General features: G+C 70.5%; 201 protein-coding genes and 15 pseudogenes (2 of these 216 running past the window's edge). 108 read left to right on the top strand and 108 right to left on the bottom strand.

Annotation, left to right across the window (positions count from 1 at the left end):
- The 7 genes from CGL27_RS08375 to CGL27_RS08345 form a co-directional block, all read right to left on the bottom strand.
- Positions 1-189, bottom strand: partial view of a hypothetical protein gene (locus CGL27_RS08375; RefSeq protein ID WP_078644998.1) — the 5' portion only. Its footprint begins 105 nt before the window's first position; 189 of the gene's 294 nt are visible here — the first part of the coding sequence; it begins with the start codon at positions 187-189; its stop codon lies off the left edge, out of view.
- 194 nt (positions 190-383) lie between these two features.
- The gene (locus CGL27_RS08370) at positions 384-1496 is read right to left on the bottom strand and encodes a glycerate kinase (RefSeq protein ID WP_119985667.1); all 1113 of its coding nucleotides are present in this window, start codon (positions 1494-1496) and stop codon (positions 384-386) included.
- Between the two features lie 58 nt (positions 1497-1554).
- Entirely contained in the window at positions 1555-2754 is a 1200-nt protein-coding gene (gene alc, locus CGL27_RS08365; protein WP_119985665.1) for an allantoicase, read from the bottom strand.
- 23 nt (positions 2755-2777) lie between these two features.
- The gene (gcl, locus tag CGL27_RS08360; RefSeq protein ID WP_119985663.1) at positions 2778-4556 is read right to left on the bottom strand and encodes a glyoxylate carboligase; all 1779 of its coding nucleotides are present in this window, start codon (positions 4554-4556) and stop codon (positions 2778-2780) included.
- A gap of 37 nt (positions 4557-4593) precedes the next feature.
- Complete coding sequence (locus tag CGL27_RS08355) at positions 4594-5490, bottom strand: 2-hydroxy-3-oxopropionate reductase (protein WP_119985661.1); 897 nt, start codon at positions 5488-5490, stop codon at positions 4594-4596.
- A gap of 86 nt (positions 5491-5576) precedes the next feature.
- Entirely contained in the window at positions 5577-6407 is an 831-nt protein-coding gene (locus CGL27_RS08350; protein ID WP_119985659.1) for a TIM barrel protein, read from the bottom strand.
- On the bottom strand, positions 6407-6796 hold the full coding sequence (locus tag CGL27_RS08345; protein ID WP_078645008.1) for a gamma-glutamylcyclotransferase: 390 nt from the start codon (positions 6794-6796) through the stop codon (positions 6407-6409). Before CGL27_RS08345 ends, CGL27_RS08350 begins: the two co-directional genes overlap by 1 nt.
- Positions 6797-7403: 607 nt before the next feature.
- Between CGL27_RS08345 and CGL27_RS08340 the strand changes: the two genes are divergently transcribed.
- Complete coding sequence (locus tag CGL27_RS08340) at positions 7404-7604, top strand: DUF3311 domain-containing protein (protein ID WP_078647780.1); 201 nt, start codon at positions 7404-7406, stop codon at positions 7602-7604.
- Positions 7601-9103, top strand: a complete 1503-nt coding sequence (locus CGL27_RS08335; RefSeq protein WP_119985657.1) for a sodium:solute symporter — start codon at positions 7601-7603, stop codon at positions 9101-9103. The genes CGL27_RS08340 and CGL27_RS08335 overlap by 4 nt, the downstream gene beginning before the upstream one ends.
- Positions 9104-9187: 84 nt before the next feature.
- Here the strand turns inward: CGL27_RS08335 and CGL27_RS08330 are convergent, their stop codons facing one another.
- A complete protein-coding gene (locus CGL27_RS08330; protein ID WP_119985655.1) occupies positions 9188-10327 on the bottom strand; it encodes a PQQ-dependent sugar dehydrogenase in 1140 nt (379 codons plus the stop codon).
- Between the two features lie 194 nt (positions 10328-10521).
- Between CGL27_RS08330 and CGL27_RS08325 the strand changes: the two genes are divergently transcribed.
- Positions 10522-11064 carry a class I SAM-dependent methyltransferase gene (locus CGL27_RS08325; RefSeq protein ID WP_119985653.1) on the top strand — a complete coding sequence of 181 codons (543 nt, stop codon included), beginning with the start codon at positions 10522-10524 and terminating at the stop codon, positions 11062-11064.
- Here CGL27_RS08325 and CGL27_RS51625 read toward each other — a convergent pair.
- Positions 11019-13067, bottom strand: coding sequence for an NAD(P)-binding protein (locus CGL27_RS51625; RefSeq protein ID WP_240450397.1), 2049 nt, complete (start codon positions 13065-13067; stop codon positions 11019-11021). The genes CGL27_RS08325 and CGL27_RS51625 overlap by 46 nt on opposite strands.
- Before the next feature lie 315 nt (positions 13068-13382).
- On the opposite strand from CGL27_RS51625, the gene icmF reads away from it, so the two are divergent.
- From icmF to CGL27_RS08300, 4 genes are all read left to right on the top strand, one after another.
- On the top strand, positions 13383-16613 hold the full coding sequence (icmF, locus tag CGL27_RS08315; protein WP_119985651.1) for a fused isobutyryl-CoA mutase/GTPase IcmF: 3231 nt from the start codon (positions 13383-13385) through the stop codon (positions 16611-16613).
- A gap of 42 nt (positions 16614-16655) precedes the next feature.
- The gene (locus tag CGL27_RS08310) at positions 16656-17516 is read left to right on the top strand and encodes a 3-hydroxybutyryl-CoA dehydrogenase (RefSeq protein ID WP_119985649.1); all 861 of its coding nucleotides are present in this window, start codon (positions 16656-16658) and stop codon (positions 17514-17516) included.
- 125 nt (positions 17517-17641) lie between these two features.
- Entirely contained in the window at positions 17642-18226 is a 585-nt protein-coding gene (locus tag CGL27_RS08305; protein WP_119985647.1) for an SUKH-4 family immunity protein, read from the top strand.
- 176 nt (positions 18227-18402) lie between these two features.
- Positions 18403-19518: a Xaa-Pro peptidase family protein gene (locus CGL27_RS08300; RefSeq protein WP_119985645.1), complete on the top strand. Its 1116-nt coding sequence runs from the start codon at positions 18403-18405 to the stop codon at positions 19516-19518.
- A 179-nt stretch (positions 19519-19697) separates the two neighbouring features.
- Here CGL27_RS08300 and CGL27_RS08295 read toward each other — a convergent pair whose 3' ends face one another.
- A complete protein-coding gene (locus tag CGL27_RS08295) occupies positions 19698-20537 on the bottom strand; it encodes an enoyl-CoA hydratase/isomerase family protein (protein ID WP_119985643.1) in 840 nt (279 codons plus the stop codon).
- Positions 20538-20555: 18 nt separating this feature from the next.
- On the opposite strand from CGL27_RS08295, the gene CGL27_RS08290 reads away from it, so the two are divergent.
- The 3 genes from CGL27_RS08290 (at position 20556) to CGL27_RS08280 (ending at position 21931) form a co-directional block, all read left to right on the top strand.
- On the top strand, positions 20556-20876 hold the full coding sequence (locus CGL27_RS08290; protein ID WP_240450396.1) for a helix-turn-helix domain-containing protein: 321 nt from the start codon (positions 20556-20558) through the stop codon (positions 20874-20876).
- Positions 20877-20981: 105 nt separating this feature from the next.
- Positions 20982-21566 (top strand): GNAT family protein, encoded by a 585-nt coding sequence (locus tag CGL27_RS08285; protein ID WP_119985641.1) that lies wholly within the window; start codon positions 20982-20984, stop codon positions 21564-21566.
- Positions 21567-21661: 95 nt separating this feature from the next.
- The gene (locus CGL27_RS08280) at positions 21662-21931 is read left to right on the top strand and encodes an aldo/keto reductase (protein WP_119985639.1); all 270 of its coding nucleotides are present in this window, start codon (positions 21662-21664) and stop codon (positions 21929-21931) included.
- Between the two features lie 93 nt (positions 21932-22024).
- Here CGL27_RS08280 and CGL27_RS08275 read toward each other — a convergent pair whose 3' ends face one another.
- Genes CGL27_RS08275 through CGL27_RS08260 form a run of 4 tightly spaced genes read right to left on the bottom strand, consistent with a single transcriptional unit; the run spans position 22025 to position 28350 of the window.
- Positions 22025-25270, bottom strand: a complete 3246-nt coding sequence (locus CGL27_RS08275) for an alpha-mannosidase (RefSeq protein WP_119985637.1) — start codon at positions 25268-25270, stop codon at positions 22025-22027.
- Between the two features lie 28 nt (positions 25271-25298).
- Positions 25299-26111: a carbohydrate ABC transporter permease gene (locus tag CGL27_RS08270; RefSeq protein ID WP_119985635.1), complete on the bottom strand. Its 813-nt coding sequence runs from the start codon at positions 26109-26111 to the stop codon at positions 25299-25301.
- Positions 26108-27064 (bottom strand): sugar ABC transporter permease, encoded by a 957-nt coding sequence (locus CGL27_RS08265; RefSeq protein ID WP_119985633.1) that lies wholly within the window; start codon positions 27062-27064, stop codon positions 26108-26110. The genes CGL27_RS08270 and CGL27_RS08265 overlap by 4 nt, the downstream gene beginning before the upstream one ends.
- Positions 27052-28350 carry an extracellular solute-binding protein gene (locus tag CGL27_RS08260; protein ID WP_119985631.1) on the bottom strand — a complete coding sequence of 433 codons (1299 nt, stop codon included), beginning with the start codon at positions 28348-28350 and terminating at the stop codon, positions 27052-27054. Before CGL27_RS08260 ends, CGL27_RS08265 begins: the two co-directional genes overlap by 13 nt.
- Before the next feature lie 109 nt (positions 28351-28459).
- On the opposite strand from CGL27_RS08260, the gene CGL27_RS08255 reads away from it, so the two are divergent.
- The 3 genes from CGL27_RS08255 (at position 28460) to CGL27_RS08245 (ending at position 32265) form a co-directional block, all read left to right on the top strand.
- Entirely contained in the window at positions 28460-30259 is a 1800-nt protein-coding gene (locus tag CGL27_RS08255; RefSeq protein WP_119985629.1) for a class I mannose-6-phosphate isomerase, read from the top strand.
- Positions 30256-31278, top strand: coding sequence for a LacI family DNA-binding transcriptional regulator (locus tag CGL27_RS08250; protein ID WP_119985628.1), 1023 nt, complete (start codon positions 30256-30258; stop codon positions 31276-31278). Before CGL27_RS08255 ends, CGL27_RS08250 begins: the two co-directional genes overlap by 4 nt.
- A gap of 72 nt (positions 31279-31350) precedes the next feature.
- Positions 31351-32265, top strand: coding sequence for an ROK family protein (locus tag CGL27_RS08245; RefSeq protein ID WP_205587642.1), 915 nt, complete (start codon positions 31351-31353; stop codon positions 32263-32265).
- A 142-nt stretch (positions 32266-32407) separates the two neighbouring features.
- Here CGL27_RS08245 and CGL27_RS08240 read toward each other — a convergent pair whose 3' ends face one another.
- A complete protein-coding gene (locus tag CGL27_RS08240) occupies positions 32408-33553 on the bottom strand; it encodes a serine hydrolase domain-containing protein (RefSeq protein WP_205587641.1) in 1146 nt (381 codons plus the stop codon).
- A gap of 333 nt (positions 33554-33886) precedes the next feature.
- On the opposite strand from CGL27_RS08240, the gene CGL27_RS08235 reads away from it, so the two are divergent.
- The gene (locus CGL27_RS08235; RefSeq protein ID WP_240450395.1) at positions 33887-34231 is read left to right on the top strand and encodes an LLM class flavin-dependent oxidoreductase; all 345 of its coding nucleotides are present in this window, start codon (positions 33887-33889) and stop codon (positions 34229-34231) included.
- Positions 34232-34266: 35 nt separating this feature from the next.
- On the opposite strand, the gene CGL27_RS08230 is transcribed toward CGL27_RS08235, so the two are convergent.
- From CGL27_RS08230 to CGL27_RS08195, 8 genes are all read right to left on the bottom strand, one after another.
- Positions 34267-35160 carry an NAD-dependent protein deacetylase gene (locus CGL27_RS08230; protein WP_119985626.1) on the bottom strand — a complete coding sequence of 298 codons (894 nt, stop codon included), beginning with the start codon at positions 35158-35160 and terminating at the stop codon, positions 34267-34269.
- A gap of 121 nt (positions 35161-35281) precedes the next feature.
- A complete protein-coding gene (locus CGL27_RS08225) occupies positions 35282-36010 on the bottom strand; it encodes a hypothetical protein (protein ID WP_240450394.1) in 729 nt (242 codons plus the stop codon).
- A gap of 358 nt (positions 36011-36368) precedes the next feature.
- Entirely contained in the window at positions 36369-38591 is a 2223-nt protein-coding gene (locus tag CGL27_RS08220; protein ID WP_119985623.1) for a M20/M25/M40 family metallo-hydrolase, read from the bottom strand.
- Entirely contained in the window at positions 38588-39460 is an 873-nt protein-coding gene (locus CGL27_RS08215; RefSeq protein ID WP_119985622.1) for an SDR family oxidoreductase, read from the bottom strand. The genes CGL27_RS08220 and CGL27_RS08215 overlap by 4 nt, the downstream gene beginning before the upstream one ends.
- Positions 39460-40788: an MFS transporter gene (locus CGL27_RS08210; protein ID WP_119985620.1), complete on the bottom strand. Its 1329-nt coding sequence runs from the start codon at positions 40786-40788 to the stop codon at positions 39460-39462. The genes CGL27_RS08215 and CGL27_RS08210 overlap by 1 nt, the downstream gene beginning before the upstream one ends.
- Positions 40785-41741, bottom strand: a complete 957-nt coding sequence (locus CGL27_RS08205) for a polysaccharide deacetylase (RefSeq protein ID WP_119985618.1) — start codon at positions 41739-41741, stop codon at positions 40785-40787. The genes CGL27_RS08210 and CGL27_RS08205 overlap by 4 nt, the downstream gene beginning before the upstream one ends.
- A gap of 101 nt (positions 41742-41842) precedes the next feature.
- A complete protein-coding gene (locus CGL27_RS08200) occupies positions 41843-42850 on the bottom strand; it encodes an Lrp/AsnC family transcriptional regulator (protein WP_119985617.1) in 1008 nt (335 codons plus the stop codon).
- A gap of 242 nt (positions 42851-43092) precedes the next feature.
- Entirely contained in the window at positions 43093-44007 is a 915-nt protein-coding gene (locus CGL27_RS08195; RefSeq protein WP_078645045.1) for a LysR family transcriptional regulator, read from the bottom strand.
- A 222-nt stretch (positions 44008-44229) separates the two neighbouring features.
- On the opposite strand from CGL27_RS08195, the gene CGL27_RS08190 reads away from it, so the two are divergent.
- The 8 genes and pseudogenes from CGL27_RS08190 to CGL27_RS50840 all read left to right on the top strand — a co-directional run bounded on the left by CGL27_RS08190 (position 44230) and on the right by CGL27_RS50840 (position 52202).
- Positions 44230-44862, top strand: a complete 633-nt coding sequence (locus tag CGL27_RS08190) for a hypothetical protein (RefSeq protein WP_240450393.1) — start codon at positions 44230-44232, stop codon at positions 44860-44862.
- Positions 44859-45267 (top strand): annotated as a pseudogene (locus CGL27_RS08185) (alpha/beta fold hydrolase); the annotation flags it as partial. The gene CGL27_RS08190 and the pseudogene CGL27_RS08185, both read left to right, overlap by 4 nt.
- Positions 45267-45509 (top strand): annotated as a pseudogene (locus CGL27_RS08180) (helix-turn-helix domain-containing protein); the annotation flags it as partial. The pseudogenes CGL27_RS08185 and CGL27_RS08180, both read left to right, overlap by 1 nt.
- 121 nt (positions 45510-45630) lie before the next feature.
- Entirely contained in the window at positions 45631-46101 is a 471-nt protein-coding gene (locus CGL27_RS08175; RefSeq protein ID WP_078647783.1) for a pyridoxamine 5'-phosphate oxidase family protein, read from the top strand.
- 345 nt (positions 46102-46446) lie between these two features.
- Positions 46447-49848 (top strand): CARDB domain-containing protein, encoded by a 3402-nt coding sequence (locus tag CGL27_RS08170; protein ID WP_119985615.1) that lies wholly within the window; start codon positions 46447-46449, stop codon positions 49846-49848.
- Positions 49849-49950: 102 nt separating this feature from the next.
- Complete coding sequence (locus tag CGL27_RS08165; protein WP_078647784.1) at positions 49951-50727, top strand: hypothetical protein; 777 nt, start codon at positions 49951-49953, stop codon at positions 50725-50727.
- A pseudogene (locus CGL27_RS08160) lies at positions 50721-51725 on the top strand (MerR family transcriptional regulator); the annotation flags it as partial. The gene CGL27_RS08165 and the pseudogene CGL27_RS08160, both read left to right, overlap by 7 nt.
- Positions 51726-51767: 42 nt before the next feature.
- Positions 51768-52202 (top strand): cupin domain-containing protein, encoded by a 435-nt coding sequence (locus tag CGL27_RS50840; RefSeq protein WP_346345781.1) that lies wholly within the window; start codon positions 51768-51770, stop codon positions 52200-52202.
- A gap of 104 nt (positions 52203-52306) precedes the next feature.
- On the opposite strand, the gene CGL27_RS08155 is transcribed toward CGL27_RS50840, so the two are convergent.
- On the bottom strand, positions 52307-53758 hold the full coding sequence (locus CGL27_RS08155; protein ID WP_078645050.1) for an amidase: 1452 nt from the start codon (positions 53756-53758) through the stop codon (positions 52307-52309).
- 277 nt (positions 53759-54035) lie between these two features.
- On the opposite strand from CGL27_RS08155, the gene CGL27_RS51620 reads away from it, so the two are divergent.
- Both CGL27_RS51620 and CGL27_RS08145 read left to right on the top strand, forming a co-directional pair.
- Positions 54036-54254 (top strand): Clp protease N-terminal domain-containing protein, encoded by a 219-nt coding sequence (locus CGL27_RS51620; RefSeq protein WP_240450392.1) that lies wholly within the window; start codon positions 54036-54038, stop codon positions 54252-54254.
- Positions 54178-54873 carry a Clp protease N-terminal domain-containing protein gene (locus tag CGL27_RS08145; protein ID WP_240450391.1) on the top strand — a complete coding sequence of 232 codons (696 nt, stop codon included), beginning with the start codon at positions 54178-54180 and terminating at the stop codon, positions 54871-54873. Before CGL27_RS51620 ends, CGL27_RS08145 begins: the two co-directional genes overlap by 77 nt.
- Positions 54874-54947: 74 nt before the next feature.
- Here CGL27_RS08145 and CGL27_RS51615 read toward each other — a convergent pair.
- From CGL27_RS51615 to wrbA, 3 genes and pseudogenes are all read right to left on the bottom strand, one after another.
- Positions 54948-55043: pseudogene (locus CGL27_RS51615) on the bottom strand (LysR family transcriptional regulator); the annotation flags it as partial.
- A gap of 29 nt (positions 55044-55072) precedes the next feature.
- Positions 55073-55366 (bottom strand): muconolactone Delta-isomerase family protein, encoded by a 294-nt coding sequence (locus CGL27_RS08135; protein WP_119994291.1) that lies wholly within the window; start codon positions 55364-55366, stop codon positions 55073-55075.
- A gap of 148 nt (positions 55367-55514) precedes the next feature.
- A complete protein-coding gene (gene wrbA, locus CGL27_RS08130; protein WP_078645059.1) occupies positions 55515-56126 on the bottom strand; it encodes an NAD(P)H:quinone oxidoreductase in 612 nt (203 codons plus the stop codon).
- A gap of 197 nt (positions 56127-56323) precedes the next feature.
- Between wrbA and CGL27_RS08125 the strand changes: the two genes are divergently transcribed.
- Complete coding sequence (locus CGL27_RS08125) at positions 56324-56944, top strand: TetR/AcrR family transcriptional regulator (protein ID WP_078645061.1); 621 nt, start codon at positions 56324-56326, stop codon at positions 56942-56944.
- Here the strand turns inward: CGL27_RS08125 and CGL27_RS08120 are convergent.
- Entirely contained in the window at positions 56934-58328 is a 1395-nt protein-coding gene (locus CGL27_RS08120) for a cytosine permease (RefSeq protein WP_119985611.1), read from the bottom strand. The two genes, CGL27_RS08125 and CGL27_RS08120, sit on opposite strands and share 11 nt — an antisense overlap.
- Positions 58328-59584 (bottom strand): serine hydrolase domain-containing protein, encoded by a 1257-nt coding sequence (locus CGL27_RS08115; RefSeq protein ID WP_119985609.1) that lies wholly within the window; start codon positions 59582-59584, stop codon positions 58328-58330. Before CGL27_RS08115 ends, CGL27_RS08120 begins: the two co-directional genes overlap by 1 nt.
- Before the next feature lie 122 nt (positions 59585-59706).
- On the opposite strand from CGL27_RS08115, the gene CGL27_RS08110 reads away from it, so the two are divergent.
- Positions 59707-60636, top strand: a complete 930-nt coding sequence (locus CGL27_RS08110; protein WP_162952911.1) for a LysR family transcriptional regulator — start codon at positions 59707-59709, stop codon at positions 60634-60636.
- Positions 60637-60662: 26 nt separating this feature from the next.
- Here CGL27_RS08110 and CGL27_RS08105 read toward each other — a convergent pair whose 3' ends face one another.
- Positions 60663-60845, bottom strand: a complete 183-nt coding sequence (locus CGL27_RS08105) for a hypothetical protein (RefSeq protein WP_119985605.1) — start codon at positions 60843-60845, stop codon at positions 60663-60665.
- Between the two features lie 190 nt (positions 60846-61035).
- Here CGL27_RS08105 and CGL27_RS08100 point away from each other — a divergent pair, with 190 nt between their 5' ends.
- Entirely contained in the window at positions 61036-62298 is a 1263-nt protein-coding gene (locus CGL27_RS08100; protein ID WP_119985603.1) for a hypothetical protein, read from the top strand.
- A 24-nt stretch (positions 62299-62322) separates the two neighbouring features.
- Here the strand turns inward: CGL27_RS08100 and CGL27_RS08095 are convergent, their stop codons facing one another.
- Complete coding sequence (locus tag CGL27_RS08095; protein WP_078645072.1) at positions 62323-62898, bottom strand: TetR/AcrR family transcriptional regulator; 576 nt, start codon at positions 62896-62898, stop codon at positions 62323-62325.
- A gap of 104 nt (positions 62899-63002) precedes the next feature.
- Between CGL27_RS08095 and CGL27_RS08090 the strand changes: the two genes are divergently transcribed.
- Positions 63003-63458, top strand: a complete 456-nt coding sequence (locus tag CGL27_RS08090) for a DUF1772 domain-containing protein (RefSeq protein WP_119985602.1) — start codon at positions 63003-63005, stop codon at positions 63456-63458.
- A gap of 13 nt (positions 63459-63471) precedes the next feature.
- Here the strand turns inward: CGL27_RS08090 and CGL27_RS08085 are convergent, their stop codons facing one another.
- Positions 63472-64233 (bottom strand): SDR family oxidoreductase, encoded by a 762-nt coding sequence (locus CGL27_RS08085; protein ID WP_119985600.1) that lies wholly within the window; start codon positions 64231-64233, stop codon positions 63472-63474.
- A 122-nt stretch (positions 64234-64355) separates the two neighbouring features.
- On the opposite strand from CGL27_RS08085, the gene CGL27_RS08080 reads away from it, so the two are divergent.
- Positions 64356-65030, top strand: a complete 675-nt coding sequence (locus CGL27_RS08080) for a GntR family transcriptional regulator (RefSeq protein WP_119985598.1) — start codon at positions 64356-64358, stop codon at positions 65028-65030.
- Positions 65031-65087: 57 nt separating this feature from the next.
- On the opposite strand, the gene CGL27_RS08075 is transcribed toward CGL27_RS08080, so the two are convergent.
- Both CGL27_RS08075 and CGL27_RS08070 read right to left on the bottom strand, forming a co-directional pair.
- Positions 65088-65399, bottom strand: a complete 312-nt coding sequence (locus CGL27_RS08075; protein WP_078645077.1) for a hypothetical protein — start codon at positions 65397-65399, stop codon at positions 65088-65090.
- Positions 65400-65502: 103 nt separating this feature from the next.
- The gene (locus tag CGL27_RS08070) at positions 65503-66294 is read right to left on the bottom strand and encodes a helix-turn-helix transcriptional regulator (protein WP_119985596.1); all 792 of its coding nucleotides are present in this window, start codon (positions 66292-66294) and stop codon (positions 65503-65505) included.
- 102 nt (positions 66295-66396) lie between these two features.
- Here CGL27_RS08070 and CGL27_RS08065 point away from each other — a divergent pair, with 102 nt between their 5' ends.
- Positions 66397-67209: a sulfite exporter TauE/SafE family protein gene (locus CGL27_RS08065; RefSeq protein ID WP_119985595.1), complete on the top strand. Its 813-nt coding sequence runs from the start codon at positions 66397-66399 to the stop codon at positions 67207-67209.
- A 55-nt stretch (positions 67210-67264) separates the two neighbouring features.
- Here the strand turns inward: CGL27_RS08065 and CGL27_RS08060 are convergent, their stop codons facing one another.
- Positions 67265-67843 carry a TetR/AcrR family transcriptional regulator gene (locus tag CGL27_RS08060; protein WP_119994290.1) on the bottom strand — a complete coding sequence of 193 codons (579 nt, stop codon included), beginning with the start codon at positions 67841-67843 and terminating at the stop codon, positions 67265-67267.
- Between the two features lie 80 nt (positions 67844-67923).
- On the opposite strand from CGL27_RS08060, the gene CGL27_RS08055 reads away from it, so the two are divergent.
- Positions 67924-68697, top strand: a complete 774-nt coding sequence (locus CGL27_RS08055; protein ID WP_119985587.1) for an oxidoreductase — start codon at positions 67924-67926, stop codon at positions 68695-68697.
- A gap of 53 nt (positions 68698-68750) precedes the next feature.
- Here the strand turns inward: CGL27_RS08055 and CGL27_RS08050 are convergent, their stop codons facing one another.
- Positions 68751-69671: a LysR family transcriptional regulator gene (locus tag CGL27_RS08050; RefSeq protein WP_119985586.1), complete on the bottom strand. Its 921-nt coding sequence runs from the start codon at positions 69669-69671 to the stop codon at positions 68751-68753.
- Between the two features lie 218 nt (positions 69672-69889).
- Here CGL27_RS08050 and CGL27_RS08045 point away from each other — a divergent pair, with 218 nt between their 5' ends.
- From CGL27_RS08045 to CGL27_RS08035, 3 genes are all read left to right on the top strand, one after another.
- A complete protein-coding gene (locus CGL27_RS08045) occupies positions 69890-71257 on the top strand; it encodes a helix-turn-helix domain-containing protein (RefSeq protein ID WP_119985584.1) in 1368 nt (455 codons plus the stop codon).
- A gap of 219 nt (positions 71258-71476) precedes the next feature.
- Entirely contained in the window at positions 71477-71968 is a 492-nt protein-coding gene (locus CGL27_RS08040; RefSeq protein WP_078645088.1) for a flavin reductase family protein, read from the top strand.
- Between the two features lie 65 nt (positions 71969-72033).
- The gene (locus tag CGL27_RS08035; RefSeq protein WP_119985582.1) at positions 72034-73248 is read left to right on the top strand and encodes an acyl-CoA dehydrogenase family protein; all 1215 of its coding nucleotides are present in this window, start codon (positions 72034-72036) and stop codon (positions 73246-73248) included.
- 79 nt (positions 73249-73327) lie between these two features.
- Here the strand turns inward: CGL27_RS08035 and CGL27_RS08030 are convergent, their stop codons facing one another.
- From CGL27_RS08030 to CGL27_RS08010, 5 genes are all read right to left on the bottom strand, one after another.
- Positions 73328-74566, bottom strand: a complete 1239-nt coding sequence (locus CGL27_RS08030) for a DUF3500 domain-containing protein (RefSeq protein ID WP_119985580.1) — start codon at positions 74564-74566, stop codon at positions 73328-73330.
- Positions 74567-74574: 8 nt separating this feature from the next.
- Positions 74575-75033, bottom strand: a complete 459-nt coding sequence (locus tag CGL27_RS08025) for a nuclear transport factor 2 family protein (protein WP_119985578.1) — start codon at positions 75031-75033, stop codon at positions 74575-74577.
- On the bottom strand, positions 75030-75782 hold the full coding sequence (locus CGL27_RS08020; protein ID WP_162952910.1) for an aldolase/citrate lyase family protein: 753 nt from the start codon (positions 75780-75782) through the stop codon (positions 75030-75032). The genes CGL27_RS08025 and CGL27_RS08020 overlap by 4 nt, the downstream gene beginning before the upstream one ends.
- Entirely contained in the window at positions 75779-76627 is an 849-nt protein-coding gene (locus CGL27_RS49880) for a hypothetical protein (protein WP_162952909.1), read from the bottom strand. The genes CGL27_RS08020 and CGL27_RS49880 overlap by 4 nt, the downstream gene beginning before the upstream one ends.
- A gap of 153 nt (positions 76628-76780) precedes the next feature.
- Positions 76781-77254: a MarR family transcriptional regulator gene (locus tag CGL27_RS08010; protein WP_119985573.1), complete on the bottom strand. Its 474-nt coding sequence runs from the start codon at positions 77252-77254 to the stop codon at positions 76781-76783.
- 154 nt (positions 77255-77408) lie between these two features.
- Here CGL27_RS08010 and CGL27_RS08005 point away from each other — a divergent pair, with 154 nt between their 5' ends.
- Together CGL27_RS08005 and CGL27_RS08000 are read left to right on the top strand one after the other, a co-directional pair.
- Positions 77409-78287 (top strand): class III extradiol ring-cleavage dioxygenase, encoded by an 879-nt coding sequence (locus tag CGL27_RS08005; protein ID WP_205587639.1) that lies wholly within the window; start codon positions 77409-77411, stop codon positions 78285-78287.
- Between the two features lie 92 nt (positions 78288-78379).
- Positions 78380-79312, top strand: coding sequence for an NADP-dependent oxidoreductase (locus tag CGL27_RS08000; protein WP_119985569.1), 933 nt, complete (start codon positions 78380-78382; stop codon positions 79310-79312).
- Between the two features lie 118 nt (positions 79313-79430).
- Here CGL27_RS08000 and CGL27_RS07995 read toward each other — a convergent pair whose 3' ends face one another.
- The 3 genes from CGL27_RS07995 to CGL27_RS07985 form a co-directional block, all read right to left on the bottom strand.
- A complete protein-coding gene (locus CGL27_RS07995) occupies positions 79431-81578 on the bottom strand; it encodes a hypothetical protein (protein ID WP_119985567.1) in 2148 nt (715 codons plus the stop codon).
- Between the two features lie 168 nt (positions 81579-81746).
- Positions 81747-82499 (bottom strand): dienelactone hydrolase family protein, encoded by a 753-nt coding sequence (locus tag CGL27_RS07990; protein ID WP_119985565.1) that lies wholly within the window; start codon positions 82497-82499, stop codon positions 81747-81749.
- Positions 82500-82747: 248 nt separating this feature from the next.
- Positions 82748-83362: a dihydrofolate reductase family protein gene (locus tag CGL27_RS07985; protein WP_119985563.1), complete on the bottom strand. Its 615-nt coding sequence runs from the start codon at positions 83360-83362 to the stop codon at positions 82748-82750.
- 176 nt (positions 83363-83538) lie between these two features.
- On the opposite strand from CGL27_RS07985, the gene CGL27_RS07980 reads away from it, so the two are divergent.
- The 3 genes from CGL27_RS07980 to CGL27_RS07970 all read left to right on the top strand — a co-directional run bounded on the left by CGL27_RS07980 (position 83539) and on the right by CGL27_RS07970 (position 86502).
- Positions 83539-84660, top strand: coding sequence for an ABC transporter substrate-binding protein (locus CGL27_RS07980; RefSeq protein WP_119985561.1), 1122 nt, complete (start codon positions 83539-83541; stop codon positions 84658-84660).
- A 354-nt stretch (positions 84661-85014) separates the two neighbouring features.
- Positions 85015-86130, top strand: a complete 1116-nt coding sequence (locus CGL27_RS07975) for an AI-2E family transporter (protein WP_119985559.1) — start codon at positions 85015-85017, stop codon at positions 86128-86130.
- A 132-nt stretch (positions 86131-86262) separates the two neighbouring features.
- Positions 86263-86502 carry a DUF6411 family protein gene (locus CGL27_RS07970; protein WP_119985557.1) on the top strand — a complete coding sequence of 80 codons (240 nt, stop codon included), beginning with the start codon at positions 86263-86265 and terminating at the stop codon, positions 86500-86502.
- A gap of 41 nt (positions 86503-86543) precedes the next feature.
- On the opposite strand, the gene CGL27_RS07965 is transcribed toward CGL27_RS07970, so the two are convergent.
- Both CGL27_RS07965 and CGL27_RS07960 read right to left on the bottom strand, forming a co-directional pair.
- Entirely contained in the window at positions 86544-88184 is a 1641-nt protein-coding gene (locus tag CGL27_RS07965) for a thiamine pyrophosphate-binding protein (RefSeq protein WP_119985555.1), read from the bottom strand.
- Positions 88181-88966, bottom strand: coding sequence for a cyclase family protein (locus CGL27_RS07960; protein ID WP_119985553.1), 786 nt, complete (start codon positions 88964-88966; stop codon positions 88181-88183). Before CGL27_RS07960 ends, CGL27_RS07965 begins: the two co-directional genes overlap by 4 nt.
- Positions 88967-89223: 257 nt before the next feature.
- Here CGL27_RS07960 and CGL27_RS51610 point away from each other — a divergent pair, with 257 nt between their 5' ends.
- The 5 genes and pseudogenes from CGL27_RS51610 to CGL27_RS07935 all read left to right on the top strand — a co-directional run bounded on the left by CGL27_RS51610 (position 89224) and on the right by CGL27_RS07935 (position 94367).
- Complete coding sequence (locus tag CGL27_RS51610; protein ID WP_240451078.1) at positions 89224-89799, top strand: hypothetical protein; 576 nt, start codon at positions 89224-89226, stop codon at positions 89797-89799.
- A complete protein-coding gene (locus CGL27_RS49875) occupies positions 89792-90247 on the top strand; it encodes a hypothetical protein (protein WP_162952908.1) in 456 nt (151 codons plus the stop codon). The genes CGL27_RS51610 and CGL27_RS49875 overlap by 8 nt, the downstream gene beginning before the upstream one ends.
- A gap of 423 nt (positions 90248-90670) precedes the next feature.
- Positions 90671-91192, top strand: a pseudogene (locus CGL27_RS07945) (hypothetical protein); the annotation flags it as partial.
- On the top strand, positions 91189-93453 hold the full coding sequence (locus CGL27_RS07940) for a hypothetical protein (protein WP_240450390.1): 2265 nt from the start codon (positions 91189-91191) through the stop codon (positions 93451-93453). The pseudogene CGL27_RS07945 and the gene CGL27_RS07940, both read left to right, overlap by 4 nt.
- Complete coding sequence (locus tag CGL27_RS07935; protein WP_119985549.1) at positions 93450-94367, top strand: hypothetical protein; 918 nt, start codon at positions 93450-93452, stop codon at positions 94365-94367. Before CGL27_RS07940 ends, CGL27_RS07935 begins: the two co-directional genes overlap by 4 nt.
- 276 nt (positions 94368-94643) lie before the next feature.
- On the opposite strand, the pseudogene CGL27_RS07930 reads toward CGL27_RS07935, so the two are convergent.
- The 10 genes and pseudogenes from CGL27_RS07930 to CGL27_RS07885 all read right to left on the bottom strand — a co-directional run.
- Positions 94644-95489, bottom strand: a pseudogene (locus CGL27_RS07930) (ThuA domain-containing protein); the annotation flags it as partial.
- A gap of 269 nt (positions 95490-95758) precedes the next feature.
- Positions 95759-96754 carry an aldo/keto reductase gene (locus CGL27_RS07925; protein WP_119985545.1) on the bottom strand — a complete coding sequence of 332 codons (996 nt, stop codon included), beginning with the start codon at positions 96752-96754 and terminating at the stop codon, positions 95759-95761.
- A 109-nt stretch (positions 96755-96863) separates the two neighbouring features.
- Positions 96864-98210, bottom strand: coding sequence for an NADP-specific glutamate dehydrogenase (gene gdhA, locus CGL27_RS07920; RefSeq protein WP_078645120.1), 1347 nt, complete (start codon positions 98208-98210; stop codon positions 96864-96866).
- 71 nt (positions 98211-98281) lie between these two features.
- The gene (locus CGL27_RS07915) at positions 98282-98857 is read right to left on the bottom strand and encodes a TetR/AcrR family transcriptional regulator (protein ID WP_078645122.1); all 576 of its coding nucleotides are present in this window, start codon (positions 98855-98857) and stop codon (positions 98282-98284) included.
- A gap of 32 nt (positions 98858-98889) precedes the next feature.
- Positions 98890-100059 (bottom strand): aminotransferase class I/II-fold pyridoxal phosphate-dependent enzyme, encoded by a 1170-nt coding sequence (locus tag CGL27_RS07910; RefSeq protein ID WP_119994288.1) that lies wholly within the window; start codon positions 100057-100059, stop codon positions 98890-98892.
- A 23-nt stretch (positions 100060-100082) separates the two neighbouring features.
- Positions 100083-100880, bottom strand: coding sequence for an SDR family oxidoreductase (locus tag CGL27_RS07905; protein WP_119985543.1), 798 nt, complete (start codon positions 100878-100880; stop codon positions 100083-100085).
- Between the two features lie 35 nt (positions 100881-100915).
- Positions 100916-101938: a biotin-dependent carboxyltransferase family protein gene (locus CGL27_RS07900; RefSeq protein ID WP_119985541.1), complete on the bottom strand. Its 1023-nt coding sequence runs from the start codon at positions 101936-101938 to the stop codon at positions 100916-100918.
- Positions 101935-102678: a carboxyltransferase domain-containing protein gene (locus tag CGL27_RS07895; protein WP_078645127.1), complete on the bottom strand. Its 744-nt coding sequence runs from the start codon at positions 102676-102678 to the stop codon at positions 101935-101937. Before CGL27_RS07895 ends, CGL27_RS07900 begins: the two co-directional genes overlap by 4 nt.
- A 19-nt stretch (positions 102679-102697) precedes the next feature.
- Complete coding sequence (locus CGL27_RS07890) at positions 102698-103504, bottom strand: 5-oxoprolinase subunit PxpA (protein ID WP_078645129.1); 807 nt, start codon at positions 103502-103504, stop codon at positions 102698-102700.
- A gap of 28 nt (positions 103505-103532) precedes the next feature.
- Positions 103533-104909: an MFS transporter gene (locus CGL27_RS07885; RefSeq protein WP_119985539.1), complete on the bottom strand. Its 1377-nt coding sequence runs from the start codon at positions 104907-104909 to the stop codon at positions 103533-103535.
- Between the two features lie 557 nt (positions 104910-105466).
- Between CGL27_RS07885 and CGL27_RS07880 the strand changes: the two genes are divergently transcribed.
- Positions 105467-106111: an RraA family protein gene (locus CGL27_RS07880; RefSeq protein ID WP_119985537.1), complete on the top strand. Its 645-nt coding sequence runs from the start codon at positions 105467-105469 to the stop codon at positions 106109-106111.
- Between the two features lie 14 nt (positions 106112-106125).
- Positions 106126-107211 (top strand): D-2-hydroxyacid dehydrogenase, encoded by a 1086-nt coding sequence (locus CGL27_RS07875; protein ID WP_119985535.1) that lies wholly within the window; start codon positions 106126-106128, stop codon positions 107209-107211.
- A 38-nt stretch (positions 107212-107249) separates the two neighbouring features.
- On the opposite strand, the gene CGL27_RS07870 is transcribed toward CGL27_RS07875, so the two are convergent.
- Positions 107250-107678 carry a pyridoxamine 5'-phosphate oxidase family protein gene (locus CGL27_RS07870; protein ID WP_119985533.1) on the bottom strand — a complete coding sequence of 143 codons (429 nt, stop codon included), beginning with the start codon at positions 107676-107678 and terminating at the stop codon, positions 107250-107252.
- A gap of 132 nt (positions 107679-107810) precedes the next feature.
- Positions 107811-108647, bottom strand: a complete 837-nt coding sequence (locus CGL27_RS07865) for an NAD(P)H-binding protein (RefSeq protein WP_119985532.1) — start codon at positions 108645-108647, stop codon at positions 107811-107813.
- A gap of 82 nt (positions 108648-108729) precedes the next feature.
- Between CGL27_RS07865 and CGL27_RS07860 the strand changes: the two genes are divergently transcribed.
- Entirely contained in the window at positions 108730-109677 is a 948-nt protein-coding gene (locus CGL27_RS07860) for an AraC family transcriptional regulator (protein WP_119985530.1), read from the top strand.
- A 185-nt stretch (positions 109678-109862) separates the two neighbouring features.
- On the opposite strand, the gene CGL27_RS07855 is transcribed toward CGL27_RS07860, so the two are convergent.
- The gene (locus CGL27_RS07855; RefSeq protein ID WP_119994287.1) at positions 109863-110792 is read right to left on the bottom strand and encodes an NADP-dependent oxidoreductase; all 930 of its coding nucleotides are present in this window, start codon (positions 110790-110792) and stop codon (positions 109863-109865) included.
- 283 nt (positions 110793-111075) lie between these two features.
- On the opposite strand from CGL27_RS07855, the gene CGL27_RS07850 reads away from it, so the two are divergent.
- From CGL27_RS07850 to CGL27_RS07835, 3 genes are all read left to right on the top strand, one after another.
- On the top strand, positions 111076-112083 hold the full coding sequence (locus tag CGL27_RS07850) for a helix-turn-helix domain-containing protein (protein ID WP_107439435.1): 1008 nt from the start codon (positions 111076-111078) through the stop codon (positions 112081-112083).
- Between the two features lie 226 nt (positions 112084-112309).
- Positions 112310-113332, top strand: a complete 1023-nt coding sequence (locus CGL27_RS07840; RefSeq protein WP_240450389.1) for a threonine/serine dehydratase — start codon at positions 112310-112312, stop codon at positions 113330-113332.
- Positions 113333-113469: 137 nt separating this feature from the next.
- On the top strand, positions 113470-114090 hold the full coding sequence (locus CGL27_RS07835) for an L-threonylcarbamoyladenylate synthase (protein WP_078645147.1): 621 nt from the start codon (positions 113470-113472) through the stop codon (positions 114088-114090).
- 30 nt (positions 114091-114120) lie between these two features.
- Here CGL27_RS07835 and CGL27_RS07830 read toward each other — a convergent pair whose 3' ends face one another.
- Positions 114121-115575 carry a glycoside hydrolase family 28 protein gene (locus tag CGL27_RS07830; protein ID WP_119985526.1) on the bottom strand — a complete coding sequence of 485 codons (1455 nt, stop codon included), beginning with the start codon at positions 115573-115575 and terminating at the stop codon, positions 114121-114123.
- 11 nt (positions 115576-115586) lie between these two features.
- Positions 115587-118562 (bottom strand): CBM35 domain-containing protein, encoded by a 2976-nt coding sequence (locus CGL27_RS07825; protein ID WP_119985525.1) that lies wholly within the window; start codon positions 118560-118562, stop codon positions 115587-115589.
- 220 nt (positions 118563-118782) lie between these two features.
- Between CGL27_RS07825 and CGL27_RS07820 the strand changes: the two genes are divergently transcribed.
- The 6 genes from CGL27_RS07820 to CGL27_RS07795 all read left to right on the top strand — a co-directional run bounded on the left by CGL27_RS07820 (position 118783) and on the right by CGL27_RS07795 (position 124721).
- A complete protein-coding gene (locus CGL27_RS07820; RefSeq protein ID WP_119985523.1) occupies positions 118783-119787 on the top strand; it encodes a LacI family DNA-binding transcriptional regulator in 1005 nt (334 codons plus the stop codon).
- Positions 119788-119923: 136 nt separating this feature from the next.
- Complete coding sequence (locus tag CGL27_RS07815; protein ID WP_119985521.1) at positions 119924-121387, top strand: hypothetical protein; 1464 nt, start codon at positions 119924-119926, stop codon at positions 121385-121387.
- A gap of 171 nt (positions 121388-121558) precedes the next feature.
- Positions 121559-121960: a PPOX class F420-dependent oxidoreductase gene (locus CGL27_RS07810; protein ID WP_078645155.1), complete on the top strand. Its 402-nt coding sequence runs from the start codon at positions 121559-121561 to the stop codon at positions 121958-121960.
- 172 nt (positions 121961-122132) lie between these two features.
- On the top strand, positions 122133-122414 hold the full coding sequence (locus tag CGL27_RS07805) for a polyprenyl synthetase (RefSeq protein ID WP_119985519.1): 282 nt from the start codon (positions 122133-122135) through the stop codon (positions 122412-122414).
- Positions 122407-123474 carry a polyprenyl synthetase family protein gene (locus CGL27_RS07800; protein ID WP_119985517.1) on the top strand — a complete coding sequence of 356 codons (1068 nt, stop codon included), beginning with the start codon at positions 122407-122409 and terminating at the stop codon, positions 123472-123474. The genes CGL27_RS07805 and CGL27_RS07800 overlap by 8 nt, the downstream gene beginning before the upstream one ends.
- An 83-nt stretch (positions 123475-123557) precedes the next feature.
- Entirely contained in the window at positions 123558-124721 is a 1164-nt protein-coding gene (locus CGL27_RS07795; protein ID WP_119985515.1) for an oxygenase MpaB family protein, read from the top strand.
- A gap of 52 nt (positions 124722-124773) precedes the next feature.
- On the opposite strand, the gene CGL27_RS07790 is transcribed toward CGL27_RS07795, so the two are convergent.
- Entirely contained in the window at positions 124774-126294 is a 1521-nt protein-coding gene (locus tag CGL27_RS07790; RefSeq protein WP_119985513.1) for an FAD-dependent monooxygenase, read from the bottom strand.
- Positions 126295-126770: 476 nt separating this feature from the next.
- Between CGL27_RS07790 and CGL27_RS51605 the strand changes: the two genes are divergently transcribed.
- Positions 126771-126986 carry a hypothetical protein gene (locus CGL27_RS51605; RefSeq protein ID WP_240450388.1) on the top strand — a complete coding sequence of 72 codons (216 nt, stop codon included), beginning with the start codon at positions 126771-126773 and terminating at the stop codon, positions 126984-126986.
- Here the strand turns inward: CGL27_RS51605 and CGL27_RS49870 are convergent.
- The gene (locus tag CGL27_RS49870) at positions 126974-127138 is read right to left on the bottom strand and encodes a hypothetical protein (protein ID WP_162952906.1); all 165 of its coding nucleotides are present in this window, start codon (positions 127136-127138) and stop codon (positions 126974-126976) included. The genes CGL27_RS51605 and CGL27_RS49870 overlap by 13 nt on opposite strands.
- 241 nt (positions 127139-127379) lie before the next feature.
- Here CGL27_RS49870 and rph point away from each other — a divergent pair, with 241 nt between their 5' ends.
- Both rph and CGL27_RS07775 read left to right on the top strand, forming a co-directional pair.
- The gene (gene rph, locus CGL27_RS07780; RefSeq protein ID WP_119985511.1) at positions 127380-130004 is read left to right on the top strand and encodes a rifamycin-inactivating phosphotransferase; all 2625 of its coding nucleotides are present in this window, start codon (positions 127380-127382) and stop codon (positions 130002-130004) included.
- A 227-nt stretch (positions 130005-130231) separates the two neighbouring features.
- Positions 130232-131329, top strand: a complete 1098-nt coding sequence (locus tag CGL27_RS07775) for a serine hydrolase domain-containing protein (protein ID WP_240450387.1) — start codon at positions 130232-130234, stop codon at positions 131327-131329.
- A gap of 30 nt (positions 131330-131359) precedes the next feature.
- Here the strand turns inward: CGL27_RS07775 and CGL27_RS07770 are convergent, their stop codons facing one another.
- The 5 genes and pseudogenes from CGL27_RS07770 to CGL27_RS51600 all read right to left on the bottom strand — a co-directional run.
- Positions 131360-132331 (bottom strand): phosphotransferase, encoded by a 972-nt coding sequence (locus CGL27_RS07770; RefSeq protein ID WP_119985509.1) that lies wholly within the window; start codon positions 132329-132331, stop codon positions 131360-131362.
- Positions 132332-132398: 67 nt separating this feature from the next.
- A complete protein-coding gene (locus CGL27_RS07765) occupies positions 132399-133634 on the bottom strand; it encodes a serine hydrolase domain-containing protein (RefSeq protein WP_119985508.1) in 1236 nt (411 codons plus the stop codon).
- A 297-nt stretch (positions 133635-133931) separates the two neighbouring features.
- Entirely contained in the window at positions 133932-134597 is a 666-nt protein-coding gene (locus tag CGL27_RS07760) for a response regulator transcription factor (protein WP_119985506.1), read from the bottom strand.
- Positions 134590-135780, bottom strand: a complete 1191-nt coding sequence (locus CGL27_RS07755; protein WP_119994285.1) for a histidine kinase — start codon at positions 135778-135780, stop codon at positions 134590-134592. The genes CGL27_RS07760 and CGL27_RS07755 overlap by 8 nt, the downstream gene beginning before the upstream one ends.
- Before the next feature lie 324 nt (positions 135781-136104).
- Positions 136105-136425: pseudogene (locus tag CGL27_RS51600) on the bottom strand (EamA family transporter); the annotation flags it as partial.
- On the opposite strand from CGL27_RS51600, the pseudogene CGL27_RS07745 reads away from it, so the two are divergent.
- Positions 136421-137185: pseudogene (locus CGL27_RS07745) on the top strand (FAD-dependent oxidoreductase); the annotation flags it as partial. The pseudogenes CGL27_RS51600 and CGL27_RS07745 overlap by 5 nt on opposite strands.
- A gap of 9 nt (positions 137186-137194) precedes the next feature.
- Here CGL27_RS07745 and CGL27_RS07740 read toward each other — a convergent pair.
- On the bottom strand, positions 137195-137398 hold the full coding sequence (locus CGL27_RS07740) for a hypothetical protein (RefSeq protein ID WP_203348575.1): 204 nt from the start codon (positions 137396-137398) through the stop codon (positions 137195-137197).
- Positions 137399-137416: 18 nt separating this feature from the next.
- On the bottom strand, positions 137417-138382 hold the full coding sequence (locus tag CGL27_RS07735) for an AraC family transcriptional regulator (protein ID WP_240450386.1): 966 nt from the start codon (positions 138380-138382) through the stop codon (positions 137417-137419).
- Positions 138383-138461: 79 nt separating this feature from the next.
- On the opposite strand from CGL27_RS07735, the gene CGL27_RS49865 reads away from it, so the two are divergent.
- Both CGL27_RS49865 and CGL27_RS07730 read left to right on the top strand, forming a co-directional pair.
- On the top strand, positions 138462-138617 hold the full coding sequence (locus CGL27_RS49865; RefSeq protein ID WP_162952904.1) for a DUF6616 family protein: 156 nt from the start codon (positions 138462-138464) through the stop codon (positions 138615-138617).
- Positions 138614-139276: an HD domain-containing protein gene (locus tag CGL27_RS07730; protein WP_162952903.1), complete on the top strand. Its 663-nt coding sequence runs from the start codon at positions 138614-138616 to the stop codon at positions 139274-139276. The genes CGL27_RS49865 and CGL27_RS07730 overlap by 4 nt, the downstream gene beginning before the upstream one ends.
- Positions 139277-139314: 38 nt before the next feature.
- On the opposite strand, the gene CGL27_RS07725 is transcribed toward CGL27_RS07730, so the two are convergent.
- Both CGL27_RS07725 and CGL27_RS07720 read right to left on the bottom strand, forming a co-directional pair.
- Complete coding sequence (locus CGL27_RS07725) at positions 139315-140001, bottom strand: DUF899 family protein (RefSeq protein WP_119994283.1); 687 nt, start codon at positions 139999-140001, stop codon at positions 139315-139317.
- 179 nt (positions 140002-140180) lie between these two features.
- Positions 140181-140879: a DUF4232 domain-containing protein gene (locus CGL27_RS07720; protein WP_119985503.1), complete on the bottom strand. Its 699-nt coding sequence runs from the start codon at positions 140877-140879 to the stop codon at positions 140181-140183.
- A gap of 197 nt (positions 140880-141076) precedes the next feature.
- On the opposite strand from CGL27_RS07720, the gene CGL27_RS07715 reads away from it, so the two are divergent.
- Complete coding sequence (locus tag CGL27_RS07715; RefSeq protein ID WP_119985501.1) at positions 141077-142543, top strand: helix-turn-helix transcriptional regulator; 1467 nt, start codon at positions 141077-141079, stop codon at positions 142541-142543.
- A gap of 285 nt (positions 142544-142828) precedes the next feature.
- Here the strand turns inward: CGL27_RS07715 and CGL27_RS49860 are convergent, their stop codons facing one another.
- Positions 142829-142978, bottom strand: coding sequence for a hypothetical protein (locus CGL27_RS49860; RefSeq protein ID WP_162952796.1), 150 nt, complete (start codon positions 142976-142978; stop codon positions 142829-142831).
- A gap of 47 nt (positions 142979-143025) precedes the next feature.
- Here CGL27_RS49860 and CGL27_RS07705 point away from each other — a divergent pair, with 47 nt between their 5' ends.
- Entirely contained in the window at positions 143026-144027 is a 1002-nt protein-coding gene (locus tag CGL27_RS07705) for an alpha/beta hydrolase (protein WP_119985499.1), read from the top strand.
- A 281-nt stretch (positions 144028-144308) separates the two neighbouring features.
- Here the strand turns inward: CGL27_RS07705 and CGL27_RS07695 are convergent, their stop codons facing one another.
- Entirely contained in the window at positions 144309-145919 is a 1611-nt protein-coding gene (locus CGL27_RS07695; protein WP_119985497.1) for an MFS transporter, read from the bottom strand.
- Positions 145920-146066: 147 nt separating this feature from the next.
- Here CGL27_RS07695 and CGL27_RS51595 point away from each other — a divergent pair.
- Both CGL27_RS51595 and CGL27_RS07685 read left to right on the top strand, forming a co-directional pair.
- Positions 146067-146297 (top strand): annotated as a pseudogene (locus CGL27_RS51595) (helix-turn-helix domain-containing protein); the annotation flags it as partial.
- 516 nt (positions 146298-146813) lie between these two features.
- A complete protein-coding gene (locus tag CGL27_RS07685; RefSeq protein WP_162953278.1) occupies positions 146814-147485 on the top strand; it encodes a TetR/AcrR family transcriptional regulator in 672 nt (223 codons plus the stop codon).
- Here the strand turns inward: CGL27_RS07685 and CGL27_RS07680 are convergent.
- The 3 genes from CGL27_RS07680 to CGL27_RS07670 form a co-directional block, all read right to left on the bottom strand.
- Entirely contained in the window at positions 147433-148104 is a 672-nt protein-coding gene (locus CGL27_RS07680) for an aquaporin (RefSeq protein ID WP_240450954.1), read from the bottom strand. The two genes, CGL27_RS07685 and CGL27_RS07680, sit on opposite strands and share 53 nt — an antisense overlap.
- A 175-nt stretch (positions 148105-148279) precedes the next feature.
- The gene (locus CGL27_RS07675; protein WP_119985494.1) at positions 148280-148921 is read right to left on the bottom strand and encodes a CE1759 family FMN reductase; all 642 of its coding nucleotides are present in this window, start codon (positions 148919-148921) and stop codon (positions 148280-148282) included.
- Positions 148918-150039 (bottom strand): LLM class flavin-dependent oxidoreductase, encoded by a 1122-nt coding sequence (locus tag CGL27_RS07670; protein ID WP_119994281.1) that lies wholly within the window; start codon positions 150037-150039, stop codon positions 148918-148920. The genes CGL27_RS07675 and CGL27_RS07670 overlap by 4 nt, the downstream gene beginning before the upstream one ends.
- 246 nt (positions 150040-150285) lie before the next feature.
- Here CGL27_RS07670 and CGL27_RS07665 point away from each other — a divergent pair, with 246 nt between their 5' ends.
- Positions 150286-150912: an RraA family protein gene (locus tag CGL27_RS07665; RefSeq protein ID WP_119985492.1), complete on the top strand. Its 627-nt coding sequence runs from the start codon at positions 150286-150288 to the stop codon at positions 150910-150912.
- 64 nt (positions 150913-150976) lie between these two features.
- Here the strand turns inward: CGL27_RS07665 and CGL27_RS07660 are convergent, their stop codons facing one another.
- Positions 150977-151720, bottom strand: a complete 744-nt coding sequence (locus CGL27_RS07660; RefSeq protein WP_119985490.1) for a flavodoxin family protein — start codon at positions 151718-151720, stop codon at positions 150977-150979.
- Positions 151721-152033: 313 nt separating this feature from the next.
- On the opposite strand from CGL27_RS07660, the gene CGL27_RS07655 reads away from it, so the two are divergent.
- The 3 genes from CGL27_RS07655 to CGL27_RS07645 all read left to right on the top strand — a co-directional run bounded on the left by CGL27_RS07655 (position 152034) and on the right by CGL27_RS07645 (position 153391).
- Positions 152034-152684, top strand: coding sequence for a disulfide bond formation protein DsbA (locus tag CGL27_RS07655; protein ID WP_119985489.1), 651 nt, complete (start codon positions 152034-152036; stop codon positions 152682-152684).
- Positions 152685-152844: 160 nt separating this feature from the next.
- A complete protein-coding gene (locus CGL27_RS07650; RefSeq protein WP_162952902.1) occupies positions 152845-153045 on the top strand; it encodes a hypothetical protein in 201 nt (66 codons plus the stop codon).
- Positions 153026-153391: a dihydrofolate reductase family protein gene (locus CGL27_RS07645; protein WP_119985485.1), complete on the top strand. Its 366-nt coding sequence runs from the start codon at positions 153026-153028 to the stop codon at positions 153389-153391. The genes CGL27_RS07650 and CGL27_RS07645 overlap by 20 nt, the downstream gene beginning before the upstream one ends.
- Here CGL27_RS07645 and CGL27_RS51590 read toward each other — a convergent pair.
- Positions 153366-154070: a hypothetical protein gene (locus CGL27_RS51590; RefSeq protein ID WP_240450385.1), complete on the bottom strand. Its 705-nt coding sequence runs from the start codon at positions 154068-154070 to the stop codon at positions 153366-153368. The genes CGL27_RS07645 and CGL27_RS51590 overlap by 26 nt on opposite strands.
- Before the next feature lie 208 nt (positions 154071-154278).
- Between CGL27_RS51590 and CGL27_RS07635 the strand changes: the two are divergent.
- The 5 genes and pseudogenes from CGL27_RS07635 to CGL27_RS07615 all read left to right on the top strand — a co-directional run bounded on the left by CGL27_RS07635 (position 154279) and on the right by CGL27_RS07615 (position 159287).
- Positions 154279-155491 (top strand): annotated as a pseudogene (locus CGL27_RS07635) (helix-turn-helix transcriptional regulator).
- A gap of 124 nt (positions 155492-155615) precedes the next feature.
- Positions 155616-156038: an ATP-binding protein gene (locus tag CGL27_RS07630; RefSeq protein ID WP_119985483.1), complete on the top strand. Its 423-nt coding sequence runs from the start codon at positions 155616-155618 to the stop codon at positions 156036-156038.
- 417 nt (positions 156039-156455) lie between these two features.
- Positions 156456-157745, top strand: a complete 1290-nt coding sequence (locus CGL27_RS07625) for a serine/threonine-protein kinase (protein ID WP_119985481.1) — start codon at positions 156456-156458, stop codon at positions 157743-157745.
- Positions 157738-158163, top strand: coding sequence for a hypothetical protein (locus CGL27_RS07620; RefSeq protein ID WP_119985479.1), 426 nt, complete (start codon positions 157738-157740; stop codon positions 158161-158163). Before CGL27_RS07625 ends, CGL27_RS07620 begins: the two co-directional genes overlap by 8 nt.
- On the top strand, positions 158160-159287 hold the full coding sequence (locus tag CGL27_RS07615; RefSeq protein WP_119985477.1) for a caspase family protein: 1128 nt from the start codon (positions 158160-158162) through the stop codon (positions 159285-159287). The genes CGL27_RS07620 and CGL27_RS07615 overlap by 4 nt, the downstream gene beginning before the upstream one ends.
- A gap of 229 nt (positions 159288-159516) precedes the next feature.
- On the opposite strand, the gene CGL27_RS07610 is transcribed toward CGL27_RS07615, so the two are convergent.
- From CGL27_RS07610 to CGL27_RS07600, 3 genes are all read right to left on the bottom strand, one after another.
- Complete coding sequence (locus CGL27_RS07610; RefSeq protein WP_119985475.1) at positions 159517-160251, bottom strand: alpha/beta hydrolase; 735 nt, start codon at positions 160249-160251, stop codon at positions 159517-159519.
- Between the two features lie 299 nt (positions 160252-160550).
- Positions 160551-161834 carry an MFS transporter gene (locus CGL27_RS07605; RefSeq protein ID WP_119985473.1) on the bottom strand — a complete coding sequence of 428 codons (1284 nt, stop codon included), beginning with the start codon at positions 161832-161834 and terminating at the stop codon, positions 160551-160553.
- 107 nt (positions 161835-161941) lie between these two features.
- Positions 161942-162730 carry a DeoR/GlpR family DNA-binding transcription regulator gene (locus tag CGL27_RS07600; RefSeq protein ID WP_078645208.1) on the bottom strand — a complete coding sequence of 263 codons (789 nt, stop codon included), beginning with the start codon at positions 162728-162730 and terminating at the stop codon, positions 161942-161944.
- 174 nt (positions 162731-162904) lie between these two features.
- Here CGL27_RS07600 and CGL27_RS07595 point away from each other — a divergent pair, with 174 nt between their 5' ends.
- Genes CGL27_RS07595 through CGL27_RS07575 form a run of 5 tightly spaced genes read left to right on the top strand, consistent with a single transcriptional unit; the run spans position 162905 to position 168310 of the window.
- On the top strand, positions 162905-163573 hold the full coding sequence (locus CGL27_RS07595; RefSeq protein WP_078645209.1) for an HAD family phosphatase: 669 nt from the start codon (positions 162905-162907) through the stop codon (positions 163571-163573).
- Between the two features lie 6 nt (positions 163574-163579).
- The gene (locus tag CGL27_RS07590) at positions 163580-164650 is read left to right on the top strand and encodes a 2-hydroxyacid dehydrogenase (protein WP_078645211.1); all 1071 of its coding nucleotides are present in this window, start codon (positions 163580-163582) and stop codon (positions 164648-164650) included.
- Positions 164647-166107 carry an FGGY-family carbohydrate kinase gene (locus tag CGL27_RS07585; RefSeq protein WP_119985471.1) on the top strand — a complete coding sequence of 487 codons (1461 nt, stop codon included), beginning with the start codon at positions 164647-164649 and terminating at the stop codon, positions 166105-166107. Before CGL27_RS07590 ends, CGL27_RS07585 begins: the two co-directional genes overlap by 4 nt.
- A complete protein-coding gene (locus CGL27_RS07580; RefSeq protein ID WP_119985469.1) occupies positions 166104-167849 on the top strand; it encodes a dihydroxyacetone kinase family protein in 1746 nt (581 codons plus the stop codon). Before CGL27_RS07585 ends, CGL27_RS07580 begins: the two co-directional genes overlap by 4 nt.
- Positions 167846-168310 carry a ribose-5-phosphate isomerase gene (locus CGL27_RS07575; protein ID WP_014059101.1) on the top strand — a complete coding sequence of 155 codons (465 nt, stop codon included), beginning with the start codon at positions 167846-167848 and terminating at the stop codon, positions 168308-168310. The genes CGL27_RS07580 and CGL27_RS07575 overlap by 4 nt, the downstream gene beginning before the upstream one ends.
- An 88-nt stretch (positions 168311-168398) precedes the next feature.
- Here the strand turns inward: CGL27_RS07575 and CGL27_RS07570 are convergent, their stop codons facing one another.
- Together CGL27_RS07570 and CGL27_RS07565 are read right to left on the bottom strand one after the other, a co-directional pair.
- Entirely contained in the window at positions 168399-169370 is a 972-nt protein-coding gene (locus CGL27_RS07570; RefSeq protein WP_078645216.1) for a glycoside hydrolase family 16 protein, read from the bottom strand.
- Positions 169371-169743: 373 nt separating this feature from the next.
- Positions 169744-170262: a cupin domain-containing protein gene (locus CGL27_RS07565; RefSeq protein ID WP_119985467.1), complete on the bottom strand. Its 519-nt coding sequence runs from the start codon at positions 170260-170262 to the stop codon at positions 169744-169746.
- A gap of 80 nt (positions 170263-170342) precedes the next feature.
- On the opposite strand from CGL27_RS07565, the gene CGL27_RS07560 reads away from it, so the two are divergent.
- Together CGL27_RS07560 and CGL27_RS07555 are read left to right on the top strand one after the other, a co-directional pair.
- Positions 170343-171146, top strand: a complete 804-nt coding sequence (locus tag CGL27_RS07560) for a hypothetical protein (protein WP_119985465.1) — start codon at positions 170343-170345, stop codon at positions 171144-171146.
- 57 nt (positions 171147-171203) lie between these two features.
- Positions 171204-171755 carry a hypothetical protein gene (locus CGL27_RS07555; protein WP_119994280.1) on the top strand — a complete coding sequence of 184 codons (552 nt, stop codon included), beginning with the start codon at positions 171204-171206 and terminating at the stop codon, positions 171753-171755.
- 24 nt (positions 171756-171779) lie between these two features.
- Here CGL27_RS07555 and CGL27_RS07550 read toward each other — a convergent pair whose 3' ends face one another.
- The 3 genes from CGL27_RS07550 to CGL27_RS07540 form a co-directional block, all read right to left on the bottom strand.
- A complete protein-coding gene (locus tag CGL27_RS07550; protein WP_119985463.1) occupies positions 171780-172433 on the bottom strand; it encodes a class I SAM-dependent methyltransferase in 654 nt (217 codons plus the stop codon).
- A 113-nt stretch (positions 172434-172546) separates the two neighbouring features.
- Positions 172547-173716, bottom strand: coding sequence for an aminotransferase (locus CGL27_RS07545; protein WP_119985461.1), 1170 nt, complete (start codon positions 173714-173716; stop codon positions 172547-172549).
- 158 nt (positions 173717-173874) lie between these two features.
- Entirely contained in the window at positions 173875-174219 is a 345-nt protein-coding gene (locus CGL27_RS07540; protein ID WP_078645227.1) for a peptidase inhibitor family I36 protein, read from the bottom strand.
- 137 nt (positions 174220-174356) lie between these two features.
- Here CGL27_RS07540 and CGL27_RS50835 point away from each other — a divergent pair.
- The 3 genes and pseudogenes from CGL27_RS50835 to CGL27_RS07530 all read left to right on the top strand — a co-directional run.
- Positions 174357-174704 (top strand): annotated as a pseudogene (locus CGL27_RS50835) (FCD domain-containing protein); the annotation flags it as partial.
- A pseudogene (locus CGL27_RS50830) lies at positions 174702-175244 on the top strand (hypothetical protein); the annotation flags it as partial. The pseudogenes CGL27_RS50835 and CGL27_RS50830, both read left to right, overlap by 3 nt.
- A 73-nt stretch (positions 175245-175317) precedes the next feature.
- Positions 175318-176502, top strand: a complete 1185-nt coding sequence (locus CGL27_RS07530) for an IS701 family transposase (RefSeq protein WP_119983735.1) — start codon at positions 175318-175320, stop codon at positions 176500-176502.
- A 352-nt stretch (positions 176503-176854) separates the two neighbouring features.
- Here the strand turns inward: CGL27_RS07530 and CGL27_RS07525 are convergent, their stop codons facing one another.
- A complete protein-coding gene (locus CGL27_RS07525; RefSeq protein ID WP_119985459.1) occupies positions 176855-179626 on the bottom strand; it encodes an FHA domain-containing protein in 2772 nt (923 codons plus the stop codon).
- A 436-nt stretch (positions 179627-180062) separates the two neighbouring features.
- Positions 180063-181250, bottom strand: a complete 1188-nt coding sequence (locus CGL27_RS07520) for a serine hydrolase domain-containing protein (RefSeq protein WP_162952901.1) — start codon at positions 181248-181250, stop codon at positions 180063-180065.
- Between the two features lie 313 nt (positions 181251-181563).
- On the opposite strand from CGL27_RS07520, the gene CGL27_RS07515 reads away from it, so the two are divergent.
- From CGL27_RS07515 to CGL27_RS07485, 7 genes are all read left to right on the top strand, one after another.
- Positions 181564-182841: a glycoside hydrolase family 16 protein gene (locus CGL27_RS07515; protein ID WP_119985458.1), complete on the top strand. Its 1278-nt coding sequence runs from the start codon at positions 181564-181566 to the stop codon at positions 182839-182841.
- Positions 182838-184226: a chitinase gene (locus tag CGL27_RS07510; protein ID WP_119994278.1), complete on the top strand. Its 1389-nt coding sequence runs from the start codon at positions 182838-182840 to the stop codon at positions 184224-184226. The genes CGL27_RS07515 and CGL27_RS07510 overlap by 4 nt, the downstream gene beginning before the upstream one ends.
- Before the next feature lie 163 nt (positions 184227-184389).
- A complete protein-coding gene (locus CGL27_RS07505) occupies positions 184390-185481 on the top strand; it encodes a substrate-binding domain-containing protein (RefSeq protein ID WP_205587635.1) in 1092 nt (363 codons plus the stop codon).
- Between the two features lie 79 nt (positions 185482-185560).
- Complete coding sequence (locus CGL27_RS07500) at positions 185561-186649, top strand: mandelate racemase/muconate lactonizing enzyme family protein (RefSeq protein WP_119985456.1); 1089 nt, start codon at positions 185561-185563, stop codon at positions 186647-186649.
- Complete coding sequence (locus CGL27_RS07495; RefSeq protein WP_078645239.1) at positions 186646-187725, top strand: ABC transporter permease; 1080 nt, start codon at positions 186646-186648, stop codon at positions 187723-187725. The genes CGL27_RS07500 and CGL27_RS07495 overlap by 4 nt, the downstream gene beginning before the upstream one ends.
- A complete protein-coding gene (locus tag CGL27_RS07490; RefSeq protein ID WP_119985454.1) occupies positions 187722-188798 on the top strand; it encodes an ABC transporter permease in 1077 nt (358 codons plus the stop codon). The genes CGL27_RS07495 and CGL27_RS07490 overlap by 4 nt, the downstream gene beginning before the upstream one ends.
- Complete coding sequence (locus CGL27_RS07485) at positions 188795-190339, top strand: sugar ABC transporter ATP-binding protein (protein WP_119985452.1); 1545 nt, start codon at positions 188795-188797, stop codon at positions 190337-190339. The genes CGL27_RS07490 and CGL27_RS07485 overlap by 4 nt, the downstream gene beginning before the upstream one ends.
- Before the next feature lie 98 nt (positions 190340-190437).
- Here the strand turns inward: CGL27_RS07485 and CGL27_RS07480 are convergent, their stop codons facing one another.
- Entirely contained in the window at positions 190438-191148 is a 711-nt protein-coding gene (locus tag CGL27_RS07480) for a GntR family transcriptional regulator (protein ID WP_119985450.1), read from the bottom strand.
- Between the two features lie 354 nt (positions 191149-191502).
- Between CGL27_RS07480 and CGL27_RS07475 the strand changes: the two genes are divergently transcribed.
- Positions 191503-192903: a WD40 repeat domain-containing protein gene (locus tag CGL27_RS07475; RefSeq protein ID WP_162952900.1), complete on the top strand. Its 1401-nt coding sequence runs from the start codon at positions 191503-191505 to the stop codon at positions 192901-192903.
- A 132-nt stretch (positions 192904-193035) separates the two neighbouring features.
- Here CGL27_RS07475 and CGL27_RS07470 read toward each other — a convergent pair whose 3' ends face one another.
- Both CGL27_RS07470 and CGL27_RS07465 read right to left on the bottom strand, forming a co-directional pair.
- A complete protein-coding gene (locus CGL27_RS07470; RefSeq protein ID WP_119985446.1) occupies positions 193036-194913 on the bottom strand; it encodes a propionyl-CoA synthetase in 1878 nt (625 codons plus the stop codon).
- 151 nt (positions 194914-195064) lie between these two features.
- Entirely contained in the window at positions 195065-195988 is a 924-nt protein-coding gene (locus tag CGL27_RS07465; RefSeq protein ID WP_119985444.1) for an SDR family oxidoreductase, read from the bottom strand.
- A gap of 85 nt (positions 195989-196073) precedes the next feature.
- Here CGL27_RS07465 and CGL27_RS07460 point away from each other — a divergent pair, with 85 nt between their 5' ends.
- Positions 196074-196640 carry a TetR/AcrR family transcriptional regulator gene (locus CGL27_RS07460; RefSeq protein ID WP_119985442.1) on the top strand — a complete coding sequence of 189 codons (567 nt, stop codon included), beginning with the start codon at positions 196074-196076 and terminating at the stop codon, positions 196638-196640.
- A 65-nt stretch (positions 196641-196705) separates the two neighbouring features.
- Here the strand turns inward: CGL27_RS07460 and CGL27_RS07455 are convergent, their stop codons facing one another.
- The 4 genes and pseudogenes from CGL27_RS07455 to CGL27_RS07440 form a co-directional block, all read right to left on the bottom strand.
- Positions 196706-197557 carry a glycoside hydrolase family 88 protein gene (locus CGL27_RS07455; protein ID WP_240450384.1) on the bottom strand — a complete coding sequence of 284 codons (852 nt, stop codon included), beginning with the start codon at positions 197555-197557 and terminating at the stop codon, positions 196706-196708.
- 507 nt (positions 197558-198064) lie between these two features.
- A complete protein-coding gene (locus CGL27_RS07450; RefSeq protein WP_119985440.1) occupies positions 198065-199831 on the bottom strand; it encodes a coagulation factor 5/8 type domain-containing protein in 1767 nt (588 codons plus the stop codon).
- A gap of 15 nt (positions 199832-199846) precedes the next feature.
- Positions 199847-200722 (bottom strand): annotated as a pseudogene (locus CGL27_RS07445) (chitinase); the annotation flags it as partial.
- A gap of 382 nt (positions 200723-201104) precedes the next feature.
- The gene (locus tag CGL27_RS07440) at positions 201105-201863 is read right to left on the bottom strand and encodes a TetR/AcrR family transcriptional regulator (RefSeq protein WP_119985436.1); all 759 of its coding nucleotides are present in this window, start codon (positions 201861-201863) and stop codon (positions 201105-201107) included.
- 242 nt (positions 201864-202105) lie between these two features.
- Here CGL27_RS07440 and CGL27_RS07435 point away from each other — a divergent pair, with 242 nt between their 5' ends.
- Positions 202106-204343 (top strand): MMPL family transporter, encoded by a 2238-nt coding sequence (locus CGL27_RS07435; RefSeq protein WP_119985434.1) that lies wholly within the window; start codon positions 202106-202108, stop codon positions 204341-204343.
- Between the two features lie 156 nt (positions 204344-204499).
- Here CGL27_RS07435 and CGL27_RS07430 read toward each other — a convergent pair whose 3' ends face one another.
- Positions 204500-205168, bottom strand: coding sequence for a GntR family transcriptional regulator (locus tag CGL27_RS07430; RefSeq protein WP_078645258.1), 669 nt, complete (start codon positions 205166-205168; stop codon positions 204500-204502).
- Between the two features lie 106 nt (positions 205169-205274).
- Between CGL27_RS07430 and glyA the strand changes: the two genes are divergently transcribed.
- The 5 genes from glyA to CGL27_RS07405 are packed head-to-tail and all read left to right on the top strand — an operon-like array spanning position 205275 to position 211808.
- Positions 205275-206615, top strand: coding sequence for a serine hydroxymethyltransferase (gene glyA, locus CGL27_RS07425; protein ID WP_119985432.1), 1341 nt, complete (start codon positions 205275-205277; stop codon positions 206613-206615).
- Positions 206612-207832, top strand: coding sequence for a sarcosine oxidase subunit beta family protein (locus tag CGL27_RS07420; RefSeq protein ID WP_119985430.1), 1221 nt, complete (start codon positions 206612-206614; stop codon positions 207830-207832). Before glyA ends, CGL27_RS07420 begins: the two co-directional genes overlap by 4 nt.
- 10 nt (positions 207833-207842) lie before the next feature.
- A complete protein-coding gene (locus CGL27_RS07415; protein WP_119985428.1) occupies positions 207843-208169 on the top strand; it encodes a sarcosine oxidase subunit delta in 327 nt (108 codons plus the stop codon).
- A complete protein-coding gene (locus CGL27_RS07410; RefSeq protein WP_119985426.1) occupies positions 208166-211150 on the top strand; it encodes a sarcosine oxidase subunit alpha family protein in 2985 nt (994 codons plus the stop codon). The genes CGL27_RS07415 and CGL27_RS07410 overlap by 4 nt, the downstream gene beginning before the upstream one ends.
- A complete protein-coding gene (locus tag CGL27_RS07405) occupies positions 211143-211808 on the top strand; it encodes a sarcosine oxidase subunit gamma family protein (RefSeq protein ID WP_119985425.1) in 666 nt (221 codons plus the stop codon). The genes CGL27_RS07410 and CGL27_RS07405 overlap by 8 nt, the downstream gene beginning before the upstream one ends.
- Positions 211809-211853: 45 nt before the next feature.
- On the opposite strand, the gene CGL27_RS07400 is transcribed toward CGL27_RS07405, so the two are convergent.
- Positions 211854-212759 carry an MBL fold metallo-hydrolase gene (locus CGL27_RS07400; protein WP_119985423.1) on the bottom strand — a complete coding sequence of 302 codons (906 nt, stop codon included), beginning with the start codon at positions 212757-212759 and terminating at the stop codon, positions 211854-211856.
- Between the two features lie 262 nt (positions 212760-213021).
- On the opposite strand from CGL27_RS07400, the gene CGL27_RS07395 reads away from it, so the two are divergent.
- The 3 genes from CGL27_RS07395 (at position 213022) to CGL27_RS07385 (ending at position 215244) form a co-directional block, all read left to right on the top strand.
- Positions 213022-213231 carry a hypothetical protein gene (locus CGL27_RS07395; RefSeq protein WP_014059066.1) on the top strand — a complete coding sequence of 70 codons (210 nt, stop codon included), beginning with the start codon at positions 213022-213024 and terminating at the stop codon, positions 213229-213231.
- Positions 213218-214609 carry an amidase gene (locus CGL27_RS07390; RefSeq protein WP_119985421.1) on the top strand — a complete coding sequence of 464 codons (1392 nt, stop codon included), beginning with the start codon at positions 213218-213220 and terminating at the stop codon, positions 214607-214609. The genes CGL27_RS07395 and CGL27_RS07390 overlap by 14 nt, the downstream gene beginning before the upstream one ends.
- Positions 214610-214680: 71 nt before the next feature.
- Positions 214681-215244 (top strand): TetR/AcrR family transcriptional regulator, encoded by a 564-nt coding sequence (locus tag CGL27_RS07385; RefSeq protein WP_078645269.1) that lies wholly within the window; start codon positions 214681-214683, stop codon positions 215242-215244.
- A gap of 73 nt (positions 215245-215317) precedes the next feature.
- Here CGL27_RS07385 and CGL27_RS07380 read toward each other — a convergent pair whose 3' ends face one another.
- Complete coding sequence (locus CGL27_RS07380; protein ID WP_119985419.1) at positions 215318-216193, bottom strand: SDR family NAD(P)-dependent oxidoreductase; 876 nt, start codon at positions 216191-216193, stop codon at positions 215318-215320.
- Positions 216194-216262: 69 nt separating this feature from the next.
- Between CGL27_RS07380 and CGL27_RS07375 the strand changes: the two genes are divergently transcribed.
- On the top strand, positions 216263-216946 hold the full coding sequence (locus CGL27_RS07375) for a TetR family transcriptional regulator (RefSeq protein WP_119985418.1): 684 nt from the start codon (positions 216263-216265) through the stop codon (positions 216944-216946).
- 26 nt (positions 216947-216972) lie between these two features.
- Here CGL27_RS07375 and CGL27_RS07370 read toward each other — a convergent pair whose 3' ends face one another.
- The 4 genes and pseudogenes from CGL27_RS07370 to CGL27_RS07355 all read right to left on the bottom strand — a co-directional run bounded on the left by CGL27_RS07370 (position 216973) and on the right by CGL27_RS07355 (position 220982).
- Positions 216973-217662 carry a hypothetical protein gene (locus CGL27_RS07370; RefSeq protein ID WP_119985416.1) on the bottom strand — a complete coding sequence of 230 codons (690 nt, stop codon included), beginning with the start codon at positions 217660-217662 and terminating at the stop codon, positions 216973-216975.
- A gap of 106 nt (positions 217663-217768) precedes the next feature.
- A pseudogene (locus tag CGL27_RS07365) lies at positions 217769-218785 on the bottom strand (chitinase); the annotation flags it as partial.
- 441 nt (positions 218786-219226) lie between these two features.
- A complete protein-coding gene (locus CGL27_RS49855; protein WP_162952899.1) occupies positions 219227-219772 on the bottom strand; it encodes a WD40 repeat domain-containing protein in 546 nt (181 codons plus the stop codon).
- A 553-nt stretch (positions 219773-220325) separates the two neighbouring features.
- Positions 220326-220982 (bottom strand): hypothetical protein, encoded by a 657-nt coding sequence (locus tag CGL27_RS07355; RefSeq protein WP_162952898.1) that lies wholly within the window; start codon positions 220980-220982, stop codon positions 220326-220328.
- 153 nt (positions 220983-221135) lie between these two features.
- Here CGL27_RS07355 and CGL27_RS07350 point away from each other — a divergent pair, with 153 nt between their 5' ends.
- Together CGL27_RS07350 and CGL27_RS07345 are read left to right on the top strand one after the other, a co-directional pair.
- Positions 221136-222059 carry an alpha/beta hydrolase gene (locus CGL27_RS07350; RefSeq protein WP_119985410.1) on the top strand — a complete coding sequence of 308 codons (924 nt, stop codon included), beginning with the start codon at positions 221136-221138 and terminating at the stop codon, positions 222057-222059.
- Between the two features lie 115 nt (positions 222060-222174).
- On the top strand, positions 222175-222573 hold the full coding sequence (locus CGL27_RS07345; protein WP_078645281.1) for a RidA family protein: 399 nt from the start codon (positions 222175-222177) through the stop codon (positions 222571-222573).
- A 19-nt stretch (positions 222574-222592) separates the two neighbouring features.
- Here the strand turns inward: CGL27_RS07345 and CGL27_RS51585 are convergent, their stop codons facing one another.
- From CGL27_RS51585 to CGL27_RS07330, 3 genes and pseudogenes are all read right to left on the bottom strand, one after another.
- Positions 222593-222778: a hypothetical protein gene (locus CGL27_RS51585; RefSeq protein ID WP_240451077.1), complete on the bottom strand. Its 186-nt coding sequence runs from the start codon at positions 222776-222778 to the stop codon at positions 222593-222595.
- An 85-nt stretch (positions 222779-222863) separates the two neighbouring features.
- Positions 222864-223157, bottom strand: a pseudogene (locus CGL27_RS51580) (NAD(P)H-binding protein); the annotation flags it as partial.
- Between the two features lie 224 nt (positions 223158-223381).
- Positions 223382-224194, bottom strand: a complete 813-nt coding sequence (locus tag CGL27_RS07330) for an SDR family oxidoreductase (protein WP_119985408.1) — start codon at positions 224192-224194, stop codon at positions 223382-223384.
- A 126-nt stretch (positions 224195-224320) separates the two neighbouring features.
- Between CGL27_RS07330 and CGL27_RS07325 the strand changes: the two genes are divergently transcribed.
- On the top strand, positions 224321-224977 hold the full coding sequence (locus tag CGL27_RS07325) for a TetR/AcrR family transcriptional regulator C-terminal domain-containing protein (RefSeq protein WP_078645286.1): 657 nt from the start codon (positions 224321-224323) through the stop codon (positions 224975-224977).
- Positions 224978-225132: 155 nt separating this feature from the next.
- Complete coding sequence (locus tag CGL27_RS07320) at positions 225133-226047, top strand: VOC family protein (RefSeq protein WP_119985407.1); 915 nt, start codon at positions 225133-225135, stop codon at positions 226045-226047.
- Between the two features lie 50 nt (positions 226048-226097).
- Here the strand turns inward: CGL27_RS07320 and CGL27_RS07315 are convergent, their stop codons facing one another.
- Together CGL27_RS07315 and CGL27_RS07310 are read right to left on the bottom strand one after the other, a co-directional pair.
- The gene (locus CGL27_RS07315) at positions 226098-226562 is read right to left on the bottom strand and encodes a zinc ribbon domain-containing protein (protein WP_119985405.1); all 465 of its coding nucleotides are present in this window, start codon (positions 226560-226562) and stop codon (positions 226098-226100) included.
- Between the two features lie 13 nt (positions 226563-226575).
- A protein-coding gene (locus CGL27_RS07310; protein ID WP_078645291.1) for a hydroxyacid-oxoacid transhydrogenase crosses the window boundary here: on the bottom strand, positions 226576-227836 show its 3' portion. The gene runs 29 nt beyond the window's last position; only the last 1261 of its 1290 coding nucleotides appear in the window; its start codon lies off the right edge, out of view; its stop codon occupies positions 226576-226578.

Raw genomic sequence — 227836 nt, 5'->3', positions numbered from 1 at the left:
GTGCTGGTGGTCGTGGCCTTCGTGGACGGTGTGGCCACTGGGCTCGCACTCGTCGACGTGGTCGTCGTGTGTCCGGTGCAGGTGGCCGTCGTGGACGTAGTCGGTGTGATCGTCGTGCGGGACCGCGACGTGGCCGCAGCCGCTTCCATGCTGGTGGGAGTGGCCGGTATGGGGAGCGTGCGTGGTCATGGGGGCACCTTCTTTCTCCCCCCTGGCACATTCTGTACTCGGTCCACGGCCCGTGCCACGCTCCGCGATCAGGACCTGGACCCGTGTCGCCCGGGGCCAGGGAACGCCCACACAACCTCCGGTGCGCTCGACCGTGTACTCCTCGTCGGTGGCCCGGCCCGGCACGGACAAGCCACGATGTGGCCGCGCCGGTTTCAGACGGGCGGGAAGTCTCTCGCTATGCGCGCCGCCACCCGCTCCAGCAGGGGCCCCGCGTGTGCGAGGCAGCGGGGGATGTCGGGCTCCAGTTCGGTCAGGGCGTAGGCGCGGTGGATGCCGACGGCGTGCAAGGAGGCCGGGTCCAGGGACAACCGGCCGCAGACGGCGATGACGGGCAGGCCGCGTGCGCGGGCCCGGGAGGCGACGCCGGCCGGTGCCTTGCCGTGCAGGGTCTGGGTGTCCAGGGAGCCCTCACCGGTGATCACCAGGTCCGCTTGTGCCAGGGCCTCGTCGAAACCGAGCAGGTCCAGCATCACCTCCACGCCAGGGCGAAACCGCGCCCGCAGTGCGGTGAGGGCGCCGAAGCCGAGGCCGCCGGCCGCCCCGGCCCCGGGTTCTGCGGCCGTGCCGAGTGCTCCGCACGTTCGCGCGTAGTGGCGCAGGGCGTCCTCGAGGATGTCCACCTCCTGTGGGGAGGCGCCCTTTTGGGGCCCGTAGACCGCGGCCGCGCCCTTGGGCCCGAGCAGCGGGTTGTCGACATCGCTCGCCAGCACCAGGTCCACCTCCGCGAGCCGGGCATCAAGCCCGGACAGGTCGGCCTTCGCGAGCCGGGCCAGCGCCGCCCCGCCGGGGCCGGTCAAGGCGCCGGACGCCTCCAGGAACCGCGCGCCGAGCGCGGACAGCATCCCCGCGCCGCCGTCCGTCGTCGCACTGCCGCCGACGCCCAGGGCGATCGAACGGGCCCCGGCGTCCAGCGCGGCGCGCAGCACTTCGCCGGTGCCGTACGACGTGGCGGTGAGCGGCGCGAAGACGCCCGCCGGGAGGTGCCGCAGCCCGGACGCCTCGGCCATCTCGACGACCGCGGCGCCGTTCCGCAGGGCGTAGGCGGCGGTCACCGGCTTGCCCACGGGTCCGGTCACGCATATCTCGCGTCGGTCGAACCCGGCCACGGCCGCCGCGTCCACCGTCCCGTCACCGCCGTCGGCGACCGGTACGGACGCGACCGACGCCCGGGGAGCCGCCCGCCGGAGCCCCGCGGTGAGCCGTTCGGCCACCTGAGCCGCGGTCAGCGACCCTTTGAACTTGTCCGCCGCGATCAGTACCCGCACCCGTTTTCCTCTCCTTCCGGGCCGGGCGCCGATCCGCCCGGCCTCGTCCGCCGCGCGGTCAGGGTGCTGTCGCCACCAGGTCGCGTACGCGGTCGGCCACGAACGGCTCGCACTCCTCCAGCGCTTTGGCCAGTCCGTCCGGATCGGTCAGCGGGCGCCTGTCGACGATGTCCCGCGCCCGTTCCGGTGCCGCACCGCACTCGGTGATCAGGACCTGAACCGCGTGAGCAGCGGGCAGCAGGTCGAACCAGCGCAGCCCGAGCGTGGCGAGGCCGGCGGGGGTGGGCTCGCCGAACAGCCGGAGCCGCGCCAGGCCACCGTCGGGGTAGATGTCGAGCTTGACGTGGCTGACCGGGCGGGAGGCGTCGATACGGAAGCGGTGCCGGGTGTCCCGCTGCAGCCGGGTGCGCGGCAGCAGATCGAACCAGGCCCCGGGATCGTCCGGGTCCGCCACCGCGGCGTCGATGCCGCGCAGCCGTGCCGAACCCGGGGAGTTTCCGATGAAGTACGAGGTGTCGAGGGCCGCTTGGGCGAGGTGTCCGCGCACGGCGAGTTCGACGATCATCCAGTCGTTGCCGCCACCGCGGCGCCGGCGGGTTTCCCATCCGTCGCCCATCACCCGGGGCAGCCCCGGGGACAGCACGTTGTTGGGCGGGGAGTAGAAACGGTCGCTGGCGTCGATGACGCGGCCGCCGTTCTCCACCGCGCCCAGGTCCCAGGCGGAGCCGGTGACGAACCGCGGGTCCGGGACCACTTCGCCGTGGACACGCAGCCGGGCCACCCCGCCGTCGGGGTGGATGTTGAGGCGGACGTGTGTGAAACGCCGGTCGGCCTCGACCTCGAAGAGGTGTTGGGTGTCTCCGCTCAGGGGGCTCGGCGCAACGATCGGAACCCATGCGGCTTCTTCGAGTTCGGCCGGTGTGGGATAGCCCTCGGCGGCACACGCCTCCAGCGAACACGACTCCGGGTAGTTGCCGGTGAAGTGCGCCGTGTCGACGACGACACCGCGGATCACGCCCGGCGCGCCGAGCCGTACGACGGCCCAGTCGTGGTCGCCCGCCTCGTATTCGGGGCGGCGGCGCCGGGTTTCCCAGCCGTCCATGAGCTGTCCCTTGTGCCCGAAGGTGTGGGGCTGGAACACGGGTGGCGTGGGGCGCAGCAGGTTTTCCTTCTCGGCGAAGAACTCGTCGTTGGCCGCGACGACACCGCCGCCGAGGGCGCGTGCGGTGAGGTCGGGAAGCCGGGTGAAGTCGCTCATGTTCTCTCTCCTGTTCCCGAAGGTCAGCCGAGGGCCACGCGGAGTGCCGTCGGGGCGTGGTCGGGGCCGGTGGCCACTTCCTCGAACTCCGTGACGTTGTCGAGTTCGGTTCCCATGGACACGTTGGTGACGCGTTCGAGGATGACCTCGACGACCACCGGCACCCGGTGCTCGGCCATGAGCTTCTTGGCCTCTTCGAGGGCGGGCGCGATGCGGTCGGGCTCGAAGACCCGGACGGCCTTGCAGCCCAGCCCTTCGGCGACCTTGACGTGGTCGACGCCGTAGCCGCCCACCTCGGGGGCGTTGACATTGTCGAAGGAAAGCTGGACGCAGTAGTCCATGTCGAAGCCGCGCTGCGCTTGGCGGATCAGACCGAGGTAGGCGTTGTTGACGACGACGTGGAGGTAGGGGATCTGGAACTGGGCGCCGACGGCGAGTTCCTCGATCATGAACTGGAAGTCGTAGTCGCCGGAGAGGGCGACGACGGTGGCGTCCGGATCGGCGGTCGCGACACCCAGGGCGGCGGGCACGGTCCAGCCCAGCGGCCCGGCCTGGCCGGCGTTGATCCAGTGCCGGGGGCGGTAGACATGGAGCATCTGCGCGGCCTGGATCTGGGAGAGGCCGATCGTGGAGACGTAGCGCGTGTCGCGCCCGAACGCCTTGTTCATCTCCTCGTAGACCCGCTGCGGCTTGACCGGCACCTGGTCGAAGTGGGTCCTGCGGAGCAGGGTGGCCTTGCGCTGCCGGCAGCTTCCGGCCCAGTCGCCGCGGTCCCTGAGTGCTCCTGCGGCCTTCAGCTCCCTCGCCGCCTCGACGAAGAGCTCCAGCGCGGGCCCGGCGTCGGAGACGATGCCGTAGTCGGGCGGGAAGACCCGGCCGATCTGGGTGGGTTCGATGTCGACGTGGACGAAGGTACGGCCCCGGGTGTACGTGTCGAGGCCGCCGGTGTGGCGGTTCGCCCAGCGGTTGCCGATCCCGAGGACGAAGTCGGACTCCAGCATGGTGGCATTGCCGTAGCGGTGGGAGGTCTGCAGACCGACCATGCCCGCCATGAGCGGGTGGTCGTCGGGGATGGCGCCCCAGCCCATCAGCGTGGGCACCACCGGCACCCCGGTGAGCTGGGCGAACTCCACCAGCAACGCGCTCGCGTCGGCGTTGATGACACCGCCGCCGGCGACGATCAGCGGGCGTTCGGCGGCCTGGAGCAGTTCGAGGGCCTTGTCGATCTGGGCCCGGGTGGCGGCCGGCCGGTGGACCGGAAGCGGCTGGTACGTCTCCAGGTCGAACTCGATCTCCGCCATCTGGACATCGATCGGCAGATCGATCAGCACCGGACCGGGCCGCCCGGAACGCATGAGGTGGAACGCCTGCTGGAGCGCGCCGGGCACCTGTGCGGGCTCCAGCACGGTCATCGCCATCTTGGTCAGCGGCGCCGCGATGGAGGCGATGTCGACGGCCTGGAAGTCCTCCTTGTGCAGCTTGGCCACCGGTGCCTGCCCGGTGATGCACAGGATCGGGATCGAGTCCGCCGCGGCCGAGTACAGACCGGTGATCATGTCGGTGCCCGCGGGGCCGCTGGTGCCCACGCAGACCCCGATGTTCCCGGCCTTCGCACGGGTGTAGCCCTCGGCCATGTGCGAGGCCCCCTCCACATGCCGGGCGAGGACATGAGTGAGGCCGCCATTGGTGCGCATCGCGGAGTAGAAGGGGTTGATCGCCGCACCGGGCAGGCCGAAGACATGGGTGGTTCCCTCACGCTTGAGGATCTCCACCGCCGCCTGGGCCGCGGTCATTCGAGCCATGAGGATGCTCCTGTCGATTGGTACATCGGGGGTGGGTTCAGTGCGTGGCGCGGCCGGCCAGTCGCTCGACGCCGCGCAGCAGGGCGGAGTGGTCGAGCCCGCCGTCGCCGTGGGCGCGGGCCGAGGCGACCAGTTGGGCGACGACGGCGCCGACCGGCAGGGGCGCCCCCACGGCCCGTGCCGCGTCGATGACGATGCCCATGTCCTTGTGATGCAGGTCGATACGGAAGCCGGGCTTGAAATCGCGGTCGAGCACCGCCTGCCGCTTGCGGGCCAGCACGGTGGAGCCGGCCAGGCCCCCGCCCAGGACCTCCAGTGCCGCCTTCAGGTCCACGTCGGCGTTCTCCAGGAAGACCACGGCCTCGGCCAGGGCCTGGAGGTGGATGGCGACCATGAGCTGGTTGGCGGCCTTGACCGTCTGCCCGGCCCCGTGCGGGCCGACATGCACGTTGGTGGTGCCCAGTGCCTCGAACACCGGCCCGGCAGCGGCGAAGTCGTCCGGGTCGCCGCCGACCATGATGGACAGCACCCCCTCGATGGCGCCCGCCTCACCGCCGGACACCGGGGCGTCGAGCGTACGCAGGCCCTTGTCCCGCGCGGCGGCGTCCACCTCCAGCGAGGTCTGCGGGGTGATGCTGCTCATGTCGATCAGCAAGGTGCCCGGCCCGGCGTGTTCCAGGACGCCGCCCTCGCCGAGGACGACCTCCTTCACCTGTGGGTCGGCCGGGACCATGGTGATCACGACCTCGGCTTCGCGCACCGCCTCGGCGATGCTGTCGGCGCCCCGGCCACCGGCCGCGGTCAAGGTGTCCACGGCCGCGCGGCCGCGGCTGTAGCCGGTGACGGTGTGTCCGGCCTTCACCAGGTTGGCGGCCATCGGGCCGCCCATGATGCCCAGGCCGATGAAGGCGATCTTCCGGGAAGTGGCGCTCATCGTAGGTTCCTTCGTGTCGTTCGGTGTCGTTCGGTGTCGTTCGCGTCGTCCGGGTCGTCGTGGTGGTCCGCAACAGCGGGTCCCGGTCAGGCGTGGTGGTCGCTGCCGCGCCGCTCGAATGGGAGCCACGCGAAGCTGTCCGCGCTCGGGCCCTCGGGCTTGTACTCCAGGCCCACCCAGCCGGCGTAGCCCGCGTCCTGGAGGCGCAGCAGCAGGCCGTCGAGGTCCAGCCGTCCCGTGCCGGGCGCGCCCCGCCCGGGTGCGTCGGCGATCTGGACATGGCCGATGCGATCGGCGTGGGTGGCGATCACTCCGGCCACGTCGTCGCCGTTGACGGTCAGGTGGTAGAGGTCGGCCAGGAGACGGAGGTTGCGGCTGCCGGACTCGGCCGCCACCCGGTCGATGACGGCGAGTGCGTCCGCCGCGGTGAGCAGCGGGTACGCCGGGGCGCCGCTGACCGGCTCCAGCAGGATCGTGCCGCCGACGCGCTCGGCGGCCTTGGCCGCCAGCGCCAGGTTCTCCACCGCCAGGTCGTCCTGGTCCGCCGGAGCGGCGCCGTCGACCCGGTTGCCGTACAGCGCGTTGAACGAGCGGCATCCCAGTTGTTCGCCGATCGCCACGGTGACGTCGATGTTGTCGCGGAACTCCGCCGCCCGGCCCGGCCAGGACACCAGACCGCGGTCGCCGCCGGGCATGTCCCCGGCGAAGAAGTTCAGGCCGGTCAGGCGGACGCCGGCGGAACGCACCGCCCGCACGAAGGCATCGACCTCCGCGTCCGTCGGCACGGCCGTCGCGTAGGGCCACCAGAACTCGATCGCGTCGAACCTCGCGGACTTCGCGGCGGCCGGACGCTCGAGCAGCGGCAGCTCGGTGAAGAGGATCGACAGGTTGACGGTGTGGGGAAGTCGGTTCTTCATCAGTTCTCCCGGCCGAGGCTCTTCAGGTACGGACGCCAGCCACCGAAGTCGCTGATCTCCTTGTGAACGCCCCTCTCCAGCTCGCCGCGGCGAAGGAGCATCGAGAAGGACGAGGAACCGTCCTGGAGCCGGATGATCCCGAACTCCAGCTCCGGCGGTTCGGTGGGCAACAGGTGGTCGCGCAGCACCTCGTCGGGGACGTCGTAGACCTCGCCTTCCACCGCGGTGCCGACACCGGGGTCGGGCAGCAGCCCGGGGCAGACGTCCTGGATCGAGAACAAGCGGTAGCCGGGGGCGGTGCGGGTCCGGGCCACGAGGGGGGCTCCGCGCAGGTGGTGATGGAAGGGACCGCCCTCCATCGCCTGGCCGTTCAGGAACATGCGTGCCATGGGATCTCCTTTCTCGAGGGGTCACGGTGTTGCGTTTGGCCTTTGAGCGCCGGGCCTCCTCGGGGCCGTCGGCCGTCGGCCATGACCTGGGTGGTGAGCGTGCCTGGTGGGGAGATGCGCTGACCTCGCAGAGTCGGGAGGGGCCCGGCAGAGCGCCGGGGAACTTCTGCGATGTGGATAGTATTTTCTGCAATGCGGAATAACAACCCCCCGCCCGCCACTCGCCCCGGGCGCCGTCGCCGCACGTCCCGCACTTCGGTGGCAGACTCATCGGCACGGTGGCGACGTCCGGACGGACCAGTGGCGCGGGGGGCGTGGAAAGCCTTGACAGGCCCTCGTGGCGGACCTATACATCTGCCAATCGAAAAATAAATTCCGCATGGCGAAAAGCGCTTCGGTCTCGTCTCACCTGCCGCCGTGGCCCTGGCCGGCAGCTCTGGTCGGCGGCCCTGGTCAGCAGTAGGCGATCCGCCGAGGCGCCGCCTCTCCTACGCCATGCGCGGCGTCCCAGCGGCCCCGTCCCCACCGCACCGCGTGGGACGTGCCACCCACCCCAGACGGCGTCGCCCCACCCGTGGAGCACGGCCCGTCCCAGGAGGTTCTCGACGTGAAACCCATCCATCTGCTCGGCGTGATCCCGTTCCTCGGGATCCTCGGGGGAATCTTCATCGCGAACCGGGTGACGCCCTACGTCCTCGGTATGCCGTTCAACCTCTTCTGGCTGGTCATGTGGGTCGTGCTGATCTCGGCGACCATGGCCGTCATCTACCGCCTGGACCCGGCGAACCGGGAGGAGCAGAGCTCATGATCGCTCTCGCCGTCATCTTCGCCTTCCTGCTCGCGGCCCTGGGCCTGGGACTGCGCGCCCGCCGTGGCAGGTCCATGGATCTCGAACAGTGGTCAGTGGGCGGCCGCGGCTTCGGGACGGTCTTCGTCTTCCTGCTGCTGGCCGGCGAGATCTACACGACCTTCACCTTCCTGGGCGCCTCGGGATGGGCCTACGGCAAGGGCGCGCCCGCGTACTACATCCTCTGTTACGCCTCACTGGCCTACGTTCTGTCGTACTGGCTGCTCCCGGCCGTGTGGCGCTACGCCAAGCAGCACCGGCTGATCTCGCAGTCCGACTTCTTCGTCGCCAAATTCGACAGCCCGCTGCTCGGCGCGCTGGTGGCCCTCGTCGGAGTCGTCGCGATGGTGCCCTACCTCGTCCTGCAGCTCAAAGGGATGGGGATCATCGTGTCCGTCGCCTCCGACGGCCGTATCTCCTCCCACTGGGCCATCGTGATCGGCACAGTGGCGCTGACCCTCTATGTGACGATCTCGGGCATCCACGGCTCGGCCTGGACATCGGTGCTCAAAGACGTCGCCATCCTCGCGGTCGTCCTCATCCTGGGCATCTACCTGCCGGTGCACTACTTCGGCGGCGTCGGGGAGATGTTCCACGCGGTGGACAAGGCCCACCCCCAGCTCCTCACCCTGCCCTCCAGCGGCATGAGCGCCTCGTGGTTCGCCTCCACCGTGCTGCTCTCGGCGGTCGGCTTCTACATGTGGCCGCACACCTTCAGCGCCGCCTACAGCGCCCAGAACGAACGCGTCTTCCGCCGCAACGCCATCTTCATGCCGCTCTACCAGCTCATCCTGCTCTTCGTCTTCTTCGCCGGCTTCACCGCCATCCTGGTCGTGCCCGGCCTCAAAGGCGCCGACGCGGACCTGTCCCTGCTGCGCATCACCACCGCCACTTTTCCCTCCTGGTTCGTCGGCATCGTCGGTGGCGCCGGGCTGCTCACCGCGCTGGTCCCCGGATCCCTGCTGCTCATGACCTCCGCGACCTGCCTGTCGAAGAACGTCTACCGCCTCGCCCGGCCCCACACCAGCGAGCAGCACATCGGCCGCCTCGCACAGCTGCTCGTCCCCGCCCTCGCCCTGATCTCCCTCTACTTCACCTTCAACGGCGGCAGCTCGATCGTCTCGCTGCTGCTCATGGGCTACGCACTGGTCACCCAGCTCTTCCCCGCACTGCTGGCGAGCCTCGCGCCACGGCAGTTCGTCACCAAACAGGGAGCAGCCGCGGGCATCGTCGTCGGAGTCACCACGGTCTCCGTCGTCACCCTCTCCGAGGTCACGGTGGGCAGCCTCCTGCCGGGGCTCCCGCAGGCGGTGAAGGACCTCAATGTCGGCATCATCGCCCTCGTCCTCAATATCGTGGTCATGGTGGCCGTCTCCGCCGTCACCCGCACCGAGAGCCCCGCCCCCGCCCCCGCCGCCGCCCTGCGCCCCGAACCCGAAGCCACGGCCGGCACCGGCTGACCCGCCCCCCCCGGGGCCGGAGCCTCACACGGGGCCTCCGGCCCAGGGCCGCACTCGCTACTCGGCGGCGTCTTCCCGTAGTTGTTACACCGGGTCGATGCGGGAGACGCTGCCACCTATGGCGAGCACGTACAGCTCGCCACTGCCGCCCTGCACGAACGAGATGACCTCGCCGCCGTTGACTCCGAGGTCGTTCACGCCGGTCACCTTGCCGTTCTCCATCTGCAGAGAGCGGACGGTGCCGTCGCAGTAGTCGCTGAACACGTACTGACCCTTGAGGTCCGGGATCGCGTCGCCTCGGTAGACGTAGCCGCCGGTCACCGAGCAGCCCAGATTGGTGCGGTCGTACTCGTGGATCGGCGGCACGTGGTTCGCGGGTTCCGTGCCGCCACGGAAGGGATGGGTGCCCTCCATCTGGGACCAGCCGTAGTTCTCGCCGCCCTTGCTGTTCGCCGGGGCCCAGTCGATCTCCTCCCAGTCGTTCTGGCCGACGTCACCGATCAGCAGGTCGCCCGTGCCCGCGTCGAAGGAGAACCGCCACGGGTTGCGCAGCCCGTACGCCCAGATCTCGTCCTTCGCGTTCGGGTCGTCCACGAACGGGTTGTCCGGCGGGATCGCGTACGGCTCGCCGCCGCTCGGGTCGATCCGCAGGAGCTTGCCGAGCAGCGTGTCGAGGTTCTGCCCGTTGCCGTGCGGATCACCGCCCGCGCCCCCGTCGCCCAACGCGATGTAGAGATAGCCGTCGGGGCCGAACTTGATGTCGCCGCCGTTGTGGTTCGAGTACGGCTGCGTCTGGGTGAGGACGGTGCGCCGGGTGTCCGGCTGGATCTTGCCGTCCCGCATGGCGAACTCGTCCACGGTGCTGGTGCCTTCGAGGTTTGTGAACGAGATGTAGAAGTGCGCGAATTCCTTGTCGAACGCAATGCCCAGCAGGCCGCGTTCACCGTCGGTGGTGGTCTCGTCGGAGATGTCGAGGACGGGTGCGCCCAGTCCCTGATCATCCAAAACCCTTACGCTGCCTGGGCGTTCGGCAATCCAGACCGTGCCTCCGGGACCGGCGGCGCCGGCGGTCGGATTCTGGGCCGTGGCCAGGTTCTTGAGCGCGACCTTCGCCGCTGCCTGCCGTGGGGCGGCGGGCTCGTCGGCGGACGCCGTGGTCAAGGCGAGGGAAGCGACGAGGCAGATGGTGCCGATGATCGCCGAACTTCTGGTGCGAACTTTCACCGTGATCCTCCTGGAGGCGGTGAATCGGGAGGTCACCCGGCTGCTTGGGCAGGTTCAGGGGGTGTCGCCCGCGCCGGCACGCAACCTGGGTGGGGGGATGGTGTGCTACTGGCCATGAATGAGAATACTGGGACCGGCGTGCTTGGTATAGACCAGGACTCCATCCGGCTACCTCCGTGTGACACGCTGGCGGCATGACGTGGAACGGCGACGAGTACCAGTCCCGGTTCGACCGCATCGCCGCCGAAGGAGGGGACATTCACGGTGAAGCCGCGCTGGTCCGCTCCTTCCGGCCGGCCACGGTCCTCGACGCGGGTTGCGGCACCGGCCGGGTGGCCATAGAGCTGGCCCGTCACGGGATCGACGTGGCGGGCGTGGACACCGACGAGTCGATGCTCGCCACCGCCCGGCGGCTGGCCCCGGAGATCCGCTGGCATCAGCAGGATCTGGTCGGCCTCGACCTGGGGTTGTCCTTCGATGTCGTGGTGCTGGCGGGCAATGTCCCCCTGTTCACCCCACCGGGAACGGAACCGGCCCTGGTGGCCGGGGCGGCGGCCCATGTGCGTCCGGCCGGCCGTCTCGTCGCGGGTTTCGCCCTGGACCGCGGTTACCCGCTGGACGCCTACGACGCGCACTGCCGCGCGGCGGGACTCACCCTCGAAGCCAGGTACGCGACGTGGTCCCGCGCCCCTTACACCGACGGGAAGTACGCCGTTTCCGTACATGGCAAGCCCTGAATGCCCACCACCGGGCCGACGTTCAGGGCTGTGCGGGCCGGAGCGCCTTCCTGGGGCGTGGGCGTCATACCGTGTCGTAGAGCAGAGGCGATTCGCACGGCGGCTTCCCGTCCCTCGGCGATCGCGTGCGCGACACGTCGCGGAACCACGGCGTCGCCGACTGTCAGTACCAGGGGGTTGGTGCGGTCCGGGGCGGCGCGTGGGCGGCGTTCCCCCACGACGACGACCTGGTCCGCGGGCACGGTGGTCATCCCTCCGGAGGTGTGGTGAGCGACGGCGACGCCCTCGGGGCCGATGCCGGTTGCCGTGCACAGCGGCATGATGTCCAGTTCGCAGGTGCCCGACAACCGCTGCAGCAGCTGGACGCGGCTCTCGGGCGGAATGGCTCCGGCGAAGGCCGTTCCCGGGGTGACGAAGGTGATGCGGGGAACTCCCGCGGCCACGGCCAGTTCTACGACATCGCATCCCGGCCACCAGCCGAAGCCATCGTCGGCCACCAGCACATGGGCGGCACCGGCCAAGGACGGAACTCCCCGCGCCAGCGCGGCCGACGACACCACGGCCCCGGCCTCGATCAGCGGTGACGTCTCCACCGCGCCCGTGGCCAGCACCACGGCGTCGAATGCGTCGAGTTCACCGCCCGGCTCCGCGGTCCGCCGCAGACGTACGTCGACCCCCTCGGCGGACAGCATCCGTTCGTAGAAGCCGAGCAGCGCGGCCCAACCGGCGCGGTGGGGCGCCAGAGCCGCCGTGGACAGCTGCCCGCCCAGCCGGTCGGCGGCCTCGAAGAGGACGACGTCCGCCACCCCGGCGCGGGCGAGACTCAGCGCGCACTCCAGGCCCGCGGGCCCCGCCCCCACGACGGCCACGCGCCGTCCGGTGACGCGTGGCGGGTCCCAGGCGCGCACCAGCGGTGCGGCGGGCCGACGCGGTTCGCCGGGCGGTGCGAGGTCCGGGTTGACCGCGCACAGCAGTACCGGGTCGAACGTCCGGCAGTCCTCGTTGCAGGCCACGCAGGGCCGGACCTCCGTCGCACGTCCCGTGAGCACCTTGCGCGGCAGGTCCGGGTCGGCGATGAGGGCGCGCGCCATCCCCACCAGGTCGGCTCCGGCCGTCAGGGCGTCATCTATCGCGGCCGCGGTGCGGAAGGCGTGGGACGCCACAAGCGGCCGGGTGATGAGCGACCGCAGCCGCGCCAGGTTGTCCAGCACCGGCGGGCGCTCGGTGGCCATGTCACGGACGTACGTGGTGCGTACGCCGACGGTGACGTTGACGTAGTCGACCAACGGATCGACGGCGGGCAGCAGGTGGGCCAGTTCGTCCGGCCTCAGCGCCACGTCCTCCGACGCGTCGACGCTGAAACGGATGCCCAGCAGTGTGGTGGTGGACAGCCCGCGAATCGCGGCGATCACCCGTTCCAGCACCTCGAACCCGTCACGGCGCGGGTTGGTGCGCGGCGAGAGGAACTGCTCCAGCAGGTAGCCGTGGGCGGCGTGGAGTTCGATCCCGTCGAACCCGGCCTCCAGAGCGTGGGCGGACGATACGCGGAACGCCTCCACCACCTCGTCGATCTCGCTGCCGAGCAGAGCGCGCGGCGCGGTCGGCTCACGGGGAGACCGTACGGCCGAGGGCGCGGCCGGTGCGTAGTACGACTGCGCGCCGAGCGTCTCCCGGCCGAGATGGACAAGCTGGCAGACGGCGACCGCGCCTTCGGCGTGCATGGCGTTGACCCGCGCTCGCAGCGGCTCGACCGCCTCCGGACGATGGAGCTGAAGGATGTTTCCCTGCCGGGGCGCGGACTGGGGCGCCACCGTCGTACCGCCGCAGATCAGCAGCGCCGCGCCACCGGCCGCCAGACGGCCCCAGTACTCGGCGTCGCCGCCGAGCGGTAGCCCGTCCCGTACGAAACCGCTGGCGTGGGCGGTGGCGACCAGCCGGTTCCGCAGGGTCAGCGAACCGACGGTCAGCGGTGCGGCGGCTGCCGGAGGGTGTGATGCGATCACGGCGCCTCACTTCTGAGGAAGAGCGCATGGTTGAACCTAATCAAGTTCAAAGTTAAATGCCACCGCGGAGTGCCGTCAATCACAAGTCACGAGATCACAGACTGATTGACGATGCGACGCACCGCATCTAATCTTCAAACTGAAGTCAATTCACTATCTACTGATGCGACCGGCTCGCCCTCGCGATGCCATGGTGGCGCGGAATCACTCGCACTGCTTCTGTGCTTCTCTTCACACCCTCCCCGCTTCCGGTGATTTACTAGGACGTCCTACTATCTCTTCAGTCAGCGCCCTGACCTGTCTGGGAAGGCCCTCATGAGCGATCTGCACCGTCCTGCGCACCCCGTCCGCCTGGTCACCGCTTCGGCGCTGTTCGACGGGCACGACGCGTCGATCAACATCATGCGACGGATCTTCCAGTCCCAGGGCGCGGAGGTGATCCACCTCGGTCACAACCGGTCGGTGCGGGAGGTCGTGGACGCGGCGCTGGAGGAGGACGCACACGGTGTCGCGGTCTCGTCCTACCAGGGCGGTCACGTGGAGTACTTCGAGTACCTGGTGGAGTCGCTGCGCGCACAGGGAGCGGAGCATGTCCGTGTGGTGGGCGGTGGTGGCGGCGTCATCGTGCCCGAGGAGATCGACCGGCTGCGCGGTAGCGGAGTGACCATCTTCTCCCCGGAGGACGGGCAGCGGATGGGCCTCGCCGGGATGGTCAACTCGGTGATCAAGGACTGCGACTTCGACCTCTGGGACGGCAGGCCGGCCGACACCGCCGCCGTACTCGCCGGCGACCGGTTCGCGATCGCCCGCGCCATCACCGGAGCCGAACTCGGCAAGCTGTCCCCGGACTTCCTGGAACAGCTCCGTGCCGCCGCGGCGGCACGGGTCACGCCGGTGCTCGGCATCACCGGAACCGGCGGCTCGGGTAAGTCCTCGCTCACCGACGAGTTGGTGCGCCGGTTCCGCGTCGACCAGCAGGACAAGCTACGGATCGCGGTGATCGCGGTCGACCCGACCCGCCGTCGTGGTGGCGGTGCGCTGCTCGGTGACCGGATCCGGATGAACTCCCTGGACGGGAACCGGGTGTTTTTCCGGAGTCTGGCCACGCGCAACAGCCGTGAGCTGCCGGAGCACCTGGCGGACGTGATCGACGTGGTGAAGGCCGCCGGGTTCGACCTGGTGATCGTGGAGACGCCGGGCATCGGCCAGGGCGACGCGGCGATCGTGCCGTTCGTCGACACCTCGATGTACGTGATGACGCCCGAGTTCGGCGCCGCCTCGCAGCTCGAGAAGATCGACATGCTCGACTTCGCCGACGTGGTGGCGATCAACAAGTTCGAGCGGCGCGGCGCCAAGGACGCGCTGCGCGACGTGGGCCGTCAACTGGTCCGCAATCGCGAGGCGTTCGGCATGCGGCCCGAGGACATGCCGGTGTACGGCTCCTCGGCGGCCACGTTCAACGACGACGGCGTCACCGCGCTGTACCAGCACCTGAAGGGCACCCTGGCCGAGAAGGGGCTGCCGCTGTCCGAGGGCAGGCTGGCGCCCGTCGACGTGCGCCACTCCTCCGGCATCCGGCAGGTGGTTCCCGCCGAGAGGGTGCGCTACCTCGCCGAGATCAGCGAGCTGGTCCGCGGGTACCACGCCGAGACCGACCGGCTGGCCGAGTCGGCCCGGCGGGTGCAGCGCCTGGAGGCGGTCGAGGGCGAACTCGTCCAGGTCGGCTCCGACGCCGGGAATGTGCGGTCGCTGCTCGAGGACGCCCGCCGGGAACTCCCGCACGACATCACGGAACACATCGGGAACTGGCCCGCCGTCGTGGCCTCCTACTCCGGCGACGAGCAGATCGTGAAGATACGGGACCGGGAGATCCGCACCACGCTCACCCGCGAGTCCCTGTCCGGCAACAAGATCCCCCGGGTCGCCCTGCCCCGCTTCACCGACCACGGGGAACTGGTGCGGTTCTGGCGCCGGGAGAACCTGCCCGGCCACTTCCCGTTCACCGCCGGGGTGTTCCCCTTCAAGCGCGACGGCGAGGACCCGGCGCGGATGTTCGCGGGCGAGGGCGACCCGTTCCGCACCAACCGGCGCTTCAAGCTGCTGTCCGAGGGCCAGCCGGCCACCCGGCTCTCCACCGCCTTCGACTCCGTCACCCTCTACGGCCGTGACCCGGACGAACGCCCCGACAACTACGGCAAGGTCGGCACCTCCGGAGTGTCGGTGGCGACCCTGGAGGACATGAAGGCGCTCTTCGACGGCTTCGACCTGGTGGCGCAGACGACCTCGGTCTCCATGACGATCAACGGACCGGCGCCGGCCATCCTGGCGTTCTTCCTCAACACCACGATCGACCAGCAGATCGAGAGGTTCCGTACCGCCGAGGGCCGCGACCCGTCGCCCGAGGAGACGGCCGAACTGCGTGCGCACGCGCTGGGAAGCGTGCGCGGCACGGTGCAGGCCGACATCCTCAAGGAGGACCAGGGCCAGAACACCTGCCTGTTCTCCACCGAGTTCTCGCTGCGGATGATGGCCGACATCCAGGAGTGGTTCATCGCCAACAAGGTCCGCAACTTCTACTCGGTGTCCATCTCCGGCTATCACATCGCCGAGGCCGGTGCGAATCCCATCAGCCAGCTCGCCTTCACCCTGGCCAACGGCTTCACCTACGTCGAGTCCTACCTCGCCCGGGGCATGCACATCGACGACTTCTCCCCGAACCTGTCGTTCTTCTTCTCCAACGGCATGGACCCCGAGTACTCCGTCCTCGGCCGGGTCGCCCGCCGCATCTGGGCCGTGGCGATGAAGGAGAAGTACGGCGCCAACGAGCGCAGCCAGAAGCTGAAGTACCACGTCCAGACCTCCGGCCGCTCGCTGCACGCCCAGGAGATGGACTTCAACGACATCCGCACCACCCTGCAGGCGCTCATCGCGATCTACGACAACTGCAACAGCCTGCACACCAACGCCTACGACGAGGCGGTCACCACCCCCACCGAGGACTCGGTCCGCCGGGCCCTCGCCATCCAGCTGATCATCAACCGGGAGTGGGGTCTGGCGATGAACGAGAACCCCCTGCAGGGGTCCTTCATCATCGACGAGCTCACCGACCTGGTGGAGGAGGCCGTCCTCGAGGAGTTCGAGCGGATCAGCGAGCGCGGCGGTGTGCTCGGGGCGATGGAGACCGGCTACCAGCGCGGCCGTATCCAGGACGAGTCGATGCTGTACGAGCAGCGCAAGCACGACGGCACCCTGCCGATCATCGGCGTCAACACCTTCCGCAACCCGCACGCGGACACCGCCGAGCCCGACGCCATCGAACTGGCCCGCGCCACCGAGGAGGAGAAGCAGTCCCAGCTGGCGCGGGTGCGGGAATTCCAGGCCGGCCACCACGAGACGGCCCACGCCGCACTGGACGCCCTCAAGGACGCGGCGGTGAGCGACCGCAACGTCTTCGCCGTCCTCATGGACGCCGCCCGGGTCTGCTCGCTGCAGCAGATCACCGACGCCTTCTTCGAGGTCGGCGGCCAGTACCGCCGCAACGTCTGACCAGCCCCGGCACACCCCCCAACTCACCGGAGAGAACCTCAGATGGATCCCGTCACCCGTCTCGGCGTCGTCGGCTGCGGCCTCATGGGCTCCGGCGTCGCCGAAGTCGCCGCCCGCCACGGCATCGATGTCCGTGTCGCCGAAGCCACCCCGGACGCCGTCGAGGCGGGCCGCCGTCGTCTGACCGCCTCCCTCGACAGGGGCGTACGGCGTGGCAAGCTCGGCGAGGAGCAGCGAGACCAGGCCCTCGCCCGGCTTTCCTTCACCCACGACCTCGGTGACCTGTCCGACCGCCAGTTCGTCATCGAGGCCGTCGCCGAGAACCGCGACATCAAGACCGACGTTCTGCGCGCCCTGGACAAGGTCGTGGAAGACCCGGCGGCGATCCTGGCCACCAACACCTCCTCGATTCCCATCGTCGACCTCGCCGTAGCCACGGAACGCCCCGCCCAGCTCATCGGCATGCACTTCTTCAACCCGGTGCCCGTGCAACAGCTGGTCGAGGTCATCCCCGCCCTCACCACCAGCCAGGAGACCGTGCGGCGCACCCACGACATCGCCCAGCAGCTCGGCAAGCAGGCCATCCAGGCGCCCGACCGCTCCGGCTTCGTCGTCAACGCCCTCCTTGTGCCCTACCTGCTCAGCGCGGTGCGCATGGTGGAATCGGGCTCCGCACGCCCGGACGACATCGACCAGGGCATGGAACTCGGCTGCGCCCACCCCATGGGACCGCTCCGCCTGCTCGACCTCATCGGCCTCGAGACCATCCAGGCGGTGGCCGAGTCGATGTACGAGGAGTTCAAGGAGCCCCTGTACGCACCGCCCGCCCTGCTGCGCCGCATGGTCGCGGCAGGTCACCTCGGCCGTAAGAGCGGTCGTGGCTTCTACACCTACGATGCCTGAGACCCCTCCCCGGCCGCGCCGAGCTATCCGCAGCCGACCCCGTGGCGCTGAAAAGCCACGCCCCGCGATGCGATTGACTGGGGTCGGCAATGACCGAACGACGCGGATTTCATGGGGGCCACGCGGTGAAGAGCAACGACACTCCGCTCATACCGGACGCGGTGTGGCTGGAGCAGCGGCTGGGCGAAGGCTCGCTCTGGCGACCGGACGAGGCCGGTCTGCCGGTGGAGCTGACCGATGCCCAGTCGAGGGAGTTCCTGCTCACGGTGGGTTTTCCGGCCGTCCGTCTCGACGTCGTACGGATCGACACACGGCACGTGCGGGACGAGGGCGGGCTGGAACCGTTCGACGCCGACGAGATCTACGGGAACCGCTACCCCGACGACGACTCCCCGCCCAAGAACTTCTGCTTCACCGTGGCCACGCGGTACGACCAGCACCTGATGCTCGAAGCGGCGGACGGTGGCATCACCCACTACGACCCCAACGGGTGGGATCACGGAGACGGGTGGCAGGGACCGGCCGCCGATTCGCTGCCCCGGCTGGCCGTGCTCCTCGGGCTGATCGCCGAATCGGGCAACGCCCTGGAATCGGCCGACGACGCCGTACGGGCGGCCGCCGTCACCGATCTGCGTGAGCGCCTGATCGACCTGGACTCGGATGTGGACGAATCCGCGTTCTGGGGCGAGATCTTCGAGGATCTGGGCTAGGAGCGGGTCGGTCAGGCGGTCGGTTCGGACCTGGCACAGGCAGTGCGTCCCGTGCCCTTGGGGTTGCCGCTGTGCCGCATGCTGTGGAGGCTGGGGCCGAGAAGGGGCCTCAGCCGGTCGAGGACGGTCTGGCCCGCTGCCTCGGCCCGGCCCGACACCAGGATGGAGTACTCCCTGTGACCCTCACCGATCTCTACCCCGCCGACCGCCTGGAGCGCGCCCGGGAGGCCGCTGCCGGCGCGGGCCTGGACGCGCTGCTGATCAGTCCTGGCGCCGACCTGCGCTATCTGACGGGTTACCACGCCCTGCCCCTGGAGCGGCTCACCTGCCTCGTGCTCCCTGCGGACGCCGAACCCTTCCTCCTGGTACCGGAGTTGGAGCGGCCCGCCGCCCTCGCGTCCCCGGCCGGGAACCTCGGCATCGAGATCACCGGATGGGCCGAGACCGAGGACCCGTATGCCCTCATCGCGGCCAGACTGCCCGCCGGTATGGCCCGGGTCGGCGTCGACAACCACATGTGGGCCGAGAAGACGTTCGCCTTCCGCGCCGTGCTGCCCGACACCGACCAGGCACTCGCCGGAGAGGTGCTCGGCCGGCTGCGGATCCGCAAGACCCAGGCCGAGGTCGAGGCGCTGCGCCGGGCGGGGGCGGCCATCGACCGGGTGCACGCCCGCATGGGCGAGTGGCTGCGCGCCGGGCGCACCGAACGCGAGGTCGGCCGGGACATCGCGGAAGCCATCACGACCGAAGGCCATGTGCGGACCGACTTCGTCATCGTCGGCTCCGGACCCCACAGTGCCAGTCCCCACCATGAGCTGTCGGACCGGGTGATCCTGCCCGGTGACCCCGTGGTGGTCGACATCGGGGGGACCACCGAGGACGGCTACTGCTCCGACTCCACCCGCGATTACGTCGTCGGCGAGCCGTCGGCGGAGTACCGACGGCTGTACGAGGTGCTGTTGACCGCCCAGCGCGCCCAGACCGATGCGGTGCGGCCCGGTATCACCGCCGAGCAACTGGACGCGATCGGCCGGGACGTCATCACGGACGCGGGCTTCGGGCCGCACTTCATCCACCGCACCGGCCACGGCATCGGGCTGGAAACCCACGAGGAGCCCTACATCGTGGCGGGCTCCGCCCTGCCGCTGGAGCCCGGCATGGCCTTCTCCGTCGAGCCGGGCATCTATCTTCCCGACCGGTTCGGAGCCCGCATCGAGGACATCCTCATCTGCACCGACGACGGTGGTGAACGGCTCAACCGCACCAGCCGTGAGCTGGTCGTACTGCCATGACCGTCCGGTTCGGTCTCCAGCCGCTGCCACGCCGTATGCGGTGACGGCGACTTCGCCACGTCGTCCGCGTCGCTGACCCGGACGGTGGCCATGGTCGTCGTGCAGCGGTGCATTTCTCAGCCCGGAGCCGGTTCACCCGCGCCATTCCCGCTCCGAACTGGATCCGTTGGGAGACGGACCTACTGGATCTTGTCGAAAATGGCCTCCAAGTGCCGCTCCCCGTCACGGGTTTGTGCACCTGCGGCCAGTGCGGCCTTGGTGAGACGGGCCGCGGCGGGCCCGCCGAGGAGCTGGCCGAGAAGCTCATTCCCCCTTTCCAGGCCGTGAGCGATCGAGTCCGACGCGGCGTCGACCGCTTCGACCGCGGCGCGAGCGACACCGGGTCGCAAGGCGGCGATTCGGGCGGCGAGGGTGTCGACGACATGGTCGAGCTCGGCGTTCGGCACGGCCCGGTTCACCCATCCGTACCGTTCCGCGGTCGCCGCATCGATCAACCGCGTACCGAGGATGATCTCCAGGGCACGTGCGCGGCCTACGAGACCGGGCAGGTATGCGGTGCCTCCCGCGCCCGGGATGATCGCCGCCGCGGTCTCGGGCTGCACCAGACCGGCGTGCTCGAGGGAGGCGAACCGCATGTCCATGGCCGACAGCAGTTCCGCACCGCCACCGCGTGCCAGCCCACGCACCTTGGCAATCGTGATCTGCGGCAGCGACCTGAGGCGTTCGTGGAGCCGCATCATCGGGTTCAAGGACTGGTCTGCCTCGGGGGCGATCGGGAGTGCCGAGAACGCCGCTGCATTGTCGGCAAACGTCATGTCGCCATGCGCGATGAAGAAGTCCGGGTCCGCGCTGTCGAAGACGATCACCCGGACGTCGTCGTTGCCGGACATCGAGGCCGCGAACCGGTCCAGGTCGAGCATGAGGGTGGCGTCCAGCAAGTTGAGCGGAGGGTGGTCGATGACGACTTCCGCCACACCGCCGTTGATGGAGACCTGGATAGCCGAGTATTCGCCGGTCATGGATCCTGCCTTCACTGGTTGAGCAAGGGAGTATCGGAGGCACTGTGCGACCGCCCCCGGCGCTTCAATGAGCTTCGCCAGCACTTGCCTGCCGTCACGCCGAAGTCACTGACCACATGCCTGCGGCGGCTCGAGCGCAACGGGGTGATCGAACGGCTGGTCGTGTCCACGGACCCGGTGGCGATCGAATACCGCATCACTGACCTGGGTCGGAGCCTTGAGTCACCCCTGCAAGCGATGTTGAGATGGGTCGTCGATCACCTCGATGCGGTGGAAGCCGCCCGATCCGACTATGACGAGCGACGTACGCGCAGCGAACAAACGCCCCTCATGTCGTAACACGGCCCGGCGTTGGGGTCACCGGTCATACAGCCGTGCCCGGAGGTGCTGCTCTCCTCAGTTCGGTTCTCCTGCCGGTGTCATGGCTCGCTCTAATGTGTCGAGGTGAAGAACAACATTCTCCTCGGCAGTGAGGTCCGTCTCGTCCCGTTATCCACCGAGCATGCTGACGCGCTCTTCCCCTCTGCGTCCGACCCTGAGGTATGGCGATGGATGCCGCGGCCACGTCCTGAGACCGTGACGCAGATGCGCACGATGCTGAGCCAGATGATCGCGGATCCTGCCCGGCGGTGCTTCGCGGTGCAACGTCGTGACGACGATGTTGTGATCGGTTCGACCAGCTTGTACGACCTCGATCTGGACGAGAGCCGCGCTGAAGTCGGCGCGACATGGTTCGACCGATCTTGCTGGGGAGGTCCGTACAACGCCGAGTCCAAGCTGTTGCTGTTCAGCCATGCCTTCGATGACCTGTGCCTCGTCAGGCTGGCTCTGCGCACCGACCATCTCAATGTGCGTTCTCAACAGGCTCTGGCCCGTCTTGGCCTGGTCTATGAAGGGACCCTGCGCAGCCATATGCGGCGCCAGGACGGCACCCGCCGCGACTCGCTGTACTACAGCCTGCTCGCGGATGAGTGGCCCACCGTTCGTGACACGTTGCGGGCCAGAATCGCTACCAAGAGGACCGCATGAGGGCTGGGACACCAGTCGCGCGCCTCCCCGAGCGCCGCGCTGTTCCCGCTGGTCAGGTGAGGTGTTCGTGGAGGTCGGGTGTCGGCTGGTCCTGAGTGGCGGCCCAGGCGGACAGGAGGCGGAGGGCGTCGGTCGCGGCCTCTTCGCGGCGCAGCACACCGGCCCAGGTCGCCCTGGCCTGGCTGCTGGCCAAGGGCGAGCACATCGTCCCGATCCCCGGCACCAAGCGGGCCGCCCGCGTGGCGGAGAACACCGCCGCCGACACGGTCGAGCTGACCGCTGAGCAACCGGCCAAGCTCGACAGCCTGCCCCCGGCCGCCGGCCATGACGGAAACGAGGAGGTGAGGCGGCGTATCGAGCGCTGACGTTCCCCCACATGACCGTGATGGAGCGCGTCGTGGGAGCCGCCCGCCACTCACACGGAGCCGGTGGCGGGTGGCTCCCACGACGCTATCCCGCTACCCCGCGGCGCCGAGGCGCACGCGGACCGCGGTGGTGCCCAGGCGGGGGATGTCCACGAGGATGTCGTCGCCGTCGAGGGTGGCGGGGCCGTCGGGGTCGCCGAGGTAGGTGGCGCGCTCCGCGCTCGCGACGGGGAAGCCGCACCTGAGGCGGACCGTGCGTGGCTCCGTGGCGAAGGACTGGAGCCTCACCAGCAGGTCGGCGCCGTTGTCACCTGGCACCGGGGCGGCGTCGCGGACCGCGATGCGCGCGTCGTCCACGGAGAGCAGCGCGCGTTCGGCCGGCCGGTCCGCGTCGGGGGCGCCGTGCGCCGGGACGCCGATCAGCGGGTGGTCGACCTCATAGGCGGTGCGCAGTGCCAGGGCTTCGGCGTCGATGGCCTCGCCGCCGCGGCGCACGCCCACCGCGTAGCGGAAGGTGGTGTGGAACGCCTGCTGGGACGGGAAGTTGGTGTCCCAGAGGTTGTTGTGGACCCAGGAGTAGACCGTGCCGGGCTGTCGCGGTGAGGTCGAGTCGGGGAAGGGCGCGTAGGGCAGGGCGATGGTCTCCGGCTCGACCAGCGGTGCGTCCCGGGTGATCCAGGCGACGGGGCCGCCGTCGTCCGCCAGGGAGACGAACGACCTGATGGCACGCATGTGCTGGGGTGCGCCGGGCACATGGGCCAGGCCGGTGCCGGTCAGGGCCCCGGTGATCTCGTAGTGCACCGTGGGCCGCGTCAGCGCGAAGGGGAACGCGAGGTAGGCGCTCTCCTTCGTCATGGTGGCGGGCTTGTCGAAGCGGTTGTCGATCACCAGGTGCGCGTCGTCACGGCCGAGGCTGAGCGTGGTGCGGGCCCGGAGGACGCCGTCTGCCGCGTACTCGTAGGTGAGGCGCTGGCCGAGGGCGTCGTCGACGCGTTCGAGGAGCACGGCGGGGCGGGCCAGGGTCCGGGAGCCGAGGAGTTCCAGATCCTCGCTCACGGTGGTCTTGTTGGCCTGGTGGTTGTAGCCGCCCGCGGTGGTGTAGGTGTCGTAGACGTAGCCGTTGAAGCCGACGACGGCGTCCTGGTCGACGAGTTCGCGACCGGTGGCCTTCTCGACGAGGCTCGCCACACAGGCCCTGGTCAGGTCGAGGCGGACACGCAGATGGTCGTTCTCCAGGATCAGGTCGTCGGCGGTGGGCAGGGGGACGGCGCGGTCCTTGCGCTTCTCGCCCTCCTCGTCCCCGTCGAGGCGGAGCGCGGCGGGGGAGGCCACCACCTTGCCGCCGTCCTCGCCGGTGACCGTCACGTCCAGCCGTACGAGCCCGAACGGCGGTACGTCGGGTACCTGGATGTGCAGCCACCGCCCGGCGTCCCGGTGGACCGGGTTGGTCTGCGCCTCCTGGACCAGCGGCAGTTCCGTGCCGGTGCGGCCGTCGGCCACCGACACCGTGCTCGTGAGCGGGACACGGCTCTCGCGCAGGAACACCGTCACGACCGAGGTGCGGGCCGCCGCCGTGGTGTTGACGGCCCAGTACGTCACGTCGGCGTCGGCCGCGGTGGGCAGCAGGGCGCCGAGTGCGGCCGAGGCGTGGTCGAGGAAGGTGTCGGCGTCGTTGTCGCCGTGCAGCGCGTACCCGTACTTCCAGTGCCACTGCTGCTCGCCCGACTCGCCGCCCGCGTCACCGTGGGTCCACGGGTCGGAGGCGCCCCAGGTGTGCTCGTTGAACAGGGATACCGACCGGTACACCTGGTCGGCGCCGTCGCGAGCGGCCGCGGCCAGGTCGGTGGTGGGCGCCGCGGGGGAGGCCAGGGCGGCCATGCCGTACAGAGTGGCGGCGTCGGTGACGGTGGACTGGGCGCGGCGCACCATGGCCTGGGGCCGGGCGCCCGAGCCGACGCCCTCGACCCACCAGTCGCCCCAGTCGCCCTCGAAGGCGGGGATGGCGTCGCCCAGGCGGGCCTCGGCGTCGGTGAAGAAGTCGGTATTGGTGGACAGCCGCAGCCTGGGGCTGTCCCACGTCTCGTTCCAGCGCCGTACGGTCTCGGCGAGGATCAGCCGCGGCGGCGCGTTGTCCCCGAAGTGGCCCTGCACCCGCAGATGCAGCACGTCCCACGGGTAGGGCTCGCGCTCGCCCGGCGCGGGGGACGGTGAGCCGAGGAGCTCGGGCGGGATCGGGTAGGGGTTGGTCGCGAGCGACGTCAGGTAGGCGGGCAGCAGGTCGTCCACCATGGCGTAGGAGGTGTCGAAGCCCAGCACGGGCCCTTCCATGTAGGCCAGGCCGTGGGGGCTGTCGGTCATCCACACCAGCACCTCCTTGCCCGACGGGGCGCGCCACCGGAACAGGCGCGGCAGCCGTGCCCCGCCGTTGGTGGTGGGCACCGAGCGCCCGGCCCAGTTGTGCGCCACCGACAGGTAGCGCACGCCCAGCGGGGACAGGGCGTCCGGCAGCCCGGCGACGGAACCGGGCACATCGGTCTGCATGGCCGAGTGGAACTCGATCCCGTAGGTGTCCCGCACCCGGCGGGCCAGCCGCAGCAGTTCGTGCAGTTCGTCGGTGGAGCAGGTGTCGCTGTGGAGGTTGTACGGCATGGCCGTCAGCTCGATCTGGCTGGCGCGGACCCGCTCGACGAACTCCGCGACCCGCTCCGGCGGCCGGACGGCGGCCCACTGCTCGAACGACCACAGCGACTCCACGGCCCACCGGAACTTGGCGTCGTCGGGCCAGCCGTCGGTGGTACGGGTCAGGTCGAGGCAGGAGTCGAGGAAGGCGACGTGTTCGCCGAGGACGGTGCCCTGGGGATCGGTGTAGCCGATGTCCAGGTGCGAGTGGTGGACCAGGTGGATCGTCCAGTCCCGCGGTGGTTCCAGCGCGAAGGCGAGCACCGCCGACACGTCGCCGTTGCGGGCCTGGATCCGCACATCGCGGCGGTCGCTCTCCAGCGGGAGCATCAGGCGTGGCCCGCCGGGCGCGGGCAGCACCTCGACGGGTACCCGGCCACGGCCGGCGACCTCCACCTCGAAGGTCCACTCGCCGTGGTCGGGAGCGCTGTGGTCCGGAGAGCCGTGGCCCGGAGTGCCGTGGCCCGGCGCGTCACCGGAGATGAGGATGCGCACGCCGCGCCGGGCGCCCGCGTCGTCGCGGCGTACGAGGTGTTCCGGCAGGGCCCGCAGTTCCGTGCCGCCGGCCCGCGCGGTGGCGGCGACGGCGAGGCCGATCATGCTCGTCCGGGCCTTGTCGGTGGACCAGCGGCGGTCGCGTACGAGTGCGCGCGTCGTCATATGTCTTTCTCTCCCAGGGTGGTTCGGATCAGGCCGTGAGCCGCAGGCTGTTGACGAAGAAGCGCTGGAACACGAAGAAGAGGACCACGGTCGGCAGCGACGCGACGAGCGCGCCGGCGAGCACGACGGGCGGCCCCACCGTGGAGTAGTTGCCGCCGAGGTCGGCCAGTGTGGCCGTCACCGGCCGCACGTTCGGGCTGAGCGACAGGGTGATGCCGAACAGCAGGTCGTTCCAGATCCAGGTGAACTGGAAGATGAACGCGGCCAGCAGCGCGTTCCTGGCCAGCGGCAGATGGATCCGCAGGAACATCGACAGCCAGTTCACGCCGTCGAGCTGGGCCGCCTCCGAGATCTCCCTCGGCACGGTGAGCATGAAGTTGCGGTTGACGAAGAACGCGAAGGGGATGGTCAGCGCCACGTAGATCAGCAGCATGCCGTACTGGGTGTCGTAGAGTTCGGTGGCGGCGTACCCGGTGAACAGGGGGGACAGGAACGTCTGGAGGGGCAGCACGGTGCCGGTGAAGATGAACCAGAACCAGAATGCGGGCCGCCGTACCGGCATCACGGTGACGGCGAACGAGGCGAGTGCCGCGATCACCACCGCCACCGCCGCGCCGATCACCGCGTACATCAGGGTGTTGAACAGTCCCCGCCCGACGTCGGCGCTGTCGAACGCGGCGCGGATGTTCGCGAACAGCCCAGGGGAGGCGAACCACCACCGTGGCGATCCGGTGTACTGCTTGGCCGGGGTGAAGGCGTTGACGACGACCAGCCAGGTCGGCACCAGCCACAGCACGGAGACCAGGATGACCAGGGCACCGCGTACCGTCCTGCCCGTCATACGCCCTCCCCAGGCCGCTGCCCCACCTGTCGCCGCAGGTAGAGCCAGGAGGCGGCGATGACGACGACTGTCAGCACGACGGAGACGGCCGCGCCGTAGCCATACCGGTTGAGGGTGAAGGTCTGCCGGTACATCGTCAGCGCGAGTGTCTCGGAGGCCGTTCCGGGGCCGCCCTGGGTGAGCAGCCACACGATGTCGAAGGTCTTGAGGCTGTTGACGATGGACATGCCCACCACCACGACGGTCATCGGCCGTAGCTGCGGCACGATCACGCGCAGGAAGAGCTGGAGGCCCTGCGCGCCATCGAGCCGGGCGGCCTCGATGGTGTCCGAAGGAATGGTCTGGAGCCCGATCAGGAACAGGATCAGCGAGGCCCCGGTCGCCTGCCACGTCGTCGCCACGATCATGACGAGGGTGTTCATCGGCCAGTGCAGCAGCCACTCCTGCTGCCAGCCGCCGAGCCCCACCGAGCCCAGCGTCTGGTTGACCGCCCCGTCACTCTTCAGCAGGAACGTCCACAGCAGCGCCGTCGCCGAGCCGGAGAGCGCGTACGGGATGACCACGGCGGTGCGGGCCACCGCGCCCCAGCGCACCGAATGGGTCAGCACCGCCAGGAGCAGGCCCAGCAGCACCGGAAGGACCAGCGTGCCCACCACCCAGAGCACGGTGTTCAGCAGCGACCGGCCGAAGTCGGGGTCGGAGAAGAGCGCGGTGTAGTTGGACAGGCCGACGAAGCGTGCGGTGATGCCGTTGTCGTCGAAGAGGCTGCGCCACGCGGTGACCAGGAAGGGCGCGACCAGGAGCAGCAGGACCAGCGCCACGGCGGGGGTGAGGAACGCGCCCACCCAGATGGCGGCGCGGTGGCGATCGGAGCGCGGGCCGGGCGCGGGGGCCTTGGGGCGGCGCGACCCCGCTTGGCCGGTTGCCTCCTCGGCAGTGGTCAGGACGTCCACATCTTCCACTCCTTGTCGGCTCGGTGCTGCATGTTCGTCAGGGTCTTCGTCGCCTGGGCCGACGTGGGGTCGATCATGAAGGCGCTCAGGTCCTGGACGTTGCCTTCGATCAGTACGGGGGGCGACGCCTCCCAGTAGCGGATGGCCTGTGCCGGCCGTTCCCGTCGCACCTGGGCGGCGACCTCGCGCACCGTGTCCACCTTCGGCACGACGCCCGGGTCGGCGGAGGTGTCCCGCAGGAATCCCGTCCACGCCGTCTGGACCGCCGGGTCGAGCCAGGCGCGTGCCACGGCGAGGGCGGCATCGCGCTTGTGGGCGTTCGCCGACACTGCCAGCACACCGCTCTCCACGAGGACCGAGGGGACGCCGCCGGGCGGCGGAGGCAGCAGGAACGCGCCGAGGTCGGCCTCCTTGACCCCGGTGTCGAGGAACGACCCGGTGTTCCAGGTGCCGTAGAGGCACATGGCGGTGCTGCCCCGCGTGAACTGGCCCGGTACGTCCGTGGACGAGGCGTCGGGCGAGGAGAACGCGCCCCGCCGGTACAGATCGCTCCACAGGGCCATCGCGCGCCGGCACACATCGTCCGTGTACGAGGCCCGGCCCGCCGTGAGGTCGAGGTAGAAGCGGTGGTCGAGCCCGTTGACGAGCTGCTGGAACCAGATCGAGGACTCCCAGGTGGTGGCGCCGCCTGAGGAGATCGGCGTGATGCCCTTGGCGTGGGCGGCGTCCACCACATCGAGGAACTGCTGCCATGTCCTGGGCACCTCCACACCGAGCCGCTTGAAGACGGACCGGCTGTAGAAGACGACGTAGTACGACTTGTAGAGCGGGACGCCGTACTGCCGTCCTTCGTGGCTGAAGGTCTCGCGCAACGCGGTGTCGTCGCTCCAGCCGCGCCGGGCCGCCTCGTCCCAGGCGTCGGTGACATCGGCGAGGATCCCGGCGCGGGCGATATCGCGCAGCCGGTACCCGTTCCACCACTTGATGAGATCGGCCGTGGAGTCGGTCTGCGCCGACATCCGCACGATCTGCTGGTAGTTGCTGACGTTGGGAACCGCCCGCGGCGCGAGCCGGAAGCCGGACAGCGGCCGCAACTGGCTGCCCGCCGCCCGGAAACCCGGCGCCCAGGTGGGGTTGTCGTTGAACACCGAGACCACGTCCGCCGGTGCGGGCCGGCTCATCGAACCTCGTGCGCAGGCGCTGAGCGCGAGACCGGAGACGGCTGCGAAGGAGGAGGCCAACACCCGGCGGCGGCTGGTCCCCTGTGGCATGTCGATCGACCCCATCTGACCCCCTCGTCACGGAATCCCCGACCTGGTAAGTTATCGGTAACGTACAGGCGTGCAGGTGGTTTGGAAAGACGCGCGTTAACGTATCTCTCACGGGATTGGTGACATGGGCGAGAGTCCGCAGGTCAAGACGAAGGCACCGCAGTACGATCCGACACCGTGCTATCCCGTCCTCGCCGACGCGGTCGCCGTCGGCTGGGCCGACGCGGCCGGGACGCTCCCGAAGGGGACCCGGGTCCTCGCCGTGGACGGCCCCGCCGTACTGGACTGGGCCGCCGTCGCCGCCGGGCTGCGCGCGGCGTTCGATGATCGGCGCACCCCGGTGGAGTTCGCGGACGCCCGCACGGCGGTGCGCGACTGGGAGACGGTGCGGCGGCTCACGGACTCCGAAGAGTTGCGGGGCGACCCCGACTTCGCGAGGCTGGCCGGCGGCGACCTGTCCGACCTGATGGACGCGCGGGCCCTGGCAGCGCTCGTGGACCCGGGGGAGGGCGGCGCGGGCGAATCCGGCGCGGGCGAGGGCGGCGCGGGCGAATCCGACCTGGGCGAGGGCGATGTGCTGCGCGTCCTGCTCGGGCCCGGCGCCGCGCTCGCGGACGCCGACGTCCTGTGGTGGGCCGACCTGCCGAAGCGGTACGCGGAGGCGGCGGTCAAGCACGGCCGGGGCCGCAACCTCGCGGCGCCCGAGGACGAGCCGCCGACCCTGCGGCGGCTGCTCTACATCGACTGGCCGCTGCTCGACCGCCATCGCGACCACATGGCGGGGCGGATCGACCGCTGGATCGACGTTACCGATACCGTCGACCCGGCGTCGATCGGCGGGCAGGCGCTGCGCGAGACCTGCCGGTCGCTCGCCGCCCGCCCCTTCCGTACCCGGCCGACCTTCAACTCGACGCCATGGGGCGGACACTGGGGACAGGAGACGCTCGGTCACAACCCGGACGCGGAGAACACCGCCCTCGGCTACGAGCTGATCGCGCCGGAGAGCGGCGTCCTGCTCGGCGACGACGCCTCCAGGTGTGTGGAGGTGCCGTTCCAGCTCGTCGTCGCGCTCTCCCCGGTGGAGGTGCTCGGCCCCGCCGTGCACGAGATGTTCGGCACGTCGTTCCCCGTGCGCTTCGACTACCTCGACACCGTCGGCGGCGGCAACCTCTCCGTCCACTGCCATCCCAGGCCCGACGACATGCGCGACGTCTTCGGCTGGCCCTACACCCAGCACGAGACCTACTACCTGATGCGCGCCGGGGACCACAGCAAGGTCTTCCTCGGACTGCGCGAGGGCGCCGACGTCGAGGCGTTCCACCACAGCGCCCACGCCGCCGACGCACACGGCACACCGTTCGACATCGAGCGGTATGTGCAGGTGTTTCCCGCCGAGGCCGGGCAGCTCTACCTGGTCCCGGCCGGCACCCCGCACGGCAGCGGCGAGGGCAACGTCGTCCTCGAAGTCAGCGCCACCCCCTACCTGTACTCCCTGCGGTTCTACGACTGGCTGCGGCGGGACGCGGCGGACCGGCAGCGTGCCGTCCACGTGGAGCACGCCTTCCGTAATCTCGACCCGGAGCGGTCGGGCGAAGCGGTCGCCCGCGAACTGGTCCAGCCGCCCAGGCCGCTGTCCGCCGGCGACGGCTGGGCGGAGGAATTGCTCGGCGCACTGCCGGCGATGTTCTTCAAGGTGCACCGGATCGCCGTCGAGCCGGGCCGCACCGCCGAGCAGGAGACCGACGGCCGCTTCCACGTGCTGACCGTGGTCGACGGGCAGGGCGCGGTCATCACCACCGCCGCCGGGCACCGGCACTCCGTACACTATGCCGAGACCATCGCAGTCCCGGCGTCCGTCACCTCCTACCGCGTGCACAATCAGGGGCCGGAGCCGGTCCGTCTGGTGAAGGCACAGGTGGTATGAGCGCACACTCGGGTTCCGAACCGGCCCTCACCATGCGGGACGTGGCCGCGCGGCTCGGCGTCAGCCCGATGACCGTCTCCCGCGCGCTGCGCGGTCAGCGCGGCATCGGTGAGGCCACCCGCCAGCGGGTGCTCGCCGAGGTGGAGGCTCTCGGCTACCGCCCCAACAAGCGTGCCCGGGAGCTGCGTTCGGGCGGTCCGAACGAGCTCATCGGACTGGTCGTGACCAACCTGGCGAACCCGTTCTACTCCCAACTCGCCGTGGGCCTCGAGCAGATCTGCGTGGGCTACGGCGCACGGGTCATGCTCGGCAGCACCGGGGAGGACCCGGCCGCCGAACGCGAGGTGGTGGCCGACCTGGTGGACCGCGGCGTGGACGGCCTGGTCGTCGTCCCGGCCGGGCATGACCACAGCCACCTCGACGGGACACGGCTGCGCGACCTCCCGGTGGTGCTCGCCGCCAGCCCGCCGATGGGCATCGACGTGGACTGCGTCCTGGTCGACGACTTCGGCGGCACCCGGGACGCCTGCCGCCGGCTCACCGCCCGCGGCCACCGGCGCATCGGCTTCCTCGGTCTGCCGCCGTCGCTGTGGACGGGCTCCGAGCGCTTCCGGGGCTATGCGGTGGCGTTGGAGGAGGCGGGCATCGCGCTCGACGAGCGGTACGTCAGCCGGCACCGGAGCGACAGCGCGCTCGCGGAGAAGGCGGCGCGCGCCATGCTCGCCCTGCCGGACCCGCCGACCGCGCTGCTGACCGCCAACAACCGGAACACGGTCGGCGCGCTGCGCGCCCTGCGGGACCGCGCGCGGGACCAGGAGCCGGTCGCCCTCGCGGGCTTCGACGACATCGAACTCGCCGACATGCTGTACCTGCCGCTCACCGTCGTCTCCTACGACCCGGTCGAAGTCGGCCGGGCCGCGGCGACGCTGCTCTTCGAGCGCCAGGCGAGCACCGCCCCCCAGCCGTCGCGGCGCGTGACGATCGCGACCACACTTGTCGACCATCCGGCGCCGCGGTAGGCGCCGATGACGGTTTCCGGAGGTCCCGTGCCGCCCAGCGTCATGCCGTCCAGTGTCATGCCGCCTCCCGTCGTGCCGCCACCCCTCGTGCCCGTCCTCGAAGTGGGCGGTTCCCATGTCACCGCGGCGGCCGTCGATCTCGACCGGGCCCGGATCGCCGACGGCACCAGGCACCGCCTGCCGCTGGCGCCCGGCGTCGGCCCCGAGGACTTCCTCGCCGCGCTCGCCGAGACCGCGGGCGGCGTGCTCTCGGCGACCGCCCTCGGCGCGCGTGCGGTCCGCGACACCTGGGGCATCGCGGTCCCGGGGCCGTTCGACTACGCGCGCGGCATCGCCCGCTACCACGGCGTCGGCAAGTTCGCCTCGCTGGACGGCCTCGCCGTCGGCGAACTCCTGACGCCCCGGCTGAACCCGCGCCCGGCCGGGCTGCGGTTCCTCAACGACGCCTCGGCCTTCGCGCTCGGCGCCCGGCACACGGTGCACACCGGGAGCGGGCGCCTCGTGGCGGTCACGCTCGGCACGGGGATCGGCTCCGCGTTCCTGGACCGGGGGACGATCGTCGAGGACGACCCGCGCGTGCCGCCCGAGGGCCGCGTCGACCTGCTCACCGTGGACGGCCGTCCGCTGGAGGACACGGTCTCCACCCGGGCGATGACCGCCCGTTACACGGACCGCACCGGCCGTCCCGTCGACGGGCTGCGCGAGCTGACGGCCCTGGCCGCCGACGATGTCACCGCCCGCGACGTCATCACCTCGGCCCTGCGCGCCCTCGGCGACGCCCTCGCCCCGTGGCTGACCGCCTTCGAGGCCGACACGGTGGTCTTCGGCGGCTCCATCACGGCCGCATGGCCACTGATAGGCCCGCCCCTCTACGCCGGTCTGACCCACCACGACCCGCGGCTCGCACAACTCGCCCTGTCGGTACGCGACGACGGCGAGGACCAGGCCCTGCTGGGCGCGGCGGTGTTCGCGGCGCGCGACGCGTAGCGCTCGCCCACCCGTCTGTCCGGCCGCCCTGCCGCGCTGGTCACACCGGCGCAGGCGCCACCGGCAGCGGCCCGAGGCGGCCACTGCCGGCGGCGTCTCGACGACCGGGCCCGCACGTGGATCGCGGACCGGAGACGGAGTATCAGGGGCGGGTCCGGCACAGTTGCTGGTCCACGAGTGTGCTCATGGCCTGCTGGGTGTCGTCGCCTCCGTCGCTGGTGACGTACACCGTGGCGGTCCGGGTGCCGTCTCGGGTGACGCCACCCCAGGTGTGATAGCCGAGCAGTTCGCCCGGGTGGCCGAAGTAGCTGCCGCCGCAGGACAACGGGATCTCGCCCAGACCGAGTCCGTACCGCACGCCCAGCTCGGGCGCGGGCTTGGTGGTCGTCATCTCGTCGAGCTGTGCCGGAGCCAGCAGACGGCCGCCGAGCAGTGCGGTGTGGAACCGGTTCAGGTCGTGCGTGGTGCTGATGATCGAGCCGGAGCCGGTGGCCATACTCGGATTGAGCGCCGTGACGTCGATGCTGGTGTGGGTGCCGAACGCGGCGTAGCTGTGGGCGTGCGGGCCCGGGATGGACGGGGAGGCGCCGGGCGTGCTGGTGTCCTTCAGGCCCAGCGGGCGGATGATCCGGTCGTTCACCTCCTGTGCCCAGCTCCGGCCGGTGACCTCGTGGATGATCATCGCGGCGAGAACGTAGTTGGTGTTGGAGTACGACCAGCCGTCGCCCGGCGGGAAGTTGGGCCGGTGCTTCATCGCCAGTCCCACCAACTCCTCGGGGGTGTAGCCGCGGAACCGCTCGGCCCGATAGCCCTCCGCGCTGTTCAACGCGGGTATCTCCGGCAGGACGTCATGGATGCCGCTGGTGTGCTGCAGCAACTGCCGTACGGTGATCCGGCTGCCGTCGTTGTCGTTGCCCTGGACCACTCCCGGTAACCACTGCTCGACGGTGTCCTCCAGGGACATGCGCCCCTCGCCGACGAGTTGCAGCACGACGGTGGCGGTGAAGGTCTTGGTGGCGCTGCCGATCCGGAAACCGCCGTTGTGTGGCATCGGCCTCCCGGTGCCCACCTTGGCCGTCCCGGCGCGCGCGCTGTCACGTCTGTCCGGTGACGTCACCTCGGCGAGCACACCGACGGCCCCGGTGTCGTGGACCGTGTCCACCCGCTGTTGGAGCGGATCGGCCGGCCGCGGCTTCGCCGCCGCCGGCCCGGTCGAGGCGGCGACGAGGACCGTGGCCAGACCGGTCAGGACGAGCCGGCCCCGCCGGCGCCTTCCCAGCACATGCATGGTGAGCCCTTTTCTGTTCGGGTTGCCGGCGCGTTCGGGGGCCGCTCAGGCTGTGGCCCGCGGCTGTTTCGCCCCCGGAGCCGGTGGTTTGGTGGCCATCCCACCAGCGGAGAGGGGATCGGCCCATCCGGCCGTCCCCCTGACATGCCGATGCGCTGCCCTCAGGGCAGTGGCTGGGGTTACCCCCCGTAGACGCTCAAGGCTTTCCCCGGAGGGCATCGAGGAAGGCCTTCGCCCGTCCGGATGACATGCCCCGCCGCGCGCGGGCGCCGCGTGCCACGTCACCCGGGTGCGTCCGCGCCGCGTGCTTGAGGTGACGCCCGGAGGTGGAGCATGCGAGTGGGGTTGCACGCGCTCGGTATCGGTGACGGTGCCCGTCCCGAGGTGATCCGTGCGGTGGCCACAGCCGCCGAGACGCACGGCTTCGCGAGGCTCTGGTGCGGCGAGCACGTGGTGCTCGTGGACGCGCCCGCCTCTCGCTACCCCTACTCCGCGGACGGCCGGCTCGCCGTGCCCGCGGACGCGGACTGGCTGGACCCGCTGCTCGCCCTGACTTTCGCGGCGGCGGTCACCAGCCGGATCGAGCTCGCCACCGGCGTACTCCTGCTGCCCGAGCACAACCCGAAGCCGCCGACATCCGACCAGCGGGCCCCGCATCCGACCAGCAGGCCCCGATAGGTGACCGCCCAGCGCCGCGTCGCGCCGGATCCGCGTCAGGTCTGTGCCGGTCCTGGGACGCCCAGTCGGTCGGCCACGGCGGTGAGGGCCGTTCCCAGCGGGAGGGCGACCCGGGTGACGGCGTGCTGGTCGCCCCGGGTCGGGGCCAGGTTGACGATCAGCACCGGCTTCCCGGCCTTGGCCGCCTGACGGACGAACCGGAGCCCGGACATCACCGTCAGTGAGGAGCCCAGGACCAGCAGTGAGGTGGCTTCACGGACCAGCTCGCGGCAGTGCTCGACCCGCCGCGGCGGAACGGCTTCGCCGAAGAACACCACGTCCGGTTTGAGGATGCCGCCGCAGACCGTACAGGGCACCACGCGGAAGTCCCCGACCTGCTCGTCCGTGAGGTCGGCGTCACCGTCCGGGTTGATTCCGGCGGCCACCGGCGCGAAGCCCACATTGGCCTCCTCCAGCCGCCGGGCCAGCTCGCTGCGCGGGCTGATGGCGCCGCAGTCAAGGCAGACGACCCGGTCCAGGCTTCCGTGGAGTTCCACGACGTCCTCGCTGCCGGCGGCCTGGTGCAGGCCGTCGACGTTCTGGGTGATCACACCCGAGAGCAGGCCGTGCCGCGCGAAAGCGGCCACGGCCCGGTGCCCGGGGTTGGGACGGGCGCGGCCGAAGGTGCGCCAGCCGAGGTGGCTGCGGGCCCAGTACCGGCGCCGGGCCCGGGCGCCGCCGGTGAAGTCCTGGTAGGTCATCGGGGTATGCCGGCTCAGACTCCCGCCCTCGCCCCGGTAGTCGGGGATGCCCGACTCCGTGGAGATGCCCGCCCCGCTGAGCACCAGCACCCCGCCGGTGCTCAGCGTGTCGGCGACCGGCGCCAGGTCCGTGGTGCCCGGCGGCAGGTCCTCGACGGGGGTCCAGCTCAAAGTGGGGCGCATACGCATGCCGCCAGGGTACGGAACAGGCCGCCACCACCCACGTCCGCCGTCGATTCCCGAGCAACGCGGCGGAGCGCCTGGTGGCCCACGGTACGACCGCCGCGATCCCCGGACATGGCGGGGTGCCTCAGCCGCGTATGGTCACGCCGTGGCGCGTACGCAGTCGGCGCAGCTCCCACAGGGAGAGCCCGGTCACCGAGAGCGGACCGCCGAACAGGGAGCAGAACTGGACCCACAGCGGCCCGCTCGGCATACCGCTCCCGGTCACGTTGAAGACGGCGGTCACCCAGACGATCACCATGGTGATCACGGCCGGCAGCGCGGCGTGCACATAGGCGGTGTTGAAGGCGGAGCGCGCGACGTAGGCCGAGGCCAGGAAGAAGAACGGCAGCAGCCACACCACGAACCAGAGCGCCGGGACGGCGGCCACGAACAGCCATACCCCGTGCAGCCCGTGCAGCAGCGTGGTGCCCAAGATCAGGTATATCGAGCCGGCGAGGACGGCCACGGTCAGGACGTACCAGCCGACGGTCTTGAACGGGACGCCGAGCCGGGAGCGCAGCATCCGCCGCCGCTCCGCGGGCGCGTAGCGGATGAAGAGGGCGATCACCACCGGTCCGGCGATGATCAGCAGGACCGGGGTCAGGATGACTTGGGCGACGCTCTCGTTGGCCTTGCCCTCCAGGCCGTCGTCCGACCCGTACACGTAGTAGAGCGCGATCGTCGCGAGGACGCCGATCGCCGTGCGGGTGATCTGGACGCGGTTGACCACGGGGTCGTGCACGCGCCCGCCGCCGTCCTGGTCGAACAGTCGCCGCGCGGCCCGGTGCACCGAGCGGGCCAAGGGGACGATCAAGAAGAGGAAGGGCACCCGCCGGTACCCGCGCCGACCCCTGGGCGCGGGCCGGTAGGGCCCGGGCGGCGGGGGCGGGGGCCCGTAGGGGTTCGGTGGCGGCGGCCCGTACGGATCCGGCGCCGGTGGTGGTCCGTACGGATCCGGTGTCGGCGGCGGCCCGTGCGGACCGGGTGCCGGCGGCGGCCCCCATTGATTGCCTCCCTGCCCGGGGCCGTTCGGCAGACCCCATCCCCCCGTTGCCATCGCGATTCCTCCTCGCCCCTGCGGCCCATGCGTACGACCGCTCATTTTTCGCCAGTGGCCGGGGAATTGTAAGGCACGCGGTTGAAGTCCTGCCGGGTCGCGCGGGGCAGGGGGTTCATTCCCTTGCCAGCGCCGCCAGCACGGTGGCGGCCAGCGCCGCACGCGTGACCATGCCCGGCACCGAGGTGTTCTCCGAGCGGGCGTGTGCGCCCGAGCCCACCGCGCCGATACCGTCCAGGACCGGTGTGCCCTGGGCCACGACGAAGTTGCCGTCGCTGGCTCCGCCGACCGACGCCTCGGGCAGGTCGTGTCCGAGCAGTGCGGCGCACCGGCGTGCCAGCTCGGCGAGTGCCGCGACGCCTTCCGTGCGTTCGAACACCGGGCGGTTCCAGCCTCCGGTGACCTCCACGCGGGTTCGTGGGTCGACGGGACGCACCGCGGCGAGGGCGTCTCCGAGGCGCTTTTGTTCGGCGGCGGTGGCGACGCGGACGTCGATGCGGCCGACGGCGTGCCCCGCCGTGACGTTGCTGCGGGTGCCTCCCTCCACCACGCCCACGTTCAGCGAGGTGCCCGCGTCCGGGGCGCGCAGGTCCGTCAGACGCAGGATCTGGTGGGCGAGTTCGTCCACGGCGCTGGCTCCGGCGGTGGGGTCCAGACCGGCATGGGCCTCGACGCCGGTGACCGTGACGGTGAAGAGTCCGACGCCCTTGCGGGCTGTCTTGATCGCGCCGTCGGCGGCGGCCTCGAAGACCATGGCGAGCCGGCTCTCCCGTGCCTCGTCGACGATGGCGTCACGGGAGGCGAGACTGCCGGTCTCCTCGTCGCCGTTGAGCATCAAGGTGCAGGCCGGGCGGGGCAGATCGAGGGAGTCCAGGGCGCGCAGTGCCCACACGGCCTGGACGAGGCCGGCCTTCATGTCGAAGACGCCGGGGCCGCTGATGTGGTCGCCGTCCCGCCGGAAGGGCCAGGTGTCGAGGGTGCCGGTCGGCCAGACGGTGTCGTAGTGCCCGAGGAGAAGGACGGGGCGGTGGTCCTGGGCGGTGGTGTCCCGGGCGGCGTAGCGGCGGACGAGGATGTCTCCGGCCTCCTCGCGCGCGAAGGTCTCCTCGGCGTCCGGTGCGCCGAGGCGCCGGTCGAGCCAGTCGCGCAGCCAGCCGAGGCAGTCGTCCAGGGCGTCCAGGTCGTCGCTGGCGCTGCCCTGGGAGGTGTAGGCGGCGAGGTCGGCGACCATGTCCTCCCGGTGGGCGTCGAGCCACTGCCGCACCGCTTCGGCCTGTTCCGAGCCGAGCGGGAGCGAGGGTGCGGGGGCCTGAGCGAGGTGGTCCAGTCCGTCCAGCCGTGACTCCGACATGTCCTGCGCGGCACCTTCCAGTTGGCGCAGGCCGGTCACGACCGTGTGCAGCAGGGTGGTGGGCAGACCTTCGCACGCCGCGTGGTGGAAGACCTCGGTGTAGTGCGTGGGGGCTTCCACGGGCCGGTGGCGCACCGCGAGGTCGCGCCAGATACCGCTGCGGTCCTTCGTCTGGGTGCGCAGCCATGCGGTGAGACGGTCGAAGGCGGCGTTTTGCGCGGCTGGGTCCGTCCCTTGCCGGAAGGGGTGCGGCTCGAAGGCGTCGAACGCTTCCAGAGTGATGCCGAGGCGGTCGGATACGGCGAAGATCTCGCCGGTGAGCGCGGCCATGGCGGGGCGGTGCCGGTCGATGAGGTCGGCCATGGGGGCGTCCGCGAGGGCGGTGGCGGCGAGCATGGCGCCGAACCCGGCCTTGGCCCACAGGTATCCCTCGACGTTGTCGCTGGCCACGGCCGGGCCCCAGCTCTGCAGGTGGGCCACTAGGTCCCGGACCCTCGGGCTGACCGGCGCGCCGTCGGGCTCGCCGATGACGAGGGCTCCGGCGCCGCCGTCCAGGACGACGCCCGGTTCGATGACGTCGGCGAAGATGTTCACGAAGGCCGCGACAGTGCGGGCGGCCCCCAGACGCTCGGCGATCAGGGACTCGTTGAAGCCGTTCTGCAGGGAGACGACGTAGCCGTCCGGGGCCAGGCGGGGCGCGATCCAGTCCAGCGCGGTGCCGGTGGCCTGTGCCTTCACGGCCAGCAGTACGCGAGTGAGGGTACCGGTGAACTCCTCCGGGGTCGTGGCGGTGACCGGCACGCTCTCGCGGGTGCCGCCGCGGGCGACGACGAGTCCGCGGGTGCGGATGGCGTCCACGTGGGCGCGGTCGGTGTCCACGACGGTGACCGGGTGGCCGGCCCGGGCGAGGGCGAAGGCGAGGGTGCCGCCGATCGCTCCCGCGCCGACGACGGTGTATCCGGGCCTGACCGGCTGGGCGTCGTTCATCGGGTTGTTCGTCCTTCTTCCGTGGTCGTGGTCGTGGTCGCGGTGGTCGCGGTGGTCGTGGTCGCGGCGGTCGCGGTCGTCGGCACCGGGGCGGCCGGGGTGGCGCGGGTGTCGTCGGGCTGCCAGATCCGGGGCAGGTGCAGGGCGCCCGTGCTGGATCCCCCGTCCACTCGCAACACCTCGCCGGTGATCCAGGAGGCGTCGGGGCCGGTGAGCCAGGACACCGCCCGGGCGATGTCCTGTGGCGTTCCCGGGCGGCCCAGTGGGTTGGTGCCGATGGCCTCGGCGTACTGGGCGGAGACGGGGTTGCAGTCGCTGTCCACCGGGATGAAACCGGGGCTGACCGCGTTGACGCGGATGCCGTGCGTGCCCAGTTCCAGCGCGGCGGCGCGGGTGGCCATCTCCAGGGCGGCCTTCGAGCTCGCGTACGGGCCTCCGCCGGGGCGGGCGCGCAGCGCGGAGCCGGAGGAGAGGTTGACGACCGCGCCCGGCCGCCCATGGCGGATGGCGAGCCGGGCGAAGGCGGCGGTGGCCAGGACCGGGGCGCGCAGGTTGACGGCGAACAGCCGGTCCCAGGCCGACGCGTCCACGTCGGCCATGTCGAGGGAGGGGTAGACGCCCGCCGCGTTGACGAGGATGTCGATGGGGCCGTGCTCCGCCCAGGCCGCCTCGACGACGGCAGTGGGCGCGTCGGGGTCGGTCAGGTCCGCGGCCCGTGGCGCGGTACGGGTTCCGCCCCGTGCCCCGGTCCGCTGGAGCGCGGCGAGATCGCGGTCGACGAGGGTGAGGAACGCGCCCTGGGCGGCGAACTCCTCGGCGATCGCCCCGCCGATGCCGCCCGCGGCGCCGGTGACGAGGACGTGGGTCATCAGCTGAACTCCTTGTCCTTGGTCTCCGGCATCGTGAGGTAGACCACGAGGGAGATCAGTGAGGCCGCCGATACGTAGATCCACAGCAGGTCGCTGTGGCCGCTCTCGTGCATCCACGTCGTCAGATAGGGCGCGGTGCCGCCGAAGAGCGCGACGGCCAGGGCGTACGGCAGGGCGATGCCGGTGGCGCGCACCTCCGGTGGGAACTGCTCGGCCATGATGACGGCGCAGTTGGCGGAGTAGCCGAGGATCAGCAGCATGCCGACGAGCTGGACCAGGAAGAGGCTGAGGAAACTGTTGCTCAGCAGGTGCAGCAGGGGCCAGGCCAGGACGACGAAGCCGCCCGCGAACCCCGCCATGGTCGGCTTGCGCCCCAGCCGGTCCGAGACCACGCCCACGAACGGCAACGCGACGACGAAGACGACCAGACACAGCGTCTGGGACAGCAGCGCGGTCTTCAGCGGGATGCCGGTGGTCAGATTCGCGTACGTGGGAAGGTAGTTGACCCAGATGTAGTAGGTGAGGGTGCCCGCCACCGTGATACCGGCGACGCGCAGGGCGGCCCCGGGGTGCTCCACGAACATGGCCTTGACGGGATTGGTGCGGGCGCGGCCGGAGCCCTGCACCTGGGCGAAGGAGTCGGTGTCCGCCACCGAGACCCGCAGCCACAGGCCGACCAGTCCGAGCAGGCCACCGAGGATGAACGCCACACGCCAGCCCCAGGAGTGCAGGGCGTCCTCGCTCAGTGCCGAAGTGGCGAGTGTGCCCAGGAGGGAGGCGACGAGCACACCGCCGGCGACCGACACCTGCTGCCAGGACCCGGCGAACGCGCGCCTGCCACGGGCCGCCGACTCGACGAGGAACGCGGAGGACGAGCCGAACTCGCCACCGGCGGAGAAGCCCTGCACCAGCCGGGCGACCAGCAGGAGCAGCGGCGAGGCGATGCCGATGGTCTCGTAGGAAGGGGTGATCGCGATGACGAAGCCGGCGGCGGCCATCAGGCCGACCGTGAGAGTCATGCCCTTCTTGCGCCCGTGGCGGTCGGCGTAGGCGCCGAGGACGGCGGCACCGACCGGGCGCATCACGAACCCGACGGCGAAGACGGCGAGCGTGGACAGCAGGGCCACCGCGCCGTCGCTCTTCGGGAAGAACTCATCGGCGATGATCTTGGCGAAGATGGAGTACAGGGCCCAGTCGACCCATTCGACGGTGTTGCCGATGGTCCCGGCGACGATGGCCTTGCGCTGGGCGCCGCTGAGCCGGGACGTGGCGGGGACGGCGCCGTCCTGGCGCAGAGGGCCGGTGGGCGTGGCGGATCCGGTGTTCATGGTGTGTGCTCCGGAGTGTCGGCGGCGGAGCCGGCTGTGGTCCGGCCGTGCGGCACGTCGCGGGCCGTGTCGGCGAGCTCGGCGTGCGTGGCGTACCAGACGCCGGGGTGAGCGGCGATGTGGTCGAGAAGCTCCCGCAGCGCCACCAGACGCGAGCGGTGACCGATGACATGCGGGTGCAGGGTGAGCTGGAAGACCCCGCCGTCCCGGTAGGCGGCGTCGAACTCGTCGGTCCAGATCTCCCGTACGTCGCGGGGACGGCTGTGCGGGCGGGCGGAGCCGTAGCGGTCCATCGTGAAGTACGGGGCGTCGTCCCGGATCCAGTCGACGGGGATCTCCACCAGGCCGGTGGGCCGGCCGTCGGCGACGATCTCGTACGGCTCGTCGTCGGCCATGAGCGAGGAGTCGTAGGCGAAGCCCAGCTCGAGCATGATGTCGAGGGTCGAGTCCGAGAAGTCCCAGGACGGGGTGCGGATGCCGACCGGGCGCCGGCCGGTCAGCGTGGTGAGGGTGTCCAGGGCACGCGCCGTGAGGTCCCGCTCGTCGTCCCGGCCCAGCAGCATGTTGCGCTCGTGGATCCAGCCGTGGACGGCCAGTTCGTGCCCGTCACGGGTGTAGGCGCGGGCCTCCTCGGGGTGGACGAGGGCGGAGACGGCCGGCATGAAGAAGGTCGCGGGGACGCCGTAGCGGGCGAGGAGGTCCAGGATCCGCGGGGCGCCGGCGCGGGCTCCGTACTCGCCTTGGGCGAGCAGGCCGGGGCTGGTCCCGCCGTCGCGCAGCGGGATCGTCTCGTGGTCGGCGTCGAAGGAGAGGGCGACCGCGACGCGGGCACCGCCGGGCCAGCGGTCCGGGACCAGCCGCCGCCCGGCGCGGACCGCGTCGACGTGGCCGCGCCAGGTGTGCTCGGGCCAGCGCCAGCTCTCCGAGGGCAGGCCGAGGTCGTCTGTGGGCATGGTGATCTCCACAAGGGTCGGGGCGGAAGAGTGCGGATGAGGGCGGATGAGGGTATGGCCGGGCCGCGACCGGGCGGTGTGCCCGACAGCCGGCCGGGGGTTCAGACGGTGCGGACCATCCGGTGCCAGGAGTACTTCAGGGTGGCGAGGTGCAACGTCACGTCGGAGGCGATCAGCCCGGGCAGCGCCCCGATGACCTCACTGGTGTAGCGGAGCAGATCGGTGCGACGGGGCAGAACCATGTGTCCGACGAGGTTGAAACGCCCGGTCGCCGCGCCCAGGAACTTGGTCCCCGGATGGCGGGCGAGCTGCCGCCCCGCGGCTTCGAGCCGGTCGGGCTCGATCGACAGCCACACCATGAACTCCGCGTCGTACCCGAGCAGGGCCGGTTCGACCAGAGTCCGGAACTGCAGGATGCCGCGGGAGATGAGCCGGTCCATGGCCCGTGCGATACCTGCCTCGGTGTGGCCCAGGCGCCGGGACAGGGCGCTGACCTGGGCCCGGCCGTCCTCCTTGAGAGCCGCCACGACCTCCTGCTCCAGACCGGTCAGCGCTTTTGGCGCCCCGTCCCAGTCGTCGCGGTCGCAGGAGGACGCGAGAGAAGCGGGCCGCAGGTCCGCGGCCGCCTCGGCGGGCAGCAGCCCGGTGTCCCACATCGACGCGGAGGTGAACGCACGGATGACGGCGACCGCCTCGGTGCTGGTGATCAGGTCGGCCCCGGGCAGGTCGGTGAAGAGCATCCGCATCATCTCCTCGTTGTCACGGGCAACGAAATCGACGATGAGATCGGCGGCGCCGGTGACGACGGCCAGGAAGCGCACGTCCGGGCTGACGGCGAGCTGATCCGCGAGGTCCAGTCCGCGACCGGGCCTGGCCTGCACCCGGACGAGCATGGACGAGCCCTCCCGGGTGCGGTCCAGCTCCAGCGTGCCGACGACCCGCAGCACTCCCCGCTCGCGCAGGGCCTTGTAGCGCCGCTGGGCGGTCGTCTCGCTGGTACCCACCCAGCGGGCCACCGCGCACCACGGGGCACGACCGTTGAGCTGGAGCGCCGCGATCACGCAACGGTCCAGGTCATCGATGGTGTCCGCGAGTGCTTGGTGGGTCATGGGGCGGACGCTAATGAGCGCTTTTCCACTCGTCAATGATGGAATCCTGCATCGCTCCTGGTCACAGCCGGGCGATCCGGCGCCATGCACATCACGAAGGCGTAACACCCGCAGATCTGGCGTGCATGAACGGACGAGGCGCGGCGTGACGGATTACGTCACGCGGATATCCAAAAAAGTTCACCCTCGCCCCGGCCGCGGCGGGCACCGGCGTGATTCCTTCTCCTTCCCGGGTGGGGAAGTCAGTGCATGGGCAGCAACCGCGTGGCGGCCGCGGTGATGGTCCGCGCGGCGTGGGTGAGGACGGGGATCTCGCCGGCTCCGCGGCGGGTGACGGCCATGATGCGGCGGGCCGGGGCCGGTTCGCCGTGCAGCGGGAGACGCGCCACCAGCGATTCCTCGCTCAGTTGCGCCAGGCGCGGTACGAGGATGACGCCGAAGCCGTGGGCCACCAAGGCGGTTCCGGTGCCCCACTCGTCCGCGTGGTGCGCGATGTGGGGTGTGAAGCCCGCGCTCATGCAGGCGGCGAGCACCAGCTGGTGGTAGGTCGTGCCCGGGTTGCCCACGATCCACGGTTCGCGCGCGGCGTCGGCCAGGGTGACCCGCCGCTGCCGGGTCAGCGGGTGGTCCCGGGGGACGACCAGGTCCAGCGGGTCGTCCAGCAGCGGCCGCTGGTCGAAGCGCCGGTCGGTCATGGGTGGTGAATCGGCGGTGACGACGAGCAGCGCGAGGTCGGCTTCTTCCGAGAGCAGCAGGTCGAAGCAGCGGTCGGGTTCGGCCTCGATGATCCGCACCGTGAGATGGGGATGGGCGTCGCGCAGGTCGGCCGCGGCGGGAGGCAGCAGACGGCTGGCGGCGGTGGAGAACCCGCACAGGGTGACCTGTCCCGTGGGCTCGGTACCGGTGGCGGCCAGCTCGGCTCGGGCGAGTTCCCACTGTTCCTGAAGGCGCTCCGCGTGGCGCAGCAGGATGCGGGCCGCGTTCGTCAGGCGGATGCCGCGGCCTTGCTGCACCACCAGGTCCGTTCCGACCTCGTCGGCGAGCCGGCGCAACTGGTAGGAGACAGCGGAGGGGGTGTAATGCAGCACCCGTGCCGCGGCGGTCACCGAGCCGTGCTCGGCGACCATCTGGAGGATCCGGAGCCGGGAGTCAATCACGAAAATATTTTGCACGGTGACGCCGAGAATCGTCTGATTTTCCTCGCCTCCCTCCGGCCGCACACTGACTGACGTGATGGAGCGGCAGACGGTCTCGGAACGGGCGGTACGAACCGCCGTACTCCTGGTGATGGTCCCGACTGGCGGGCGCCTGTCTCCCCAGCCCGCTCTACCCCGATTACCAGCGTCCCTTCGGCTACGACGACCGTCTGCCACCGGCCGGTGCTGCGGCTGAGCGTGCTGCTCGCCGCGGTCGGCTCATGCTGCTTCCTGCTGGCCGACGATCCGGTCTGGCTCTCCACCGGCCGGGTCGGCCACGCGCTGGCCCTGGGCGCCGCGACCGGAGCCGCCCAGGCGCTCATCACCCGGCACCGCGGCCCCACCGCCCGCATCGCCGGACCGCTGCTCGCGAGCCCGGCCTTCGCGGCGGGCACCGCCGCGGGGCCGGTGGCCTCGGGCTTGCTCGCCCAGTACGCACCCGGCACGCTGACCACTCCCTATGGGCTGCATCTGGCCCTGCTGGCGTGGGTGTGGCACCGGCTGAGCCGGACCGTGCCCGCGCCGACGGCCACGCCCGGGGGAGGGGCACGGCGGCGGTGGCGCCCCACCCGCCCGCACCTACCACCGGCCCTCCGCTCGCTCATTCTGGTCGCGGGACTGCCGGTCCACCGAGCTACGGCAAGTCCGGCGACACCGTGCTCCGGGCCGCGGGAACGGAGAACTGACCCGTCCGGTGCCGGGCCGCCCGCGGCTTCGTGCCGGCCTTTGCCGGAGCCGGCAACTCGGCATCGTCACCGCTACGACGACATATGTACAAGACCGACGGTCGGCGGCCCCTGCACCATCCCCGCATGAGCGAACACGGCGTTGAGCTCTCGCACGGGATGCATGTGGTCCACGACGGCCCTCGGCAGGCACCGCCACTGTTGCTCATCCACGGATCGGGGGCCTCGGGCGGCTTCTGGGGCCCGGTGGTTTCCGGCGCTCGCCCGCCACCATCACGTCATTCGGGTCGACCTTCCGGGCTGCGGCCAGTCCCCGCCCACGGCGTCCTATGACGTGCCCGCGCAGGCGGGTCAGGTGGCGGCGCTGCCCGACGGCCTCGGCCTCCGTTCCGTGGCCGTGGCCGTGGCCGGGCACTCGAGCGGCGGCTACGTCGCCACCGCGCTTGCCGAACACCGCCCTGACCTGGTGAGATCGCTCGCGCTGATCAGCAGCGGCCCGAGTCTCGACGCCCTCCTGCCGCAGCCGCTCCTCCTTTGGTGCGGTTCGACCACGCGGCCCACCTTCTCGCGGCGGGTCACGCCGTCGCCGACGTTGCCACCGAGAGCGGCTACGTCGACCAGTCGCACCTCCACCGCGAGGTCAAGGCGTTCACGGGGCTCACGCCCACGGCCGTGGCCGTCGCGCCGTGGCTCGCGATCGACGATGTGGCGTGGCCGACTTCCTCGCCGTCCCGGAGGCCGCCCGCGGTGGTCGCGGAGGCGCAACCGACCTCATGACACGGCACACCGGGGTTCGGAGAGCGGCGAGTTGAGTTCCGGTCCACCGGTCGCTGGTAGTAGGTCCCGCGCCTCATGCGCGCTGTGAGCCCGCTGGCTAGGGTCGGCTCCCATGCACCCCATGCACCCCACGCATCCCACGGGAATCGTTCGTCGCCAGGCGGCGGAGCGAAGGCGCGACACTCTGGACCGGCTCGTCGCCGAGCGGGATGTATGGGTGTCGACGGGGCATCCTGAGCGCGGACCGCACCAGGTGCCGCTGTGGTTCTTGTGGGATGGGCAGGCCGTTTGGATGTGCACCGGCGCCACTTCGGTGACGGCGCGGAACGTCCGCGAGGAGCCGCGCGTGCGCCTGGCACTGCCGGACACCTTCGATGTGGTGCTGCTCCAAGGGGAGGCGGAGTGCTTCCCGGATCAGGAGGTCCCCGCAGACGCGGCCGAGGCATTCACCGCCAAGTTCGGGTGGGACCCTCGCGCGGAGGAGGGGCCCTTTCTCTACGTCCGCGTGGTGCCGAAGACGGTGCTCGCCTGGCGCGGCGAGCCGGAACTACGCGGGAGAGCCATCATGCGCGACGGGACGTGGCAGGAGTAGCCGCGCCGCCTCCGGGGAGGCGGCGCTCACGGCGATGGCGGCCGACTGAGGCACTCGGTGCCCAAGTACTGCCCCGTACCAGGCCGTTGACAAAGTCGATGGGCAGTAGAAATCTGTCGTCAAGGCACTGCAAAAGATAGACGAAATTACTCAACTCTTGCACTGCGGCTGGCTCGGCTTCTTCACCGCGACATCGTCTGGGCCCGCTGAACACCGTCATCGTCCACCAGGCGCACCGCTCCCTTATGCCTGCGTGCTCCCTGCCCCGAGAAATCCTGCGCGTCTGTGGGCGGCGGGTGGCGGGGCCGGTTGCGAGCGCTCAGGGGAAGGGATCGAGAGGGCCTCATGAGAAGAAGACATCACGGTCGGCGGTTAGCCGCCGGGCTTGTGACGGCGGGTCTGCTCACGGTCGGGCTGCTGGCCGTGACAGCCCATGCCGCGGAGGGAGCGAACCTGGCGCTGGGCAGGCCGGTGACGGCCGGCGGGGCACACGGCTCCTACCCGGCGAGCAATGTCACCGACGGCAGCCAGTCCACCTACTGGGAAGGCCCCGCGGGCTCGTTCCCGCAGTGGGTGCAGGTCGACCTCGGGAACAAGGCGGACATCGACGAGGTGGTGCTGAAGCTCCCCGCGTCGTGGGAGTCCCGCACCGAGGGCGTGAGAGTCCAGGGCAGCGCCGACGGCCAGAACTTCACCACCGTGGCCGCCGACGCGCGCAAGGACTTCTCGCCGTCGTCCGGCAACGCCGTGGCGCTCGACGTCACGGCCGAGGCGCGGTACGTGCGCGTACAGGTGACCGGCAACACGGGCTGGAACGCCGCCCAGCTCTCCGAGGTGGAGGTGCGCGGGGAGGCCGGCGGGGAGAACCCCGAGGACCCGCCCACGGGCACCAACCTGGCCCTGCGCAAGCCGATCGAGGCGTCGTCGACCACCCAGAACTACATCGCGAGCAACGCCAACGACGGCAGCACCGCCACCTACTGGGAGGCGAGCGGCCAGTCCTCGACGCTGACCGCGAAGCTCGGCGCCGACGCCGATCTGACCGGCGTCGTCGTCAGGCTCAACCCCGATCCGGTCTGGAACACCCGGTCGCAGAGCATCCAGGTGCTGGGACGGCCGGCCGGGGAGTCCGGTTTCACCTCGCTGAAGGACCGGGCCGATTACACCTTCAACCCGTCGCAGAACAAGAACACGGTGACCATCCCGGTCACGGGCCGGTACGCGGACGTACGCCTGCAGTTCTCCGGCAACACCGGCGCCGGCGGGGGACAGGTCGCCGAGTTCGAGGTCGTCGGCTCGGCCGCGCCCGCCCCCGACCTGACCGTCACCGATCTCTCCTGGTCGCCCGAGTCGCCCTCCGAGACGGACGCGGTCACCGTCGAGGCGACGGTCCGCAATGCCGGGACGGTCGCCGCGCCCGCGACCACGGTGAACGTCAGCCTCGAGGGCACGGTCGCCGGCAGTGGCGCGGTCGACGCGCTCGCGCCGGGCGCGTCGCTGAAGGTGCCGGTCAAGGTCGGCAAGCGGGCCATGGGCAGCTACACCGTCTCCGCCGTCGTCGATCCGACCGACACGGTCCCTGAGCTCGACAACACCAACAACAGCCGCAACGCCGCCTCGAAGCTGGTCGTCGGCCAGGCCCCCGGACCGGACCTGGAGGTCACCGGCATCACCACCAACCCCGCCAGCCCGGCCGTCGGCGCCAAGGTCACCTTCACCGTCGCGGTGCACAACAGGGGTACGAGCGCGGTGCCCGCCGGATCGGTCACCCGGCTCACCGTCGGCGAGACCACGCTGAACGGCACGGCGGGCACCGTCCCGGCCGGTGGCACGGCCACCGTGGCCATCAGCGGCGACTGGACCGCCACCAACGGGGGAGCGACGCTCACCGCGACGGCCGACGCCACCGGCACCGTCGCCGAGACCAACGAGGACAACAACACCCTCGCCCGCTCCCTCGTGGTCGGACGCGGCGCCGCCGTGCCGTACACCGAGTACGAGGCGGAGGACGGCCGGTACGACGGGACCCTGCTGAAGACGGACGCCAAGCGCACCTTCGGGCACACCAACTTCGCCACCGAGTCCTCCGGGCGCGAATCGGTCCGGCTCGACACCACCGGTCAGTACGTGGAGTTCACCTCCACCACCCCGTCCAACTCGATCGTCGTCCGCAACTCCATCCCGGACGCGGCAGCCGGTGGCGGCAAGGAGGCGACCATCAGCCTCTACGCGGACGGGAAGTTCGTCCGCAAACTCACCCTGTCCTCCAAGCACAGCTGGCTCTACGGCACGACCGACGACCCGGAGGGCCTGACCAATCGGCCCGGCGGCGACGCCCGGCGACTGTTCGACGAGTCCCACGCCCTGCTCACCGACTCCTACCCGGTGGGTACCAAGTTCCGGCTCCAGCGGGATGCCGGTGACGACGCGGCCTTCTACATCATCGACCTGGTCGATCTGGAGCAGGTGGCGGCACCGGCCACCAAGCCCGCCGACTGCGTCTCCATCACCGACTACGGGGCCGTGCCCAACGACGGCATCGACGACGCGGACGCCATCCAGCGCGCCGTCACGGCGGACCAGGAGGGCCAGATCCCCTGCGTGTGGATTCCCGCGGGCCAGTGGCGCCAGGAGAAGAAGATCCTGACCGACGACCCGCAGGACCACGGCCAGTACAACCAGATGGGCATCCGGGATGTCACCATCCGCGGTGCCGGGATGTGGCACTCCCAGCTCTACTCGCTCATCCCGCCCCAGGAAGCGGGCGGGATCAACCACCCCCATGAGGGCAACTTCGGCTTCGACATCGACGACAACACCAAGATCTCCGACATCGCCATCTTCGGCTCCGGCACCATCCGCGGCGGCGACGGCGGCGCCGAGGGCGGTGTCGGGCTCAACGGCCGCTTCGGCAAGAACACCAAGATCACCAACGTGTGGCTCGAGCACGCCAACGTCGGCGCCTGGGTCGGCCGCGACTACTCCAACATCCCCGAGCTGTGGGGGCCCGGTGACGGCCTCGAATTCAGCGGCGTACGGATCCGCAACACCTACGCCGACGGTGTCAACTTCACCAACGGCACCCGCAATTCGACCGTCTACAACTCCTCCTTCCGCAACACCGGCGACGACTCACTCGCCGTCTGGGCCAACAAGTACGTGAAGGACACCTCGACGGACATCGGCCACGACAACCACTTCCGCAACAACACGATCCAACTGCCCTGGCGGGCCAACGGCATCGCGGTCTACGGCGGCTACGGCAACACGATCGAGAACAACCTGATCTCCGACACCATGAACTACCCGGGGATCATGCTGGCCACCGACCACGACCCGCTGCCCTTCTCGGGCCAGACGCTCATCGCCAACAACGGTCTGTACCGCACGGGCGGCGCGTTCTGGGGCGAGGCGCAGGAGTTCGGCGCGATCACCCTGTTCGCCCAGGGGCAGGACATCCCGGGGGTCACGATCCGCGACACCGACATCCACGACTCCACCTACGACGGCATCCAGTTCAAGACGGGCGGCGGCACGATGCCCGGCGTCCGGATCGAGAACGTCACCATCGACAAGTCCAACAACGGATCCGGGATCCTCGCGATGAGCGGTGCGCGCGGCAGCGCCACGCTGACGAACGTGACGATCACCAACTCGGCCGAGGGCGATGTGATGAAGGAGCCCGGCTCGCAGTTCGTGATCAACGGCTCCGCGAACCGGTCCTCCGCATCCGCGTCGCGCGACTGAGCGCTGTTCCACCCGACGCACCGGTTCCGGCCCGTGACCAGCGGATCTTCCGATCCGCCGGTCACGGGCTTGACCTTGACACGGTGATAACGTGTGCCCTGGGTGCAGGAGGTGGCCCCGATCAACACCACAATCGGAACCCCGCAGAACACCCGAGTGGCCAACGCCCTGAGCGCCGAGGACTCGTCGGTCCGGCTTCAGGCGGCCCTGGCCGTCGGCTCGAACCCCGACCCCGGCTTCCTGGAGCCGCTCGTCGAGCGGTGCGCGGTCGAGCCGGACTTCTTCGTACGGGACATGCTGTCCTGGGCGCTGACCCGCCTCTCGCCCGAGATCACCCTGCCTCGGATCCGCCGGGAACTCGACGCTGAGCGCGCTCAGGCCCGCAGCCAGGCGTTGCACACGCTCTCCAAGATCGGCGACCAGGGCGCATGGGCCTGGATCACCCGCGACCTGCTGCGCGACGCCGACGACGAGATCGCGCGGACCGCGTGGCGCGTCGCGGTCGTCCTCGTACCCGAGGACGAGAAGGAGGACCTGGCCGACGAACTGGTCACGCAGCTCGGCCGCGGCGACCGCGATATGCGGCTGAGCCTGAGCCGGGCCCTGGTCGACCTCGGCGATGTGACCGAGCGTGCCCTGGAGCGGGCCGCGGCGAACGAGGACCCGGCGGTGGCCACGCACGCCCGCGCCACCGAGCTGCTCCGGCAGAACCCGGAGACCGGCTTCGACGCGGCGATCGACGAGGCGAAGCGAGTCGCCACACTCGGCCCCGAAAGAGCCGCTGCCGCAGAGGTTGCGGCTGCGTCGGGAGTCGCCGAGACCGCGGAGGCTGCCGACACCGCGGCGTCCGCGAAGAGTGCGGAGATCGCGGATTGCTGATCGGCGAGGTGGCCCGTCACTCGGGGGTGAGCGCCCGGATGCTCCGGCACTACGACGCCCTCGGGCTGGTGTGCCCGACCGGTCGCACCGTCGGCGGCTACCGCGAGTACTCCGCCGAGGACGTCCGCAGGATCTTCCACGTGGAGAGCCTGCGGTCCCTCGGGCTCTCGCTCAAGCAGATCGGGCGCGCGCTGGACGACCCGGCCTTCACCCCGTCCGCCCTGGTCAGCGACCTCATCCAATGGACGGAAGACCGCTTGGCGCGGGAAGCGGAGCTGCTCGAGCGGCTCCGCGCGATCGATGCGTCGGCGCCCACCGGCTGGCAGGACGTCCTGCGCATCGTCGAACTCATGCAGGGGCTCAACTCGACCAGCGCCGCGCGCAGGCAGCAGGCCGTCCTGGCTCGGCGGGGGGACGTGTCGGTTCCCGCCGAACTGCTGGCCGGGGCGGTCCTGGCCGAATCCGACCCCAATGTCGCGGGCGCCCTGCGCTGGGCCCTCGCCCGATCGGGCGGCGATGGCGTGGCGACGCTGGCCGCCGGTGTGCACTCGGAGGACGTCGACATCCGGCGGCGCGCGGTGCTGGCGATCGCCGAGATGTCCGAGGCCCCGGGCGCGACCGCGGCGCTTGCGGACGCGCTCGGCGACCCGGACCCGACGGTGCGCAGACAGGCCGCTCTGGCGTCGGGCAGGCGTGGCGTGACCGCGGCCGTGCCGACCCTCGTCGGCATGGTGGTCGAGGGCTCCAACGACGTCGACGCGGCAGAAGTCCTGGGAACGCTGTCCCAGGACCCCGAGTGTGCGGACCGGATCATGACCGCACTGGCCGACGAACTCGCCGCCCCCACCGCGGACTCCGCGACACGGATACGCCTGGCCCAGGCGCTGGTCGAGCTGCCGGGGGCCGCCGTGCGGGAGATCCTGCGCCAACTGACCCACGACGACGACCGCGCTGTCGCCCTTGTCGCCTCCTCCTTCGTCGGACTTCTCGAACAACGGAGGCAGGGCCGTCATAAACAGGGAGGCCATCTTGTCCTTTCTATGGACAGACCCTGTTTGGAGGAACACATGAGTGCTGAGCACGCACACCTGCCACCAGGCGTTGAGGTGATCATGACCCTGCCGGAGGCGGCGGCCCGCATCCCGGCCGGCGCCGAGGCCAGGACCGTCCGGGTCACCCTGCCGCCCGGTGACCCTGGCGCGCCGCCGCACCGGCACCCCGGACCGCTGTACGGCATCGTGACCGAGGGCGAGATCCTCTTCGAGCTGGAGGGGGAGGCGCCCCGGGTGCTCAAGGCTGGTGACGCCCTGTTCGAGCCCGGGGGAGACGTGATCCACTACCAGGGCGCCAACAACCTTACGGACGCGCGGTCGCAGCTTGTGGTGACCATGTTCGCGCCGCCCGGTACCCCGGTTCTGACCGTGGTCGGCCCGGAGGAACTGGCCGAACGACGGCACCTACGGGTGGCCCACTGAAAAGCTCGGTCACATGTGTGCGGGGCAGCCGGATCACATAGCCGTGATCCGGCTACCTCAAACAGGTTGACCTGGGCCGGAGTCGCGGACACCGGTAGGACGCGCTACTTCGGCGGCTGGAAGCCGCCGATCTTCTGCTCGAGCAGTTCGGCCAGCCGCAGCGGGGTGCGGTCCTCGAACATCGGGCCGATGAGCTGCACTCCCACCGGCAGACCCTCGGGGGACCGGCCCGCTGGTATGGCGGTGGCGGGCAGGCCGGGCATGGTGGCCACACCGGCCCAGACGAGCTGGTCGAAGTACGGGTACTCGACGCCGTCGATGTCGAGCCGGCGTTCCCTCGGATCGGGGTTGTGGTCGTGCGGGAACGCGGGAGTGGGCGTGATGGGACACACCACGGCGTCGAACTCGGCGAAGAGCTGCCGCCAGCCGTGGCGGTGGAGCTCGCGACGGCTGTTCGCCCCGATCCAGTCGTGGTGGCTGAACACCATGGCGCGCAGCCGCGCCGCATCGAGACTCTGGTCGTCCGCGCTCAGCGCGGCGGCGCTGGTCCGCAACTGCTCGTACGCCTCGACGGGGAAACGCGCGATCTGGCTCGAAAACAGCAACTGCGTGTAGAGCATCGCGGCTTCGGTCAGATCGGGCAGCAGCGGACTGTGCCGTTCGACGCGGGCACCGGCCTCGACAAGCGCGTCGGCCACCCGGTTCACGCCCGCCCGTACAGCGGACCCGGTCGGAATGAGCGGATGCTCGTCGAGGACCAGGACCCGGAAGTCGCCGAGCCGCTCGTGGCGCGCGGGCGGCAGCGTCACGTCGTACGCCACACCGAGCGTGAGCGGGTCCGGTCCTGCCATGACGTCGAGCAGGAGCATGAGGTCGCGGGCAGTGCGCGCCATCGGGCCGACGACGGCGAGATCGGGGTCGGCCGGCAAGGCCGGCGCGGGCGGCGGGACCATACCGCGGCTCGCCGCCAGCCCGAGTGTCGGCTTGTGTGCGTAGACACCGCAGAAATGCGCGGGGGCGCGCAATGAACCGGCGATGTCGGAGCCGATGGACAGCGCGCCGAATCCGGACGCCAGAGCAGCCGCCGATCCGCCGGAGGATCCACCCGGCGTACGACCGTGATCCCATGGGTTATTGGTGGTGCCGTAAATCTCGTTGAAGCTCTGCACATCTTGCAGCCCCACGGGCACATTGGTCTTACCGAGCACCACCGCGCCCGCGGCCTTGAGCCGCGACACCTGCACCGCGTCCTCGGCCGGCATGAAGTCGCGGTGTTGCGGCATGCCCCAGTTCGTGGGCAGCCCGGCGATGTTGTAGGACTCCTTGACCGTCACCGGAATGCCGAGCAGCGGCCGGTCCTCACCGCGGGCGCGCGCCTGGTCGGCACCGCGCGCGGCGGCCCGCGCACGGTCGAAGTCCGGCACACAGATCGCGTTGATCGCCTTGTCGTCCCGCTCGATACGGGCGATGGCCTGGTCGGTCAATTCCGCCGAGGTCACTTCACCGGCACGCAAAGCGGCCGCGAGTCTTTCGGCCGTCTGAAAATTCCACTCCATAAATCCGACCGTAACGGCCTGTGGAACAAGCCACGAAACGCTTCTCAACGCAACGGGATGGATGCCTCAATACGCATCAAGTTCCTCTCCGCCAAAGACAATTCGCCCGCTGGCGCTGGCGCTGGCGCTGTCCCGGGCCGATGGCGCGGTGCCGTTCGCGCCGGTTACTTCCGCTCCAGCGCGGCCAGACGCAGCTCAAGCTGGTCAACCCGGTGCCGTAGCAGGGTGACCTGAGCTTCCAGGCTGACTTCCCGTTCCGCCCGGGGTTGAATGCGCGGTGACGCGGCGGCGCGCTCGACCACCGCTTCCAGTTGGACCAGGCGCTGCGGCCCGTTCGGGCCAGGAGGCGAGGCTGCTCAAGCACCACCACATCGGCACGGAGCACATCCTGTTGGGGCTGCTCGACGCGCCGGACAGCCGTGCGCGAGGCGCAGCAGCTGCACCACACCTACATCGGTACGGAACACATCCTGCTCGCTCTGGTCAGGGAAGGTGAGGGCGTCGGCGCGAAGACGCTTGCCGAGCGGATCAGTCCGATCAGCAAGATCCGTGCCGCGGTGCTGGCCTCAGTGGAGGGATCGCAGGACGTCGCCGCCGGCCCATGGCCGGTCGGCACGACTGCCACCGAGGACACCGTGTCCGCCGCCGGCGCGCTGGCCGGTGGCGCACCGGTCGGCAGCCATCACCTTCTAGAGGCGATGCTGCGGGCGGAGAACAGCATGGCGGCCAGGGTGCTGCGCGAACTCGGAGTCGACCCGGACGCGGTCGCCGCCAAGATCGACGAACTGGACCCGGAGACGACCACGGACGCGAACCCGGAGGAAGCCGCCGCGCGCAGGATGGAAATCCGGCTGGTCGACGACGAGGTGCACCTGATCCTGCGGGACCCGGCAACGGTCACGATCGCCAAGAACGTCACCGAGCTGTCCGGTGGCCCGATCCATGGCGTCGGGCCGGTCGCCGGCCTGTTCGTCCCACTCTGGCGGTCGACCAACCAGCTACTGCTGCAGATCCAGCGCGTGCTGCAACCGGAACCCGAGGAAGCGGATGGATCCGCCGCGAGCAAGGTGGCCAAGGCCGTGCGCACAGTGCTCGCGCCCCGGCTCCGCCGCTGAATCGGAAGCAACCATGACCATCAGCATCGTTGGAACCGGCTTGGGCGGCCTGGCCCTTGCCCGTGTGCTGCATGTGACCTCGCCCGCCGCGCCGCGCTCACCGCGGCCTCCGCCTCCCGCAGGAACGCGCGGCCGACCACGGTGGGCACCAGTCCGGTCGGTGTGCGGGAGCACGGCGGCGGAGCCTGGACCAGGCGATTCAGCCGGTCGGGCCCGGGTCGTTGGGATGCGGCTGTACGGCGGTGACCACCGCGGCCATCCAGGGCCACAGGGGCAGGCTGCCCAGCACCTTCGCGCGCAGATCGGCCTCGCTGTCGGCGCGCCACACACCGATGCTGCGGAGCTCGCCCACCGGGCGCCACAGCCGGACCAAGTGGCCCGCGGAGGCGAGCTCCTTCGCCCGGGCGGACTCGTCCGCGCGGCGTCGGCCGACCTCGGCGGGGTCGGTGCCCTCGGGCACGGTGGTGGTGAGCTCGACCAGGAACTCCTTCATGGTCATGTTCCTCTCCGTGAGGTAGGGGGTCTCGGGGCGGTCGGCCGGAACCGTCTGTGAGGGCACCGTCGGGTGCCTGCGGCGCCGGGCGGCCCGCATCGGGTGACGAGGCGGGGCCGCGCCGACGGGCTTGCGTCCAGCGGACTGATCAGGCAGCGGCCTTGAGCGCGGTGGCCATCCTGACCGCGCGCTCGGCCTGGATGCGGGCGGCGGTGCGCGTGGTGTCGTCGACGGGGTTGGTGCCCTGGGCGTCGACGTGGGAGGTGCCGTAGGGGTTGCCGTCGGTGAACTTGGCCGGGTCGGTGAAACCGGGGCTGACGGTGATGCCGCCGAAGTGGTGGATGGAGTTGTAGAGGGCGAGGAGGGTGGACTCCTGGCCGGCGTGGGCGGTGGCGCTGGAGACGAAGCCGCTGTAGACCTTGTCGGCCAGCTTGCCCTGGGCCCACAGGCCGCCGAGCGTGTCGATGAACTGCTTGAGCTGCGCGGAGACATTGCCGAAGCGGGTGGGGGTGCCGAAGAGGACGGCGTCGGCCCACTCGATGTCGTCGGGGGTGGCCTCGGGGATCTCGGCGGTGGCGGCGTGGTGGGCGGCCCAGGCGGGGTTGGAATCGATGGCCGCCTGGGGAGCGAGCTCGGCGACCTTGAGCAGGCGGACCTCCGCACCGGCCTTGACGCCCGCGTCGCGGAGCTCCTTGGCGATCTCGGCGATGGTGCCGGTGGACGAGTAGTACACGACGGCGAGCTTGACGGGGGTGGTCACAGTGACTCTCCACTTCAGGGGGATATACGGTGCATGCGGTCGATAGTCGACCGGCCGGCTAAAGATTAGTAGACCGGTCGTCTAGTCGCAACCGCCGGCATGGAGCCAAGGGGTACAGGCCGACCCCCCGGGCGTCCGGCGGGACGCCCGGGGGCTGCGGATTCTCGGTATAGACGATCGGTCGTACACTTGCCGCCATGGGACGCACCAGTGATGCGAAGGAGAAGATCCTCAACGCCGCGCACTCGCTCATCGAGCTGCGTGGCTACTCGGCGCTGGGTGTCGCCGAGATCTGCAAGGCGGCCGACGTTCCCAAGGGCAGCTTCTACTACTTCTTCGAGTCGAAGGAGGCTCTTGCCCTGGCCGTCCTCGACGAGCACTGGCAGACGCAGCGCGGCGACTGGGCCCGGGCCCTGCACGACGACGGGGAGCCGCTCTCGCGGCTGCGCCGACTGTTCGAGCAGACCCAGGCCGGGCTGCGCGCGGGCCAGCAGAGCTGTGGAACGGTCTCCGGATGCATGTTCGGCAACCTCACCCTGGAACTGAGCAACCAGACCGAGCCCATCCGCGCACGCCTTCAGCAGATCTTCGACGCTCAGGTGGAGATGGTCGATACGGTCATCGCCGAAGCCCGGGAGCGCGGGGAGGTCACCGTTGGCGACACCCGTAACGCTGCCCGGTCGGTCGTCGCTCAGCTCGAGGGCCAGGTGCTGTTCGCCAAGCTCTACAACAACACCCAGCACCTCGAAGCCCTGTGGGACAACTGCCTGGCGCTGCTCTCCGCACGCCCGACGGGCGTGGCGGCCGTCAGCTCCTGACCAGTCCGGGAGCGACCGGCCGGGGCCGTCGGTCGGCGAACAGCTTGGTGCCGGCGTAGTACCCCACCGCGCCCACGACCAGCCCGACGAGCCAGGACAGATCGGCGCCGCCGAGGGATCGCACCAGCGGGCCGACGTAGATGCTGCTGTTGATGAACGGCAGTTCGGCGGCGATCGACACCACATAGACGAGCACCGCCCACCAGGTGAAGGTGCCGTACCGTCCGTTCTTCGTCAGCAGTTCGGGAATGTCGTAGTGGCCGCGGCGAACGAAGTAGTAGTCGGTGAGGTTGATCGCGGTCCATGGCACCAGCAGGTAGAGCACGAACAGGGTGATGTTCTGGAACGTCTCCAGCAGGCTGCCGCTGGCCAGGATGGCAAGCGCGCTGGCGAGGGCGGCGAAGCAGATGACGAAGATCGCCCGGGCCGTCGCGGTCGAGCGCACCCTGCCCTCCGCGGAGAGCGAGCTGAGCGCGGTGAGGAACGCACCGTAGGGACCTTCGGCACCCGCCGGGACCAGCCCCAGGAGCAGCGCCGCGACCACGAGCCAGCCGAACGACGGGAACCGGTCGGCCAGGAACCCGATCGCGTCGGAGTTCACCGCGTCGCTGTTGACCGTCGCCGCCATCGCCCCGATGACCATCGTGGCCGCGCCGCCCCCGGCCGAACCGAGGTAGGTGTAGGAGAAGGTGACCCTGGTCGGCGTGGACTCCGGCAGGTAGCGGGAGTAGTCGGAAACGTAGGGCGCCCAGGTGACCTGCCAGGCGACGCACACCGAGATCGCGGACACGATCACGCCGACGGAGTGCGTGGTGGGGCCGGGCGGATCCGTGGGCAACTGGGGGAGAAGCCGTACGAACAGCGCGAGGAACGCCACCCCCGAGATCACCGCGACCACCCGGCTCGCCGCGTGGATCAGCCGGTATCCCACCAGGGGGATCAGCAGCAACACCACGTTGAACACCACGATGCCCAGGGCCTTCGGCAGATGCGCCCAGGTGGCGATCGCCTGTCCGGCGACGAGGCTGCCCTCGACGGCGAAGCCGAGGTACATCAGCACGACCATGACCGAGGGCAGTATCGCGCCGTAGAAGCCGAACTGGGCGCGGCTCTGCACCATCTGCGGCAGGCCGAGTTGGGGCCCCTGCGCGGAGTGGTAGGCCATGAACAGCGCGCCGACCAGGTTTCCCACCAGGATGCTGATGATCGACCAGGTCAGGCCGAGTCCCATCCCGACGGGCACCGCACCGATGATCAGGGTGTTGATCTGGACGTTGTTGGAGAACCACAGGGCCAGTTGGTGCCATGGCCGGCCGTGGCGTTCCGAGGCCGGAATGTGTTCGATCGTGCGCCGCTCCAGCGCGAACGACGGGTGCTGTTCCATCACATCTCCCGTGCGCCGTCGACGGCCTCGGCGATCGCGGCCAGCGCCGCGGCATGCTCGGCGCGGCCGTCCCGGGGGTGCGGGAGGCTGGAGAACTTCACGATGACGACGTTCCGGACCGGGTCGAGCCAGAGGTACTGGCCGAAGATGCCGATTCCGAAGAAGGTGCCCACCGAGTCGCCGGGAGCCCACCACTGGTTGCGGTATGTCCCGTGGGGATAGATCGACCCGAGATCGCGGTCGGGCAGCACCGCCGTCCGGCCGCCCCGGCGGGTGGTGCGGACCCACTCCTCGGGAATGACCTGGCGGCCCGCCACCATGCCGCCGTCGAGCACGCACCGGCCGAACCGGGCCAGATCACGGGCGGTGGCGTGGATTCCGGCGCAGGCGTACGGGGCGCCCACCGGGTCCAGAGTGATCACGGCGTCGTGTTCGGCGCCGATCCGGGACCAGATCCGTTCACCGAGCAGATCCGGATAGGGCCTGCCCGCGGCGCGCTCCAGCACCCAGGCGAGTACGTCGGTGGTGGCCGAGCAGTACTGGAACCGGAGCCCGTGCGGGCCGTCGGGGGCCAGACCGGCCAGGAAGGCCCGTACGCCGTCGGGGTCGCCGTCGTGGTGGGGCCGCCAGCCGGCCGCGCGGTCCCCGACCTGTACCTGTGATCCCGGGTCGTCGTAGTCCTGGCTGTAGCGCAGCGCCGCGGTCATGTCCAACACGTCGCGCACCGTAGCCGTCCCGTACGCCGACGATGCGAGTTCCGGAACGTACGACCGCACCGGAGCCGACACGTCCAGGGTTCCGTCGGCCACCAGGCATCCCGCGGCCATGCCGGCGATCGACTTGGAGATCGACATCAGCGCATGCCGACGGTCCGGCGCCGCCTCGCCGTAGTAGCGCTCGAACAAGAGCTGGTCGCCCCGCAGCACGACGATCGCGTCGGTGGCCGTGCGTGCCAGGAACTCGGCCACCGTCGAGGGACCGTCGGCGGTCGCGATCGGCACCTCGTCCAGCTTCGTCCCGGCCGGGACGAACCGGCGGCAGGCGGTGCGGCCGCGCGGGATCACCGCGGTGTCGAAGAGCCGCTCGACATGGTTGAACGCCCACCGGTTGGCCGGCGGTTCCAGCCAGTTCTCCACCGTGGCCGGGTTTTCCGGAGAGGCGTCGGCCGCCGTGGCCGGCACCCCCTCCCCGCCGGGGCTCGTCGGGCGCCTGCGCGAAGGCGCGGTGTCGGTCTGCTCGCTCACAGGCTCGCTCATGGCTCTGGCTCCTGGTCCGGATGGGGCGTTCAGTGAGGCAGAACTCAGCGTCGCCAACTCGCATCATGCTGTCCAATACCGATTGCTTCGCCGATCCCATGCCGATTCGGCATAATGCGCGGGTGGAACTCAAACGCATCCGCTACTTCCTCGAGGTGGTCCGCGCCGGCACCGTCACCGCGGCGGCGGAACGGCTGCACATCGCCCAGCCGGCGGTGTCCCGGCAGCTGCGCTACCTGGAGACCGAGCTGGGACTCGTCCTGTTCGACCGGATCGGGCCGCGACTCCGGCTGACCAGCGCGGGACGGCAGTTCGCCGAGGTCGCCGAAGATCTCGTCCGCCGAGCCGACCGGATCGAATCCGCGGCCCGGCAGATGGCCCGCGGCGAGCTGTCCCAGGTGGTCGTGGCCGCCGCCCAGACCACCATCACCGAGGTGCTCGCACCGTTCGTCGCGACGCTGGCCCCCGACGATCCGTTCATCTCGGTACGCGAGGTGCCCGCGGACCAGATCCACAGCACCGTGCGCGAATACGCCGACCTCGGCGTCGCCGCGGGGCCGGCCGACGACCCGACGCTGACCTGGCGCCCGCTGACCGACGTTCCGCTGCGGGCCTATGTCGCCCCCGGCCATCGCTGGGCCACCGAGGGCCGACACGCGATCACGATCTCCGAGCTGGTCACCGAGAACCTGTTGCTGCTGACCCGGGAGCACCCGGCGCGCGGGATCCTGGACCGGGCGGTGTCCCAGGCGGGCCTGACCTACGCGCGGGTGGCCGAAAGCGGCAACGCCCTGATGTGCGAGGCGCTCGCGGCGAGCGGTTTCGGCGTCGGTGTCATCACCGACCTGCCCCGGTTCGGCGGCCACCCCCTGCTGATCGACACCGGCGCACGGACGACGCTGCGCCTGTCACTGCACGCCTGCTGGTCGCCGCACCACTACGCGGCGGGCGCGCTGGCCACCGTCGTGGACCGCCTCGCCGGGTTCGCCGCGACGTACGTCCACGACACCGCATGGCGAACCGGGCCGGGATCCCCGGGCGGGCCGAGCTGATCGGCCGATGCGGAGCCGAGCCCCGGTCAGTCATGGGTGGGGCCGGGCGCTGTGCCGTCACCCTCGCCGTTCTGCCGCGTGCGGCGGTGGTGGTGGTAGGCGCTGCGGACGTTGCGGGCAACGGCGATGGCCGCGGCGGTGAGGAGGGCGGAGGCGAGGTTGCCGGTGAGGTCGTGGAGGAGGAAGTCCTCCAGGTTGTCCCAGTCCATCGGTTGGTGGCGTCCCGTCTTGCTCGTGGATGACTGACGCCCTCACCGTTCTCCCAGGTCAAAGTGTTGCGGAAGGGTGCAACACCCGCCTGTCGGCACCTTTTTCCCTTGATCGATTTTGTCCGGTCCCGCCGGGTGGGGAGACTGGTGCGCCCCGAGAACGCGGGGTATGCCCGGACGGGGGGACGGGATGGACGCTGAAGCCGCCGACGGCGAGTACCGGCTGGCGAGCGCTGCCTACGCCGAGGGACTGCGCGTCGCCTACCAACAGATCCCGGACTCATACCGGACGTTCGCGCGCAGGCAGGAGGTCACCTTCGACTACACGGCCGTGTCGCGCTTCCTGTCGGGTGACAGGGTGGCGCCCCCGGAGTTCATCGACTGCCTGGCCTCGGTGCGTCGGGCCGTGAACGCCCCACTGCCCGCGGCGGAACGGGCGCGGCTGCGGGAGTTATGGCTGGCGGTGATGCGGACGAGCGGCAATCCCCACCACCGCCTCGCCTACCTGGAACATCAACTGGGCACCGTACGCGAGCGGCTGATGCAGGCGGAGGAACGGGCCGGTACCGACCGCCGGCGCCTCGAAGCCTTGCGGAGCCGCCTCGAAGCCCTCCAGGAAGAGCTGGGGAAGGCACGCGTCGCCGCCGGCCGCGCGCGGGCACTTCGCGAAGAGAACACCTGGCTGCGGCGTCAGCTCGTGGCAGCGGCCGACTACGTCAAGGACACCGAACGAGAGCTCGGGGAAAGCGAGCGCCGGCGCACGGGCCTTCAGGAGACGGCCCGCCTGCTGGAGCAGGAAGTCGCCGTGCTCCGTCGGCAGGTTGAGTCCCTGCATCAGGAAGCACCGGCAGCCGTCCCCGCAGCCGCGGGAGGCGCCAAGGTCGGTGTCGGGGCCGCTGCCGGTACTCCGAGCGACCCGGCGGTGCGGACCCTCCCCAGGACGATCATCTCCCGTATCGCTTCTCACCAGCTCACCCGATGGCAGCAAGGCGTGGTGTTGGTAGCCGGTATCGGAGTCACCGTGGCGCTCACGTCGTGGATTCGAAGTTCCATCGACTGGCTTCCAGGGATGGACTACGCCAAGGGGGACAGACCTTCGGAGACCGCCAAGGAATGCAACCTGGAGACGGGCTGCTCGCCGGCCTACTGGTCGTGGAAGATCCCCTCGGGCGGAGCGATCGAAACAACCTTCTGGCTCGATATCTCCGACAAGAGCCAGCAGCCTCGAGGAACCCTCGAAATCCTGAATGGAAATCGATGCGAGGGAACCGTCGAATGGGCCATCACCGCAGGTACCGGGCAGGTTTCGGCGGGCACGGTCACTGCCGACAAGACCACGTCGGTCACTGGCGGCGCGCCATCCCACAGCGGCCAGATCACCATCTCCGCGCGGCGCACCGACAGCGAAGGATGCCAGGCAACCCTCTCCTGGACGGATGCGCGAGTCGAATGAACTCCCGCCGTCGCCCGCGGGGCCTCAGCGGGGGATGAAGCGGTCGATCAGGAGGGCGAGGCGCTGGGGGACCTGGTCGGCGGGCATGCGTCCGGCACGGGTGAGGGTGACCAGTCCGTGCAGCGCGGCCCAGAACGTCTCGACGAGCAACCCCGGTGCATCGGAGCCCGCGTGGTCGTGGAGAGGGTCCAGCAGGGCCTGGTACGCCTCGCGCAGGGGGGCGGGCGTGGCCTCGTCGGCGAAGGGCAGGCCGTTGTCGAGGCTGAACATCGCGTCGTACAAGGCATGGTTGCGCTCGGCGAAGTCCGTGTAGGCGTGGGCCAGCGCGGTCACCGCCTCCCGGTCGGCGGGCCCGTCCGGCACCGCGGCGCGCAATGCGGTCTTGAGCTCGGCGAATCCCTCCAGCGCGACCGCCCCCACGATCTCGTTCCTGCTCCGGAAGTGGCTGTAGAGCACGGGCTGGCTGTACTCGATCCGCTCGGCGAGCCGGCGCGTGGTGACCGCGTCCCAGCCGTGGGCCTCGGCGAGTTCGCGGGCCGTTGAGACGATCAGCTTGTGGCGGTTGGCCCGCTCGCGTGCCTTGCGTTCGTGTACTGACATGACCCGATCCTAGCATCGCTAGACAATAGTGCGTCGGCAGGTCTATCGTCGCATCAGATTCTAGCGGTGCTAGGAATCGGTGCTGGGAAACCTTTGGAGGGGACATGCAGGACGTATTGGCAGTCGTCACGGTCGTCGTGGCAGGAGTGATGGTGGGCGTGGAGTTCGCGGTGGCGGTGTTCGTCAACCCGATCCTCGACCGGCTCCCGAACGACGGCGGACTCGACGCTCGCAGCGACGGGGCGCGCGTCCTGGGCAGGGTCATGCCGTTCTGGTACATCGGCTCGGTCGTCCTCGGCGCGGTGTGGGCCGCGGTGACGTGGGGTGACGCGGGCGCCTCGTTCATCACCGCGGGCACGTTCCTGCTCGTGCTGAGCGTGGTGATGTCGGTCCTTCTGCTCGTGCCGATCAATTCGCGCGTCGCGACCTGGTCGCGCGAGGGCGTGCCCGCGGACTGGAAGCAGCAGGTGGGACGGTGGGACCGGTTTCACTACGTTCGCGTGGGCGTCATCGTGCTCGCCTTCACGCTGTTCGCCGTCGCCCTCGTCCGGGGCGTATGACCGATCTGCTGTTTCAGGTCCGCAGGTAGGACGCGCCGTTGAGGTCGAGCACGGCTCCGGAGGACCACGCGGCCTCCGGTGAGGCCAGGTAGAGCACGGCGGCGGCGACCTCCTCGGGCGTCCCGACCCGCCCGAACGGGCTCTGGCCCCGCAGCTCGTCCCCGGTGGGACCGGCCATCTTGGGGGCCTGCCGTTCGGTCGCGACGAACCCGGGGGCCACGGACGCCACCGCGATCGCGTGCGGAGCCAGCGCGACGGCCATCGACTGCCCGAAAGCGTGCAGCGCGGCCTTGCTCGCGCCGTACGCGGGGGAGTCGGGCTCGCCCCGGAAGGCGCCGCGGGAACCGATGTTGACGATGCTTCCGGTCGCGCCGCGGTCGATGAGATGCCGGGCGACGCAGTAGGTCATGTTCGACGCACCGAGCAGATTGACGTCGATCATGCGGTGCCAGATCCGCTGCCAGTCCGCGTAGGACACGTCGGCCACGGAGTGGCGGTTGTCGGCGGACGGGGCGATGGCGGCGTTGTTGACCAGCACATCGACCCCGCCCAGCGTCCGCACGGCCCCCTCGACGATGTCCTGCGCCGCTTGTGGATCACCCAGATCGCCGCCGAGCAGACAATGGCCGGAGCCGGGCAAGCCTCGCAAGGTGTCCTCGGCATCCGCGAGGCCGGTCGCGTAGTGCACCCCCACGCGGTCGCCCCGCTCGGCGAACGCACGGGCCACGGCACGACCGATGCCCCGCGACGCTCCTGTGACCAGCACCCGCCTCATCGCGTGAACACCTTCTCATCCACGGGTAGATGCACGGCAGGACGCACAGACATGGAGCGGCTCCCTCGGCTCGGATGGCTTCAGACCTTGCAGCACCGCACATCCGAATGTCAACATTCGACATGTCCATCGCACCGCTCCCCAAGGCCAGCCGCCGCGGACTGGCACAAGAGGCCGCCGACCTCATCCGCGAGGCGATCTTCGCAGGCCACTTCCCGCCCGGATCGCCACTGCGCGAGGTCGAACTCGCCGCCTCATTGGGGGTCAGCCGCGGATCGGTACGCGAAGGACTCGCATTCCTCGAACGCGAAGGGCTGGTCCGGAGCGCCTGGCACCGGGGCACCACCGTCATCGACGTCACCGAGCAGGACGTCGAGGAGGTCTACGCCGTGCGCGCCGCGCTCGACCGCCTCGCGGCGACGAGCGCGCAGGGCAACGCGACCGCCGATCAGCTCACCGAGCTGGACACCCTGGTCCGGGCGATGGCGGAAGAGATCGGCGGCGAGGCGTCCGGCGCGAGACTGCTCGCACTCGACATCGCCTTCCACGACCTGATCTACGCGGCCTCGAACAACCGCAGACTCGGCGCGGCATGGCACGCCGTACGCTCACAGATCTATCTCTTCCAGCTCCGCCGTATCGCCCTCGGCTACGAGCACTACCGTGCCCGGGTGGTGGACGAACACCACGAACTGGCGACGCTGCTGCGCTCCGGCGACCGCGACACGCTGGCCCGGCGCGCTGAAGAACACGTCGACTCCGCCCGCCGCAGTCTCCTCACCGGACTGCACTCCTGAACGGCTCGGATCGTGATCCGCCGGGCGGGGCCGGGGCCGGGGCGGGGGCGACTCCTGCTAGGACTCGGTCTCGGGTGCGATCAGTGAGCGGGCCACCGCGAGCGCCGCTGCGTGGCGTTCCGCCTGCCGGCCGCCCAGTTCGCGTCCGCGTGCCGCGGCCATGATCACAGCGGACAGGGCCAGCCGCCCGCGCATCATGCCCTCGGGCCCTCCGCCGGTGGCCAGTGCGCGGGTCAGGTCGCCCAGCCGCTGCTGGAGTGTGCGCGCGGCGGCAAGGCCCCGCAGGGCGTGCTCGTTGACCTGGGCGCACACCAGCGAGGCGCCGTGCTCGCCGCGGACCAGGGCGTCGAACTGCTCGACGGCTCGCATGCGGGTCGCGGCGGACGGCGGGTGGGCGCGTGCGCACTCTATGACGGCGTGTCCGGCCCGGCGATGTCCAGTCCGGCTGACGCGCCCGGGGGCGCGCCGGGCGTCAGCGCCGGTCGCGGCTGCCCGTGGCGTCGGGGCTCCGGTACGCCGTCGGCGGTTGGCCGAGGAGTTTTTTGAACGCGGCCGTGTAGGCGGCGGGGTTGTCGTAGCCGAGCTGGGTCGCGATGCGGGTGACGGGCATGCCCGCGGTGAGGTGCTGAAGGGAGTGCAGGACGCAGGCGCGTTGCCGCCATTGCGAGAAGCTCAGGCCGGTGCCGCGCTGGAACAGGCGGGCCAGGGTGCGTTCGCTGATGCTGAGGGCGGCGCACCAACGGGCGGGCGGGTCATGGATGTCCGGCTTCCGCAGGAACGCCTCGCACAGGCCGCGCAGCCGCGGATCGGAGGGCAGCGGCACATCGAGCGGCAGCGGGGTGAGGTTTTTGAGCTCGTGGAGGATGAGGGCCGCCACCGCCGCGTCGCGGCTGTGCTCGGGGTAGCGCGGCTCCATCTCCACGGCCTCCAGAATCAGCGCCCGCAGCAGCACGGAGACATCGACGGCCTGACACCGGGCGGGAAACCACGGCACGGCGGTGGGCTCGATGTAGAGGCTGCGGGTGCTGACGCCCGTCATCGTGACCTGGTGTCCGGTCGCGGGCGGAATCAGCACGGCGCGGGCGGTGGGTATCGTCCAACTGCCGTCCGCCGTCTCGACCCGCATCACACCGGTGGCCGCGTACAGCACCTGGGCGCGGCGGTGCTCGTGCCGGACGAGCAAATGATCCTGGGGGTAGTCAGTGCCGATGGCCAGCACCGCACGATCGAGGTCGTCCACCTCCGCGACCCGGATGTTGCGCATACCGCGAGGCTACGCGGGACCACGCGCCCCTGTCTGCCGCGCGTAGGAATATGGCAAACCTTCGATTGCCCGCCACGCCTGCTGGTCCCTAGCGTCTGACCAGTGCTGACCTCGTTCTCCACTCTTCTGTTCCTCGGATGCCTGACCGGCATCACGACGGTGCTCTTCGGCTTCGGCGGCGGTTTTATCACGGTCCCCGTCGTCTACGGCGTTCTGACCGTGACGGCGTCTCCGGGAAGGGACGCGGACGCCATGCACATCGCCGTGGCGACATCGGCGGCGGTCATGGTCGTCAATGCTGCGGCGGCGGCGCTGGCCCAGTGGCGGCAGGGCCGACTGCGCCGCGTGTACGTCTGGCCGCTGGCGGCGTTCATCGCGGTCGGCGCCGTGGTCGGATCCTTCGCGGCCACCTTGATCGGTGGCACGGCGCTGCGCCTGCTGTTCGCTGCCTACCTGCTGGTGACGATCGCCGACAGTCTGCTGAGGAAGGGCTTCCTCTCCGTGCCGCACCAGACGCGCCCGGAACCCCTGGGGCGGCGCACCACCACCCTCGGCGGCATCGGTATCGGCCTGGTGGCCGCGGGCCTGGGGGTAGGCGGCAGCGTCATGACGGTTCCGCTGCTGCGCCGCCGAGGTCTTCCCATGGCCGAGGCGACCGCCATGGCCAACCCCCTCAGCGTCCCCGTCGCCCTGGCCGGAACCCTCGTCTACGCCCTCGCCCCCGCCGCATCCGCCGGCCCGGGACAGCTTGGCTACGTCGATCTCACCGCGGGCGCCGCCCTGCTCATCGGATCACTGCCCACCATCGCCGTGGCGAGGCGCGTCACCGGCCGGGTCCCGGACCGGGTCCACTCCGTCGCCTACGTCGTCCTCCTCGTGATCGTGCTGATCGTGATGGTGGCCATGGGAGTCTGACGCGTCCGACGCGCCGGTCCGCCGGACACGCCTCGTCGGTGCGAGGCGCGGCGGCTCAGCCCGCGTTCTGTGCGCCGAACCGCAGGCCGTCGAAGAGGATCGCCGTGATCTGCACGGCTTCGTCCTGCCAGCCCTCCGTGGTGTGCATTCCACAGATGCCCCCCAGCGCGCGCAGCAGTGTGCGTCCGCTGACGCCGCCACGGATGGTGCCGGCCGCTGTGCCCGCTTCGAGCAGCTGCTGGAGAGCCTGTGCCATCCGCGTGCGGGCGTCATCGAAGATCGGCGAGTCCGTCGCCATGATGCTCTCCAGCGCGACGGCCATTCCCCTGCCCACGGCGGCGTGCTCCACGAGCAGCAGCAGGAAGTGGCGCAGGGCCTCGTCCGGGGCATGCAGGTCAAGGAGTTTCGTGGGTGCGGCGCACAGCTCGTCGACCTCCTGGCGGTAGACCTCCTCGACGAGGGCCTCGCGTGTCTCGAAGTGGCGGTAGAGCGTCCCGACCGCCACTCCGGCCCGCCGGGCGATCTCTTCTACGTGAGCGTCGGCCTCGCCGGTGAGGAACGCCTCCCGCGCCGTGGCCAGGAGCGCCTCGCGGTTGCGGCGCGCATCGGCGCGCATCGGACGTGACGACGGCAACAGTGCCTCCATAAGGTGAGTCGGGTTCCGATTATGTATAGTTTCCGGAGTCGGGTTCACCTTACTGGAGGGGCACTCCCATGACAGTTCCGGAAGAGGGGCTCAGCGGCCTTCGTGTGCTGGTCACCGGCGGCAGCCGTGGTCTGGGTGAGGCGACCGCCCGTCGATTCGCCGCCGCGGGCGCGACGGTGCTGACCGCCTCGCGCAGCGCGCCTCCGGAGGATCTGCCGGCCACCTTCATCCCCGCGGACCTCGCGACGGATCAAGGAGCGGCGGAGCTCGGCCGGCGGGTCATCGACAGCGTGGGCGGGGTGGATGTCCTGGTCAACAACGCGGCCGCCGCGAGCGCCCCGATGCCGACCCTGAAGCGGTCCGACGCGTCGTGGCGTGCGGACCTCGAGATGAACCTGCTCAGTGCCGTCCGGCTCGACCGGGCCCTGGTCCCGGGGATGGTTGAGCGGGGTTCCGGCGTCGTCGTGCACGTCTCGTCGATCGCGAGCCGTCTGCCGCAGCGCACCGAAGCGTCCTACGCGGCGGCCAAGGCGGCGCTCAACGCGTACAGCCGCGAGCTGGCGACCGAAGTGGGCGAGCACGGCGTGCGGGTGGTGTGTGTCCTGCCGGGCTTTGTGGCCACCGAGGGCGCCGTCCAGCACCTTCAGCGCATCGCCGACCGGCAGGGCGTTGGCGTGGCGGAGGTACAGCAGCAGATCGTGGATCACCTCAACGTGCCGATGGGCCGGCCCGGCGATCCCGAGGACGTGGCGGAGATGATCGCCTTCCTCGCATCCGGCCGCGCGAAGTGGCTCACGGGAGCCCAGTTCCGGGTCGACGGCGGCATCATCCCCGTGGCGTAGGCCCAGAACCAGGCCCCGGGGGATTGCGCCGGCCCACGCACACGCCGGGTGGGTTACCTGAGCTTGTCGTCGATGTCGAGCGAGCCGACGATCGACCGCAAGCTCGCGATGAGCGGCGCGATGGAACCGTCGCGGGCCTCGGCGCGGCTGATCGCGCAGATCCGGACGCTGTCGGAGGCGTCGGCGATCGGCCGGAACACGACAGTGGACAGGTGATTGGAGAACGCGATCGGCCCGGGGTGGACCCCCACGTGTCCGCGCGTGGCCACATGCACGGCAAGCTCGTCGTAGCGCCCCACCTCCTCGATGTGGGTACGGGGGATACCGGCCCGGATGATGTCCGCCTGCAACTGGCTCTCCAGGTAGGGGTTGTCGGCGCGCGGAGTGATCAGGATCTGACGGGTGCGGAGGTCGGTGAGCGCCACCTCCCGGCGGCTCGCCAGCGGGTCCGCCGACTGCACCACGGCGACCAGCGGGAACTCGCCGAGCACGGCGCTGGCGATCCCGGGTTGCTCGGGAACCGACCAGCACAGGCCCACATCCACCGCGCCGTCCGCCACGGCGGCGAGTTGCTCGGGGGTGTGCATGGGCACCGGACGCCACCGGCCCCGGGCCTCGTCGTCGGCGGTGGCGCCGGGCCAGGCGTCGACCAGTCCCGGCAGGATCAGCTGTCCCAGCTCCGGGGTGTGGGCCACGACGAGGTCACGATGGCGCGCCGAGCGCAGGCGGGCGGTCCGATGGGCCTGGTGCAACGCCTCGATGGGCTGCCGGATCGCGGCGGCGAACTCGGCGCCGAAGGGGGTCAGTTGCACCCTCCGGCTCGTACGCTCGACGAGCCGGCTACCGAGGCTGCGTTCCAGACTGGCGACGGCCTCGCTGACGCTGGGCGGCGCCAGTCGCAGACGGTCGGCGGCGCGCCGGAAGTGGAGTTCGTCCGCGACAGCGAGGAAGCACTCCATCTGACGCAGGTTCACTGCCGTCCTCCCGTCACTCCATATCGTTCGAACTCCATAGTGTTCGCACCACGACGAGTAGCCAGACTCTTCTACCACATCGTTCGGATTCGCCGAACGATGGCTTCGGCAACCCGCGGTTGATCAGTCCCTCGCCTTGGACCGAGTATGGCGTCACATCCGATCACCGCGACCGGGATCGATGACCCCGTCGCGGCGCCGTAGCCGAGGGAGACAGTGTGACCGAGACCGGTGGGCGGCGGCCGGGACGGGCCTGGATCGCGCGGCTGGGCCCGCGGGGTGAGGTCGACCTGGACCGAGCGGCAAGCCCGCGCGCGGTCGTCGAGGACGCCGTCGCGCGCGTCGGCGCGGACCCCGTGCGCTGGGCGATCGAGCTGAATTCCGTGGTGGTGCGGCGGATCGTCGGCGAGGTGCCGGCCCTCGGCGGTAGCCCGGCCGCGGTCGAGCTGCTCCGCCGAGGCAATGAAGCGACCACCCTGCGGGCGCTGTTCACTCTGGTGGACGGCCCGGCAGCGGCCCCGCCCACCGATGAGGCGATCCTTGAGGGCATCCACGAGTTCGTTCACCGTGCCGTACCGCTCGAGCGGGTGTTGCACGGCGTCCGGGTCGGGCATGCGGCGACGACCGAGGCGTTCCTTCGGGCCTGTGCCGGGCTGGTCGACGCGGAGGTGGCGGTCGATGAGGTCACGGCGATCTCCCGCGAGCTGTTCTCCTACGTCGATGACCTCTCCGACACCATGATCCGCGCCTACCTCGTGGAACACGAGGTGTGGAGCACCAGCGCGGCCGCGGCACGGGCCGACATCGTGCGTTCCCTGCTGAGTGATGCCACGACGACGGACGTCGGCAAGGCGTCGCGTGTCCTCGGCTATGACCTGCGGCGGACCCACGAGGCGGTGGTGGTGTGGTCGGACGCGCCGAACGGCAGCTCCACACTGCAAGCGGCGGCCACCGAGGCGCTCCGGGCCCGGGGCGCCACCACGACGCTGGTCGTACCCGTGGCCTCGGGGCGGTTGTGGGCGTGGGGCACGGTGCCTTCGGACGGCACGGTGCCTTCGGACGGCACACGCCGGACCGGTTCGTGGGAGACCATCGCGGAAGCACTGTCCCGGCAGCGGACGCAGGCGGCCTTCGGGACCCCGGGCGGCGGCGTCGAAGGCTTCCGTCGCTCCCACCGCGAGGCCCAGCGCGGGGAGCGGGTCGAGCGACTGCGGCGCGAGGCCGGGCGGGTGTCGAGGCATGCGACCGCCTACGCCGACGTGGCCGCCATCGCGCTGTTGGCCACCGATCTCGACGCGGCCGGTGACTTCGTACGACGTGAGCTCGGCGGGCTCGCCACCCGCGGCGCGTCGATGGAGGCGCTGCGGACCACGCTGTACCACTACATCGGCGCCGAGCGGAGCCTCGTGGATGTCGCCCGGCGCCTGCACGTGGCCAGGGGGACCGTGACCTACCGCGTGAAGCGGGCCCAGGAGGTGCTGGGACACGGCCTCGACGACCGCCGCTTCGCCCTCCACACCGCCCTGGCGCTCGCCGAGGAACTGGGGGACGCGGTCCTCCTGCCCCGCGACGTGACAGAGCGGTGATCCCGGAGCGCCGGTCGCGGCCCGGACCGGTGCGGCAGATCAACGGACCGGTGCGGCAGACCAACAGACCGGTGCCGCAGACCAATTGGCGACCGGAATCCTGAGCCGACAGACCAAGCGCCCGCCCCGGGAGCCGGAGTTCACTGTGTGATGTCGGACGCGGGGCCACACAACACCACGCATCCCGACAGACCAACCCATGCCTACGGGAGGCGCCCGATGATCAACCGAGAGACTTTCGTCGAGCTGATGAGCGGGGTGTGCTCGCCGGTCACCGTGGTGACGGCGACGACCGCCGACGGACGACCGCACGGCACCACCGTGTCGAGCCTTGCCTCGCTCTCACTCGACCCTCCGCTCGTGAGCTTCGCACTGGACCGCTCCTCGCGGCTGCTGCCCCACCTCCAGCCGGGTGACCGGGTGGGAGTGAACATCCTCGGCGCCCACCAGCGGGAACTGGCGTCGGCATTCGCCCGCCGGAGGGGATCGGGCTCGAAGTTCGACGGCGTCACCTGGACCCTCCGCGCCGGACTGCCCTACCTGCCCGAGTCCGCGGGCTGGACGGCGGGACGCGTCGAACGCCACGTGGACGGCGGTGACCACATCCTGCTCGTCGTCGGCGTCGAGGAGGCCGAGCCGACCCCTGCGGCCCCGCTGACCTACGCACGCCGGGTCTTCGGCACCCACACCCCTCTCGCTGTCGCGAGCTGAGCCGTACGACCCATACGACCCGTACGACCCGTGCCCACCCAATCCCCGACACCGAAATGACGACGATGACCATCACCCTGGACGTTCCCCGCACCACCGACACCGCACGTGACCTGCGGTCCGAGCTCGTCGAGCGCGCCGCCACCCTGCGACCGCCGATCGCCGCGGGCGCCGATCGGACCGACCGCGAGCGCATGGTTCCCGCCGAGAACATCGGCGCCCTGGCCGAGGCCGGCCTGCTCTCGCTGATGCGACCCGCCCGTTACGGCGGTCTGCAGACCGACTACCGCACCCTGCTGGAGGTCAGCCGCGAGGTCGGGCGGGCCTGTGGCTCCACCGCCTGGCTGACCTCACTGCTCAACGCCAACGCGTGGTTCGTCGGGCTCTTCCCGGCCCAGGCCCAGGACGACGTATGGGCCCAGACCCCCGACGCCCGAGTCGCCGGTGTCGTGACCCCCTCGGGTACCGCGCGCGTGGTCGAGGGCGGGTACCGGGTGAGCGGGCGCTGGGCCCCGGCCTCCGGGTGCGCCCACGCCGACTGGGCGGTCCTCGGGGTCACCCGGCCGGACGCCGAGGGCACGTCGGACGCCGTCGGCATCGTGCTGGCGCCGATGACGGAGCTGACCATCGAGGACACCTGGTTCGTGGCGGGCATGCGTGGAACCGCGTCGAACACCCTCGTCGGCGAGGACCTCTTCGTGCCCGCACACCGCTTCCACTCCGTCCCCGACGCCGTCGAGGGCCGCTACGCCACACCCTTCACCGACGAGGCGCTCTACCGGGCACCGTTCGTGCCGACCGCCGCGCTCGTATTGACCGGGCCCCAGCTCGGGCTGGCCGCGGCCGCTGTCGATCTCCTGCTGGAGAAGGCCCCGCGGCGAGCGCTGACCCTCACGAGCTACGCCTCCCAGGCCGAGGCACCCACCATCCAACTCGCCGCCGCGAAGGCCGCGTCGCTCGCCGACTCCGCCCAACTGCACGCCTACCGCGCCGCCGCCGACATCGACGAGGCCGCGCGGGCCGGGGTGTTCCCCGATTACGATGCCCGGGCACGGATGCGGATGGACGCGGGAATGGCGGCGGTCCACGCGCGTGAGGCGGTCCGCATCGTGTGCTCGGCCCAGGGCGCTTCGAGCTTCGGCGAGTCCAACCCGCTGCAGCGCATCTGGCGCGACATCGAGACCGGGAGCCGGCACGCCGTCCTCAACCCCGAAGTGGCCGCCGAGATCTACGGGAAGTCGCTGTTCGGCATCCGGGGCACGGTGTCCGTGATGGTGTAGGACGAGGATCGTCGTCCCTTCTACGAGGGCGTCGACGCTCCCGTGGACGACGAAGCACAACCCTGCTCGAGGTGCGATGTCAGCCGACTCCATGACCTCCGTGATGCAGTCGGTAGTGCTGGGCGAGGAGATCACGTCCGTAGTCGTTGCCGTTGGGCGCCCGCACGATGGTGTGGACGTGGTAGCGGGCGGGCTCCGGATTGGTGAGGAAGACACCGGGATGGTTGTCGTACTCGACCAGGAGTACGGGGGAGTGGATCCGGTAGTAGAAGGCGCACTCGTCGTCGTGGCCGCCGCGCCAGGCGAACCGTGTCTCGTCGAAGTGCTCACGGACGAGCGCCAGGGTGCGCTCGGCCTGTGGCGGCGGGAGGCGGTCGAGATAGACCCGGATCAGCTCCACCAGACCGTCACGCTGGTCCGTCGGCAGGCTCGCCGCGACGATCCCCTCGGGAGGCAGGACGAGGTTGTCGCTGCCCGCGCCGGCGAGATGCCGTCCGTTCCACGGGCCCGCGAGCTCGGGCGGCAGGTCCTCGGCCCGCAGCGACGGCCCCATCAGGAACTCCTCCTGCCGGCCCGGGTCCAGAGTGCGGCGGAACGCCAGGGCGACCTCGGTCTCGTCGCCCAGGGCGTGGACGCCCTCGAACCGCCCCGTTCCGGTCGTCGGCTCGGCACCGAGGAACACCGGGGCGAGAATCACCTGTCCTCCGACGAAGACGCAGTGCACATCCACGTGATGGCCCATCAGCTGCCATCCCCAGGGGGCGTCGCCCGAGGGGGACCCGAAGACGGTGAACCAGTAGGCGAACTCCGTGAGGGTGTCCCGGTAGTCGTCGATGAGCTCGCCCAGGTTCTCGTTGAGCGCCATCACCGCTCGCACCTGGGCGTAGCCGGTGGGGCTGAGACTGGCCTCGATGACGGCGAGTGCGCGGTCGCGGTCGCCGTCGGCGAGCCGTTCCAGGCGCATGCCCTTCGGGTGCCATGTGGGGATCGCGTTCGTCCACAGCCGCCACTCCGGGGCGTCCATGGGCAGGGCGGCGACCACCCTCTGGTGGGGCGCCAGCCCGTCGAGGTAGGCCAGGGCCGCCACGACGGCGGCTTTCGGGGATGTCCCCGCGTCATTCAGCCGGTAGAGGCCCGGGCGCGGGGTGCCGTCCTCGGTGATGCCGACGAAGGGCTCGCGGTGCCGGCGTAGACCGGCGGTCAGCTCGAAGGCCGCCTCCGGGGGGAGCAGATCGTCGAAGAGGTGGGAGTCGACGATGGGCAGATCGCCCCGGGTGGTCGGCAGGGGGAAATCTTCCGGATGCCGCTGGTGAGACATCGGTCTCCTTACTCGGTGGGAACAGCGAGGACGTCGCCCGGCATGAGGAAGCGGTTCTCGATCCGCCGGGAGGCGATGAGCCAGCGGCGAGCTTCGCCATCCGCTTCGCCGACCCGGACGAAGCGGTCGTACACGTCGGCGACCAGCACCGGCACGGTCGTCGGTACGGGTGGCGTTCCGTCCTGCGCGTGGAGCACCAGGGCGGACACGGCCTCGACGCGCTCGCTCCCGTGCCGCAGGACATGGAAGTTGGACATCAGATGACGCGATACCCGCGGTCCCCGTGCGGTGCGGTCGCGGTACACGCCGTTGATCTCGTCGGTGCCGCGGAAGGTCCGGCGCGAGAACGTCAGCTCGGCGTCGGGGGTGAAGAAACCGGCGGCTGCCGAGCCGTCGCCGTGATCGATCTCGTACCACAACGCCGTCACCAGCATGGACAGTTCGGTGTGCAGGAGGGCGAGGGTCATCGGCCGGCTCCCGGCGCGGCGGTACGCGCACCGCGCACCAACGCGTGTGCGCCCTGGCGCAGCATCGTGGTGTCGGCCCCCAGGACGAGGAAGTCGTACCCACGACGATCCAGCAGTTCCGACGCGTTGCCCGAGGCCGTGGTCCCCAGGGTGATGCGGTGGTCGGCACAGCGCCGTTCGGCCGCCGCGACGAGGTCTGCCGGCCTGCCGTCACCCTCCCCGAACTGGCCGGAGACCGCGAGATCGGTCGGGCCGATGAAGACCGCGTCGACGCCGGAGACCTCACCGATCTCGACGATCGCCGAGAGGGCTCCGGCGCTCTCGGCCTGGACCACGAGGCGGACCTCCTCATTGCCGGACCGCAGATAGTCACCGAGGGCCTCGAGCCCCCACCGGCCGGCCCGTCCGGAGGTGCTGGCCCCGCGTCGTCCGAGCGGAGGGAACCGTGTCGCTCGTACGGCGTCCCGCGCCCGGGAGGCGTCGTCGACCTGCGGGACGAACAGACCGGCCGCACCCGCGTCGAGCGGGACCTGGACATCGCGTGGCGCGGTACCGGCGACCCGGACGAAGGGCGAGAGCCCGCAGCCACGGGCCAGCCCGATCATGGTCGATATCGTGCGGGTGTCGATCGCGCCGTGCTCGGCGTCGATCACGACGAAGTCGAACCCGGCGAGTGCGAGCAGCTCGACGCTCTCCGGTGCGGGGAGCTTGACCCAGGCGCCGAGCCGGGGGAACGCATCGCCCCTCACGGCCGGGATCCCTGGTATTCGTCGGCGTTGAGCACCCAGCCCTTCGCGAGGAAGTCCTCGCGCGGTGGTGCGAAGACGTCGATGAGCGTGTGCGGGCCCGCGCCCACGGCGCGGGTGGTGTGCACGACGGTCGGCGGGATCAGAGTCATCGAGGGACTGCCGACCTCGACGTGCTCATCGTCGCGCCACTCACTCATCCGGGGGGTCCACGGGACCCGGAGGTGATGGGCGTAGTTCCCGACGAGGGTCACCGACATCTGCTCGAAGTCCTCGTGGGAATGGGGCGAGAGCCGTTCGGGGTCGCGTGGCCCCTCGTGCACCGGAAACCAGTTCACCATCAGCGAAGCCGTCCGGAAGATCCGGCCGAGGCGTCCGTCCTCGTCGGGGATGTCCCGCAGGCGGTGTATCCGGATCCCGTCGCCGCCCGCCTCGATGGGCTCCGGCAGCGGTGCGGGTCGCGGGTCGGCCCCGGCAGCATGGTTGACGGCCCGTCTCATCTGCTCGTCGCAACGGGCGGTGAACACCCGCGCCACCGTGGTCGATGACGCCGCGTGCAGCGTGCTCGGCCCGGCCGGTACGACGACGAGCGCGGGCTCGGGCACGGACACCAGGGCCCGGCCGTCGTGCTCCACGCCCACCACCGCGTCGTCCTGGACGAGCAGCAGGTACTCGTCGGGCACGTTGTGCTCGGTGAGGCGGTCACCCGCTTCGAGCTCGGTGATCGCTACGACGAAGTTGCGGGCGCATACCGACCACGTACGGCTGCCACCGGCGGAGATCAGGTCCGGGGCACGCTCGGAGATCTCGTCGACGACGGAAGTTCCTACGATTGCAGCGATGGTCATCGGGCCTCTCCTGGGAAACCGCTTGGATGCCATCAGCTTCCTGTCGGCTCGGCGGAGGAACAATCGCGAGTTTCCGAGCGCACCGATCGGCTGAGCCGAACCATCCATGGAACGACGGCGTCAGAACGACAGCGTCAGGGCATCGGACGAGGCTCACCCGCCATCGAGTTCTTGGCGCACGGTGGCGGCGATGCGGGTGAGCGCGGCGCTGAGGTGGCGGCGTTGAGCGGCGCTGAGCGGATCGAACACGAGTCGCTTCACCTGCGCGACATGTTCCGGTGCGCTCGCGACGACCTTCTGCCGGCCGGCGTCGGTCAGTGTGGCGAGGGTGTATCGGCCGTCGGTGGGGTCGGGTCGGCGGACGACCCAGTCGCGGGTTTCGAAGCGGTCCATCACCTTCGACAGGCGAGGCTGCGTGCTGTTGCAGTCCCGGGCCAGGTCGCTGAGTCGCATCGTGGCCTCGTCGGTCATGGACAGCCGGGCCAGAACGCCGTACTCGAAGTTGGAGATGCCCGCATCTCGTTGCAGCTGACGGTCGAGGGCCGCCGGAAGTGCGATGACGACGGTGAGCAGGGCCTGCCACAGGTCTTGCTGTTCGTCGTCGAGCCAGGCTGACGAAGTGTCCATGCCCCACATCCTACTTGCCCAGGCAACTCGGATGACTTGCCTGGGCAACTCAATCGGGGTTACGTTTGACTTGCCTGGGCAAGTCAAACGGGCGGCTTCGGAACCGGTGACGGCTTTCGGAATGACCACGACGACTGTGAAGGAGCCGGTATCGATGCCCGCCACGAACGGCCTGAGTTCTTTCTTGCGGTCGCACCCGCCGGCCGGGGCGTACGACGATCTCCTCGCCCGGGTCCTGCCACAGGCGCGCGCACAGCGTGTGTGGAGTGAGTCCGACGGACCCCTTCCCAGCCTCTTCGTCAGCCACGGGGCCCCGTTCACCCTCGACGATCCGCAATGGCTCGGCGACCTCTTCGACTGGGCCCAGTCGATGCCCAAGCCCAAGGCCGTCGTGGTCATCTCGGCGCACTGGGAAAACGCACCGGCCGCCCTCTCCGGAACCGCGGCAGGTACGCCGCTGTACTACGACTTCAGCGGCTTCCACTCCCGTTACAGGACGCTTCCCTACGCGACGCCCGACGCCACTGACCTGGCGCGGCGGCTCACCGGCACGCTGAGCCGGACCACCGTGCACGAATTCACCGACCGCGGCCTCGACCACGGCGCCTTCATCCCCCTCATGGCCATGTATCCCGCGGCCGACATCCCGGTCGTACAGCTCTCGATGCCCAGTCTCGAACCTGACGCTCTGCTGGAACTCGGTGCGCGCCTGCGGCCTCTGCGCGAAGAAGGCGTCCTCATTGTCGGCTCGGGCTTCATGACGCACAGCTTCGCCGTCTTCCGCCACCCCGAACTCGCCGCAGAGACGGCGGCATTCGACGAATGGGCCGTCGACGCTCTCGCCAGAGCCGACGTCGACGCACTCGCCGACTACCGCGGCAAGGCGCCCGGTGCCGAGGTCGCCCACCCGACGGCCGAGCACTTTGTTCCGCTGCTGCTCACCGTCGGCGCCGCCTCAGATCCCGGGAGCGCCGTGAGCGCCATCGACCGCATGGTGATGGGCAACTCCACGCGGTCGGTGCGGATGAATTGACGACGGCGGGTGCCCACGAACGAGCAACAGCCCCGCACACACCGAACACACCGAACACACCGAACACACCGACACACACAAAAGGAAGTGCCATGAAGGCAGTGCGCTACCACGACTTCGGCAGCAGCGAGGCCCTGCGCTACGAGGACATCGAGCGTCCGGTACCCGACACCGGGCAGGTGCTGGTGCGGGTGGCGGCCACGTCGTTCAACCCGGTCGACGACCACATCCGCGCCGGAGCCCTGAACGCGATGTTGCCCATCGCTCTCCCGCACGTGCCCGGGATCGACCTGGCGGGCACCGTCGCCGAACTCGGCGCGGGAGTGTCGGGCGTGGCGGTCGGCGACCGGGTCGTGGCCATGCTGCCCCTCGACGCCGAGGGCGCGGCCGCCGAGTACGTGCTTGCCCCGGCCGAGGCCCTGGTCGCGGCGCCCCGGTCGATCGACCTGATCGACGCCGCGGCGCTGCCCCTTACTGGCCTGTCGGCCTGGCAGGTGTTGTTCGAGCTCGCCGAACTGAAGCCCGGGCAGACCGTTCTGGTCAACGGGGCAGGGGGTGCGGTGGGCAGTCTCGCGGTTCAGCTTGCCGTCGACGCGGGAGCGCAGGTGACCGCGGCGGCCAGTCCGCGGCACGCCGAGCGCCTTCAGGGCTACGGCGCCCAGGTCGTCGGCCGTCTCGATCTCGCCGCGGGCCCCGCCGCGGTGGGTGGCCCCTTCGAGGTTCTGCTGAACCATGTGCGCGGCACCGAGGACGAGGCCGCGCAGCTGTCGCGCTACGTCGCCGACGGCGGCGTAGCAGCCAGCACAGCGGGCCCGATACCGGAGGACCCCGCCCGCTCGGTACGCACGGCCGGCCTGTGGGTCCGCAGCGACGCCGCCCAGTTGACCGAACTGGTGGCGAGGGTCGATGACGGTCGGCTCCGCATCCACATCGCCGACCGCCGCCCGGTGGCCGATTCGCGTGCCGTGCATGAGGACTCGGCGGCCGGACGACTGCCCGGCAAGACCGTCCTGATCGCTCCCTGATCGCACACCGGCCGGGACGCCCGCCGTTCGCTCTCCGGCCGACCGGCGTCCCGGCCCTCATATCGACCGAATTGCCGCCGAGATCGTGACCACGCCGGTGGCGGCCACGCGGCTCGCCTCACTCCTCTGCGGCGTTGAGCGACTCCCGCACCCGCGTGACCTCCCACGGGGCGTCCTCCACGGGCCAGCTCGCGCTCAGCTCCTCGAGCAGAGGGCGATGGTCCTCGATGACCCCTTCCCACATCAGCCCCCACGCCGCAGCCGCTTGAACCTCTATCTCGGGGCAGCGCGTCGCCCGAACGAGCGCCTCCACGGAGTTGGTCCCCGGAGACTCGTCCAGCAGTTCCAGTGCCCTGACGCGGTCGTTCAACGGCACGTTCGGGTCGCAGGCGACCTTCCCCAGCACCTCGACGATCCGTAGGTCAGTGTCCTCCGCGTCCCTGAACACCGCTTCCACCACATGGAGAACCCGTTCGCGCATGTGATCGCTCGCGGCGGCCTCCACGACCTCGGCCAGCAGGGACGGCTCTTCCGCTGCCACGACGTCCAGCGCCGACAGTGCGGTGAGGTGCATGGCCTCGAGCCCGTACGTGCGGCTGAGCCCGGCCGGTGAGGGAGGCTGCCGCAGCACCTCCCGGATGCGATCGAGGACGAGTGACCTCTCCGGTTCACGCGCTTCCTCGCCGCCCCGCTTCACGGCGCCGTCGGGACTCCACCAGTGGTCGAGGGCGATGCCCACGGCCGCCTGGTCGTCGCTTTCGAGCAACGTGCGAAGCGCCCGGTGATACGACTCGTCCACCGTGGGAGCCCGCAGCCTCTTGTGGGCGCGATACAGCCCCGGATCCGCCAGCCGGTGTCCCTCCCAGTGGACGCTGTGCGGTTTGCCGAAGATCAGCTCAACGGGGTCCTGGCCCCAGGGGCGGTGCGGAGGCCGGTCGCCCCAGCTCTCGGCGACCTCCTCCATGATGGCGCGGTGCCGATCCACGCCTCCCGTCCTGACCAGGTAATACGCCGCGTGGGCCTGCACCTTCGGCTCGCCCTCGCGGAGCGCCCGGAGGAGAATGCCGTCCGCGTCCGCGCCGAGGCTGTCGGCCAGGACGCGGATCGCCGTCTCCTTCGTGCCGTAGAAGCCGACGGACGGGTCGAAGACCAGGTCGCCCAGGGCGGCGACGAGCCGCTCGTCCTTCACCTCGGCCTCGTCGAGCACGCCGTAAGCCATCCAGACGGCCTCCTTGCGCACCGCGTCGGAGTCGGCGCGCAGGAGAACGTCCAACAGGAGCGCGGCGTCGCCGGGCTCGGTGTGCCGCGCCCCGATCATGTTCAGGGCGCTCACCTCGGCGGGAGACATCGGCCGCCGGAGCACCTCACGAGCGCGGGCCAGCACCTCGGGCAGGTGGGCCTCGGCACGTTCCTCGTCCTCCAGGACATGGCGCAGCCCCTCCGAGGACTCGTAATGGTCGATCGCGATGCCCACGGCGACCGGGTCCTCGCTGCGCAGCAGGGTGGCGAACGCCCGCAGGCATCCCTCGTCGCTGAGCGGGAACATCAGCTCGTCATGAGCCTTCCGGAGCACCGGATCGTCCAGCTCGGTGTCCTTCCAGTAGGTGCTGTGGAAGCCTTCGAGCGCTTGGCGACGAATGTGCTCGGCCTCCCAACCCGCCTCCTTCGGCCAGGACTTCGCGAGCCGTGTGACGCGGTCGCGGTGGACGCGGAGCCGCAGGGGCGTCGCGAGGCAACCCGCCGCGTACACCTGGAGTTCCAGTTCGGACGACTCGGTGAGACGGACGATGAGGTCCTCGACTTCCGGGAGATCCACATCGTCCAGGGCCTGCATGGCGTCCCTGCGATCCTGCACGGCGAGGCCCTCGTCCAGCACCATGGCGGTGATCAGCGCCAGCAGCCGCCGGTTTGGCTCCTCACCCTCCGCGAGGGCGGTGCCGGCCGCGAGAAGCGCCATCTCCCGCACCTCGGCGTCCGGGGCGCCTTCGAGGGCGTCGGCGATCAAGTCCGCGTCCTCCTCCTCGGCGAGATGCCACAGCACGGTGAGAGCGCTCGAGTGGCTGCGGCCGGACGGAGGTTGCCTGAGGAGGTCCCGGGCGGCGAAGCGCACCTCGTTGGCCAGCGGCCAGTAGGGGTTGTCCACACCCCACCGGGTGTCCGCCTGCGCCGACTGGTAACTGTCCAGGGCCTCGCGGACGACGTCGATGTCGTCGCTCTCCAGCCGGGCGCTGAACTCGCCGAGGCGGGACTTCTCGCCGTCGCTCACGAGACCTCCTTCATCATCATCTCTGCAGGCTGGCAGAGTCGTCCGGCCCGTGTCCCCGCATTTTCACAACAGGGAGTCATCCGGGACGCGACTCCGCGCGCTCTTCTGGACGGCTCCCACCCCCTGAACCAACTCGCCCAGGCCGACTGACACGTGCCTGCCGGAGCCTCAGCCGGTGGCCAGGGTGCGGTTCAGGAGTGAGAGCAGGCGGTCCCAGTGGCGCTTCAGCCCGGCGGCGTCAAAGGCATCGGTGTCGGACATGGTGAAGCCGTGAATGGTGTCGGGGTAGATCTCGCAGGTGTGGCCGACACCCGCGGCATCCAGGGCCTGGTAGAGCTCACTGATGATCTCGGGCGACAAGTCGCCTTCGGCGAGGCCGAGATGGACTTCGGCGCTGAGCTCGGGCACGAGGCGGTGTGGGCTGTCGGGCGCGTCGGTGACCACGAAACCGGGATGGAATCCGGCGACGGCGGCCACCTGGCCGGGGTGGGCCGCCGCGGTGCGCAGTGCCAGGAGGGTGCCGATGCAGTAGCCGGTCACGGCGACCGGTCCGGCGCTGACCTCCGGCCGGGTGGTGAGGAAGGTGAGGTAGGCGTCGGCGTCGCGCAGCACACGTTCGGTGGTGATGTGTGCCTCGAGCAAGGGCATCAGCCGGCCGATGACCGCGGGCCGGGTCTCCTCTCCGATGTGCTCGGGAAGTTCGATCACCGGTGCCGGGCCGTGCCGGTAGTAGAAGTTGGGGACGAGCACGTAGTAGCCGTGTCCGGCCAGTTCGCGGGCCATCTCCTGCAGTACGGGCCGCACTCCGAAGGCGTCCGAGTACATCAGCACCCCCGGGTGCCGCCCGCCCCGGTCGGGGAAGGCGGCGAAGGCGTCGGCCTGGCCGTCCGCGGTGGGAATCCGCAGCGTCTTGGTGGGCATGAATGCTCCTGTCGTGGTTGATGTGCCGAAGCTGTGATCAACACGACGGAGGCGGAGCCCGCGCGGCAGTGCAAGATCCTCGATCGAAGAGCGGGCCCGCACCGGCCCGTACGGCGCTCAGGAGAGCACCGGGTCACCAATCCGTGCGTGGCGCGATGCCGTCCCGGGATTCATGCCCACAACGTAGTCCACGGGACAAAGCCGACGCCAGCGTTTATGGCTCGACGTGACGTTCCACTACGACGTTGTCAGAGGACGTCGTAGGTCAGGTGCGTCACCGTCGATGTCGAGGTCACGCTCCGCTGCACCAGTGTGCGTGGCGCTCCGCCGGTGAACAGTGGCGTTCCGGCGCCCAGTACGACGGGCGCGAGGTGCAGCGTCAGCTCGTCGACCAGGCCGGCGGCGAGCGCCGAGCCGACCGTGGCGCCGCCGCCCATGAGGATGGCGTCGAGGTCCTTGCCGCTGTCGGACGACGCCGTCTCGGCGCGTTCGCGCGCGGCGGTGACGGCGTCGGCCAGACCGGTGGTGACGAACGTCCAGTCGAGGCCGGTGAGGCGTACCGACTCCGGCGGTGAGCTCGTCACGACGATGAACGCGGGCTTGCCGACCTCGCGGGCGCCGTAGCCGGTCGTGTCGTCCCAGCCGTTCGGGCCGTCGACGATGTCGAAGAGCCGGCGGCCGAGGACGACGGCGCCCGAGCGGGCGGTGGCCTCGCGCAGGATCCGGCGGTCGTCGGGGGCCTCGGAGAACGCCCAGGTGTGCAGGGCCTCGCCGCCGGTGCCCAGACCGTTGTCCGGGCCGGGGTCGGGCCCGGTGACGAAGCCGTCGAGGGAGACCGAGATGTCAGCGATGATTCGAGTCATGTCAGGGCAGACTCGATCGGCCACCCGAACTCATCGCTCAGGCGTGGAGCCTCCTCTCTCGGGCCGCTCTCGGCGCCACTGACGATCACTCTGCGATCCTGGCAACCGCAACCGCAACCGCAACCGCAACCGCAACCGCAACCGCAACCGCATCGTCGCTCGGGAGACGCCGACACATGAATACGCCACCATCACCACCATCGCCGTCCGGAGCGGAGCGGACTGACGGGTCAGCCGTCCAGATAGGCGCTCTCGTTCCGCTGACTCGGCCTGGCTGGGTCGAGGCAGGCCAACACTTGCTCGCTGGGCTTGAGTTGGCCGTTCGCGAAGTCAATGACGGCGGCGGGATCGCCGGAAGACCACTCGAGCTGGTGGTCCGGGACACCGCGGCTGATCCACAGAGGGCCGCGGCGGCCGTCGACGAATTGGCTCGCCTGGGCGTGGCCGCCGTGGCGGGGGAGTATCACAGCGTCGTCGCTCGCGCCGCTGCCGCCCGGGCCGACGCCCTCGGCCTGCCGTTCCTCTGCTCGTCAGCGGTTCTCGACGCGCTCACCGAACAGCCGACGGAATGGGTCGCGCGCCTCGCCCCGGCGCAGTCCCACGGCTGGCAGATCTACGCGGACTTCCTCCTCGGCGCGGGCCACAGCCGTATCGCCGTAGCGGCCCAGCCGAGCGTCTACTGGGCATCCGGGACCCGCATTCTGCGGGACCACCTCGCGCCACGCGACGGCACCGTCATCGAACTCGACATGAGTGCGCTCACCCCCACGGCGGTGTGCGACGAACTCGTCGACCATCGCGCGACGGCCCTCCTTCTCCTGGTCGGCCACCCGGAGCCGGCAGTGTCGATCGTCAAGGCTGTCCGCCGCGACGAGCGCCTCGCCAACGTGATGATGGGTGCTCCGGCCGGGCAACCGGAGTTCGCCGAATGGGCGAGGTTGCTGGGCGACGACAGCGCCGCGATCCCGTTCTTGCGCTACCTGCCCGAGCGCCTCAGCCCACTCGGTGCACGAGTCGAGGCGGCCCTCCGCGAGCGGCTGGCCGAAGCGCCCTCCTTCGTCGCCTTCGAGGGCTACGACACGGTCGCCGTACTCGCCGATGTGCTGCGCTCTCACGGCGTGGACCGGGCGCGCATTGCCGAAGCCTGGCCGCGGGTCGCAGTCGAGGGCACCCGCGGGCGGATCCAGTTCTCCCGTACGCCGGGCATCAGCGTGTGGCAATGGACTTGGGCGCCCGTCCAGGTCGTTGACCGGGATCCGGCGGACCCCGAGCGCTTTCGGATCCGCCACGCCGGCTGAGAGGCCACGGAGAGGCCCGACTGACCTGTTGGCCAGGTGATATCCGGACGATCGGGCAGGCGGGGTGGGATCGGACCCCGCCACCATCGCTCACGGCACCCTGCACATCGCCCAAGTCGCCTGCGGCAGCGGCCAGTTAGAGACCTGCTACGGCACCGTCGAGACCCGTATCCGCCAATCCGCCGCCACCTGGCCCGGCGTCAACTCCGGTCATGGGCAGGCGTGCAATACGCTCACCGCCTCCGAGACCCGGAGAAGATCACCGGCCGTCAGCCCTCGCGGACAGCGGCGGCGTGGCTTCCCGGCGAGGGTGCGCCTGGACAGCGGCAATAGCCATGGGGTACGGGTGACCTCATGCCTCCCACGTTGAGTTCAGCGAAAACCCGCGTCGCGCTCCGCCAATCGGCGCGTGTCTCCCTTGAGTTGCTTCTGGTCCTCGTCATGACCACGGTGGTCCTGTGGGGCCTGGGCCAGATGTGGTCGGTGGTCTGGCCACTCGTCGTCGGACTGCTCCTTACGACGCTGACCTGGCCCCTGGCCCGTTTTCTGCGTGGGTTCGGGTGGCCGCCCGCGCTGGCCGCCTCGGTCGTGACCGTGTTGTTCCTCCTGGTCGTCACGGGCATCGTGGCGCTGATCGCGGTGCCGGTGGCGTCCCAGTCCGGCGAACTGACCGACCGTGTGACCGAAGGCATCCAACAGGTGCGTGAATGGGCCGCCGGGCCACCGCTGAACATCAGCGATGACCAGATCACCAAGGCCACCGACACCGCGGCCGACCGGCTGCAGAGCAGTGCCGGCAGCTTGGTCACCACTATCGTCACGGGGGTGAGCACCGTGATCGATGGTGTGGTCACCGCCGTCCTCGCGCTCTTCTTGATGTTCTTCTTCCTCAAGGACGGCCCGCGGTTCCTGCCGTGGCTCGCCCGCCAACTGCCCGGCCGGCTCGCCACCGACATCCCCGTGGTGGCCGCGCGCGGTTGGGACACTCTGGGCGCCTTCGTGCGTTCCCAGGCGTTGGTCGGCCTGCTCGACGCCGTCCTCATCGGACTCGGTCTGTGGGCCCTGGGAGTACCGCTGGTGCTGCCGCTGGCGGTCCTGACCTTCATCTGCGCGTTCGTGCCCATTGTGGGGGCCTTGTTCGCGGGTGCGGTCGCGGTGCTCATCGCGTTGGTGTCCAACGGCTCGACGGACGCACTGATCGCCCTCGCCATCATCATCGTGGTGCAGCAGTTGGAAGGCAATGTGTTCCAGCCCATGATCCAAAGCCGCGGGCTCGGCCTGCACGCGGCAGTCATCCTGCTCGCGGTGACGTTGGGCAGCAGCCTGGCCGGGATCGTGGGCAGTCTGCTCGCCGTACCGGTCGCCGCGCTGATCGCGGTGGTCTGGAACTACCTGCGCGAGCAGCTCAGCCACCCGCCGGAGGAGCTGGAGAACAACGAGCAACACGCCGGTGGCGCTGTCGTGTCGTAGACCCTCGGTGTCGGCGCCGACAGTCGGCGCCGACACCGAAAGCGCATCGGGCGCTGCCGTCCGAGCGGTGGTGAATGCGGTCGATCGGGCGGGGTACTCGGCAGGCTCACTTCGTATGAGGAGTACTTCACCATGATCTTCGGCATTGTTGGCATCTGCGTCCTACTGGCCGTGCTGGCCTTCCTGCTCCCGCGCCTGTCCCGGCACCCCGAACGGGGCACCCAGCGCACCCTGGGAGCCGGATCACGCGCCGGTGGCAAGGCCCCCGGCATCCTGGGGCGGATCCTCAGCAAGCCCTTCCGCAGCAGCTCCAAGGCGGTCGGCCGCAGCGGCTCCGCCGGTCGGCGGGCCCGAGGCCGTATGCCGTTCTAGCCAGAAGTCACGGGAGCGGGAAGTCATAGGGTCCCGATGGCTCAGTGGCCGCGGAACGCCTCCTCCAGCCACCAGGCCCCATGGTCGCCGACCACCTTGGCATCGATGAGGAGTGGCGCGGATCGTGGTCCGGCGACCCAGTCCTCGACGGCCTTGAGGTCCGCGGGCGTGCGTACGGTCACCGCCTCGAAGCCGTAGCCTCGCGCCACGGCGGCGATGTCCGTCGGCGGGAACTCGACCGTGTCGAGCGGATATCCGCCGGGCTTGAAGTGGTGCACCTCCGCTCCGTAGGCGTCGTCGTTGTAGACGACGACCACCATCGGCAGCCCGAGACGGCGTACGGTGTCGAGTTCGGCGGCGCTCATCAGCGCGCCGCCGTCGCCGAGCGCGGCCACGGGCAGCCGGTCCGGCCGCGCCAGCGCCGCGCCGATGGCCGTCGCAAGGCCCAGGCCGATCGACTGGAACGCCTGGGTGAAGCACAGGCCGTTGTGGTCCGGCACGGACAGATACATGGTCGGGTAGCCCATGAAGTTTCCGGAGTCCACGCCCATCACCCGCTCGGCGGGGAGGATGTCGTCGAGCGCGATGCTCAGCGTCCTCGGATCGATCCGTTCACGGCTGCCCTCGTCCTCGTACGGCACATCCCGCCACCGCACCCGTGTGGCGATGGCCGCCCCGATGTCGGCGGTCCGGTAACCCTCCCGTTGCCGTCCGGGCGTATCGAGCACCTGCCGCGCCGTGAGTTCCACATCGCCGGTGACGCCGAGGTGCACCTCCCGGTGCACACCGAGCGCCGAGGCGTCGTCGTCGACCTGGACGACGGTCGTGTCCGGACCGATCAGTCGACCGTGCCGCATCGTCCACATGTTCAGCGCGCAGCCCCAGCCCACGATCAGATCCGCCCCCTGGATCAGCTCTGCCGTCAGGGGGGACGAGAAGCCGCCGGACACGTCGAGCGACCACGGGTCGTCGTGGAACAGTCCGCGGGCGACGGCCGACGTGGCCAGCAGCGCACCGTGGCGCTCGGCGAGCGCCGTGAGGGCATCTCGGGCGCCGAGCGTACGCGATCCCCGGCCGGCCACGAAGACCGCACGTCGTGACCGCTCGAGCACCTGCGCCAGCGCCGCCACGTCGGCCGGTACCGGCTCGACCCCGGTCCGTTCCGGCGGCGGCGCGGCCAGGGCCGGTGCGTCGTCGGGTGCGTCCAGGGCCTGCACGTCCAACGGGAGGTTGAGCAGCACGGTGCGCCGTTCGTGCAGGGCGCGTCGCACCGCGGTGCATGCCTGCTCGACCGCGTCCTCCGCCGACGTCACACGCGCGGTGACCGCGCCCACCGCATGCGCCAGCGCCTCTTGGTCGACGGAGAAGTTGGACCTCGGCTCGGTCGCCTCGGCCGCCAGCACGAGGAGCGGCGTACGGCTCTTGGCCGCCTCGCCGATACCGGTGATGGCGTTCGTCAGTCCGCACCCCTGATGCACGGTCAGCGCGGCCACTGTGCCGCTCATCCGCGCGTAGGCATCCGCCATCGTGGCCGCGCCGCCCTCATGGCGTGCGGCGACGAACCGGGAACCCGCCGCCACCATGGCATTGGTCAGATGGAAGTTGCCCGAGCCGACCACGCCGAATACATGGTCGACACCTGCCGCGGACAACGCCCGGCCGACGGCTTCCGCGACCTTCATGGGCGCTCCACCAGCGCGAGCACCCGCGCGGGAGCCCCGGATCCGGTGACGATGGGCAACGGCCCCGCGATGATGACGGCGCCGGTCGGGGGCAGCGCCGAGAGATTCCGCAACTGCGTCAGCCCGTACTTGTCACTGCCCATGAGATAGGAATGACACGGGAAGGCCGGATCGAACGAAGGTGCTTGTCCGGCGTCGGTGCCCACCGTTTCGACACCGAGGCCGATCACCGGCGACTCCTCCGCCACCCACCGAGCGCATTGCGGTGCCAGGCCAGGGGTGTGCGGACCGCTCGCGTCGGCGTTGAGGAACGGCTCCTGCGCGTGCGAACGGGCGTCCCAGCCGGTACGCACCAGCAGCCAGCCGCCCTCGGGCAGCGGCTCGTTCTCGGCCTCCCATGCCTTCACATGGTCCACCTCGACGAGGAAGTCGGGGTCCGCCTCCGCCTCGGCGGAGAAGTCCAGCACGGCCGCCGGTGCGATCAGCCGCCCTGCCGGAACCGACGCCACGTCGGTGAGGTCCTTCCCGGTGACCCAGTGGTTCGGCGCGTCGAAGTGCGTGCCCGTGTGCTCACCACTGCGGAAGTTGTTCCAGTACCAGGCCGGTCCCCGGTCGTCGTACCTGCTGATCTCCTCCAGTTCGAACATCGCGGTCTGGCCGAACTCGGGGGGCAGCTGGATCACCGGTGTGGAGGACGACAGGGGCGAGGTGAGGTCGACGACTTCGATCGCACCACTTCGCAACCCGGTTGTCAGGGCGGCGAGGACGGATTGAGGGGACATGACGGCCTCCTGCACATGAGGGTTGATCGTGTGCCGTTCGTCAATGCGTCACTGCAGGTCGTAGGGGCCTGGCGGGGTCCGCAGGTGTGCAGGGACTCTACCCGAGTGATCATCACTGGGGCATCAGGCGACGCGGAAGCCGCCGCCGGTTCCCTGGTGACGCCGCACGCGGTTACGCGACGAGCAGGAGCATGCTGATCGCCAGCATCACCACGGCTGTGCCCCCATGGATGCCGTAGGCGGCAGCCTTGGGCCCGTTGCTGCGCCGCACGATCAGCGCGTCGCCGACGGGCATGCCGGTGGCGGCCCAGCATGAACCAACCCAACAAGTGGGATGTCGCTCCAGCCAGCAGGATGAAGAGGAAGACCCTCGAGGCTATGTCGCGCACGGCCTTGACAGTCAGCCAAGCCTGGAAGTTCCGGTCCTCGGTCGGCATGCCGGGTATGCCGAAGTGGACGGCGGCCTGCGGTACCCAAAAGGCCCGCGCGCCCACGAAGATGATGCCTGCGCCGATCAGACCGGCGAGCACGTTGGCGACATTGATGGGCATCAGATTGCTTCCCCCTCGATGACAGCGACGATAGGATCTAGTCTCGGCAGTATGTCTAGCGTTGCTAAGACATCGTCGCGTTCGCCAACAACGAGCACCGATGAACGCGAACGCACCCACCGGCATCAGCTGATCGTCACGATTGCGCGTGAACTCGCGGAAGCCGAAGACTGGGAGGCGGTGACGACACGACGACCGGCTGAACGTGTCGAGCTCACCTGGTGGATATCGGGTGGGCGTGCCTCCGTCCTCGCCTACCGCAACGAAGGACATGATGAGTGACGTTCTGCCCGCCTGGACCGCCATCACCGGCTGGCTGGCGGTGCACGCGCCCGGCTCGCGCGCCACCTTATGGCCGGGCGCTACGGTGGCCGACGTTCGATCCACCGAGGACAAGCTGGGGATGGGCCTGCCCCCAGACCTGGTGACGCTATGCGACGGAACGGTCGATGCTTCAGCCTTGGGTCGCGACCCCGACGAGTACGGCCCGTGCCTGTTCCTTGCTCAGCATTATCTGCTGCCGCTGGAGGGGATCGCAGCAGTTCGGGACAGCGCAGGGAACGCCGAGCAATTCTGGGATGCCTGGGTTCCGTTCGCCGCCACCGACTACTCTGTCACCCCGTGGGGCGGCCTGGCAGTCGACGCCGGAGGTCGCCTCGCAACACCTTCAGCCAGGCCGGCGGTGAGCCGCCGTCGGGATCGCTCGCCTCCCCCGGGTACGGATCCCTGAGCGAGTTCCTGGACACCTTGGCCGAAGCCCTCACCCAAGGCACTGGCCCGCTGACGGCCGAGGCCACACCCGGGTTTCACCGGGGCGCGCTGGTATGGGGGGCGTTGCCAGGCGACGGCGCTCCGTGGACATCGGCGCACCCGGAGAACGGCTCCACAGCCTGAGGGACTGTCTCCACCTAGGCGGCACGCACGAACTGGCACACGGGCCGGGCGGGACGCGCGCCTCGCGCTCGGGCTCGGTCAGCCGGTAGGCGCCGGGCGGCCGGGAACGGGCTCGAACTGCGACCTGTGAAGGTACCAGTCGGGGAGGTGCACGGACGGACTGACTGTGTAGCACAGCCCCACGCAGGACAAAGTCGTTGCATGAGCGATTTCGCATCCCGCTCCGTGGGGGCATCCGAGACACCGGGCGAGACGTTGGGGCACGCCGCGAAACGACACGCACCGGCTGCTCGACTCCCGCCCCGTCAAGGCGATGCTGGCTGCCTCCAGCGAGAACGTCACCCAGGTCGCAGCCATTCTCTCGGACCGCTGCTATCAGGACGCGGTCGCGAGTGGCTATACGGGCCGCCACCTCGATCACTTCACCGAGGTTCCTGCCACGGTGGAAGGCAAGTCGTTCGCCCAGCGCGCCTGGCTGTACGTACCCGCTCCCTCGGGCACTCTGTACGACCGCCGCATCTTGGGGGACCAGGTGATCGAGGACCAGGAGACCCGGCGGGCGTACGACGACAGCCCGCGCGACCCCGGCCACGCGGCGGTCCCCCGAACCGTCACGAACAGGGCCGACAACGGGAACGTGAACACCGGCACCGTGCATGGTGGCCAGAGCGTCAGCAACGCACACGTCGGTGGCGATCACGTCGGCGGCAACAAGGCGGGTACCGTCCACGGCAACCAGGGCGACACCGTCCGCGGCGACAAGAACTCGGGGCACCGATGAGCGAGCGGGACCGGCGTCCCGAACTCACCGTCGGCTCCCCTGCCCCGGCTGCCGGGGAGGGGGAAGACTACGCCCCGCAGGAGGGACCGGAGGCCACAGGCGCGCGGTCCGAGCAGGGAGAGCCGGACGGATTCGACGACGAGGACGGTGTCGGTGACGAGAGCTCCACCCCCGGAATCGACGACCTGCTCGGTGGCGCCGGGCGCGATGGCCGAGGGCCCTTCATCTACGCCCCGAACGGCAACATCAACACGGGCTCTCTGCACGGTGGTCAGAATGTGGGCAACCACAGCCATACGACCGGTGCGGGCACCCGCCGGGTGGAGGCGCGGGAAGGTCCCATTTCCGAGAACGAGATCGGGGCTGCGGGCTTCGGTTTCGCGGAGCCGGAGTGGTTCCCGGAAGCGCTGAGGGAGCTCGACAGCGGTGTTCTCTTCCTGACCGGAGCTCCCGGCTCCGGTCGCCGCACGACCGCTCTCAACCTGCTGCACCGTCACAGCCGCAGCATGGCGCTGCGCGCGGTCGACAGCGACATGGACCTCGCCACCTGGCGGCCCACCCATGCCGACGCCCGCGGTTACCTCGTAGATGGACTTCTGCCCAAGCACGCACTGAAACCGGGCATGGTGGGCAATCTGCGGGGCCTGCTGAACGAGGCCGACGCCCGCATGGTGATCGTGCTGCCGGACGATCCCGAACTCGTACGAAGCCTTGAGCGCGACCTCCACGTGACGCTCGTGGTCTGCCGGCCAGCGCCGCCCCGGGAGGTGTTCGACGCCCGTTTGCGAGCCGCCGTACCGGACCCGGTGCGCCGGAACCGGCTGCTCGCAGGGTTGGAACCAGGACTGCTGGATGACCTGTTGACTCCGGAACTGGTTCCCGCCGAAGTCGCGGAACTCGTCGCAGCGGTGGTCGACTCGGGTGAGGACGGGACGGACGCCATAGGCCTCCGGAACCGTCTGAGCTTCCTCGCCGAGGGCGAGGTACCGGACCTGATCAAGAAACTGCACGATGATTCCGACGGGCTCGCCTTCCTGCTGGCGACTTGTGTCTTCGAAGGGCTGGACCACCGCATCATCAGGGAGGAGGCCGAACGGCTCCTCGAAGTGGCGGACGGCCGCTTAGACCACGTACTGCCACCGCCCGACGACGGCACGGGCGATCAGGGCAAGCGGGAACGGCCGCGTCCCAACCCCCACTTCGTCTTCCGGCGATCCCTCGAAGACCTGCTGCGCTCCGTTCGCGCGCAGTGCGCGCCCAAGGAGATCCGTGCGGCCTCCGGATACACCTTCGCGGTGGAGCCGGTGCGGTTCACCCGGCAGCGGCAGGCCGAGACCGTACTCCGCTACGTATGGCGCGAGTACGGTCGGCTGTCCGGGGTGCTGACCTCGTGGATGGACACGGTCAGGAACGAGACGGAGCTCACGCAGCCGGTGGGCCGGGTCATGGGCATGGCCGCAGGCTGGGGCGGTGGACGCAGAGCGCTGCGCCACATCCGCGCCCTCGCCGAGTCCGAACGCCGCAGCAGCAGGATCATCGCCGCCCACGCGATGGGTGTGGCGGCCGAGGACCCCGTACTGGCCACGGAGGTCAAGCACCGCCTTCGTGACTGGAGCTGGGCACAGAGCCGCCAGCTCCGGTCCACTGTGGCATACACCTGTGGCACCGACTTCGGGCTCTCCCGGCCGGATCTCGCCAGGCGGCTGCTGGCCGGTCTCCACCACGGTCTGGACGACGAGGGGGAGCGCGCCGTGCGAAGGGCGGTGGACTCGGCGCTGGTCGGTCTCTTCAACTCGGGCAGCCAGGTGCTGGTCTTCAGGTACCTGGTCGAATGGGCCGGCCGGGAGGGGACCGGTGCCGAGTTGGCTCTCCGCAACTTTCCCCGCCTGTTGCAGGATCCCTCCTGGTTCCAGGAACAGTTGCTGGGCGAGGGAGAGTTCGCGCACCAGATCGTCGACCTGGTCCACCGGACCCTGGATGACGATGACACCTTCGACACCACAGCCAGACACCTGATCGGGTGGTGCCGCATGGCCTCCTGGGGCGAACAGCAGAAGGAGGCCGTGGAAATCCTGCTCACCGCCTTGGCACAGGACATGGGGCACGGAGTGTTCCGGCTGTTCGTCGTGATGGACCGTCACGACGACACCGATCTGGCCGGACGGGACATCGCGCGCCGGGCGCTGAACGCCTGGCGCGAGGGCGAGCCGGCGGCGCGACCCTCGCACAGTGACCCGCACCCATCTGGGAGGACATCGTGACAACCGAGGACAACGGCCCCGTCTACACCCCCGCCCCGCACGCGCCCTGGCGTGAGATCCTTCGTCAGCGCCTGTCCGGGCGGCGCGACCGGGCCCTAGTCCTGAGGGATCGGGAGGGGGCCCACCACGTGCTGGGCACCAGGCGCCCCCGCGGCACGGAGCCTGCCATGGCCGCCGACAGCGCGATGCCGTCACTCAGGCTGCTGGGCGGCTACGAAGAGGCCTTCCGTGTCCGGCTCGGCGAACAGCCCGGAACCCGGAGCGTGGCGCTGCCGACTGTCTACGGCACCGAGTCGGTGGATATGCGCGTGTTGTGGTGGGTGCACGATCCGGCGCAGGCGGTGCGCTCCCGGACGACCTATGGATGGGACGTCGTACGCAAGAACCTCGACCAGTGCCTCCACCAGTTGGAAGAGGCCCAGACTACCGGGGGCCGCAGCTTCGGAGCCCCCGAAATGATGCACCGCCTGGCCCCGCCCCAGCGCCTGGAGAGCGTGGGACTTACCTACCGCGTCACGGATGTCCAGGCCCGCGACGCGGATGGTGAACTGCGACTGGGGCAGCCCGGGGACACGAGTCTTCCGTACTCCTGGACGGCGCATCGCCGCGAGGAGTACGACTTCTGCACCCAGGCCCTGCGCAACGGGCCCGTCTCCCTGGCAGCCCTGTGGCTGGTCAGACACCCGGACCAGGTCAGCCAGGTGCTCGACTGGTCGGTGCGGAACCCGGGCCTGGTCCGGGAGGAGACCGACTGGCAGGAGGAGATGGCCGGCCTGCTTGGCAAGCTGACCCAGCAGGAACAGGAGGAGCTCTCCGAACTGCTGCGCGACCGGCTCGTCAGCCTGGGACGGCGCGTTCCAGGTCCTCGGAGGGCCCGGGTGAACGGCAGCGCTGATCAGCCCTTCGCCGTATGAACGACCGTCCGCCCGGTGCCCGGGCATCCGGAAAGGTCCCCTCAACGTGAGGGATGCCTTCACGCAGGCGACCGACGCCACCGGTGCCCGGCGCACGGCTTCGCGCGATGAAGCGAAGGTGGCCGCCCCGGATTTCCGGGGCGGCCTGGGCGGGGGTGGGCGGGAGTCGGGCTCCCGGGGTGTCCCCACGGGTTCTCGATGGTGCGGGGGCTACTTCTGCGTCATGGGCGTCCGGGCGGATTCAGGGGTGGAGGCGGTCGGTGACTGGGAGCCGCTCGCGCCACCGAGCCACTTCAGGCCGTCGAGGAGGAAGCGGTTCTGTGTCTCGCTCGCGAAGGTGGACGACAGGGGGGTGTTGGTGTCGTAGTCCATCGCGTTGTGGCCGAAGTTCGCGTACAGCATCTTGTACTTGCTGTTCGTCCACAGGATCGGGTAATAACCGCTGTACCAGGTCTGGTTGGGGTCGGTGCCGAGCGGGAAGCTGCTCGGGTCGACGGAGGCCAGGATCTTGATGTCCGGGTTCTGCCGCAGGTCGTTCGACCAGCTGTACCACTCGCTGACCGACGAGGTGAAGGTGGCGGGCAGGGCCTTGGTGGACGGGTGTGTCCGGTCCTCGACCTTCAGGGTGGCCGTGGTCGGACCCCAGGTATTGGACTTGAAGTTGCCGCTGCCGAGGAACTCGTTGTGATACCAGGGCCAGCTCTGCGCCTCGGTGGTGAAGGCCGCCACGTGGAACCCCATCCAGGCGCCCCCCGCGCGCATGTAGCGCTCGAAACCGGCACGCTGGGCGGAGGTCTGCGGCAGGTCGTCGAGGAACAGCACCACCTTGTAGTCGTCGACCCCGCCGTCGGCGAGCAGGTTCCAGTTGTTGCTCGCCGTGTAGGTGAAGCCGTTCTGCGCCGCCTGCTGCGGGAACCACTCGTTCGCTTCGTGGACGAAGTTGATGTGGGCGGTGTCCCACGTTCCGTTGTACAGGGCCAGGACCTTGAACGGCGCGGCCGCGCCGCGCGCCGTCGCATGGACGGGGGCGACCGCCAGGCCCAGCAGCGTGGCCAACAGCACCAGCAGCCGTATGGCCACGGACGCCGTCCTGGGCGATCCGATGTCTCTGCTCTCCTGCATGTGCGCTCCTCGCTGTGCGGATGTTGCCGCTGTCACGGGTGGGGGATCTGGACACCGACGGCCAACGCCGACACAGCTGCGGAGCGGGCTTGTCCACCATCGCAGAGGCACGGCTTTTCGCAGACGGGCGATGGGTGAAATTAAAGGTCTGAACCAGACACGTCAAGAGATGAAGCAAGAAGAGCACCACGGCGAGGTTCGCCTGAAGAAGTCGAACGCGCCCTATGTCGCTCCGTGGACCTTCTGTCGCCGCCCGGCCGGGATGCCGCTCAGCGTCCCAGGATCCGGTCGACGTCGGCCATCTGCCCGGCGGTGAGCGGCCCCTTCGCGATGGCGCCCGCGTTTTCCTCGGCTTGGGCGACCGTACGGAAGCCTGGGATGGGGATCGTCCGCGGGCTACGAGCCCAGATCCAGGCGAGGGCGCCCTGGGCGAGGGTGCGGCCGTCGCTGGTGAGAATGGACCGCAGGGCGTCGACGCGCTGGAGCCAGGCCGGGTCCGCGCCCGTGTTCGCGAGGAAGCCCGGCAGCCAGGCGGGGGGCGCGTTGCGGATGTCCGCGTTGTCCAGGGCGCGCCCGGCGGTGTGTTTGCCGGTGAGCAGTCCCATGGCGAGGGGGCTGCGGTTGACGCTGGCGAGGTCCGACTCCGCGCAGAGGGCGAGGAGTTCGGGCGCGTCCTGGAGGATGTTCAGGCGGTGCTGGACGGCCGCGCAGTGCGTGCCCTGGGCGAAGACGGCGGCCCGGGCGGGGTCATCGGTGCTCCACGCGTACCCGCGGATCAGGCCCTCGCGCACCAACTCCTCGCAGACGTCGCGTAGTTGGGCGGCGCGTTCGGGGTCGGCGTCGGAGATGTGGAGTTGGTACAGGTCGACGTGGTCCGTGTCCAGGCGCCGCAGTGAGGCGGTCAGGGCGCGGCGCAGGTGTTCCGGGGAGTCGTCCTGCCCGTCGCGGGTGCGGGTCCGCTCGTCGAAGAGGTTGCCCCATTTCGTCGCGATGACGACGTCGGTGCGGTGCTTGCCGAGGGCGCGGCCGAGCAGGCGTTCGCTGTGGCCGGTGCCGTACGCGTCGGCGGTGTCGAAGAAGGTGACGCCGAGGTCGAGTGCGCGCTGAATCGCCCGTACGGACTCCTCGTCGTCGACCTTGCCCCAGCCCAGGGGCTGCCCGTCGGCGGACTGCCACTCACCGCCGATGGCCCAGCAGCCGAAGCCGAGAGCGCTCACCTCGATGCCGCTGCGGCCCAGTGTTCTGTTGTGCGCCGTGGTCTCCATGTCCGGGGACAGTAGGAGTTGGAGCGCACACGAAGGCAAGCCCTGGCGAGGTTGCCTTCGTGTGCGTCTTCGGATGCGCTTTCGGGTGCGCCGCCGTGTGCGCCGTGGGTCAGATGACTCCCTGCGCCAGCATCGCGTCCGCGACGTGGCGGAAGCCCGCGGTGTTGGCGCCGAGCACGTAGTCCTCGGCGTCACCTCCGTAGATCTCGGCGGAGGCGCGGCACTGGGCGTGGACCTGCCGCATGATGCCGGCGAGCTGGTCCTCGGTGCGCTCGAAGGTCCAGCGGTCGCGGGAGGCGTTCTGCTGCATCTCCAGCGCGGAGGTGGCGACCCCGCCCGCGTTGGCCGCCTTGCCCGGGCCGAAGAGGACCCCCGCGCCGCGGAACACCTCGACCGCCTCGGGTGTGCACGGCATGTTGGCGCCCTCGGCCACGGCGAGCACACCGTTCTTCACCAGCGCGGTGGCGTCCTGCTGGTGCAGCTCGTTCTGGGTCGCGCATGGCAGGGCGATCTCGCACGGCACGTCGAACACCGACCCCCGGCTGGAGAACCGCGCGCTCGGCTTCGCCTCGGCGTAGGCGGAGAGCCGGGCGCGGCGCACCTCCTTGACCTCCTTGAGCAGGGCCAGGTCGATGCCGTCCTCGTCGACCAGGTAGCCGGAGGAGTCGGAGCAGGCCACCACGAGGCCGCCCAGGGCGTGGACCTTCTCGATGGCGTAGACGGCGACGTTCCCCGACCCGGAGACCACGACCCGACGCCCGTCGAAGCCCTGACCCCGGGTGGCGAGCATCTCCTGGGTGAAGAAGACCGTGCCGTAGCCGGTGGCCTCGGTACGGGCGTGTGAACCGCCCCAGCCGACGGGCTTTCCGGTCAGCACGCCGGCCTCGAAGCGATTGGTGATCCGCTTGTACTGGCCGAAGAGGTAGCCGATCTCACGGCCGCCCACCCCGATGTCCCCGGCGGGCACATCGGTGTGCTCGCCCAGATGGCGGTACAGCTCGGTCATGAAGGACTGGCAGAACCGCATCACCTCGGCCTCTGAGCGGCCCTTGGGGTCGAAGTCCGACCCGCCCTTGCCGCCGCCGATCGACAATCCGGTCAGCGCGTTCTTGAAGATCTGCTCGAAGCCGAGGAACTTCACGATGCCGAGGTTGACGCTCGGGTGGAACCGCAGGCCGCCCTTGTACGGTCCCAGGGCGCTGTTGAACTCCACCCGGAAACCGCGGTTGACCTGCACTGTGCCCTGGTCGTCCACCCATGGGACCCGGAACATCAGCTGTCGCTCCGGTTCGCACAGCCGCTCCACGATCCGGGCGTCCGCGTACTCCGGGTGCGCCCCCAGCACGGGACCTATGGCGTGCAGGACTTCGTGGGCCGCCTGATGGAACTCCGCTTCCCCGGGGTTCCGGCGGCGGAGGGTGTCGTAGACGGCTTCGATCTGGGCACTGACGTCCATGTGGTGTCTCTCTGTTCACGTGTGGGCGAGCCGGGTGTGGATCCGTGGGTCGTGCGGTTGCCGCGCCCAGATTAGGGGCCTGGGGCGGACCAGCCGATCAGCCCGCCGCGCAGGGCGGCCACGAGGCGGGTGGCCGCCTCGTCCTCGGTACGTCCACTCTTGATGAGGTCGAGGATGTCCCGCGGATCGAACAGCGCGTTCCACAAATACAGGGCCTCGTCACCGAGATCCCCTAGACCGAGTTCCTCGGTGGTCTGCCGCAGCGGTTCGGTGAGCGCCTCCGCCTGCGGGGTGAGATAGCCGGTGCCCTCACGCAGCCGTTCGAGATAGCCGCGGTGCGACCGCATCTGTGCCATCGCACCGCCGTGTTCCAGCACGAGGGAGACCCAGTACCGCGACACCGCTTCGAGCCTCACCATGCCTCGCGTGGTCTGCCGGCCGCTGAAGTCCCTTAGCTCGGAGCCCACTTGGGCCCGGAACGCGTGCAGGATCTCCTCGACGGAGGAGAAGTGCCGGTAGGCCGTCGCGGTGGACACCTCGGCGTGCTTGGCGATCTCGGCCAGGCTGACCGGCGTCGGCGAGTTCTCGAACAGCAGTGCGGCGGCCTTGATGAGATGCCTGCGGTTGCGCTCGGTGTCACTGCGCATGGGTCGACTCCTCGTCGGGTGGGGGACGGCGTTCACCGCAGGGCCGACAGGCCCTCGGCCAGTCGGCGTACGCCCTCGGTGATGGCCTGCGCGCTGGCAGCGTACGACAGCCGGAGGTGTCCCTCGCCCTGGGCGCCGAACTCGCTTCCGGGCCGGACGGCGACGCCGTGGGCGCGGAGGGCCGCGACGACCTCCACCGAGGGCAAGTCCAGGTCGTAGCGCGGGAATTGGTAGAACGCGCCCTCGGGCGAGCTGAGCGTGAGGCCCGGGATCGCGGCGAGTTCCGTACGCATGATGTCGCGCCGCTGCTCGTACGCCTCGCGCATGCGGGCCACGTCCTCGTCGCAGCTTCGCACCGCGGCGAGCGCGGCGTCCTGGACGAAGGTGTTCACCGAACCGTTGAAGGTGTTGTGGATGCGTGCCGACGCCTGGATGAGCGCCGATGGGCCCCACAGGTAGCCGACGCGCCAGCCGGTCATCGCGTAGCTCTTGGAGAAGGTCTGGCAGTACACGGTGCGGTCGCGCAGGCCGTCGAGCGAGATCGCCGAGGTGAACGGGCGGCCGGTGTAGTCGAGGTCGGAGTACGCCTCGTCGGAGATGACGATGGTCGAGGTGGCGTCGAGCAGCTCGGCGAGCGCTTCGAGTTCCTCGCGGCTGTGCACGATGCCGGTCGGGTTGCTGGGATTGCAGAAGACGAAGAGCCGGGCGCCGGTGAGGGCGTCGGCGAGCCGGTCGAGGTCCCAGTGCAGGTCCGGCGCGAGCGGGACGGGCACGACGGTGCCTCCGGCCATGCTGACCAGGTCGGCGTAGAGGGAGTAGGTGGGATCGGGGATGACCACCTTGTCGCCGGGGTTGACGCTGCCGAGGATCGAGGCGGCGAGTCCGGCGGTGCCGCCCTGGGTGATCAGGATGTCCGCGGCGCTGACCGCTGTCCCGGCCAGGCCGGTGAGCTTCTCGGCGAGCGCCTCGCGCAGTGCCGGTTCGCCGAGCAGCGGTGAGTAGTGGGTGCGTCCGGCGCGCAGCGAGGCGTGGGCCGCCTCGGTCACCAAGTGGGGTGTGTCGAAGTCGGGTTCGCCCATGGCGAGGGAGACGAGGTCGCCCCGGGACTGCGGCTGCTGCGTCCGGCGGGAGGCGGCCGCGATGCGGGCGACGGCCTCGGCGGTGGCGAACCGGGGCGGCTGCGTGGTGATGGTGGGCGGCATGCGCTCCTCCTGGTGGCAGGTGTTCAGGACTGCGGTGCGGCGTCGGCGGGTGCGCCCGCCCAACGGCTGATCTCTAGGTCGGCGGAGGTGTCGCGCTGTCGCGTGGGGGCGACGACGATCTCCTGGAGGACGACGCGCTGGGGAAGGGTGATGGCGAGGCGGATGGCCTCGGCCACGTCCTCGGGCTGCACCATGTTGGCGCGTTCCTCCGGCTTCGGGGGCCGGGCGCGGTTGTCGAGGATGGGGGTGTCCGCTTCACCAGGGAGCACGGTGATCGCCCGCAGCCCCTGGTTGCGGAAGGTGTTGTGCAGGAAGGTCATGAAGTTGCGGACCCCGGCCTTGGCCGCGCCGTAGGCGGCGCCGCCGAGCAGGTTGGGGTTGACGGCGGCGAGCGAGGAGACGGTGACGATCGTCCCGCCGCCACGGCCGAGCATGTCGGGCAGCACGGCCTGGGCCAGCTGGAAAACGGCCGTGAGGTTCACCTCGATGACCTGGCGCCACTCGTCGTGGGGGAGCCACTGCGGGTTGAGCACCGTCGAGGAGCTGCCCGCGTTGTTGACGAGGACGTCGACGGGGCCGAGTTCGGCGTGGACCCGGTCGAGGACCCGTGTCACATCGTCGGCACTGGTGACATCGGCCGGGAGGGCGAGGGCCGTGCCGCCCTCGTCTCGGATGGTGGCCGCGACGGCGTCGAGCGCCTCCTGTCTGCGCCCGAGCAGCACGACGGTGGCGCCGTCCTGGGCGAGCAGCCGCGCGGTCTCCAGGCCCATCCCACTGCCCGCTCCTGTGATGAGCGCGGTCCTGCCGGACAACGTCGTCACCGTTCCTCCTCCATCACACAAATGAGACGTCGATTTCAAGTGAGAATATATTCTCGTTTATTGCGGGACAAGGGTTCCCTGAAACCGAGGGCACCGAACGCCTCGGCCGCCGCCTGCCCCAGCGCGCACACCTCCGCCTCGCGCCGCGCGAACCGGCGCAGCGAGACCTCGCGGTCGGTCCAGCGGAACCGCAACTCCCGTCCCGGACCGGCCTGTCCGAGCAGGGGCAGCGAGATCCGCGAGGCGACACCGACGATCGGATAGCCCGCCGTCAGGCTCCGGTAGCGGCCGAGCACGATCAGCTCGTCGGCATGCGGGATCTGGAGCGCCCCGATGGGCACTCCATGCGACACGATCTCGGTGTCGGAGTCCGGGTGCAGCACTGGTCCGTCGAGCCGGAGCCCCACATGGTTGGAGCGCGTGGTGACGACGTACGCCGACTCCGCGATCAGCTCACGGATGCCGGGGATCGTGCGGACTCCGTGGCTCGCGACGACGTCGACGACCCAGGGCCCGTCGTCGAAGCGCGGAACGGGGACGGGCAGCCGGAACAACGGCGAGGCGAACAGCCGATGGCCGAACCCCCGGAACTCCGTCTCCAGCAGCACCCGTTCGCCCGGGGCGATGACCTGCCCGAATCCCATCCTGGCGTCCGGGGCCGCGCTCCCCAGCAGGGTCTTCGCGGCGAGCGTGCCGTTCACGGCCAGATAGGTGCGGATGCCCCGGCTCATGTCCCCGCGGACCCGCAGCTCGTGGCCTGCCGCTACCACCAGCGGCGACCAGGTGTCGACGGGCGCGCCGCCGACGGTGACCCGGGCGGGCGCGCCGGTCACGGCCAGCAGGACGTCGGCGTCGGGGACCAGGGCCAGTTCGCCGCCGAAGTTCTCGATCAGTGTCGCGCCCCTGGCGTTGCCCACCAGGAGATTCGCCACGGCCGCCGAGTGCTGGTCGGCCGCGCCACCGGTGGGGACACCGCGCCGTTCCGTATCGCGGCGGCCGAGATCCTGGAACGTGGTGACCCATCCGGTGCTCGTGATGTCCAGCGCCACGGTCGTCATACGGCCTCCTCCACCGGCAGCAGGAAACCGGCATCCCGCGCCGGGACCTCGTCCCGGGGGACGGGGACGAAGCGCACGATGTCACCGGTGCCGAACGAGACGGGGTCGGGGCGGGAGATGTCGACGATGGTGTACGGGGTGCGCCCGACGACACGCCATCCGGTCGGACCGGGGAACGGCTGGATGATCGCGTTGGTCCCGGCGATCATGATCGCTCCTGGGGCGACGTCCGTCCGGGGCTCGGCCCGCCGGCGCACCGGTCGGGGCACCTTGAGCCCGTCCATCATCGGGGCCATCGCCGCGCCGAGGAGGGAGATCGTGAAGGTGGACTCCGCGATCGCCTCGACGACCTCGGCGGGGGCCAGACCCAGCTCCTCGGCGACGGACCTCAGATCCGGGCCGTTCTCCTCGTCGAAGACGACGGGGACGGTGAACGCGCGCACCGCCCGAGGGCGGGCCGTACCCGTACCCTCCGACGGCGAAGGCGCCCACCGCGCCACCAGACGGGCCGCGTACTCCACATGCTCGAGCGCGGTCCGCAGCGGGTCGAACTCGATGAGCAGGGACTCCAGACCGGAGACGACGTCGAGCACGCCGTGCGGGCGGTGGGCCAGGAACCGGTCGCGGAAGGCGACGATCCCGGCCCTTCGGATGGCCTGGTCGGGGTGGGGGATGGTCACCATCACCGCCGAGTCCCCGAAGGGCTCGACGGTGAGGGCGCCGTACTGTGCTGTGGTCATCGCCTGGTGCGCTCGGCCGTCAGCCGGCGAGCGCGACCTCCGCCTTTTCCGCCAGGACCTCGCGCAGCCCGGCGACGCGGATGCCCGCGGCGCCGAGCGCGCCGCGCAGCGCGGTGCCGTTCGCGAGGACGGACGGGTGGTCGCCGTGCAGCAGCAGCACATCGGCGTCGTGGCCGAGCGGGACCACATTGCCGTTGACCGAGCGCACGGTGCCCTCGCGCACCACCTGCGCCGAGCGCTGCCCGATCAGCTCGGGGTCGTAAATGAGGCCGCCTTCGTGCGAGCGGGGGACGGGCATGCCGTCGTCGCCGTAGCCGCGGTCGGCGAGGAACACATAGCCGACCTCCAGCCCGCGCTTGCGCGACTCCTCGGCGAGCAGACCCCGTTGGCAGATGACGATGTAGTCGGTGTTGTACGCGGCGATCGCGTCGGTGATGGCCCGCGCGTGCTTGGCGTCGGTCTGCGCGATCGAGCCCATCCGCCCGTGCGGGGCGACATGGCTGATGGTGCCGCCGTGCACCCGCGCGAAGGCGTCGAGCGCGCCGAGCTGGTAGAGGACATCGGTGCGGATCTCCTCTTCGGACGCCTCGATGAGACGACGGCCGAAGCCGACGAGGTCGGGGTAGCCGGGGTGGGCGCCCAGTTCGATGCCGCGCGCGACGCAGTCGGCGACGGTGCGGTCCATGATGCGCGGGTCACCGGCGTGGAAGCCGCAGGCGATGTTCGACGAGGTGACGAGGGAGAGCAGGGCTCCGTCGTCGCCGATGGTGTAGTTGCCGAAGCTCTCGCCGAGGTCGGCGACGACGGCTACGGAGTTGATTCCCATGGTGTCTCCTTGTGCCGGGGTGGGTGGTTCAGCGGGCGGTGAGGGGCCGGCCCTTGGTCTCGCGCAGGAAGGCGATGGAGATCAGGGTGATCACGGCGGTGATGATGGAGGCGAAGGCGGGGACGAGCGCGGAGCCGGTCGACTCGATCAGCTCGGTCATCACCAGCGGGGCGCTGCCGCCGAAGATGATCGTCGAGATGCTGAACCCGATGCTGTAGGCGGAGTAGCGCACCGTGGTCGGGAACATCTCGGCGAGCGCGGTGTGGACGACCGCGGCGTGGCCGGAGAAGGCGATCGCCAGCACGATGGTGCCGATGCAGGCGAGCCCGAACTCGCCCGTGGTGATGAGCCGGAACATCGGATACGAGACGGCGGCCATGGCCACGGCGGAACCGGTGAGGACGGGCTTGCGGCCGATCCGGTCGGACAAGCGGGCCATGAGCGGGATACAGAGGGAGATGGCCACCAGGCTGAACGCCGTGACGGTGAGCGACCGCAGCATCGAGAAGTTGTGCTCGCCGAGCGAGGACCTCAAGTAGGTCGGCATATAGACGAACAGCAGGTAGTAGCCGGGGCCGTTGAGCGCGGGGAGGAAGATCGTGAGGGCGATCGCCTTCAGATGGCGCGGGGAGGTCAATGCCTCCCGCAGCGGGTTGCGCGCGACGGTGTTCTGCTCCCGCAGCGCCTCGAAGTGCGGGGTCTCCTCCAGCCGGCGGCGGATGTAGAAGCCGACGTAGCCGAGCGGGACGGCCAGGAGGAAGGGCACCCGCCAGGCCCAGGAGGTCATCGCGTCATCGCCGAGCGTCGTGATGAGAAGGGCGGAGAGGACGCTGCCGAACATCAGGGCCACGAACGAGCCGACCGCGATGAAGCTCATCATGTAGTTGCGGCGGGTATCGGGTGCGTACTCGCCGACGAAGGACATGGCACCGGCCACCTCGCCACCCGCCGAGAAGCCCTGGAGCACACGGAGCAGGACCAGCAGCACGGGCGCGGCGACACCGATGACACCGGACGAAGGTATAAGGCCGATGGCCGCGGTCGCGGCGGAGATGAGCACCAGCAGAGTGGCAAGAAGGCTCTTCCGCCCGAGCCGGTCCCCGAGATATCCGCAGATGACGCTGCCGAACGGGCGGGCGACGAAGCTGATCAGGAAACCGATGTTGGTGAGGAAGAGTCCCCCGGCCTCGGCCTCGCCCATGATGTTGATCGCGAGGTAGGTGACCAGCAGGCCGTACACGCCGTAGTCGTACCACTCGACGAAGGACCCGATCGCGCCCGCGAAGGTGGCCTTGCGGACGACCTTGCCGTCAGCGGAGACGATGTCGACCGCTGCCGCGTCGGGCGTGTCCGACGCGGCGTCGTGACGATCTGAAGTGGTGTCGAGCCGATCTGAGGTAGTCATACGCGTTTTCTTTCGATGTCGCGGACTCCTGGAACGGTGTCCTGAAGGATCGTGCGCTGAACGAGGTCGCTGTCAGCGGTCGCTCCTGGGCCGGGGCGCACCTGGACGTTTCGGGGTCTATGGGAAGGCGATGACGGCGCTCGGGCCGTGCTCGCTCGCCTGAGTGAGGCCAGAGGTGAGGCAGGATGGAAAAGTCGCGGAGCGGCGCCAGAGCCAAGTTGCGACGTGAATCGCGAATGAGAATAGATTCGCATTCTGGGGCGGTCAAGGATGTGTGTTGCCCCTTCGTTAACCTTTCGCTTCCATCGTGCTTCCGCCTTGGACTCCAGGGTTCGTTGGGTGATTTGGCGGTGCTTTCGATGGTGTCGCCGGGGTGTGGCCTGTCCCGAAGGGGTCGATCTCGCGGGCTGGGCACCCCTTGTCCTGCGCCACGGATGGATGCAGACTGACTCTCGCGAAACGCGAAACCTTTCGCACTTTCTTGTTGGGGCGTGGTGAACCCATGACGCCCGCCACCGCCCCGCCCGGCGGAACCGGACCCGGTGAAGGAGCCTGCGATGACCCAGGACAACGTGCGCGTGAGCAGCGCGTGGGAACGCGTCGACGAACAGGTGCTGGATCAGTTCCGCGCCCACTCCGTGGCCAACCTCGGCGATGCCCTCGACCGGCTGAACATCGTCGACGGTGGCATCGCGCCCATCTGGAACGGGGCCAGAGCCGTCGGCACGGCGCTCCCGGTTCTCACCGTCGCGGGCGACAACAAGGCCGTGATCGCGGCGCTCGAGCACATCCGCCCCGGTGACATCCTGGTCATCAACGCCTTCGGCCACGACGGCCGCGCCATCATCGGCGACAACCTCGCCCAGCGCTTCGCCGTCTACGGTGCCGCGGGGGCGGTGGTCGACGGATATGTGCGCGACGCCGCGATCATCGAAGAACTCGGGGTCCCGGTCTTCGCCCGCGGGCTCACCCCCGCCGGTCCGTTCAAGAACGGCCCGGGTACGATCGGCGAACCGGTCGCCATCGGCGGTGTCGTGGTGAACCCCGGAGACATCGTCGCCGCCGACGGGGACGGCGTCATCGTCATCCCGCCGCACCGGGCCGATGAGGCGCTGAGGGCGGTCGAGGAGATCGTCGCCCGCGAGGCGGCGCTGGATGCCGAGGTCGAAACGCTGCGGAACCAGGCCAAGGCCGTCCGATGAGCGGAAAGGACGAGATGACGGGTCAGGATCAGGTGACCGGCCGGGACCGCGTGGCCGATCGCCTCCGCGTGGCGGTCGCCGCCCCGCTGTCCGAGGAAAACTGCGCCCGCATCCGGGAGTTGGAGCCGCGGATCGACCTCGTCGTCGACCACTCCCTCCTCCCGCCCATGCGCTGGCCCGCCGACTTCGCCGGCGACCCGGCCTGGCGGCGCGGCCCCCAGCAGCAGCGCGCCTACGAGGCCGCGATCGACTCGGCCGACGCCCTGTACGGCGTCCCCGACCTGGACCCGGCCGCCCTGGCGCGGGCGGTCCGGGCCAACCCGCGCCTGCGCTGGGTGCACACGATGGCCGCGGGCGGCGGCGGCCAGGTCAAGGCCGCCGAGCTGAGCACCGAAGAGCTCGACCGGGTCCTGTTCACCACCTCGGCCGGTGTGCACGGACGCCCGCTCGCCGAGTTCGCCGTCTTCGGCGTCCTCGCGGGAGCCAAGGACCTTCCCCGACTGCGGCGCCAGCAGCGCGACCGGGAGTGGACCGGCCGCTGGACGATGGGACAGGTGAACCAGCAGACGGTGCTGGTCCTCGGCCTCGGCGGGATCGGCCGGGTCGTCGTCGAGACCCTCCACGCGCTGGGGGCCACCGTCATCGGCACGAGCAGGAGGGACGTCACCGTCACCGGCGTCTCCACCGTGGTGCACCCCGACCGCATCACCGAAGTGGCTCCCACCGTGGACGCCGTCGTGAACACCCTCCCCGGCACCGAGGCCACCGAGCACCTCCTCGGCGAACGATTCTTCGGCGCCCTTCGGCCCGGCGCCTGTCTCGTGAACGTCGGCCGCGGAAGCGTCGTCGACGAGGCCGCGCTGATCGGCGCGCTCGACTCCGGCCGGGTCGGCTTCGCCGCGCTGGACGTCTTCGAGACCGAGCCGCTGCCCGCGCACAGTCCGCTCTGGGACCACGACCGTGTGCTGGTGAGCCCGCACACCGCCGCGCTCGACGCGGCGGAGGACCGCCGCATCGCCGAACTCTTCGCCGCCAACGCCACCCGGCTCCTCGACGGGCATGAGCTGGTCAACCGGGTGAACACCGTCGAGTTCTACTGACCGGGACGGCGGCGCGCTCGAAGGGCTTGTCGCGGAGGTCAGAACGCGTAGCGGCGCACGGTCTCCGGGCGGATGACGAGACGGACCGAGTCCTCGGCCAGGATCCCGGCGAGGTCGTCGGCGCGGGCCGGGTCGTCGAGGTCCCAGTAGCGCGCGGCCAGCCGGGCGGCCAGGTCGTGTGCTCCGTCGGGTTCCACCGTGGTGCGGCCGGCGACCGACAGCCAGCGCTCGCGTTCACCCACCGGGGCGGCGACCACGATCGAGGCGCGGGGGTCGCGGCGTAGACGCCGCACTTTGAGCGTGTCCGGACCCGTGAAGAGCTGGATCGTGCCCTCGGCGGTGGCCTCGAACCACACCGGCCGGGGCTGTGGCGGAAGCGGCCCACCGGCCACGGACAGAAACCCGTACAGGGGGCGCCGGAGGAACTCGAGGTCCTGGGTGGTCAGCGACGTGGCGTCGGTGCTCATCACAGCCCTTCCGATGGGTGAGGGGGAATGGTTTCGAGGTCGTTGAACGAGGCGTCGGCTCGTTCGGAACGGGTGTTTTGCGGACGGGCGACGGCCGGGCGATGGCCAGGCGGCTCGGCCGCCGCCGGGCGGTCATCGCCCCCAGGCTCCCGCCGCCGCGGCCCGCACGACGTAGTCCTCAAAGGTCCGGGGCGCCCGTCCCAGCACGGTGGCGAGGTCATCCGTCGTCCCGGCCAGCAGCCCGCGTTCCATCATCACGAACATCTCGGCGACGTGGTGGGCGTCCTCCTCGCCCACGCCCTCCTCGACCAGCGCCGCGGTGTACTCGGCGGGGGAGACCTGCCGGTAGGCGAGGGGCCGCCCGGACGCCCGGGAGATCAGCTCGACGGCCTCACCGAAGGTGAGCGCGCGTGGTCCGGTCAGCTCGTAGATCCGTCCGGCGTGCCGGTCGGTCTCGGTCAACACCGCGGCCGCGGCGTCGGCGACGTCCTCCGCGTCGATGAACGGCTCGGGGACCGTGCCGGCCGGGAGCGCCAGCTCCCCGGCGACCAGCGGGGCCTGGAAGACATCCTCGTCGAAGTTCTGCGCGAAGTTCGACGGCCGCAGGACGGTCCACTCCAGCGCCGAGCCGCGTACGGCGTCCTCGGCCGAGCGCATGTCAAGGCCGAACGTGGAGTCGCCCCAGGTGTCGGAGCCGCGCCCGGAGAGCAGAACCAGCCGCCGCACTCCGGCGGCCTCGGCCCGGGCCACGAACTCGTGTACCGGGCCCGGCACGCGCGGGGCCACTACATAGGCGACGGCGATGCCTCGCAGGGCCGCGTCCCAGCCGCCGGGGTCGGACCAGTCGAACCGGGTCCGGCTCGATCGGGAGGCGGCCCGTACCGGTGTGCCGTGCAGCCGCAACCGGGCGAGGATCCGTCGACCCGTCTTGCCGGTCGCGCCGAGGACGAGAGTGGTGTCGTTGCTCATGAGACCGATTGAACACGGCCGACTCGGACGAACCCATAGGCAAGAAGCCGGATCACCTGTGTATGCGTCTAAAATCGCTGAGGTGGACGCCTTCAGTGACCTGATCCGCGGGGTGCGAGCCCATGGCTCGTTGTTCGGCAGCTCGACCCTGTCCCCGCCCTGGGCCCTGCACTTCGTGGACGGTGCGCCGCTGACCCTGTGCACCGTCCTCACCGGGGCGGGCTGGATCGTGCCGGAGCACGGTCCGCCCGAGCCGCTGCGTGCCCGCGAGGCGATCGTCGTGCGCGGCCCCGCCACGTTCACCTTCGTCGACGAGGTCGGCACCCGGGCCGAACCGATCGCATGCGGCGAGCACTGCGCGACGCCCGAGGAGGGCGGGACCCGGCACCGGCGCGGCTGGAACGACCCGGGCGAGGACACCGGTGACGGCCCCGGTGCCACGACCCTGATCGTCGGCGCCTATCCCGTACGCGGCGAGATCAGCCGCCGGCTGCTGGACGCGCTGCCCGTCGTACTGCGTGTGGACGCCGGGGGCACGGCCGACCCCGTGCTGGACCACCTCGCCGCCGAGGTCGCCGTCGACACACCGGGCCAGCAGGTCGTACTCGACCGGCTGCTGGACTGGATGATGGTCTGCACGCTGCGCGAGTGGTTCGACCGGCCCGGCGGCGAGCCCCCGGCCTGGTGGGCCGCCCAGCGGGACCCGGTGGTCGGCGACGCGCTGCGCCTGCTGCACGCCGAACCGGCGGCACCATGGACGGTCGCCGCCCTGGCCGAGCACACCGGAGTGTCGCGTTCGACGCTGGCCAAGCGGTTCGCCGACCTGGTCGGCGAACCCCCGCTGACCTACCTCACCCGCTGGCGCATGACGCTCGCGGCAGACCTCCTGGTCGAGCAGAAGGCCGCGACCATCGCGGACATCGCCCGCACCGTGGGCTACTCCGACCCGTTCGGGTTCAGCGCGGCGTTCAAACGGGTCCGAGGCGCCAACCCCAGCGAATTCCGGCGCACCGCGACCACTGACGCCTGAACAGGGGCAAGTCAACCCGACGCCCCCTCGCAGCCGCAGGCTGACCAGGTGCGGCAGCGGAGCACATCAGACCCTCGTACTGCGGGCGATGCGGTAGAGCACGTTCGGACGCAGTGGCCCTTCGGGCGCGGTGGCCCAAGGGCCGTCCTGTGCCGTGGCCCGGGACGGCCCCGAACCAACCCGCCTCAGCGCACGGTGATGACCAGCTTGCCCGTGGTGCGGCCGGTCTCCCCCTGGACATGGGCCCGGGCGCCCTCGGCGAGCGGGAAGGTGCCGGAGACATGGGCGCGGAGCCTGCCCCGGTCGACGAGCTCGGCGATGGCGCGCATCCCGGCCCGGTCGTGCTCGACGAGCAGGGTGACGGCGCGGACCTGTGCCTTCTCCGCCGCGGCCCGGGTGTCCTGGGCGCCCGGCAGCAGGGAGACGAGGACGCCGCCGGGGCGGAGCACGCTCACGGAGCGGGTGGCGGTCTCCCCGCCGACGGCGTCGAGGACGACGTCATAGCGTTCCTCGGTGTCGGTGAAGTCCTCCGAGCGGTGGTCGACGCAGGCATCCGCGCCGAGTTCGCGCAGGAAGTCGTGCTTGGGGGCGCTCGCCGTCCCGGTGACGTGCGCGCCGCGCTCCTTGGCGAGCTGTACGGCGAGATGGCCGACACCCCCGGCCGCGGCGTGGATCAGCACCCGCTGCCCGGCCCGCAGGTCCGCGGTGTCGACGAGGGCCTGCCAGGCGGTGAGCGCGGCCAGCGGCAGAGCGGCCGCCTGGACGTGGTCGATCCCGGCGGGCTTGGCGGCGAAGGCACGGGTGGGGCCGGTCACGTACTCGGCGTGGGAGCCCGCCCCGTACGGGTAGGGCAGCATGCCGAACACCTCGTCACCGGGCTGGAAGAGGGTGACACCGAAACCGGTCTCCACCACGGTGCCGGAGACGTCCCAGCCGAGGGTCAGCGGCGGGGGCGGCAGGAAGATGCTCAGGGCGCGGTGCTTGAAGTCCGTGGGGTTGAGTCCGGCCGCGTGCACGGCGACGAGGATCTCTCCGGGGCCGGGCGCGGGGCGCGGCAGCTCGGTCAGCCGCAGGACCTCGGGGCCGCCGAGGGCCGTCTGGTGCAGGGCGAGCATCACGGGGGCGCGGTCCGGGGCGGCTGCCGGGGCCGGGGAGTCGAGGTTCTCGGGGGCGTCCCTCGAAGGGGTGTCCGTCGAAGTCATGGCTCGATCCTGGCCGTACGGCCCAGTCCGGGACGATGGCCAGAAGGTCAGCCTCCGATACATTTCTGCCATGCCCATCGACCCTGCCGCCCGCTCCGTTCCCGGCGCCCGCACCAGTCCCACCGCCCGCCCCGCGTCCGCCGTGCCCTCCCGGGCCCGTGAACTCGCCGACCGCGCGGCCGAACTGGACCGCCGGATGCGCCCGGACCCGCGGCCCGGCGCCCACAAGGTCGTCGTCCTTGCCCTCGACGGCGTCTATCCCTTCGAACTCGGCATCCCGCACCGGGTCCTGGGCTCCGCCGATGGCCGCTACGAGGTGCTGTCCGCGAGCGTGGACGGGCAGCCCGTACGTACCGACTCGGACCTGACCGTCACCCCCGGGCACGGTCCCGAGGTGCTGGCCGAGGCGGACACCGTGGTCATCCCTCCGTACGCGATCACCCGCGCCTCGGCCGCCGCCCCGGACCCGCAGGTCCTCGCCGCCCTCTCCCGCGTCCGCCCCGGCACCCGGCTGGTGTCCATCTGTACGGGCGCCTTCCTGCTGGCGGCCGCCGGTCTCCTGGACGGGCGCCGGGCCACCACCCACTGGGCGCTCACCGACCACTTCCAGGAGCTGTTTCCCCGGGTCGAACTGGATGCCGGTGTGCTCTTCGTCGACCACGGTGATGTGCTGACCTCCGCGGGGGCGGCGAGCGGTGTCGACGTCTGCCTGCACCTGGTGCGCCAGGATCACGGCAGCGAGGTGGCCAACCACGTCGCCCGTTGCTGTGTCGTGCCGCCGTACCGGGACGGCGGGCAGGCGCAGTACATCGAGCGGCCGCTGCCGCCGGTGAGCGAAACCGGCACCGGGCCGACCCGCGACTGGGCGCTGCGGCGGCTGGAACTGCCGCTGTCGCTGGACGAACTGGCCGCGCATGCGGCGATGAGCACCCGTACCTTCGCCCGGCGCTTCCGGGAGGAGACCGGTCTGAGCCCCGGCCGATGGCTGACCCAGCAGCGGCTGCGGCGGGCACGGCATCTGCTGGAGTCCAGCGATTTGCCGGTGGAACGGGTCGCCCACGAGGTCGGCTTCGCCACCGCCACCTCGCTGCGGCGGCACCTGGCGGCGGAGGCGGGGGTGGCCCCGTCGGCCTACCGGCGCACCTTCCGCGCCTCGGGTCCGGCCGCGGGCGGCGTCAGGGAAGCGTCACGGGCCGGGGGCTGAGAGGGCCAGCCTCACCTACGCCGCGACAACGGCCGATCCCGCCACCGACCAGCAGCGCCACCGCGACAGCCTGGCCGCCACCGTGCGCCGCGCGTTCGCACCCTGACGACACCGGCGCAAGGAACAACGCGCGTACCCTGCCGATGCGGGACCCCGCCCCCACCACACGAGAGGACACCCAACGTTGTCCGAGATCCACGACCGACCCGGGGAGCGGGGGCCGCGTATGCCCGAGCCACCGGAAGTGAACGCGGCGGCCGTCGCGGACGGCATCGTGCCCGGCTTCGGCATGGACGCCATCCACGAGGCCGCGCGGCGCCTGTCCGGTCAGGTGGTCCGGACACCTCTGCTCACCTCCCCGATGCTGGACGAGCTCGTCGGCGCCCGCGTCCTGGTCAAGGCCGAATGCCTCCAGCTCACCGGCTCGTTCAAGGTGCGCGGGGCGCTCAACGCCCTGCTCGCCCTGGACGAGGAGGCGCGCCGCGCGGGGATCGTGGCCTACTCCGCCGGCAACCACGGGCAGGGCGTGGCCGCGGCGGCACGGCTCGCCGGTTGCCCCGCGGTCATCGTCATGCCGCATGACGCCCCGCGCATCAAGGTCGACAACTGCCGCTGGTGGGGCGCCGAGACGGTCCTGTACGACCCGCGGACCGAGGACCGGGAAGAGGTCGCCCGGAAGATCCTTCAGGACCGCGGCATGACGCTGATCCCGCCCTTCGACGACGTCAGGGTCATGGCCGGGCAGGGCACCGTCGGCCTGGAGATGGCCGAGCAGGCGCGCGAGCTGGGCCTGACCCCGGACGCGGTCCTGGTGAACTGCAGTGGCGGCGGGCTGGCCTCCGGTGTGATCAGCGCGCTCCATCACGCGTTCCCCGGGATGGTGAACCACATCGTCGAACCGGCAGGCTTCGACAAGATGGCCCGGTCCCTGGCGACCGGCCGCGTATGCGCCAACCCCCACCCGCCCGGCGGCCTCATGGACGCCATCTCCGGCCCGGCGGCCGGTGCGCGCCCGCTGGCCGTCCTCCGCCACCACGATGTGACCGGCCTGACCGTCACCGACGAGGAGGCCCTGGCCGCCATGGGCACGGCCCACCGGCTCCTCAAGATCGTGGTGGAGCCGGGGGCCGCCGCGTCCCTGGCTGCACTGCTGTCCGGGAAGGTGGACGTACGGGGCAGGACCGTGGCGCTCGTGGCGTCGGGCGGCAACGTCGATCCAGCGGTCTACCGCCGGGCCCTGGCGGACTGAACCGCCCCGCCGAGGAGTACTGCGTCCCCTCGGCGGGGAACACCTCTGGCCGATGTGACGCGCCGCCCGGCCATCGCGACGCCGCCGATCAGGCCACCGAGGTCGAGGCCGGCCGTCGGTGCACGTAGGCTCGGTGGATGGCGAAGTATTTCGATGTGCATCCCGATAACCCTCAGCAGCGCACCATCAGCAATGTGGCCGACAGGATCCGCTCGGGTGGGCTGGTCGCCTATCCGACGGACTCCTGCTTCGCGCTGGGATGCCAGATGGGCAATCGTGACGGAATTAATCAGATCCGGTCGATTCGCAACCTCGACGACCGTCACCACTTCACCCTGATGTGCCAGAACTTCGCGCAGCTCGGCCAGTTCGTGCACATCGACAAGGACGTGTTCCGCGCGATCAAAGCGGCGACGCCCGGCAGTTACACCTTCATCCTCCCGGCGACGAAGGACGTACCGCGTCAGCTTCCGCACCCGAAGAAGAAGACGGTCGGCGTCCGGATCCCCGACCATGTCGTCACCCAGGCCCTGCTCGCCGAGCTCGGTGAGCCACTGCTCTCCAGCACCCTGCTGCTCCCCGACGAGGACGAGCCGATGACACAGGGCTGGGAGATCAAGGAACGGCTCGACCATGTGGTGGACGCCGTGGTCGACTCGGGGGACTGCGGCACCGAGCCGACCACGGTCATCGACTTCTCCAGCGGCGAGGCCGAGATCGTACGCCGGGGGGCGGGGGACACGGCACGGTTCGAGTAGCCGCGCAGCAGGCCCCCGGCCGCGCGCCGATCAGGGGTGTGGCCGGGGTGGCACCTCCTGGCCGTTGACGATGACCCGCCGGAAGGTCAGGTCGTCGGTGTAGGCGATGCTGTCGGGGTTGAGGATGCCGGTGAAGGCGGAGCGGGAGAGGTGCACACCGCGCAGATGGTCGGTGTCCAGGCCGACCAGCCGCAGCACGGTCTGGGCGCCGTCGATCGCCATGCGGTCCATATGGATGTTCCGCACGGACACCGGCAGGGTCCCGTCCTCGCCGCCGTTGTAGGCCGTGGTCACGAACGCGATGTCGCGCTCCACGTCCTGTCCGGTGAAGTTCCGGATGTGCACACCGTCGATGAAGCCGCCGCGCTTCTTGTTCGCCTTGACGTACAGCGCGTGCTTGACGGGGTAGCGGCCGGGGAAGTTCGGTGGGTTGATCTCGCAGTTCTCGGCGAAGATGTCGCGCACCCCGCCGGACATCTCGCTGCCGACGGTCATCCCGCCCCAGCGGCCGGAGAACTGGCAGTCGCGTACGACGATGTTCCTGCTCGGTACGCCGACGCGGTGGCCGTCCTCGTCCCGGCCGGACTTGACGGCCACGCAGTCGTCGTTGGTGTTGAAGCGGCAGTCGGTGATGAGCACATCCGAGCAGCACTCCGGGTCGCAGCCATCGGTGTTGTAGAGCGTGCTGTCCACGGTGACACCGCGCACGGTGACGTTGCTGGAGAGCACCGGATGCACGGTCCACATCGGCGGGTCGACGATGGTCAGGTCGCTGACCAGGACATTGCGGCAGCGGTAGAACTGCACCATCTTCGGCCGCAGATAGTGGCCGTCGCCGAAGACGCGCCTGGCCACCGGCGCTCCCGTGGAGCCCATCTCGCGCAGCAGCTTCTGATCGGCCCCCTGCGGTCCGCTGTCGCGGTACCAGCTCTCCCACGGGCCGAGCCGCGCCTGCCCGTCGAGGATGCCGGGCCCGGTGACCGCGACGTCCCGCGCGCCGTACGCGTAGATGAAGGGCGAGTAGTTGTAGCACTCGGTGCCCTCCCAGCGGGTGAGCACCACCGGCAGGAAGTCGCGCGGATCGGGGCTGAAGGCGATGGTGGCGCCCGCGGTGACATGCAGATTCACCCGGCTGCGCAGCTGGATCGCGCCGGTGAGGAAACGGCCCTCGGGGACGACGACCCGGCCGCCGCCCGCGCGGTGGCAGGCGGCGATGGCGGCCCGGAACGCCGCGGTGTTCATCGTCCGCCCGTCGCCGACCGCGCCGTGGTCGGTGATCCGGAAGCTCCGGCGGGGGAAGGCGGGCGGCCTGATCCGGTCCAGGATCCCCGGCACCGCGCGCCACGCCCCGGTGTAGTCGGTGGCCGCGCCGGTGTGCGACGTGGCCGCGTACGCCTGCCCCGCGGGGAGCTGGGGGAGCAGCGCGCCTGCCGCCAGCAGACCGCCGGTGCGCAGCGCCGAGCGGCGGGAAGGTCTCGGATGCATCGCCTGGCTCCTCAGGTGGTCCGGCCGATGGAGAGCCGGTCGAGGTCGGGGGCGGACTCGGTGTCGTTGGAGATCTTGATGGTGTTGGCGCCGGATTTGAGGGTGACCGGGATGGAGGTCGTGCGCGGGGTGGTGTTCCCGGTGTCGGTCACGGTCACCTTGGTCGCCGGGCCGCCGTTGACGCTCACCTGGAACGAGCGGGTGCCGTTGACCGTGTAGTCGAGGTGGAGCGTGTGCTGCCCGCCGTCGGGGACGACGACATCGGGGAAGACCATGGCCGCCTGCTCGCTGCCCCCGATGTTGCGCACCTTCTCCGCCCCGGAGCAGGGTCCGCAGCCGGTGAGGCCGGTGCTGCCGAACTGGTTGGCCGAGTCCTCCGCCTCGCGTGCCCAGATCCGGTCGGCGGGCAGTGGCCGCACCTTGACCTGGTCCGAGACCGACTTCGGCCGGCCGAGCAGCCCGAAGTCCGCCGTGACGGGGATGTCGGCCGAACCGGCGTCCTGGCCGGGCGGGGAGGCGAGGGTCCAGGTGCCCCGCACCGTCTGGCCGAGCCGCAGCGACCGGGCCGTGACCGGGCCGCCGTCCGCGGTCCAGCCGGCCGGCAGCCGGGGGGCGAGGCTGATGCCGTCGAGCTGCTCGTCGGCGTCGAGCCGGAGGGTCGCCGTGACGGTGAGGGACCGCCGGCCGGGCCCGACCCACTGCAGACCGTGGGGCCGGACGGTGAGCGTGGTCTTGGGCGTGTACGAGACCGGGGGCAGCGGGGCGACCGCGATCCGGTCCAGCCCGGGGCCGCGGCGGGCGGTGCTGAAGACCTTCACCGTGTTGGCGCCCGCCTTGAGCGGCACGGACACCGCGGTGCTCTCCGGCACCCCGGGGCTGCCCGCGACGACGGGGACCTCGACCGGTGCCGCGCCGTTGACGCTCACGGACAGCGAGGTGGCTGCCTTCGCGGTGTGGTCCAACTGGAGCCGGTAGTCGCCGCTTTCGGGGGCGCGGACCTCGCGGTACGTCACGGAGTCGCGCGCCCCGCCGCCGAGGCCGTCCACGCGCCGGCCGCCCGAGCAGGCGCCGCAGGCCACCGAGTGGACCGCGCCCGACGACGCGTTCTGCCGGGCCTCGGCCTCCAGCGGCAGCTGGGTGCGGGTGGTCTTCGAGCGGCCGTAGGCCACCTGGATCTCGTCGACGCGCAGCTGGTTGTAGAACTCCGGTGCCTGCGGGCCGCCCCACAGGCTGCGCACCTCCAGCTTCAGATAGCGGGCGTCGCGGCCACCGATGTCGATGGTCTGCACCCCGCGGGCGCTGGGCAGGGCGCCGGAGCGCACCTGTGTCCAGCGCTTGCCGTCGCCGCTGGCGTAGACGCGGTAGTCCTTGATGCGCGCGGAGTCCTCGGGGCGCCCGAAGGAGGACCGGGCGTGCGTCGGCGACCACTCGCGCTGGTTCACCGCCAGCGCCGTGGTGTGCTTGCGCGCGCCGAGGTCGAGGGTGACGGAGACGGGCAGCTTGCCGTCGCTGTCCCAGTAGGTCTCGTAGTCGCCGTCGGCCAGGTCGGCCGCCGGGTGGCCGGTCCGCGCCGAGGTGGCGGTGGCGCCGACACCGGACTGCGGGTAGAAGGGCCGGTGGCCGTCGGTCTCGACCTTGAAGACGGTGTCGTACGGATCCCAGTCGTGGATGCCGAGGATGGACAGATGGCCGCCGGACTGGCTGAAGCGCATCTTCTGACCGGTGCGGAGGTTGGTGACCCGGCGCACGGTGTAGCCGTTGTCGCCCAGCCGCACCATGTCGGTGCGGGGCGGGGTGACCACGTGGACGTACTGGGTGCGGTCGCCGTCCTCGCCCCGGCCCACGGTGACCACGCCGTGGGCGCCGTCGTTCCAGAACCCGGGCCGCATGCCGCCGTACATATAGCCGCCGCCCTCGACGCCGTACACCGACTCCTTGATGGGCTCCACCCACTTGCCCATGAAGTCGTTGAACTCCTCCTGCTGGGGCGGGAGTTGGCCGTTCACCATGGGTGTCTCGGCCATGAGCGACTTGATGGAGGAGCCCGCGTTGGTGATGTAACGGCCGGTGCTGAGCCGGGCGTCGACCTCGTGGTCACCGCCGTCGTACCACCAGTCACCGGTGGTCGGCAGCTTGTAGTCGGCCTCGGTCAGCCGGGGCATGGGAACGCTCACGGCGGCGGGGTAGTCGTACGCCGGGGTCATGCCGGTCTTCTGCTCATTGCTGACCGTGTCCATGATCGGCGTGTCTTCGTTGTTGTTGCTCAGCAGCCAGTCGGGCCGGCGCTCGCGGATCTTCTCGTAGAGGCCGTGCTCCTCCCAGTACTCGTTGTCGTTGTCGATCCAGAACCCCGACAGGTCCGGGTACTTCTCCATGGCCTCGAGGAACAGGTCGTAGCTGTACCTGCCGAAGCCTTGGCGCGTGGTGAGGTCGACCTGCTCGCCCTTGTACGCCGAGTAGGCGGCCGAATCCAGCGTCTCGACGCCGTCCGCGTTGTGCCACTGCGGGTCGTCGGTCATGTAGAGGACGATGCGCACGCCCTTGGCCTTACCGGCGGCCACCAACTCACCGAGCAGATCGCGCTCGGTGGCGCAGCTTCCCGGAATCTTCGAGGGCCAGGGGCGGGCGTAGCCCAGCCTGCTGTGGAAGGTGGCCAGCACGATGTACGAGGCGCCGAGCTTGCGGGCCTCGTCCACCCAGTAGTCGGCGCTCCAGCCGCCCTCGGTGACATCGCGCTCCCACTCGGCGCAGTCGCGGTGCTGGGGGTGGGTGAACATGCCCCAGTGCAGGAAGAGCCCGGCAGTGGACTGACGCAGCCACTCCTGCCGGGGGTGGTGGACCTCGGCCTTGGCGGGGGCGGCGAGGAGGCCGATGGCCAGGGCGAGTACGACCGCCGCGCACACAGCGCGCCACCGCGAGCGGGTGGCATGTGTGGTGCGGGCGGCAGAGATGTGGAAGGGGCGGAGCGGGATCCTCGGCGTGGGCATATCCTGTCCTCCGTGAACGTTCCCGTGAGCGTTCACGAAGCACTGTCCGGCCCACCCGGCCGCCGTGTCAATATGTGTGCGGCGGTGGGGTGTTATGCGGTGGCGATCCGTTGACGCCCGTCGTCGCCGCGGTGATTATCAAGGCGGGAGTGGATCGGGGACCGCATCCATGAGCGCGCCCGAGTGCCACGTCCGCGGGTGAGGGAGAGGGGTGGGGGCCATGCCCGCGAACGGCAGGCCGCGCCGGATCACCATCGACGACGTGGCGCGCTCGGCCGGGGTGTCCCGGCAGACCGTGTCCCGCGCGGTCAACGACAAACCGGAGATCGACCCCGCCACCCGGCAGCGGGTGCTCCTGGTGGCCCAGTCCATGGGATACCGGCCCAGCCGGTTCGCCCGTGGCATGGTCGGCCCGCGGCTCACCACGCTGGGGCTGGTCATCGCGGACGTGCTCAACCCGTTCTTTCCCGAGGTGGTCTCCGGTGTGCTGGCGGCGGCCGACGAGCGCGGCTGGCAGGTCGCCGTCTACAGCACCGGATCCGCCCTGGAACGCGAGACCGCGGTGGCGGAGACCGTGGTGAACCACGTGGACGCGTGTATCGCCTTTCTGCTGGACCCCGGCGCCATCGAGCTCATCCGGCGCTCCGGGATGCCCTTCGTCCTGCTGGACAACGAGCACCGGCCACCGGCGGTGAGCGGGGGCCGGATCGACTTCGCCAGCGGGATGCGCCAGGTGGTCGGCCACCTCGTCGAGCGCGGCCACCGCCGGATCGCGATGCTCGACGACCGGGGGCGCCCGGACGCGGGCGACCGCGGCACCCGGCACTCGCTGTTCCTGGGGACGGCCGCCGAACTGGGGCTGCCCGCGGACGAGAGCTGGGTGTTCCCGGCGGCCAACTCCCTCGTCGGCGGGGCGGCGGCCATGGACGACGTGCTGGACACCGGCTTCGGCGCGACGGCCGTGCTCGCGTACAACGACCTGATCGCCATCGGTGCCATGCGCCGCGCCCGCGACCGCGGGGTACGGGTGCCGGAGGACTGCGCGTTCGTCGGCTGCGACGGGCTGACGCTGAGCCGGCTCGTGGACCCGCCGCTGACCACCCTGACGGTCGACAAGGAACTCCTCGGCCGGGCCGCGGTACGGCAGGTCGCCGCACTGATGACCGGCGCCGCAACGGACGAGACGGTGATCCAGCCACACCTCGTGGTCCGCGCGTCCTCCTGACCGCCCCGCAGCCGCCGTCGGCGCTCCCGGCGAACAATATGAACGCAATGATCGACGGGATGGCGCTCGCCCCCGGCGGTTCCTAGCATCCCCGTGCGCAGCGCAGCTTCGCGCGGAGCACGATAGGAGCCACTCCTTGAACACATCTGACGCGCCCACGCATGTCTCCTGGTGGGCCTCCCACCGCCGACGCCGTCCAGCGGTACTGGCGGCCGTGCTCGCGGCCGTGTCCCTCGGCACGCTCGGCAACGCACCCACCGGCCACGCCCAGACCACCCAGCCCGCGGCTGCCACCTGCCCGCCCAAGCTGGCCGGGAAGGCGAAGTGCTACACCGGCCAGGACACCAACGGGGCGTACTACACGATCGCGGTGCCCACGCACTGGAACGGGTCCCTCGTCGTGCACGCACACGGCGGGCCCGATCTCGGCGACTCCTCCGACCCGTCCCGCAGCACCGACGACCTGGAGCGCTGGGCGGTGATGGTCGACCAGGGATATGCCTGGGCCGGCTCCTCCTACCGCCGCGGTGGCTACGGAACCCGGATGGCCGCCGCCGACACCGAGAACGTACGCCGCCTGTTCCTCGCACGGTTCGGCAAACCGAAGCGGACCTACATCCACGGCCAGTCCTGGGGTGGCGACGTCGCCGCGAAGGTCGCGGAGACCTACGGCGCACGGCCCGGGGCCTACGACGGGGCACTGCTGACCAGCGGTGTCCTCGGCGGTGGCTCGCGCGGCTACGACTACCGCGTCGACCTGCGGGTGGTCTACCAGTACTACTGCCACAACCACCCCCGGCCGACCGAGCCGCAATACCCCCTGTGGCAGGGGCTGCGCCCGGACTCCACCCTGACGAACGCCGGGCTCCGCGCCCGCCTGCAGGAGTGCACCGGCTACGCGTCCGACCCCGCGGACCGGACCGCGGCGCAGCAGCGCAACCTCGACGACATCCTCGCCGTCACCCGCGTCCCGGAGCGCTCACTCGAATCGCATCTGCAGTTCTCGACCTTCACCTTCCGGGACATCGTGTGGAACCGGCTCGGCGGCCGTAACCCGTTCGGCAACCGGGGTGTGTGGTATTCGGGTTCACACGACGACAAGGCGCTCAACGCGGGTGTCGAGCGGTTCTCGGCCGATCCCACCGCCCGCCGTGACCTCTCCTACGACAGCGATCTCACCGGCAGGGTTTCCCTTCCGGTCCTCACCCTGCACGCGATCGACGACCCGACGGCCTTCGTGGAGCACGAGGCGGCCTACCGCGCCACTCTCCTGGGTGCCGGCCGGGGCGGAAACCTCGTCCAGACGTTCACGAAGGAGACCGAGCACAGTGCGCTGAGCGACTCCGAATACGCCAACTCCCTCTCGACGCTCGACACTTGGGTGCGCTCCGGCCGTAAGCCGACCCCGTCCTCGATCGCGGCCTCCTGCGGCGCCTTCGACGACATCTACGGCAGCGGTTGCTTCTACGACTCCGCCTTCCACCCCTCGCCCTACGCCTCGCGGGTCCGTCCCCGACCGGGCGGGCTCGGCTGGCCCGCCATGACCGCGGCACAGGAGCGGGCGTGGAGCCGGATCGACGGTGTGGGGATCGCCCCCTGACGGGCCCCGCCCACCGGGGTCGGCCGCCTGCGGCCGGTCCCGGTCCCGACCCCGGCCCCGACGCCGCTCAGGTGCTTCGGGGAGCCGCAGCTCGGGGGCGGGGAGGACCGGGCTCCCCGCCGTGGTTACCGTGGCCCCAGCACCCCACCGAACCGCCCCCTGGAGGATCCCGTGCCCGTACCCCTCGGCGAGGACGTGCTGGCGCTGCTGCGCCGCCCCAGCACCTGCTACCTCGCCACCACGATGCCCGACGGCTCGCCCCAGCTCACCCAGACCTGGGTCGACACCGATGGCGAGCACGTCCTGATCAACAGTGTCGAGTCGCATCAGAAGACCCGGAACATCGCGCGCGACCCGCGGGTGGCCGTCGCGGTCGCCGACCCCTCGCAGCCCTCCTCCTATGTCCAGATCCGTGGCCGTGTGGTGCGGGTGACCACCGAGGGAGCGGCCGACCACATCGAGGCGCTCGCGCAGAAGTACCTCGGGGGGCCCTATCCCTGGTTCGGCGGCCGCGATCAAGTCCGGGTGATCTATGTGATCCAGCCTGAACGGATCAGCAGCCCCCGAGGCTAGGGGGTCCGCTGGGCCGTGGTCGCCCGTCCCCCGCGGGAAGAGCAACCCGTACACGCGAGCGATGTCATCACTCGATCGTGAGTTGTTCCCTTCATATGCCCGGTGCGATGCCACGCTGACCAGCACGGCGTATGACCGGCGCCGCCCGGACGTGCTGAGGGTGGGGGATGGGATGGTGCAAGGCGCGAGACGACGCGGGGGACTGGACGAGCGGGCGGTGCTGCTGGCGGCCGGGCTGGCCGATCTGGCGGTGAGCACGCTGGGTTCGGTGCTGGGGACGGCGCGGGGGTTGCTGCGCCGCTCGGACGCCTCGGAGCTGGCGGCGGAGGCCGAGCACGATCTGATGGCACGCGGGCGCCTGGTGCTGGACCGGCGTACCGCGGCCGTCCCCCCGGCCCACCTGGAGATTCTCGCCCGGCACGCGCTGGCTCGGCGGGCCACCGGCGATGTCTGACCGGTGGGGGTCCGACCGGTGGGGGCCGGCCGCGTTCAAGACCCGCGTCGACGAGGTGCTGCACCGCTTCGTCGCCCAGGAAGCCGAGCAGTTGTCGGCGATCGATCCCGTCCTGGGCCCGGTGGCCGGGCAGTTGGAGGCGGCGGTCGCGGACGGCAAGCGGCTGCGGGCGGCGTTCTGCTACTGGGGCTGGCGCGCGGTGGGGCAGCCGGACAGCGATGCGCTCGTGCGGGCGGCGGCCTCGATGGAGCTGGTGCATGCCGCCGCGGTGGTGCATGACGATCTCATCGACGACAGTCCGCTGCGGCATGGCCGGCCCACGGCGCATATCGCCCTGCGCGGTGCCGTACGCCGTCGCCCGCGTGCGGTGGCCGCCGCCAGGTCGCTGGCGATGCTGGTGGGGGATCTGCTGATGTCGCTGGCCGGGCAGATGTTCGCCACCAGCGGTCTGCCCGCCGCGTACCTGGCACGGGCCCGCCCGCTGTGGTCGGTGCTGGCCCGGGAGCTGATCGCGGGGGAGTGCCTGGAGATCCTGTGTACCGGGGCCGATCCGGACACCACGGCATCGCTGAAGGTCATCCGGTACAAGACCGCCAAGTACACCGTCGAGCAGCCCCTGCTGATCGGCGGAGCCCTGGCCGGGGCCGGTGAGCGGCTGCGCGAGGGCTACTCCGCGTACGGGCTGCCGCTGGGCGAGGCGTTCCAGCTCCGGGACGACCTGCTCGGCCTGTTCGGGGACCCGGAACGCACCGGCAAGGCCAACGCCGACGATGTGCGCGGCCACCGGCCCACGGCCCTGCTGGCGGAGACCTGGCGCATCGCCGGTGACGACGAGCGGGAGCGGCTGAGCGCCCTCCTCGGCCGACGCGATCTGGACGCGGCCGGTCTGGACGCGGTCCGCGAGGTGATGTGCCGGCTGAAGGCCCCGGACCGTATCGAGGCCATGATCTCCGCGCGGGTCGAGGAGGCCCTCGACGCTCTGCACGAGCTGGACGCACCCCCGCCCGCCGCCGCTGCCCTGACCGCGCTGGCGCGTTCGGCGGCGGTCCGCCTGTCCTGACCCCCGCACAGGCGGGAGTTCGTGCCGTCTCGGCCGCCGCCCCGCCCGTCGTGGACGACCCGTGAATGACAAGGAGTCCTGTCATGACCTACACCGAGGCATCGATGGACGCCCTGCGGCAGGCCGGTGACGAACTCGCCGACGCCACCGTCGCCGCCCTCTTCGAGCGCGGGGAGGTGGGCACGTTCAACACCCTGATGCGCTATGTCTCCAGCGTCGGCGCTCCCTTGCCGGACGGGCTGCCCGATGTCGCCCGGGAGTACCTCCGGGCCACCAGCGCCCCGCCCTCCTGGGTGGACTGGGGGGAGATGGAGAAGGCCCGGCTGTTCTTCATCGACAACAACGTGCACATCTCCACCGCGCTGTCCTTCGCCTCCATGCCCGCGTGCTACGTCGTCCCGCGGGTGGCGAAACTCCTGTCGGCCACCCACGGGCTGAAGTACCCCGCCAGACGGATGGCGGAGACCGGCCAGTTCACCGTCTACCTGATGCAGCCCGGCGCCTTCGAGGCCGGCAGCCGCTTCATCCCCGCCGCCCAGAAGGTCCGCCTGCTGCACGCCTCCATCCGCCACCACCTGAGGCGGGAGAACCGCTGGGACACCGAGGCACTCGGGACGCCGATCTGCCAGGAGGACATGATCGGCGGGCAGATGTTCTTCTCCCTGCTGGTTCTGGACAGCCTGCACCGCCTCGGCATCCACATGTCGACGGACGGCGCGGAGGCGTACTACTACGCCTGGCGCGTGGTCGGTGCCATGCTCGGCGTCGACCAGGACGCCGTCCCCACGACCCTCGACGACGCCCGCCGGTTCCTCGACCTGTACATGGTCCGGCACATGGGGCCGTCCGAGGAAGGCGCGCACCTGACCCGGCAGCTCATCGAGCTCTACGAGCAGGTCGTGCCCGGGACCTTCTTCGACCCGATCGTCTCCGCGCTCATCCGCCACCTTGTCGGGGACACCTGCGCCGACTGGCTCCAGGTGCCGCGCACCCCGTGGGACACCGTCGTCAAGGCCGTGCCCCACCTCCTCGGCGTACTGGAGACCATCGAGGACCGCTCCCCGCTCGGGGCCTGGGCGCTGGACCGCCTCGGCCACCTCACCACCATCCTCGAACTGTCCTCCCTCACCCGCGGACGCGTGATGCACTACGCCATCCCCGAACAGCTCAGGAAGGACTACGGCATCCCCGGCACGGTGCCCCGCACTCACCGGTGGACCCCGCCTGCCGCCACCGTCTCCCAGTGACCCGCGCACGCCATCTTCGACGGCACAGTGAGAAGGGAGCGGGGCAGCCGCATCAAGCCACCGGGCTGCCGAACCATGGGACCGCGGCCCGCTCGAACGCCTCACGGTCGGGGTGGCGATCACCTGCCCAGGCGACGACGCCGTCCGGCCGGACGAGCACGGCGCCTGATCCGAGGTCGTTTCTCGCCGGCCCGGCCGCGTACCGTATCCGGCTCTCCCAGCGCATCGCTGAACCGTGCAGGCGTCGGTCGACGCTGAAATCGAGCACGATGCCTTGTCCGTCCCGCATCAGGTCGCCGAGGCGCGTGCCGTCCTGAAGGCGAAGGTCCGGGGCGTTGCGGCCGACCAGTGGATGCTCGCCGCCGAGGTCGTAGCGGATCGACGATCCCGACACCTTCTGGAACACGTAGGTCGTTCCGTCACGGGTCCCGATCAGGTCGCGGACCACGGCTTGGATCGCCTGGCCATGCGCGTCCGGCCGCATGGCCGCCACCTGGGCGCGCGACCAGTCGAGTACCGCCGCGCCGATCGGATGGCGCTCGCGGGTGTAGGTGTCGAGGAGCCCGTCCGGCGCGTGCCCGTGCACGGTGGCCGCGAGCTTCCATCCCAGGTTCATGGCGTCGCCGATGCCGGTGTTGAGTCCCTGCCCGCCGAGGGGGGAGTGGATATGAGCGGCGTCGCCCGCGAGCAGGACGCGTCCCGCCCGGTAGGTCGTCGTCTGCATCGCCCGATCGGTGAAAGTCGAGGCGAGATGGATGGCGCTCAGTGTCACGTCGGTGCCGGACACTCGGCGCAGCACCGTCTGGAGATGGTCGCGCGTCGGCGGCTGCGAGCGGTCGAACGCGCCACCGTCGAAGTCCATCATGCCGATATGCCCTTCCGCGGGCATCCGGACGTACATGCCGCTCGGCGTCAGATTGAACCCGGGGCGCAGCTTCTCGGGATCGGCGATGGTGGCGTGCAGGGTGTAGCCGGTGAACTGCGGCTCGCTGCCGACGAAGTCGAAGCCCGCGAGCCCGCGCACCGCACTGCGTCCGCCATCGCAGCCGACGAGCCACCGCGCCGGGTACGCGTGCTCGCCCGCTTGCGCGACCACGCTCTCCTCGTCCTGGGCGATGGCTGAGACCGTGACGCCGCGCCTGATTTCCACGCCGAGCTTGGACGCCCGCTCGGACAGCACCGCCTCGACCGCTTCGAGGTGTGTCAGGATGCCCTCCGGTGCCGGGCTGGGAAGCCGGAACGGCAGGGCGGCGACGTCGACATTGGCCGGATCGAGCATCATGCCGGCGAAGTGGCCCGCGGTGCGCGGGGGTGACGGCTCGTCGGTGTCGGCGTCCGTGTCGGGATCGTCGTGGACGCCCGAGGCCGTCAGCAGCGGGTGCAGCATCCCGCGGCGGTAGAACGCCTCGACCGAGGCGGCGGACAGGCCCCGCATCCCGAGCGGCTCCGCCCGCCACGGGGAGCGGGGCTCCGGCTCCCGTTCGAGCACCAGGACCGAGCAGCCCGCGAGGCCGAGTTCGCAGGCGAGGAACAGACCGACCGGGCCGGCGCCCACGATCACTACGTCATGCACGACAAAACTCCCCTTCCGAAGCCTGTGGTCTTCAGGCACGGGAAGACTGACGCGGGCCGCTCACACGGGGCACACACGGCGCTGACGTGGGGGCACGTGGCGCTGACGCTGGTGCCGTCCCGCACCGTCTCAGCGCTGCGTACGGGCCCCGGCAGGCTGCTGATGGCGGCGTGCCGGGGATGGGCGGATGGCCGTACGCCGCCGTGATCACGGTCGCGCTCGCCGCGCCATCCGGTACGGACGTGGACGGCGAACGTCAGGCGCTGAGTTCGGGTCGCTCAGCCTCAGCGACGAGATCTTCATCGACCTGCGATGGATCGATCTGCACGTGCGGCTCGGTGAGACCTCGCGGGCGACCAGGATGATCGCCGCGACCCGGGAGCGCGCGCTGCGCTCGGCGTCGCCCGAGATGGCGATTCTCCTCGACGCGCGGGAGGCCGGCCTGTGGGTGCGGATCGTTGACCTGGACCGGGCGCGTGAGCTGGTCGAGTCGGCCGAGCGATCCGCAGGTCCGTACGCTGACCAGCCGCGGCCGGGCCGCGCTCGGCGACGAGCGCTTCGCCGAGGCGTACGAGACCGGTCGGCAGTTGGCCGCGCCCACGGCCCTGACCCGTGCCGATCCGGCGCGGTTGCGCCATGCGGCGCCCCCCGCGGCGGACGGCGCCGCACCTTCCGACTCTCACTCGCGGTGAGGGGGCCGGCCGACGGCGTCGAACACGGCGACGGGGGCGAGGTAGTCGCGCCAGTGCGCGATCTTACGGTCCTTGATCGTGATGACGGAGACGAAGTGGTTGCCGTAGGTGTGCCCGGTGCCGACCGCTTGACCGTGGACCGGGTACGGCAAAGGCAAAGGCAAAGGCAAGGAGAAACACTCTCTCCTTGCCACTTTCAGCGTATAGCGCGCCGGGGGGCTTGCCGCAAGCCCCGGGTCACCGCGCAGAATCGTCGGCCGATGCCACAACCTGCGGAAATGGGGGCACGACGTACGTGTGTTGTTGTCGATGTATGGGGGACGCGATGACGTCGGACCAGTGGTGGGACCGGCCCGCGGTGCGATGGAGCACGGTTGCCTCGGAGGTCTCGCGATGAGTGAGCAGTACGTATTGGATCTTCAAGAGGTTGCCGAGACGCAGGCCGCGGTCGTCGGCGGCAAGGGCGCGCACCTGGGCGGGCTGTCGCGGATCGAGGGCATCCGGGTGCCGGGCGGCTTCTGCGTGACGACGGACGCCTTCCGGCGGATCATGGCGGAAGCGCCGTCGATCGACGATCACCTCGATCAGCTGTCGCGCGTGAACCCGGACGACCGGGAGGCGATCCGCACGCTCAGCGCGCGGATGCGTCGGACCATCGAAGGGATCGCCATCCCGGGCGATCTCGCGGCGGCGATCACCCGCGCGCTCGCCCGGCTCGGCGAACAAGCCGCCTACGCCGTCCGATCCAGCGCGACGGCGGAGGACCTGCCGACGGCCTCCTTCGCCGGCCAGCAGGACACGTACCTGAACGTCGTGGGGCCGACGGCGATCCTCCAGCACATCAGCCGGTGCTGGGCCTCGCTGTTCACCGAGCGGGCCGTGACCTACCGCCGGCGCGGCGGCATCGACCACCGTACGGTCCACATGGCCGTGGTCGTGCAGCAGATGGTCTTCCCGCATGCGGCCGGCATCCTGTTCACGGCCGACCCCGTCACGGGCAACCGGAAGGTCGCCACCGTGGACGCCGGTTTCGGGCTCGGTGAGGCCCTGGTCTCCGGTCTGGTGAACCCGGACGTCTTCACGGTGCGACAGGGCGAAGTCGTCGCCAAGACGATCGCCGCCAAACAGCGTGCCGTTCACGCCCTGCCCGCCGGCGGTACGCGGGAAGTGGCGATCGACTCGCGGCGGCAGGAGCAGCCGGCGCTGACGGACGCGCAGGCCGTACGGCTCGTGGAACTCGGGCGGCGGATCGAAGCGCACTTCGGCCGTCCGCAGGACATCGAATGGTGCCTGGCCGACGATGGCTTCCAGATCGTGCAGAGCCGGCCGATCACGACCCTGTTCCCCATCCCCGAAACCGGCGACCAGGAGAATCACGTCTACCTCTCCGTGGGCCATCAGCAGATGATGACCGACCCCATGAGGCCCCTGGGGATCTCCGTGTGGCAGCTCACGGCCATGGCGCCGATGCACGAGGCCGGCGGAAGGCTGTTCGTCGACGCCACCCGGCGCCTGGTCTCGCCCGCGAGCCGCGCCGCCCTCCTGGACGTCGTAGGGAGAGGCGATCCGCTGATCAGGGACGCTCTGGAGACCGTCCTCGAACGCGGCGATTTCATCCCGTCGCTCCCGGACGCGGGTCCCGGCGGGCCCCCGGCGCGTGGCGCGTCCGCCCCGATCGCGACCGATCCGGCCATCGTCACCGAGCTGATCGAGCGCAGCCGGACGTCCATCGCCGCCCTGGAGCGCGACATCAGGACGAGGACCGGACCGGCGCTGTTCGACTTCCTGCTGGAGACCTTCGAGGAGCACAAGCGCGTCCTCACCGATCCGCTGAGCATGCAGGCGATCATGGCGGGGATGGAGGCCACGTGGTGGCTCAACGACACGCTGCGGGAGTGGCTGGGCGAGAAGAACGCGGCTGACACGCTCACACTGTCCGCCCCCGACAATGTCACGTCGGAGATGGGACTGGCGCTGCTCGACGTCGCGGACGTGATCCGCCCGCATCCGGAGGTGGTGGCGTTCCTGCGGGGTGTCGAGGACATCGAGTACGCCGAGGACGCAGCCTTCCTGGACGAGCTGGCGAAGCTCGCGGGCGGGACCGAAACGCGCGACGCCATCGAGTCCTACCTCGACCGGTACGGCATGCGCTGCGTCGGCGAGATCGACATCACGAGACCACGGTGGCGCGAGCGCCCCACCACACTCGTGCCCGTGATCCTCGACAACGTCAGGAACTTCGAGCCGGGCGCCGCCGAGCGGCGCTTCGAGCAAGGGCGGCAGAAGGCGCGGCAGAAGGAACAGGACGTGCTGTCCCGCTTGCGGGCCCTGCCGGACGGGGACCGGAAGGCCGACGAGACCAAGAGGATGATCGACCGGGTCCGAACCTTCATCGGGTACCGGGAGTACCCGAAGTACGGCATCATCAGCCGCTACTTCGTCTACAAGCGGGCCCTGCTGGCGGAGGCCGAGCGCCTTGTGCAGGCAGGCGTGCTCCCTGAGCAGGAGGACATCTTCTACCTCACGTTCCAGGAACTCCACGACGTCGTGCGCTCGCACCAGGTGGATGACCAGCTCATCCAGCAGCGCAAGGACGCCTTCCGGTCGTACCACGCGCTCACCCCGCCCCGGGTGCTCACCTCGGATGGTGAGGCCCTCACTGGGGCGTACCGGCGCGACGACGCGCCGGCCGGCGCCCTGATCGGCCTGCCGGTTTCCGCCGGGACCATCGAGGGACGGGCCCGCGTCATCCTTGACATGGCGCAGGCCGATCTCGAAGCGGGCGACATCCTGGTCACGGCCTTCACGGATCCGAGCTGGTCGCCGCTGTTCGTCGGAATCGCGGGCCTGGTGACGGAGGTGGGCGGCCTGATGACCCATGGCGCGGTGATCGCCCGGGAGTACGGCTTGCCGGCCGTCGTGGGCGTGGAGCGGGCCACCCGGCTGATCCGGGACGGACAGCGGATCCGCGTGCACGGCACCGACGGGTACGTCGAGATCCTGGGCTTGCCGAGGTAGTGCGCCGCGGCGGGCTCGCCCGTCCGCAGCGTGTGGAGCAGATCGCTGAACGGCGTGTAGTGGGTCTCCATCCACATGACCGCCGCCCCGTACAGCGAATTGGGGGCGTGGCGGGACAAGCCGTCCCGTTGAATATGCACGTAGCCGCCGCCGATGTCAGGTCATTCGCCGAGGAGGGGTGGTCTCTGGTGGAGGTGCAAGGCAGCTGTGACGCGCGATTCACGCCCGTGCGAGACGCGCTCGCCGAGCAGATTCGGACCGGTAACGAGTTGGGCGCCGGCCTGGTAGTGGATATCGACGGGCACACCGTCGTCGACATCTGGGGCGGCCGGTGCGATGCGGGGCACCGTACGCCCTGGAGCCGGGACACCATCACCAATGTGTGGTCGACGACCAAGACCGTGTGCAACCTCGCGGCGCTGATGCTGGTCGACCGGGGGCAGCTCGATCCCTACGCCCCGGTCGCGAAGTACTGGCCGGACTTCGCCGCCAACGGCAAGGAGCACATCGAGGTCCGCCACCTCCTCAGCCACACCTCCGGAGTGTCCGGTTGGGAGACGCCGTTCTGTACCGAGGACACCTACGACTGGGACTTCGCCACCCGGAGGCTCGCCGCCCAGGCGCCGTGGTGGGAACCGGGAACCGCGTCGGGGTACCACGCGCAGAACCAGGGCCACCTCGTCGGCGAACTGGTGCGCCGGGTGACCGGTAAGCCCATGAAGGCATTCGTCGCCGACGAGATAGCCGGACCACTCGGCGCCGACTTCCAGATCGGGGCAGGGGAGGCGGACTGGAGCCGGATCGCACCGATCACCCCACCGCCCCCACTCCCGTTCGACGTGGCGGCTTTGGACCCTCAGGGCCCGAGGTTCAAGACCGTCGTCGGACCGCTGCCCAATGCCGAAGCCGCGAACACCCCGGCCTGGCGCCACGCCGACCTGCCCGCGCTCAACGGCCACGGGAACGCACGGTCCGTGGCCCGAATCCTCAAGGCTCTCGCGCTGGGCGGCACCGTCGACGGCGTTCGGCTGCTGTCGCCCGACACGATCGGGGTGATCTTCGACGAACAGAGCCACGGAACCGATCTCATCCTCGACATCCCCCTGCGATGGGGTATCGGGTTCGTGCTTCCCGAGAGCGAGTCCGTGCCGTACGTGCCTCAGGGGCGGGCCTGTTACTGGGGAGGATGGGGCGGCTCGCTGACCGTCATGGACCTCGACACCCGCACCACCATCAGCTACATGATGAACAAGATGGCATCGGGCATCATCGGTTCCGATCGGTCCGAAAGCTACGTCCGCGCGATACAGAGTTGCCTGACCTGACCTCCTCGTCCTGACCCGGGGCGGGGGGTTTCAGAGCCGCTTTCGCAGCCAGCGCAGGGAGGCGAGGCCCAACGCGGTCATCATGGCCACGATCTGGGGATCGGCGTCAGGACCGGCCGCGGCAGCGGTCCGCAGGAGAAACCCGGCGTGCAAGGCGAGCACTCCGTTGATCTGGACGGGGTCGAGATCGCGGGTCAGCGGGTGGTTCTCGGCGATCGGCTGCGGGTCCACGCCACTGAGGGACGCGCTCGACATCAGGGTGACCGCATCACAGTGACGGGGGCCGATCCAGGCGTGCGGCCAGTCGACGACGAAGACACGGTCCGCGGTCAGCATGATGTTGAACGGGTACAGGTCTCCGTGCAGGAGAGTGGCGCCATCCAGCGAAGCGTTCTCTTCCAGGGCGGCGAGTTCGTCGACATGGTCGGCGGCCCACGGCGACAGCTCCTCGACCCTGCCTCTGACCGCGGCATCGTCCGCCATCGCCGTCCACCCTCCAAGGCGCGGCTTGGCCAGGATTGCCCGATCCACCGGCGATGGCGTCAGGACCTCCGCCATCTCGGTGACTGCCCCGAGCACTCTGTGGAGTTCCTCCCGCTGCCAGGGCTGGGCGGGCAGATGTCCCGGGATCTCTTGGAAGGCCAGCACGACCCAGGTGCCGTCGTCGTAGGCGTCGAGCAACCGCGGCGCCGGCACCTCCCTGGGAAGCCGTTCGGACACTGCGATTTCACGGCGGTGAAAGTCCGCCTCCGCCGGTGCCATCAGTGAGCTTGCCGCCTTGATGAACGCACGCTTGCCGTTCCCCAGGCGCACGCGTGCGGCGAGGCCCTCGGAAAACCCGCCCGGCTGGCTGATCGCGCGGGCCACCGGGCTGCCGAGCAGCTGCTCGATCCTGGCCGTCACCTCGCGCGGCAGCGCCGCCCAGTCCATCCTTCGGCTCCCTGTGGCCTCGGGCATGCCCAGGTCCGCGGCGGTGAGTCTTTCGTCGGAATCGCGTGTCATGGTGACCTTCCCCGTCTTCAGCGTCGTCGGTGAGGTTGGTGTAGCCGTTGGCCGACGCGCGGGCGTGTCACCGGGAAGGGGTGGCGCTCTCCGTGGGGAGGGGCTTGCCCAGCATGGTGCAGACGGCGGCGTCGACCAGAGCCTTGTTGGCGGCGGCGGCCTTCGGTTCCTTGATGCCGAAGTTGGTGACGGTCAGGACCGCGGCACTTCGGCGTCCGCTCTTGTCCGTGTATATCTCACTGGAGTAGCCAGGCTGACCGCCGGTGTGGCCCCAGACGGTGCCGCAGGGAGTGTTCACCTCCATCAGCCCCAGTCCGTATCCGCCGCCCTCCTCGGGGGCGGGAACGGCGGTGAGCATCTGCTTCATCTGGGCCCCCGGCAGAAGCTTGCCGGACAGCAACGCGGTCTGGAACCGCTGCCAGTCCGCCGCGGTGGAGACCAGGCCCCCCGCCGCCCAGGACCAGCTCGAGTCGACGGCGGTGGTGTCGGTGTTGCCGTGGGGGCGCTTGGGGCCCGCGAACGCCGTGCCCTTGGGCACGTGCAGCTCGGGAGGAAGGATACGGCGGAGGCGTTGGGCGTCCGGCTCGTAGCCGGTGGCGTGCGTCTTCCCGGGGCTGAAGTCCGCGTTCGTGGACAGGAACGTGTCCTTCATCCCCAGCGGCTTGATGATCTTCTGCTCGAACAGGTCGGCCAGGCTCTTCCCGGTTGCCTTCTCAAGGATCAGCCCGAGGGCCGCGTAGTTGGCGTTGCTGTAGGAGTACTTCTCGCCGGGGGCGGCCGGGGGGTCCTGCTGTGGGGTGATCGCGAGGAGTTCCTCGGCCGTCCAGGTGCGCTTCTCCTGACCGGTCAGGGTGGGCAGGAATTGCGGGGTCAGCAGGTAATCGCCCAGTCCGCTGGTGTGGTTGAGCAGCATCTTCACGGTGATGTCCGGCCCGTGGGGGACCAGTCCCGGCAGCCACTTCTCCACCGGGTCGGACAGACCGATCGTGTGCTCGGCGACCTGTTGGAGGATGAGGGTGGCGGTGACCGTCTTGGTGTTGGACGCCACCCTGAACTGGTCGTTCGCCGCGAGGTGGTGATCGGCCTTGGTCCACGCGGTCTGACGCGCGATCGCAAGGGGTCTCCCCGTGCCCCGGTCGACTCGGACGATCACTCCCAGGGAACCCGTGTCAGCCGCCTTCTGCGCGAGGGGGGCCAGCCGGGCGTCGAGCGACGCATCCTGCCCGGTCGATGTCTTCATCGCGCTCGTGTCCGCGCCCGAGCAGGCCACGAGCGCCGTGCTCAGCCCGGTTGCCAAGGCCACTGTCAGAGCCCCACGCAGGATCCGGCGGCGAGACGATGTGGGTGAGGGCATGACAGTTCCCTTCGACGGTGAGCAGTTGCTTTGCGCGTCGAAGGCCGTGGGTTCCTCAGCCCGTGGGTTTCGCCCGATACCGAGCGTCCACGGCAGGCTCCGCCGCACAGGAACCATTCAGCCGGGAACGGGCGCTCGGCACATCGCTCGATGGTGGGCCCTTCACGGGCCCCGGGTCACTCGGAGGAATGACACGGAGGAATGGCACGGAGGGGCGCGGGGCCCCGCCCCGTCCGCCGCGGACGGTCAGGACAGGGTGTTCCTGGCCAGCACCGCCGCCTGCGCCCGGCTCTGGCAGCCGGTCTTCGCGAGCATGCGGCTGACATGCGTCTTCACCGTGTGCAGGCTCACCACGAGCCGGTCCGCGATCTCGGCGTTGCTCAGCCCGTGCCCGACGAGCCGCAGCACCTCGCGCTCCCGCTCGGTGAGGTCTGCCAGCCGGGCCAGCTCGTGGTCGTCCGGCCGGCGCCGGGTGGTCAGGTGTCCCTCGATGATCCGGCGGGTCACCGCCGGGCTCAGCGCGCTGTGCCCGGCCGCCGCCGCCCGTACCGCCCCGGTGAGCTCCTCGTACGCACTGTTCTTCAGCAGGAAGCCCGCCGCCCCGGCGGCAAGCGCGTCGTCCACGTACTCGTCGAGGTCGAAGGTCGTCAGCATGAGCACCTGGCTCCGGCCCGGCCCCAGGAGCCCCCGACGGCCCAGTTCGGCCAGGGCCCACAGCCCGTCCCGCCGGGGCATGCGGATGTCCAGCAACAACACGTCCGGCCTCAGCCGCGCACACGCACCCACGGCCTCCTCACCGTCATCCGCGGTGCCGGCCACGGTGAGATCGGCCTGACTCTCCAGGATCGCGCTCAGACCGGCGCGGATGATCGGCTCGTCGTCCACCACGAGCACGCTGATCTGCTCAGGCATCAGCGGTCTCCAGTGGTATCGCGGCCAGGACACGGAAACCGCCGTCCTCGGTCGCGCCGGCGGTGAGTTCGCCACCCAGCGCGTCCACGCGTTCCCGCATGCTGACCAGGCCGAGCCCAACCCCCGCGCCCACGGTGCCGCGCCGCGCTCCGCGGCTGTTCACCACCTCGAACCGCAGCTGGCCGGCGGCGCCGTCGACGGTGAGCCGGACCGGCGCCCCGGGCGCGTGGCGGCGGGCGTTGGCCAGTGACTCCTGCACGATCCGATAACCCGCCAACTGCACCGGACTCGGCAACGACTCCAGCTCGGTCCTGATGCGCACCTCGACCGTACCTCCCGCGGCCCGGTGGCTGTCCAGCAACGCATCCAGCCCGTGGAGCCCAGGCATTGGCTGCAACGGGGCCGCGTCCGTGGGATCACGCAGTATCCGTAGCAGATCACGCAGCTCACCGCCGGTCTGCCGACCCGCCGCGGCGAGTGAGTCGACCTGTGTGCGGGCCCAGCCGGGCAGTTCATCACCGCGTGCGCGCAGGGTTTCCGCGTGTACGACGAGCAGGGTGAGCGAGTGCGCGACAACATCATGCATCTCGCGGGCGATCCGCGCCCGCTCCCGCTGTGCGGCCTGCGCCGCCCGCAGGCGCTGCGCGCGGTCCGCGTCGGCCGCCCGCCGCTCGGCCGCCACGAGCAGCGCATGCCGGGTCCGCGCGGCGAAACCCACCGTCCACGCCAGCGGCATCGGAGCCAGGACGGCGAGGACATCGGCGCCGCCCCGGAACTCACCGGCGCTGGCCGTCGCCCGGTTCACCCACAAGCCGACCAGGGCCATCACGCCACCGCCACACATGGCCAGCACCGTACGCATCCAAGTCGTGCAGCGGCTGCCCAAGTTGTAAATCAGCACCGCGAGCGGCAGGAAGGCCAGCGGTGTCAACTTGGCGTCCTCACCCGCACTCCATACCAGCGCCACCACGAGCGCGCCGAGGCCCACCACGAAAGCCGTGGCCGGCAGCCGCCGTCGCAGCACCAGGACCGCCAGGGTCACCACTTCACAGCCGATCAGCGACGACCACGCGGCCTTCGACGTGTCCGCGTAATACTGCGCCAGCAGCGGCGGCAACAACGTCAGCGCGATGAGCCCGGCATCAGTACCCCACCCAGGCCACCTACCGGAATCTCTGCTCATCCAGGTAACAGTAGGAACTCGCGCACCCGCCTCCGTCACTCCTAGGAATGACTTCCGCGAGGCGTTTGAGCTTGACCGAGAGGGGTTTGAGCATGGCCGATGCGTCCCCGTCAGCAGCCCGCCGACGACGCGACCGGATTCATCTCCCCGAGAGAGACACGTGCCCGGCCGCCCCGGCGGGGCGTCACTCGACCGGCACGGTGATGTCGTCCCTCTCTCGGCCCGCGAAGGGCGTCCGCCAGGTGCCGGTTCGCCCTCCGCGGTCTCTCGTGACGTCGGTCGCTCCCCGGCTCCCAGGAACGTGGCGGCGATGGAGGCGAAGGCGACCGCGGTGATGCCGAGCCACTGCGGCCAGGCCAGCCGCTGTCCGAGGATGAGGAGTCCGAACAGGGCGCCGGCGGCCGGTTCCAGGCTCGTCAGCACGCCGAACACCCGAGGAGGAATCCGGCGCAGTGCCTCCAGGTTGAGCGAGTACGGCAGCACGCTGGATGCCACCGCCACCACCGCCACCACCGTGGCCACCCACAGCACACGCGGGTCCAGGAGCGCGCTCCCGGCGTGGGCGACGCCGTACGGAGCGCTCAGCAATGCGGCCCACAGCACCGCCAGGGCCAGGCCATGGCCACCGCTGAGGCGTCGCGCCATGCGGGCAGAGCTGATGACCTCCTCGCGCGTCGTGGTGGTGGGAGACGGCGTACTCGGCACGGAAATCGCCGCCACCGCACGGACCATGGGCCTGGCGGTCACCCTGGCGGGACCCCAACCCGCGCCCCTGGAGAGCCAGTTCGGCCCCCTGGTGGCGGGGCAACTCGCCGAACTGCACACCGGCCAGGGAGTCGATCTGCGGCTCGGCGCCGCGGTGACCGGGCTGACCGAACGGAACGGACGCGTCACGGGGGTGGAGCTGGCCACCGGCGAGGTGCTGCCCGCCGATGTGGTCGTGCTGGCGTTCGGTGCCGTTCCGGCGACGGACTGGCTCGCGGGCAGCGGCCTCAAGATCGACAACGGAGTGGTATGCGACTCCTGGTGCCGTGCGGCGGACGGTGTCTACGCCGTAGGGGATGTGGCCCGCTGGCACCACAGCGGTTTCCACACCTTGCTGCGCCTGGAAAACCGCACCAACGCGACTGAGCAGGCCGGTCATGTGGCCGCCACCATTCTCGGCGAGAGCCGGCCCTACACCCCGGTCCCCTTCTTCTGGACCGACCAGTTCGACGTCAAGATCCAAGTGCATGGTGTGCTGTCGGCCGACGCCGAGGTGACCGTCGTGGACGGGGACATGGCGCAGGGCCGGTTCGTCGCGCGGTACCGCCGGAACGGCGCCACGGTCGGCGTGCTCGGCTGGCGCATGCCCAAGCAGACCCGGCTGCGTCGGCAGGAGGTGGTCGACGCGTTCACGTCATGACGGGCGCGTTCAGGTCTCGTGGACGAGGCGTCCGGACGCGAAGAGGGCGACCTCGGGCCGCCACGCGTCACAGTACTCAGGATCACCGGCGAAGCGCAGCGCCAGCGCCCGGACGGGCAGGCAGGGCCACGCGGGGACGGGGATGTGGCCATGAGTGGGGAAGAGCGTGTACGGGGGAATCCGCGAGCATGCGACACAGCCGGTGAACCTCACACCCCGCGTCTCCGCGCGTCAGTCGGCGAAGGTACGGCGGTATCTCGACGGGCTGCTCCGGGTCAGCGCGGTGAAGTGCACGCGCAGCGACTCCGCGGAGCCGAAGCCGCATCGGTGCGCGATGTCGTCGACGCCAAGGCGAGTGGTTTCGAGGAGGACGCGGGCACGGGCCACACGTTGCCCAGCCACCCAGCTCATGACGCTCGTGCCGGTCGCGGCCCGGAATCTGCGACGCAGGGTCCGTGTGCTCATATGGCTGTGCCGGCCGACCGACTCCAGAGTGAGCGGCTCGTCGAGATGCTGCAGAATCCAGGTGATCACGGCGGTGATGTCCGAGTCGCCGCTGGGCGGGACGGACTCGATGAACTGAGCCTGTCCGCCTTCGCGATGCGGCGGGCTGACCAGAAACCGGGCCATCGCGTTCGCGGTCGCCTGACCATGATCGAGCCGCAGCAGATGCAGGCACAGGTCGGTTCCGGCAAGGACACCGGCCGAGGTGAAGACGCCGGTGTCCTCGACGTAGAGCTCCGCCTCACGAACCGTCACCGACGGATAGCGGTCCCGCAGCCGCCCCGCCCAGTGCCAGTGGGTGGTGGCGCTCCGGCCGTCCAGGATTCCGGCCGCCGCGAGGGCGAACGCGCCCGTGCAGATCGACACCATGCGGCTGCCCCGGTCGTACGCGCCACGCAGCCGCTCGACCAGCTCCGCGTCCGGCGGCGCGGTGGGGTCTTCCACCCCAGCGACGATCACTGTGTCGGCCGTGTCCAGCCGGTCCAGCGGCGCGGCCTCGCGGGGCACCAGCGGCCCCTGCGCGGAGGCCGGACTCACCAGGGTCAGCTCATAGGGGGCGCCGTCGGGCCGGGAGGCGGCCAGATGGTCCGGCCAGCGGCCGAACACCTGCTGTGGGACGGCGACATCCAAGGGGACGAAGCCCGGTTGCACCACCAGCGCGACCTTGGCCAGATCCTTGGGATTGTTGTCCACATGGCCATCGTACGGCGGTTTCGACCCTTCTAGCGTGGTCGCATCACCCCGACGACCGGATACCGAGAAGAGGCGAAACATGCACGTCGTCATCGAAACCTGGTCCCCCCACCCCGGGTTTCCCGCCGCCGCCGAGGAGACGCGGAACGCCCTGTTCGCAGGTGTCGCGGAAGCCACGCGGCAGCGCGCCGACAGCGGCGTCGTGACGCTCGGCCGGGGCACGGTGGCACGGTGAACCCGCTCGACACGCTGCCGGACGAGATCGGAGGGTGGCCGCGGACGCCGGTCACGGAGGCCGCTGTCGCCTTCGCCGCCGAACATTCCCCCGCCTACCTGCTCAACCACTGCATCCGCAGCTTCTTCTACGCTCGCTCCATCGCCGCCACCAGAAACCTCGTCGCCGGGACGGACTACGACGACGAGACGCTCTTTCTCGCCACGGTGCTGCACGACATCGGCCTGACCGACGAGGGACACGGTCCGAACCGGTTCGAAGTGGACGGCGCGTTCCGAGCCGCCCGCTTCGCCCGCGATCACGGTCTGTCCGATGCCACCGCCGACCTGCTCTGGGACGCGGTGGCGCTGCACACCTCGACCGGCATCGCGGTCCACAAGCAGCCGGTCGTCGCCCTCACGCACCTCGGCATCGGCGCCGACATCTTCGGCTTCGGCGCCGAGGAAGTGGACCGGGCCGTGCTCGACGCCGCCCACTCGGCGTTCCCCTGGCTGGATCTGCGTGAGCGGATCCTCGAGACGGTGGTCCACCAGATCGACGAGCAGCCGTCGAAGTGGGCGCCCGTGTCATTCGTCGACGCCGCGTATCGCAGGCTCCGCCCGGACAATCCCTTTCCCGGGCTGGACGAGTTCTGCGCCGCCCCGGCGGTTCCGGACTGACAGGACCGCAGCGCGCGGGTCCGCCCGGAGGCGGACCCTCACGCCTTCGGGCCGTAGAGCGCGGCGATGTCCTCGGAGCCGGCCCAGCGGCTGTAGGCGGGCGCCTGTGGCCAGCCGTCGGGGGAGTCCTGCCACTCCTCCTGCCGCCCGTACGGCAAGAGATCGATCAGCGCGAAGGAATGACTGAGCTGCTCGGTGCCACGGCCGTTGGTGTGCCAGGTGCGGTATACGGTGTCGCCATCGCGCAGGAACACGTTGACCGCGAATCCTCCGCCGGGCGGTGCGCCGACGTCGGTACCGAACGGGCTGTTCGCCGTGGAATACCAGGCCATCTTGTTCCCGACCCGCCGCTTGTAGGCGAGTGCCTCGTCGATCGGGCCCTGGGTGACGATGACGAACCGGGCATCGTAGTTGTCCAGGAAATCCAGCCGGGTGTACTGCGAGGTGAACCCCGTGCAGCCCGGGCACTGCCACTCCTCGCCCGGGAACCACATGTGGTTGTAGACGATCAGCTGCCTCTTGCCGTCGAAAAGGTCCGCCAGCCGGACGGGGCCGTTCTCGCCCTCCAGGGTGTAGTCGGGCATCTCGACCATCGGCAGGCGGCGGCGCTCGGCGGCGATCGCGTCGAGCTCCCGGGTCGCGGCCTTCTCCCGTACACGCAGCGCTTCGAGCTGACGCCGCCAGGTATCGGCGTCGACGACGGACGGTAGTGCGTCGGGGCTCATGGTCCGCTCCCTGATCATGTGGGTGGCCTGCTGTGTCCATGTGTAGACCTCGCTCGGTCGTCGAACTCATCGGTGCCGGCCATGTCACCGCTTGGCGGCTCCTGGCCGGAGGTAGGACGGCTGGGCGAACCCGGAGACGCGGACCACTTCCTTCGCACCGTCAACGGCTGACGGTGGTGTTACCAGCTGATGGCGTCGTCCATCGACTGCTGCCAGTAGGTGACCTTGAGGGAGTCGTCGATGTAGGCGCCCTTCGCGGGCAGTGACGGGTGGGCGGCCGAGGGGACCTCCTCGTCGGCGGTGCGGCCCTGGAAGTAGACGGCGAGGGACTTCTCGGTGTGGCCGTTCGTGCCGCTGCCGTCGGCCGCCGACAGGTTCACAGAGGAGTAGCCGGACTCGCCCGGGGCGAGCGTGACCACGGCCTGCGGCTTCGAGTCCTCGATCACCGGCGGCTCCGACTGGGCCTCGCCGAAGCGGACGGCCGGGTAGCCGTAGAGGTAGCAGGTGCTGCTGCCGGTGTTGGTGACCGTGAGCAGCATGTGGTTCACGGGGCGGTTCAGGGGAGCCGCGACCGTCTTGGTGTTGGAGCCCTGGCAGGTGACGCCCTTCTTGCCGCTGGTGCCGGACTTGCCGGTGTCGGTCTTGCCGTTCCCCGACGCCGCGGGCACGTCCGTGGCCGAGTCCGAACCGGCGGCGCCCGTCTTGGCGTCCTCCTGGGAGGACGAGCCGGAGGCGGACGCGGTCGAGGAGGCGCCCGCCGACGAGCCCTCATTGCGGACGCCCTCTCCGTCGTTGCACGCCGTCAGGGAGAAGGCGGCGACCGCGACGGTCGCGGCGGCGGTCAGGAGGCGGGTGCGGGAGGCACGGATGCTGGACATGTGGGTGAGCCCTTTCGGTGGTGCGGTGGGTGTGGTGCTTGGATGACCGGAGCTTGTGGGGCGGTCCGTCCCAGCTGCCACGAAAGCCGGGCAGTCGGAGACGCTGGAACGCAGAAACGGGCTTTGACCAGGGGGAACGTAAGGGACCTGGGACGCGGGAATGGGACGCGCCGGGCCACAGGGGAAGGGGAGTAACGGTGTCAGGGACGACAGGGGCCGCGGGAGCGGCGGGGGCCGCCGGGGACGCGGAGGCGTTCGCGGAGCGGCTGCGGGGGCTCAAGGAGCGCTCGGGGCTGAGCTACGGGACGCTCGCCAAGCGGCTGCACATGAGCACGTCCACGCTGCATCGCTACTGCAACGGCACGGTGGTGCCGGCCGATTACGCGTCGGTCGAGCGGGTCGCGCGGGTGTGCCGGGCGACCCCCGAGGAACTGGTCGAGCTGCACCGGCGGTGGATTCTGGCGCATGCGGCGCGGGGGCGTAAGGAGCAGGGGCCGGGCGGGGCGGCGCGTGGTGCGGGTGCCGGGGCGGGCGTCGCGGCCGGGGCCGGGGAGCACCAGGGCGCGCCGACGCCTGGTGATTCGGCGCCCGGCGCCGGGGGCGGCGGACTGCCCAGGGCGGGGACGCGCCCTGCCGATTCGGGTGCTGCGCTGCCCGACGCGGCGGCTGGAACGGAGTCGGCGTCCGAGGGCGGTCAGCTCCGCGAGCCCGGTGGAACGGATGAACCGGTTGTCGGCGGCACCGTCCCACCCGCTCCCGTACGGTCCCGGCGGCGCCGCACCGCGCTCGTCTCGTCCGTCGCCGTGGCCGCGGTGCTGGGAGCCGTCGCGTTCGCCGTGAATCTGCCGTCCTCCGGAGACGACGGCGGTGGCGAGAAGGCCGCGGGGGCGGGGGCCGCCACGCCGACCACCGGCCCCGGCACCGGGACCGGAAGCCGAGGGAACGACAAGCGGCCGTCCGCTTCGGCCTCCCCTTCCCCGTCCCGGAGCGCGAAGACCGGCAAACCCTCCGCCCCGGCGTCGGAGCCCGCCGCCCACAGCGGCGGGAGCGCCGCCGAACGTCCCGGCGGCGCACCGGTCAACATCGCGACCCGCCCCTACGTCTACGACAGCCCCTGCAGCCAGCACTTCCTCGTCGACAGCGAGCCCGAACAGGTCGGCCCGCCCGCCGCCGAGCCGGACGCGCCGCGCTGGGCCGCCGCGTACGGCGCGGTCTCCTCGGGGGAGCAGCGCGTCGCCCTCACCGTGCAGGGCACCGGGAAGGACACCGTCGTCCTGGAGGCGCTGCACGTACGCGTCGTCGCGAAGGGCGCCCCGCTCACCTGGAACGACTACTCGATGGGCGTCGGCTGCGGCGGCGACGTCGAAACCAAGTCGTTCGACGTCGACCTCGACAACGGCAGCCCGACCGCCACCGTCAAGAACGGCCAGCGCGACTTCCCGTACAAGGTCAGCGAGTCCGACCCGGAGGTCTTCTACGTCACCGCCCACACCACGGCGCATGACGTCCGCTGGGACCTCGCCCTGGACTGGTCCAGCGGCGACCGCCACGGCACCGTGCACCTCGACAACAGCGGCTCCCCGTTCCGCACCAGCGCCGCCGCCGGCCGCCCCGGCTACGACTACCCGCTGGGCAGCAGCGAGTGGGCCAAGCGCGAGGAGTAGCCACGGATGCCGAACGCGGCTGTCCGCCCTCGGGCGCGGCAGCGACGTGTTGGCCATCGGTTAGTCGCTCATCAGCGGCGGCGACCAGGGTTGCTTCCCGCGGCCGACCGGTTTCAGCTGCGGCGAGCATCGACAACCACTGGTCGTCGTCTTGCCCGCGCCGTGGGTGCCGTTGAGCCATACGATCACGGAACCCGACGCTAGCGCTCTGCGGGCCGCGGGAACGGGAACAGCGGAAATCCGGTACGGCTTCGGCACCCGTTCCGCCACCGCCACGCCGGTTCCCTACCCGCATTCCTGCGAGCCGCAGGCGTGGGCCGCGGCGGCACCGTTGGCGCTGCTCACGGCGTCGCCGCGGGTCGCCGTCCGGTAACCCCGCCCGCCCAGCGTCATCGAGGCCCGCGCATCCGGTATGCCCGGGGGATCGCTGCTCACGTCGGCAGTGACCAAGGCCACGGGGTTCCGGGAGTGTTGGCGCGGGCATGGCCATTACAGTCGGCGCCGTGGACTTCCTCACCGACATCCTGGGCGAGCCCTACCAGTCGATCGACCTGCCGCTCGCCGCCGACCACGAGGGCGATGTCGTCGCGACCCTGGTCCGCCGCCGGTCCGCAGATCCTGGCGCCGCGGCTGGAGGCTCCCGCCGAGCGGTGCTCTATGTGCACGGCTTCGTCGACTACTTCTTCCAGACCCACCTGGCCGACTTCTACGCCGAGCGCGGCTACGACTTCTACGCACTGGACCTGCGCAAGTACGGCCGCTCACTGCGCCCGCACCATTCGCCGAACTACATTCACGACCTCGGCGCCTACGACGAGGAACTCGACGAGGCCGTCCGCATCATCCGCGAGGTCGACGGACACGACACCCTGCTGCTCAATGGCCACTCAACGGGCGGCCTGATCAGCGCCCTGTACGCCGACCGGCGGACCGGGCGGGGGACGATCGACGCGCTCTTCCTCAACAGCCCGTTTCTGTCCCTGCCCGCTCCCTTGCTGATCCGCACGCTCGGCGCCCCCGTCGTCGGCCTCCTCGGACGGCTGGTGGCCACCCGCAAGCTCCCGGCCCCGCTCAACCCGCACTACGTCCACAGTCTCCACCGTGACTTCCGGGGCAGTTGGGAGTTCGACCTGACCCTCAAACCGGCCGAGGGCTTCCCCCTCTACGCCGGGTGGCTGGCGGCGATCCAACGGGGCCAGCGGCGGGTGCGCCGCGGCTTGGGCATCGACTGTCCGGTTCTGGTGATGGCTTCGACCGCCAGCACCGCCACCACCGAGTGGGACGACGCACTGCTCCGCACCGACGGCGTACTACGCGCCGATGACATCGCCCGCCTCGCACCCCGGCTGGGCCCCCGGGTCACCACCGTGCGCATCCGGGACGGGGTGCACGACCTGGTGCTGTCGATGCCCGAGGTGCGCGAGCGCATCTTCGCCGAGCTCGATCTCTGGCTCCGCGCCTATCTGCCGGACCGGGCCGGGTAGTTCGCGGACACGTCTGACCCGGGCCTCGCCCAGGAACGACGGTCCGTGCTCCCGCCGTGGCTTCAGTCGTGCGCGGGAAGGGGGCGGTCGGCGATGTCCAGGGCTTCGTCGGCGGGGACGCCCAGCATGCGCAGCATCATCTCCGCCATGGCCGCGGCGGGAGCCGCACGCCGAACGCGACCCCGGGTAACCAACCGGGGGGCACAAAAAGGACGGTGCCGGGCGTCCCCTCCCGGCACCGTCCAGGGCCGTGTGCCGCTCGAGGCACGGCCCGTCCGGGGTCAGCCGACCTCCGCGGGCTCCTTCACGTCCTCTTCTGCCTGCTCCTGGCCGTGCGGGGGCGCGGCGGCCTTGCGGCCGGGCAGGACGGCCAGGACGATCAGGGCGCCGGCGGCCATGATGATGCCGCCGATGAGGCTGGTGTGCGCGACACTGTGGGCGAAGGACTCGTGTACCGCGTCCACCAGCGCCTGAGCCTTCTGGGGGCCGCCGCTCGGGCTCTTCGCGATCTGTTCGGCGACCGCGAGGCCACCGCCCACCGACTCCTTGGCGACGTCCATGGCGTTGTGCGGGAGCTGGTTGCCCACCAGGTCACTCAGCTTGTCCTGGTAGGACGTGCTGAGCAGCGAGCCCAGGAGGGCGATGCCGAGGGAGCCGCCGAGCTCCAGCGAGGTGTCGTTGGCGCCGCCGCCGACGCCCAGCTCGGCCTCGGGGAACGAGCCCATGATCGTGTCGGTCGCCGGGGACACGCTCAGGCCGATCGCGAAGCCGAGCAGCAGCAGCGACGGCAGGAAGTCGGTGTAGTCCGAGCCCTTGCCGATCTGCGTGAGCAGGAACACGCCCACGGCGCCGATGACCATGCCGGGCACGACCATGGCCTTCACCCCGAGCTTCGGGGCCAGCTTCCCGGTGACCGCGGCACCGACGAACACGCCACCGGCCAGCGGCAGCAGGCGAACGCCGGTCTCCAGGGCGTCGTAGCCGAGGACGAACTGCAGGAACTGTGTGGCGTAGTAGATCGAGCCGAAGGTGCCGAAGAAGAAGAACAGCACCGCGAGCATGGAGCCGCCGAAGGCACGCAGCCTGAACTTGCGGACGTCCAGCATGGGGTGGGGGTGCTTGAGCTCCCACAGAGCGAAGGCCAGGAACCCCACGCCCGCGACCACGGCCGCGGTGACCGGGCCGGTGCCCCAGCCGAAGTGCGGGCCCTCGATGATCGCGTAGACGAGGGAGCCGACGGAGACGATCGAGAGCAGACCGCCGATGTAGTCGATCCGGCCCATGCCCTTCGCCTTGGACGGCGGCACCAGGACGAGTGCGCCGATGACGCCGACGACCGCGATGGGCACGTTGATCAGGAAGGTGGAACCCCAGGCGTGGTCCCGCAGCAGCCAGCCGGCGACCACGGGGCCGACGGCGATGGCGAGGCCGGAGGTCGCGGTCCAGGCGGTGATGGCCCGTGCCCGCTCACGCTTCGGGAAGATCGCCACCAGCAGGGACAGGGTGGCCGGCATGACCACGGCGGCGCCCACGCCCATGATCGCCCGGGCGGTGATGACCAGGTTGGTCTCGTCGACCTGGCTGCCCATCACCGAACCGCCCGCGAAGATCAGCAGGCCCGTGACGAGGGCGCCGCGGCGGCTGTACTTGTCGCCTATCGCGCCGAGCACCAGCATCAGCGCGGCGTAGGGGACGGTGTAGCCGTCGACGACCCACTGCAGATCGCTGCTGCTGAGGTGCAGGTCCGTGGTCATGTCGGGCGCGGCGACGATCAGGGATGTGTTGGCCATGACCACGATCAGCAGGCTCAGGCACAGCACGATCAGTGCCCACCAGCGCCGTGGGTACGGCCCGGTCATCTTCTCGACCGGTGTGTTCGCGACGAGCGGCATCGGAAGCTCCTAGGGGGCGAAGCGGTCGGCTTCGGGGGTCGGCAGGAGCGGTGCGGGCTGCTGCCTTGGCACCGAGGACAGTTACTTGCCCATGGATGTGCAGACTAGTTTATTGCCCATCGGTGTGCAAATATTGCTTGCTCGTCGATGGGTAAGCAGGTGGGCCCCGCAGAGCGGCCTGGTGAAGGAGGTGCTGCCGTGCCCAACCCGCGAGTCCCGCCAGACCCCGGCCGCCGCCGGACGCGCACCACACGGACCCGCATCCTCGAAGCGGCCCGCCGGGAACTGGACCGTGATCCCGACAGCAGCCTTGGCGACATCGCCGAGGCCGCCGGGGTGTCGCGCCGTACCGTCTACGGGCACTTCGCCGGGCGGTCCGCGCTGGTCGAGGGGCTCGTGGACGACGCCGCGGAGGCCCTTCGAGCGGAACTCACCGCGGTCGCGCTCCCGGCCCCCGACGCCGCCATCGCCCTCGCGCGCTTCGTCCTCACCCTGTGGCCCGTCGGCGACCGCTACCGCATGCTGCTCCGGCTCGCCCCCCAGGACCTGGGCGCCGAACGGGCCGACGTCCTCGCCCCCGCCCGCGACATGGCCACGGCGATCATCACCGAAGGCCGGCGGCAGGGCGTCTTCCGCACCAGCCTTCCGCCGCCCGTGCTCAGCCGCGCCGTCGAGGCATACGTTCTGGCGCTCCTCGAATGCGGGAACACCGGCACCTGGACCGACGACGGCACGCGCACGGCCGCCGCCGCCCTGGTCGCCGTGGGGGCCGACGGCGACCTCGCCCGCTGCGGTGGTGGTCCGCATGCCGGAAGCGATCCGGGATCGCGAGGAATGCCGCGTGTCAGAATGGACGTGCCGCTCCTGTCCGCCGTACCGCCCCCGAGGTTGTCCGTGACCAAGCCCGCTGCCCGCGTCCCGCAGCGACGCAACGCGCGTTCCAACCGGGCGCGCATCCTGGCCACGGCCCGCAAGGAACTCGGCCGGAACCCGGACATCACACTGGAGGAACTGGCGCGCGCCGCCGGTGTCGTACGCCGCACCCTCTTCGGCCACTTCCCCGGACGGGTCGCGCTGCTCGAGGCGCTGGCCGAGGAAGCCTCCGAGGCCCTCCGGGACGCGGCGGTGGCCGGAGTGCAGTTCAAGGGCCCTGCCGAGCGGGCGCTCGCGCACTTCGCGTTGTCGATGTGGCCCGTAGGCGACCGCTACCGGATGCTCCTGGCGCTGGCCCGGCACGACCTGGGCGCGGAACGCGTCGCCGAGATCATCAAGCCCGCGCGTGAAGACGTCACGTCCATCCTGGAGCGTGGACAGCGGGACGGCGTCTTCCACACCCATCTGCCCCCCGCGGTGCTCAGCGCGGGCCTGGAAGCGCTCACGGTCGCTCTGCTGGAGCAGGTCAACACGGGGGCACTGGAGGACGACGGCACCCGAAGCGCCGTTGCCATGCTCATCGCGGCCGGTGTGCCCGAGAAGCAGGCATGCGCCGTGGTCGAGGACGTCGCAGCCACGGTCACCGCGGAGGCCGCGGACGGCACGGAGGCCGCGGAGTCCACCGCCGACTGAGCCGTCGCACGGCGACGTGGACGACGGGCCCGATGCGCGGCCGGAGCCGACCAGGCGACCGGTGCAGCGCGAGCATGAGCAGGCCGGTGCCCTCGAACGCTTCGACGCGATCGACCGGGCGCGCGGGGGGCGAGCCGGCGCAGTCGGTTCCGCACAGCCGATACGTGCGAACCGCGCGTCGCTTCAGGAACCTGTTGCGGAGTGAGGTCGCCGCCACAGCCCCCACCATGGGGGCGAGCAGGTAGACCCAGAGGAAGTCGAGTTGGCCGGAGACGATCGCCGGTCCGAACTGGCGGGCCGGGTTGACCGAACCCCCGCGGGATGGCCGCGGACACGGGCGAGGACCCCGCGATCCAGCGCACGATGGTGGTGACGCCGAAGAGCAGCGCGAACGCCAGGAGGCACTCCAAGGCGCTGTTCCTGGCCACCAAGGTCCAGGTGACCGGGCCGGCCGGAGCGGGCGGGGCCGGTCGGCCGTCTGCTGCGCGGGCCTGGTCCATGCTGGTGGGTCCCTGCGTGCTGGCTGGGGCGGCGGCGCCCGCGGGTGCGTGTACGTGTGCGCTGGAGATGTGTCCAGCGAAAGCTCGGCCTCGCCACCCTCCGCCACCGGGTCGGGCATATCGGCGAGGTGCAGGATGTGGGGGTCACCGAAGCGATCGAAACGCAGAGCGCGCATGACGAACCCTTTCTGAGCTGACGAACCCGATCTGAGCTCGGGGTATATCCCCCCGGGCGCCCTACCCGAGGTGGCGCGGCGGCGCGGTGCCGGATCCGGGCGGGCGGGGGTGTGCGCTTCATGCCGGGTCCGTCGGCCGGCCGGGGCCCACGCCGGTCGTGTCGCCGAGCAGCCGCTGCATGGAGGCGAGATCTTCGTCCGCCAGGTCGCGACGCACCCGTGGACCGCAGGCGCGCAGCAGACGGGAGAAGTCGGCCGCGGCGTCGGTGATGCGTTCCGCCAGGGCGGCCCCTGACTGGGAGCCGAAATCGCTGGTGGCGGCGTAGACGGCACGGGGGGAGACGATCGCGTGCAGATAGGTGAGCATCGGGCGCAGGGCGTGTTCGAGAACCAGCGAGTGCCGCTCGGTCCCGCCGGTCGCGCCGATGAGGACGGGCAGGTCCGAGAGCGTCTGTTCCGGCAGTACGTCGAAGAAGGACTTGAACAGCCCGCTGAAAGAGGCGTTGAAGGCGGGTGTGACGGCGATGATGCCATCGGCGTCGGCGACCGTTCGGAAGGCGGATTCCAGTTCGTCCTTGGTGAATCCCGTCAGCATCGCGTCCATGATGAGGTGGCCCAGGGGACGGAGTTCCACGAATGACGCCTCGACCTGTTCGCCGTGTTCTTCGAGTTCCCTGGTCACAGCCGTCACCAGCCGGTCCGCGAGGAGTCGCGTCGAGGACGGCTCGCGCAGACCGCCGGTGATGATCGCCAATTTCATCGCGCTTCCGGACCTTCGTCGTCGTCGGACTGCGGCTTTTCGTTGCCCCTACGGGCGCGGAGCAGGGACGCGTGCGTCGGGGCCGGCGGGACGTCGGCCGGCCTGCCGACGGCGAACTCCTTGCGGAGCACCGGCACCACTTCCTCGCCGAGCAGATCGAGCTGTTCGAGCACCGTCTTGAGCGGGAGACCGGCGTGGTCGATGAGGAAGAGCTGGCGCTGGTAGTCGCCGGTGTAGTCGCGGAAACCCAGCGTTCGCTCGATGACCTGGGCCGGTGATCCGACCGTCAACGGCGTGAGCGTCGTGAAGTCCTCCAGCGAGGGGCCGTGTCCGTAGACCGGGGCATTGTCGAAGTACGGCCGGAACTCGTCGACCGCTTCCTGGCTGTTGCGACGCAGGAAAACCTGCCCGCCCAAGCCGACGATGGCCTGTTCCGGGGTGCCGTGACCGTAGTGCGCGAAGCGCCGGCGGTACATCTGAACCATCGACTGCGTATGGGAGGTGGGCCAGAAGATGTGGTTGGCGAAGAATCCGTCCCCGAAATAGGCCGCCAGCTCCGCCACTTCGGGGGTGCGGATGGAGCCGTGCCAGACGAACGGCGGGACGTCGTCCAGTGGCCGTGGCACCAGGGTGAAGCCCTGCAGGGAGGAACGCAGCTCGCCCTCCCAGTCCACCACCTCCTCGCGCCACAGGCGGCGCAGCAGGCCGTAGTGCTCGACGGTCAGGGGGACGGCCTGGCGGATGTCCTGCCCGAACCACGGGTAGACGGGCCCGGTGTTTCCTCGGCCCAGCATGACGTCCGTACGACCGCCGGACAGGTGCTGGAGCACGTTGAAGTCCTCGGCAATCTTGACCGGGTCGTTGGTCGTGATCAGCGTGGTCGAGGTCGACAGGATGATGCGCTCGGTCTGCCCGGCGATATAGCCGAGCAGCGTCGTGGGCGAGGAGGGTACGAAGGGTGGGTTGTGGTGCTCGCCGGTGGCGAAGACGTCGAGTCCGACCTCCTCGGCCTTGCGCGCGATCGCGACGGTGGCCTGGATGCGCTCCGCCTCGGTGGGGGCTGTCCCAGTCGTGGGGTCGGTCGTGACGTCACCGACCGTGAAGATGCCGAATTGCATCCCCAGCGCTTCGGACGAGTCCATGCGGAACTCCCTCCGGATCTACTGTCCGGGTTGTACGTAATTCTCCCAGTCTTGCGACCGTCATGCAAAAACGTGTGTCTGCTGGGGAGGACCTCGGTCGTCACAAGCTGCCGCGCCGCGGCCGCGTGGCTAGCATTGACCACGTGGTATGTCCGGTATAGGGCGATCATCCGGTGTTGCGATGAGATCGTCCGGTGCCGCGATGAGAGGGAGGAAGCGACGATGGCCAGCGATCCGAAACCCGTGCCCGACCGCGTGTCCTGCGCGTCGCTGGTCGACGCCATGGGCCGGGTCCACGGTCACCGGGCGCATATCGTCGGCCTCGTCAGCCCCGCGCCACGAGAGCTGTTCGGCCCGGCCGCCACGATTGCCTATGTGCCCTACCGCGACGACGTCCCGCACGCCGAGTTCGGCGATCTCTTCGGCCAGGCGGTAGGCGACCGTCCGGCGGGCACCGTGCTGGTGCTTTCCAGTGGAGGCCATCCCGACGTATCCCACGGCGGTGGAACGAAGCTCTCCAGGCTTGAACACACCCATGCCGCTGGAGTCCTGGCGGACGGGCGGCTGCGCGACTTCGACCAACTGGGCGCCTACGGCTTCGCGACCTGGTGCCGGGGGGAGGCGACTCGCTGGGGCGGCGATATCGCCATGCCCTATGCCGTCAACGTCGCCGTGGAAGTGGGCGGCGTATGCGTGGTCCCCGGGGACTACGTCTACGCCGACGCCAGCGGCGCGGTCGTGATCCCGGGCGGAAGCCTGCGGCGGGTGATCGACGAAGCGCTGAAGGTCGAGGCCGAGGATGCCCGCGCCGCGGAGGAGATCCTCGGCGAGTACCGGGCGCCTTCGTGAGGCACCGATTCTCGTCGCGAGGCCGGGTCGGTCGGCGGCCCTCTCGGAGTGATCCTCGGCGACCTCAGCGGTAGTCGGGGTTCGGGTAGTCGAAACGGCAGCCCGCTTCCCACTCGGAGCGCTGGTTGCCGTGGGCGGGGATGCCGTCGGCACGCTTGAGCATGGCCCCCAGATGCATCAGGTTCCAGGTCATGAAGGCGGTGTTGCGGTTGGTGAAGTCGTTATCCGGGCCGCCCGAGTCCGGGTCCAGGTACGACGGCCCCGGTCCCGCCGCGCCGATCCAGCCCGCGTCGGCCTGGGGCGGGATGGTGTAGCCGAGGTGCTGGAGGCTGTAGAGGACGTTCATCGCGCAGTGCTTCACACCGTCCTCGTTACCGGTGATCAGACAGCCGCCGACGCGTCCGTAATAGGCGTACTGGCCCTTGTCGTTGAGCAGACTCGAGCAGGCGTAGAGACGTTCGATCACCCGCTTGGTCGCCGAGCTGTTGTCGCCGAGCCAGATCGGCCCCGCCAGCACCAGGATGTCCGCCGCCATCACCCGCTCGTACAGCGTCGGCCAGGTGTCGGTGGCGAAGCCGTGTTCGGTCATGTCCGGGTAGATGCCCGTCGCGATGTCGTGGTCGACGGCCCGGAACTCGTCCGTGGTGACCCCGTGCGCATCCATGATCGCGCGACTCCGGTCGATCAGCCCCTGGGTGTTGCTCCGCTGCGGAGACGGCTTGAGCGTGCAGTTGATGTACAGGGCGGTCAGGTCGTCGAAGCGGTACGTGTCATCGGTCGGGGTGGCGGTGGATGGCGACGCTGCCATGCGGGCTCCTCATACGGGACTGCTGACCCGGCGGGCCGGGCCAGGCTCAGCAGCATCTCGCGAAGATCGCCGTTTGTCCCTTTACGACTCATTTTGCGCGTGTTTATGCACTTCATAAGACCAAGGTGCGGATCGAGCGCGAAGGAATCGCCAGAGCGCTGTCCGTCGCTCTCCTCGTCAACAACTCCCGTACGGTAATCGGAAGTTGACAGGCGTGGGCAGGGCGACTCCACCGGCCGGTGAGGTCGACGTACCGGACGTACCCCGCACCCCGGAACGGCTACATGCTCACGCGAGCGGTGAGGAGCACGCCATGACGACGACACTGACCGTGGACTTCTGGTTCGACCCCGCCTGCCCCTACACCTGGCTGACCTCGCGGTGGGTGGTGGAGGCGGCCAAGGTCCGGCGCCTGGACGTGCGCTGGCGCGTCATGAGCTTGGCGGTGCTCAACGAGGGCCGTGACGACGATCCCGAAGGGGACCCCGAGGGCTACCTGTGGGTGCCCGTACGCATCTGCGCCGCCGTCCTGCGGCAGTACGGTCAGGAAGGGCTGGGTGCGTTCTACGCCGCCCTCTGGGCCGATCGCGGTGACGGCGGCGCCAAGCAGTGGATGAATGATCCCGAGGTGGCGCTGGCCGATGCCGGGCTGCCTCCGGAGCTTGCCGAGGCCGGGTCCTGCGGCGACTACGACGGCGCGGTGCGCGCTTCCCACGCCGAGGCCATCGCTCTCCTCGGACCTCATGTCGGCACTCCGGTCGTCGCCGCCCCGGACCCGGGCGGTGCCGCCGACGCGCGGATCGCTTTCTTCGGGCCGGTGCTGTCCCGGGTCCCCCGGGGCGAGGAGGCCGGCCGGCTCTGGGACGCCACCTTGGTGGTCGCGGGCGCCCCCGGCTTCCATGAACTCAAGGGCGCACCGGCCAGCCCGTCCCCCGATGTGAGCGGCTGGGCCGGTCGGCCGTGAGCCGGCGGGGCGCAATCCTCGGCCCCTCCTCATCGCACCCGCAGGGGACCGGCACCACGGTTGCCAACGGCGTCGCCGAACCGATGAGTTCTCTCGCTCCGGCCGGTCTGCACTCTCGACACGCTGACCACGCGACATCGACCGGCAAGGAGCAGTGACCGTGCGGAAGATCATTGAGCAGGCGGTAATCACCCTGGACGGCCAGATCAGCACGCCCCAGAACTGGCTCCCCACGCGGCGGGCCGGCGAGTTCGAGCAGTTGTCCAGGGACCTGCTCTTCTCCGTCGACGCGCTGCTCTACGGGCGGGTCAGCTACGAGAACCACCGAGGTGTGGCCGGCCATGGAGGAGGCGTTCGGTGACTACGCGGTCCGGATGAACACCATCCCCAAGCACGTGGCGTCGCGCACCCTCACCGAGGTGAAGTGGAACGCCACCCTGCTCGGGGACGACGTCGTCGACGCCGTACGCAAGCTGAAGGAACAGCCGGGCGGCGACATCCTCAAGGTCGGCACCGGCGGCTCGTTCAGCCGGACACTGCTCGAGCACGGGCTGGTCGACGAGTATCTGTTCTGGCTGTTCCCGGTCATCGCCGGCAGCGGCGAACGGCTCTACGACGGGATCGACACCACGGACTTCGACCTGATCGACGTCAAGCGGCTCACCAACGGCGTCCTCGGCCTCACCTACGTTCCGAACGCCCGCTGACACCACCGTGCCCCGCCGTGCGACGGCACCAGTGTCCTGTGGACGGAAGCGCGGCCATGACCACGGCGGCGATCGCCAAAGCGGCCGTCAGCGGGCCGACGACGTAGGCGATCAGTTCGACGTCCGGTGGCCCACCCACCACCTTGTACTGCACGCTGGCGCTCAGATTGTGCAGAGCCGCCACGCCACCGGTTGTCGCGATCATCCGGCGACCGGCCATCTTGCGCTGGAACAGCAGCAGCGCGCCCGTGGCGAGCATGACCAGCTCCACGATGCCTATCGCCATATTCACCACGATCAACCCGGTTGGCGCGGAGTGATCTTGGACGTAGTCGATGGTTCTGGAGACCATGAACAGGAGCCCCGGAAGGCACAGCAGCGCCAGCGCGATCGCGGCAGTCGCGGTCTTGCGCGCCTTGGACGTGGGATCCACCGGCGGGAGCGACGTCGTGCCGGGCAGCGTCGGAGGCAGGGTGGGCCCGCCTCCTGGTGGCGCGTGCCCTGGTGCGTGGGCCTCGTCGCCGTGGCTACCGCCACCGGCCAGCAGCGAGATCACCTTGACGGCGACGCGTCGCCCCAGCGACTCGTCCTGCGCCTCCCACACCTGCCCCATACCGCCCTCGCCGAGCTGCCGCACCATCCGGTACCGGCCCCCCAGTAGCTCATCCCGCACAGCCACGCCTCCCCGTTTCGACCACTTCAGCCCTCCCACCGGCGAGCCGGTGCATCGGGATCATCGCGCAACCACGCGGATGCCGCCTAGAGGGTCCGCGAGAGCCTGGGCGATCTCCCGCGGGCGCTGTACGCGAACGCCCCGACGTAGCCGCCGTCGCACACCTCGCCCTTGGCGGCGCCCTCTCCCGATCGTGGCGGCGTACCGTGGCAGCGTGGCAAACGAAGACCTCGGGCGGACCCTGCGCCGCTTGCGCCGTCTGGCCTCCCTGACGCAAGAAGAGCTGGCCGAGCGCTCCGGCGTGTCCGTCGATGTGATCCGTCAACTCGAACAGGGGCGGAAACGGTCGGCACGCCTCCCCACGTTGCACGCGTTGGCGAACGGTCTCGGTGTGGAGCTGACCACGCTTCTGGGCGACCCGCCTGCCGTCTCCGCCACAGGCGAGAACGACGGACCCCGCTTCGTAGCGGTGCGCCGCGCCATCATGCCCCCGCTCTGGGGACCGGAGCCGGAACCACCAGGGCCCGGCTTCTCGTCGGACCGTCTGCGCGAGCAGATCGCGGATGGCTGGACGCAGTACCACTCCGCCGAGTTCGACACGGTGATGAAGGCCCTGCCGGACTTGATCTCGGATGCGCGCACCGCCACGGCATCGTCCAACCACGACGACCGCAGGTCGGGTTTCGCGGCGCTGGGCAAAGCGCTTCAGCTTGCCGGACACGTCGCCGTGCGGATGGGCAAGACCGATCTCGCCCTCATCAGCCTGGAGCGCGATAGAGGCTGCGGGGCAGTCCTCCGATCCGCTGCTTCCGGCGATGATCGTCAACTCCACGGCCTGGACTTACCAGCGGCAAGGCCGCCTGGACGACGCGTTGAGCATCGCCCTCCGTGTCGCCGACGACATGGCGAACGCAGGCCGTACCGACACGGCCGACGGCCTGAAGGTGTGGGGCGCGCTGACCATGAGCGCCGCCACGTCGGCCGCGCGAAGCGGTGACTATGAGCGCGCGGCAGCGATGATGGAGACGGCGGAGAAGGAAGCCGCCCGAGTCTCGAAGCTGCCCGACGGCGGCGACAACCGTATGGTCAGCGTCTTCAGCCCGTCGTCGGTCCGCATCGAACGGGTCAGGCTCGCAGTCCAGTACGGGCACCCGCAGGACGCCTTGGCACTGGCCAAGGGGATGCGGCTGAGCAAGGACACACCGCCCTCTTGGCGGACGTGGCTGCTGCTGGACGTGGCCCGAGCCCACACGGACATCGGCGACGCCGCCGGGGCGGTGAAGACCCTGGAGTCCCTGCGCCGGGTGGCGCCGACGTGGATGCGGCACCACACCTTGGCCGTGGCCATCGTGCGCGACCTGTGGGCACTCCCCAACCACCCCCCGGGGCTAAGGCCGTTGGCGGAGTTCCTGGGGATCAGCGAATAGCGTGGTGAAAGTGGGACGTTGCGCCCCTGTCAGCGTTCCCGGCATGTCGCTTACATAAGCGGACAGCGCCCCGGCGGCCGTGCGACCAGCCCGGGGGTTGGCCCATCTGAGGAAGCAGACCGACATGCCGCAACCTACAACGCGTGCCCGCCCGACCGGGCGTCCCGGGTACAGCGAGACTCTGCCGCGCGAACCCGAGAGCGCCGCCACCGCCCGGCGCCTGGTGCGCGTCGCCTTATCCGTCCGGGGCCTGGACGACTTGGCCGAGGACGGAACCCTGATCATCTCCGAGTTGGTGACCAACGCCGTCCGGCATGCGCGGAGAGAAACCATCCGGGTCGTCATCGACCGCCCCGGGGCGGCACGGGTGCGGACGGGCGTCGTGGACTTCTCGAAGGTGCGCCCTGTGCGCAGGGAGCCGAACATCGGAGACGAGAACGGGCGCGGCTTGGCACTCGTGGGGACGCTGGCGAGGGACTGGGGCACCGAGCCGTTGCCGTGGGGCAGGCGGGTATGGGCAGAACTGGACGGGGAGGTACGGGGATGAGTACGCGCGCAGTGATCGGGCACGAGACGTGACGAAGCCCCGAGCCGGTGAATACCACCGGCCCGAGGCTGCACGTGGGGTGGCCCTCGTCGCTGTGGACGGCCTGCTTCACGGCGCACCAAAACTCCTTGGCGCCCGCCGGCGGATGGGGCACTCCCAGGGCGTGAGCGCCGTACCCCGCTCTGTGGCGACTCTCAGCAACCACGTAGGCCGCCAGCCGCCGGTCGGCTCGGGCTGGGAACTGTGCCAGTTGTACTTCGTTGATCGGAGTGGCAAGTCCGGGGAACGGTCGTCGACGAGCCTTGCCGAGGGGAGTCCGCGCTCACACCCTTGGGGAGGGCGTCTACGACGTGTACCAGATGACTTCCGCCCGTCGACGCTAGTGTCTGCGGGAGGAGCGACGGGGCGGGGGCGGCGATGTCGGGACAGGAGACGCTGGACGGCCGGTACCGGCTGCTGCGTGTGATCGGCCACGGCGGCATGGGTGTGGTCCACGAAGCGGAAGACGTCCAGCTGGGCCGCCGGGTGGCGGTGAAGATCCTGGGGACCGCGCAGGGCTTCCCGGACGGCCAGGAGGTGCTGAAGCGCTTCCGCCGTGAGGCTCAGGCGCTGGCCCGCATCAGCCATCCGAACGTGGTGACCGTCCACGACGCCGGGGTGCATGACGATCGCCCGTACCTCGTGATGGAGCTCCTGGACGGGCTCGGACTGCACCGGCTCGTCGCGACCTGTGGTCCCCTGGAACCCGATGTGGTACGCGTGGTCGCCACCGCCATGTGTTCCGGGCTGGGCGCAGCCCATGCCGCGGGTGTGCTGCACCGCGATGTGAAGCCCTCGAATGTGCGCGTGACCGTGACAGGCCAGGTGGTCCTGCAGGACTTCGGGCTGGCCCGGCTCACGGAGACGTCCGCGATCACCCGAGTCGGCACCTTGATCGGCACACCCCAGTACATGGCACCCGAATCGATCCGCGGTGAGCAGTCCGGACCGGCGTCCGACCTGTACGGGCTGGGCCTATGCATGTATCTGATGCTCACCGGCGAGTCCCCGTTCGACGTCGCAATGGACGTCGGGGCGGTCGTCGAGCAGGTGGTCGACGAAGGCGTTCCCTCACTGGCCTCCCGCCCGGGGATACCCGAGGACCTGGTGACGATCGTCGATGGCCTGTGCGAACGGGACCCGAGCCGACGACTGGCGGACCCTTCCGCCGTGCAGCAGGCCCTTGCCCCGCCTCCCGAGGCGCCGGAACACCTCACGGCCCTGGTCGAGGCCAAGGTACGCGAGCAGGCCCTGAGCTATGTCCACGAGACCCTCGAAGCGGACTCCTCGCTTCCCGAGTACTTCGACACAGTCGCCCACGCTACGGCCGCACTGCCGGTTTTCGGCGACGGCAGCGGGCCGCTGTCCCTCAGCGACGCCACCCGTCAGCTGGTCATCGGCAGTATGACGGCGCAGAACCCGGTGTCCCGGCTGCGAGAGGCCGTCAGCCTTGTCCAGCGGGGAGAGTTCCAGGAGGCGGTGCGTATGCTCACCGCCGTGGCCCAGGTCTGTTCAACGGAGTTCGGCGAGGGCCACTCCATGACGCTGGCCAGCCGCTACTGGCAGGCGGTATGCCTGGCCCGGCTGGGCGCGGGCAGGGAGGCGCTGGCGCTGTTCGCGAAAGTCGGCGCGCATCTCAAGGCAGGGGAGGGTGAAACAGGTGGCTGAGATCGACGTACGGGTAGCGGCGGGGGACGGGCCGAACGCCGTCGAGTGCGAGGACGAACTCCGTTCGCTGCTGCGCTGGTTAGGCGAGGACGAATCCCTCGGGCGGCTGCGCGGTCAGGTGGCCGGCGACGGGCCGCCCGCACCCGGCACCATGGGCACCGGCTTCGACGTGCTTCAACTCACCATCGGATCCGGGTTGTCCAGCGCCGCGCTCATCGTCTCCATCCTTCAGTGGCGCGATGCCCGTCGCACCCGGCCCGTACTGACGCTGCGCCGCGGCGCCGTAGAGGTCGACATCCCGGTGGACATGGCGGCCGACCCCGAGACGGTACGTGGCATCGTCGAGCTGCTCGACGAACCCGGGCGCGGCACCGGGCGAGCCGAGCCCGACGGGGAGACTGGTGGCGATGACGGATGACGCAGTTGCCTGACCTCGCGGCATCCAGAGCCGTCCTCATCGGCAGCGCGGCCTATGACCACCTGGAACAGCTCCCCGCCGTCGCCGCCAATGTCCGCGACCTCTCCGAGGCCCTGCGCGATGCCTTGCTCTGGGGCCTGGCGAAGGAACACTGCGAGGTTGTCTCCGACCCCCACAACCCGTCCGCGCTGCTCGACCCCGTCCACCGGGCCGGTCATGAGGCCACCGACACGCTGTTCGTCTACTTCGCAGGCCACGGGCTCCGCGACACGGAATCCGCCGACCTCTACCTGGCGCTTCGGGGCTCCCGAGAGAACACCGGCTATACGGCAGTGGCCTACGAGCACCTGCGCGCGGCCATCCGCGGCTCCCGCGCCCGCCGCCGCGTGCTCGTCCTCGATTCCTGCTTCAGCGGGCGCGCCGCGCGCACCCTTGGCAGTGAAGGCGGCTCCCTGGCCGCTCAGATGGCTGTGGACGGCGCCTATGTGCTCACGGCCTCGCCCCGCGACCGGCCGGCGCTCGCGCCTGATGGCGAACTCCACACCGCGTTCACCGGGGAACTGCTCGACATCCTGCGCCTCGGCGTCTCCGGCGGCCCTGAACTGATCGACCTCGACACCCTCTACCGCGCTCTCGACCAGCGTCTCAGAGCGAAGAACCGGCCCCTGCCGCAGTGCAACCGCGAGAACAACATCGGACGGCTGCCCCTCGTACGCAACCGGGCCCGCGACACGGCCCACACCCCGGCCGGACCGGTCCTGGAGGCCGATGTGCGCGCCGCCATGGTGGCCACCGGACTGGGTTTGGCGCGCGTGCTGCGCACCGAGGGCCGCCACCGCGATGCCCTGCCGATTCTGAGGCTGGCGCTCCGCGAACAGGCACCCCAGGCGGCGGACAACACCTTTGCGGTCCAGCTTGAATTGTCGGATCTGCTCGCCGAGACCGGGCAGAGCCGGGAGGCCATCGACGTGCTGGAGCAGGCGTTCCACCGGACCCACCGCAGCTTCGGGCCTGAGGCGGTCCTGGTCTGCCGCAGGCTCGCCGATCTGCTCCAGGAGTCGGGCAATTACATCCAGGCATGCGAGGTGCTCAAGCACGCACTCGACCTGGCTGCCAAGACGTAGCGGCCTTGTCCATGAATATAAGCGGGCCGAATAGGGCGCCCAGCCGAGGGAGGCGCTGGTGGCCGGGCGCCGCCCCGACCGGCCGGTGCCGACGATGGCCGGTACCGCCGCGATCGGGGCGGTTGTGCGTCTGCCGGCCACCGCTCATCGAGGAGGGCCGGGAGCTGTCCTCGATGAGCGGCATGCCGGCCGACATCAGCTACCGTCTGCTGCCGCTGACGGCCCGGCCTCACTTCAGATGCCGGGTGAAGAACTGGGCCGCGGCGTCTCCCGCGAAGTGCGGGACGCCGGTGTGCCCGCCCATGTTGGCGTGCAGGGACTTCTCCTTGGAGCTGAAGGCGTCGAACAGGTCCAGGGCCGCCTGCCGGTCGTTCCCTTCGTCGTCCCACTGCAGCAGGACGTGCAGTGGAACAGTGACCTGCCGGGCCTCCTCGAACATGGCGCGAGGCACGAAACTTCCGGCAAAGAGACCGGCGGCCACGATGCGCGGCTCGACTGCCGCCAGCCGGATGCCGATGGAGGTCACTCCTCCCGAGTACCCGACCGGGCCGCCGATCTCGGGCAGTGAAAGGAGGGCGTCGAGGGCGGCCTGCCATTCCGGGACTGCCTTTTCGACCAGCGGGAGGACGAGGGCGTCGACGATCTCGTCGCTGACCGGCTCGCCGGCGTCCATCGTCCGGCGCAGGTCGGCGCGGGCCTGCTCGGCGGCGGGCCAACGGGGCCGGTCGCCGCTTCCGGGGAGCTCGATGGTGGCCGTGGCGAAGCCGTCCGCCGCGGAGTGCCGGGCGCGGGCCACCAGTCGGGGGTACATCTTGTGAAGCCCGAGGGGAGGGTGGCCGAGCAGGATCAGCGGCACCGGTGCGGATGCTGATGCGGGTGTCCACAGGATGCCGGGGATCTCGCGCAGGGTGAATTCGCGCTCGAGGACGCCGTCGTCGAGGCGCTGTTCGGAAGTGAATCGCATGGTCGTGCCTTTCGGGAGGGCTCGTGAACGGCGCTCCCGGACGACCTATCGCCCGACCGTGACCCCGGAGGGGAGCACCCATGTCGATACTGCGTTCACGGGTACCACCTCCTCGTTCTCTCGCACGGCCACCGGAAAAGTAGCAGTGGTCGCTGTGGGCCGCCAATGGGTTTTTGCCAAACCCGCCCGGCCCCGGGCGGTGCCACTGGGTGGTGCCGGGCGCCGGGGGCATCCGCGGCCGGCCCGGCCACCCTCGTGGTTCGGCGGGCCGTCCGCGGGTGCCCCCGGCGCAGCGGGGTTCAGGCGGATGTGGTGGTCGAGGCCGTGTCGGTGCGGGGCTGCCGGCCGGTCGTCGTGTCCAGGGCCGGGGGCTCGTCACCCCGTTCCTCGGGGAGCTTCAGCAGGAGTGTCAGCACGAAGGCGACCAGGTAGAGGGCGAGGAAGATCAGGGTGACTCCGCCGGCGCCGACGAGGGGGAAGAAGAGGCTGGCGAGTGCCGGGCCGACGAAGGCCGCGCCGCCCGCGCCCAGGTTGAGCAGGGCCATGGAACCGCCCTTGTTCTCCGGCGCCATCGACGGGATGAGCGCCGAGATGGGGACGAATCCGGCGAGGGTCGCCCCGTAGAACATCCCCGCGAGCACCGCGACCCAGTAGTAGTCCGCGCCGAGCCAGGTCGGTACGAAGTACAGCGTCGTGACGCTGATCGCGCAGCCCAGCGCGCCGAAGCCCGCGATGGTCGTGCGCCAGCCGATGCGGTCGGAGAGGACGCCGAAGATGAGGTTGAAGAAGATGTTGGTGCCGTAGATGATCGCCAGCAACTGGAGCCACTTGTCCTCGCCGAAGCCGACGTCGTCGGAGAAGATCCGCGGCAGGTACACCAGCATGCCGAACTCCGGGGCCGTGTTGATGACCCGGACCAGGCAGCCCACCAGCACGCGCGGATGGGTCCAGATGATGGAGACGGAGTTGAGCAGGCTCTGGCCGGTGGTGACCTCCGGCGGCGCCATCCGGTCACCGCCGGGCCTCCTGCGGGCGCCGACCAGGGCGATGGCGCCGCCGAGGAGGATGAGGGCGAGTGCCGACCACAGCGTGCCCAGGCGGCCGAACGAGGGGATCGTCAGGCTCGACCACAGCGAGCCGAGGGTGGGCAGGCCGCCGGTGAAGGCGAAGTAGAACCATCCCACCGCGGTGCCCAGCCGGGCCTTCGGTGCCGTGTTGGTGATCCATACCAGGAAGCCGAACGCGAAGAGCGGGTAGCCGAAGCCCCGGATGCCGTAGAAGAGCAACATCAGCGGGTAGTTCTCGGTGCCCAGCGCGAAGAGCAGGTACGCGGCGTCGAAGACGGCCCAGATCACCAGGCCCGTCCACATCACCCGGCGCGGCCCCCACACCTGGCAGAGCGCACCGGAGAACCACGACGCCAGCATGACGGCGATGCCGTACACCGTGATGACGTACCCGGCCCGCACGTCCGTCGCCGCGCCGTGGTCGGCCATGTACGGGGCGATGAACCCGGCTTCGACACCATCGCCGATCATGAACAGGAGTACGCCCAGATAGCCCAGGATCAAGGGTTTCGGCATCGCTCGACCTCCACTCTGCGGTGATGTAAGGAGTACGACCGCAGATACTCAAGCGCGCCGAGAGAAATATCAAGAGTCTTGGTAAAGATAACGGGATCGAGTGGTAACTACTCCGTCTCGATGACCCGCACATCCGTCAGCTCCCGCATCTCCCGCACCAGCTCCTCGTCCACCGGACCGGTCAGCAGAACGTGGTCGAAGGAGTCCACGCCCTCGAGCTGGTGCAGCGCGCGACGGCCCACCTTGCTGTGGTCCATGAGCAGCACGCTCGTCGCGCCCGCCTGCCGGGTCGCCCGCTTGATGCTGACGATCTCCTGCTCCTGGTGGAACGTCATGCCCGCGGTCATCGCGGAGGTGGAGAGCACGCTCAGATCGACGGAGATGCCGCCGATCATGTCCATCGCCGGCAGGCCGATCCATGAGTCATGGGTGCGCGAGTACTCGCCGCCCACACAGATCAGCCGGATGCCCTCGGCGCCCCTCAGCTCCTCGGTGATCAGGCGGTAGTTGGTCACCACGGTCAGCGGTCCCACCTCGGGCAACAGCCGCGCCAGAGCCAGCGCCGAGGTCGAGTCGTCCAGCATCACCGACATCCCCGGGGCCACGAACGGCAGGGCGGCGCGGGCCAGCGCCCGCTTCTCGTCGGCGTGTGCGTGCAGCCGGAAGTCGGAACTGGACTCGAAGACCATCGAGGGCTGCGCGGAGACGCCGCCGTGGTACTTGCGCAGGATGCCGCGGTCCGCCAGCTCGGCGATGTCCCGGTGGACCGTCATCAGGCTGACGCCGGTCAGTTCGACCAGTTCGGCGACGGTGGCGTCCCCCCGGGCCAGAACGTGGTCGACGATCACTTGGTGCCGCTGCTGCCGCGCGCCGCGCGACGACGGGGGAGTAGTCATGCCCCCATCCTGCCGTGTTCATTTCTCACATAGAACCAGTGACAACTCACGTAGCCAATGTTAATTTCGCTGTGCCGGACACCGCCGGGTGCGACGGACACCGCCGGGTGCGACGGACACCTCCCGGTGCTCCGGCACAGCCAGAGATCATCAGCCAGGAGATCAGGGGTACGCATGGCCGACGCAGTGGTCTTCGACATGGACGGCGTACTGGTGGAGAGCGAGCATCTGTGGGAAGAGCTGTGGGCCGCGTACGCCGCCGCACGCGGCCGCGCGTGGGGCCCGGATCAAACGCGCGACGTCCAGGGGATGAGCGCCCCCGAGTGGGCCGCCTACCTCACCCGGTTCTGCGGGGCGGGTGACTCCGCGGCAAGCACCGAGGAGGTCGTGGTCGACGGCATGGTCCAGGCGCTGGCCGACGGCCGCATCGGCCTGCTGCCCGGAGCGCGAGAGATGATCACCGCCACCGCCGAGCTCGCACCCGTCGCGCTCGCCTCCTCCGCGCCGCGCCGGGTCATCGACGCCGTCCTCGCCCACCATGGTGTCGACCACCACTTCAAGGCGACCGTCTCCAGCGCCGAGGTGGAGCGCGGAAAGCCGAGCCCGGACGTCTATCTGGCCGCCGCCCGCGCCCTCGGCGTGGCCCCGGAGCGCTGTCTGGCGGTGGAGGACTCCAGCAACGGACTGCGCGCCGCCGCGGCCGCCGGGATGACCGTGGTGGCCATCCCCAATCCGCAGTACCCACCCGCCGACGACGCCCTCGCGGCCGCCGCCTACCGTTCTGCGGACCACCATGCCGTACGTGACTTCCTGCTCAGCAGGCTCGACACCCGAGGGGAGTGACCCGACATGACCGCGGTCCTGGTATCCGGCGACGATTTCATCGCCCCCGAACTCTTCGCCGCCGCTCTGAGCGAGAGCCTGCCCTCCGCCGGGCTGAGCTTCCGCACGCTGCGCACCCGCTGGCCGAACGAACCCTTCGGCCCGGTGGGCGCCGACGGGCAGGGGAACGGGGGTGTGAAGGAGGCCAGCGGCACCGAGGAGCAGGTGCTGGAGGCGCTCGGCGACGCGAGTGTCGCCCTGACCCAGATGGCTCCGTTCACCTCCCGTGTCATCCGCGAGTCGCCCCATCTGAAGTTCATCGGCGTGGCCCGCGGTGGCCCGGTCAACGTGGACCTGGCCGCCGCCACCGCCGCCGGGATACCCGTCACCTTCACACCGGGCCGCAACGCCGCCGCTGCCGCCGAATTCACCGTCGGCCTGATCCTCGCCGCCATGCGCCACCTCACCTTCGCCGACGCGGCCCTCAAGGAGGGCACATGGCGCGGTGACTACTACGCCTACGAGAACGCGGGGCTGGAGCTCGACGGCGCCACCGTCGGCCTCGTCGGGTACGGAGCCATCGGCTCGATCGTGGCCCGTGTGCTGCGTGCCTTCGGCGCACACGTCCTCGTCTCCGATCCGTACACGGAGCCGGCCCGGGCGCGGGCCGACGGTGTCGAGCTCACCAGCCTGGACGACCTGCTGCGGCGCAGCTCCGTCGTGAGCCTGCACGCCCGTGTCACCCCCGAGACCCGGCATCTGCTGAACGCCGGCAACCTCGCGCTCCTGCCCGAGGGCGCCATCCTCGTCAACTCGGCCCGCGGCGAGCTGCTCGACTACGCCCCGCTGCCCGGCCTGCTGGAGTCCGGCCGGCTCGGCGCGCTCGCCCTGGACGTCTACGACATCGAGCCGCCCCCGGCCGACTGGCCGCTGCACAAGGCCCCCCATGTCATCACCACGCCACATCTGGCGGGATCCACCCGGCAGACCGCCGACCGGGCCGCGCTGATCACCGCTGCCGAGGCCGCCCGCTTCCTGCGCGGCGAACCGCTGCGGCACGTGGCCAATCCGGAGGTGCTGACCGGGAGCCGGCCATGATCGTCGGAGTCGACATCGGCACCTCGGTCACCAAGGCCCAGCTGATCTCCCGCGACGGCCGGACCACCCCCGCCCATGAGGCCCGCAGCACCGTCTACACCCTGCCCGGACACCGCGTCGAGCAGGACCTGGACGACGTCGTGGGCACCGTGGAGACCGTCGTACGGGCGGCACTCGCCGACGCCGCGCAACTGGGCGACGAACCGGCCGAGGCCCTGGCCCTCACCGGGCAGGGCGACGGCCTGTGGTTGCGCGACGCCACGGGCGCCCCCGTCGGCCGCGCGCTGTCCTGGATGGACGGCCGGGCCGCGGACCGGCTCGACCGGTGGGCCGCCGACGGCACCCTGCACGCCCTGCACCGGCGCACCGGCGTGGGTCTCTTCCCCGGCTCCGCCGCACCCCTGCTGGCGCATCTGGCCGAGCACGAGCCGGAGCGGCTGGCGGCGGCCCACGTCGCCGGATACTGCGTGGACGCCGTCGTACAGCGGCTGACCGGCGCCGTGACCGTCGATGTCTCCGACGCCTCGCAGCCGTTCCTCGACGTCGCCTCCCGTACGTACGACGAGAGGGCGCTCGAGCTGTGCGGGCTGTCCGCACACCGCCGGCTGCTGCCGGATCCGGCGCCGCCCGGCACCCTGCACCGGCTGCTGCCCGACGCCGCCCGGCGGCTGGGCCTGCCCGCCGGGCTGCCGGTCTCGGCCGGCCCGTTCGACATCCCGGCCTGCGCCTTCGGCTCGGGAGTCGCCGAACCGGGCGAGGGCAACCTCATCATCGGCACCACCCTCGCCGCCCAGGTCCTCGACACCGAGCCGCGCCCGGCCATCGCCGAGGACCCGGCCGGGATGCTGCTGGCGACCCCGTACGAGGGCCGCTATCTGCGGGTCATGCCCGCCATGATCGGCACCGCGGGCCTGGACTGGCTGCTGAAACTGCTCGACGTCAAGATCGAGGCGCTGGACGCGCTGCTCGTCCAGTCCCCGCCCGGCGCCTCGGGCGTCACCGCCCTGCCGTTCCTGTCGGCCAGCGGCGAGCGCGCACCGTTCGTCGACCCACGGGCCCGTGGCCGCTTGGACGGTCTCTCCCCGCTGACCGGCCGCGCCGACCTGGTACGGGCGCTGTGCGAGGCCGTCGCCTACTCCGCCCGGCACTGCATGGAAACCCTCGGCGTCACCCGCACCGTCACCGCCTGCGGCGGTGGCGCGCGCTCCGGGGAGTGGGCGCGCATCTTCGCCGGTGTCCTCGGGGGCGACCTGGAGGTCTGCGACGACGCCGTGGGCATCCGCGGTGCGGCCCAGGTCGCATGGCGCTCCCTGGGCACGCCGGTCGACCCCGGCGCCTGGCGCGCCCGCCTCCGTACCGTGACCGCCGAGCGCGGGCTGAACGACCACTACGCCGAGGGCTACGCCGCCTACCGCCACGCCCTCGACATCGCACGCGAAGGCTGGAGCACCCGATGACCAGGCTCTTCAACGACCCCGCCCGGTTCACCGACGACATGATCACCGGGTTCGCCGCCGCCCACCTGGAACACGTACGGGCCGTACCCGGCGGTGTGGTGCGCGCCCGCCCCACCCGTACGGGGAAGGTGGCCGTTCTCACCGGTGGCGGCTCCGGCCACTATCCCGCCTTCTGCGGCGTCGTCGGCCCCGGATTCGCCGACGGTTCGGTCATCGGCGATGTGTTCACCTCCCCGTCGGCCGCCCGCGCCCGCTCGGTCGCCGAGGCGGCGGAGGCGGGCGGCGGTGTCCTCTTCCTCTTCGGCAACTACGCCGGGGACGTGATGAACTTCGGCCTCGCGGCACGGCAGTTGGCGGACGACGGCATACCCGCCCGCTGCTTCGCCGTCACCGATGACATCGCCTCCGCGCCCGCCGGCCAGACGGCGCGGCGGCGGGGCATCGCGGGCGGCTTCGTCGTCTTCAAGACCGCGTCGGCGGCGGCCGAGGAAGGCGCCGGTCTGGACGAGGTCGTCCGCGTGGCCGAGCACACCAACGCCCGTACCCGCACGCTCGGAGTGGCCTTCGACGGCTGCACTCTGCCGGGCTCCGACGCGCCCCTGTTCACCGTTCCCGAGGGACGCCTGGGCCTCGGTCTCGGCATCCACGGCGAACCGGGGGTCAGCGAGGACACCCTGGGCACCGCCGAGGACCTGGCCCGTGCCCTGGTGACGGGGCTGCTGGCGGACCGGCCCGCGGACACGGACGGCGAGCGGCGGGTCGCGGTCGTCCTCAACGGCCTCGGCGCCACGAAGTACGAGGAGCTGTACGTGCTGTGGGGCGCCGTGGCCCGGCTGCTGGACGAGGCGGGGCTCACACCCGTACGCCCCGAGGTCGGCGAACTCGTCACCAGTCTCGACATGGCCGGTTGTTCCCTCACCCTGAGCTGGCTGGACGACGAGCTGGAACGCCTGTGGCTCGCACCGGCCGACACCCCGGCCTTCCGCCGGGGGACACCGCAGGAACCCCCGGTGGCCGCCGCCGCCACACGGCCCGCCGCCGCCCCGCGCCGCCCGGAGCGGTCCGCCGCCACGGCGTCCGGCGCGGCGGTCGAGGTCGCGGAGCTGGCCGTCCACGCACTGCGCGCCGCCCGCGACGTACTGCACCGGGACGCGGAGGCCCTGGGCAGGCTGGACGCGGTGGCGGGCGACGGCGATCACGGCCGTGGCATGTGCAAGGGCGTCGACGCGGCACTGGTGGCCGCCGAGAAGGCACACACCGATCGGCTCGCCCCGGCGGCGGTGCTGGCCGCCGCCGGTGATGCCTGGGCGGCGGAGGCCGGGGGCACCTCGGGTGCGCTGTGGGGCGTGGCGCTGCGCGCCGTCGGCGCCGCACTGCCGGCCGACCGGGCGCCGGGGAGCGCGGAGCTGGCGTCCGCCGCCACGGCCGCGCTCACCGCCGTCACCTCGCTCGGCGGGGCCGAGGTGGGCGACAAAACCCTGGTCGACGCTCTCGCGCCGTTCGCCACCGCCTTCGCGACGCGGCTGCGGACCGGAGATCCGGTGGCCGAGGCGTACGCGTCCGCCGTGGCCGAAGCCCGTACGGCTGCCGAGGACACCGCCGCCCTGCGCCCCCGCCTCGGCCGCGCCCGCCCCCTCGCCGACCGCAGTGTGGGCACCCCCGATCCCGGAGCCACCTCACTCGCCGCGGTACTGACCGCGGTGGCCAACCTCCACACGACGACAGGAAGCGATCCCGTATGACCACCGCGAACGCGTTCCGGATCGTCGTCGGCTGTGACGACGCCGGATACGACTACAAGGAAGTCCTCAAGCGGGATCTGCTGGCCGACCCGCGGGTCGCCGAGGTCATCGACGTCGGTGTGGGCAGCGACGAGCACACCGCCTACCCGCATGTCGCGGTGGAAGCGGCCCGCCGCGTCGCGGAGGGCACCGCCGACCGCGCCCTCCTGGTGTGCGGCACCGGCCTCGGCGTGGCCATCAGCGCCAACAAGGTCCCCGGCATCCGCGCGGTCACCGCCCACGACAGCTACTCCGTGCGCCGCTCGGTCCTCAGCAACAACGCCCAGGTGCTCTGCTTCGGCCAGCGCGTCATCGGGCTGGAACTCGCCCGGTCGCTCACCGACGACTGGCTCGCGCAGAGCTTCGACGAGACGTCCCCGTCGGCGGAGAAGGTTGCCGCGATCCGGAGCTACGAGGGCTGATCGGGGAGGCAGGACAGAGCGAACAACGTCGGTCTCCACGATCACCATCGGATCGTGGAGACCGACGTAGTGGGAGGCCGTGTCGTCGTTACTGGCTCACCTTGACGGAGAACCAGTCCACGCTCATCCCCTCACCGGAGGTGGTGTCCGCCGCCGGCGAGGTGCAGCCGCAGACCTTGTTCGGGTAGGAGCCGCCGACCGCCACGTTGAAGATGGCGAAGAACCCGTGGTCGACCGCCTTCTTCCAGGTCTCGGCGGACACCTGGTTCTGCTTCACCGTGAAGGTTTCCTTGCCGTCGCGGTAGAAGCGCAGTTGCTCGGCGGAGGTGTCGGTGCGGTCCACGATCACGGAGTACGTGTGGTACTCGGTCTGACAGCCGTCGCACGGCAGCAGGTCACTGGTGATCCCGTCCGGGTCGTGGCACTCACCGGCCCACTCCCCGCAGTGGAAGGTGTTCGAGTGCTTGCTCAGCCCGTTGACGGCCTCCATGATGTCCAGCTCACCGATGCTCGGCCAGTTGGTGGCGCCGGTCGGACGGGCGTCGGCACCCATGGCCCAGAAGGCGGGCCAAATTCCGAGCGCCTTCTCCGGGTTGGGCTGCTTGAGCGAGGCACTGATCTCCAACTGCCCACCGGCCGGGGCCTCGAAGTCGGTGCGCTGGGTCTCCACGCGGCCGGACGTCCACTTCCCGGAACCGTCGCGGATCGGCTTGATCACCATGTGACCCTCGCCGTCGTGGTAGACGTTCTCGGTCGAGTCCGTGACCGACTCGACCTCCCCGGTGCCCCAGTTCGGGGCGCCGCCCGGGTAGCCGGTGCCGATGTCGTACAGCCAGTCGTTCTTGTTCAGACCGGTGCCCGCCGCGCCGTCGAAGTCGTCCTGGAAGACGGTGGTCCACTCGGCCGCGGCGGCGGGTTCGCCGGCGGCGGCGGTGTTGGAGGACACGGTCAGAGCCAGCAGTCCGGTCAGCGGAAGCGACAGGGCGGCCACGAAGGCCAGTACGCGTCGTCGGCGGCGGGGCTTGGCCTCCGCCGTCGTACGTGAGGTGATCCTGAACATGTGGGGGGCTGCTTTCGTTCGAAGGAACGTCGGTGACGGGGTGTGCGAGCCCCCGTAGCCCGCTCCTGGCGTGGGGTGTGGTGGAGGCTGGACTACGGGGACTCGGGCACAGGGACAGCGCGAGCGCCATCGGGTCGAGAGAGCGCTCACACAGAACGACTGTCTTGGACCCTGCCCTTGCCGGTCAAGACCCGCGCCGAGTTCACCAGTTGAACGTATGCCCGTCGCATGGCCGCGACCGCACGGAAGTATCGCTCGCCCCACTTCAGAATTGGAGACATACGCGGGCTGCCCGCACCCACGCGCGCCAACTCTTGACGGCACCCCAGGGTGGGCCGAATCAGGATGAGGAGGCCCGCCACGGTGTCCCGGACTACTCCGTCCCGGGGTCGAAGTCCTCCACGAAGTAGCTGTCGTGCCGGATGCGAAACCGCTTGAGTTCCTCGCCGCCGCGCTGTGTCATCTCCGCGACCCGCTCGAAGTACTCCTCGCGGGGGGCGCCCGGGGCGAAGAGCAGGAGCATGGACATGGGCTCGTCCGCCACGTTCTTGAACGCGTGCAGGCCACCGACCGGTACGTACAGAAAGTCGCCCTCGCGGCCCGTGATCCACTTCTCGCCGTTGTAGAGCTCCAGCTTGCCCGAGAGGATGTAGAACGACTCGGACATGGCCTTGTGGAAATGGGTCTTGGGCCCGCCGGACCGTGGACCCATCTCCACCTTGTACAGGCCGAATTCGCCACCGGTCGACTCGCTGGTGGCGAGGTAGTGGGTCGAGCCGCCGGGTGAGGAGAGGTCCGGCGGGGTGCCGGCCGGGCGGAAGGTCGCGTTCACTTCGCCCCTGTCGCCGTGGTAGCGGGGCTCCGGGTACTCCAGGTCTTCCGGGTAGGACATGATGTGCTCCTTTCGGCAGGTCTCCACTGGCATGATGGCTCCGCCCCGAGAAGGCGGCATCGGGCTTCCGAATGACCTTGGTGGCCGTTGAACGGGGCCGGAGACCTAAGTCCGTCTCGTCAGTCGGGATCCTGGCCGGAGAGCGCCCCGCGCAGGCGTGCGACCGCGCCGGTGGCGAGTTCGCGGATCACGTCCGCGGCGGGTTCGATCCTGGTCACGGCGCCGACCGACTCGCCCGCGTAGAGCGGCATCGCGTCCACCTGCCCGGTCGCGGTCCGGGTCGGGCAGAACGGACTGGACGCCGGGACCGGCACGGTGGCACCGGCCAGCACGCATTCGGCGCACTCCCGCTGCCCGTCGAGCCCGAGCTCGTCGGCAACATCCTGTTCTCGACTCTCCTGCTGATCACGGGGACGCTCACCATCGGACGGCGGAGCACCGCACTGACGACCGCCGCGACCCTCGGCGTCCTGCAGCTCCTCCTGTGGTGGTTCTCGCCCTGGGCGGCGCGGGTCTACGCCGATGCGAGCGGTCTGCCGCTGCGCGACAACCTCGGCGACATCCCGCCCGAACTCCCCTCCGAGATCCCGGTGTTCATGCTCTTCGCGGCAGCGGCCATCACCGCACTGCTGTGGCTGAGCAGGAGCCGGGGCTGGTCGGGCCGGATCGCGCCGCAGATCATGGGTGCCGGAGGGGGAGCCGTGACCGGCCTCTCCCTCCCCGTCCAGAGCGCCCTGTTCGGCGATTCCGGCCCGGCCCCGTCCGACCTGCTGACGATGACGGCCGTCGGTCTGGCCACGGGCGTCATCGCGGGCTACCTCGCCGCCCGGCTCGCCGTCCTGCTGCGCGAACACTCCACCGCATCCATCACGAAGGGCCGATGACCCATGCGCTCCTCACGTTCACCGCTCCCGCTCGCCGTGGCCTCCGCATCCCGGCGTATGCGAGGCCACGCACGCCGACTGGTCCTGACCGTGGCCGCCGCACTCACGCTGGTGGCGGTGTCGACCGCGCCGGCGGCGGCCTACGCCCCCGTCGGCGTCGTCCATACCGAGCGGGTACAGGCAGGGCCCTACACGATCACCGTCGGGTTCTCCGAGTGGCCTCTGCGGGCCATGCAGTCACTCGACTTCACCTTCGCACCGGCCGACGGCGTCGCGGGAAAGTCGGGCCCGCTCACTCTCGACGGGCCCGGCATCGACGCCGACGATCGAGAGAGCCCACTGGGCAGGCACCCCCGCAAACGGGATGTCTGGGGCCTGGATGTCCAGGCCCTGCCGGAACCTGGCACCGTCAGCTTCACCTTCGACATCGACGGCCCCGCCGGCCGCGGCCGCGGCACCCTGCGGAACGTCGGTGTGCTCGACCAGCCGGGCCCGCCCGTGGCCATAAGCTGGACCGTCTGCGCCATCCCGCCGGTCGGGATGCTCGCCTATCTCGCCGTCGGCTGGCGGCGCAACAGGCCCTCCGAGAAGGTGGCCACACTCATCTGATCCTCGCCGGAGCCGGGCCGGTTCTCAGGCGGAGGTGGCCGGCGGTTCCGCGACGCCGATGAACTTCCCGGCCACCAGCCGGATATGGGCCGACCAGTCCAGCGCCGTGAGGTCGGCGGTGAGTGAGGAGGGGGCGTGGAACACCTTCACGATGCGGTACCGGCTGCCGTCGTCGAGCCGGCGCAGGGCCACCGGGATCGGCCGGCCGGAGAGGACGTCCTCCTCGGCGGCCGCGGCGGGACCGTCATCGATGAAGACCGCTTTCCCACCCGGTGCGAGTGCGGAGGCGACGGTGTTCCAGAAGCCGGGCAACCGCGCCGGTGGCACGTGGGAGAGCCAGAAGGCGAAGAACACCGTGTCGTAGCACCGCGACGGCTGCCACTCGAACAGGTCCGCCTCGACGAACTGGACGGTGGCGGACGCGGTACGCGCACGAGCGAGGGCCAGCACCTCAGCCGCCGCGTCGACGGCCGTCACCGAACGCGCCCGCGCGGCGAGCAACGAGGTCCACTGCCCTGTCCCGCACGCCAGCTCCAGCACATCCCCGGCAATCGGGAGGTCATCGACGGCGGTCAGCAACTCCCGCAAGTCCTCGCGCTCCGCATAGGGCCGGTCGTATTCCGCCGCGCCCGCCCTGTAGTAGGCCAGCTGCTCGGTCAGAAGAGCGTCGTCATCCACTGCGGGTTCCTCCCGGTTCGGCCGGAGCCGAGCACCCTGCTCGGTCGCCACCGGCACCCTTGACCTTCACCTTCGGGCAAGGTCAAGCGTCAGGCCGGCCGCGGCCCGCGGGATCAGCCGACGAAATCCTTGGCCATCAGCTCGAGCCGCCCGGCGAATTCGGTGAGCCCGGCCCGGTCGACGTTGCCGAAGCTGACCCGGAACACGTGGCGGTCGTCGGGCAGGAAGGCGGTACCCGGAATGACGAGCGTGTCGTAGCGGGTGATGAGGTCGCGCACGACGTCCTCGGTGCCGCGGTCGGCGAAGGGGTGGCGGACCCAGCCGAAGAACCCTCCGCAGCTCAGCAGCTCGAAACCGCCCGGCCGCCCGGCCAGCACGGTCTCCAGCCAACGCCGCTTCTCCGTGGCCTCGTTCGCCCGCGCACGCCGCCACTCCTGGGCCGAGGTCAGCCCCGCCCAGGCGGCCTCCTGCCCGACGCGCGGAGGGCAGATCGCCACGCAGTCGAGCAACTTCATCACCTCGCGGTTCAGCTCGGGCGAGGCGACGACCGCGCCCACCCGGTAGCCGGGAATCGCGAGGTCCTTGGAGAAACTGTGCAGGCTCACCAGGGTCCGCGCCCAGTCCGGGTCGGCGAACAAGTCGTGTGCCGGTCGCACGGTGTCGCGGAACGAGCGGTAGGTCTCGTCCACGATCAGCGCGATATCGTGCCGCTTCGCCACCGCGTAGAAGTCCGCGAGCACATCCGGCGGAATGGTGACGCCGCTCGGGTTGCCCGGAGTGACCAGCACGATCGCCCTGGTACGCGGGGTGATGAGCGCTTCGGCAGCTTCCGGGTCGGGCACGAGATCGGGTCCGGGCTCCAGGTATCGCGGCACCACGCCGTTCATGCGCAGCCACATGTCGTAGTTGAAGTAGTACGGCAGGACTTCGATGACCTCGTCGCCCGGCTCGGTGAGCGCCTGCGCGACCAGGCAGAACGCCTGGTTGCATCCTGCGGTGACGACCATCTGGTCAGCCCCCACCGGGCTCTGGTAGCCGCGGCTGAGGTCGGCGGCGAAGGCGTCCCGCAGCCGGGGCAGTCCGGGGCTCGGCACGTACGCGGCGCCGTTCGGCTCGTGCGCGACCTTGGCGACGTGCTCGACCATCTCGGGCGCGGGCGGGTAGCTCGGCGCGGCCTGGGCCAGATCGAGCAGCGCCCGCTCGCCGCTGCGGCCCGCCAGCAGGGCATACGTCGCGCCCATCGGCGAATCGATCTCCTGCACGGTGCGCGGGCTGAGTCGCACGTCGGCGCTCCTTCACGGGTGGCTGGCCGCTGTCGGTTCACCGCGATGCTACCGACCTCCCCCGCGCGTCGGCCGAGCCACGGCAGCGGGGATGCCCGCGAGGGAGCCGGAGGAAAGCACTCACCACCTGCACAAGCAGGCTTCCGGGGCCGGGCGGGTCAGCAGTTGTCGCCCACCGCGTCGATCTTCGAGCCGAACCGGCCGCTGTAGTTGCTGGCGTAGTCGCCTTTGCGGACCGAGTGGCACTCCTTGCCCGAGGCCCAGTCGATGAAGGCACCGGTCCTGTTGGCCCGGAAGGAACCCACATGGTCCGTGAACCGGCTGGGCAGGTCCACGTAGCCGCCCCGCCAGGTGTAGAGCTCGCCCGTACCGTCCTGGAACCGCCACAGGCAGATCGCGTTGCTCGCGCAGGCGGGCAGCGCCTGAGCCTGTACGGAGGGACCCAGTGTGGTCACCACAACGGTCCCGGCAACGAGCGCGAAGCGTGTGAAACGTGGGTTCATCCCGTCCTCCTTGACGCGAAAGCCAACACCACGATTGTTCAACTCGGGACGGACGGCGGATAGACAGCTCCTGTGTTCGACGGTGGGCTGCGTCGATGATCCAGAGAGTAGACCTCGCCAAGGAACAGGGCGGGAGACTGGCCGTTGTCCGCGAGGCGCTCGTGCGGCTGGTCGGCGAGGGCCTCGCGGACCGGCCGCACAACCGCGGCTTCGCCGTCCCGGCCTACTGCGTACGCGCCGCCCACCACCGGCTGACCCGGACCCAGGCGTACGTACCGGGGGAGGGCGAGTACTACAGCGCCGCATGGGCCGAAGCCCACCGGGTCTTCCACCGCACTCTGCTGGAGGGCTGCGGCAACCCCGTCCCGCTGGAGACCTTCGACCGGATGTGGACCGCGAGCGAGCTGGCTCGCCGCTGGTCGGCACACCGCAACCCCGACCGGGACGGCGCCCGCGAGCACCGCCTGCTGGAGGAGGCGGCGCTGACGACATTCGAGCCGAGTGCGGGCCGCCGCTGCCACAGCGTCGTCAATCCCGTGCACTCGTGCGTGTACTTCGCGCCCGAGCGGCAGGACGAACTCGGGGCGCTCGGGCTGGAGCGCGGGGCCATGGCCTACTTCGCGGACCGCGCGGCCCCGCTCGGGACGGTCGGCGCGAGCACCGGGGCGACGGTCACCTCTTCGCCCTGGCGATCGCGGGCCTGTCCGGGATCGAGGCGCTGGTCCTGCACAACGCCACCGGCACCGCGCCGACGTCGGCGACGTTCATACGGACCCGCGGGTGGTCCGCCGGGCAGTGGGCCGCCGCCCGGGACCGGTTGCGCGAGTGCGGCCTGCTGGGCGAGGCGGGGGATCTCACGGAGTCGGGCGCGACCCTGCGGTGAGGCCGAGGCGCTCACCGACCGCCTCGACACGGCCCCGTACGACCATCTCGGCCCGGCCGCCACCGCGCGCCTCACCGAGCTGGCCGGTGGCTTCACCGAAACGCTCAGGGCGGCGGGCGCCTTCCCGGCGGTGCACTTCGGCAAGGGCCAGCCGCCACCTAGTACTGCAACGGTGCTTGCCGTGACTGCTGGCCAGCTCAGTCGTTGGTCCGGTTATGGGTGGGGACCTTGCTGATGTCAGGTTGTGGGCCGGGGAACTGAGTGCGGTGCACGAGCGGTTCGTGCACCGGTTCAACCGGGAGGAGCCACGTCAGTCGGCGCTGGCCTATATGCGGGGGCTGATTGCTCCGCTGGAGCGGAAGAACGGCTGGACGCTCGCGGAAGAAGCCGGGCACACGGGGCCCGACCGCATCCACCGGCTGCTGAACCGGATCGACTGGGACGCCGACGAGGTCCTGGACGACGTACGTGACTACGTCGTCGAACAGCTCGGAGACCGGGAAGCCGTTCTGATCGTCGATGACACCGGCTTCCTCAAGAAGGGCATCCGCTCGGCCGGCGTGCAAAGGCAGTACTCCGGCACCGCCGGACGCACCGAGAACAGCCAGATCGGTGTGTTCCTCGCCTACGCAACGAATCGTGGACGCACGCTGATCGACCGCCGCTTGTATCTGCCCACGTCATGGACGGACGACCGGGAAAGGTGCCGACGGGCCGGCATCGACGACAGCGTCGCCTTCGAGACGAAGGTGACCATGGCCAAGGCGATGATCCGCCGGGCGATCAGGGACAAGATCCCGTTCGGATGGGTGACGGCGGACGCCGCCTACGGCTTCAGCAAGGGCTGGCGCTCCGAGCTGGAACAGGCCGATGTCTTCCACGTCATGGCCACCACCCGGCACGACACCGTCGTCACCCGCTGGTCCATCGACCACCCCGTCCACGACCTGTTCCCCGGCCTCCCACACCAGAAGTGGAAGCGCCGCTCGTGCGGCAAGGGGGCACATGGCCCGCGGATCTATGACTGGGCCCGCGTCGAGGTCCGGCCCTGGCACCGCGATGACCGCCGGCACTGGGTCCTCGCCCGCCGCAGCGTCAGCAGGCCCGAGGAGATCTCCTACTACATCGCCTACTGCCCGGCCGGTACCACTCTGGACGAGCTCATCCGCATCGCGGGCAGCCGATGGGCCGTTGAGGAATGCTTCCAGACCGCGAAGCAGGAATGCGGCCTGGACGACTACCAAGTCCGCCGCTACCCCGGCTGGCACCGCCACATGACCCTGGCCATGGCCGCCCACGCCTGCCTCACCATCCTGCGCGCCCGCGAACTCGACGCCGACAAAGCAGAAACGGATCCTCCCAGCTCATCCACCTCAGCCTCGCCGAGATCCGACGCCTGATCACCCGACTCACAAACCGCCACCCCACCCCGGTCGACCACATCCTGCACTGGTCGACATGGCGCCGCCGACGCCAGCACCAGGCCCGAATCAGTCACCACAAACGACGCGGACACAGCCCCTGAAACTGGCCAGCAGTCACAGCAAGCACCGTTGCAGTACTAGGCCCTGTCCGGCGGATCTTCGCGGGCCCGCGACGCCTGGCACGGCGCCCCCAGCTACCGCTGGGAGGTGCCCCCGGCCGCATTGTCGGGATCGTCCGAGTACGACCCGGTACGAGGACGACCCTCCGCCTTGCGATGCACCGCACCAGACGCCGCGGGCTGATCCGCGAAGATCCACCGGACAGGGCCTAGTCGCGCATGACGTCGGGTTCGTGCCGGCGCAGCAGGCGGGCCACGGCGAAGCCGCAGACCAGCCCGATCGCCACGAGCACGCCGAGGTCGATGCCCCACTGGGAGACGGTGTGCGCCCACAGCGGGTCGACTTCGTTCGGCTTGTCGAGATTCCAGGGCGGCATGGTGTGCGCGAGGTCGAGTGTGGTCCCGGCGCCCGCGACCGCCCAGCGGGCGGGCATCAGCCAGCCGACCTGTTCGATGCCCAGAGAGCTGAACAGCTTGAAGAGGACGCCGGTGAAGACCACCTGGACGATGGCGAACATCACCAGCAGCGGCATGGTCTTCTCGGCCGTCCTCACCAGCGCGGAGATGACCAGGCCGAACATCATGGAGGTGAAGCCCAGCGCACTGATCACCACGCAGACCTCGACGGCCGTGGGCATGAACAACCCCTCGGCGGGCAGTTGGCGGACCGAGAAGCCGATCGCGCAGAGGACGGCACCCTGCATCGCGGTGATCAGACCGAGGACGATCACCTTCGACATCAGATACGCGGACCGGGACAGACCCGTGGCTCTCTCCCGTTCGTAGATCACCCGTTCCTTGATCAATTCGCGTACGGAGTTGGCCGCGCCGGAGAAACTCATGCCGATGACGAGCACCAGCAGAATGGTTCCGGACTCCTGGTTGTAGCGGAAACCGCTGTCCGGCGGTGGCGGGACGAGTCCGTACTTCGCCGGAACCAGACAGCTCACCCCGCCCAGTACCGCCGGGAGGAGCAGCATCAGCGCCATGAAGCCCTTGTCGGAGGCGATGACCGACAGATAGCGGCGGATCAGGGTCCACAACTGGGCGACCCAGTGGCGCCGTTTGGGCTGCAGGGCTCGCGCGGGCGGCTGCGCCGGAAGGGTGCCCGGCTGCTGCGGCGGTACGGCCGAGCCGACCTCCGCGACACGCCGGGCGTACTGCGGGGAAGCCCGCCAGCGCCCGCCCCAGTCGTCGTCGCGATGGTTCTCGAAGGCGGAGAAGACATCGGCCCAGCTCTCGTGGCCGAAAAACTCCAGGGCCTCGCCCGGGACGCCGAAGTAGGCCACGGAGCCGCCGGGCGCCATGACCAACACCCGGTCGCACAGGGCGAGTTCGGCGACTGAGTGGGTGACCACCAGCACGGTGCGGCCGTCGTCGGCGAGCCCCCGCAGCAACTTCATGACATCGCGGTCCAGACCCGGATCCAGACCGGACGTGGGCTCGTCGAGGAAGAGCAGGGAGGGCTTGGTCAGCAACTCCAGGGCGACGGACACCCGCTTGCGCTGACCGCCGGAGAGCGAGGAGACCTTCTTGTCCCGGTGGACGTCGAGCTTCAGCTCCTGGAGCACCTCGTCGATACGGGCCTTGCGCTCGGCGGCCTTGGTGTCACCGGGGAAGCGCAGCCTGGCGGCGTACTTCAGCGCGGTGTCGACGGTCAGCTCCTTGTGCAGGATGTCGTCCTGCGGAACGAGGCCGATACGGTGGCGCAACTCGGCGAACTGGGTGTAGAGATCGCGGTGGTCGTAGAGGACATGGCCGCGGTCGGCGGGCCGGTAGCCGGTGAGTGCGCGCAGGAGGGTGGACTTCCCGGAGCCCGACGGCCCGACCACCGCCACCAGCGACTTCTCCGGGACGCCGAAGGAGACGTCGTCCAGGATGGTCTTGCCGCGCCCGACGGTCACCGTCAGGTTCCGGGCGGCGAAGAAGACTTCACCGGTGTCGGCGAACTCCTCCAGCCGGTCCCCGGCGAGGCGGAAGGTGGAGTGGCCGACACCGACAATGTCGTGTGGACCGATGAGCTGGTGGCTCACCGGCTGCCCGTTGACAAAGGTGCCGTTGTGACTGCCGAGGTCGACGATCTCGAAGCGGCCACCGGGCAGGGGCCGGAACTCCGCGTGGTGGCGGGAGACATGCGGGCCCTCCACCACGAGTTCGTTGTCCTGCGCCCGGCCGATGCGCATCGGCCGCCCCTGGACGAGCCGGTGGACACCCGACGGGCTCCGGTCGATGAAGTGGGTCCCGGCGGCTCCGTGGGGCCCGTCCGCGTCGGTGGCGGCGGGCCGGTGCGGGTCTCCGGCGGCGGGCCGGTGCGGGTCCCGGGCGATGCTCGGGCCCGCCGTACGGGTCGGGGCCGCCGCTTGCCCCACTGAGGCTGCCGCGCCCGCCGGGGCTGCCGCGCCCGCCGGGGCTCCGGGAACCTCCGCCGCCCGGGGATGGGGCTCCACCGGGGGTGCACCGGCGGCTGCCGCCGTGCCCCAACCCGTATCGCCTCGCGCCCCGCGAGGCGCCTGGGGATGGGCCTCGGGACGTGGCTGGGGACGAGCTTCAGGACGGGGCTCGGGATGAGCCTGGGGACGGGGCTCGGGATGAGCCTGAGGGCGGGCCTCGCCCTGGGGTGCCGCCGCGCGGTCCTGCGCCACGGCAGGCGCCTGGTCGCCACTCACCGCCGCTGCCGCTGCCGCCGGCGCGGCCTCGGTGAAGTCCAGCCGCATGCCGCTGGAGAAGTTCCCCAGCCGGACGATCGAACCGTGGCCGATCTCGATCCGCTGGACACGGTGTCCGTCCGCGAACGTGCCATTCGCGCTGCCGAGGTCCTCGATGACCCACGTCCCGCCCACGCAGCGGATCGTGACGTGCCGCCGGGAGACTCGGCGGTCGATGGTCGGGATGTCGGCCTGCTGATCGCGCCCCACGGTGTAGCTCCGGGACGCGTCCAGGGTCCAGGTGCGTCCATTGGCATGCAGTACAAGTTCCGGCACGTCTGCCCCAAGTCGGTCGTGTGCACCGAGGCCGTCTGCGTGAGGATAGTCGACGGCTCGGACGGGTCCTGCGGGTCCTGCGGTTCCGCCGTGTGCCCGGACTGCCCGGGAACCGGCGGGCGTCATACGGTCTGCGGCGCGAGGCGGCCGAAGTGTTCGTCGGGTGTCACGGCGGTGTGTCCTCGTGGGGTCGGTCAGTCGGTGTGCGGCCCGGACCGGGCACGCCGACGCGTACGGCCATAGCCGGTTTGGAAGAGGGCGCGGGGCATGCGGAGGTTGCGTGTCACGGCGCAGGGTCCAAACTTACCTTCCCGGCAGCGGTGGTTTCGCTGGGCGCAAGGTCGCGTCCGCTCCGGTCCAGGCCGGTGCGGACGCGGCGGGTTCGGCGATGTGCGGGCGGCCAGTGGCTTGTGCTGACGCGGACGGAGCCGGTGTCTCAGCTTGCGCCCCCGTGGAGGCCCCCGGCGCACAGTGCGTGGTCGATGAGGGCGCTGGCCGCGTTCTCCTGGTCCAGGATGTGCTCCGGGGTGTCGCCGCGTGCCTCGGACATGGAGACCGCGGCGCTTCGCCTGCCGTCGTCGGTGACGCCGTTGAGGGTGATGTAGCCGCCGTCCCCGCCCTCGTGGCTCCAGTACGTGCCTCCGCAGCTCAGCGGGCGTTCGACCAGGCCGAGTCCGTATCGGCCGCCGGGCCAGAGCTGTTGGACCTCCTCGCTCACGGGGACGGTCCGCTTCATCTCGGCCAGTTGCCGCGTCGGCAGCAGGCGGCCCGCGAGCAGCGCGCGGAGGAAGCTGTTCTCGTCCCGTGTGGTCGTGACCCACGAAAGGTTCTCGTGGTCCACCGGTATCTGGTCGGTGACGTCCACCCGGGAACCGGGGCCGAAGAGCTGGTAGGCCCTGGCGTGCGGCCGGGGGAGGGCGGGCGAGGCGCCCAGCCACCGGGTCTGGCCGAGGCCGAGCGGGCGCAGGACGCGGTCTTCGATCTCCTGGTGGGCAGGGTGACCGGTGGCCTTCTCGATGACCATGTCGAGCAGGACGTAGCCGGTGTTGGAGTACGCCCAGCCCTCGCCGGGCGGGAAGTCCGGTGCGTGGGCCATGGCGCGGGCGACCAACTGCTCGGGGCCGTAGACGTCGTGGCGCTGCTGGTAGTACTCCTCCGGCGTGGTGTATCCGGGCAGATCGTCGTGGATGCCGCTGGTGTGCTGGAGCAGTTGGCGGATGGTGATCCGGCTGCCGTCGTTGCCGCTGCCCCGCACCACTCCCGGTAGCCAGTGGTCGACCGTGTCGTCCAGGGAGAGTCTGCCCTCGGCCTCCAGTTGGAGGACCACGGTGGCGACCAGCGTCTTGGACGTGCTGGCCATGCGGAAGTAGCCGTCGGAAGAGACCGGGCGGCCGGTGTTGAGGTCGGCGGTGCCGCTGGTGGCGACCGACTGCCGACCGTCCGGCGCGACCGCGCGGGCCTGCACACCGCTGACACCGAGGGCGTGGATCGCCTCGGTGTCCTGGTGCAACCGCTCCGCAGGGGAGGGGCCGGCGGGCTGGGCGACGGCGGTGGCCACCTCGGTGGCGAGCAGCGTAGCGACACCGAGTGCCAGGGCGAGGTGCTTTCGCAGAGTCGGAGGCATGGCTGAACGCTAGATTCGCCCCCAACGGCCCGCGATCCGGCGCACCCCAGGATCGGCATGGGGGATATCCCCCGCGGGCCGTCACCAGTCATGCGGCCGTCCTCCACGGCGGTTTCTGTCCATAAATATGGTCCATACCAAGCCCTTGACAGGATTTTCCTTCACTTCTTAAATCACGTAGTGAACTAAGTACCTCTCGGATCGCTCATCGCACCCCGGTCGGCGCCGTAACCACTTGGTTCCACCTGTTGGTTTCACATGCGCCTCATGTCTCTCCGTACCTGTCATGCACATGTTTCTGGAAGGGAGAGTCATGGACTCCCCGCGCTTACCCCGGCGACTGCTGCTCTCCGTCGTCTCGTTCCTCGCCCTCGCGTCCCTGTCCACTGGACTGGCGCAGGGCGCGCCCGCCTCCGCGGCGCATTCCGCCGCGCCACCGGCCGTGGCCGCCGAGGCCGCCGCCGTCACCTTCTCCGACGAGTTCGACGGGCCCGCGGGCTCCGCCGTCGACGGTGGCAAGTGGCAGATCGAGACGGGCGACAACGTCAACAACCATGAGCGGCAGTACTACACGGCGGGCAACCGCAACGCCGCCCTCGACGGGCAGGGCCATCTGGCCATCACCGCCCGCCGCGAGAATCCGGGCAACTACCAGTGCTGGTACGGAAGCTGCGAGTACACCTCCGCCCGGCTGAACACGTCGGGCAAGTTCACCACCACCTACGGCCGGGTGGAAGCCCGGATGAAGATTCCGCGCGGGCAGGGCATGTGGCCGGCGTTCTGGATGCTGGGCAATGACATCGGACAGGTCGGCTGGCCCAACTCGGGTGAGATCGACATCATGGAGAACGTGGGCTTCGAGCCGTCCACGGTCCACGGCACCCTCCACGGCCCCGGCTACTCGGGGTCCGGCGGCATCGGCGCCGGGTATTCCCTGCCCGGTGGCCAGGCGTTCGCCGACGCGTTCCACACCTTCGCCGTGGACTGGAGCCCCAACGCGATCACCTGGTCCGTCGACGGCACCGTGTATCAGCGGCGCACCCCCGCCGACCTCGGTGGCCGGCAGTGGGCGTTCAACAAGCCCTTCTTCGTGATCCTCAACCTCGCGGTCGGCGGCTACTGGCCGGGAGACCCCAACGGCAGCACGGTCTTCCCCCAGCAACTCCTCGTCGACTACGTCCGGGTCAGCACCGACAGCGGACAGCCGGGCGGCGGTGCCATCACCGGTGTCGGTGGCAAGTGTGTGGACGTGGCGGGCGCCAACAGCGCGAACGGCACACCCATCCAGCTCTACGACTGCAATGGATCCGCCGCGCAGCAGTGGACCGTTGGTGGCGATGGGACGATCCGTGCGCTGGGGAAGTGCCTGGACGTGGCGTCGGGTGGTACGGCCGACGGCAGTCTGGTTCAGCTCTACGACTGCAATGGCAGCGCGGCTCAGCAATGGGCCGTTCCCGCGGCCCGCGACATCGTCAACCCACAGGCCAATAAGTGCCTGGACGCCGCCGGTGGCGGTTCGGCCAACGGCACCCGGCTGCAGCTATGGACCTGCACCGGCGCCGCCAACCAGAAGTGGACGGTGACCAGATGAACATGAGACTCCTGCACAGACCCGCGGTGCGCGGCATGCTGGGCGCCGCTGCCGTCGCCGCCCTCCTCACCGGCCTGACCGGCGCTCCCGCGAGCGGCGCCGCGGCGGCCACCGGACAGATCACCGGTGTCGGTGGCAAGTGTGTGGACGTGGCGGGCGCCAACAGCGCGAACGGCACACCCATCCAGCTCTACGACTGCAACGGGTCCGCCGCGCAGCAGTGGACCGTTGGTGGCGATGGGACGATCCGTGCGCTGGGGAAGTGCCTGGACGTGGCGTCGGGTGGTACGGCCGACGGCAGTCTGGTTCAGCTCTACGACTGCAATGGCAGCGCGGCCCAGCAGTGGTCCCTCCCGGCGGCCCGCGACATCGTCAATCCGCAGGCCAATAAGTGCCTGGACGCCGCCGGTGGCGGTTCGGCCAACGGCACCCGGCTGCAGCTATGGACCTGCACCGGCGCCGCCAACCAGAAGTGGACGGCGCCGGACGGTGGCAGCACTCCGCCGACCGGGCCGGGAGCCATGGCCGTGGCCCCGTACCTCTACAACGGCTGGGGCAGCCCGCCCAGCCCCACCACCGTGATGAACGCGACCGGCGTCAAGTGGTTCACGCTCGCCTTCGTGCTCAGCAACGGCTACTGCAACCCGCAGTGGGACGGTGGCCGTCCGCTCACCGGCGGCGTCGACCAGCAGACCATCAACACCGTGCGGTCCGCCGGTGGCGATGTCATCCCGTCCTTCGGTGGCTGGAGCGGCAACAAGCTGGAGAGCTCGTGCGGCAGCGCGGGCGAGCTGGCCGCCGCGTATCAGAAGGTCATCAACGCCTACGGTCTCAAGGCGATCGACATCGACATCGAGGCCGCCGCGTACGACAGCCCGACCGTCCAGCAGCGCACGGTCGACGCGCTCAAGACGGTCAAGGCCAACAACCCCGGCATCAAGGTGTACGTCACCTTCGGCACCGGCCAGAACGGCCCGGACAACAGCCTGATCAGCAAGGCCGCCGCCGCTGGTCTGACCGTGGACAGCTGGACCATCATGCCGTTCAACTTCGGGGGCGCCGGCCAGAACATGGGCCAGCTCACCCTCCGCGCCGCCGAGGGGCTCAAGAACACGGTCAAGAGCGCCTACGGGTACACGGACGACCAGGCGTACCGGCACACTGGCATCTCCTCGATGAACGGCATCACCGACAACGGCGAGACCGTGACCGTGAGCGACTTCCGCACCATCTTGGGCTACGCCCAGCAGCGGCACCTCGCGCGGCTGACCTTCTGGTCGGTCAACCGTGACCGGCCCTGCACCGGTGGCGGAGCGGACACCTGCTCGGGTGTCTCCCAGCAGCCGTGGGACTTTACCCGCGTCTTCGCCCAGTACGCCGGCTGATCCAATTCAGGACACGCATTTCCTATAGGAATCAGCGGGACGAGATCCGGCACCCGATCCACAGGGGTGCCGGATCTCGTGTTTGTCAGGGGTCTTGACGGGGCGGCTCGGCTGGCACACCATCGCGGCATCAATTTCCTATTTGATTCGTGGGGGTGCGGAGGTGGGTCTCCGGACTGGATCTGTACTGCCGGGAGTGGTGGCCGTCGCGGTGCTGGCCGCGGGTTCGGCGGCTTGCACGCTCAAGAACTCGGGTGAGCCGACGGGCGGGCAGGGCCCCGCGTCCGCGCGGGCGGGCGGCGGCTCGGCCGTGCTCGCGGACGGGTCGGCCACCAAGGTCGCGCTCGTGCCCGGCGGCGCTCACCCCTACTTCCAGCCCTGGAAGTCCGCGGGCGCCGAGGCGAAGAAGACGTACCGGCTCGGGGGCGTGACGTTCGACGAGACGGCGGAGTGGGACCAGCAGAAGCAGAACAATCTGCTGTCCACGCTCGCCGCGCGCGGCTACAACGCGTTCGGTGTCTTCGGGGTCTCGCCCACCGACATCAACACCACGTTCGCGGACCTGAAGTCGCAGGGCCTCGCCGTGGCCTCACTCGGCTCCTGCCCGGCGGGCAGGAACGAGGCCGACTTCTGCCTCTCCACGGATGTCGAACTCGCCGCGTACAAGGCGGCCAAGGCCGCCATCGACGCGATGGGCGGCAAGGGCACCATCGTCCATCTGACGGGCAACAACGTGGACGCCAACACCCAACTGCGGATCAAGGGCGTCGCCAGGGCCGTGAAGGAGTCGGGCGGCAAGGCGAAGCTGCTGCAGACCGTCACCGACATCGACAAGGACCTGCAGACCGCGCAGAAGGCGGTGTCCGACCTGCTCACGGCCAAGGGCAAGCAGATCCAGGGCATCGTCTCCACCGCCTACAACCCGGCCGTCGCCGCCGCCGACGCCGTCAGGAGCTCCGGTTCGCGGGCGAAGGTCGTCGCCATCGACGACGACGCCAAGATCCTCAGCTCGATCAAGGAGGGCACGGTCACCGCCACCGTCGTACAGAACCCGGTGGGACAGGCGAAGGTCGGGGCGTGGGCGCTCGCGCTGCTGCAGACGAAGCAGTGCGCCATGCGCACGCCCGGTCAGTCCGTCGACTCCGGCTCGTTCGTCGTCACCAAGGAGAACGTCACGACCTACGACCGTGCCCGGAAGGCGAAGACCGACCGGCTGAAGAAGCAGTTCGCCGACGACGTCCTCGCGTGCGGCTGACCCCGCCGCGCCCGCGCCACCGAAGCCATCCCCGCTCTACCGAAGCCATCCCCGCTCTACAGAAAACGGGCATCACGAGATGAGCATCATCACGACCGCCACGGCCAAGCTGGCCGACATCGCCGTGGAGACGGACCGCACCGACGCGGTGCAGTCCTTCGTCAAGCAGGAGACGGTCCTGGTCGACATCACCACGGTGGACGGCAGCACGGGGACCGGCTACGCCTACACCATCGGCACCGGCGGAACCTCCGTACTGGCCCTGCTGCGGGACCATCTGCTGCCCGCCCTCATCGGGCAGGACGCGCGCAACGTCGAGGCGCTGTGGCAGCGGCTGTTCGCCCTGACCCGCTCCACCACCACCGGAGCCATCACCTCGCTCGCACTCGCCGCCGTCGACACCGCGCTGTGGGACGTGCGCTGCAAGCGCGCGGGCGAGCCGCTGTGGCGGCTGGCCGGCGGCCACCGCCAGGACGTTCCGGTCTACGACACCGAGGGCGGCTGGCTCCATCTGACCGCCGACGACCTGGTGAAGGGGGCGCTCCAGGCCCAGAAGGCCGGGTGGGCCGGTGTCAAGATCAAGGTGGGCAAGCCGCATGCCGCCGAGGACGCGGAGCGCCTGCGCGCCGTACGAGAGGCCGTCGGCCCCTCACTGCACATCATGACGGACGCCAACCAGTCGCAGACGATGTCCTCGGCCCTCCAACTGGCGGCCGCGCTGGAGCCCTACGACCCGTACTGGATCGAGGAGCCCCTGCCGGCGGACGACATCAGCGGCCATGCCCGGCTGGCGCGTGCGACACGGATTCCCGTCGCTGTCGGCGAGTCCCTGTACTCGCCCGCGCAGTTCCGCACCTACCTCGAGACGGGCGCCGCTTCCATCGTGCAGGTCGACGCCGCCCGCGTCGGCGGGATCACCCCCTGGCTCAAGGTCGCCCACACGGCGGAGAGCCACAACGTCATGGTGTGCCCGCACTTCCTGATGGAGCTGCATGTCAGCCTCGTGGCCGCGGTGCCCAACGGCAGGTTCGTCGAGTACATCCCGCAGTTGCGGGCGGTCACCCGCAGCGAGCTGACGATCCGCGACGGGCGGGCCGTGGCGCCCGACGTTCCGGGCATCGGCATCGACTGGGACATGGACGCCATCGACGACCGGAGGGTGTCATGACAACGCCCGTCCTCCCGCCGGGCACCGACACCGGCCCCGCCGGGGCCACGCCACCGCGTCCGGTGCACCGGCTGCCGTTCTGGGTCAACCAGCGGCTCGGGCTGCTGGTGCTCGTCGTCGGCCTCAGTGCCCTGTTCGGCGTGGCGCAGCCGGCGTTCCTGGACGAACGGCTCGTGCTGTTCCCGCTGGTGCGGGACGTCTCGACGCTGACGGTGGTGGCGCTCGCCCAGATGGTCGTGCTCTCGGTGGGGCATATGAACCTGGCCGTCGGGCGGATGGCCGCCTTCGGAGCCCTGTTCGCGGGGTTCGGATACGACCGGCTGGACCTGCCACTGCCCCTGGGCCTGCTGCTGTGCCTGCTGGCCGGGGCCGCCATCGGCGCGCTGACCGGCTGGATCATCACCCGTACCGGGGTCAGTTCGTTCGTGGTGACCCTGGCGATGGACTTCGCGCTGCTGGGACTCGTCTCCCTGCTCTACTCGGCCCTGACCGAGAACGCCGCCTTCACCAGCAAGCCGTCCGGGCTCGCGGAACTGCGCTCGTACTCGCTGGCCGACATCTGCGTCGGGCCGGTGTGCGGCTCCCCGGTCATCCCGCAGTTGGCGCAGTTCACCGTCCTGGCACTGGTCGGTCTCGGTTTCCTGTACGCCCGCACCCGCATCGGCCGGGAGCTGCTGCTCACCGGGGCGAACCCCGCGGCGGCTGAGCTGTCCGGCATTCCCACCGGCCGCCGCCTCATCCTGGCGCACACGCTCTCGGGGCTGCTCGCCGCGCTCGCCGGATTCATGGCCGCCGTCGGCACCGGAACGTTCCGCGCCTCCATCGGGGACGACTTCATGCTGCCGTCCTTCCTCGGCTCGGTGCTCGGCGGCACCCTGCTCACCGGCGGCGTCGTCTCCGTACTGGGCGCTCTGCTGGGCACATCCCTGGTCGGCGTCATCCGCAAGGGGCTCGATCTGCTCGGTGTCGGTCTGGAAAGCCTGAACATCTACCTCGGCTGCGTACTCCTGCTGGCCCTCTCGGCCGACCGGGTGCGCACCGTGGTGGCCCATCGCAAGGTGGTGCGCTCCACATGAACACGATCCGCGATCGGGGAGAGCGGGGCGCCGCGGTCCTGCGCCGCTTCTCCCGCTCCACCACGATGACCCTGCTGTGCGTGGTGCTGGCCGGCTACCTCGCCCTGGGCGTGGCCTCCTCCGGCGCGTTCCTCGAGGGCCCTTCGGTACGGACCTTCCTGCGGTACCTGGCCACCCCTGTCCTCATCGGGCTGGCCCAGATGGTCGCGCTGTGCGTCGGACAGCTCAACCTCGCGGTCGGCGCGCTCGGTGGCTTCACCGCCTGCCTGATGGGCGTCCTCATGGCGGACCAGGGTGTGCCCGCCGGGGTCGCGGTGGCGGCCGGTGTGCTGGCGGCCACCGCCATCGGCCTGGTGACCGGCCTGTGCATCGTGGCGACGAAGATCAACGGCTTCATCGTCACACTCGGGACGATGACCATCCTCCAGGGGGCGCAGTACTGGCTGGTGGGCACACGCACCGTCGACGGATACTCCGCGGGCCTGAAGGACCTCGGCAGGGCGGCCCCGCTGAACGTCCCGCTGGTGTTCGTCACGGCTCTGGCCGCCGCGGCCCTGCTCGCCGCCTTCCTGTACCGCAGCACCGCCGGCCGGCGGCTCCTGGCGGCGGGCGGCAACCCGCTGGCGGCCAGGCTGTCGGGCATCTCCACCGACCGGCAGATCGTGCTCGCCCACACTCTGTCCGGGCTCTTGATCGGCGTGGCCGCCCTGACCGCGACGGCGTCGCTGCCCGGAGTCAACCGCAGTGTCGGCGGCGACTGGCTGCTGCCCAGCTTCGCGGCTCCCATCATCGGCGGCGTGGCGCTCACCGGAGGGTCGGTCGCCGTGCTCGGCACGGTGCTGGCGGCCTTCGTGATGCGGCTCATCGACGCCGCACGCGCACAGTTCTCGCTCGACCCGAGCTGGGTGAACTTCCTCATCGGCGTGGTCGTGCTCGGCACGGTGGTCGGCGGCCGTATCCACCAGACCCACCTGGAAAAGCGGGGCGGTTCGCGCGGCAGCGTACCGCCCGCACCACCGCCGAGTGACGCGCGACCGGCTGCCGTCCTGCCGCACACGGGAGGTTCCGGATGAGCAACGTCCTTCTCGAATGCCACGCCATCGTCAAGGTCTTTCCCGGCGTACGGGCCCTGGACGGCGTCGGACTGCGGCTGGCCGAGGGGTCCATCCACGCGCTGCTCGGCGAGAACGGCGCGGGAAAGTCCACCCTCATCAAGGTCCTGACCGGGGTGCACACGCCCAACGGCGGCCGTCTCACCTGGTGCGGCGGCGAGGTCCACCTGCGTTCACCACAGGAGGCCACCCGCACCGGCATCGGCGTGGTGCACCAGGAGCGCAATCTGATTCCGGGCTTCTCGGTGGCCGAGAACATCACCTTGCAGAGCCCTCCCTCGCACCGCGGTCTGATCGACCGCGCGGCCATGACCGCCCCCGCTCTGAGGTGCCTCGGTGAGCTGGGTCTGGACCTCGACCCGGACCAGCCGGTCCGTGAACTGTCCGTGGCACAACAGCAGTTGGTGGAGATCGCGAAGGCCCTGTACACCGAGAGCCGGGTGCTGCTGCTGGACGAGCCGACCGCTTCCCTCTCCCCGCAGGAGGCGGAGCGCCTGTTCGAGGTCGTCCGGCGGCTGAAGGCCCGGGGGACATGTGTCGTCTTCGTCAGTCACAAACTGGAGGAGGTGTTCGCCATCTGCGACACCGTCACCGTGCTGCGCGACGGCAGGTCCGTGCTCGAGTCCTCGCCGCTCGCCGACCACACCCACGACGACGTGGTCGGTCTCATGGTGGGCCGAGCCCACTCGGCCACCGAGATGCGCCCGCGGGAGGTGGACACGTCCGCGGCGCCGGTGCTCTCGTTCGACGACGTCTCCACCGCCGCCGGGCACCGGGACATCAGCCTGGACGTCCGGCCCGGCGAGATCGTCGGTCTGTACGGACTGGTCGGCGCGGGGCGCAGCGAACTGGTCAAGGCCATGCTCGGCCTCGACCGCGTCACCGGCGGCGAGATCCGGGTGCATGGCAAGCCGGTGCGCATCACCTCTCCCCGGCAGGCCCTGCACCGCTTCGGCATCGGCTATCTCACCGAGAACCGTAAGGAGGAAGGGGTCTTCCTGGAACAGCTCATCGCCCGGAACATCACGGTGACGGTGTGGAAGAGGCTGGCGAAGGCGTTCGGCTTCGTCTCCGCGCGCGAGGAGCGGGAGGTGGCGCACGACCTCGTCGAACGTCTCGGCATCCGCATCTCGGGGCTGGGGCAGAACGCCGGTGAGCTGTCCGGTGGCAACCAGCAGAAGGTGAGCCTGGCGAAGTGGCTGGCGGCCGACACCCGGCTGCTCATCGTCGACGAGCCGACCGTCGGTGTCGATGTGCGCACCAAGCACGCCTTCCACGAACTCATCTGGGAACTGGCCCGCGATGGCCTGCCCATCCTGCTGATCAGCAGCGACCTCGCGGAGATGATCACGCTCGCGGACCGGGTGGCCGTGATGGCCGACCACCGGATCCGCGGTGAGGTGGACAACGACCGAGACTACGAGCGGATGAGCGGCCGGATCATCCGCATCATCCACGACCGCGCGACCTCGGCCGTGCGCCCGCGGGCGGTGGAGACATGACCGGGCCGGGCTGACCCCGCCCCGGGCAGGCGGGCTGGCCCCGCCCCGGCCGCGCTGATGCCGGACGCCGCGCGGTCAGGACGCCGCGCGGTCAGGACTTATCGTCCTTGGCTGAGCTGGCGCCGGAGGCTGCGGGCGAGGTGTTCCGCCATCGCCTCGGCCGCGCGGTCGGGGTTGCGGCGCAATATCGCGTTCAGCACGCGCTGGTGCTCGGCGAGGGTCGGGTCCTCGGCGTCGAGAACGCTGCTGAGCCGGAAGATGTGCAGATGGGAGTGGAGCCGCTCCACCGCGTCCGCGAGCAGCGGCCGCCCGGACGCCTGCGCGATCGCGTCGTGGAAGCGCTGGTCGAGGGCGGCGAAGTCGCGGTAGGCCGCATAGCGCCCGGCGGTCCCCGAATGGGACTGCATCTCCTCCGCGATCCGCTCGATGCCGTCGAGCTGAGCCTCACCGGCGTTGCCCGCCGCGAGCGCTGCCGCCCTCGGCTCCAGCAACTGCCGCATCTCGAAGAGTTCCTCGAGCCCCTGGCGGGTCAGCAGCTCGGTGGTGCGGTACCCCGAGAGCGGCCTCTTCACCACCAGGCCGTCGGACTCCAGCCTGGCCAGCGCCTCCCTGATGGGGGTCGGTGAGACGCTCAGGGCGCGGGCCAGAGCCTCGATGCTGACCCGCGCGCCGGGGGTGATCTCATGGTCCATGACCATGGCCTTGATGTTCTCGTAGACGCTGTCCGACAGGGCCTGACGGGCGGGGGACAGGTCCCGGCCGTGCCCTTCGCGCGGTGCCCCGAGCGCGGAGGTGTCGTGCGGTGGCATCCGGCCTCCTGGTGCTGTTCGGGGCTTGTCGGGACAGCACCAGTTTACCCAGGTGAGAGACGGGGTTCAGGGGCGAGCCGCAGGGCCGGGCGCAGCACGGCCGCTCCGTTGCCGCCGACGCGCCGCGGGCCGACGTCCGGAGCGCGGACGCGAAGGTGGCCATCGCGCTCCACCCGACGTGTCCGGTGCGGCCGCCGCTTGATCTCGGCGTAGGCAGCGGGGTGGCTGTCGGCTACGTGAGCGTCGATGTCAGGCCCCTCTGTAAGGATCAGCCGCGTTCCGCACACCACGCGACGGGGCCGGGAGCCGCCGCGTCCGGTGGCGTGCCTGCCATCACTTCCAGAGGAGACGACGATGTCGACCGACATGTACGGCGTACGGGTTCTTGCCGTGGATCCCGATGAACTCCGCGTCAGATTCCTGGTGTTCGCCGTCTACTACGACGTCGGCTCGCGCACGCACATCCCGTTGCCGAACGAGGAGCCCAACACCTTCCTGCACTTCCTCTGGGAGGCCGCATCCGGCTATCTGGGCGCCGCTGACGAACGCACGGGGCCGCTCGGGCACGCCGTGAGCACCGACCAGCTCCTCGACTACGAATGGGCCGACACCAACGCCCGCCGGTTCATCTCCCGGGTCGAGCGTGTGGAACTTCGCAACTACCCGCTGACCGAAGCCGCGTGGGAGGAGATGCACGACTTCTACTACGAGCGCGATGGCTCCTGGAAGGACGAGGACCTGCTGGTCCAGGCCGAGTACGAGATCCGGGTCACCGACCGCAAGTGGCTGGAGCCGCTGAGCGTGGGCGACGGCTGGGGCTCGGTTGCCTTCCCGCTCAACGGCGACAGCTGGACGGCCGAGGACTCCCCGCACATACCCGATCTGGCCCGACCGGCCGTCACCCTGCGGCCGTTCACGACCACGACCGGCGGCGTCACCTACGACCACGTCGCCGGGATGGACTTCTCCGACGACGGCAAGTACCTGGCCGTGTGCAGTGATCAGGGGCGGGTGTGGGTCTACGACACCGCCGACTGGAGCGAGGTGGTGCACACCCGCGCCGGTGACTGGATCGTGCCGCTGATGATGTGGGTGCCGGGCGGGCACATTCTCGTGGTCAAGGGCTACAGCAGCGGCGGCGAGCCCGAGGAGGAGAAGCAGTGGGCCTACGACGTCGACCGGCGGGCGGAGGCCGACGCACCCTTCCAGCGCGGGCATCTGCGCTCCCGCGACGGCGCGTACCGCATCAGGCCGAACGGTGCGGGCGAGGGCGGCGTCGACGTGTACGGCGACGAGCCCGAGCCCTCCCGCCGGATCTCCCACGCCGGTGAGTGGGACCCGATCCAGTGCACGGCCTTCTCCGGCGACGCCGCACGGCTCTTCCTCGGCGCGCAGCAGAACCTCTACGTCGTCGACCCGGCCACGGGCGAGGTGATCGACAAGGTCGACGATGCCTCGGAACGGCTGTTCACCCTCGCCTCGAACGAGGACGGCAGCTATCTGGCCGTCGGCAGCTTCAGCCGCAAGCTGGGCTATCTGGAGTTCCGCGAGGAGCGCCCGCATGAACTGTGCGTATGGCGGATGGCCGACAAGAAGATCATCCTCGGCCGCCAGCTGCGCACCTACGTCGACGGCCTCAGCTGGTCCCCGGACAACCGCTGGCTCGCTGCCGCCCTGGAACCCCTCGCCAAGCGGGGCTTCCACGAGGGCAGGACCGAGCTGGCCATCTTCCCCATGGGCCCGGTCGACGACTGAGGCCGGTGTGCCCGGGGCGCGGCGCCTCGCCCCGGGCGGCTGTCCCATGGCCACCGTGACGCCTCGCCCGGGCGGGTCTGCGGATCGGTGAACCCGTCCACCACCGGCCCAGGCGCTGTCGGCGAGGGACGCTCACTCAGGGCGCAGCACGGGCCGCAGCGCGTCCAGCACCGACGGGTCCTCGATCGTCGACGGCACCGGTTCGTCGCGCCCGTCGGCGATCCCGCGCATCGTCTTGCGCAGGATCTTTCCCGACCGGGTCTTGGGCAGTGCCTCCACGACCGAGACGGCCCGGAACGCGGCGACCGGGCCGATCTCCCGGCGTACCGCCGCGACCAGCTCCTCGCGGAGATCTTCGTCGCTGATCTCGGCGCCCACCTTGAGCACCACGAAGCCCCGGGGCAGCTGGCCCTTGAGCTCGTCGTGCACACCGATCACCGCACACTCGGCGACGGCCGGGTGCGCCGCGAGCACCGCTTCCATCGCACCGGTGGACAATCGGTGCCCGGCGACGTTGATCACGTCGTCGGTGCGGCCCATGACGAACAGATAGCCGTCCGCGTCGCGGTACCCGGAGTCACCGGTCAGGTAGTAGCCCTCGTACTGGGACAGATACGCCTCGATGAACCGCTGGTCGTCACCCCACAGCGTGGGAAGCGCGCCGGGCGGCAGCGGAAGCCGGATCGCGATCACGCCCTCCTGGCCCGCGGGCAGTTCGGTACCGCCCTGGTCCAGGACGCGCACATCCCAGCCGGGAACCGGAACCGTGGCCGACCCGGGCTTGACCGGCATCGGCTCCAGCCCGTGGAGGTTCGCCGCGATCGCCCAGCCGGTCTCGGTCTGCCACCAATGGTCGATGACCGGTGTGCCGAGGTGGCGGTGCGCCCAGTGGTAGGTCTCGGGGTCGAGCCGCTCCCCGGCCATGAAGAGGGTGCGGAACGACGACAGGTCGTACTTCTTCAGCTCGGCGGCCTCGTAGTCGAGCCTTTTGATCGCCCGCAACGCCGTGGGAGCGGTGAACAGCGCCTTCACCCCGTGGTCGCTGATCACCCGCCAGAACGCGCCGGCATCCGGGGTGCCCACCGGCTTGCCCTCGTACAGCACGGTGGTCGCACCGATCAGCAGCGGCGCGTAGACGATGTAGGAGTGACCGACCACCCAGCCGACGTCGGACGCGGTCCACCAGACGTCGCCCGGCCCGATGTCATAGATCGAAGCCATCGACCACGCCAGCGCCACCGCATGGCCGCCGTTGTCACGGACGACGCCCTTCGGCCTGCCGGTGGTACCGGAGGTGTACAGCACATACAGCGGGTCGGTCGCCGCCACCGGGACCGGGCCGACCGGCTCGGCGCGGGCGACGAGATCCGCCCAGTCCACGTAACGCCCGCCGAGCTCCGCTCGCGCCCGGTCGCGCTGCAGGATGACGACCTTGTCCGGCTGATGGGTGGTCAGGCCGAGCGCCGCCTCGACGATGGGCTGGTACTCCACGACCCGCGTCGGCTCGATCCCGCAGGACGCCGCGACGATCACGGCCGGTTCGGCGTCCTCGATACGGGCGGCCAGCTCCTTGGGCGCGAAGCCGCCGAAGACCACCGAGTGCACCGCGCCGATCCTGGCGCAGGCCAGCATGGCGATGACCGCCTCGGGCACCATCGGCATGTAGACGATGACCCGGTCGCCCTTGGCCACACCCAGCGAGCGCAGCGCCCCGGCGAAGAGCGCGACCTCGTCACGTAGCTCGGCGTAGCTGAAGCGCCGTACCGCACCGGTCACCGGGGAGTCGTAGATCAGCGCGGTCCGGTCGCCGTGGCCGTTGGCGACGTGGCGGTCCAACGCGTTGTAGGAGGTGTTGAGTTCACCGTCGGGGAACCACCGCAGGAGCGGCGCACGGGAGTCGTCCAGGGCCTGGGTCGGTGGCCGGGTCCAGTCGATCGCCGCCGCCGCGTCCAGCCAGAACCCTTCGACATCCTCGAGGCTGCGGTGGTAAGTCTCGTTGTACGCGCCCATCAGCGCCCCTTGCGTCGCTCGGCCTTGGAAAACTGTGAGCAGTGTGGCCCATCGACCGGACTGCGGCCAGCCCCGTCAGTGTGGTGCCTTCACGTGGCACCGTCTGACGCGGGGCTCCGGAATTCCTCGCAGGGGGCGTCCGAGCCGTTTGTCAGATGGTGGCGGCGGGTGCGTGGAAGTAGTGGCCCTTGTCGAGGTCTTCGAGGAGGCCGGGGCGGGTCGGCTGCCAGTCGAGCAGTTCGCGGGTCAGGGTGTTCGTCGCCGGGGCGTCCGTGCCCAGGAAGCCGCCCAGCCAGGTGAAGTGCTCGGCCGCGGTCTCGGGGGCCACGGAGGTGACCGGGACGTCGAGGTGGCGGCCGATCACCTCGGCGATGTCGCGGATGGTGACGCCCTCCTCCGCGGTGCCGTGCAGCACCGATCCCGCCGGGGCCTTCTCGACCGCCAGGCGGAACAGCCGTGCGGCGTCGAGCCGGTGGACGGCCGGCCAGCGGTTGGCGCCGTCGCCGATATAGCCGGAGACGCCCTTGGCCCGGGCGGTGGCGACCAGAACCGCCATGAAGCCCGGGTCTCCTTCGCCGTGGCAGGTCGGGGCGAGGCGCACCACGGAGGAGCGCACGCCGCGTGTGGCGAGGGCGAGCACCGCCTGGGCGGTGGCCGATCGGATCGAGGCCGGCGAACCGTCGATCGTGGGGGTGGTCCGCTCGGTCGCCACCCGTCCGGGCGCGAGGCCGGCCAGGCCGCCGGCGAGGACGAAGGGGCGGTCGGTGCCGGTCAGTGCGTCGCCGAAGGTGTCGACGGCGCGGCGGTCGGCCTCGGCGGCGCCCTGGAAGTCGCCGGTGAAGGCGATGTCGTGCTTGAAGGCGAGGTGGATCACCCCGTCCGAGGCGATGGCCGCGTCCCGCAGGATGTCGAGGTCGTCGACGGTGCCGCGGACGACCTCGGCCCCGGCCGTGGTGAGCGCGGCGGCGGAGGCGTCGGAGCGGGCGAGCCCGAGGACCTGGTGTCCCGCGTCGAGGAGGTCGGGAACGAGGGCGGAGCCGAGCCAGCCGGACGCGCCGGTCACAAAGATGCGCATGGGGAACCCCAGACCGTGTTGATGTCAGTTACTGTCATCGACACTACACCTGATGTCATGGACTGTCATCGCGTAAGATCGGCGTATGGGTAGGTGGCAGCCGGACGCGCGGGGACGCATGGCGCAAGCGGCGCTCGAGCTGTACAGCGAGCGCGGGTACGAGCAGACCACCGTGGCGGAGATCGCCAGACGGGCGGGGCTCACGGAGCGGACCTTCTTCCGGCACTACGCGGACAAGCGCGAGGTGCTGTTCGCCGGCTCCGGTGAGCTGGAGGAACTGTTCGTGCGGGCGGTCGCCGAGGCCCCGGAGTCCGCGGCGCCGATCGACGCGCTGGGGGTGGGCCTGGACGCGGTCTCCGAGCTGTTCGAAGACCGCCGCGCGTTCGCGCGCGAGCGCCAGGCCGTGATCATGGCGAACGCGGAACTCCTGGAGCGCGAGCTGATCAAACTCGCCTCGCTGTCGGCCGCGCTCGCCGACACCCTGCGCCGGCGCGGCGTCGTGGAGCCGACCGCGAGCCTGGCCGCGGAGGCGGCCCTCGCCGTCTTCAAGGTCGGCTTCGAGCGCTGGGTCCAGGTGTCCGAGGAACGCGGGATGTCACAGGTGATGCGCGAATCCCTGGACGAGCTCAAGGCCGTGACCGCGGGCGCCTGACCGGCGCACCGGCGGCCCCGGCGGCTTGGAGAGCGAGCGATGAGGTGGTCGGCGACCGGGCCGGGTCAGACCGTGGACAGGTCGATGGCCCGGTCGATGTCGTCGGGCCGCAGCACCCGCAGGATGCCTTCGAGCAGGTAGTAGTCGGCGTACGGGAGCGAGATCTCGATGCCGTCCTCGCTCGGCCGATTGCGGGTGCAGCGCGCCACGACCGCATCGGCGCGGGTCGACTTCCTGGTCAGACAGGTCTCCGACAGCGCGGTGAGCAGCTTCAGCGCCTCCTCGCGGTAGCGCGGTTCGCCGGTCGCCCGCGACAGGTCGAGCAGACCGCAGGCCATGACCGCCCCCGCGGAGGCGTCCTTGATGTCGTGGGGCGCTTGCGGCGCGAGATAGTCCCACACCGGCACATGGTCCGGGCTGAGCGCGCCCAGGGCGAAGTCGGCGAGTTTCCGCGCGGTGGTGAGGAATTCCCGGTGGCCGGTTCGGCGGTAGATCGTGGTGAATCCGTAGATCCCCCATGCCTGCCCCCGTGACCAGCAGGAGGACGGGCTGTAGCCCTGTACGGTGCCCGGGCCGAGGGGAGCGCCGGAGGCCGGGTCGAAGTCGTAGACATGCGGGGTCGACCCGTCCGGACGGGGGAAGTTCCGCTGGGTGGTTCTCGCGTGTTCCACGGCGATGTCGAGGTACTTCCCGTCCCCGGTCTGGCTGCTCGCGAACGCCAGCAGATCGAGGTTCATCATCGTGTCCATGGTGACCCGGCCCGCGTTCGCCGGATCGTTGAGCGCTCCCCAGGCCCGGATGAAACGGCCCTGCGGGTTGTACCGCCGGATCAGCGAGGAGGCCGCCCGTATCGCGCCCGTCCGCCACGTGTCATCGCCGGTGAGCCGCCACGCGGTGACCCAGGAGGGGGTTGGCAACTGCTCGTCCGGGAGCGTGCGTAGGGCCGGTTTATCTCGATCGTGTGATGGTCGGCTTCTGGCCTTGCGGCGCCACGGGCGGGTCGGGTTAGCGTGGCTGTGCGATCTGGGACGCCGAGTGCGGTGTCAGCGTGCGGGGCCCCTGCTCCACCAGAGTGATGGTTCAGGGCCTCCCCGTCGCCTCTGGCCGCACCCACATGGCCAGGTCGTGAGGGACTCCGCCCACCCGGCTCGGAGCACGGACGCGATCCGTGTCGCCGTCCGGGACGTGAAAGCGGACGACCAGTGCGCCCAAAACCGTTCGGGGCGTGCCAGTGAGCGGACTCTCCCGCCCACTGCCCAGGAACGGTAGAAGAGGAATCCGAGGTCGTGGCATCAGTGCCCGTCCTTCACGAGGGGGGAATCCGACAACGACATGCGGTGCGGGTACGTCAGTCGCCTGTGGGGCGCGGGCGAGGTTCGCGCCCCACAGGCGGCCTGCTGGGGTGGGCCGGTCAGCCGGGAGGATCAGGGATAGTCGGTCACGTTCGCGACGTTGCTGCCCGCGTCCGAGGGGCCTCCCGTGCCATTGATGACATGGTTGATCGTGCCGGTGCCGCCGAGCGAGACGGTGACCATGTCGTGGAATTTCACATCCGGGGTCTGGGGGACCTCGAAGGCGTGCTCGGCGGTGACGGACTTGTTGGTGTTGAAGAAGCAGTAACTGCCCAGGCCCCACGCCTCATGGCGCTTGACCGAGTCGGCCACCTTGTAGGCGGCGTATCCCTTGGTGGAGCCGTTCATCCAGGCGTCCTGGTTCGGCGGGTCGTAGGGCATCTCGTTCTGGTAGAAGTACGTGCGGCCACCCTCGCCGTTCCAGGTGGTCTGGTGCTTCTGGTAGTGCTCCACGAACAGGCCGTACATGGTCACGTCGTCGCCGTTGACGACGAGCCCCTGGTCGGCCGTGTTGGAGTCCCAGCCGACGCCGTCACCGTGGTCGGCGCGCCAGATCCACGTGTGGTCGCCGATCACGTTCGAGCTGTTGACCACCAGGCTCGTGGACGCCTTGCCTACGCCCGCGCCGCCGACCCGGAAGAACACATCGTGCAGCGAGGTGGGGTTGTCGGCGTGGCTCGCGGACGAGCCCTTGGGGCCGACCTCCATCAGCGTCTCGGAGTTCTCGGTGCCCGCGTCGATGAGCAGGCCCGCGAGCTTGACGCCGTCTACGTCGGCCACCGTCATCGCCGAGACCCCGTCGTCGGGAATCAGCGTGGCCAGCCCCAGGCCCAGCACGACGGTGTCGGGACGGGTCACCTTCAGCGGCGCGTCCAGGTGGTAGACCCCCGGGGTGACGAGCAGGTGCTTGCCCGCGTCCAGCGCCGCGTTCATCTCCTCGGCCGTGTCACCCGGCTTCACGATGAAGAAGTCGTCCAGCGGGATCGATGTGCCCTTCGGCGCACCGGAGGACCAGGACGTGCCCGTAGAGTCCTTGCGCACGTCCGGCGCGAACACCTTGTACGCGCCATCGTCGTCGACGTACAGGAACGGCTTCTCACGGGACACGGGTGTCTTGTCGACCCGCGTGTACGGCGGGTTGGGGAAGTTCCCGGCCGGGGCGTTCCGCGCGCCGACGAACACCATGTTCCAGTTGGAGCCGGTCCAGCTGCCCCATTCGGTGTTGCGGGAGAGCCACTGCTGCTGTGAGCCGGACCGCACCTGCCCGTCGATCTTGGTGTCGGCCAGCAGACCGCCGCTGGACCAGCCGCCGTCGTCGAGCTGCAGATCGCCCTTCAGATGCATGCGGCGGTACGGGGCGGCCTGCGATACGGCCCAACGGTCCGCTCCGCCGTCCGGGTTGACGGCGAGGTTCTCGGCGTCGCGCCAGAAGTTCTGCGTGGCGTTGCCGTCGAACCAGTCGGCCTCGGCGTGCACCTGGCCGTTGATGGTGGTGTCGTCGGGCGACAGGCCCAGGCCCGCCACCTGGGTGTAGAAGCCGATGTTGGCCTTGACGTCGTAGGAGCCGGGCTTGAACAGCAGGGCGTGCCGGGCCTGGCCGAACTGGTTCTTCTCCTGCTCGCCGAAGACCGAGTCGAGCTTGCCCTGGATGTCCTGGGCGGACATGGACGGGTCGAAGATCTGCACATTGGGACCGAGGTCCGGTTCGGCGTCCGCGCCGTGCGCCGCCGGTACGGTCAGCGCCGCCGCGGCGGCCCCGGCCAGCGCGGCGAACGCGGCGGTCCAGCCGGCGGTACGGCGGCGTCCGCGACGCCCGCGCCCGGTGGTGTCGTTCGTCATGGTGGTGTGTCTCCCTCAGCCCTGGTACCGGGCGAATATTCCGGTGAACTGCCAGGGCTCCTGGGCGACTCCGGAGCAGGTGTCGCCGTTCGGGTAGGCGCCGGGGCAGGGACGGTCCCGGTTGACGGACCAGAAGGAGAGCCGCGACAGGTGGTGCTGGGAGGCGTAGTCCAGGATCGTCTCGAAGTCGTCGGTGGAGACGGTCTCGTTGACGTCGGTGATGCCGTTCATCGAGGACAGGCCGCTGTGCCGGTAGGCGTCGTCGTCGCTGTAGCCGTAGGCGCCCTTGACGGCGTTCTTCAGACCGTCGGTGGCCTGCTTGGTCAGCTCGCCCATGTTCTGGCCCTCGCCGCCGAAGTCGAACGGCATGATGGTCCAGCTATCGGCCTCGAAGCCGGATTCGGCGGCCCGGCGGATCATGCTGTCGTCGGGGCCGTTCTGATCGCTGGGGAAGGTGACGTAGGTGAGCAGCCCCGGATTGTCGGCTTTCACCTGCTTCAGGGCGTCGATCGTCTTCTGCTGGACGGCCGGGTCGTTGTAGGCGTCGCCCTCGATGTCGATGTCGATGGCCTTGAGACCGTAGGCGTCGATGACCTTCTGGTAGGCCCCGGCGAGGGCCTTCGCGTCGGCGCAGGACTGCTCCAGCTTGGCGCCGCTCGCGCCGCCGAAGGACGGTACGACATCGCCGCCCTTGGCCCGTACGGCCTTCACGGTCTGCTCGTCGGCCCCGCCGGTCAGCGGGCGGCTGCCGTCCCACTGCGGGGAGCAGTTGCCCGAGTCGAGGACGAAGGCGAGGGTGAACCAGCTGACGCCGGTGGCGTCCATCACCTCACCCGGGTCCGGCGGGTTGCCCCATCCGTTGTACAGGTAGGGGGCCACGGCGGCGGGTGCGGCGGACGCCGCGGTGGGGGCTTGGCCGGGGCTTTCGGCCCAGGCGGCCGCGGTCGTGCTCGCGACGGCGGCCACGGCGGCCACGGCCAGGGCGGTCCGCCGCCGGCCGCGGCGGTGCGCGCGGTCCTGGGCGGTGAATTCTTCGCGGTGGTTCATGTGGGGGGATGCCTTCCTCAGACGCGGACGGGCCCCGGCAGCGGGCATGCCCGTCGGACAGGCGCCGCCGCAGCCCGCGACATGCGGTTTTCGGCCGGAAGGACACGGCCGGACTCTCGGCCCATATATTTCGGGAGTTGAACGCGTCCCGTCAATAGGTCCGCACCAATGAAGTGACGTGCCTTCAAGGAGCGAACTCGCACGCCACGCCGCGCCGATGAACACCTCAGCCGTCGGCCGAACGCGGCGTGTCCACGAGTGCGGGGATCCGGCCGTGGATGTCCTCGAGCAACCTCAGCATGGCCATGCGGAAGATCTCGGCCTGGTGGTCTCCGATGAAGGAGGTGTGCCCGAACACCTCCAGTACGACGAGGCCGTGCATATGTCCCCACGCGCTCAGCAGGAGAGCGGCCGCGGGCGGCGGCAGCGCTTCCGGGTCGTCCCCTCGCACCTGTTCCAGGAGTGCCCGGAGCGAGGACGAGAACGCGGGGGTGTCGGCCGCGGCGAGTTGCGCCGTGGTGAACCCACCGAACAACTCGCGCTCGAAGATCGCGCTCATCCGGCGCGTCGCCTGGGTGGTCGGGCCCTCGACGGGTGCCGCGTAGTCCCGCAGCGGCGTTCCGTAGAGGAGCTGGAACCGCTCGGGGTGGGCGATGGCCCAACGGCGGTAGCCCTCGGTCGCGACCACCAGGCGTGGCAGGCCCGGGTGGTCCGCAGCGGTGTCGATCGCTGCCTGCACGGCATCGGCCAGGTCGTCGTAGGCCTTGGTGATGAGCTCGGTGACGAGGGCCTCCCGGCTCGGGAAGTAGTGGTAGAGCGCCTGCACGGTCATTCCGAGGCTGCGGGCGACCGCGCGCAGGGACAGGGCCGCGGGGCCGTGTTCGGTGATATGGCGCTCGGCGGCGTCCAGGATCTCCCGGGTGGCGGCGGCCCGGCGTCGCTGACGCAGGGAGGGCGGGGCCGTTGTGCGTTCGGCTACGGACATGCGGTGACCGTACGACGGCAACTCCGGTGGGTCATCGGAAAATTGAGCACTGTTAGGGAAATCTCACACTGCCAAAGACCGGGCCTCCTCACTTAACGTCGTTGCGGCGACGAAGAGTGCGAAACCGACCCCGCACGTGGTTCTGACGGGCGAGGAGCCTCCGCACGGCACCGCGCCGGCCCCCTCATGCCACCGGGCTGCTTCACGTCGTTTTTCACCGCAAGGAACAAAGGAGATCGTGCGTGTTTGAACGCATAGCCGAACTGGCGATTCGCCGGTCCCGGCTGGTACTCGTCGTCGCCGTCGTGGCGGTGGCCCTCATGGGCGCCGCGGGATCCGGCGCGTTCACCAAGTTGCTGGGGGGCGGCTTCGACGACCCGGCCTCCCAGTCCACCCGCGCCGGGAAGGTCATCGACGAGAAGTTCGGCGGCGAGACCAACCTGGTCCTGCTGGTCCGTGCCACCGACGGCCGCATCGACACCCCGGCCGCCAGGCAGAGCGGCCGGAGTCTGGTGGCCGACCTCAAGGACGAGAAGAACCTGGCGAACATCGTCTCGTGCTGGGACACGGGCAGCGCCGACCTCCGCTCCCGGGACCGCCGCGAGGCCATGGTCCTCGCCCATGTGAAGGGCGACGAGACACAGCAGCAGGAAAACGCCCGGGACATCCTCGACGCCTACAGCGGGCCGTACAAGAACACACTCACCGTGCAGGCCGGAGGCGGGGCCGCGGTGGGCGGCGACATGTCGCAACAGGTGGTCGACGACCTCGTCCTGGCCGAGACCATCGCCGTACCACTGACCCTCGTGCTGCTCCTGTTCGTCTTCGGCAGCGTGGTCGCGGCCTTGCTGCCGCTGGCCATCGCCCTCATCGCCATCATGGGCTCGTTCGCCCAGCTCTCCTTCCTCGGCAGCGTCACCGACGTCTCCGTCTCCGCCACCAACCTCACCACGGCCCTGGGCCTCGGACTGGGCATCGACTACGCCCTGCTGATGATCAGCCGCTTCCGGGAGCAGCTCGCGGCGGGGGTGGGCGTGGACGACGCCGTCCGGCAGACGGTCAACACCGCGGGCCGCACTGTCGCGTTCTCGGCCGCGACCGTGGCCGCCGCGCTCGCGGCGCTCCTGGTGTTCCCGCAGTACTTCCTGCGCTCGTTCGGCTATGCGGGGGTCGGTGTGGTCGCTCTCGCGGCCATCGGCACCCTGTTCGTGATGCCGGCCCTGTTCGTCGTCCTGGGGCACCGGGTCAACAGCGGGCGGCTGCCGTGGGCGAAGCCGGGGCGCACCGGCGCTCGGGCATCCCTGTGGGGGCGGCTGGCCCGCACCGTCATGCGGCGGCCCGCGCTCACCGCGCTGGCCGTGCTCGCGGTCCTGCTGCTGGCGGCGAGCCCACTGTTGGGGATCACCTTCGGCACACCGGACGAACGTGTCCTGCCCGAGGGCGCCGAGAGCCGTCAGGTCGCCGCGGCACTGCGGGAGAACTTCAACGGCAGCGACGACGCGGCCCTCCACGTCGTCATCGACCAGCCACTGAACAAGGCCCCGTTGGCCGCCTACGCGGCCCAACTGTCCCGGCTCGAGGGCGTCGTCCGCGTCGATACCAGTGCGGGAACCTACGCCGAGGGAGGCTCCACGGCGGCGGGCCCCGGCAACGCCGCCCTCGGCCGCCCCGACGCGCAGCGGATCAGTGTGGTGAGCTCCTTGCCACCCCGGTCGGACGAGGCCCAGAGCCTGGTCGACGAGGTGCGGGCGGTCACTCCGCCCGGCGGATCGCGGCCCCTGGTGGGCGGGGTCGACGCCGAACTGGTCGATTCCAAGGACTCCATCAGCGGCCGGCTCCCGATCGCCGTGGCCCTGGTCGCCCTCACCACCTTCGTCCTGCTCTTCCTGTTCACCGGCAGTGTCGTGCAGCCGCTGCGTGCCCTGGCCCTCAACGTGATCAGCCTGGGAGCGACCCTCGGCGTCATGACATGGATCTTCCAGGACGGGCACTTCTCCTCCCTGCTCGGCTTCTCGGCGCAGCCGATGGAGGTGTCGATGACCGTGCTGATGTTCTGCATCGCCTTCGGCCTCTCGATGGACTACGAGGTGTTCGTCACCAGCCGGATCAAGGAACTCCACGACCTGGGCGAGGACAACGAGTCCGCCGTGGCCAACGGTCTTGGGCACACGGGACGCATCGTCACCGCGGCGGCCTGCCTGCTCGCGGTGAGCTTCTTCGCCTTCGGCACCTCCAAGATCAGCTTCATGCAGATGTTCGGCCTGGGCAGCGGGCTGGCCATCCTCATCGACGCCGTCGCCGTACGCGGTGTCCTCGTCCCCGCCGCGATGCGTCTGCTGGGCCGCTCGGCCTGGTACGCGCCCGGCTTCCTCCGCAAGATCCACGGACGGTTCGGCCTCAGCGAAGGCGGCCCCGCGCCCGTGGCCGCGCCGGGGTCCGCCGCGGAGCCGCCGTACGCGGAGCACTCGACGCGCGTCTGACGTCGTGCGACCGCGCCCCGCTGTGCCCGCCTCCACTCCACGGGAGGCGGGCACGGGCGTTGACGGGCAGCGCGGCGCCGCGCCACCGACCGGGGAGAACTGGCCGGGGAGAACCGGCCGGGGACAACTCCCGCCCCCGGTCGGGAAGTTGGCGTCTCAGATGGCCGCGCGGATGGCCCGTTCGAAGCCCTCGACGTGGTTGCCGGCGAGCTGTGCCGCCTTGTCGGGGTCACCGGCGACGATCGCGTCGATCAGCGGTCCGTGCTCTTCGACATGGCCGGCCACATCGGACAGGCGGTCGATGAACAGGCACCAGATGCGCGTGGCCAGATTGTCGTGGCGGACGAGGGTGTCCTCCAAATACGGGTTGTGCGTGGCCGCGTAGATGGCGCGGTGGACCTGAAGGTCCAGGTGCATGAGGTCGGCGGCGGCGTGCCCGCGCGGATCCGCGCTCTCCAGCTCCCGCCGTAGGGCCGTCAGCGTCGCACGGTCGGTGGCGGTGGCGCGCCGCGCGGCCCGGGCGGCGGCCAGGGGCTCCAGCTCCTGGCGCACCTCCGAGATATGGGCCAGGTCGGTGATGTTGACCTCGGTGGCGAAGGTGCCGCGCCGGGGGTAGGTGGTGATGAGGCGCTCGTACTGGAGCCGCTTGAGCGCTTCGCGCACCGGCGTCCGCCCGACGCCGAGGGACTGTGCCAGCTGGTCCTCGTTGATCGGCGCGCCCGGGCGGATCTCGAGCATGACCAGACGGTCCCGGATGGCGCGGTAGGCGCGCTCGGCGAGGGAGAGCTCCTCGCCGTCCCCGGGCTCGGTCGCCACGTTCCGCATGAGGCCCCCTTGACCTGTCCGGCGAGCTCCCATACCTTACCGCACAGGCTGATATATCAGTTGCCGATCAGTGGTCCAGTAGTTCGCCTCCCAGGATGGTGCGCACATGGCAGCGAACCCGCCCACCGAGGTCACCACCCCTCTCTCCGTCCCGCTCAGCGAACTCGACCCGGAGGTCGCCGCCGCGGTCGACGCCGAGCTGCACCGGCAGCGGTCCACCCTCGAGATGATCGCTTCGGAGAACTTCGCCCCGGCCGCCGTCATGGAGGCCCAGGGCTCGGTCCTGACCAACAAGTACGCCGAGGGCTACCCGGGCCGCCGCTACTACGGCGGCTGTGAACACGTCGACGTCATCGAGCGGTTGGCCATCGCCCGGGTGACGGAACTCTTCGGCGCCGAGGCCGCGAACGTGCAGCCGCACTCGGGCGCCCAGGCCAACGCGGCCGCCATGTTCGCGCTGCTGCGGCCCGGCGACACGATCCTCGGCCTCGACCTCGCGCACGGCGGGCATCTGACCCACGGCATGCGCATCAACTACTCCGGCAAGCTGTACAAGGCCGTGCCGTACCACGTGCGCGAATCCGATCTGCGCATCGACATGGACGAGGTCGAGCGGCTCGCGCTCGCCCACCGGCCCAAGATGATCGTCGCCGGCTGGTCGGCCTACCCCCGCCGGCTGGACTTCGCCGCGTTCCGGCGGATCGCCGACGAGGTGGGCGCGTATCTGATGGTGGACATGGCGCACGTCGCCGGGCTGGTGGCCGCGGGCCTCCACCCGAGCCCGGTGCCGTACGCCGATGTCGTGACGACCACCACGCACAAGACCCTCGGCGGCCCGCGCGGCGGGGTGATCCTCAGCCGTGCCGACCTGGCCAAGAAGATCAACTCCGCGGTCTTCCCGGGGCAGCAGGGCGGCCCGCTGGAGCATGTCATCGCGGCCAAAGCGGTGGCCTTCAAGTTGGCGGCGGGCGAGGAGTTCGCGGAGCGCCAGCGGCGCACCCTGGACGGCGCCCGCATCCTCGCCGGACGGCTGCTGGCCGACGATGTGGCCGAGGCCGGGATCACGGTGCTGACCGGCGGCACCGAGGTCCATCTGGTCCTGGTCGATCTGCGCGCCTCCGCGCTCGACGGGCAGCAGGCCGAGGACCGGCTGCACCGCGTCGGCATCACCGTCAACCGCAACGCGGTGCCGTTCGACCCCCGTCCGCCGATGGTCTCCTCCGGGCTGCGGACCGGCACCCCGGCCCTGGCCACCCGGGGCTTCGGCACGGCGGAGTTCCGGGAGGTCGCCGACATCATCGCGCAGGCCCTGATGGACGAGCGGCTCGGCGACGAGCGCACAGGCCTGCTGCGTGACCGGGTCGAAAAGCTCGCCACCGCGTTCCCCCTCTATCCCCGGCTGCCCCACCCGCCCCACCCGCCCCGCCCGAACGGAGCCGCGGCATGACCGCCACGCCGCTGCCGGAGCATCCGGACTTCCTCTGGCGCACCCCCGAGCCGCGCTCCTCGTACGACGTCGTCATCGTCGGCGCGGGAGGCCACGGCCTGGCCACCGCCTACTACCTCGCCCGGAACCACGGCATCACCAACGTCGCCGTCCTGGAGAAGGGCTGGCTGGCCGGTGGCAACATGGCACGCAACACCACGATCATCCGCTCGAACTACCTGTGGGACGAGAGCGCGGCGATCTACGAGCACGCGCTGGGGCTGTGGGAGCGGCTCCCGGAGGAGCTGGACTACGACTTCCTGTTCAGCCAGCGCGGCGTCCTCAACCTCGCACACACCCTCCAGGACGTCCGCGAGGGCGTGCGCCGGGTGGGCGCCAACCGACTCAACGGAGTCGACGCCCAGTGGCTGGAGCCGGACGAGGCCGCCAAGGTCTGCCCCATCCTCAACGTCTCGCCCCGCACCCGCTATCCGGTCCTCGGCGCCACCTTCCAGCCGCGGGCCGGTATCGCCAAGCACGACCATGTTGCCTGGGCGCTGGCCCGCCGGGCGGACGAGCTGGGCGTGGATCTGATCCAGGGGTGCGAGGTCACCGGCTTCCTCAAGGACGGCGACCGGGTGGTGGGCGTCGAGACCAGCCGTGGCCGCATCCTCGCCGGCCGGGTCGGTCTCGCGGCCGCCGGGCACAGCAGCGTGCTGGCCGAGCGGGCGGGCGTGCGGCTGCCGGTGCAGTCCCATCCGCTCCAGGCGCTCGTCTCCGAACTGCACGAACCGGTCCACCCCACCGTGGTGATGTCCAACCACGTGCACGTGTACGTCTCGCAGGCACACAAGGGCGAGCTGGTGATGGGCGCGGGCGTCGACGCCTACAACGGCTATGGGCAGCGCGGTTCGTTCCATGTGATCGAGCGGCAGATGGCCGCCGCCGTCGAGCTGTTCCCCGTCTTCGCCCGCGCGCATGTGCTGCGGACCTGGGGCGGCATCGTCGATGTCACACCGGACGCCTCCCCGATCATCGGCACCACCCCCGTCGAGAACCTCTACGTCAACTGCGGCTGGGGCACCGGCGGGTTCAAGGCCACCCCGGCCGCCGGGTGGACCTTCGCCCACACCATCGCCACCGGCGAGCCGCATCCGCTGAACGCCCCCTTCGCCCTCGAACGCTTTACGACGGGCGCGTTGATCGACGAACACGGCGCCGCGGCCGTGGCCCACTGAGGAGGACATCGTGCTGCTGATCAGTTGCCCATGGTGCGGTCCTCGCGACGAGACCGAGTACCACTACGGGGGACAGGCCCACGTCCCCTACCCCGGAAACCCCGCGGACCTCACCGACGAGGAGTGGGCCGCGTACGTCTTCTACCGCGACAACCCCAAGGGGCCCTTCGCCGAGCGGTGGATGCACGGCACCGGCTGCCGCCGCTGGTTCAACGTCCTGCGCGACACCGTGAGTTACGAAGTGCTGGCCGCCTACCGACTCGACGAGCCCCGTCCCGAGCTCCCCGGCCGGGCGGATATCCACCAGCCCGCCGAACCGGCCGGAGGCAACCGATGACCGACCAGCGATTCCGGCTCGCGCACGGAGGCCGCGTCGACCGCGGCACCGTGCTGCGCTTCACCGTCGACGGCCGGGAGATGACCGGGCACCCCGGAGACACCGTCGCCTCGGCGATGCTGGCGAACGGGCGCGTCGAGGCCGCTCCGTCGATCTACCGCGGACGCCCGCGCGGCATCGTCGCCGCGGGTCCTGAGGAGCCCAACGCCCTGTTGCGGATCGACGGCCCCTGCTCCGAGGGCATGCTGCCCGCCACGACGGCAGAGCTGTACGACGGCCTGTCCGCCACGACGCTGTCCGGGATGGGGCGGCTCGACCCGAGTCCCGACCCCGCCGGTTACGACAAGAAGTACGTCCACACCGATGTTCTGGTCGTCGGCGCCGGACCGGCCGGGCTCGCGGCCGCCGCCGCTGCCGCGGGCTCCGGCGCCCGGGTGATCCTCCTCGACGACCAGCCCGAGCCGGGCGGTTCGCTGCTCTCCGGGCGCACCGACAGGGTCGGCGGGCAGACCGCCCTGGAGTGGGTCGCCGAAGTGCGCGCGGCCCTCGACGCCGCCCCCGAGGCCGTCGTCCTGCGGCGCACCACGGCGTTCGGCAGTTACGACGACAACTACGTACTGGCCCTGGAGCGGCGCACCGACCACCTCGGCGCCGACGCCCCCGAGCCGTCCGCAGGGGTCTCGCGGCAGCGGCTGTGGCATATCCGGGCCCGCCAGGTGGTCCTGGCGACCGGTGCCCACGAGCGTCCGCTGGTCTTCGCGGGCAACGACCGGCCCGGGGTGATGCTCGCCGGGGCCGTGCGCTCGTACCTCAACCGATATGCGGTGGCGCCGGGTTCGCGGGCGGTGGTGGTCACGACGAATGACAGCGCCTATGACACGGCGGCCGATCTCCACGCCGCCGGGATCGACATCGCCGCCGTCGTGGACGCGCGGCCCGAGCTGTCCCGCCGGGCCGCCGAGGTCGCCGTGGCGAGTGGGGTGCGGGTGCTGACGGGCAGTGCGGTGGTCGACACCGCGGGCGGGAACCGGCTCACCGGTGTCACCGTCCAGGCCCTGGACGCCGAGGGCCAACTCACCGGTGAGGCCGGGTCGTTCGACTGCGACCTGCTGGCCGTCTCGGGCGGCTGGAGCCCGGTGGTGCACCTGCACAGCCAGCGCCAGGGCACGCTGCGCTGGGACGAGGACCTGGTCGCCTTCGTCCCCGACGGCACCGTACGGGACCAGCACATCGTCGGCGCGGCCCGCGGGACGTACGACCTCGACGGCTGTCTCGCCGAAGGGGCGCGGGCCGGTGCGCGGGCCGCGACGGACGCCGGGTTCCCGGTGGCCGCGCCCGAACCGCCGTCCGGCGACGCGCGGCACCGGGCAGCGGCGGGCCCGGTGCGCGCACTGTGGCTGGTGCCCGGTCCCGGCCCCGGCCCCGGTCCCGGTCCCGGTCCCGGCCCCGGTCCCGGTCCCGGTCCCGGCCCCGGTCCCGGCCCCGGGCCCGAGGGCGAACCCGCCACCTGGCACACCCACTTCGTCGACCTGCAGCGCGATGTCACCGTCGCCGACGTCTGGCGGTCCACCGGCGCCGGTATGCGCAGTGTCGAGCACATCAAGCGCTACACCTCGCTCGGCACGGCGGGGGACCAGGGCAAGACCTCCAACGTCAATGCGATCGGCGTGATCGCCGAGGCCCTCGGCGCGGGCGCGTCACCCGGGCAGATCGGCACCACGGGCTACCGGGCGCCGTACACGCCGGTGGCCTTCGCCGCCCTGGCCGGGCGTGAGCGCGGCGAGCTGTTCGATCCGGAGCGCACGACCTCCATCCACCCCTGGCACCTCGCCCACGGGGCGGTGTTCGAGGACGTCGGGCAGTGGAAGCGTCCCCGGTACTACCCCCGGCCCGGCGAGGACATGGACACGGCCGTGGCCCGCGAGTGCCGCGCGGCCCGGGAGGGGGTGGCGTTCATGGACGCCTCCACCCTCGGCAAGATCGAGATCTGGGGCGCGGACGCGGGTGAGTTCCTCAACCGGATCTACACCAACGCCTTCAAGAAGCTGAAGCCCGGCATGGCCCGCTACGGCGTGATGTGCAAGCCCGACGGGATGATCTTCGACGACGGTGTGACGCTGCGCCTCGAGGAGAACCGCTACTTCACGACCACCACGACCGGCGGCGCCGCCGCCGTCCTGGACTGGCTGGAGGAGTGGCTGCAGACCGAATGGCCCGAGCTCGATGTCCACTGCACCTCGGTGACCGAGCAATGGGCGACGATCGCGGTCGTCGGCCCCCAGTCGCGCGAGGTCGTGGCCCACCTCGCCCCCGAGATCGACCTATCGAACGAGACCTTCCCGTTCATGGCCTTCCGCGAGACCACCCTGGCCTCCGGCATCCCCGCCCGCATCTGCCGCATCTCCTTCTCCGGCGAACTCGCCTACGAGATCAACGTATCCGCGTGGTACGGCCCGGCGGTCTGGGAGGAGGTGTCCGCGATCGGCCGGCCGTACGACATCACCCCGTACGGCACCGAGACCATGCACGTCCTACGGGCCGAGAAGGGGTACATCATCGTCGGCCAGGACACCGACGGCACCGTCACCCCACAGGACGCGGGCATGTCCTGGGTGGTCTCGAAGCGCAAGGACTTCATCGGCAACCGCTCGTACTCCCGCGCCGACACCTCCCGCACCGACCGCAAGCAGTTGGTCGGCCTGCTGCCGAGCGATCGGCAGACCCGGCTGCCCGAGGGCACGCAGCTCATCGCGCCGAACGTGCCTCTCACCCCCGGGACCGGGCCGGTGCCGATGCTCGGCCATATCACCTCCAGCTACCACAGCCCGGCCCTCGGCCGCCCCTTCGCCCTCGCGCTCGTCGCCGACGGGCGGGCACGGATCGGCGAGACCCTCCTCGCCCCGGTGGGCGAGGATCTGGTGCCCGTCCTGGTGGCCGACACCGTCCTCTACGATCCCGAAGGGACCCGGCGAGATGGCTGAGCCGACGAACGCCGCAGGGGCAGACGCAGGCGCAAGCGCGGGCCCGGTGGCGCTGCGCACCAGCCCCCTGGCACATCTGGCGGAGCGGATGCACACCGCCACCGTCACCGGCCCGCGTGGAGTCACGCTGACCGAGTGGCCGTTCAGCACCATGGTGAATCTGCGCGTCGACCCCGCCTCCGCAGCGGCCGACCGCATCGAGAAGTCCCTGGGGGCGCCACTTCCGCGGCAGTGCGGCCACACCACCGCATCGGATTGCCACACGGTTCTCTGGCTCGGCCCCGACGAATGGCTCGCGCTGTCCCGGGCCGACGGGACCGATGGGGTCGACGGGACCGCCGTGGCCGCCGAGTTGCGGGCGGCACTCGGAGCGGATCCGGGCTCGGTCGTGGACGTCTCGGCGAACCGCACCACGCTGGAGCTGAGCGGCCCGGCCGCTCGGCAGGTGCTGGAGAAGGGCTGCCCGCTGGACCTGCACCCCCGGGCCTTCGGCCCCGGCCACGCGGTGTCGACCACGGTGGGGCCCGTCGCGGTGCTGCTCTGGCAGGTCGACGGCGCCCCGACCTACCGGCTCTTGCCTCGGTCCTCGTTCGCCGACTATCTGGCGCGCTGGCTCATCGACGCGATGAGCGAGTACCGCGGCCCGGAACCGCCCTGATGGGGTGGGCCGCGTTCGATGTACTCGGTCACCACCGTCGCGGTGTCACCGCGCATCCGGGTGTACGGGCGAGAGCCGGTAGGTGTTCTCGTGGATGATCACACGGCCGGCGGTGGGCGGCGGGAAGTGGGTGCCGAGCAGGAGCGTGTCCGTACCGGCGAGGGAGCCGAGGAGTTCGCGGCGGGTGGCCTCGGACTGCTCGGGGGCGATGTCGACGCATGAGCCGATGGCGGGGTGGGCGAGCTGGACGGGGTGGTGGATGCAGTCGCCGGTGATCAGCGCCGTCTGGTCACGGCTGGTGAGCTGGAGGGCGATGTGGCCGGGGGTGTGGCCGGGCGTGGGGATCAGCCGCAGCCCGGGGGCGACCTCGGTGCCCTCGGCCAGGACGTCGACCAGGTCGAGCAGTCCCGCTTCCTCGATCGGGGTCACGGAGTCACGGAACATCTGCGCGCGCGGTTCGTCCATGTCGTAGCCCGCCCAGAAGTCCCGTTCGGCGCGGGAGGTGAGGTAGCGGGCATGGGGGAAGGTGGGCACCCATGAGCCGTCCACCTCGTGGGTGTTCCAGCCGACGTGGTCGGTGTGCAGATGGGTGAGGATCACCATGTCGATGGATTCCGGGGGGAATCCGGCGGCGGCCAGCCGCTCCAGGTAGTCGGTGTGCAGATCGTGCCAGGCGGGGTTGGCCCGTGTCTTGCCGTTGCCGATGCCGGTGTCGACGAGCACCTTCAGCCCGCTCATCTCGAAGACGAAGCTGTGGCTGTCGATGCGCAGGATGCCCTCCTGATCGGCGAAGTCCGGGCGCAGCCAGTCCTCTCGCGTGACCACGTCCGTGGTGGCGTCGGGCAGCAGCCACGGCCCGGTCCGCGGCGGCAGGAGCACCTCGTCGATGCGGTGGACGGTGATGTCGCCCACGGTCCAGAAGGGGATGCCGATGCTGTGCGCTGTGTGCATGGTCCGTCGTTTCCTCGATCTATGGCGGGCGGGCTTGATCTGGCGCCGTGACGCGGTGAGTGCCGCCACCGCCGCGGCGGCGAGGACGGCGGCGCTGGACAGGGGACTCCTTCCCGCTAAAAGCGACACATTTGCTTTAAGGGACTGTAGGCCCTACGGTCGGCTAAAGCAATCCGTTAGCTTTTGTTTCGGGGTTGCCGGAGATCGCCGGGGTCACTCCTCCCGGGGTCGCTCCGCCTCTCCGACCCACGAGGGAGACGCCATGTCCGCTGCTGAACTCACCCCTCCGGAAGCGGCCCGCTGGGCCGCCCGGGCCGGGCTTCCACTGCCGCCCGAACGCCACGCCGCGGCGGCGGCCACCGCCAACCACATCCACTCGGTCGTCGCCGTCCTGCGCGAACTCGACTTCGGCGACACCCCGCCCGCCCCCGCCTACCGTGCGCGAGAGGAGCAGCACGATGCAGCCGTATGAACTGTCCCTCACCGCGGCCGCCGACGCGATCCGGGCCGGGCGGCTGTCCCCGGTCGAGCTGGTGGACTCCGTCCTGGAACGCGTCGAGCGGCTGGAACCCCACCTGAACGCCTACGCCACGGTGACCGCCGAGCAGGCGCGCCACGCGGCACGCGAGGCCGCGGACGACATCGCGACCGGCCGTTCGCGCGGCCCGCTGCACGGCATCCCCATGGGGCTGAAGGACCTGATCGACGTCGCGGGCGTGGCCACCACCGCCAGCTCCCGGGTCCGCGCCGACCGCCGCGCGCAGGCGGACAGCACGGTCGCCGCCCGCCTCGGCGCGGCCGGCGCGGTCCTGGTCGGCAAGACCCACACCCATGAGTTCGCCTACGGGCTGACCACCCCGCAGACCCGCAACGCCTGGGACACCGGCCGGGTCGCAGGCGGCTCCAGTGGCGGATCCGCCGTGGCCGTCGCCGCGGGCGCCGCGACTTTCGCGCTGGGCACCGACACCGGCGGATCCATCCGGGTCCCCGCCGCGCTCAACGGGGTCGTCGGCCTCAAGCCGACCTACGGCCTCGTCCCCCGCCACGGCGTCACCTCCCTGTCCTGGTCGCTGGACCACGTCGGGCCCCTGACCCGTACCGTCGAGGACCAGGCCCTGGTCCTGGCGGCCCTGGCCGGACACGACCCCCGCGACCCCGCCTCCCTGGCCGCCCCCGCGCAGGACTACCGTCCCGGCGCGGGCGAGGACCTGACCGGACTGCGCGTCGGCGTGCCGCGCAACTACTACTTCGAGCACGTCGATACGGAGGTGGAAGCCGCGGTCCGGCAGGCCGTCGACCGGCTTCAGGCCCTCGGCGCACGCCTGGTCGAGGTCGAGATCCCCATGACCCGCTACATCCAGGCCACTCAGTGGGGCCTGATGGTGCCGGAGGCGACCGCCTACCACGAGCGCACCCTGCGTGCGGTGCCCGAGCTGTACCAGGTGGACGTGCGCACCCTGCTCGAAGCCGGGGAACTGATGCCCGCCGGGGACTATCTGCGCGCCCAGCGCTCCCGGACGCTGATGCGCCAGGAGTGGGCGCGCGTGCTGGCGGACGTCGACGTCATCGTCGCCCCGACGGTCCCGGCGACCGCGGCGAAGGCCGACCAGGAGACAATCACCTGGGCGGACGGCACCGTCGAAGCCGTCTCCGACGCCTACGTACGCCTCTCGGCCCCCGCCAACCTCACGGGAGTGCCGTCGCTGTCCGTCCCGGTCGGCCACGACACGGCGGGCCTGCCGATCGGCATGCAACTGCTGGGACGGCCCCTCGGGGAGAAGGTGCTCCTGCGGGTCGGCCACGCCTACGAACAGTCCCGGCCGACCCGCGTGCTCGCACCGGCGGCCTGACGGCGGCCTGGGGCGCACGGGCCGGGGCGCACCACTGTCTAGAAGCAAGAAATTTGCTTTAAGGTGGAGGGATGAGCAGGCAGATGGTGCGCCCCGGCGGGCGCAGCGCCCGGGTCCAGGCATCGGTGCACACCGCCGTACGCGAACTCGAAGCCGAGGTGGGCCGCGACGCCCTGACCGTGCCGCTGGTCGCCCAGCGCGCCGGGGTCACCCCGTCCACGATCTACCGCCGTTGGGGAGACCTCACGGAGCTGCTGTCGGATGTGGCGGTCGAGCGGCTGCGGCCCGACACCGCACCCAAGGACCACGGCGCCCTGGCGTCCGACCTGGCGGCCTGGGCCGAGCAGTTCCTCGACGAGATGGGCTCCCCCGCCGGCCGTGCCTACATCCGCGACGCCCTGCTCGGCGACCCCGACGGCACCAACGCCGGCCAGTGCTCGGCCTACGCCGCCGACCAGGTCGACCTCATCCTGGCCCGCGCGACCGAACGCGGGGACGACACCCCCGAGGTCGAGACGGTCATCGACCGCATCGTCGCCCCGCTGATGTACCGCATCCTCTTCCGCCCCGCCGGACTCGACGCCGCCTATGCTCGCGGACTCGTGGCGGGGCTCCTCGGTCAGGGCGGCCGTTGACCGGGTGACCGCGCAGGCGGGCGCCCGTCGTGCTGGTCGCGGCCCTCAACGCATGGTGTGCCCCCAACAATCCTTACTCGGCCGTGCCTTCGGGCGGGAGCTGCGCGGGGTAGGGCTCGCCGAAGTCGGCCGAGCGGCTGACCTTCTCCCAGGCGGTCGCCTCGGCAAGTTGGTGCTGGGAGTAGTCCCGCGCCATGGTCGTCGCGTTCACGCCCAGCGGGAGATGGCTCGGAACCTGGTCGCGGTGGACGGCCCGCACGATGATCTCGGCGGCGCGCTGAGGATCCCCGGCCGCTCCGCCCGCGCTCTGCCGCACCAGCCGGTTCATCGCCCCGACGGTCTCGTCGTAGGCGTCGGGGATGGGGTGGACCGTCATGGAGGAACCGGCCCAGTCGGTGGCGAAGCCGCTCGGCTCGACGACCATGACGCGCACGCCGAACGGTGCGGTCTCCACGGCGAGGACCCGGCTGAAGCCGTCGACCGCGAACTTGGCCGCCTGGTAGGAGGCGATGCCCGGCGATCCGCCGACCCGCCCGCCGATCGAGGAGATCTGCACGACGGTGCCGGCTCCCTGCTGGCGCAGGGTCGGGAGCGCGGCCTTGGTGACGTTGTAGACGCCCCAGAAGTTCGTCTCGAACTGGGCGCGGAAGTCGTCGTCGTCCGATGTCTCGATGGGTGACACATTCGCGTATCCCGCGTTGTTCACGAGCACGTCGATACGCCCGAAGCGGGCGAGCGCCGCCTCGACGGCCTCCTGCGCCGCCTCTGGACGCGTGACGTCCAGCGCGACGGGATGGACGCGGTCGCCGTACTCGCTGAATGCCTCGGCGAGGGCCTTGGGGTCGCGGGCGGTGGCCACGACGTGATCACCGGCCGCGACGGCGGCGGTGACCAGGGCGCGGCCGAGGCCGCGGGATGAACCGGTGATGAACCAGACCTGTTGCTTCATGCCGTTAGTACAACACCGTTCTCTTAATAATGCAACGCCGTTGCCTTACGAGTTCCTATGATGTGAGGCATGACGACGCCTGCCTTCCAACGTGCCCGCAGTACCCAGGCCAAGCAGGCACGGGAAGAGGCGATCCTGGACGCGGCCCGTACGCTCGGCCATCAGCGCGGGGTCCGGGACGTCACCCTCACCGACATCGCCGCGGCCGTGGGGATGCACAAGTCGGCCCTGCTTCGCTACTTCGAGACGAGGGAGCAGATCTTCCTGCTGCTCACCGCGGAAGGCTGGCGGCAGTGGTCCGCCGACCTGCGCGGCGATCTCGAAGGGAGGGCACATGCGACGCCCAGGGAGGTTGCCGAGGTCGTCGCCGCCACGCTGGCGGCTCGGCCGATGTTCTGCGACCTGCTGGCACAGGCGCCGTTGAACCTTGAGCGCAATGTCTCGATCGACTCGGTGCGCGCCTTCAAACTGGTGACGCTCAAGGAGATCGAGCTGATCGACGGCGAACTGCGACGACTGCTCGGACTGACCGAGTCGCAGACCGTCGACCTGGTCGCCGCGGCGACCAGCATGGCCGGGGCCCTGTGGCAGATGGCCACCCCCGGCCCGCGCCTGCGGGAGCTCTACGAGACCGACCCCCGGCTCGGCCACGCCGTCGTCGAGGTGGAACCCCGCCTGCGCCGCGTCCTCGCCGCCTTCCTCACCGGAATCGACGCGGGCCCCTCCGCGACGGCCCCGGGCGCCACCCCGTAGCCATCCCGCGGCTCTTTGCGAGGCGCTCAGGCTCCGGGCCCGAGGGGCCCGTCGCCCCCGCCCCGGCCCCATGCCACCGTCGTGGTGATCCGGGTGACGCTGGGCCTCCGGGGCACCGAACCGAACCCGAAGCGCACAGGGGGTTCGACGGGCGCCAGCACGCCGAGGTCGGCGCCCTCGAAGACCGCCGACACCGCGTCGATCGGCCTCAGATCCCGCGCGCCGTACCACTCACGGCGACCGCCCCCGGCGCTGCCGCGAGTCCGCACACCGGACAGCAGCAGGCGGGCGGGGAAGTCCAGCAGCGCGCTCCAGGCCGGACGGCGGGCGAGTGCGCCGGGCACGGCACGCAGCAGAAGTCCCAGGGGTCCTCGCCGGCCCATGGTGAAGCGCATGTCCAGTGCCCCGGCCGTGACGGTCCAGGTGCCCGCCTCGACGCCCACGCGGACCGGCACGATGCGCACCGCGTCGAAGGTGTAGGTGAGGGCGATGAAGTCCGCCGTCTCCGGTGTGGGAGCGAGCAGCAGCCGTTCGCCGTCGGCTCGATCGAGCATCACGTCGCTGAACGGCCCGAACGGCGACCGCTCCCAGTGTCCCAGCACGATGCGCGTCCCGGAGGAGGTGCCTGTGCCCGCGATCCATCCGTCGAAGCGCAGTCGCGCGGGGCCGGTGGCCTTGCCGCGTTCTCGGCTCACACCGGGTGGGTCCCCGCCCATCGCCCGCGGAAACGCGCTTCCCACGGACAAGCCCTGAAACCGGTGTGGGGCGCGGGGCCGATCCCGGCGGCCCCGCGCCCCACACCGTGAGGTGTCCGATACGGCTTTAGCCGCCGTAGTAGGCGTCGAAGTTCTTCGCGAACTCGCCGCCGTTGAAGCTGTCCCAGTTGATCGACCAGGCCATCAGCCCGCGCAGGGCGGGCCAGCTCCCGTGGGGCTGATAGCCGCCGCAGTCGGTCTTCTTCGTCAGGCAGTTCAGGGTCTTGGTCACTTCACTGGGCTGGGTGTGGCCGTTGCCCGCGTTGGGGCTCGCGGGCAGACCGATCGCCACTTGGGACGGGTCCAGCGGCGGGAACACGTTGTTGGTGTCGCCCGCGACGGGGAAGCCGGTGAGCAGCATGTCGGTCATCGCGATGTGGAAGTCGGCGCTGCCCATGGTGTGGAACTGGTTGTCGAGCCCCATGATCGGCCCGGAGTTGTAGTCCTGGACGTGCAGCAGGGTGAGGTCGTCCCGCAGTGCGTGAATGACCGGGAGATACGCCCCGGCGCGCGGGTCCTGGCCGCCGAAGGGGCCCGAACCGTAGAACTGGTAGCCCAGCTGCACGAAGAACGTTTCCGGGGCCATGGTGAGGGTGAAGTCGGATCCGTACTTCGCCTTGAGCGACTTCACGGCCGAGATGAGATTGACGATCGCGGGGGTCTTCGGGTTCTTGAAGTCCGTGTCGCCGTCGTCCAGCGACAGCGAGTGGCCCTCGAAGTCGATGTCCAGGCCGTCCAGTCCGTACCGGTCGATGATCTCCCCGACCGACTGGACGAACTTGTCACGGGCGGCGGTGGTGGTGAGCTGCACCTGGCCGTTCTGCCCGCCGATGGATATCAGCACCTTCTTGCCCGCGGCCTGCTTGGCCTTGATGGCGGCCTTGAACTCGTCCTCCGACTCGACGTTCGAGCACTCGGTCTGCGGGCAGAGGCTGAAGCGGATGTCGCCGGAGGTGGTGGAGGTGGGTTCGCCGAAGGCCAGGTCGATGATGTCCCAGCTGTCGGGGACATCGGCCATTCGGGTGTATCCGGAGCCGTTGGCGAAGCTCGAGTGCAGATAACCCACGAGCGCGTGCTCGGGGAGTGCCGCCTTCGCGGTGGCGGAGGTGGTACCCGCGTCGGCGGTCGTCGCCGAGACCGTGGCGAGCAGTCCGGCCGTGGCGACAGAGACGCACATGCCGGTCAGAACCCTCTTGGTCAAGGGGAAACGGAGGCTCATGGGGACCGCTCCTTGGTGTGGGGGGAAGGCGGAGCCGAACCGAGGTGGGACGGGATGATCGGACGGCGTGGGGGGAGGCTGCGCGCCCACGAGAAAACAGGACTAGACCAGTGGGTGTCAATGGTACGGTCCAATTTCGAGGTCCCGCACTAGGTCGCCGTGGTCGGCTCCCGCCCCCGTGAGGCGCCTGGTTGCTCAAGCCCCGCCGCTCCGGCCTCGCCGGTTGGCCTGTTGGCGGTCGGCAGGGGAACGCCCGACGGCCGCATGTGGCCGACCGCCGAGGGCGGCGGCTCGCGGCACACGGGACTACTCCAGACGCCACAGGTGGATCGTCTTGTCCTGGAAGCCGAGGGTGGCCAGGGTGCGGCCGTCGGGGCTGAACGCGAGTTGGGCGATGGACGGGCCTCCGGGGACGGAGATGGTGGCTCGGTGCTTGTGGGTGGCGGCGTCCCGCAGGTGCAGGCCCCTGTAGTCGGCGGTGAGGACGCTCTTGCCGTCCGTGGAGTAGGCCAGACCGGTGACGGAACCGACGTGGCTGTCGAGGGGCCTGCCGCGCTCCTTGCCGGTGAGCGGGTCCAAGAAGCGGACGTCGGTGGAGCTGCCGGCGACGGCCAGGGCCTTGCTGTCAGGGCTGAAGGCCATGTGGTTGGAGCCGCCGAAGAAGTCGTTCGGCGGTTGCGGGCGTTGCGTGCGGGTGGCCACATCCCACAGCCGCACGCCGTCCATGCCGGACTCGTCCACACTGGCGAGGGTCTTCCCGTCCGGGCTGAACCACAAGCCGCCGACGGTGCCGGTGTGGCCCCTGAGGGTGGCGAGGCGGCGGATCGTGGGGTGGGCGGGAATGCTCGTCACGGGCCGGGGGGCGGGCGCGGGGGGAGGAGGACGAGTCGTCGTCAAGGGCGAGGAGCGCGGCGGTGGTTGCGCCCGCGGCGACCACGGCGGCCCCGCCGGCGATGAGCAGGCCGCGGCGGGAGATCCCCGTATCGCGAGGATGCGCGAGGGAAGGGGCCGAACTCGGAGGGGCGTACGGGGCGTATGGAGCGGCCGAGGGTGGCGGCTCCTGGGGTACGCGGGCGGCGAGTACGCCATCCGCCGCTTTCCCCGTGCCCCCGGCCGCCGCCCCCTCTGGCGCGGGGTCGGGCAAGACGGCTGCGGCGGCGGCCCGTTGCTCCTCCACTTGGAGCCTGAGCCGGGCGACCTCCTCCCGGAGGCGGTCGCGTTCGGCCCGTAGCCGCTCGCCCTCATGCTCCCCGGAGCCGGAGCCGGAGCCGGAGCCGCCGCCGGAGGGGACGTTCTCGCCCGGAGGGAGGGCCGTCCGCTCGTCCACGTCGCCACTCTTCCCGTCAAGGCCGTCGGTCGTGCCGACGACCGGTACCGCCGCGGCCGCGGCATGCGCCACCGCTGATCAGCCGAGCCGTTCCTCGATCTTCGAGAGCTGCAGCGTGGGCCACTTCTTCACCATCGCGTCCTCGTCCTCCTTGCTCACCTGGTCGCTCCCGTCCCAGATGATGGCCTCCATGACGACCGTCTCGATCCGGATCGCCAGGACCGTGACGCCCGGGGCCTCGAAGGTCCGGCCCGCATCCCCCAGGTCGGACGAGTGCTCCTTGGCGGCTGGGATCTTGTCGATCGCGTCGCGGTTGGCGGCCACCAGTCCGTTCCAGGCTGCCTTCGCCGCGTCCTCGTCGTCGTAGGCGAGGACGTCGGACTTGACCCGGAAGAACACGTTCTCCGACCGCTCGAGCACGACCATGCCCACCCCGCGCAGGTGTCGGCACGCCCAGTCGTCGCCTTCCTTGCGCCACTTGCGGCACTGCTTGTCCAGGTCGGCGCCGGCCAGCACGGATCTGCCGTCCTTGTTGCCGGTCGGCACCGAGAGGGATCCGGTGAGCCCGTCGTGCGGGATGAACCCGGGCAGGTCACGCTTGGTCGGCAGCACCGCGTCAACGTCGGCGGCGTCAAGAGTGGGGGCGGGCCACCACAGATACCCGCCGAAACCGGCCAGCGCCAGCACCAAGGCCGCCACACCGACCAGCACGCCGCGGCGCGTCATTCGAACCATGCCCGCCACCGTATGGACCCCCGTCGGGACCGGTCCCGGGCGCGCTGTTGAGTTCTCGCTCCCGTTTGACCTTCACACTGATGTGAGGGCCTGAGACTCGCAGGGCGCGGCTGGAACGCAGTCGCTGTTCACGTGTTCTGAGGAGGATCAGTCATGGTCTCGATCGATGTCCCCGCCTTCTACCAGGAGTGGGCGATCCGCAGCGGAGGCGTCTTCGACGCGGCCGCCGGGAAGGGGCCCGACACCCTGGAGGACATCCGGCTCGCCTACCGGACGTTCTTCCAGGACAGCTTTCCGGCGCCGGACGGGGTGACCTTCGGCCAGGTGAACGCGGGCGGGGTGGCCGCCGAGTATGCGACCCCCGCTGACCCCGTCCCCGGTCGGCACCTGGTCTATCTGCACGGTGGCGCGTACCTCGTGGGGGATCCGCAGGGCTACCGTGGCCTGGTCGGCGCCCTCGTCCGGCGCCTGCGCGCACGCGCTCTGGTGCCGGACTACCGACTGGCCCCGGAGGCGGTCTTCCCGGCCGCCGTCGATGACGCCGTGGCGGCCTACCGCTGGCTGCTGGAGCAGGAAGTGGCGCCGGAGAACGTGGTGTTCGCCGGTGACTCGGCCGGTGGCGCGATGGCGGTCAGCGCCCTGGTCGCGGCCCGTGACCAGGGCCTTCCGATGCCGGCCGCCTCGATCGCCATCTCTCCCTGGGCCAACCTGGAACACACCGGGGCCACGATGTTCACCCTGGACGCCGTCGACCCGTCCGTCAGCCGCGAAGGGCTGCGCCGTGCCGCTGAGGTGGTCCTGGGCAGTGCCCCGCACAACAGCCCGCTGGCCTCCCCGGTCTTCGCCGACACGCGCGGACTGCCACCCGTACTGATCCAGATCGGCGGTCATGAGGTCATGCTCAGCGACGCCATCAGGCTGGCCGCCAAACTGGCCGAGGACGCCGTGCCGACCCGACTGGACGTCGCACCGGGGATGGGACACGTATGGCATCTCCTCGCCGGTCACCTCCCGGCCGCGGACAAGGCCGTCGCCGATGCCGTCACCTTCGCGGAGGAGCACCTTCCCGTGGCGTGAGTGCCACTTCGCGGTAGGCGGCCGATTCGGTGGCGGCTCGTCGCCCTTCTCATGGACGCCCTGACCAAGGGATATCGGGGGCGGGCGGTGCCGGGCCCGTGATAGGGCTGCACCTATGAGTGAGTTGATCAGGATCCCCGCCCCGGACGGGGTCGCGCCCGCCGCCCAGTACTCCCATGTCGTCAAGGGCACCGGGCACTTCGTGGCCGTCTCCGGCCAGCTCGCGCTGGACGAGGCGGGCAGCATCGTCGGCGAGGGAGACCCGGCGGCCCAGGCCCGCCAGGTCTTCGAGAACCTGCGACGCTGCCTCGGCGCCGCCGGTGCCACGTTCGACGACGTGATCAAACTGACCTACTTCGTCACGGACATGGCCCACATGCCCGCCATCCGCGAGGCCCGCGCCCTTCACATACCCGACGACCGGCTGCCGGCCGCCTCGGCGGTGCAGGTCGTCTCGCTGGTGCGGCCGGAGTTCCTCATGGAGATCGAGGCACTCGCGGTGGTGGCCGAGTGACCGGATGACTCCGGATGACTTACGACGCCTCGGCGAGCCGGTGCCGGAGGTGGTCGTAGGCCCAGGTGGCGAGGGTGGTCGGGGCGGTGGTCCGGAGGCTACGGCGCTGTTCGGGTACGAAGTCTTCGCGCAGGCCCGTCGACATTCCGATCACGGCCTCGACCAGGCTCTCGGTCATCCCCGCCTGGTGGAGCTGGGTGCGCATGGCGTCGTCCGTGATCTGTTCGACGCCGATCCGCCGACCGGTGGCAGCGGTAAGGATGTCGCTGAGCCAGGCCGTCGATCTCACCGGCACCATGACGTTTCTCGGCGCCTACGCTGCTTTGGAAGACGACGCGGCCGATCCGGTTCTCGGTGACGGCGCGGACCACGCTCCTGGTGGCGCGGTCGTATTCGGCGAGCGGATCCCCGCTGCCGCTGGCGGGGTTCACCCAGAACAGCGCGTCGAGATCGGCGGTCGCCGCCACCACCGCATCGGCGTCGTACTGGTCGACCGGCACGGCATCCACCGCGTCCCGCACCTCCGGCGGCTCACCCGATCCACCACCTTGACGATTGCTCCGCAGGGAGTGTCGCCACGCCATAGCGGTCAGCCATTGGGCGCGGGAGGGATGTTCAGGCGGTTGAGGACTCTGCGGATGGTGGATGTTCATAGTGACGCGCGCGCCCGACTACTGGCGGCCGAGACCGCCGATTGGGAGTGGTCATGAAAGACGCCACACCACCGCCCCATCAGCCCTGCACGGAAGGTATGCCCGTCGGAGCCTGGGTGCCCCGTGAGCAGTCGGTCGCCGCTCGGCACCCGGAGTCAGCCCCCCGCGATTCCGGTGGAGACCGCCTCCCAGCGCTCCCACTCCGCGAGCCGCGCCGGGTAGACCTGGCGCATCAGATCGAGCGGTCCCGTGCCGAGGAAGAACCGCAGCGGCGGCTCGTCGGCGTCGGCGAGCGTGAGGATCGCCTTCCGGGTGGCCGCGGGGTCCTGGCGCACCGCCGCGGCGCGGTGCATCGTGGCGCGGAAGTCGTCGTAGGCGGGCAGCCGTTCCGCGTGCGCGGAGGAGGATCCGGCCCAGTCCGTGGCGTATCCGGCGGGTTCCACGAGGGTCACCTTGATACCGAAGCCGGCGACCTCGGCGGCGAGTGATTCGGTGAGGCCCTCCAGGGCGAACTTGGAGGCGTGGTAGAGGCCGAGGCCGGGCAGCGCGAACACCCCGCCGATGGATGACACCTGGAGGATGCGGCCGTGCCCCTGCGCGCGGAGCTGGGGCAGCACCGCCCGGGTGACCCACAGGGCCCCGAAGAGGTTGGTCTCCAACTGGGCGCGCGCATCCGCCTCGGTGACCTCCTCGACCATGCCGAAGAGGCCGTAACCGGCGTTGTTGACGACGACGTCCAGGCCGCCGAAGTGCTCCACCGCGCGGGCGACGGCACCCTCGACGGCGGTGCGGTCGGTGACGTCGAGGCGGATCGGCAGCACCGCGTCGCCGTAGCGCGAGGTCAGCGGTGCCAGGGTGGCGGTGTCGCGGGCCGTGGCCACGACCCGGTCGCCGCGGTCGAGCGCGGCGAGCGCCCATTCCCGGCCGAAGCCGCGGGAGGTGCCGGTGATGAACCATGTCTTGGCCATGGGAGATGTCCTCGATGTCCTTGGCGAGTACCGACTTGAACAGTGTTCTAGTAGAACGGTGTTCAAGTTAGGACTGCCTAAGCCATACTGTCAAGGCAGAACAGAACGGTGAGGAACGGAGAGAGCATGCGCCTGAGGCGATCCAATGTGCTTGAAGGGGCCATGCGGCTCCTCGAGGAGGAGGGGCTCGCCGGTCTCACGATGCGCAGGCTGGCTTCCGCGCTCGACGTCCGCCCCAGCGCGCTGTACTGGCACTTCGCGGACAAGCGCGCGCTGCTCGACGCCATGGCGGAGGAACTCGTCTCCGGTGTCCCGGACCCGGACGAGGCCCTGCCGTGGGACGAGCGCGTGGCCGTGCTGGCGCGGGGCCTGCGCGACGCACTGCTCTCGCACCGCGATGGCGCGCGGCTGCACGCGGGCACCTTCGTCAGCGGCCCCCACACGCTCCGACTCGGCAACGCGCTCCTCGCCGCCCTCACCGACGCGGGGCTGCCGCGCGCCCAGGCGACCGGCACGGTCTTCGGCCTGCTGCACTTCGTCCTCGGTCACACCATCGAGGAGCAGGCGCGCGACGAACTGCGCGCCGCGAAGCAGTGGGACCCGGAACGGGTGGTGGCAGCCGCCGGCGACTTCCCCGAACTCGCCGCGGGCCTGGCCGCCTTCGAGACGGCGAGCCCCGACGAACGCTTCGCCGACGGCGTGGGAGGGATCCTTGACGGGGTTCGGTGGCGGGTGGGCGTCCGGAAGGGGGGCAGCGATTCTGCTTCCGGGTCGGTTTCGTAAGCCATGCGAAAGGCATCGGCGTGCGGTCCTCGCCGATGCCGGGAGAGAGGCGACCGCTGTCCATCCTGAGGGCCGCGGTGTGGCCACATACCGTGCGCCGGGGACCGGACATCGGGGACGATCGCATGGTGCACCCGAAGTGAGGAGAACACCCTATGTTGCGTGTCAAAGCCCTTCTGCACTACGGACTCCAGGTGCCTTCCCTGGACACGGGGCAGAGCTTCTACGACGCGTTCGGCCTGCGCACGGCCGAGCGGGGCAACGCCGTGGCCATCCGCTGTGACGGCCGTGAGCAGGACCAGACGGTGCTGGTGGAAGGGCCGGTCAAGCGGCTGCACCATGTGGCGTTCGCCGTGGAGCCGGGGTCCCTGCCCGAATGGCAGCGCCACCTGGAGGGCCTCGGTGTCCGCCTGCTCGACGCCCCCGCCGAGCTGCCGGGTGGCCTGTGGTTCCGTGACCACGAGGGCAATCTGCTGAATCTGCGGGACGAGGAGATCAGCTCCTGGCGGGACTTCGGCACCACGGACGCGCACGAGCCCAACTTCGGCGATCGCGTCCGCCGCGTCGACCAGGCCCGCTGGCTCACCGCCGACGAGAAGCCGCGCCCCCGACGACTTGGCCACATGCTGATCTTCAGTACGGATCTGGACGCGTCCGAGGCGTTCTACGCCCGCACCCTGGGCCTGCGGCTCTCGGACCGCGTCCGGTCCATGGCGACCTTCATGAACTCGGGCCCCGGCGATCACCACGTCTTCGGCTTCGTGTCCGGCACCCACCCCGGCCTGCACCACTCGAGCTGGGAGGTCGCCGACATCGACCAGATCGCGTTGGGCGCGCGGACCATGGCCGCCGCGGGCCACAGCCATGGCTGGGGCCTCGGCCGGCACACACTGGGCTCCAACTTCTTCCACTACATCCAGGACCCGTGGGGCAGTTGGATCGAGTACTCCAGCGACATGGACTGCATCACCGAGAACTGGAAGGCGGGCGACTGGGACTGCCCGCCCGCTGTCTGGAGCCCCGAGATGCCTGCCGACTTCATCGTCAACCAGGAGCAGAAGCCCTCCTGACCTCCACCCGGCCGTGGCGGGCCGTCACCAGGGAATCGACGATCGAGGGCTCAGTCGTCCGTTGCGGGGCGGCTCTTGGCGCTCCCATGGCCGTGCCCGTGCCCGTGCCCATGGCCGTGCCCGTGAGAGTGGCCGTGGCCGTGCCCGGATCCCTCGGAGGGAGCGGGCACCGCGTCGCCCGCGCGCAGCGGCGCTGCCTCGTATCTGCCTTCGTGAGCGACGATCGGCCGCCGGTCGCCGGCGAGTTCGGGGTGCTTTTCCTCCAGCTTCTGCCGGGATTCAGCCGTGCGCCGCAGGTCGGTGACGTACTCACGGTCGCCGCGGTACGTCCCCTTCCAGGTCTGCGGCATCCGCTCCGGCGGCGGTGGCACGGTGGCGGCGCCACCCAGGGCGAAGCTGCTGGGTATCTTGCGGGTGGCGCCGCCGCACTCCGGGCAGCTCGGCAGCGGTGCGCTGTACGACTGGATCACCTCGAAGCGGTGTCCGGTCTCGCAGGCGAGTTCATAGATGGCCATGGGGTCCCTCACATCACCAGAGCGTCAGAGAGCGGTTGAGGATGCCGGCCACGTCGTCCTCGGTGACCGTGCGCGGAGCGGTGGACAGCAGTCGCTGCTGCTTCATGGCGCCTTCCACCAGCGCCGGGATGTCTCCCTCGCCGTAGCCGACACCGCCGATGCCGTTGGGCATGCCGATGTCGCGCATCAACTGCTCGATCGCGGTGGGCAGACACTCGGCGGGGTCGGCGGGGCGTTCCATCCCCGGGGCGAGGAGTTCCGCGGCCCGCAGATGCCGCTCGGGCTGGGCGGAGAAGGTGAAGCGGAACGCCTCCGGCGCGGTGAGCGAGACCGCCATTCCGTGCGGCACCATCGGCTCGTGTGCGGGGTAGCCGGCGGGGTGGAAGTCCTTCACCCGTCCGGCGATCGGGTAGGCGTTGGCGTGGGGGATGTGGACGCCCGCGTTGCCGAATCCGAGACCGGCGAAGGTTGCCGCCAGCGCCATGTCGGACCGCGCCTGGGGGTTGTCGCCGTCGCGGACCGCGGTGCGGAAGGACTGCGCGAGCAGGTGCAGCGCCCGTTCCGACCACGCGTCGGAGATGGGATTGGCGCCGCAGTACGGCACGCGCTGTTCGGGGCGCTTGTGTGGGTAGGTGTCGTACGGGCGGGCCGTGTAGCTCTCCAGCGCGTGGCACAGGATGTCCATGCCGCTGGCGGCGGTCACCCCGGCGGGCTGGGTGAAGGTCAGGTCCGGATCGATGACCGCGAGCGTGGGCCGCAGGCGGGCGTGGCTGATGCCGGTCTTGACCTTCAGCTCCAGGACGTCCAGCACACAGATGGTGGTGCTCTCCGCGCCGGTTCCGGTGGTGGTGGGGACCGCGACCAGCGGCCCCAGCGGGTTCACGGGCGCCAGCGCCCGGCCCACCGGCGCGTTGATGTAGTCCATCAGCTCGCCGGGGTTGGTGCTGAGCAGGTTGACGGCCTTGGCGGTGTCGATGCTGGAGCCGCCGCCCACCGCGACGAAGGCGTCCCACGGGCCCGACGCCAGCGCATGGTCCACCGCCTGCCGCAGGCTGACGTCGGTGGGCTCCACGTGTACGCCGTCGAAGACGTGGGCTTCGATGCCGAACGCGGTCATCCGCTCGGCGATGCGGTGCGGCGCGCCGGTGGCGGCCACCCCGGCGTCGGTGATCACGAGGACCCGGCGGGCCCCGTGCTGGGCGAGGTCGTAGCCGATCTCGTCGGATGCTCCCGGCCCGAACTTCAGCGCCGGGGCGCCGTAGGTGAAAACTGAC

It is taken from the genome of Streptomyces sp. 11-1-2 (genome assembly GCF_003595545.1).
GTDB classification, from domain to species: domain Bacteria; phylum Actinomycetota; class Actinomycetes; order Streptomycetales; family Streptomycetaceae; genus Streptomyces; species Streptomyces hygroscopicus_B.
Note: the sequence above shows the minus strand (reverse complement) of the source record. Positions and strands in the feature narration are given on the sequence as shown.

Coding starts and splice junctions, on each gene's coding strand:
- CGL27_RS08355 (WP_119985661.1), bottom strand. CDS start 5,490: ATGAGCGCCACTTCCCGGAAGATCGCCTTCATCGGCCTGGGCATCATG.
- CGL27_RS07625 (WP_119985481.1), top strand. CDS start 156,456: ATGTCGGGACAGGAGACGCTGGACGGCCGGTACCGGCTGCTGCGTGTG.
- CGL27_RS07940 (WP_240450390.1), top strand. CDS start 91,189: ATGAGCGAGCGGGACCGGCGTCCCGAACTCACCGTCGGCTCCCCTGCC.
- CGL27_RS08295 (WP_119985643.1), bottom strand. CDS start 20,537: ATGACCGGCGAATACTCGGCTATCCAGGTCTCCATCAACGGCGGTGTG.
- CGL27_RS08345 (WP_078645008.1), bottom strand. CDS start 6,796: ATGGCACGCATGTTCCTGAACGGCCAGGCGATGGAGGGCGGTCCCTTC.
- CGL27_RS07865 (WP_119985532.1), bottom strand. CDS start 108,647: ATGAGCAACGACACCACTCTCGTCCTCGGCGCGACCGGCAAGACGGGT.
- CGL27_RS07610 (WP_119985475.1), bottom strand. CDS start 160,251: ATGCGATTCACTTCCGAACAGCGCCTCGACGACGGCGTCCTCGAGCGC.
- CGL27_RS07900 (WP_119985541.1), bottom strand. CDS start 101,938: ATGACGACCGTGGCGCTGGACATCACGAGCACCGGATGGGTCACCACG.
- CGL27_RS07605 (WP_119985473.1), bottom strand. CDS start 161,834: ATGCCGAAACCCTTGATCCTGGGCTATCTGGGCGTACTCCTGTTCATG.
- CGL27_RS07840 (WP_240450389.1), top strand. CDS start 112,310: ATGCCCGAGCCACCGGAAGTGAACGCGGCGGCCGTCGCGGACGGCATC.
- CGL27_RS08055 (WP_119985587.1), top strand. CDS start 67,924: ATGACAGTTCCGGAAGAGGGGCTCAGCGGCCTTCGTGTGCTGGTCACC.
- CGL27_RS08035 (WP_119985582.1), top strand. CDS start 72,034: ATGACCATCACCCTGGACGTTCCCCGCACCACCGACACCGCACGTGAC.
- CGL27_RS07670 (WP_119994281.1), bottom strand. CDS start 150,039: ATGCAATTCGGCATCTTCACGGTCGGTGACGTCACGACCGACCCCACG.
- CGL27_RS08025 (WP_119985578.1), bottom strand. CDS start 75,033: ATGACCCTCGCCCTCCTGCACACCGAACTGTCCATGCTGGTGACGGCG.
- CGL27_RS08170 (WP_119985615.1), top strand. CDS start 46,447: ATGAGAAGAAGACATCACGGTCGGCGGTTAGCCGCCGGGCTTGTGACG.
- CGL27_RS07325 (WP_078645286.1), top strand. CDS start 224,321: ATGCGCCTGAGGCGATCCAATGTGCTTGAAGGGGCCATGCGGCTCCTC.
- CGL27_RS07890 (WP_078645129.1), bottom strand. CDS start 103,504: ATGGGAATCAACTCCGTAGCCGTCGTCGCCGACCTCGGCGAGAGCTTC.
- CGL27_RS08115 (WP_119985609.1), bottom strand. CDS start 59,584: ATGAGCGAGCCTGTGAGCGAGCAGACCGACACCGCGCCTTCGCGCAGG.
- CGL27_RS07695 (WP_119985497.1), bottom strand. CDS start 145,919: ATGCCGCTCGTCGCGAACACACCGGTCGAGAAGATGACCGGGCCGTAC.
- CGL27_RS07755 (WP_119994285.1), bottom strand. CDS start 135,780: ATGAGCAGAGATTCCGGTAGGTGGCCTGGGTGGGGTACTGATGCCGGG.
- CGL27_RS07585 (WP_119985471.1), top strand. CDS start 164,647: ATGATCGTCGGAGTCGACATCGGCACCTCGGTCACCAAGGCCCAGCTG.
- CGL27_RS07575 (WP_014059101.1), top strand. CDS start 167,846: ATGACCACCGCGAACGCGTTCCGGATCGTCGTCGGCTGTGACGACGCC.
- CGL27_RS50840 (WP_346345781.1), top strand. CDS start 51,768: ATGGACAGACCCTGTTTGGAGGAACACATGAGTGCTGAGCACGCACAC.
- CGL27_RS08270 (WP_119985635.1), bottom strand. CDS start 26,111: ATGACGGGCAGGACGGTACGCGGTGCCCTGGTCATCCTGGTCTCCGTG.
- CGL27_RS07980 (WP_119985561.1), top strand. CDS start 83,539: ATGAATACGCCACCATCACCACCATCGCCGTCCGGAGCGGAGCGGACT.
- CGL27_RS08075 (WP_078645077.1), bottom strand. CDS start 65,399: ATGCGAGCCGTCGAGCAGTTCGACGCCCTGGTCCGCGGCGAGCACGGC.
- CGL27_RS07615 (WP_119985477.1), top strand. CDS start 158,160: ATGACGCAGTTGCCTGACCTCGCGGCATCCAGAGCCGTCCTCATCGGC.
- CGL27_RS07720 (WP_119985503.1), bottom strand. CDS start 140,879: ATGTCCAGCATCCGTGCCTCCCGCACCCGCCTCCTGACCGCCGCCGCG.
- CGL27_RS07665 (WP_119985492.1), top strand. CDS start 150,286: ATGGCCAGCGATCCGAAACCCGTGCCCGACCGCGTGTCCTGCGCGTCG.
- CGL27_RS07390 (WP_119985421.1), top strand. CDS start 213,218: ATGCAGCCGTATGAACTGTCCCTCACCGCGGCCGCCGACGCGATCCGG.
- icmF (WP_119985651.1), top strand. CDS start 13,383: ATGAGCGATCTGCACCGTCCTGCGCACCCCGTCCGCCTGGTCACCGCT.
- CGL27_RS07350 (WP_119985410.1), top strand. CDS start 221,136: ATGGTCTCGATCGATGTCCCCGCCTTCTACCAGGAGTGGGCGATCCGC.
- CGL27_RS49875 (WP_162952908.1), top strand. CDS start 89,792: ATGAGTGACGTTCTGCCCGCCTGGACCGCCATCACCGGCTGGCTGGCG.
- CGL27_RS08125 (WP_078645061.1), top strand. CDS start 56,324: ATGGGACGCACCAGTGATGCGAAGGAGAAGATCCTCAACGCCGCGCAC.
- CGL27_RS08080 (WP_119985598.1), top strand. CDS start 64,356: ATGTCCATCGCACCGCTCCCCAAGGCCAGCCGCCGCGGACTGGCACAA.
- CGL27_RS07400 (WP_119985423.1), bottom strand. CDS start 212,759: ATGCACACAGCGCACAGCATCGGCATCCCCTTCTGGACCGTGGGCGAC.
- CGL27_RS07465 (WP_119985444.1), bottom strand. CDS start 195,988: ATGCGCATCTTTGTGACCGGCGCGTCCGGCTGGCTCGGCTCCGCCCTC.
- CGL27_RS07830 (WP_119985526.1), bottom strand. CDS start 115,575: ATGCATCCGAGACCTTCCCGCCGCTCGGCGCTGCGCACCGGCGGTCTG.
- CGL27_RS08230 (WP_119985626.1), bottom strand. CDS start 35,160: ATGCGTATGCGCCCCACTTTGAGCTGGACCCCCGTCGAGGACCTGCCG.
- CGL27_RS07500 (WP_119985456.1), top strand. CDS start 185,561: ATGAGCATCATCACGACCGCCACGGCCAAGCTGGCCGACATCGCCGTG.
- CGL27_RS07960 (WP_119985553.1), bottom strand. CDS start 88,966: ATGTCCCCTCAATCCGTCCTCGCCGCCCTGACAACCGGGTTGCGAAGT.
- CGL27_RS07910 (WP_119994288.1), bottom strand. CDS start 100,059: ATGCCGCCCACCATCACCACGCAGCCGCCCCGGTTCGCCACCGCCGAG.
- CGL27_RS07490 (WP_119985454.1), top strand. CDS start 187,722: ATGAACACGATCCGCGATCGGGGAGAGCGGGGCGCCGCGGTCCTGCGC.
- CGL27_RS51585 (WP_240451077.1), bottom strand. CDS start 222,778: ATGCGCACCCAGCTCCACCAGGCGGGGATGACCGAGAGCCTGGTCGAG.
- CGL27_RS07420 (WP_119985430.1), top strand. CDS start 206,612: ATGACCGCCACGCCGCTGCCGGAGCATCCGGACTTCCTCTGGCGCACC.
- CGL27_RS08070 (WP_119985596.1), bottom strand. CDS start 66,294: ATGCGCAACATCCGGGTCGCGGAGGTGGACGACCTCGATCGTGCGGTG.
- CGL27_RS07355 (WP_162952898.1), bottom strand. CDS start 220,982: ATGGTTCGAATGACGCGCCGCGGCGTGCTGGTCGGTGTGGCGGCCTTG.
- CGL27_RS08175 (WP_078647783.1), top strand. CDS start 45,631: ATGCACCCCACGCATCCCACGGGAATCGTTCGTCGCCAGGCGGCGGAG.
- CGL27_RS07675 (WP_119985494.1), bottom strand. CDS start 148,921: ATGAAATTGGCGATCATCACCGGCGGTCTGCGCGAGCCGTCCTCGACG.
- CGL27_RS08235 (WP_240450395.1), top strand. CDS start 33,887: ATGCGAGTGGGGTTGCACGCGCTCGGTATCGGTGACGGTGCCCGTCCC.
- CGL27_RS08350 (WP_119985659.1), bottom strand. CDS start 6,407: ATGAAGAACCGACTTCCCCACACCGTCAACCTGTCGATCCTCTTCACC.
- CGL27_RS07800 (WP_119985517.1), top strand. CDS start 122,407: ATGTCTGACCGGTGGGGGTCCGACCGGTGGGGGCCGGCCGCGTTCAAG.
- CGL27_RS07590 (WP_078645211.1), top strand. CDS start 163,580: ATGACCGCGGTCCTGGTATCCGGCGACGATTTCATCGCCCCCGAACTC.
- CGL27_RS08205 (WP_119985618.1), bottom strand. CDS start 41,741: ATGCCCACAGACGACCTCGGCCTGCCCTCGGAGAGCTGGCGCTGGCCC.
- CGL27_RS07370 (WP_119985416.1), bottom strand. CDS start 217,662: ATGGGCGGGGACCCACCCGGTGTGAGCCGAGAACGCGGCAAGGCCACC.
- CGL27_RS08105 (WP_119985605.1), bottom strand. CDS start 60,845: ATGGACTGGGACAACCTGGAGGACTTCCTCCTCCACGACCTCACCGGC.
- CGL27_RS07320 (WP_119985407.1), top strand. CDS start 225,133: ATGTTGCGTGTCAAAGCCCTTCTGCACTACGGACTCCAGGTGCCTTCC.
- CGL27_RS08310 (WP_119985649.1), top strand. CDS start 16,656: ATGGATCCCGTCACCCGTCTCGGCGTCGTCGGCTGCGGCCTCATGGGC.
- CGL27_RS07410 (WP_119985426.1), top strand. CDS start 208,166: ATGACCGACCAGCGATTCCGGCTCGCGCACGGAGGCCGCGTCGACCGC.
- CGL27_RS07315 (WP_119985405.1), bottom strand. CDS start 226,562: ATGGCCATCTATGAACTCGCCTGCGAGACCGGACACCGCTTCGAGGTG.
- CGL27_RS07820 (WP_119985523.1), top strand. CDS start 118,783: ATGCCCGCGAACGGCAGGCCGCGCCGGATCACCATCGACGACGTGGCG.
- CGL27_RS08030 (WP_119985580.1), bottom strand. CDS start 74,566: ATGTCTCACCAGCGGCATCCGGAAGATTTCCCCCTGCCGACCACCCGG.
- CGL27_RS07660 (WP_119985490.1), bottom strand. CDS start 151,720: ATGGCAGCGTCGCCATCCACCGCCACCCCGACCGATGACACGTACCGC.
- CGL27_RS08240 (WP_205587641.1), bottom strand. CDS start 33,553: ATGCATGTGCTGGGAAGGCGCCGGCGGGGCCGGCTCGTCCTGACCGGT.
- CGL27_RS07385 (WP_078645269.1), top strand. CDS start 214,681: ATGAGCAGGCAGATGGTGCGCCCCGGCGGGCGCAGCGCCCGGGTCCAG.
- CGL27_RS07760 (WP_119985506.1), bottom strand. CDS start 134,597: ATGCCTGAGCAGATCAGCGTGCTCGTGGTGGACGACGAGCCGATCATC.
- CGL27_RS08135 (WP_119994291.1), bottom strand. CDS start 55,366: ATGAAGGAGTTCCTGGTCGAGCTCACCACCACCGTGCCCGAGGGCACC.
- CGL27_RS07835 (WP_078645147.1), top strand. CDS start 113,470: ATGGCGAAGTATTTCGATGTGCATCCCGATAACCCTCAGCAGCGCACC.
- gcl (WP_119985663.1), bottom strand. CDS start 4,556: ATGGCTCGAATGACCGCGGCCCAGGCGGCGGTGGAGATCCTCAAGCGT.
- CGL27_RS08210 (WP_119985620.1), bottom strand. CDS start 40,788: ATGAACACCGGATCCGCCACGCCCACCGGCCCTCTGCGCCAGGACGGC.
- CGL27_RS08005 (WP_205587639.1), top strand. CDS start 77,409: ATGCCCGCCACGAACGGCCTGAGTTCTTTCTTGCGGTCGCACCCGCCG.
- CGL27_RS07405 (WP_119985425.1), top strand. CDS start 211,143: ATGGCTGAGCCGACGAACGCCGCAGGGGCAGACGCAGGCGCAAGCGCG.
- CGL27_RS49880 (WP_162952909.1), bottom strand. CDS start 76,627: ATGACCATCGCTGCAATCGTAGGAACTTCCGTCGTCGACGAGATCTCC.
- CGL27_RS07975 (WP_119985559.1), top strand. CDS start 85,015: ATGCCTCCCACGTTGAGTTCAGCGAAAACCCGCGTCGCGCTCCGCCAA.
- CGL27_RS07630 (WP_119985483.1), top strand. CDS start 155,616: ATGCCGCAACCTACAACGCGTGCCCGCCCGACCGGGCGTCCCGGGTAC.
- CGL27_RS07850 (WP_107439435.1), top strand. CDS start 111,076: ATGCGCCCGGACCCGCGGCCCGGCGCCCACAAGGTCGTCGTCCTTGCC.
- CGL27_RS07805 (WP_119985519.1), top strand. CDS start 122,133: ATGGTGCAAGGCGCGAGACGACGCGGGGGACTGGACGAGCGGGCGGTG.
- CGL27_RS08120 (WP_119985611.1), bottom strand. CDS start 58,328: ATGGAACAGCACCCGTCGTTCGCGCTGGAGCGGCGCACGATCGAACAC.
- CGL27_RS07595 (WP_078645209.1), top strand. CDS start 162,905: ATGGCCGACGCAGTGGTCTTCGACATGGACGGCGTACTGGTGGAGAGC.
- CGL27_RS08275 (WP_119985637.1), bottom strand. CDS start 25,270: ATGACGACGCGCGCACTCGTACGCGACCGCCGCTGGTCCACCGACAAG.
- CGL27_RS07825 (WP_119985525.1), bottom strand. CDS start 118,562: ATGCCCACGCCGAGGATCCCGCTCCGCCCCTTCCACATCTCTGCCGCC.
- CGL27_RS07600 (WP_078645208.1), bottom strand. CDS start 162,730: ATGACTACTCCCCCGTCGTCGCGCGGCGCGCGGCAGCAGCGGCACCAA.
- CGL27_RS07895 (WP_078645127.1), bottom strand. CDS start 102,678: ATGACCACAGCACAGTACGGCGCCCTCACCGTCGAGCCCTTCGGGGAC.
- CGL27_RS07515 (WP_119985458.1), top strand. CDS start 181,564: ATGGACTCCCCGCGCTTACCCCGGCGACTGCTGCTCTCCGTCGTCTCG.
- CGL27_RS08100 (WP_119985603.1), top strand. CDS start 61,036: ATGGACGCTGAAGCCGCCGACGGCGAGTACCGGCTGGCGAGCGCTGCC.
- CGL27_RS07485 (WP_119985452.1), top strand. CDS start 188,795: ATGAGCAACGTCCTTCTCGAATGCCACGCCATCGTCAAGGTCTTTCCC.
- CGL27_RS07495 (WP_078645239.1), top strand. CDS start 186,646: ATGACAACGCCCGTCCTCCCGCCGGGCACCGACACCGGCCCCGCCGGG.
- CGL27_RS08000 (WP_119985569.1), top strand. CDS start 78,380: ATGAAGGCAGTGCGCTACCACGACTTCGGCAGCAGCGAGGCCCTGCGC.
- CGL27_RS07925 (WP_119985545.1), bottom strand. CDS start 96,754: ATGGAGACCACGGCGCACAACAGAACACTGGGCCGCAGCGGCATCGAG.
- CGL27_RS08085 (WP_119985600.1), bottom strand. CDS start 64,233: ATGAGGCGGGTGCTGGTCACAGGAGCGTCGCGGGGCATCGGTCGTGCC.
- CGL27_RS49865 (WP_162952904.1), top strand. CDS start 138,462: ATGCACGTCGTCATCGAAACCTGGTCCCCCCACCCCGGGTTTCCCGCC.
- CGL27_RS07965 (WP_119985555.1), bottom strand. CDS start 88,184: ATGAAGGTCGCGGAAGCCGTCGGCCGGGCGTTGTCCGCGGCAGGTGTC.
- CGL27_RS07880 (WP_119985537.1), top strand. CDS start 105,467: ATGACCCAGGACAACGTGCGCGTGAGCAGCGCGTGGGAACGCGTCGAC.
- CGL27_RS07870 (WP_119985533.1), bottom strand. CDS start 107,678: ATGAGCACCGACGCCACGTCGCTGACCACCCAGGACCTCGAGTTCCTC.
- CGL27_RS08010 (WP_119985573.1), bottom strand. CDS start 77,254: ATGGACACTTCGTCAGCCTGGCTCGACGACGAACAGCAAGACCTGTGG.
- CGL27_RS07530 (WP_119983735.1), top strand. CDS start 175,318: ATGGGTGGGGACCTTGCTGATGTCAGGTTGTGGGCCGGGGAACTGAGT.
- CGL27_RS07725 (WP_119994283.1), bottom strand. CDS start 140,001: ATGAGCCCCGACGCACTACCGTCCGTCGTCGACGCCGATACCTGGCGG.
- CGL27_RS07450 (WP_119985440.1), bottom strand. CDS start 199,831: ATGACGAACGACACCACCGGGCGCGGGCGTCGCGGACGCCGCCGTACC.
- CGL27_RS07460 (WP_119985442.1), top strand. CDS start 196,074: ATGGGTAGGTGGCAGCCGGACGCGCGGGGACGCATGGCGCAAGCGGCG.
- CGL27_RS07330 (WP_119985408.1), bottom strand. CDS start 224,194: ATGGCCAAGACATGGTTCATCACCGGCACCTCCCGCGGCTTCGGCCGG.
- CGL27_RS07510 (WP_119994278.1), top strand. CDS start 182,838: ATGAACATGAGACTCCTGCACAGACCCGCGGTGCGCGGCATGCTGGGC.
- CGL27_RS07580 (WP_119985469.1), top strand. CDS start 166,104: ATGACCAGGCTCTTCAACGACCCCGCCCGGTTCACCGACGACATGATC.
- rph (WP_119985511.1), top strand. CDS start 127,380: ATGAGTGAGCAGTACGTATTGGATCTTCAAGAGGTTGCCGAGACGCAG.
- CGL27_RS07470 (WP_119985446.1), bottom strand. CDS start 194,913: ATGGGCGCGTACAACGAGACTTACCACCGCAGCCTCGAGGATGTCGAA.
- CGL27_RS07680 (WP_240450954.1), bottom strand. CDS start 148,104: ATGCCCGACCCGGTGGCGGAGGGTGGCGAGGCCGAGCTTTCGCTGGAC.
- CGL27_RS07395 (WP_014059066.1), top strand. CDS start 213,022: ATGTCCGCTGCTGAACTCACCCCTCCGGAAGCGGCCCGCTGGGCCGCC.
- CGL27_RS07345 (WP_078645281.1), top strand. CDS start 222,175: ATGAGTGAGTTGATCAGGATCCCCGCCCCGGACGGGGTCGCGCCCGCC.
- CGL27_RS07990 (WP_119985565.1), bottom strand. CDS start 82,499: ATGCCCACCAAGACGCTGCGGATTCCCACCGCGGACGGCCAGGCCGAC.
- CGL27_RS07430 (WP_078645258.1), bottom strand. CDS start 205,168: ATGCGGAACGTGGCGACCGAGCCCGGGGACGGCGAGGAGCTCTCCCTC.
- CGL27_RS07855 (WP_119994287.1), bottom strand. CDS start 110,792: ATGCTCGCCCTGCACCAGACGGCCCTCGGCGGCCCCGAGGTCCTGCGG.
- CGL27_RS07475 (WP_162952900.1), top strand. CDS start 191,503: ATGTCGACCGACATGTACGGCGTACGGGTTCTTGCCGTGGATCCCGAT.
- CGL27_RS07795 (WP_119985515.1), top strand. CDS start 123,558: ATGACCTACACCGAGGCATCGATGGACGCCCTGCGGCAGGCCGGTGAC.
- CGL27_RS07885 (WP_119985539.1), bottom strand. CDS start 104,909: ATGACTACCTCAGATCGGCTCGACACCACTTCAGATCGTCACGACGCC.
- CGL27_RS07645 (WP_119985485.1), top strand. CDS start 153,026: ATGGAGGAGGCGTTCGGTGACTACGCGGTCCGGATGAACACCATCCCC.
- CGL27_RS08090 (WP_119985602.1), top strand. CDS start 63,003: ATGCAGGACGTATTGGCAGTCGTCACGGTCGTCGTGGCAGGAGTGATG.
- CGL27_RS08250 (WP_119985628.1), top strand. CDS start 30,256: ATGAGCGCACACTCGGGTTCCGAACCGGCCCTCACCATGCGGGACGTG.
- CGL27_RS08325 (WP_119985653.1), top strand. CDS start 10,522: ATGACGTGGAACGGCGACGAGTACCAGTCCCGGTTCGACCGCATCGCC.
- alc (WP_119985665.1), bottom strand. CDS start 2,754: ATGAGCGACTTCACCCGGCTTCCCGACCTCACCGCACGCGCCCTCGGC.
- CGL27_RS07985 (WP_119985563.1), bottom strand. CDS start 83,362: ATGACTCGAATCATCGCTGACATCTCGGTCTCCCTCGACGGCTTCGTC.
- CGL27_RS07655 (WP_119985489.1), top strand. CDS start 152,034: ATGACGACGACACTGACCGTGGACTTCTGGTTCGACCCCGCCTGCCCC.
- CGL27_RS08040 (WP_078645088.1), top strand. CDS start 71,477: ATGATCAACCGAGAGACTTTCGTCGAGCTGATGAGCGGGGTGTGCTCG.
- CGL27_RS07480 (WP_119985450.1), bottom strand. CDS start 191,148: ATGCCACCGCACGACACCTCCGCGCTCGGGGCACCGCGCGAAGGGCAC.
- CGL27_RS07875 (WP_119985535.1), top strand. CDS start 106,126: ATGACGGGTCAGGATCAGGTGACCGGCCGGGACCGCGTGGCCGATCGC.
- CGL27_RS08260 (WP_119985631.1), bottom strand. CDS start 28,350: ATGGGGTCGATCGACATGCCACAGGGGACCAGCCGCCGCCGGGTGTTG.
- CGL27_RS07705 (WP_119985499.1), top strand. CDS start 143,026: ATGGCCATTACAGTCGGCGCCGTGGACTTCCTCACCGACATCCTGGGC.
- CGL27_RS08155 (WP_078645050.1), bottom strand. CDS start 53,758: ATGGAGTGGAATTTTCAGACGGCCGAAAGACTCGCGGCCGCTTTGCGT.
- CGL27_RS07555 (WP_119994280.1), top strand. CDS start 171,204: ATGCGAGGCCACGCACGCCGACTGGTCCTGACCGTGGCCGCCGCACTC.
- gdhA (WP_078645120.1), bottom strand. CDS start 98,210: ATGGACGTCAGTGCCCAGATCGAAGCCGTCTACGACACCCTCCGCCGC.
- CGL27_RS08220 (WP_119985623.1), bottom strand. CDS start 38,591: ATGAACGACGCCCAGCCGGTCAGGCCCGGATACACCGTCGTCGGCGCG.
- CGL27_RS07970 (WP_119985557.1), top strand. CDS start 86,263: ATGATCTTCGGCATTGTTGGCATCTGCGTCCTACTGGCCGTGCTGGCC.
- CGL27_RS08200 (WP_119985617.1), bottom strand. CDS start 42,850: ATGACCCACCAAGCACTCGCGGACACCATCGATGACCTGGACCGTTGC.
- CGL27_RS07375 (WP_119985418.1), top strand. CDS start 216,263: ATGACGACGCCTGCCTTCCAACGTGCCCGCAGTACCCAGGCCAAGCAG.
- CGL27_RS07520 (WP_162952901.1), bottom strand. CDS start 181,250: ATGCCTCCGACTCTGCGAAAGCACCTCGCCCTGGCACTCGGTGTCGCT.
- CGL27_RS08215 (WP_119985622.1), bottom strand. CDS start 39,460: ATGACCCACGTCCTCGTCACCGGCGCCGCGGGCGGCATCGGCGGGGCG.
- glyA (WP_119985432.1), top strand. CDS start 205,275: ATGGCAGCGAACCCGCCCACCGAGGTCACCACCCCTCTCTCCGTCCCG.
- CGL27_RS07540 (WP_078645227.1), bottom strand. CDS start 174,219: ATGAACCCACGTTTCACACGCTTCGCGCTCGTTGCCGGGACCGTTGTG.
- CGL27_RS08255 (WP_119985629.1), top strand. CDS start 28,460: ATGGGCGAGAGTCCGCAGGTCAAGACGAAGGCACCGCAGTACGATCCG.
- CGL27_RS07565 (WP_119985467.1), bottom strand. CDS start 170,262: ATGTCCTACCCGGAAGACCTGGAGTACCCGGAGCCCCGCTACCACGGC.
- CGL27_RS07915 (WP_078645122.1), bottom strand. CDS start 98,857: ATGCGCAGTGACACCGAGCGCAACCGCAGGCATCTCATCAAGGCCGCC.
- CGL27_RS07440 (WP_119985436.1), bottom strand. CDS start 201,863: ATGTCCGTAGCCGAACGCACAACGGCCCCGCCCTCCCTGCGTCAGCGA.
- CGL27_RS07770 (WP_119985509.1), bottom strand. CDS start 132,331: ATGACACGCGATTCCGACGAAAGACTCACCGCCGCGGACCTGGGCATG.
- CGL27_RS07380 (WP_119985419.1), bottom strand. CDS start 216,193: ATGAAGCAACAGGTCTGGTTCATCACCGGTTCATCCCGCGGCCTCGGC.
- CGL27_RS08335 (WP_119985657.1), top strand. CDS start 7,601: ATGATCGCTCTCGCCGTCATCTTCGCCTTCCTGCTCGCGGCCCTGGGC.
- CGL27_RS08095 (WP_078645072.1), bottom strand. CDS start 62,898: ATGTCAGTACACGAACGCAAGGCACGCGAGCGGGCCAACCGCCACAAG.
- CGL27_RS07570 (WP_078645216.1), bottom strand. CDS start 169,370: ATGTTCAGGATCACCTCACGTACGACGGCGGAGGCCAAGCCCCGCCGC.